This window comes from Mesorhizobium sp. WSM4821 (assembly GCF_055901555.1).
On record NZ_CM148371.1, the window covers coordinates 4,314,898 to 4,541,603 of the forward strand.

Consider the following 226,706-nt stretch of genomic DNA (forward strand, 5'->3'; position numbering starts at 1 on the left):
TTCATTTCCGTAAGCGCGAGTTTTCCAATCCTGTCGGGCTGGTCACGTTCATCGGCGAGCAGGGCTCGCTGGCCAAGATCCGGCCGGACCACAGCGTCGTCTTCGTCCGCGACTGGTCGACGCCCGAAAAGCGGCTGGCAGGGTCCGCGGTCGTCATGACGCAATTGGCAAGGCTGGCGGAGAAGGCGGCTTAGCACCTGCATGCCTTTGAGATTGGCCGAAACGCCCATGGCGTCGTCATCCCAGGGCGAAGCAGGAGCGAGGCTTCGTCGCGAAGACCCTGGGATGACGAAGTTGGGGAAGCTTCGGCCAATTGCTGGCGTTCAGCGCATTCGCCACTGCTTAAATTCCGGTCTAGAATAGGAAATCGGCTTCGTGTATGGAGCCGCGATCCCCATATGGGGCGAAATGGCGGGCGATGACGCCGGTTGGAAAGAGCTTTGGGTGCAACGATGACGAAATGGTCGCCGAATTCGTGGAGAGCAAAGCCGATCCAGCAGGTTCCTGCCTATCCGGATCTTGCAGCGCTGAGGAACACGGAAGCCCAGCTCGCCACCTTTCCGCCGCTGGTTTTTGCAGGTGAGGCACGCAAGCTGAAGAAGCAGCTTGCGACCGTCGCTGCCGGTGACGCATTCCTTCTCCAGGGCGGCGATTGCGCCGAGAGCTTTGCCGAGCATGGCGCGGACAACATCCGCGATTTCTTCCGCGTCTTCCTGCAGATGTCCGTGGTGCTGACCTTCGCCGGCGCGCAGCCGGTGGTGAAGGTCGGCCGTGTCGCCGGCCAGTTCGCCAAGCCGCGCTCGTCCGACAACGAGACCAAGGGCGGCGTGACGCTGCCCAGCTATCGCGGCGACATCATCAACGGCATCGAATTCGACGCCAAGTCGCGCATTCCGGACCCTGCACGCCAGGAGATGGCGTACCGCCAGTCGGCGGCGACGCTCAACCTGTTGCGCGCCTTCGCGCAGGGCGGCTACGCCAGCCTGGAAAACGTGCATCAATGGATGCTCGGCTTCGTGTCCGACAGCCCGCAGGGCGAGAAATACGGTGCGCTCGCCAACCGCATCACCGAGACGATGGACTTCATGAAGGCCGTCGGCATCACCTCGGAGACCAATTACGCGCTGCGCGAGACCGATTTCTACACCAGCCACGAGGCGCTGCTGCTCGGCTACGAGGAGGCGCTGACCCGCGTCGATTCGACCTCCGGCGACTGGTACGCCACATCAGGCCATATGATCTGGATCGGCGACCGTACCCGCCAGCCCGACCATGCGCATGTCGAATACTGCCGCGGCATCAAGAACCCGCTCGGCCTGAAATGCGGCCCGTCACTGACGCCGGACGGCCTGCTGCAGCTCATCGACCTGCTCAACCCGGAGAACGAGCCCGGCCGGCTGACGCTGATCGCGCGCTTCGGCTCCGACAAGGTCGCCGAGCATCTGCCGAAACTGGTGCGCGCGGTGAAGAAGGAAGGCCGTAGCGTGGTGTGGTCGTCGGACCCGATGCATGGCAACACCATCGAGGCCGCCGGCTACAAGACGCGGCCGTTCGACCGCATCCTGAAGGAGGTGCAGACCTTCTTCGAGGTGCATCGCGCCGAAGGCACGCATCCGGGCGGCATCCATGTCGAGATGACCGGCAAGAACGTCACCGAATGCACCGGTGGCGCCCGCGCCATCACCGCCGAGGAGCTACAGGACCGCTACCACACCCATTGCGACCCGCGCCTCAACGCCGACCAAGCGATCGAACTTGCGTTCCTGGTGTCGGACCTGCTCAAGAAGAGCCACCCGGTTCCCCACAAGCAGGCCGTCAACGGCTGATTTCAGCCGCCATTGATCAAGGAGCGCTGGAGAAATCCCCAGCCCCTTAAGAACCCGGATCATTGGACGGCTCATCGCCGCCGGGTGTCTTCGGGCTACCTACCTTAGCTTCCGCCATGTTCTTGAGGGCTCTGATCCGCCTATGCCGTGGTTCCATGCGCTCTTGAAGCACTCGAACGACAATGACGCCGATCGTCTCGTCCGAAAGGCGACCCCTCAGATAATAAAGGCAATCCGCAGCACCTCCGCGCCTTCTCGCAGCAATCTCCAGGTGCAGCAGTCGAACACCTGTGCCGAGTTCGGCGCGCTCGATGAAACCTGGTCCCGGCCCGTTCTTCCGGTTTGACGCTCGATGCCCATCATGCTGGTCCGCGGAGCGTCACAGGCTGGCTTACATCCTTCTGAAGGATTCCCTTCCGGCCAAGATAGATAAAATTCTGCATTTCGCTCCCGAACCGGAGATCCAGAATTGGCTCGAGGGACGTTGCACCGAGTATCACACTGCCGATCTTATGGATCCACGAGTTATGCAAGGGTCGACATTCAGGACATGCCGTTTGAGGACAATACCTACGATCTCCTCGGGTGCTCGCACGTTCTTGAACACGTCCCCGATGACCGAAGGGCTCTGAGCGAAATCCGCCGTATCCTCGCCCCAAACGGCATTGCCGTGATTCAGGTACCTCTTTGGGAATCTAAAACCATCGAAGGCGACCTTGCAACCTCCGAACGCCTGCGGGTCTATTATCAGGAAGACCACCTTCGCCGTTACGGAACCGATATTCTGGAGCGGCTGTCCATGGATGGACTTTCTGTCAGCGTCCGCAATGTTCAAGCGCTGGAACTTCAGTTGGTATTGAAGTGCTCGCTGAACGACATGGCGAGCAACGATGTTTTCCTTCTCAGGAAGCTCGCCTGACATCGCTCGGCGTCTCCCGCTGCCCGCGCGGGCCGGCCGCTGTGTACAAGCCGTGCCGTGGAACATGCCCGCCGCATGTCGCATTTGCTTGGGCACGGCCGCTGCAAAACTGGAATCCTGGCGAGGATGCCGCTGCCACGGACGGCGATTTGGCATGGCGATTTCGTTTGGAGGCCGGGATGGGTGACAATCACAGCGGATCATGCCTGTGCGGAGCCGTGCGCTTCAGGACGCGAGGCCAGCTGCGCGGTGTCGTCTATTGCCATTGTTCTCAGTGCCGCAAGCAGACCGGACATTTCGTCGCCGCAACCGCCGCCAAGGACGCCGACATCGATATCGAAGGGAAGGATGCGCTCACCTGGTATGGTGCGTCCGATGTGGCCAAGCGCGGGTTCTGCGGCACCTGCGGTTCGCTGCTGTTCTGGAAGCATGGCGAACTGGACTCGATTTCGATCATGGCCGGCTCCTTCGACAGGCCGTCCGGCCTTTCCGGCCAAAGCCACATCTTCGTCGGCGACAAGGGCGACTATTATTCGATCGACGATGCGCTGCCGCAGTTCGAGACATCGGCCCCATCGATCAAGGTGGCGGACGAATGATTTTTGGACAAACCGCCTTATTCCATTGATCCGGCCATTGCGGTATCCCCTGCCGGTGATTCGGAAAGGAACTGCGCATGCAGCGGCTGATCGATGCTTTCTTCAATTCAGTGCGGGCGTTCCAGAAATTGGCCGCCAGCGAAAAAGCCTTCCAGCAGGAGCTGATGCTGCTCGTGCTTGCCTTGCCGCTCGGCTGGTTTGTTTCGGTATCGTGGCGCGGCTATGCGCTGCTGGTCGGCGCGGTGCTGCTGCTGATCATGGTCGAAGTGCTGAACACCGGCATCGAGGCCGCATGCGATGCGTTCAGCCGGGAATTCAACGTCGACATCCAGCTCGCCAAGGATTGCGGCTCGCTGGCGGTGCTGATTTCGGTGGTTATCGTCGCCGGCGTCTGGGGCATCGCCATCATCGAGCGCATTACGGGACTAGCGATCTAAAGCGCGTCGCGTTTGACCGGCCTCATGCGACGCGCTTTAGGTTGTTGCTTTTATGCCTGTCGTCATCGCAAAGCCGCTGCACACTTTTGCGCGACATACACTAGCACTTCAGGCGCTCTTCGGTTTCTTCTGCGGACGCGCGCGTTCAGCGGCAGCTCGCACCGAAATGTTCAGTGCCACGGCGGCGCGAATGAGCGCCTTCAACGCCTCTTCATCGATCTCGTCGCTCTCATGGATATCGATGGCGCGCCTGGTGTTGCCTTCGAGGCTGGAGTTGAAGAGGCCTGAAGGGTCCTCCAGCGAGGCGCCCTTGGCGAAGGTCATCTTCACGACATTCCTGTACGTCTCGCCGGTGCAGATGATTCCCGCGTGCTCCCACACCGGAACCCCTCTCCACTTCCACGCCTCGACCACTTCGGCATCGGCCTGTTTGATGAGGGTCCGAACCCGAGCGAGCATCTTGCCCCGCCAATCGCTCAGCTCCTCGATTCTGGCGTCTATCAGCTGAGAGGGAGAGGCTTCTGCCTTTGCTTCCTCCGGGCTGCTTTTCTTCATGGTGGTGTCGCTTTCTCTAGGGATTGTTGTCGTTCGCCCATCACTTGAATATCGCTAGTCGGCACCTGGTACCATCAGGGATCTTCGACGCGCTGGCCGCTCACAGTCGTTCGCCCGGCAACTGGCTGGCTTGCTTCACCCAGGCAGCGAACTGAGCTTCGTCGAGCTGGTCCTCGTAGACATCGAGGTAGCGCACTTCCTTGTGCTTGGATTCCCCGGGAGGAACAGGACGCAGCGACGTGCCTCGGAAGAAGGTCACCTTGATGTAGCGGGCGAAGACATGGAACGACAGGAACCAGCCCTGGCCCTCGATGCCGTATAATGGCGAGTTCCATTTGACTGCCTTGTGCACGCCGGGGACGGTGCGCACGATGAGCGCGTCGAGGCGTCGCCCGACGTCGCTTTTCCAACCCGGCATGGCCGCGATGTAAGCCTGCACGGGGGCGTCGCCGTATCCCTTTGGGATCTGAGGGTTGCCGCCTGAGAGGAGCAGCGGCTTCGCAGCGACCTGCTTGGTGTCAACCTTCCTTGCGGCCTTCGTTGGCTTGATGGACGTCTTGTCGGTCATTGCGTTCACTCCACTGATAGACTTGACTCCGGGGATGTGTTGATACCCCGGAGCAAGATGAGCTCACGTTGGTCGATCCTCATACTTCCTTGCCACGCTCCTTTTTGGCAATGGCGTGAGCGACGAGCCAAGCCATGACGGCTACGCCCAAGCCGATGGCCAGAGCCGCCAGCAGACGTTCGTGACGGGCCAGCGCCTGGCCGATGATGCGTTCCGCGCCCAGCCCGAAGACATAGCCGATGGTGCCAAACAATGCGGCCCAGACCGCCGATGAGAGGGCGTTGAGAATGACAAAGCGCGTCACGCCTATGCTCGAGAAGCCGGCGGCAATGCCGCCCACCAGGCGCAAGCCATAGATATAGCGGTTCGACAGCACGAAGATGTTGGGGTGTGACGAGACGAGTCGGTAGGCATGGCTGAAGCCCGGCCTTGCCTTCAGCTTGAGAACGGATGGATGATCGGCGAAGCTTCGGCCGAGGATGAAGAAGAGCATGTCGCCGGCAAAGGCGCCGCCGGCCGCCGCGAGGAAGGCCTGCCACAGGACGAAAACATGCTGATGCGCGAAGAAACCGCCAAGGAGGGCGGCGCTTTCGCCCTCGGCGACGCAGCCCAAAAAGACGGCGATCAGACCGTACTGCTCGATGAGGTTATGGATGGCGTCCGTCATCAACGCGTCCGCGGCTTCGACAGAGTTTCGTCGATCCGCTTCACCTGTTCGGCCATCCGCGCGATCTCATCACGCATGCCGACGATCTGGCTGTGGCGCAGTTCGTCGAGCTTTTCATGCAACGCCATGATCTCGATCTCGGCCTTGAGATTGACCTCGTAATCATGGGCGGCGTCGACGCGGTCGCGCGCGGCCTGGCGGTTTTGCGACATCATGATCACCGGCGCCTGCAGGGCGGCGATCATCGACAGGACGAGATTGAGGAAAATGAAAGGGTAAGGGTCGAATGAATCGCGCCCCAGCAGCCACCAGTTGGCACCGATCCAGAGCGTCAGAAAGGCGATAAAGGACAGGATGAACGTCCATGAGCCGCCGACTCGCGCGATGGCGTCGGCGATCCGGTCGCCTGCATTCTGTGTGCCGGCAAGGCTGTCGTTGATGTTCTGCGATACCGGCTGGCGATCGACGGCGCTCTGCAGCACCCGTTTCTCAAGCTCGCTTAAATTCTCCGGCTCCAGCCCCAGCCAACGGTTGGCCAATTCGGGCACGGTCTTGTTCATGGATGTCTCCATACGAAAAGCATCGGCTTGGCAGTCTCGTTTCCATATAGGAAGATGCCGTCAAAAGCGCGGCGTGAGGAGGGAAACAGGATGCCCGATTTCGCGAAAATCCGCGCCCGCGCGGCAAAACGCAAGGGCGGTGAAGAGACGCTTGCCTCGCTCCTGGGTCCCATGCCCGACAATGCCGCGGTGGCTGACATCACCGACGACCGCATCCTCTCGACCATGGCCGAGCGTGTTTTCGCCGCTGGTTTCGTCTGGCGCGTCATCGAGCAGAAATGGCCTGGTTTCGAAGAAGCGTTCCTCCGCTTCGAGCCGAAGCGGCTGTTGTTCCAGCCGGACGATTTCTGGCACGACCTGGCGTTCGACGAGCGCATCGTGCGCAATCCGCAGAAGATCAAGTCGGTTCGCGAAAACGCGGCCTTCGTCGAGCGCGTGTCGAAGGAGCGTGGCGGCTTCGGCAGGTTCCTCGCCGATTGGCCTGAAGACGACCAGGTCGGCCTGATGGCCTATCTCGGCAAGCATGGCAGCCGGCTCGGCGGCAACACCGGCCAGTATTTCCTGCGCTGGCTGGAATGGGACGCCTTCATCATCTCGGCCGACATGGCGGCCGCGCTGCGCGACGCCGGGCTCGACATTGCCGAGAGCCCGGCGTCGAAGCGGGATCTCGACAAGATCCAGAGCCAGATTAATGCCTGGGCCGCCGAAACCGGCCTGCCGCGCCGGCACATCTCGCGCATTCTGGCGATGTCGATCGGCGAGAACCATTCGCCGGAAGCGTTGCGGGAATATATGGGTGAGTAGGGCGATCGGCTTCGATCGGTCCGACACGAATGACATAAATCATTCGGTCCGGGTGGTCCAAACGAACGCCATTGCCCGGCGAATTCTGCCGCGCTAAGTCAGCAGGCATGACCAACAAGACCGCTCCTGACATTCTGCGCATCGCCGTCGCCCAGCTCAACCCGACGGTCGGCGATGTATCGGGCAACCTCGCCAAGGCGCGCGAGGCGAGGGCGGATGCCGCCCGTCAGGGCGCCGACCTCGTGCTGTTCACCGAGCTTTTCCTCGCCGGCTATCCGCCCGAGGATCTGGTGCTGAAACCGGCGTTCCTGAAGGCCTGCGAGCGGGCGGCGCAGGATTTCGCCGGCGATACCGCCGATGGCGGACCGGGCGTCATCATCGGCACGCCGCTGAAGCGCAAGAGCGGCACGCACAATTCGATCATCTTTGCCGATGGCGGCAAGATCCTCGCCGAGCGCTACAAGCTCGATCTGCCGAACTACGGCGAATTCGACGAGAAGCGCGTCTTTCAGGCCGGCCCTGAAATCCAGGGGCCGGTCAATTTCCGCGGCGTGCGCCTGGGGATTCCGATCTGCGAAGACATCTGGGGCGATGTCGCCGTCTGCGAAACGCTCGCCGAAAGCGGCGCGGAAATCCTGCTGGTGCCGAACGGTTCGCCCTATTATCGCGGCAAGGTCGATGTCCGCCACCAGATCGTCATTCGCCAGGTCATCGAATGCGGATTGCCGATCATCTACGCCAACCAGCTCGGTGGCCAGGATGAGCTGATCTTCGACGGCGCCTCGTTTGCCATAGGTTCCGACAAGACGCTGGCCTTCCAGATGAGCCAGTTCGAGGAGACGGTCAACGTCACCACCTGGACGAGGAACCGCGCCGCCGCAGGCGCGCAAAGTGGAAATAATCCAGACGGCTGGATCTGCTCCGACGGACCGATGTCGAAGATCCCGGAAAAGGAGGAGGCGGATTATCGCGCCTGCATGCTGGGCCTGCGCGACTACGTCAACAAGAACGGTTTCAAGAACGTCGTGCTCGGCCTTTCCGGCGGCATCGATTCGGCGATCTGCGCCGCCCTTGCCGTCGATGCGCTCGGCGAGGAGCGGTTGCGCGCCGTGATGATGCCGTATCGCTATACCTCCAGAGATTCACTGAAGGATGCCGAGGACTGCGCCCGCGCGCTCGGCTGCCGCTACGATATCGTGCCGATCTTCGAGCCGGTCGAGGGGTTTTTGCACGCGCTGACGCAGATGTTCGAAGGCACCAAGGAAGGCATCACCGAGGAGAACCTGCAAAGCCGCGCACGCGGCACCATCTTGATGGCGATCTCCAACAAGTTCGGCTCGATGGTGGTCACCACCGGCAACAAGAGCGAGATGTCGGTCGGTTACGCCACGCTCTACGGCGACATGAATGGCGGCTTCAATCCGATCAAGGACCTCTACAAGATGCAGGTCTACGCGCTGGCGCGCTGGCGCAACGGCCAGGTGCCGCCGGGCGCGCTGGGACCCTCCGGCGAGGTGATCCCGAACAACATCATCGACAAGGCGCCGTCGGCGGAGCTGCGCGAGAACCAGACGGATCAGGATTCGCTGCCGCCCTATCCGGTGCTGGACGACATATTGGAGTGTCTGGTCGAGAACGAGATGGGTGTCGACGACATCGTTGCGCGCGGTCATGACAGGGCGACGGTGACGCGCGTCGAGCATCTGCTCTACATCGCCGAATACAAGCGCCGGCAGGCAGCGCCCGGCGTGAAGATCACCAAGAAGAATTTCGGCCGCGACCGCCGCTATCCCATCACCAACCGGTTCAGGGATGGCGGATAGACCTGGCAATTTCTGATTGTGAAATCAGCTTCGACGTCTCACGGATCGACTTCCGGGCGACCTCCGACCTGTTGATGGCAAAGCTACTGGGGCAGCGAGCGCTGCGACGAGATCCATCGCCGCGCCTTTGCCAACTCGCTTTGCGTTGTGGGCCTATCTCGACGGCAACCAGGTCGGCTTCGGCCGGGCAATCACCGACCGCACGGTTTTCGCGTATCTGGCCGACGTCATCATCTGGCCGGAATATCGCGGGCGAGGCATCGGAACGCGGCTTGTCCAGGCGCTTATCGATCACCCGGATTGCAGGACAGTCATCCACTGGAGCCTGTCAACCAACGACGCACACGGGCTGTACGAAAAAGCTCGGTTTCAGGCCATCCACCGATGGCCGCTATATGCGGATCGACCGCCTTCCGACAGCCTGAACAACGAGGACGTGCACAACCCGCGATTGTTGCAAAATCGCCTCACTATTTGGACCAGATGTGTTTTGGCGGCTGTCTGCCTTGGCGACATGTTGAGGCATCTCTATAAGAACGACTCCGCGATTCCCTTGTGGGAGGTCCCGAATGCCACGATTTGACATCGTTATGCGAGGCCGCGAAGCCTAGGTCTCGGTTGGCGCGCCGGAAGGTTTTCACCTTCATGGGCAAGCCGGTCTGACAACAGGTGTTCGTCGATGCCGGTCGCCGCCCGTATTCGGGCGAGCCGCCACTATGCCGAACCTCCGCATTCCTGGGCGCTATTTGGCCCAACGCGGTTTTTTCAATTTTCGACCTTACCAGGACCGGGCTCGCTTGCGCCCGGATGACATCATGGCTCGTTTTCAAATAGATTTGCGCGCGGGCGCTTTTCGCATCGTCCTTGGCTTCACGCTCGGTCATTGGCGGCGCCAGCCATGGCGGCTTTCGCTCATCATGGCCACGTTCCTGCTGTCGACCTTGGCCGACGTGCTGACGCCGCTCTATTCCGGCCGGCTGGTCGATGCCGTTGCCAGCGGTGCTGCCGCCGACGAGGTCGCGTGGAATGCGGCGATGGCGGCCTTTTCCATGCTGGTGGCGCTGGCGCTTGCCGGTGTCGTGCTGCGCAACCTCGCCTTCATGGCCATCGTCGAACTGACGCTGAAGATGATGGCGGATATCGCCGCCGACGCCTTCCATCGCGTCCAGCGCTTTTCCACCGACTGGCACACCAACAGCTTCGCCGGATCGACGGTGCGCAAGATAACGCGCGGCATGTGGGCGCTCGACCTGCTCAACGACACGATCCTGATCGCGCTGCTGCCGTCTGTCGTCATGCTCGTCGGCTCGACGCTGCTGCTCGGCTGGTTCTGGCCGCTGATGGGTGCTGTCGTCGCCGCGGGTTCGGTGCTGTTCGTCGTGGTGACGGCAATGCTGTCGCTTGGCTATGTCGCGCCTGCAGCGAGACTTGCCAACGCATGGGACACGCGTCTGGGCGGCTCGCTGGCCGATGCGGTGAGCTGCAACGCTGTGGTCAAGGGTTTTGGCGCGGAGGAGCGCGAGGAGACGCGCCTTGCCAAGGTCGTCGCCAGATGGCGCGCGCGCACGCGCCGCACTTGGGTGCGCGGCACCATCAACGGCACCACGCAAGGGTCGATGCTGCTGCTCCTGAGATCAGCGGTGATCGGGTTCTCCCTGTTTTTATGGGCATGGGGGCAGGCGAGCGCCGGCGACATCGCCTTCGTGCTGACCTCGTTCTTCGTGCTGCAAGGCTATCTCAGAGACATCGGCACGCATATCCGCAATCTGCAGCGTTCCATCAACGACATGGAGGAACTGGTCGACTTCCAGTCCGAACCGCTCGGCATCGAGGATGTGCCCGGCGCCGTGCCGATCCGCATCACCGACGGCCGCATCAGCTTCGACAACGTCACTTTCCACTATGGCAGCCACCGGCTGCCGCTCTATCGCGACTTTTCGGTGGACATCGCGCCGGGCGAACGCGTCGGGCTGGTCGGCCATTCGGGCTCGGGCAAGACGACCTTCGTCAAGCTGATCCAGCGCCTCTACGACGTGAGTGCGGGAACGATCCTGATCGACGGCCAGGACATTGCCGAGGTGGAGCAGGCGTCGCTGCGCGGGCAGATCGCCATCGTCCAGCAGGAGCCGATCCTGTTCCACCGGTCGCTGGCCGAAAACATCGCCTATGCCCGGCCGAGTGCCACGCAAGCCGAGATCGAGCACGCCGCGCGGCTGGCCAGCGCGCACGATTTCATCGTCAGCCTGCCGAAGGGTTACGGCACGCTGGTGGGCGAGCGTGGCGTGAAACTGTCCGGCGGCGAGCGCCAGCGGGTGGCGATCGCGCGGGCCTTCCTTGCCGATGCGCGGATCCTCATTCTGGACGAGGCGACATCGAGCCTCGATTCGGAATCGGAGGTGCTGATCCAGCAGGCGATGGAGCGGCTGATGGTCGGTCGCACGACCCTGGTCATCGCGCACCGGCTTTCGACGGTGCGCGCGCTGGACAGGCTTCTGGTGTTCGATCGCGGCCGCATCGTCGAAGAGGGCTCGCATGACCAGCTGATCCGGCTGCAAGGCGGCATCTACCGCCGGCTGTTCGAGCGCCAGGCGCTCGAACTGACCAAGGGGCTGGCGATCTGACGGGGTTGCTGCGATCAATTGTCGAGGTCGGCGCCGCCCTTGCCCTGCGGACGCCGGTTTGCAGGACTTGGGTTCCTCTCCCCACTTCGTGGGGCGAGGAACCCAAGCTGGATAGTTTCAACTTGACACGTGACGGCAGTTATGCTAGGAATTTATTCATGGCGCTGATTAGCGCCAATGATCCGTACCTGAGGGCCCGCCCACCAAGGCGGGTTTTTGATTCAGGCTCTGCTGGATCGAACTCCGCCCCGCGCTGCAGGCTTTTCATCGCTTCCGTCATGTTCTATGTCTGCCGCCAAGCGCGGGGGCGTTTGTCTTGTCAACTAGAAAACCATCCGGTACGCCCCGTTCATGACAGTTACCGTCCGTTTCGCCCCATCACCGACCGGCCGCATTCATATCGGCAATGCGCGCACAGCGCTGTTCAACTGGCTGTTCGCCATGAACAACAAGGGCCGCTTCATCCAGCGTTTCGACGACACCGACGTCGCGCGCTCGACGCAGGAATTCTCCGACGCCATCCTCTACGACCTGCATTGGCTGGGCATCTTTCCGGACGCCACGGAATACCAGTCACGACGCTTCGAAATCTACGATGCGGCGATGGAGAAACTGAAGGCGGCGCGACTTCTCTATGCTTGTTACGAAACCCCGGAAGAGCTCGATCTCAGGCGCAAGGTGCGTCGCACGCGCGGCCTGCCGCCGGTTTACGGCCGCGAAGCGCTGACGCTGACGCCCGAGCAGATCGCCGAATACCAGACCGATGGCCGCCGGCCGCACTGGCGTTTTCTCCTGCCCAATTTCACCAGTGATCCCTTGGCGCCGGAGCGCACCGAAATCCAGTGGAACGATCTGGTGCGCGGTGAGGAAACCGTCGACCTCGCCTCGCTTTCGGACCCGGTTCTGCAGCGCGAGGACGGCACCTATCTCTACACTTTGCCCTCGGTGGTCGACGACATCGAGATGGGCATCAGCCACATCATCCGCGGCGACGACCACGTGACCAATACCGGCGTGCAGATAGCCCTGTTCCAGGCGCTCGGTGCCGAGCCGCCGGTCTTCGGCCACCACAATCTCTTGACCACCGCATCGGGCGAGGGCCTGTCGAAGCGGACCGGCGCTTTGTCCATCGAGAGCCTGCGCGAGACCGGCATCGAACCGATGGCCGTCGCTTCGCTGGCGGCGCTTGTCGGCACTTCGGAAAACGTCGCGGCGGTGCCTGACATGGCCGAGCTCGCCCGGCGCTTCGACCCGGCCGCGGCGTCGAAATCCGCCGCCAAGTTCGACCCGGACGAGCTCTTCGTGCTCAACCGCGCGCTGCTGCACCACATGCCGTTTTCCGAGGCGCGCGACCGGCTGATCGTGCTCGGCATTTCCGGCGAACAGGCCGAGCCCTTCTGGCTGGCGGTGCGCGGCAATCTCGACAGGCTGGCCGATGCGGCGATCTGGTGGCGCACGCTTCGCGACGGCCCGCAGGAGCAACCGGACTTTTCCGACGTCGATCGCGATTTCCTTCGCCAGGCGTTCGATCTTCTGCCGGAGGACCCGTGGAACGGGTCGGTCTGGAAGGACTGGACGGGCAAGATCAGGGACGTGACCGGCCGCAAGGGCAAGGCACTATTCATGCCGCTCAGGCTGGCGCTTACGGGACAGCCTTCGGGGCCGGAGCTTGCGGATCTATTGCCGCTTATGGGTCGGGAAGGAACGCTGGCCCGACGACCCTGATCTTGCGCCGTTCCGGCGGAGGCAAGGTTGTCGGCGATGGCTTGACGGCGAGCCGCTTGATGGTTTCGCGGTCGAGCCCGCCTTCGACATTGGCCAAACTCTCGGGGTCGGCGCCTGGATCGGGCCTAGCGACAGGCCCCGGAATGAGCGGCGTGGTCTCCACATCGGCCTCGGTCTGCTCCGGGCTTGGCGGATTGCCGGCAATGATCTCGAAATTCCGTGCGGCGTTGCAGCCGCAGGCCGGCGGGCGCGACGTCTCGGGCTGCTTGTAGAGATAGGCGGTCGGCAGTTCGCTGTAGGGCCTGCCGGTTACCGAAGATGCCATGTCAGCCGAATCGTCGCCAATGCCGCGCGTATAGAACACCTGCATCTCGGTGCCGGGGCAGCTCGAATCGCAATTCTTCTGGTCGCGCTCGAAATCGCGCGGCGAGGCGGCATTCGACATCGGGAAGAAATAACCGTCGCAGGTGCGCACGCATATTGTGCGGAATTCGCCGTCAAGGCGTGGCAGATCCATGCCGTCGGGCTGGTTGATCATGGCGCGGATACCGCGTTCTTCATCGGGGTCGCTCGGCTCGTCCAGCGCCTCGAGCCGACTTCCGGCGTCGCCCAAAAGCCGATCGAGCAGAGTTCCTTTGCCGTTATCGCGGTTCGCTTCCAGGACAGGCGCACGCTTCGAAGGCTCATTGCCGTCGCGGCAGCCATTGGCGTCGAGCGAGGCCAATATGCGTGCACGATCGCGGCGCGAGCCGCCGCCGGCGAGCTCAGCGCGCTTGACCTGCAAGGCATCGAGGTTGGCGTTCATGCGGTCGAGCGTGGTCTCGAGCGCGGCGCATGCGTTGCGATTGCGCTCGAACAGCGAAAAGCCGCAGCCGGCACGGTCGGACTGGCGACTTGCCTTTGCAATCTGCTCGCGCTGCCGCACGATCGCGTCGTCGTATTTCCTCAGCAGGGCCGGCTTGCCGCCGCCAGCGCGCGAAGCGGCCGCGAGATCGGCTTCCAGCTGGCGACAAACACGGGAGGCCGCCTGCGGCTGGGTGACGGCAAAGCCTGACAACGCCAAGGCGCCGAGCAGCGCTGCGGCACGGGTCAGCTTCCACCCTCCGCCCGTCATTCGTCCTGAGCTCCGTTTGCCCATCCGTTGCGAAAGCTACCGCGTTTGCGGTTAGCTGTTCGTTCAGCTTACCGCGAAATCGGGTTTCAGCCCAGATTTACAACCGCCTGAGCCTTTTGGGCCGCTTCGACCACGGCGAGCGCCGTCATGTTGACCACGCCGCGCGACGTCACCGACGGCGTCAATATATGCGCCGGCCTGTCGGTGCCGAGCAGGATCGGCCCGACATGCAGCGCGTCCATCATCGCGCGCAGCGCGGTGAGTGTGATGTTCGCCGAATCGAGATTGGGGAACACCAGCAGATTGGCTTCGCCCTTCAGCCGCGAATGCGGATAGACGCGCTGGCGCAGCTGCTCCGACAGCGCCGAGTCGGCATGCATCTCGCCGTCGCATTGCAGGTCGGGCGCGATGCGTGCCAGGATCGCCGCTGCCTGCCGCATCTTGAGCGCGCTCGGCTCATCGCGCGAGCCAAAATCCGAGAACGAGAGCAGGGCGGCCTTGGGCTCGATGCCGAACCGCTGGATTTCTTCGGCCGCCAGCACCGTCATCTCGGCGATCTCCTCGGCGGTAGGATCGACGGTGACATGAGTGTCGGTCAGGAAAATGATGCCGCGCTGCGAGATCAGCATGGAAAGCGTCGACAAATCATGGTCCTTGATGCCGGGACGCGGGCCGATGATCAGCGTGACATTGCGCAGATGCCGCTCAAAACGTCCTTCGAGGCCGCAGACCATGGCGTCGGCGTCGCCACGCTTGAGGGCAAGTGCTGCGATCACCGTGTTGTTGGTGCGCACCATGGTGCGCGCGGCTTCCGTCGTCACGCCGCGCCGGCCGGCGAGTTCGATCAAAAGGTCGACATAATGGCGATAGCGCGGGTCGTCCTCGGGATTGATCAGGCCGAAATCGACGCCCGGCTTGATCCGCAGCCCGTAGCGTTTCAGCCTGATCTCGATGACATGCGGACGGCCGATCAGGATCGGCTCGGCGATGCCTTCCTCCAGCACCACCTGCGCGGCGCGCAGCACGCGCTCGTCCTCGCCGTCGGCATAGATGACGCGCTTGGCAATCGACGTCTTGGCCATCGAGAACACCGGTTTCATGACCAGGCCGGAGCGGAAGACGAAGCGGTTCAGCTGGTCGATATAGGCGGCGAAGTCGGTGATTGGCCGTGTGGCGACGCCGGTGTCGCAGGCAGCCTTGGCGACCGCCGGCGCGATGCGCAGGATCAGCCTGGGATCAAAGGGCGAGGGGATCAGGAAATCGGGCCCGAAGACCGGCGTCTCGCCGGAATAGGCGCGGGCGGCGACATCGGACGGTTCCTCGCGGGCAAGGGCCGCGATCGCCCGCACCGCGGCCATCTTCATCTCTTCGTTGATGGCGCTGGCGCCGCAGTCCAACGCGCCACGGAAGATGTAGGGAAAGCAGAGTACGTTGTTGACCTGATTGGGGAAATCGGAACGGCCGGTGCAGATCATGGCGTCTGGCCGCGCCGCCCGTGCCGCTTCCGGCATGATCTCGGGATTGGGATTGGCCAGCGCCAGGATCAGCGGCTTTGGAGCCATGTGCTGGAGCAGTTCCGGTTTCAGCACGCCGGCGGCCGAAAGCCCCAGGAAGACGTCGGCGCCCGGCAGCACGTCGCCCAGCGTGCGCGCTTCGGTGTCTTTTACATAAGGATCTTTCCAACGGTCCATCTCGTCGACGCGGCCCTTGTAGGCGACACCGAAACGGTCGGTGACCCAGATGTTTTCCACGCGCGCGCCGAGCGAAACCAGCAGATTGAGGCAGGCGAGGGCAGCGGCGCCGGCGCCGGAGGTGACGATCTTGATGTCGGAGATCGTCTTGCCGGCAAATTCCAGGCCGTTGAGCACGGCGGCGGCGACGATGATCGCGGTGCCGTGCTGGTCGTCGTGGAAGACCGGTATGGCCATGCGGGCTTTCAGCCGTTCCTCGACCTCGAAGCATTCGGGCGCCTTGATGTCCTCGAGGTTGATGCCGCCGAAGGTCGGCTCAAGCGCCGAGATCGTCTCGACCATGCGCTCGATGCCAGGCGCGTCGATCTCGATGTCGAAGACGTCGATGCCGGCGAACTTCTTGAACAGAACCGCCTTGCCTTCCATCACCGGCTTGGAGGCCAGCGGGCCGATATTGCCCAGACCGAGCACGGCCGAGCCGTTGGAAACGACGCCGACCAGATTGGCCCGCGCCGTGTAGTCGGCGGCTGTTGCCGGATTGTCGCGGATTTCCAGGCAGGGCGCCGCTACGCCGGGCGAATAGGCAAGCGCCAGATCGCGCTGGTTGCCGAGCGGCTTCGTTGCCTGGATCTCGAGCTTCCCAGGCCTTGGGTGCTTGTGGAAGTAGAGCGCGGCTTCGTCGAGGTCCGACCGGGCCGCTTTTTTGCTTTCGCCTTCCATGCCGGCCGCTCCTCAACTCAGTCCGTTTGGTGTTTTGAGTCTCTTAGCATGCAGCCGAGGCTTTTCGAGAGGTGATATGTCGCAAGCGCGAAGCTTATGGCTTCGCACTGCCGCCTGCCTGTGCGGTCTGCCATTGAAATGTTGAGACGACGGGCGGGTGCGGAGCCCGGTATCTACAGCGTCTGCGAACTCTGCCACAGCCAGATTGCGAGCGAGCCTGAACGCCCGCGGACCTGTGCTTCCACAGGTCCTCTCAGAGCACCAGATTTGAACAACTCGCAGTCGCGGCCGGCAACTTGCAACATTTCGTCGCTCACCGCGGCTTCGGCGTTTTGGTCGGCCGCGATCTCCATCAAGCGACTGGCGACATTAACCGTATCACCCGTAGTCGCGATGTGCTGACGGCCTTTGCCACCGAGTCTCGATGCAACGATTGTTCCGTAATGCGCTCCGATCTTGAAGCCGAGCCTAGATGCAGTCGATGCGGGCAACGAAGCGAGCCAGTTGTTGGTACGGCTGGAGAGCGCTGCGCAGCAGCGGGCAGCATTGAAGGCATCATCTGTCGCTGCTTCCGGTAGACCGAACAGGATCATGGCTCCGTCACCCATGAAATTCGTGACAACGCCACCGCAGCTTGTCACCTCTTCGTCCACCAACGCATGGAACGTGTTCAAAAGTTCGCGTGTGGCGTTCGGCCCTAATGTTTCGCTCAGTCCGGTGAAACCGGACAGGTCAATGAATATGATGGCGGCGTCCCTCCGGACAGGTTCCAGGAGAAAGTCGCCATGCTTCGCGAGCCACCCCGCAAAGCCGGGGGCCTGAACTCGTTGAAGCAATTCGCTCTGCGTGGCGAAATACTGGGCCTGGTTCCTGCCCAACCAAAGCTGCGCGGCCCCGAACAAAATAGCTGGCGGAACGGCGGCGGCCATCGGTAACGCCGCGCTCAGCCAGATTTGGTGTGAGAATGCGGTCATATTGACCACGAACCAGATCACAACCACGCCGACGATCGCTGCAAGGCCGATGGCGTTGCGACGCCATGCCAACAACCCCACAAGAACCACTGGCAGCGCCACTGCAAAGCCGGCATCTGCAAGGCGAACGTACTGATCTCGCACTATGCCGTCGCCGGTCATCAGATGGGCAATGGCCGTCGACATGACCTCGACGCCTGGGAGCACGGGATCAAACGGTGTCGGGAAAACATCGCCGGCGCCGGTTGCCGTTGCTCCGATCACAACAATTCGATCCCGAATAATGCCGCCATCGACTTGGCCCCCCAGCACCGTCGTGGCGCTGATCGTGCGGATCGTGCCGCGAGGGCCATAGAATGTCAGAGGAAGTATGTGGCCAATGTCCGTCCGAATCCGCTGTCCGCCCAGAGATAGATAGCCGGGCGCAATTCCCGGATCCTCTCCCACCGCCATGGCGGCAACGCGCAGGGAGAAAGACGCTTCCGTCCGATCTCCGGCCCGAAACAGCAACGGGACGAACCGAGGCGTTCCCGTCCAGTCGGTAACCACGTTCACGACGCCGACAGCGGCGATATCCGAGAACGCTTTCAGGGGCCACAGAAACCGCTTGGCATTCGGCACTCGGGCGAGAGGGCCATCGCCCTCGGCCGCAATCGATTGTTTGCCTCCCGAGTAGACCGCTGCAGCAGCGATTACGCTTGAAGTCCCACGCAGCGAACGCGTGAGCGCCTCATCATCACCTTTTTTCCCGGGATCGACCAGCAGCAGGTCGACCGCAATGGCTTTCGGTCCAAAGCGAGCTATCGTATCGACAATCCGGGCAAGCGTGGCGCGGCTGAGGGGATAGCGGCCTTCGTTTCGGACCGCTTCGTCGTCTATTGCGACAATGGTAATCAGCTCCGGCGGCTTTGCCGTTCCCCGAACAAGCGTTCGCAGATCCGTCATCGTTGCTTCGACGCGATCAAGGGACCACATGTTGCCGCGCCAGTGCGCTAAACCAAGGCCGGCCCCCCAAAGACCCGCCAGAACGAGCGCGATCAGCGTCTGAAGCGCTCGCCCGCTCATTTAGGTTACTGACCGAAACGGGCCATTAACGCCGAAACACGTGCGGCGGGCCAGCGCTTGACCGTCAGTGTGCCTGTTCCGGCTTCCACATCGACGCCTTCGCCCGGCCCGAGGACTACGCCAGCATTGGACGCCGGCCTTTGCACGGCGACGCGACCTTTGACGACGAAGACAGACGTCTTGCCTCGGGCAACGTCGACTGCCCATTTTGTACCTCGCACCGCGGCGATCGCCTGCGGGGTGACGACAGCGAAGCCACTCCGGACCCTGCCGGCTGGAGCATCGAACAACAGCGCCTTGCGCCGTAATCTGACCGCATCGGCACTACCATTTCGATCGCGGTCCACCAGTGCAAAACGAGCGCCATCTTCCGCAACGATGGTAAGGCCTTCCCGGCATCTCAGAATTTGTCGGGACGTACCTGCTACCAGTTCGAACCTACAGCCGGCGTTACTCGACTGCGCTGAAGCGGTATCCACCCAGAAGACACAGGCAAGCATGCATGCCACCAGGCTCCGGAGATATCGGCCACTTGCGCTCATAAACGTCTCCTTGCTTTTGCGAAAATCCGCGGCAAGAAAATCTTTGCACTGTCTTCTGCGGTCAGCCTGGCAGTATACTCATGCGTACGAACCGGCACTTGCAGCCGCGTTGCCTAAAGGTAGCACGGTCCGACCAGCGATCTTAACACGATAGCTTGCCCCAACACCAAATAAGGCGACATCAAGCCGTTTGAAGCGGCCGCGATGCGAACGTCATGCGGCGTCGCTGCTCGTTCTGGCAGATGAGGCGAGCGGCAACTTTCCACCCGGGTCGGTCGTTCGGCGCTTACCTCGGCAACTATTTCGCGAGCCGTCTGGGTTGCGCCATACTCAGACCTTGGTGCAGCAGGCCTCAGCTTTGCCCCAAAAGTGCACGCGCCAACTCTTCCCATTCCCCATCAAGCGTTAAGATCGACGGCGCGGCGTCGCAGCGGCGATACCAATATTCCGCGTTCGATTGGTCGCCTTCCTTGCGATGGAGGTAGGCATGCACGCGCATACCCGCCGTATCGTCGCGCTTCTGTGCGCGCTCGTGCGCCTTATCCCAATCGCCCTTTGCATCCCACCACAGCGCCTGCAGGGCAGGGCTCAAGCCGGCCGGCGGCTGTGCTTTCGCAATCGAATCTCTGAAAGCTTGCAGATCCATTTTCCACCATAGTGACGTACAGAGCGCCAATAATACCCGCACCGGCGGCCGACTGGTAGCGAGCATCGGACGATATACCGGATGACTGGAATGAGCCAGGAACGCTTGTTGCGGTGAACGTCGGCCACCGGGCAGCGAAATGGACTGATGAAGGGCGACTTCGGGTCAACCTGCGTCGTGCAACGCTCGCAACTAAACGACCGCAAAGGGTGTGCGCCGTGACAAGGCGGCACTTTCCAGTGGGTGCAAGCCCCACCGCCGGATCGTTGATCGGCGCCGCCGATGATCGAGGACGGAAGACACGCACGACCGAGGCACGAGACAACCGGCGCGGCATTCCGCAGGGCTCACCTATCTCACCCTTGCTGGCAAATCTGTACATGCGCCGGTTCGTGTTGGGGTGGAAGAAGCTCAAAGCCTTGGCACTCGCCTCGTCACCTATGCCGACGACCTTGTGATCTTGTGCAGGAGGGGCAAGGCGGAAGCGGCGCTCCAGCACCTGCGCGCGATCATGGGCAAGCTGAAGCTGACGGTGGCACTCGACAGCCACACCGCAGTGCGGTTGCGCCGGTGGTTGCGTTCCAAGCACAAGACCAGACGATGTAAGGGCGGGGCCTATCCAGACTCGCACCCTTACGAGCACTTCGGGCTCGTACGTTTGACCCAACTTGGACGTGGCGTGTCGTGGGTGAAGGCGTGAGTTCTTGTCCGAGAGCCGGATGCGGGAGATCTGCATGTCCGGTTCGATGAGCGGGGTGTGGAAACGGAGCCAAGGTTGGACCAGTAAGGCATCGCCAGACGAAAGGGGCGGCAAACAGATATGTTCAACCTACCGCCACCGCGCCACACCTCGATTCTACCGTTTTCCCTCCGTTCCCAGCCGGTACCAAGCGTTGGATTTTGCCCCTAGAACGCGCTGACATAGGCACCGCCATCCACCGGTATGTTCTGCCCGGTCAGGTAGCCGGCATGAACCGAGCACAGGAAGGCGCAGATCTGGCCGAATTCCTCCGGCGTGCCGAGCCGCTTGGCCGGAACGTTGGCTGCCGCCTGGGTCTTGCGCGCGGCGGCGGCAGCCGGATCTTCAGGAGTGCCGGCTTCATGCGGGGGACGCAGCCGGTCGGTGTCGAGCTTGCCCGGCAGCATGTTGTTGATCGTCACATTGCGGTCGATCACCGTCCGCGCGACGCCGGCGAGGAACGAGGTCAGGCCGGCGCGCGCGCCCGACGACAGGTCGAGGCCGGGAATGGGAACAAAGACCGACAGCGAGGTAATGTTGACGATGCGGCCGAAACCGCGCTCCGCCATGCCGTCGATGACGGCCTGAACCAGTTCGATCGGGGTCACCATGTTCTGGGTGACGCCTTCGAGGATCTTTTCGCGGTCGAGCTCGCGGAAATCGCGAAACGGCGGTCCGCCATTGTTGTTGACGAGGATATCGGGATCCGGACAGGCGGCAAGCAGCGCCTTCTGGACCTCGGGCTTCGAGACGTCTCCGACAATCTCGGTCACCTTGACGCCAAATCTTTCGCGCAGTTCGGCGGCGGTCTTGGCCAGTTGGTCGGCGTTGCGCCCATTGACGACCAGATCGCAGCCGGCTTCGGCCAGCGCCGTGGCGCAGCCGCGCCCAAGGCCCTTGCTGGAAGCACAGACGATGGCCTTTTTGCCGCGAATGCCGAGATCCATGATGATTTTCTCCTCTGATTGGCGCGGCAACCTACTCTTGGGGCTGGACCAATCGCAACCGTCATACGGTTGTTGCATGAATCGGCGCATAGGCACACGCGAGAGCAACGGTGAGAATCCAATGCCTGGCGCAGAGCCCCGCACGTTCCGCAGCATGTTCATCTCCGACGTCCATCTCGGATCGAAGGCGGCGAAGGCCGAGTTCCTGATCGATTTCCTGCGCCATCACGACGCCGATATCATCTATCTCGTCGGCGACATCGTCGACGGCTGGCGGTTGAGACGAAACTGGCACTGGCCGCAGAGCCACAATGACGTCGTCCAGAAATTGCTGCGCAAGGCGCGCAAGGGCGCCAGCATCACCTATATCGCCGGCAATCACGACGAGTTCGCGCGCCAGTTCCAGGGCGTGCATTTCGGCGGCATCGTCGTCGCCGACCGCGTCACCCACGAGACCGCCGACGGCAAACGGTTTCTGGTCATCCATGGCGATCAGTTCGATACCGTCGTCCATAATGCGCGCTGGCTCGCCTATCTTGGCGACTACGCCTATGACGCGGCCATGCTCGTCAACCGCGTGGTGACGCGGCTTCGCCAACTGCTTGGCCTGCCTTACTGGTCGTTTTCGTCCTGGGCCAAGGTCAACGTCAAGAAGGCGGTGAATTTCATCGGCTCGTTCCAGACCATGCTGACCGAGGAAGCACGCCGCTCGCAGGTCGACGGCGTAATCTGCGGGCACATCCACCATGCCGCGATCGAAAGCTACGAGGACGTGCAATACATCAATACCGGGGACTGGGTGGAGAGCTGCACGGCGGTGGTCGAGCATTTCGACGGCCGGATGGAGATACTGCACTGGGCGCATGTCCTGCCGGAAGGTCCGGTCGGCAGCGAAGTGCTGGTGCCGGTCGACATCAGGGGCAGGGCAGTCCAGGCGGCTTGAGCAAACCCGGCCTGATCTCGCTCTAATCGATTAGTCCAAGCGGTTCCGCCGACTTTTTCAGCGTGTTATGGAGTTGGCGTGACGCTGCAGGCCGACCCGGCCGAAGGCCGCGCCGACGGATTGTCTGTTGATGTCCTCCCTGCCGCCGCTTTCGCCTCAACAACTCGTCAAGCCGCGCCATTTCGAACTGCGCATGAGCCTGATTTTCTTCACGCTTTTCGTGCCGCTGGGCACGCATTTGCCATACTTCCCGCTGTGGCTGCAGGCAAAAGGTTTTGATGCCGAGCAGATAGCGGTCATCCTTGCAGCACCAATGTTCCTGCGTGTGGTGACGACGCCGTTGCTGACGGCGCTGGCCGACAGGGCGAGCGACCGCGCGCACGTCTATGTCGCCCTGGTGGCCGCATCGCTGGCGCTGTCGGCCGGTTATTTCCTGACGCCGACCTACGCAATGGTGCTGGCCGTTTCGCTGGCGCTCGCCGTGTTCTGGACGCCGCACTCGCCGATTGCCGATTCACTGGCGCTGTCTGGTGTGCGCCGCTTCGGCTCGAATTACGCAAGCATGCGCAAATGGGGATCGATCTCCTATCTATGCGCCAACCTCGCCGGCGGCTTCATCCTGGCGGCGACCAGCGCCGAGGCTGTCCCGGCGATCATCTTCGTGGCTTTCGGCGCGGCATTCGCCGTTGGGCTGATCGCGCCACGCCTTGGCCGCCCCCGGCGTGCCTCGCCGCTTTCGGCGACCGACATCCAGCAATCGGCGCCGAAACTTCTCAATGCGTATTTCCTGTATTTCTCCATCGGCGTCGGCGTCATCACCGCCAGCCATGCGTTTCTCTACGGCTTCGTGTCGATCTACTGGAAATCGATCGGCATCAGCGATTCGGTTGTCGGGCTCTTATGGGGTTGGGGCGTGGTGGCCGAGATCGGCATGTTCATGATCTTCACCTGCGCCTTCGGCTCCTTCTCGGTCGTGTCGATCATGGTGATGGCAGGGCTCGGTTCGATCGTCCGCTGGATCGCCTTTCCCTTGATCTGGCCGCTTGGCGTTGGCGTCGCCGGATTTTTCGCAGTCCAGACGCTGCACGCGGTTTCGGTGGCGCTGGTTCTGATCGGCCTGCAGAAGATGATCGGCGAGACGGTCGCGGAGGAACGAACCGGGGCGGCGCAAGGCATCGCCTATTTCTCCAACGGCTTTTTCACGGCGGTGGTGACGCTGCTCTCCGGCCCGCTATACGACCGCTTCGGCGTAGACGGCTTTTTTGCCATGATCCCGATCGCCTTGGTCGGCCTGGCGCTGATTGGACTTGCCGCGCGTTCAGCCCCACAGCGCCGTATCGGGCGGTGACACCAGCGATCCCTGGTAGACGAGACCGGGACGTCGGTCGCGGGCAAGCAGCAGCGGACCGTCGAGATCGACGAAATCGGCATCCTGTGCCAAGAGCACGGCCGGCGCCATGGCTAGCGACGTGCCGACCATGCAGCCGACCATGACGCCAAAACCCAGTTCGCGGGCGCGATCGCGAAGGGCAAGCGCCGCGGTCAGGCCGCCCGATTTGTCGAGCTTGATGTTGACGGCGTCGTAGAGGCCGAGGAGCGGGGCAAGATCGTTTGCCTCATGCACGCTTTCATCGGCGCAGATCGGCACCGGATGCGCGATGTGGCGAAGGATGCCGTCGCGGCCTGCCGGCAGCGGCTGTTCGATCAGCGTGATACCCTGTTCGGCCGCAAAGGCCAGGTTTTCCACGATGTTGTCGTCGCTCCAGCCCTCATTGGCATCCAGGATGATGCGGCTCGCCGGTGCCGCTTCTCTAACCGCGCGGATACGGGCCATGTCGTTGCCGCCGCCAATCTTGACCTTGAGCAGCGGGCGCAGGGCGTTGGCGCGGGCTTGGGCTGCCATCACTTCGGGTTCGGAGAGCGACAGCGTATAGGCTGTCTCTAGCGCCCTCGGCGGCGCCGCGCAGATGCTGGAGGCGACCGGCTTGCCTGCGATCTTCGCCTCCAGGTCCCATAGAGCGCAGTCGACGGCGTTGCGTGCGGCACCTGCCGGCATGGCGTCGAGCAGCGCGGCCCGGCCGATGCCGCCGGCAATCTGCTCCCGCATGGCCTCGATCGCATCACGGACACCGTCCATGGTCTCGCCGTAGCGCTTGTAGGGGACGCATTCGCCGCGCCCGGTATGGCTGCCTTGGCTGATCGTGCAAGCGATCACCTCGGCTTCGGTCTTCGAGCCGCGCGAAATGGTGAACGTCCCAGCGATGGGAAAGCGCTCTGCCTCGACCGAAATGACACGCGCCATATTTTTCTGCTCCAGCTATGCGACAACGAGCCCGTCGGCAAATCGACAGGTGGGTTCCGTCAGGCTAAACAGGACGCCATGTTGACCATCCGCAAACGCTTCGCAAGCGGCACGACCGCCAATGGGGCCGATCACCAGCCGCGCGTCGCGGTCGGTGAGGAGGGCGACGTTCTCGGCTGCGCCTTCTCCGGAAACTGGACGACGCGCACCGTAACGCTGGTCGACGCCGAGATGCGCAAGATCGAGAAGCGCAGCGGGTTCAAGACGCTTGCGCTCGACCTTTCGCACATCGAGAAGATGGACACCGCCGGGGCCTGGCTGATCGACCGTCTGGTCAGCGCCTTCGAAAAGAAAGGTGTCGAGATCAGGCTGCAAGGACAAAGCGAGATTGCCTCCATCCTGCTCGGCGCCGTTGGCGATGCCGTCCGGCGCGAATCCGATCCCGGCGGCACAAAGCCGCCCAATATCATCATTCGCGCGCTCGAGCTGGTTGGCCGGCGCGTCTATGAAATGCGCGACGATTTCCTGGCCTCGATGAACATATTGGGCGCCACGATACGCGGCTCGCAGATGAAGCTCGGCCGTGGCCATGCGGTCAATCCGGCGGCGATCTTCAACCAGATGGATCGCATGGGCGTCGGCGCCATACCGGTGGTCGTGCTGATGTCGGCTATCGTCGGCGCGATCGTTGCCCAGCAAGGCGCCTACCAGCTCAGCTATTTCGGCGCCGATATCTTCGTCGTCGATCTGGTCGGCGTGCTGATCCTGCGCGAACTCGGCGTGCTGATGACCGCGATCATGATCGCCGGCCGTTCGGGCAGCGCCATCACGGCCGAAATCGGCTCGATGAAAATGCGCGAGGAGGTCGACGCGCTGAAGGTCATCGGGCTCAATCCGATCGGCGTTCTGGTGTTTCCGCGGCTGGTCGCGCTGGTGATCGCGCTGCCATGCCTGACGATCATCGCCAATTTCGCCGCACTTGGCGGCGGCATCGCGGCGGCATGGCTCTATTCCGACATCGCACCGGCCGCCTTCATCGACCGGCTGCGCGTCGCCATCGATCTCAGCACCATCTTTGCCGGACTGATCAAGGCGCCATTCATGGCCATGATCATCGGCACCATCGCCTCGGTCGAAGGCATGAAGGTTGGCGGCAGCGCCGAATCGCTGGGTCAACACGTGACCGCTTCCGTTGTGAAGTCGATCTTCGTGGTCATCATCCTCGACGGGCTTTTCGCCATGTTCTACGCGGCGATCGAGTTCTGACATGGCCATTCAGGGCAACAAAAAGGCGACTGGAGTTGCGGACGGGGCCGACGAAGACGAGATCGTGCTTTCCGCGCACGACATCACCGTATCCTTCGGTGACAAGGTCATTCTCGACAAACTGTCGCTCGATATCAGGCGCGGCGAGATTCTCGGCTTTGTCGGCGCCTCCGGAGCCGGCAAATCGGTGCTCTTGCGCACGATCCTCGGCCTGGTGCGCAAGCAGTCCGGAACGATCAAGCTGTTCGGCGTCGATGTCGAAAAGGCGAGCGAGAAGGAACGCCTTCGCATCGACATGCGCCTTGGCGTCCTCTTTCAGCACGGCGCGCTGTTTTCGGCGCTTACGGTCCTGGAAAACGTGCAGGTGCCGATGCGCGAATATCTCGATCTCCCGAGAAAGCTGATGGACGAACTGGCAATGCTCAAGGTCGAATTGGTCGGGTTGCCGCCGGATGCGGCGCAGAAATTCCCGTCCGAGCTTTCCGGCGGCATGATCAAGCGTGCGGCGCTGGCACGCGCGCTGGCGCTCGATCCCGACATCGTCTTCCTGGACGAGCCGACATCAGGCCTCGACCCGATCAGCGCGGCCGAGTTCGACGAACTGGTGGTCAAGCTGCGCGATACCATGGACCTGACCGTGTACATGGTCACGCACGATCTCGACACGCTGTTCACCGCTTGCGATCGGGTGGCGGTGCTCGGCAACAAGAAAGTGCTGGTCGAAGGCACGATCGACGACATGCTCAAAAGCGAGGAACCCTGGGTGAAATCCTATTTCCGCGGAAAACGTGCGCGGCAACTTGATCTTGCGGCACGCGCATAGCCATAAGTGGGTAAATGGAAACCAGAGCCAACTACGTCATTGTCGGCATTTTCACGCTAGCGGCGATCCTGGCGGCCTTCGCGTTCGTCTATTGGACGGCCGCGATCGGGGACAGGGGTGAGACGGCGATGCTGCGGGTGCGCATTCCGGGATCGGCTTCCGGCCTCGGCCGCGGCAGTTTCGTGCTGTTCAACGGCGTCAGGGTCGGGGATGTCAAGCGCGTCTATATCGACCTCGACAATCCGACCGCGGCAATCGCCGAGGCCGAAATAGGCCGCACGACGCCGATCACCAAATCGACGCAGGCCGATATCGGCCTTGCCGGCCTCACCGGTCAGGCCAATATCGAACTCAAGGGCGCCGACCCCAAGGAAGTGAACCTTCTCGACCAGGCCGAGGAGGAGGGCCGCGTCGCCGAGATCGTCGCCAACCCGTCAGCGGTCACCAACCTGTTGCAGACGGCGCAGAACATCTTCACCCGCGCCGATACGGTTCTCACCCAGCTCGAAGGCTTCACCAAGGACGTTCGCGGACCGCTGACGCAGACCGTCAACAATGTGCAGACCTTCTCCGATGCGCTGGCCAAGAATTCCGACGGCATCGACAAATTCCTCGCCAGCGTCAGTTCACTGTCGGAAGAGTTGAAGGGCGTTTCGGGCAAGCTCGACGGCACGCTGAAGGCGGCGGAAGGGCTGCTCAACGCGGTCGACAAGGACCAGATCAAGAGCATCGTCGACAATGTCGATACGGTGACGGCGAACCTGAAGGAAACCTCGAAGCAGTTCGACAGGGTCGTCAGGAACGTCGACACGGCGGTGGGATCGATCAACGATTTCGCCCAAAGGACGCAAGGCACGCTGGCCAAGGTCGACGGCGTTCTCGATGGCATCGATCCGGCACAGGTTCGCACCGCGCTGGCCAATATCCAGAAGGCCAGCGAAAATGCCAACGAGGCTGCCGCCGACATCGCCAAGGTGACCAATAAAGTCGCCAACCGGGCCGACGATATCGACCAGACGATCAAGGACGCACAGCAGCTCGCCGAGCGCCTCAACGACGCCTCAGTCCGCGTCGACGGCATCCTCGTGAAGGTCGATAAATTGCTCGGTTCGGGCCAGGCCGACGGCATGATAGCCGACGCCAGGAATACGCTGAAATCGTTCAAGCAGGTGGCCGACACGCTGAACGCCCGCCTCGGCACCATCACCAGCAATCTGGCCCGTTTCTCCGGTCAGGGCCTGGAGAACGTCGAAGCGCTGGTCCAGGACAGCCGTCGTTCGATCACCCGCATCGAAGAGGCGGTGACGGATCTCAGCCGCAATCCGCAGCGGATCCTGTCGGGCGGCGAAGGCGAGGTTCGGCAATTCGACGGCAGGGTGCGGCGTTGACTTCGGCTTTCGCCCGCCCCAAGAACATGAGTTGCAAGTGCAGGTTGATCTTACGATCCGGGGACAACGGGGATCGCGTGTGAAGTCATTCATGTCTAAATTTGGCGGGGTCAAATCGGGTGGGCTCAAAGCGGGTGTGGCATTGCTTACGCTTTCGCTAGCCAGTTGCGCGTTTTTGCCGGGTGGCGGGCCGGCGCCGCTCGACACATTCGAACTGTCGGCGCCGGCGCTCGATGCGCGCGGCCGCAGCCGCCGCCAAATCCTCATCGCACAGCCTTCGGCGCTCAAGGCGCTTGACAGCCAAAACATCGTCATCAAGCCGTCGGCGCGCTCGATCCAGTACCTCAAGGGTGCGCAATGGGCCGATCGGCTGCCGCTGATCGTGCAGGCGCGGCTGGCCGAGACCTTCCAGCGCTCGGGCAGCTTCGCCGGTGTCGGCAAGCCGGGTGAGGGGCTGGCGATCGACTATCAGGTAATCGTCGAGGTCCGTTCCTTCGAAGTCCGGGTCGACGGTGGCGAACATGCCGAAGTCGACCTGTTCGTGCGGATATTGAACGACCGCAACGGCGAGGTGCGTGCCTCCAAGAGCTTCACCGCGACCGCGCCCGTCGCGGGCAGCGGCAACCAAGCCTATATCGGCGCGCTCGACAGTGCGTTCGGCGATGCGGCCAAGGACATCGTCCGCTGGACCGATTCGGTGATCTGACGCCGACAGGACCGCCGGGGCGCAGGATCAAACTCGATCATCTGGGTGCCGCCAATGGCCGAGATGGGGTGGTTCCCCGACATCCATGTGGCCGCTAAGATAGAGCAATGCGTGAACCGGATTTCGAATTGGACGGGTGGTGCCTGGATGATGGCGAGGAATATCATCGGGCGTCGCCGGACACATTCTGGATACCCGATTCGCATGAACGAGAAGGGTTGCAACCGGGAGATCACGCGAAACTGATCTTTCGAATTTTAGGCCGATGATGAGAATGAACCCGTCGCCGTAGAGCGCATGTGGGTGCTGGTGCGCGAGCCGATCGACGGAGGCTACTTGGGTGTCCTCAATAACGATCCGTATGCAGTTGCTCAGAATGATGGGCTTTGGAGTGGGGTTGAGTTACCGTTTTCGGCCCGTCATGTGATCGATATTCGCGAATGCAGCGAGAAAACCATTGCCTTGACCGCACAAACACCGAAGACGCGTTGGCCTCAAATGTGATTGCGGTCTTATGTACTGCAACGGAGTCGAAAGCGATCGCAGAGAGCCTAACATGAAGGTCTGCGGCCCCGGTTCCGAAAAACCTCAGAGCTTGTGTCGAATTGGTCAGGACCCGTTCGTCCTTGGTCATGGATCGACAATCCAAGCACAAGGATAAATGATATGCCCAGCACCGTACGCCTGCACCGCGTTCTGGCAACCAGCCCAGAAAAAGTCTATCGCGCATTCCTTGAGGCGGACGCGCTCGCGAAATGGCTGCCGCCCAACGGCTTTACCTGCACGGTTCATCTTCTGGAGCCCCAAGTCGGCGGCACATTCAAAATGTCGTTCCGCAACTTCACAACGGACAAAAGCCACGCGTTTGGCGGCGAATATGTCGAGCTCGTTCCGGGCGAACGCCTGCGCTATACGGACAAGTTCGACGATCCCAACTTGCCCGGCGAGATGCAGGTGACTGTGACATTGAAGAGAGTATCAGTCGGCACAGAGCTGGATATCACGCAGGCAGGCGTGCCGGACGTCATTCCGCCTGAGGCTTGTTATCTCGGTTGGCAGGAGTCGCTGCGAAACCTGGCAAGGCTCGTCGAACCGGAGATCAATCAATAGAGCATCATCGCGAGGACGTCGGGACGGAAATGAAAAAGGCGGGAAAATTTCCCGCCTTTTTTGGTCCCTATCGCCTGATCAATGCAGGCGGCCGCTGGCGTGGGCAAGCATCGTATAGACCTTGCCGGTATCCGACGTCAGGTAGGTCTGGGCCATCATGTTGTCGCGGTCGTTGCGCGACACGTCCTTGAGCAGCTTTTCGAAATCGTCGCAATAACGGTCGACGGCGGCGCGGAACTCAGCCTCCATCTGATATTTGCGGCGGATCTCGTCGAAAGTCTGCTGGCCTTTCAGCGTGTAGAGGCGCCGGGTGAACACGTCGCGCTCGCCGCGCCGGTAGCGGTTCCACAATTCGATCGAGGCATCGTGATCGATGGCGCGGGCGATGTCGACGGAAAGCGAGTTGAGCGACTCCACGACGTGAAGCGGCGAACGCTGGGCAGGAGCCGAGCGTGGCGCTTCCGAAGGTGCCGCGGGCTTGGCGGCGTCGTCGCGCGATGCCCCGGTCAAGAGATCGCGCACCCACCCGCCCTGTGCCGTGCGGCCATTGGAATCGCGCTGGCGCGGCCCCGTGTCCACCGGGCGTTCCAGGTCGAGCGTGCCGCGCAGTGCGGACTCACCCAATGGCGGCTGAGGGAGGCGAGGCTCCGGCTGCGGGGCGGCGGGAGGACGGCGCTGCGGCTCAGCGGCTCGCGCGGCAGGCGCTTGCGGCGCTGGACGCAGGCTACGCGGCTCCGAAGGCTCGGCGCCGCGGCCCGATTTCGCAACGATATCCGAAAGTTCCTTCAGGGCGTTGATCTGCTCGGAAACGGCGCGGCGGATGGCCGTGGTCGATTCCTTTGCCTCTTCCGGCATCTCGATGACGCCCTTCTTGAGCTCGGCGCGGGTGAGGTCGAGCTCGCTCTTGATCGAGCCGGCGGTGCGCCGCATCTCCTCGGTCGCGTCGGCGAAGCGCTTCGTTGCAGAATCGACAACGTCGGAAATGGCGGTACGGATCTTGTCCGCCGACTCCAGCGTCTTGCCTTCGGCGTTCTGCAGCGTCTGGCCGACCAGAGTCTCGAACGAGCGCATGACCCTTTCGAGATCCTCCGACTTCTTGACCAGGCCGACGGCGAGGTCCTCCAGCGACGATTGCCTTTCCAGCGTATGTTCGAGGTTGCTCTGAGCCGAACTCAACAGGTCTGAAGCACTGGAAAGCAACCGGCTGTGCTCGTCGAACTTGGTGGCGATGCCGGCGACCTCGCGCAAGGTGGAAGACGACAATTCGGTAAGCCGTGTTGTGTTCGAATCGACCAGGCGCGCCGAGCTGGCGAAAGTCTGGGCGGCTTTTTCGGTCGTTGCCGCGAAGCTTTGCGTGCTGCCGGTCAGGCGTTCGTCGACCTGGCCCAGATTGGCCGCCGCTTGCTCGATCAGCTGACCGAGCTGCGCGCTGGAGGTGCTCATGCGGCCGATGAGATCGGCGACGCTGTCGGCAAGCGTCGAGCGCGCGCCTTCGACGGCCGACAATGTTTCGGCCGTGCGGCTGGCGAGCGCGTTGACGAGGGTGGCGTTTTCACTGCGAAGCTTCTCGGTCGCGCGCTCGGTAACCTCTTCCATGCTCTTTTGCAGTTCCGAGCCGCCCTGGGCGAAGCGCTCGACCAGAGGCCGTGCCGTTTCGTCGAGGATTTTCGAGATCTCGGCCGAGCGTGCCGCGAGCATCGTGTTGAGCTCGCGGGTGTTGGTGCCGATCGTCTTCGCGGCATCGTTGGTGCTTTGGCCGATATGCTGGCCGACCGCGGTGAAGGTTTCCGCGATCGTGTTGGCGCGCGAAATGAGTTGCGCCTCGGCGGTCGAGACCTGCTCGTTTAGCTTCTGGCCCATCGTCTCGGTGGTGTGGGCGAGACGGCCCTCGACGCTGGCGATCTGTTCCTCTACGCGAGCCGCCGCAGCCGCCGCGCTGGACGCCAGACGCTCATCGGCCCCGGCGAGCGCCTGCTCGATTTCGCGGGCGTGGCCGGCAAGTTCCTGACCGGTTTGCCTTGCACGTTCGGCAACCCGCTGCTCGGTGCTGGCAAATGCCCCAACGATGTTGTCGGTATGCTCTCCGATCGCGGACGAGCTGTCGGCGATGCGGGATATCAGACGGTGATCCGCCTCGTCGAAGATACGGCCGATCTCGGATGCACGGGCCGACAGCGCCTCCGACCCTTCGGCGATGCGCGACATCAGCTGCTGGTCTGCGGCATCGAAAATGCGGCCAAGGTCCGATGCCCGCGCCGCGAGCGCTTCGGCAGATTCGCCGATGCGCACGCCGAGCCGTTCGTCGGCGCCTTCGAAATTGCGCAGGATGTCTCCGGCGCGCGCGGCCAGCGACTGCGCCGTTTCAACCGCGCGGGCAACCAGCTTCTGGTCCGCCGCATCGAATGTGCCTGCGATCTCGCTAGCACGAGCGGCCAGCTGGTCGGCGGTTTCCTGGGCGCGCGCCAGCAAGGAGTTCGACGTATCCTCGGCGCGAGCGACGAGCGCGCTCGAGCTGTCCTCGGCACGTGCGGCGAGGCGGCGATCCGCCTCCTCGAAGGTGCGGGCGATATCCTCTGCCCTGGCGAGCAAGGCAGCCGAGGTCTGCTCGGCGCGTTCGGCGATCTTGCGATCGGCGTCGCTGAAGGCCGCGCCTGCCTGCTCATGCAGCGCGCTGGTGACTTCCATGACCTTTTCGCGCAACGCACCCGCAACGAAGACGGCGCTCTTTTCGAGCACGCTGCGAACGTTGTCGACACCGGTCGACAGCGCGCGCTCCATGGTCCCGGCACGCTCCTCGATGATGCCGGTCTGGCGGCTGAACGCCTGCTCGATCTTTTCGACATCGGCGGCGATTGCCTCGGATATGTCGGTGCTTCTGGCGGCGATCTGGTCGATATGGCCGGACAGGGAACGGTCGACTTCCTTGCGCGTATCGGCGAGCCTGGAGAGATCGTCCTCCAGCGCACGGGTCAGCGTGTCGCGGCCTTCGGCCAACTTGCCGATGTGCCCGGCGATGATGTCGTCGACGTCGGAGCGGCTGGCAGCGATTTTCTGCAGGTCCGCTTCCAGCGCACGTCTGAGGATGTCGCGGCCTTCGGCCAGCTTCTCGACCTGGCCGGCAACCAGTCCGTCGATGCTCGACCGGCTTTCGGCCAGCTTGGCAAGATCGTCCTCGAGCGCCTTGGAAAGGATCGAGCGGTCCTGGATGAGCTTGTCGGCATGGCTGTTCACAAGACCGTTGACGCTGCCGAGGTCGGCCTCCAGCGCCCGCGCAAACTGTGCGCGATTGTCGGTCAGCTGCTGGGACTGGTCGGTGACGATACCCTTGATGGTATTGAGGTCCGCTTCCAGCGCGCGTCTGAGAATGTCGCGGCCCTCGGCCAATTTTTCGACCTGGCCGGCAACCAGTCCGTCGATGCTCGACCGGCTTTCCGCCAGTTTGGCGAGATCGTCTTCGAGCGCCTTGGACAGGGTCGAGCGGTCTTCCGCCAGCTTTTCGGACTGGTCCGATATGACGTCCTTGATCGTGTTGAGATCGGATTCAAGCGCGCGCTTGAGAATGTCGCGGCCCTCAGCCAATTTCTCGACCTGGCCGGTAACCAGACCATCGATGCTCGACCGGCTTTCGGCCAGCTTGGCAAGGTCTTCCTCGAGCGCCTTGGACAGGGTCGAGCGGTCCTCGGTGAGCCTGTTCATGTGATCGGAAATAAGGGCGTTCACGCTCTGCAGGTCGGTTTCCAGCGCCCGTGACAGCTGGCCACGGTCTTCCGCCAGCTTTTCGGACTGGCCTGATATGACGTCCTTGATCGTGTTGAGATCGGATTCAAGCGCGCGCTTGAGAATGTCGCGGCCCTCGGCCAATTTCTCGACCTGGCCGGTAACCAGACCATCGATGCTCGACCGGCTTTCAGCCAGTTTGGCGAGGTCGTCCTCGAGCGCTTTCGACAGGGTTGAACGGTCCTCGGCGAGCCTGTTCATGTGATCGGAGATAAGGGCATTCACGCTTTGCAGATCGATTTCCAACGCCTGTGAGAGCTGACTGCGGTCTTCCGCCAGCCTTTCCGACTGGCCCGATATAACGCCCTTGATCGTGTTGAGATCGGATTCCAGCGCGCGCTTGAGAATGTCGCGGCCCTCGGCCAGCTTCTCGACCTGGCCGGCGACCAGCCCGTCGATGCTCGACCGGCTTTCGGCCAGTTTGGCGAGGTCGTCTTCGAGCGTCTGCGAAAGCAGGCTGCGATCGCTGGCGAGTCGGTCCGAATGGTCCTCGACCAGGCCCCTGATGCCGGACAGGTCGCCTTCGAGCGAACGCGACAGCTCGGCGCGGTCTTCCGCCAGTTTGGCGGAATGGCTCTCGATGAGACCCCTGATGCCGACGATGTCGGATTCCAGCGCCTTGGCGAGTATGGCGCGACCTTCGGCGATCTTCTCGACCTGACCGGCGACCAGGCCGTCGATGCTGGCGCGGCTGTCGGCCAGCTTGCCGAGATCGGCCTCGAGGGCACGCGACAGAATGCTGCGGCCTTCGGCGAGCTTGCCAACATGACCTGCAACCATTTCGTCAATGATTGTGCGGGCTTGTACAAGTTTTCCGGAGTCTTCGTTCAAGGCCTGTGAAAGCCTGTTGCGACCCTCTTCGAGGCTTTCGAGATGGCTGCCGAGCGAAGCATCGATGGCGGCGCGAGACTCGTTGACCTTGCGCAGATCCTCTTCCAGCGCGCGCGCGATCAGGCTGCGGCCTTCGGCAAGCTTCTGCACCTGGTCGGTGACAGCTGCGTCGATACCTTCACGGCTTTCGGCGAATTTCTCAAGATCGGCCTGCATTGCGGCCGCCATTCGTTCGCGGCTTTCGGCAAGCTTGCGGCTGTGGTTCTCGACGGCTTCCTCGATGCCGACGCGGGCATCGGCAAGCCGCTGGATATCGGCGTCGAAGGAGCGCGACACCACGTGACGGGCCGCTTCCATGCGCCCGGCGAAATCGCCGGCGCGCGCCTCAAGCATGGACGAGGTCGACGAAACGATGTCGGCCATATCGGCGCCGATCTGGGTCTTGCCCTGATCGATCATCGCCGACAGCGTCTCCTTGCTTTCCTGGAAGGTGTGGGCGATTTCGCGCGCGCGCTCAACCAAGGTCTCGTTGATCTGGCGAGCGCGGGCCTCGAGAGCGGCGTTGAGCTTCTGCGTGCCGGTGTCCAGCGCTTCGGCGCGGGTCTGGAATTCACCGATCAGCGCCTGGCCGCGTTCGGCCAGCGTCCGCTCGATGCCGTCGAGGCTGGCTTCAAATTCGGAGTTGAGCGTGCGCGCGGCGCCGCCGAGCAGCGACACCATGCCGGAGGTCCGATCGTCGAGCAGATCGGTCAATGACCGGGTGAGGCCGTCGGTCGTGTCCGTCAGCTTGGCGATGCGCGTATCGAGCAAGCTGGCGAAGGCTTCGCCGGAGGTCGACAGGCGGTCCGTGATCGATTCGAGCCGGCCTTCCACCGAATCGAAGATCGACATCGAGCTTTCGTTGATCCTGTCGATCAGCGTATCGCCGGAATTGTTGATGGTCATCGACAGGTTGGTCGAGGCGTTGAGGATGCTGTCGCGAATGATGTCGCTGGCAGCTCCGATTTCGTCCTTCAGCGTCTCATGCGCGCTGGTGATAGAAGCGCGCACGCGCTCGGCATGGGTGACAACCGCTTCGCGCTCGCTGCCCAACCCGTCGACAAGTGATCGGATACGAGACTCATTCTCCGAATAGGAGCGTTCGATCTGGTTCACCTCGCTGTGGACCAGGGTTTCGAGCTCGACTGCACGAGCAAGCGTGCGCTCGATGCCTTCACCCATGGCCGCCACCTCGCGGCGGACGGCTTGCCCGATCATCATGACGCGATCCTGGGCGACATTTTCCGGCTCGGTCAGGCGGAAAGCCACTTCCGTCATCGACTGAGCGGCGATGCGCATTTCCTGCGCGCGGCGAATCATGGCTGCAAACGCCCAGAACAGAAGGACGGGCAGCAACGTAGCGACCGCAAGGCCGATCAGTTCGGGACGGGCGAAGAACTGGTCGGGCGTGCGGATTTGCCAGATGCCTGGTCCAAACAGCAGATTGGCCAATGCGCCGGCCCCCGCGATCCAGACCAGCGAAACAAGCGCCACCACCCAGTAGATCGTGTTCGAGGCACGCCGATTGAGAGTGTGCAGCAGCGTCTTGTAGTCTTTTGGACGAGGGTCATTGGCTGGCGTGAAACCGGCCGGCTGTGAGCCATTGCGAGTTTCCACAGGGCGCAGTTCAGCCGGCTTTGCCGCGGGCTTTGCTTTCTGGTCCTGATTGGCGAAAGGCTCGGCCTTCTGGCCCAAATTGGCGACAGGCTCCGCCTTTTGGCTTTGGTCGGCGACGGGCTCGGCATTCTGGTTGCGGCCTTCGCGCGCCAATTCGTCGGCAGCCTGCGATATCTGCGCTTCCAGATCTTCCATCGACGCGGCGATGTCGAGGTCGCCGGCATCGCCGCTCAGATCGATATCAAGCGCCTTTTCGAGTTCCTTGGCTACGTCGCTGTCGAGCGTTCTCGAAGTCGTTGTTTTCTTCGCCATGCCTTCGCTACCCTGTACAAGCTGCCGCGGGACTTATGAATTCTGCTTATCGTGTCCCACGCAAGAGGCTGAAAATGGACCTGTCGTATCGTAATGACACACCGGGGTAAAGAAAACATGCATTCGGCGCGATACGTAAAACTTTAAATATAAGGTTAACGAAACTGTGATTCCGGCGCCGTTATCGCAACATTTTTCCGGGCCAATCATTAACCCGTTGTCCACAGGATGCGCCTATTTTTTTCGGCTGGAAGAACGGAGTTGCAGATTCATGCGTGGCGAAAACGGCATTGCCTTCTCGATGCCTGGCGGCGACGTGTCGGGAACGGCCGGGTCGCGGCCGGTAGATCTGGCGCATCTCGCGCGCCAGACGATGGGCGACCGTAGCCTCGAGCAGGAGGTGCTGGCGCTGTTCGTGCAGCAGGCGCTGTCCGTTCGCGACAGGATCGTCGACGCCGACGTAAGTGGACGACTGCTTCTGGCGCACGGGCTGAAAGGCTCGGCGCGCGGCGTCGGCGCCTTCGCGATTGCCGAGTGCGCCAGCGCGATCGAACTTCAGCCTGAAGACACCGATACCCTCACGCGGCTTGGCTCCCTGATCGAAGAAGTCCGCGATTTCGTCGCCGCCATCAGCCGTTAAACCCATTTCGGAAAAAAACGGCATTGAGCGCCGCTTTCGCGCCGCAGTTGACTTGTCCGCCGGAGTGATTATCTCGGCTGAGACTCCCTTCAGGTGACAAATGACCAAGCTGACATTCATCGCCCATGACGGCACACATTTCGACGTGGATGCCGAAAACGGCTCGACCGTCATGGAGAACGCGATCCGCAACGCCGTGCCGGGGATCGAGGCCGAATGCGGTGGCGCCTGCGCCTGCGCGACCTGCCATGTCTATGTCGACGAGGCATGGACGGCGGAGGTCGGCGAGCCGGAGGCAATGGAAGAGGACATGCTGGACTTCGCCTACGACGTCCAGCCGAACTCGCGGCTCTCCTGTCAGATCAAGGTGCGTGACGCTCTCGACGGCCTTGTTGTTCGCGTGCCCGCCCGTCAAGGCTGAAGCGTTAAGTTTGTAGCCGATTTTTCCGGCTCCGGCTTGGCAGCGAGCCAATGGTCATGCAGTGTCGCGCCATTCTCTGCAAGGCTCACACATGACCGATATCACCAGGACGGACGTACTCATTGTCGGGGCAGGACCCGTCGGCCTGTTCGCCGTATTCGAGCTCGGCCTCTTTGACATGAAGTGCCATCTGATCGACATACTCGACCGGCCCGGCGGCCAATGCGCCGAACTCTATCCGGAAAAGCCGATCTACGACATTCCAGGCTGGCCATCGATCTCGGCGCAGGGCCTGGTCGACAAGCTGCTCGAGCAGATCGCGCCGTTCAAGCCCGACTTCACCTTCAACCGCATGGTCTCTAGCCTCGAAAAGCTCGAGGACGGCAGCTTTCGCGTCATCACCGACGAGAACGAGGTGTTCGAAGCCAAGGTTGTGGTGATCGCCGCCGGCGGCGGCTCGTTCCAGCCGAAGCGGCCGCCGATCCCGGGCATCGAGCTCTATGAAGGCAAAAGCGTCTTCTACTCGGTTCGCCGCATGGAGGAATTCCGCGGCCACGACCTCATCATCGTCGGCGGCGGCGATTCGGCGCTCGACTGGACGCTGAACCTGCAACCTGTGGCCAACAGCGTGACGCTGGTGCACCGGCGTCCGGAATTCCGCGCGGCGCCTGACAGCGTCAACAAGATGTACGCCATGCAGGAGATGAAGGAGCTGGAATTCAAGGTCGGCCAGGTGACGGGACTGACCGGCGTTGACGGTCAGCTGTCCTCGGCGACCGTCAAGGGCCCCAGCGGCGATATCGAGGTGCCGTGCACGCGCATGCTGCCGTTCTTCGGCCTGACCATGAAGCTCGGACCGATCGCCGAATGGGGGCTCAACCTTCATGAGAACATGATCCCGGTCGACACCGAGAAATTCCAGACGTCGGTACCGGGCATCTTCGCCGTCGGCGACATCAACTGGTACCCCGGCAAGCTGAAGCTGATCCTGTCGGGCTTCCATGAAGTCGCGCTGATGGCGCAGGCGGCCAAGCGAATCATCAGCCCCGGCGAACGCATCGTATTCCAGTACACGACCTCGTCGACCAGCCTGCAGAAGAAGCTCGGCGTCGCCGGCTGACGTTTTCCCTCATTATTCTAGGAGAGTCGGCTTCACTCCGCGAGGATCGGCGCCTCGGTCTCGGCATGGCCGCGCAGCGGCTTCTCCGGCATCAGCCCGAGCGTGACAAGTGATACGAGCAGCGTCGCCGCGGCGGCAAGAAAGATCATCACGAACGGCGTGACTGATGCGACAGGGCCGGCTGCCTGCGCGCTTTCGCTGGCCAAGGGAAGGCCGTAGCCGAGGGCGACCGCTCCGAGCATGGCGACACCAAGCGCGCTGCCCAGCGAGCGAAGGAAAGCCAGCACGCCGGTCGCGACACCAAGATGCGGGCGGTCGACGGCGTTCTGGACCGCGATGGTGACGACCGGGAACGTCGTCCCGGCACCCAGCCCTATGCAGGTCGTCAGAACCTCGACAACCACCAGCGAGGCGTGTCCGGCGACAAGGCCGAGCAGGCCGAGGCAGCTAATAGCGAAGATCGTTCCTACCAGCGCGATCCGCTTGTAATGAACGAAGCGCGGTATCATGCGGCCGCTGAATGTCGCGCCGGCGACGGTGCCGAGCAACAACCCGAGCATCGCGACGCCCGAATTGCTGGCCGAGAGACCAAGGATCGACTGCAGGTAGACGGGCAGGTAGACCGCCAGGCCGACATTGGCGGCCTGCAGCAGGAACATCGACAGGGTGCCGGCAAGCACGATTGGATTGCCGAGCACTTCGAGCGAGATCAGCGGTTCGACCGCGCGCATGAGCCGCAGCGCAAAGGCGCCGCTAAAGACAGCCGAGCAGGCGAGCAGCCCGAGGATTTCGCGCGACGTCCATGGATAGGCGCTGCCGCCCCAATTCAGTGCAAGAAGCAATAGCGCGGTGGCCACGACAAGAAGCAGCGCGCCAAGGCCGTCGATGCTGTGATGCCTTGCGGCGACCGGCAGCTTCTTGAGCGGCTTGTTGATGATCGCCATCGCCAGAAGGCCGAGCGGGATGTTGATCCAGAAGATCAGCGACCAGTGCAGATGTTCGGCGAAGGAGCCGCCGAGCAGCGGCCCGGCGATGCTGGCAACCGCCCAGGTGCCCGCGATCCAGGCGGCGTAGCGTGCCCGTTCGCGCGGTGGAACGAGGTCGCCGATCACGGTCTGCGTCAAGGTGAACAAGCCGCCACCGCCGGCACCCTGGATAGCCCGTCCGACGACCAGGACGAGCATGTTGGGGGCCATGGCGCTGACAAGCGATCCGGCGAGAAAGATGAGGATTGCCGCATAGACGGTCGGCCGGCGGCCGTGGACGTCCGAGATCTTGCCGTAGAGCGGTGCCGTGGCGGTCGCGGTCAAGAGATAGCCGGTCACGATCCACGGGAGATATTCGGCATGCCCAAGCAAACGCGCGATGGTCGGCATTGCCGGCGCGACGATAGTCTGGTCGAGCGCCGCCAGCAGCATCGACAACAGCACGCCGCCGATGATGGCGTTCTTTTCGCGTTCGGTCAGCGGCGACGCCTCTACCGGCGCCGTGGCCGCTTCGCTGACAGCTTTGTCCATCGATCCACTCCGTCCGCCCGCTGGCAGCGCTGTTTCCAGAGGGAGAACCGTGGCCGTCCGCCAAGCGCCGGTGACAGGCCGGAAATCGGACCCTCTGAACTGGGCTGTGGACCTCGTTGGGGCAACGGGGCTTCGAATCCCGCCAGGCGGGATCGCCGGACTACCGACCGGCATGCGTTTCGTATAACAGCGGCGTGGCAATAGCAGGCGGTACCGGACGTGTCGAGGCGAAGGTCTGCGAGTGCCTAAATCGTTACCGTCTGGTCCAAGTCACCCCGGCAGCCGACCGTTCTCGATGCGCTCCATGCGATAGCGCAGCAGCCGCAGGATGCGGCTTTCGAAGTTGATGGTTTCGACGCGATCGAATTGCACCTGAGCCCGGTCGTGCCTGGCAAGAATTGCGGCGGTGATCTCCGTGGCCTTGGCCTTGGCCATGTCGCAGGTCTTCTGCGGGTAAGTCGCCTTCAGCGCATCCTCGAGTTCGCGGGCATGGTTCTTGGCGATCTCGACATGGCGGTCCTCATGCCGCTTGATGTCGGCGGACAATGTGGCCCAAAACAGCCTCACGCCGGCGTCGGCCTTGCGCGGGCGGCGCCACTCGGGAAGGATCACCTTGACCTTGACGATGACGTTAGCGTCGGCAATCCCGCAGGAATTCGGTTTTTGCGCATAGCTGACACGGGTGGTGAACGCCATCTGGGTGGCGCCTGGATGCCGCATCCCGGTGCTTTTCACCTGGGGCCCAAGTTTCGTAAGCTGGGTTCCGATATCATCGAGCGTCCTGCCGCCGATGCTGAAGTAGCTATATGTCTTAACCAGTGACGCCGCACCCGCCGGCAAGGCGGCAAATGCGAGCATCAGAGCGTAGAGCAAGGGTCGTTTCGTCATGTTGCCTCTTCGCCCACCTTGCTTTACGGCCGTTGCCGACCCAACGGAATTGATCTGTCGCGGATCATACATGGTTGATCGACAATGACGACAGGGCAATGGCAGCTGGCGCATGGGCGTCGTCTCGACCTTGGCGGCAAGGCCGTGATCGTGGGTATCCTCAATGTCACGCCGGACAGTTTCTCCGACGGTGGGCAGTTTGCAGCGCCCGAACAGGCGGTGGCCCAGGCGCGCCGGATGGTGGAAGAGGGGGCCTCCGTCATCGATGTCGGCGGAGAATCGACACGCCCGGGTGCGTCTGCGGTAACCATCGAGGAAGAGCAGGCCCGCGTGCTGCCCGTCATCGAGGCGCTCGCCAGGCTTGGCGAGGCGATGATTTCGGTCGACACCTATCGCGAGGACACCGCTCGGCTTGCCGTCGCCGCCGGCGCGCACATCGTCAACGATGTCTGGGGCCTGCAGCGCGAACCAGGCATTGCCCGCGTCGCGGCCGAAACCGGCGCGGGGCTTGTCGTCATGCACACCGGGCGTGACCGGGAAAAGCTGCCCGATGTGATCGAGGATCAGTTTTTCTTCCTCAGGAAATCACTGGAAATCGCCGGCCGGAGCGGCGTTGCCGATGACCAGATCGTGCTTGATCCGGGCTTTGGCTTCGCCAAGGAGACAGCCGAGGAGAACCTCGACCTGATGGCACGGTTTTCCGAACTCCGTGCCCTGGGCTTTCCGCTGATGGCGGGCACATCGCGAAAGCGCTTCATCGGCGCCGTCACCGGCCGCGACGCCACGGCCAGGGGTGCTGGAACAGCGGCGACGAGCGTCATCCTAAGGCTCAAGGGCGCGCAGCTTTTTCGCGTCCACGATGTCGCAATCAATGCGGATGCGCTGGCGCTTGCGGATGCTATGCTGGCGCGTGAAACCGCCGCATAGGCGCAAAATCGGAATCGATTTTTTGCTGCGCTGACCATCAGGACGCCGAACGATGTATATCATCCGCATGAAGAACTGCGCCTTCTTCGCCCGGCACGGCGTGCTGGATGAAGAGGAGACGCTCGGCCAGCGCTTCTATGTCGACGCTACGCTCACCGTCGAACCCGGCCGCGCGCTGGTCGATGATTCCATCGAGGATACCGTCCACTATGGCGTCGCCTTCGGGGTGATCGAAAAGATCATAACCGGAGAGAGGCGGTTTCTGATAGAAGCGTTGGCGCTGGAAGTGGCTCGGGCGTTGACGGCCCGGTTTCCCCAGATCAAAAGAGCCGAGATCACTGTGCGTAAGCCGAACGCGCCGGTGCCCGGCGTGCTCGATCATGTCGAGGTGACCGTTGTCTGGCCCGAATAACACCGTCTACCTCAGCCTTGGCGGCAATCTCGGCGACCCGGCAAAGTCGATGGGCGCGGCGTTGCGCATGCTCGACGCCGACGAGAACGCGCGCGTCGTTATCGTCTCTTCGCTTTACCGCACGCCACCCTGGGGCAAGCTCGACCAGCCGAATTTTCTCAATGCGGCTGCCGAAATTTCGACTTCGCTAGTGCCACATGCATTGCTCGATCTTTGTCTCGATGTCGAACGCAGACTGAAACGGGTGCGCGAGGAACGCTGGGGCCCACGTCTGATCGACATCGACATTCTGGTGTTTGGCGATCGGATCATCCACGAAACCGGGCTGGACGTACCACATCCGCGTATGCTGGAGCGCGCCTTTGTTCTGGCGCCGCTGGCCGAGATCGCGCCTGGCCTCACCGTAGGGGGCAGAAGCGTGGCGGAGCGGCTTGCCGCTCTCGACAGCGTCGGCATCGAGCAGTTGTCGTCCGGCCGGGATTGGTGGCTGACCTAGGGCGCGTTGATAATTCAGGTGATGCCGGCCTGCGAAAGGCGGGTTTTTGCGCTTCCGGTGCTCACGTATCCAAATATACGCTGCGCTCCGGTTCTCGAAACCCATCATTCTCGGCTCGGGCCTGACCTGAATCTCAACACACCCTAATCCAAAGCATCAGGCCCAAAGCCCTGCAACCACTGAGCTCAGCCGGAAAATCCGCCGCCGTCGAGGAAGACCTGTTCTTCTGGCGTCGTCTCGCGGCCAAGCATCCTGTTTCGATGCGGAAAGCGGCCGAAGCGCTGGATGATCTCCAGATGCTCGACCGCGTATTTCAGATAGGATTGTGCCTTGCTGGTCGTGAGGTCCACCGATTTGAGCTGATCGGCGAGGTCCTCCGAATGCTCATACGGCAAGTAGAGGAAGACGCGCAGGTCTTCGTCGAGCGACAGATCCTGGCCGGCGGCGATCGCCTTTTCGGCAAAATGCCTTGCCAGCGGGTCGGTGGCGTACATGTGGCCGGTGCCGCGAAAGCAGTTTCGCGGGAACTGGTCGAGCAGGATCATCAGCGCCAGTGAGCCTTCGGCATGCCCCGACCAGTCGTCACATTCACGCCGCGCGGCCGCGTAGTGCAGATCGAGAAAGCGGTTGCGGAACTCCGCATCGAAGGCGTCATTCTTCTCGAACCATGCATCCTTCCCTGCGTCGCGCCAGAATTGGGTGACTGAAAAGGCTCGGCTGTCCATGTCCATCAGTGATTCCTCGGTCAGTCCGCAGATTCGGATTTATGCAGCACGCCGGCAGTCTCTTCGTTGAGCGCCTGGCCGGTGCGGCGTGGCGGGGTGAGCGGTGTCGGGATGGGTGTGCCGATGTTGCCCTTGAGGAAGCGCTGTCCGGCGCGAATGCCTTCGGCAAGCTGCATTTCGAAGCGGGCAGAGTCGCGGCGCCGGACATCCTCGATCACTTCGGCGACCTCTTCCGGGTCGACCCCCAGGGCTTCGAGGGTGGAACCGCCGAAAACGAGGGCTGATTCGAAGGTTTCCCGAAGCTGGAAATCGATACCAGCACGAATCAATTGTAACGCGGTGCCGCGGTCGAAGGCCCGTGCCAGCACCGTGAGCAAGGGGAACTCCCCCTTGATGAGTTCGGCAATGCGGATGGCGGCATCGGCCTTGTCGACGCATATGAGCACGGCGCGCGCGCGGCCGGCACCCGCGGCATGGAGAATGTCCAGCCGCGTGCCGTCGCCATAGTAGACCTTGAAGCCGAAATCGGCGGCGGCCTGGATCATCTCGACGTCATTGTCGATGATCGAGACGTCGATCCCGCGCAACAGCAGAGGCTGGCTGGCGATCTGGCCGAACCGGCCGAATCCGATGATCAGCACGCTGCCGGAAAGGCCATCGGCGACGTCGACACCCTCCAGCGACTGCTCGTCGCGCGGCGTGAGATAGCGCAGCGCCACGATAGCCAGCGGCGTCAGCACCATGGAGATGATGACGATCGCCGTCAGGGTCGCGTTGGCCTGGCTGTCTATGATGCCGACCGCCGCTGCCGCGGAATAGAGAACGAAGGCGAATTCGCCGCCTTGCGCCATGAAGACGGCGCGCTCGAGCGCTTCGCGGTGACCGGTCTTGAGGATGCGGGCGACAAGATAGATGCCGATCGCCTTTATCACCATGTAGGCGACGACGTAGATGGCGACAAGCTGCCAGTTCTCGACGACCACGCGCAGGTCGAGCGACATGCCGACTGCCAGGAAGAACAGCCCGAGCAGGACACCGCGGAACGGTTCGACGTCGGCCTCCAGCTGATGGCGGAAGGTGGATTCCGACAACAGCACGCCGGCCAGGAAAGCGCCCATCGCCATCGACAGGCCGCTGAGCTGCATGGCAAGCGCTGATCCCAGAACAACCAGAAGAGCGGCGGCGGTCATCACCTCGCGGGCGCGGGCATCCGCCAGGATGCGGAAGAACGGATTGAGCAGATAACGCCCGGCAAGCACCAGCCCGACGATGGCGGCAAGGCCGATGCCGACCTCCGCCAGCCGGCCCGACAGGCTCATGTCGCCACCGCCCGGCGCCAGGAAGGCGATCAGCGCCAGCAGCGGGACGATCGCCAGATCCTCGAGCAGCAGGATGGAGACGATGCGCTGGCCCTTGGGCGCTGCGATCTCGCCGCGTTCTTCCAGAAGCTGCATGACGATCGCCGTCGACGTCAGCACGAAGCCGGCGCCGGCGACGAAGGATTGCGAGACCGGAAAACCTCCCGCCAGTCCGACGCCGGTCAGCAGCAGCGCGCACACGCCGACCTGCAATGCCCCAAGGCCAAAGATCTCCCGTCTGAGGCCCCATAGTCGTGACGGCTGCATCTCCAGTCCGATGATGAACAGGAACATGACGACGCCGAGCTCGGCGACATGAAGAATGGCTTCCGATTCGGAAAAGATGCCGATGCCGAACGGGCCGATCACCACGCCGGCCGCCAGATAGCCAAGGATGGAGCCGAGCCCCATGCGCTTGAAGATCGGCACGGCGACAACACCTGCGGCGAGCAGCGCCACCACGTGGATGAGATCGCTGCCCGCTGCCTCTGCCGCCATGCCTGCCGTTCCGTTCTTTTTTGGGACCGCTGCACGTGCTGCGGCATCGAGCGGTCAAGATAGGGGCTTCGGCGCAGATCGAACAGTGCAAATCCTGAATGTGCTGTGTTGCAGGCGCGTTACACAAGTCCATGCACACGCCGCATTGCGTATTGTTGTAGTCAGGCGCTAAGGACGCGCGGCTTTGGCCATTGAAGGGCGGACGACGATCAAGTCGGCCGCCTTTTTTGAGGGAGACGACTGACATGAAGACGTTCTTGCTTGTTGCCGTCGGCATCGCGGCACTTGCCGGTTCGGCCTGTTCGAAGGCGCCGGAATGCACGACCGAAATGCTGGCCAAGAAGGCTCAGGACATGACTGCAGCCCCTCAGGAGGTGGTTACAAAGGATCCGGCCAAGGCAGCGGATCTCACCGCCAAGGTCCAGGCGGTCACAACCAAATATCAGGGCACCGCGACGGCCGACGAGGCCTGCAAGGCCTATGACGAGCTGACCGCGGCTATCAAGAGCTGATCACCGGCTTGAGGCTTGCAAAAGACTTGAGGCTCGCAACAAGCGCGGCCGCGGCTGCCGCTTTTTTGAACTCCGCACACCCGCTTGGACGCGCAAATGGTCGCTCAGTTCGGCGCGATGGAGCCGACTTGGAGCGTATCGACCCGCTTCAGCTTCATGCCGATGACCGGCACCAATTGCTGGTCGACGCGCACCGCAACCGTCACCGTCATCGAATTGTCGTTGGGGACAAGAGCCTGCATGACGCCGCGCAACTGGTTGCGGTTGATGGTGAAGACGACCTTGTTGGCATCGACCACGTTACCGCCGACGATGTCGAGACCGGAACCGGCGGCGCCTCCCATGAAGCTGCCCCTGTAGCCCTCGCGGCCCTTGTGCTGGATCGTCGCCGACATCTGCTGGGTGAACATGCCGACCCGGCAACCACCGTCGAGCGACATGCCGATCTTGCCTTGAGGCGTCGAACCGGTGAAATTGCAGGTGAATTTCGTGCCCTTGTATTTTCCCGCAACGATTTCCCCCGGGCCGACCCATTTGCCTTCCACCGATTGAAAAAACTTCTTGTCCCGTTCCGCCGCAAAGGTCTTTTCGACCAGGCCGGCAGTTGTTGAGACCACGACCGCCATGGGCAGGACGCTAGACAAGATCACGCTTTTCATCGACGACACCCGGCAACAAAGAGACTGGTTTTGAACACGTCCGAACCATGAACAAGATTGGTTAATGCTTCGTCACTGCTAGCGCGTGACCCCGGAAAATCGGAATCGATTTGCGCTGGGATCACGCGCAAAATCAGAGTGCCGCATCGTCCCTTCCGCGTCCACCAGAACGCGCGCGTCCCAGGCGATTGTCATGTATCGGAAGCGGATGTTTCCTTCTGCTTTTTCGTTGCGAACGATGTCAGCGCGGACAGGAAATCACCCATGCCGGGCCGTCTCGCGGCGCTGAAGGGCAGGGGCCTTGCGGTCTCCATCGCGGCAATGCCGATGCGCGCCGTCATCATGCCGTTGACGACGCCTTCGCCAAGCTTCGCCGAGAGCCTTGCGGCAAGGCCATGGCCGACGATCTGCTGAACGAAGCTGTCGCCGACGGCGATCGAGCCGGTCACCGCCAGATGGGCGAGGACGCTGCGCGCCAGCCGAAAGAATCCCAGCGTGCCCGGCCGGCCGCCATAAAGTTCCGACAGGCGGCGAATCAGCCGGCCCGCTTCGAACACGACATAGGCGACGTCGACCAGAGCGCGAGGGCTGACCGCCGTCACCAGCGACACACGCTTTGCCGCTTCGAGGATCATCACTTTGGCGCGGGCATCGAGCGGCCCGAGGATTTCGGTCTCGGCCAGGCGCACCAGATTGCCGCCGTCGATGATCTCGTCGCGCAATTCAGCCAGCGAGCGTCTGCCCGCCGCGGTCTCGGGCTTGGTCGCGACAAAGGCGGAGAGTTCGTCGACTACGGCGCGGGCGGCCTTCGGGTCGTCGCGGGCGATGGCGTCAAGTGCCCGTTTCTGCAGCTTTTCGACCTCGGCGAGGCGGGTGATCGCCAGGAACTCGCGGACAAGGATTACCAGTAGCGCCAGTACCGCGATCACGGCCATCCCGGCGGCCAGCCAGCCCAGCCATTCGGAGCGCGCGAACAGATCGCGAATCAACTGGTCGGTCCAAAGGCCAATTGCCAGCGAAACCAGAACGCCCAAGGCGCCGAAAAACAGACTGCCTGATATCGAACGCTTCCGCGGCGCGGTCGCTGGCGGCGGTTCGGCGGCGACGATGTCGGGCTCGTCGAAGACGTCGATCTCGTCGGGCACGACGACCGAGACATCCGTCTTCACCGCGCGTGGCTTTCGCGCCGACAGGGCGTCGGGCCCGGCTGCCTGTTCCTTTGGCGGGACTTCCGGCTCGATGCGAAATGCTGCCGGCTTGCGGGGCGCGGTCATGCCAGATGATCTCCGATCAGGAACTGCAGGGCGCGGTCGAGCCTGATATGCGGCAGCGACAGCGTGACGCCTTCAGCGGTGCGTTCGAGTTTTGGCGGGCGAAAGCGCACGAAGCGGATCGCCGGATCTTCATTGCCTTGGCGATGGTCCGGCCCGGAAGCGTCGAACACTGCATCAATTCTCTCCGGTAAATCGCCGGGAAATATGGCCGTTTCGGTATTTCCATCGAAGGTTTCGCCGTTGATCCTTTCGCCTTTCAACGGTGTGCCGATGATGACCGGCAGAGTTTCACGGCCCTGCTTGACCGTGCCTTCCCGGGTCGCGCGCACAGCCGCCAGGGCGACCACGTCGACATCGGCGCCGGTGAAATTCGCCCGCGCCACGGCGCGGTCGGCAAGCCGCCGCACGATCGCCTGCAACCGGTCGTGGCTTTCGTGGTGCAGATGGTCCGCCTTCGTCGCCGCCACCAATATGCGGTCGATGCGCCTTGAAAAAAAGTCCGTCAGGAAGTTGCCGCGGCCGGGGCGGAAACAGGCAAGGATTTCGGTCACCGCCCGTTCGAGATCGGCCATCGCGCCGGGGCCTGCGTTCAAGGCCTGCAGAGCGTCGATCAGCACGATCTGACGGTCGAGGCGCGTGATGTGTTCGCGGAAGAACGGTTTTACGACATGGGTCTTGTAGGCCTCGTAGCGCCGCTCCATCATCGCCTGCAGCGACCCGGAACGCGCCCGCTGCTCACCCAGGCCAGGCAAGGGCGCGAAGGTCAGTGCTGGTGAGCCCTCAAGATCGCCGGGCATGAGGAAACGGCCGGGTGGCAAGGTCGAAAGTGCCCGCTCATCAAGCTTGCATGCCTTGAGATAGGCGGCGAAACTCTCGGCGAGGCGGCGCGCCGTCATCTCGTCTGCGTCCGCATTCGGGTCGACCGCGTCGGAGAATGCGCGCCATTCCTGAGAAAGGTCGACCCGCACCGGCAGCACGGCCATCTCGAAGGCTTCGCGTGAGAAGTCGGTATAGGACTTGCCGAGCAGCGGCAGGTCGAGCAGCCATTCGCCGGGATAGTCGACGATGTCGACCGATAATCTGCCTGATGAAAACATACGGCTCCAGCCGGAGGCCGATTCATATTCGATGGTGAGCCTCAGTTCGGAAATGGCACGTGTCGAATCCGGCCAGAGGCGGTCGTCGACGAGGGCCGCGACGTGATCTTCGTACTGAAATCGCGGTACGGCGTCGTCCGGCTGCTCTTCGAGGAAGGCGCGGGCGATGCGTCCCGATTTTTGCGCCTCGAACAGCGGCAAACGTCCGCCATGGATCAGATTGTGGACGAAGGCCGATATGAACACCGTCTTGCCAGCGCGGGAAAGGCCGGTAACACCCAGCCGCAGCGACGGCGAGAAAAGCCCTGTAGCGCGCCCCGACAGGGTATCCAGGGCAATCTTCGCCTCGTCGGTGAAAGTGGTCAGCGATGATGCCAAATCAATTCTCTCGGGGCTTCGGTATGCTCCGATATAGACGCTGCCGCCTAGTGTGGCGAATCCGAAATGCGCAGTACCCTGGAACAGCGCAGTGGGTGAATTTCGGATTCGCCAACCGACCAGGCCATTGATTCTAATGTGGTTTTGGATTGGAAATGGCGCCAGAGATCGGCGGACGATCAGAGATCGGCAGGCGTCAGGAAGGCTTCGAGATAGCCGGTGCCTTGCGCGGCATCGGCAAGACTGCCGGGAAACCGGACGACCGCAAGACCTGAGGCCGGGAAACCGTAGTTCAGCATTCCCCTGGCAGTCTCGTCGCCGTCGCCCGAAAGCGCAATGGCGAGATCTTCCGTCATCGGGTTGTGGCCGATGACGAGCAGCGAGCCTGACCCGCCATTGCCGCGGATGAGGTTGAGATAGCGGGCGGCATCCTCGCTGTAGAGCATGTCGAGGAACAGGACCCGGCCTGTATCGGCGTGGCCGGCCAGACCTTCCAGCGTTTGCCGCGCCCGTTTTGCGTTGGAGCAAAGGGTGAGGTCGGGAACGTAGTCGCGGGCCCGCATGGCCGCGCCGATCGTTTCGGCGTCGGCTACGCCGGATGCGTCGAGCGGACGATCGAAATCGCGCATGCCCGGCAGGGCCCATCCAGCCTTCGCATGCCTCAGCAGATAAAGCTTGCTCACCGGCCCCTCGCTTGTGCCAAACACCGAAACGCGTCAAAAGGCGACGCAGGATTAGCCACGAGAAAGGCCTTGTGCACAATGGCCGGCACTCTTCAAGCTCCACGAATCATACACGAATTCGACTAAGCCCTTCGCGCAAAAGACGTTGACACTATCCTTCGGCCCGACATTAACAATTGCGTGAAACTGTCACCGATTACGCTTGTGCAGCATTCGGTCCGCGAATATATAGGCGCCAAATTTGGGGCTGTTTGGGTGAGTCGAATGAACGACATCGTTACCGCCGATTACGTACCCTCCGAAGACGAGCCGTTCATGAACGAGCGGCAGAAATCCTACTTTCGCTTGAAGCTCGTCACCTGGAAGAACGACATATTGCGCGAAGCGCGCGAAACTCTCGAAATCCTTCAGCAAGAAAACGCCAACCATCCCGATCTCGCCGACCGCGCCTCTTCGGAAACCGACCGCGCCATCGAACTTCGCGCCCGCGATCGCCAGCGAAAACTCATTTCAAAGATCGATTCCGCGCTGCAGCGCCTCGATGAAGGCACTTACGGCTATTGTGAGGAAACCGGCGAGCCCATCGCGCTGAAGCGGCTCGATGCGCGTCCAATCGCGACCTTGTCGATCGAGGCGCAGGAGCGCCACGAGCGCCGCGAGAAGGTCTACCGCGACGACTGAGCACGCGCGAAGCGTCAAAAATACAGCCTAGGAATTTTATCATGGCCGGTTTGCGGCCATTTTTCTGTTCGATTTTGTTGACGGTTCGCCGGCCGATTATCTTTTCTGGCTGGACAACTCGCCGAGAAGCTTGGTCATCTCGTCATCGAGAGACGGCGGCGCCTTTGCCGCTGGCTTGCTCAACGGCCCGCTGTGGGGCGGCTCGTCGAACGAAACCTCGAGCTCCTTCATCAACGTGTCGTCAAGGGAATCCTGCGTTGCCGGGAAATCCGGCGTTGCCGGCGATGGGGCGTGTCGGACGGCATTGGCATTCGCCGATCCGTAGGTGGGGATCGGCGTGATGGTCGCCGACTGGCGGCTTTGCGCTGCCGGCTTCGGCGCTGGCGCCGTCTGAAGGGGGCGGACGGGCGTTGAGGCGGCGCTTGCCGGCTGCGGAGGCGGTGCTTGCCTAACCGGCGCAGGGGCGGGTTGAGGTGCGCGCGGCCGGGGCGCCGGCTGATGGCCGCCGCTATCTCCGGTCAGTGCAGGACGGCGCAGCGCCGACAGCCTGATGTCGCGTTCGACGACGACGTCGGTCGGGCCGCCGATCAGCAGCAGGTGCTCGATATCGTCACGGCGCACCAGCACCAACCGGCGGTGACTGTCGACAGCGGTGGCGTCCATGACGGCCAGCCGCGTCTTGCGGTTTCTGCCGCCGGCAACGAATGTTCCGAAGGTCAGACTGCGGATCAGCTTGATGATGAGGAGAACGACGACCAGAAGGACCAGCGCGACTAACGCCCACAGGATCCCCGCGGCATAACCAGGACCCGCCACGCTATCCAGCCACTGCAGCATTGGTGCCCCCAAAATCGGCTTTCGAAGAAGACGCGACACTAGACTGTTGCGGCAGGCCACCGCAAGTTGCCTTTCGCGCTTCGCGAACAGCTTGAACACCAATGTGGTGGAGATTTGAAGTTCCTGCGAATCGTAGGGCTCAGCGTTCCGGAGCTTCAAATCCACCACACTGGATTTTTCGGCAAGCTGCTGGTGTCATGAATCCGAAATTCGCTGCGCGCTGCACCAAGTTGATGCGATTTTCGTATTCACCACACCGGGCGCCGAACGGCGTCATTTTTAGCGGACATTTGCTGCCAAGGCCTTTTCCGGGCCCTGAGAATATGATTCAACCGGGGAGGGGCAAGTACCGGAATTCACGAGCAGGGGGCACATGGCCAAGGAAGCGCGCGGCGATTTCTATCCGGTACCGATCGTCGACCAGAGCACGCGACCGGGTGCGGTCACGCGGCTCATCGTCTTCATCGTCGTCCTGACGGGCGCCGCGGTCGTCTTCGGCCTTTTCCGCGAACGTCTTGGCGATCCATTCCTGCTTGGAATGCTCGGCGTGCTTGCCATGATCGGCGTCGGCTTCCTGTTCGCCACCGCCATCGGCTTCGTGCAGATCACACCGCGCTCGACGAGTGACGAACTGTCGAAAGCCTTCGTCGATTCAATGTCACAGGGTCTTCTCGTCACCGACACGAAAAATCGTGTCGTCTACGCCAATCGTGCCTATGCCGACATGACGGGCGCGGCGTCCGCCGCGGATCTCAAGACGGTCGAAGGGTTGCTGTCCGATGTTCCCGAGGCCTCGGTGACCATTTACCGGCTCGCCTCCGGCCTGCGCGACGGCCAGCCCGGCGACGGGGAGTTTCGGCTTGCGCAATCCATTCGACCCGGCGCCGAGCCGGGCGCGCGCTGGTATCGTACCCGCGCCCGCGCCTTCAGCGTTCCAGGCCAGCGGCAGCCCTTGCTCGCCTGGCAACTCGCCGACGTCTCGGAAGAGCGAGCCGAGCAGGAGCGGTTCTTTCTCGATCTGCAAAAAGCCATCGATCACCTCGACCATGCACCGGCCGGCTTCTTTTCAGCCGACCAGGAAGGCCGCGTCACCTACATCAACGCCACGCTTGCGGAGTGGCTGGGCATCGACCTGACGAGCTTCACGCCTGGCGCCGTTACCCTTCCGGAGATCGTCGCCGGCGACGGCATGGCGCTGGTCCGCTCGGTCAAGGCCGATCCCGGCACCACGCGCAATGCTGTCATCGATCTCGACCTGACGACAGTGAAGGGCGAGGCGCTGCCCGTGCGTTTCATGCATCGGGTTTCGGCCAGCCGTGAGGGCATCAACGGTCCCACGCGCACCATCGTGCTCAACCGGACGCAAGGCGAGGACGCTTCCGCCGATCTCCGCGCATCGGAGATCCGCTTCACCCGTTTCTTCAATTCGACCCCGATGGCAATAGCAGCCGTAGACAGCAGCGGACGCATCTTGCGCACCAACGCACCTTTCCTGTCGCTGTTTTCCTCCGTCGTCGACGGGGACGCGGTCGACCGGCGCGTCAGGTTGGACACGGTGATCCATGAGCGCGATCGGCCCGCCTTTGCCGTGGCGTTCGAGAAAGCGCGACAACGGCAGGCCGACATCGAACCGATCGACACGCTGCTTCCCGGCAACGAGGAACGGCACATGCGCTTCTATGTCAACGCGGTCGCCGACGGCACCGGCGAGGGCGCCGAGGAATCGGCCATTGTCTACGCCGTCGAGACCACCGAGCAGAAGGCGCTCGAGGGCCAAATGGCGCAAAGCCAGAAGATGCAGGCGGTCGGCCAGCTCGCCGGCGGCATAGCGCACGACTTCAACAATGTGCTGACCGCCATCATCATGGCCTCGGACCTTTTGTTGACCAACCATCGCCCGTCCGACCCGTCCTTCCCGGACATCATGAACATCAAGCAGAACGCCAACCGGGCGGCCTCGCTGGTGCGGCAGCTTCTGGCCTTCTCGCGCAAGCAGACGCTGCGGCCGGAAGTGCTCAACCTGACCGACGTGCTTGCCGATCTCCGGATGCTGCTGGCCCGCCTGGTCGGCAACGACATCAAGCTGAAGGTCGATCATGGCCGCGACCTGTGGCCGGTGAAGGTCGACATCGGGCAGTTCGAGCAGGTGGTGGTCAATCTGGCGGTCAATGCGCGCGATGCGATGCCGACCGGCGGCGAGCTCACCGTGCGCACCCGTAATGTGACCGCGGAGGAGAGCAAGAGCCTTTCCTACCGCGAACTTGCGCCGGCCGACTATGTGGTGGTCGAAATCGAGGACACCGGCAGCGGCATAGCCCCCGAAGTGCTCAAGAAGATTTTCGAACCCTTTTTCACCACCAAGGAGGTCGGCAAGGGCACCGGCCTCGGCCTGTCCATGGTCTATGGCATCATCAAGCAGACGGGCGGCTTCATCTTCTGCGATTCCGAAGTCGGCAAGGGATCCGTGTTTCGCATCTTCCTGCCGCGATACATTGCAGAGGCGAGACCGGCAGGCGAGCCCGGCGAGGCGCCGGCTGCACCGGCAAAGATCGCCGACACGGCCAAGGATTTGTCGGGCTCGGCGACGGTGCTGCTCGTCGAGGACGAGGATGCCGTGCGCATGGGTGGCATGCGGGCGCTTACATCGCGTGGTTACACTGTCCACGAAGCGTCCTCGGGCGTCGAGGCTCTGGAAGTCTTCGAAGCGCTCGGCGGCAAGGTCGACATCGTCGTTTCCGACGTGGTGATGCCTGAAATGGACGGGCCGACGCTGCTTGGCGAATTGCGCAAGCGGCAGCCGGACATCAAATTTGTCTTCGTTTCCGGTTACGCGGAGGATGCGTTCGCCAAGAACCTGCCAGCGGACGCGCATTTCGGGTTCCTGCCGAAGCCGTTCTCGCTCAAGCAACTGGCCACAATCGTCAAGGATGTGCTCGAATCTTAGGATTTGCTAATTCTCGCGCTTGCGTAATGACGTGAGACTGGCATGATTATGGGCGAAACAGGCGGCGGGTTTTGGGGAGCATGCCGTGACGCCGCACAACGAGGCAGGCAAGGGAGATTACGCCGCAACAGTGCTGTTGCCGGGCGATCCGCAGCGTGCCGAATGGATGGCAGAAACCTTTCTGGAGGCGCCGCGTTGCGTCAACCGTCGCAGGGAGGCCCTTGGCTTTACCGGCCTGTTTCGCGGCAAGCCCGTCAGCATCCAGTCCACCGGCATCGGCGTCTCGTCATTCCTGATCTACGCGCATGAATTGTTGGACTTCCATGGCGTCAGGACGCTGATCCGCACGGGTACCTGTGGTGGCCTGACTGCTGCGGCCAATCTGCGCAGCCTGGTGATTTCGCAGTCGGTGCGGGGCGAAAGTGCAGAGAGCGGCCAGGTCTTCGGGCTCTATGGCGCTGACGCCGGCCCAGATCCGGGGCTCTTTGCCCGAGCGTTGGCCAAGGCTGCCGAGCTAGGCGTTGAACATGAGGCCGGGCTGACCGCCTGCAGCGATATATTCTATCATCCTGAGGGACGTAACCGCTTTGCCGATGCGCAGGCCCATGGAGCGCTCGCCGTCGATATGGAGACCAGCGCGCTCTATCGCATCGCGGCGCATTTCGGCGCCCGCGCGCTGTCGATCCTGACCGTCGTCGACAATGTTGTGACCGGCGAGCAGACCGACTATTCGGAACGCCAGGCGCTTTTCACCGACATGACCCGGCTCGCGCTCGATGTCGCGAGCGAAAGTTAAGCTGCCTGCCGCTTCTGGGCCGCGCGTTCTTCGATGCCCGGCCGATGGCCGCGCAGGTAGAGGGCACAGGTCGTGCGCAACATCGACGCGAAGTTCGGAATCTGGCCATTGATCTCGATGGCCTCGTCATAGAGCTTCGAGATGAATTTCGGCGTCGTCAAACCCTGGCTGTCGGCGATCTCGTCGAGCAAGGCCCAGAACGTCGCCTCGAGCTGGATGCTGGTCGAGTGCCCGTCGATGCGGATCGATCGGTTGATTTGTCGATAGCCCTCCGGATCCTGCCCGGCAAAAACCCTGCACATCGTTTCCTCCCGTTCTCCTGGCCGTTCTTGTTGGTCTTGGCCGTTCTTGTTGATTTTGGGCGCAAAACAGCAGCGATTCGCGCCTTTGAGCAATGCCCATCGTGTCCAATTATCTTCGGCCGGAAAGCGGAAAACAGCAATCGGACTTTCGTCCTTAGGCGGTCTCTTATCCTATTGTCGGATTGGCGCGTGGTAATCGGCTGCCACCACCTTTGCCGCGACCCGCGCATAATCACGCCGACGCGCATAAGCGCTGCTGCAACGGAGTGTCATTTGGCAAAGGCGATCCACACCATGGTCCGGGTTCTGGACGAGGTCCGGTCCGTCGACTTCTACCGGAAAGCCTTTGGGCTGGACGTCGCCGAACGGCTCGATTTCGAAACCTTCACACTCGTCTATTTGAGCAATGCCGACGCGGAGTTCGAAGTCGAGCTCACCGTCAACAAGGGCCGGCAGGAGCCTTATGCGCTCGGCGACGGTTACGGCCACCTCGCGGTTTCGGTAGCCGATCTGGACAGCGAACACGACCGGCTGGGCGCGCTTGGCCTGAACCCGAAGAAGATCGTCGAGTTCAACCGCGACGGAGCACTGCTCGCGCGCTTCTTCTTCATCGAGGATCCCGACGGCTACAAGATCGAGGTTCTGCAGCGCCAGGGCCGGTTCAAATAGGGGACATTACGGCCGTGCCGGCCAGCGCGGCGCCAGCCACGGCACCTTCGGGTGCATAGCAAGCAAGGGAGGAACAAATGGTCACCATTTATGAGAGAAAGGCCGGGGAGAGAAAGGCCGGGCTATCGCGGCGCGAACTTCTGAAGCGCGGCGGTGTCGGCGCGTTGCTGGTCATTTCGGGCACCGCCGTCATCAGCCCGGAGCATGCCTGGGGTCTCGAAACATCCACGCTCAAGCCCGAAACCATGGCGACCCTGATCCAGATGGCGCGCGACATCTATCCGCACGACCAAGTGCCTGACAAATATTACGCAATCGCCGTCAAGGCGCATGACGAGCAGGCCGGCAAGGACCCTGCCCACAAGGTCCTCGTCGAAAACGGCATCGCCGATCTCGACTTGAAGTCGGGCAAAGACGGCTACACCGGTCTCGGCTGGGAGGAGCAGCGCGTTGCCGTGCTGAGACAGATCGAGAACACGCCGTTCTTCCAGGCAGTCCGCGGCGGGCTTGTCGTCGGCCTATACAACCAGAAAGAGGTCTGGCCGATGTTCGGCTACGAGGGCGAGTCCTATTCCAAGGGCGGCTACATGGCGCGCGGGTTCGACGACATCGAGTGGCTCTGAGCCCCGTCACACCAACCGCGTACAACAGACATCATGGGAGGAAACCATGGCAGCAGGATTTGATCTCAAGAACGATGGCGTGGTCGTCATCATCGGCTCGGGCGCCGGCGGCGGCACGCTCGGCAACGAACTTGCCCAGAAGGGCATCGATGTCGTCATCCTGGAGGCGGGCGGGCGTCACGAATACGAGGATTTCATCAACGACGAGTGGGATTCGTTTGCCCAGCTCGCCTGGACGGACAAGCGCACGACCTCGGGTGACTGGCGGGTGGCGAAGGATTTCCCCAACCTCCCGGCGTGGATCGTCAAGGCTGTCGGCGGTTCGACCACGCACTGGGCGGGCGCTTCGCTGCGTTTCCAGGAGCACGAATTCAAAACGCTTTCGACCTACGGAAAACTGGAAGGCGCGAACCTGCTCGACTGGCCGATCACGCTTGCCGACCTTGAGCCCTACTATGCAAGGGCCGAAGACAAGCTGGGCGTGACGCTCACCAACAACATCCCGGGCCTTCCCGGCAACAACAACTTCAAGGTGATGAAGGCCGGCGCCGACAAGCTCGGTTACAAGGAGTGCCACACCGGCCGGATGGCGATCAATTCCGAGCCGCGCGACGACCGCAATGCCTGCCAGCAGACCGGCTTCTGCTTCCAGGGCTGCAAATGGGGCGCCAAATGGTCGACGCTGTATACCGAAATCCCCAAGGGCGAGGCGACCGGCCATCTCGAGGTCAGGTCCAACGCCATGGCGATCAAGATCAACCATGATGAGTCGGGCAAGGTGACCGGCGTCGTCTATGCCGACAAGGACGGCAAGCTGCAGGAACAGAAGGCCCGCATCGTCGCCGTCGCCGGAAACTCGATCGAGAGCCCGCGGCTACTGCTCAACTCGGCATCGAACCAATTCCCCGACGGTCTTGCCAATTCGTCGGGGCAGGTGGGCAAGAACTATATGCGCCACACCACGGGCTCGGTCTACGGCGTCTTCGACAAGCCGGTGCATATGTATCGCGGCACCACCATGGCGGGGATCATCCGCGACGAAGCACGCAACGATCCTTCACGCGGCTTCGTCGGCGGCTACGAACTCGAGACACTCTCGCTCGGTCTGCCGTTCATGGCCGCCTTCCTCAATCCCGGCGGTTGGGGACGTTCCTTCACCACGGCGCTCGATCACTACGACCATATGGCCGGCATGTGGATCGTCGGCGAAGACATGCCGCGCGAGGAAAACCGCGTCACGCTTCATGCCGATATGAAGGACGAGCACGGTATGCCGGTGGCGGACGTGCATTTCGACGACCATGCCAACGACACGGCGATGCGTGACCACGCCTACAAGCAGGGTTCGGCGCTCTACGCGGCGGTCGGGGCGACCCGCACCTTCCCGACGCCACCCTATCCATCCACCCACAATCTCGGCACCAACCGGATGAGCGAAAAGGCGGCCGACGGCGTCGTCAACAAGCATGGCCAGACGCACGACATCAAGAACCTGTTCGTGTCGGACGGCAGCCAATTCACCACGGGGGGCGCCGAAAATCCGACATTGACGATCGTGTCGCTGGCGATCCGTCAGGCCGACTACATCGCCGAGCAGATGTCGGCGAAGAGCCTTTAGCATTAGCCCTCCCGACTGCCTGCCGGCGCGGAGCTTGCCAAAGGTTCCGCGCCGGCTTTTTTCGGCGTCTCAACGTTTCGTGCAGGTCGAGGCGGTGAAGGCGCCGTCAGGCTGCTTCATGATGATGTCGAAGGAGGGGCTGGTTTGACCGTCCAGGGTGGCTTGCGTGAGCGAGATCGAGTTGCCGCCGGTCGTATAGCCGCCCAAAGGGCCCAACCAGGTGATCTCGCCATTCGCATCCATCTGATAGTTGTAGCCCTGCTGGGCGGTTCCGAAGGTCACCGGGCCGCTATAGACATTTCCCCTAATGGTGATGTCGCCAAGCCTGAGAAACATGCCAAGCAGATAGACCTCGCAGTGATAGGTCCCGTCCGGCAATTTGCCGTCGGCGAAGTCGGCGCGTGCGCCTCCGGCGACCGCCACCGAAAGCAAGATGCTGAAAATACAAGGAATCCTGAAGGCCATGGCGTCGCTCGCTTGAGAGGCGACCTTGCCCCATTTTCCTGCAACGCTGCAACATTTGTGGTTGGCCATTATTCGAGGTGCCGAGGATTAAAATTTAGGCACTGAACGATATATGTGCAAAATCTAGGCAGGCATGCGCAATCTATTTCTCAATCAGACCTTCCCGGGCGCCGTGCATATTCGGCGGCTAATATATTAACCGGCTGATAGGGCTAGGAAATCTCAGTGCGCTTACCCTTGCTCCCGCGGTTGGCACAGCCGTTGCATGGTCTCTTGCGATGCGATCAACCAGCTTGGGAGTGTGCAATATGAGGGGTAATTTCTCGACAATAACAAAGATGGTTTCGGCAGGCGTGGTCGCGGCCGGTCTGTCGATGTCCGTCCCGGCCAAGGCGGCCGACGACACGATCAAGGTGGGTATTCTCCACTCGCTGTCGGGGACCATGGCGATTTCGGAGACGACGCTGAAGGACGCCATGCTGATGCTGATCGAAGAGCAGAATGCAAAGGGCGGACTGCTCGGTAAGAAACTCGAAGCTGTCGTCGTCGACCCGGCGTCCAACTGGCCGCTGTTCGCCGAAAAGGCGCGCGAACTGATCTCCAAGGACAAGGTTGCGGCGGTGTTCGGTTGCTGGACTTCGGTGTCGCGCAAGTCGGTGCTGCCGGTCTTCAGCGAGCTCGACAACATCCTGTTCTATCCCGTCCAGTATGAGGGCGAGGAGAGCGAGCGCAACGTGTTCTACACCGGTGCGGCGCCGAATCAGCAGGCTATTCCCGCCGTCGACTATCTGATGAGCGAGGATGGCGGTTCGGTGAAACGCTGGGTCCTTGAAGGCACCGACTACGTCTACCCGCGCACCACCAACAAGATTCTCGAGGCCTATCTGAAGGCCAAGGGCGTCGCCGCCGAAGACATCATGGTCAACTACACGCCGTTCGGCTTCTCCGACTGGCAGACCGAAGTCTCGGCGATCAAGAAGTTCGGCTCGGCCGGCAAGAAGACCGCCGTCGTCTCGACGGTCAATGGCGACGCCAACGTGCCGTTCTACAAGGAGCTCGGCAACCAGGGCGTCAAGGCCGAGGATATTCCGGTCATGGCCTTCTCGGTCGGCGAGGAAGAGCTTGCCGGCCTCGACACCGCCCCGCTGGTCGGCCACCTTGCCGCCTGGAACTATTTCCAGAGCGTCGATACGCCCGAGAACGAGAAGTTCATCGCCGACTGGCACAAGTTCATCAAGAACGACAAGCGCACCACCAACGACCCGATGGAAGCCCACTATGTCGGCTTCAACATGTGGGTGAAGGCGGTCGAGAAGGCCGGCACCACGGATCCTGACAAGGTCATCGACGCCGTGATCGGCGTCTCGGTGCCGAACCTGACCGGCGGTTATTCGACCATGATGCCGAACCACCACATCACCAAGCCGGTGCTGATCGGCGAGATCCAGGCCGACGGCCAGTTCGAGACCGTCTCGCAGACGCCGGGCCTGGTGATGGGCGACGAGTGGTCCGACTATCTGGCTGATTCGAAGGACCTGATCTCCGATTGGCGCGCGCCCCTGTCCTGCGGCAACTTCAATGTCGCCACCGGCAAGTGTGGCGGCAAGGGGACCAACTGATCCTCCCGGGTCTGACCGGTCGCGGAATTCTCCACGACCCAGACCGCGAAGCGTCCGGGCGGACTCCTTCTCTCCTCCAGTCCGCCCGGACGCGAATTTCAATCCTTCAAGAGTCGCCAGAAACCGATGATCTTCATCCGCGCGATTGGCCTGACGCTGCTGCTCCTCCTGGGGATGCTGCTGCCGTCGAACGCCGCCGAAGCCGACCTGCGCGCCATCATCGCCAAATTTGCCACTGCCTCGAATTTTTCTGCCATCGAAGCCGTCGTGCACGAGCTCGCGGCTACCGGCGACCGCGCCGTCGAACCCCCGCTTGCCGCGCTTGCGGAAGGGCGTCTTTACGTCCGCAAAGCCGATTCGCTGGTTTTCGTCGGCAAGGATGGCGGTGGCGGCATTGAGCTGCTCGACCCGCTGAGCGGTGAAAAGTCCGGCGACGCGGCCAAGGGCGACATCACCAAGGTCAAGGTCAACAACACGCTGCGCCGCGCCATCCGCGACGCGCTGGGCACGCTCACGCTCGGCGCGAAAGATCCGGCCGCGCGCATTGCCGCCGCCGCCACCATGTTCAAGACACCCGATGCCACAAACATCGAGCCGCTCGAGGCCGCAATCGCCAGCGAGGCCGTGGCAAGCGTCAAGGCGCTGCTCGAACAGGCCCGCGCCGCGTCGGTTCTCGTTTCCGACAGGCCGGAGGCCGACAAACTGGCGGCGATTGCCCTGATCGGCGCGCGCGGCGACCGCGACGCACTGTCCCTGCTGACCTCCATCGAGGCCAATTCCGAAGGCGTGGTCAAGGACGCGGCGACGGCGGCGATGGCCAGGATCAATTCGACGCTGGCGCTGTGGGATGCGGGCCAGAACATCTGGTACGGCATTTCGCTCGGGTCGGTGCTGCTGCTCGCGGCGATTGGCCTCGCCATCACCTTCGGCGTCATGGGCGTCATCAACATGGCGCATGGCGAAATGGTCATGCTTGGCGCCTACACCACCTTTGTCGTGCAGGAGGTGATCCGCAGTTCCTTTCCCGGCCTGTTCGACTGGTCGCTGGTCATCGCGCTGCCGCTCGCCTTCCTTGTTGCGGCGTTTGTTGGCCTTGTCATCGAGCGCGGCGTCATCCGTTTCCTTTACGGCCGGCCGCTGGAGACGCTGCTGGCGACATGGGGCGTCTCGCTGATCCTGCAGCAGACGGTGCGCACCATCTTCGGGCCAACGAACCAGGAGGTCGGCAATCCGTCGTGGATGTCCGGTTCGTTCGATATCGGTCAGCTCGCCGTGACCTGGAACCGCCTGTGGATCCTGGTCTTCTCGCTCTGCGTGTTCGCGGTACTGCTCTATGTGATGAAGCGTACGCCCTGGGGCCTGCAGATGCGCGCGGTCACCGCCAACCGGCGCATGGCCGCCTCGATGGGCATCAGGACACCGTGGGTTGACGCGCTGACCTTTGCATTGGGGTCCGGCATTGCCGGCATCGCCGGTGTCGCGCTCAGCCAGATCGACAACGTGTCGCCCAATCTCGGCCGCGGCTACATCATCGACAGCTTCATGGTCGTCGTCTTCGGCGGCGTCGGCAACCTCTGGGGGACGCTTGTCGGCGCCTTCTCGCTCGGCATCGTCAACAAGTTCCTGGAACCTTATGCCGGGGCGGTCCTCGGCAAGATCGTCGTGCTGGTTCTCATCATCCTGTTCATCCAGAAACGCCCGCGCGGCCTGTTCGCGCTAAAGGGCAGGGCGGTTGAAGCATGATCACTGGACGCTTCTTCGCCGCCGGCGCCGACCGCCGCATCGCCATCACGATCTTCATCCTTTTGGCGGTCGCCATCATCGTGCCGCTGCTCAATCTTGCGGTCTCGCCGACAAGCGCCTTCTACGTGCCGTCCTATGTCGTCGCGCTCACCGGCAAGTATCTCTGCTATGCGCTGCTCGCCTTGGCGCTCGATCTCGTCTGGGGCTATTGCGGTATCCTTTCGCTCGGCCACGGCGCCTTCTTCGCGCTCGGTGGCTATGCGATGGGCATGTATCTGATGCGCCAGATCGGTTCGCGCGGCGTCTACGGCAATCCGCTGCTGCCGGACTTCATGGTGTTCCTGAACTACAAGGAATTGCCGTGGTTCTGGTACGGTTTCGACCATTTCTGGTTTGCCGCGATCATGGTGCTCGCGGTGCCCGGCCTGCTCGCCTTCGTCTTCGGCTGGTTCGCCTTTCGCAGCCGCGTCACCGGCGTCTACCTCTCGATCATCACCCAGGCGATGACCTACGCGCTGCTGCTCGCCTTTTTCCGCAACGACATGGGTTTCGGCGGCAATAACGGCCTGACCGATTTCAAGGATATTCTGGGCTTCAACGTGCAGGCCGACGCGACGCGCTCGGCATTGTTCGCGGCCAGCGCCGTCACGCTGGCGCTTGCCGTTTTCGTAACCTGGGCAATCGTCGGCTCCAAATACGGCAAGCTGCTGATGGCGGTGCGCGACGCCGAGAGCCGCACGCGCTTTCTTGGTTGGCGGGCGGAGAACGTGAAGCTGTTCGCCTTCACCGTATCTGCGGTCATGGCCGGCATCGCCGGCGCGCTGTACGTGCCGCAGGTCGGCATTATCAATCCGGGTGAGTTCGAACCGTCCAATTCGATCGAGGTCGTGGTGTGGGCGGCTGTCGGCGGACGCGGAACCATCGTCGGGCCGATCATCGGCGCGCTTCTGGTCAATGCCGGCAAATCCTGGTTCACCGGCGTGCTGCCCGAATTCTGGCTGTTTGCGCTGGGCGGACTGTTTGTCGCCGTCACGCTCTTCCTGCCCAAGGGCGTTGTCGGCATGTGGGATTCATGGCGTGGCAATGCCAGGGCGCTGCGGGCGATCGCCGAGGAGGCCGGCACCGATCCTGACGTGCCGCCGCCGAAGATCGTTCGCAGCGCGGCGAGAACGTCCGTCGACCGGTCCGCGTCCGGCCCCGAACCGCAGCCGGCGGAGTGAGCGATGTCGAAGTCGAACACCATCCTTTATCTCGACGGCGTCTCGGTTTCCTTCGACGGCTTTCGCGCCATCAACAATCTGTCTCTGGTGCTCGACAAGGGCGAGATGCGGGCGATCATCGGTCCCAACGGCGCCGGCAAGACCACGATGATGGACATCGTCACCGGCAAGACGCGGCCCGACGAGGGCGAGGTTTTCTTCGACGGCCAGGTCGACCTGACGAAACATGACGAGGCCGACATCGCCATGATGGGCATCGGCAGGAAATTCCAGAAGCCGACGGTGTTCGAAAGCCATACGATCGAAGAGAACCTGATGCTGGCGCTGAAGGGCCCACGCTCGATCTTCCCGGCGCTGTTCCACCGCCGCTCGGCCACCGAGGCGCGGCGGATCGACGATATCCTCGGCATCATCCGGCTCGGCGACAAGCGCAACGAACTTGCCGCCAATCTCAGCCACGGACAGAAGCAATGGCTCGAGATCGGCATGCTGCTGGCGCAGGATCCGAAGCTGTTGCTGGTCGACGAGCCGGTCGCCGGCATGACCGACGCCGAGACCGAGGAAACGGCGCGGCTGCTCAAGGATATCGCGCGCGACCATTCGGTCATCGTCGTCGAGCACGACATGCATTTCGTGCGCGAGCTCGGCGTCAAGGTCACCTGCCTGCACGAAGGCTCGGTCCTGTCCGAAGGCTCGCTCGATTTCGTTTCGGCCGACGAGCGCGTCGTCGAAGTCTATCTGGGGAGATGAGCATGGTCTGGCGGGTTCCGTTCCATCGTTTCGACCTTTCGTTCTTCAGGCGTTGGAGAAGGCGCTGACCATGCTCGAAGTCTCCAACGCCACGCTCCATTACGGCGCCGCCCAGGCGCTGCGCGGCGTCTCGCTCAAGGCCGGCGCGGGCAAGATCACCTGCGTGCTCGGCCGCAACGGCGTCGGCAAAACCAGTTTGATGAGATCGATCGTCGGCCACCACCGGCTGACGAGCGGAAGCGTTGCCTTCGAGGGGAAGGCGCTCGACCGGAGCGCGGCGTATGACCGCGCCCGGTCGGGCATCGCATTCGTGCCGCAGGGCAGGGAGATCTTCCCGCTGCTTACCGTGCGGGAGAACCTCGAATCGGGCTTTGCGCCATTGAAGCGCGCCGACCGCAATATCCCCGGCCACGTCTTCGAATTGTTTCCGGTGCTGAAGCAGATGCTCGCGCGCCGCGGCGGCGACCTTTCCGGCGGCCAGCAGCAGCAGCTTGCCATCGGCAGGGCGCTGGTGATGCGGCCCAAACTCCTGGTGCTCGACGAGCCGACCGAAGGCATCCAGCCGTCGATCATCAAGGATATCGGCCGCGCCATCCGCTATCTGCGCGACCAGGCAGGCATCGCCGTGCTGCTGGTCGAACAATATCTCGATTTCTGCCGCGAGTTGGCAGACGAGGTCAACATCATGGACCGCGGCCAGATCGTCCACACCGGGCCAGCCGAGGATCTCGATCGGGCGGATGTCCGCAAATTCCTGACTGTATAGGGTCCATCCCGTTGTCATCCCGGGACGAAGCGACGCGGCGCAGACTCCGGAATCCATACCGTGCCGTTAGTCAAAGAATGCAGCGGTCAAGAATAGAAGCCGTTCTCCGGCGCACCTCATCCTGGATTCTGCACTGTGGCGACGCTTTGAAGTTTCGGCATGGATCCTTGGGTCTTCGCTCCGCTTCGCGTTCGCTACGCCCAAGGGTGACGAAGTCACGAAAGTCTGCTCAATCTTTCGTCAACGCCTCCAATGTGCAGCTCTGGCGCGCTGAAGATTGCATGCTAATCTTTACTTGGCCCTGTTGAGTCGGCCGCTTTCCGTATCAGTCTCGTTGACAGATCAAGGTGAGGCGCGGGCTCAGCCGGCATGTCCATGCAGGCCGCCTCCTTTCCGCGATCTGATCGCATTGCGGGCACTTGGCCAGGGACAGCCGATGGAACGTTATGTCGAGGACTACCAGAAACGGCGGCTCACCGAGCGCGTCGACATCATCACGGCCATCAACATTCTGAAATCGCAAGGATATGACCACGACGAACTGATCGCTGAGATCACCAAGGTCTTCTATGTCGATCTCGATGCCTACAACGAGGTCGTGAGGGCGGCGTGAGGGGCCGTATGAGGGCTGACGGGAAGGGCGGTTGCGCCCTGCCGCCAAGCGGCTAGCTTGCGCGTCGGAATGTCGAGGCCGCGACGCGGTTGCGACCGCCGCGCTTGGCGGCGTAGAGCGCCTTGTCTGCTGCGCTGAGCACCCTGTCGAAGCTCATGCCGTCCTTGCTGCCGAAAGCGTATCCGGCGCTGACCGTACATGTCAGGTGACCGGTTTCGGTTTCGATGACGCGCGCGGCGAAGCCGGTGCGTATCCGCTCGGCGGTGTGCTCCACCATTTCGGGCAGGGTCCGCCTTAGAACCAGCGCGAATTCCTCTCCGCCCATGCGCGCGGCGACATCGGTCGGGCGAAGGTTCTCGGCGAGTTCCTCGGCGAATACTTTCAGCACCTGATCGCCAGTGGCGTGGCCGAATTCGTCGTTGATGGCCTTGAAACCATCGAGGTCGAACATGACCACCGCGGTGAAAGCCCCAATCGGGGCACCGTCATTGAGATCGAACAACGCGCGCCTGTTGAGAAGCCCGGTTAGCGGATCGGTCAGCGCATCCAGACGGTGATGTCGGGCCAGACGGCCCTGGTTAAGCGCCAGCGAAAGGGCGCCGATGCCGGTCATGCTGGCGATGACGACGACGAGACTCAGATCCTCGGCCCAGTTGCTGGGCGCATGCCCAAGAACGAGCTTTCCGTCCCATGCGAGAGCCAAGGCACACAGCACGAAGGATATCGCGGTGGCCGAGTAGAGCACGGCGAGGCCGATGATCGGGACAGGGGCTTCGGTGCGTCCTATCCAGTACTGATAGGCGGCCGCAAACAGAAGCAGGGCGGCAAGGAGGTTTTCGAACACGAAGCCGAGCCCGTCATACCCGAGCGCCATCGGCGGCAGTGCTATGGCAAGCGAGATGCAGCTGCCGAAAATCGTCAGCGGGATTGGCGATCGGCCTGACCTGAACTGGTAGGCGGCGCCCAGCATGGTCGAGAACCCAGTCAGGAGCAGGGTAAATGTCGCGATGCCGAGGATGCGTCCAGGCGCCTTGATGTAGTCTTGGTAGATAACGACGTCGCCGACGATCAATAACGCGCTGATCGACCATGTCAGCAGGAATTTTTCAGTTCGTGCCGTCAGCCAGATGCCGAACAACGTCAGGCTCAGGCAGGCGGCGGAAAAACCGACAGCCAGCAGAAGTGAGTTGTAGTCGAGCGACATGCCCCTCGTCCTTGCCCGCACCAATCCTGCGATTTTGCCTGGCGGGATTCATGCAGCAAGGAGGTATCGATAAGGTTACGATGGCGATGAAGATGCCGCGATTCAAGGGTCGTCAGCCTGTGACCCGCTTCATCAGCGCCATGGCGCCGAACGGCGCGCGGACCTTGCCCTCGGTGATGAAGTAGACGAACACATCGCGCGGTTTGACCGGTGCATCGGTTGAGGGATCGGCGCGCGGCACGCCGGCCGGCATTTTGCCTTCCGCCCAGGTTCTTGCGCGCGCCGCCCATTCGTCGAGCGCCTTCGGCGTGTAGCAGTCGGGATTGTCGTCGCTGCCGGTCTGCAGCCGGGCATAGATGAAATCGCCGGTGACGTCGGCAATCGCAGGATATTTGGCGTGATCGGCAGAGACGATCGCGACCTTGTACTTGCGCGCCAGGGCAGCGAATTCCGGCACGATGAAGCTGTCGTTGCGCACCTCGACCGCGTGGCGCAGCGCAACGCCGTCCTGCTTCTCAGGCAAAAGCTTGAGAAAGGCCTCGAAATCGTCCGGATCGAATTTTTTGGTCGGCGCGAACTGCCACAGGATCGGCCCGAGCTTGTCGCCGAGTGCGGCGACGCCCGAGCCCAGGAAGCGCATCACGGACTCGCCGGCCTCGCCAAGCACGCGGCGGTTGGTGACGAAACGGTTGCCTTTCAGCGAATAGACAAAACCGTCCGGCGCCTCGTTTGCCCATTTGACGAAGGTCGGCTCCTTGAAGCTCGAATAATAGGTGCCGTTGACCTCGATGCTCGGCACCTGTCGGCTGGCATAGTGCAGTTGCTTGGCCTTCGGCAGTTTGTCCGGATAGAAGGACGTGTCCCACGGTTCGAAGGTCCAGCCGCCCATGCCGGCGCGGATTTTTCCCGATTGAGTCACTGTCGTCCTCCCGGTTTGCTGAAAAGGATCAGGCGATGGCGGTCGTCTGGACGGCTTTCGCCATGTCGACGACCGTCCATCCTGGCCGATATGGGTTGGGCCGGCGGCCCGTTTCGCGAAAGCCATAGGCTTTGTAGAGCGCGATGTTTCGCTCCATCTTCGCGTTGGTGTAGAGCCGCACCTCGGACAAGCTCCACAGCCGTGTCTGTCCTTCCGCGTGATTGAGCAAGGCGACGCCGTGGCCCTTGCCTTGAAAGGCAGGGGAGACTGCGACGGAGAAGATCATACTATGGTCCGGATGCCGTTCGAGAACCAGCAATCCAGCCGGCTGCTCATCTTGCTCCAAAAGCCAGACTTCGCCGCGTTCGATCCGCGGCACGTAATCCTCGGTGACGGGGATCGGCGGCGCGCCAAGCAACGCGGCGTAGTGCGCATAGGCGGCTTCGGTCAGCGCGACGACAGCGTCAAGGTCACCGGCAAACGCACTTCTGATCTTCATTGAAGGTCCTTCCAAACGCCAACCGGTCTGCCTGTTCACTCCGCCGCTTCGCGCTTGCCTCCGGGGCGCCGCTCCAGCAACTCCCTCAGGAACTGGCCGGTGTAGCTGCGCTTCTCGCGGACGATGTCCTCCGGCGTGCCGGACGCCACCAGTTCGCCGCCGCCGTCGCCGCCCTCGGGGCCGAGGTCGAGCACCCAGTCGGCGGTCTTGATGACCTCGAGATTGTGCTCGATGACGACCACCGTGTTGCCCTGGTCGACCAGTTCGTGCAGCACTTCGAGCAGCTTGGCGACGTCGTGGAAATGCAGGCCGGTGGTCGGCTCGTCGAGGATATAGAGCGTCTTGCCGGTCGCCTTGCGCGACAGTTCCTTGGCCAGCTTGATGCGCTGCGCCTCGCCGCCCGAAAGCGTCGTCGCCTGCTGGCCGATATGGATGTAGCCCAGCCCGACCTGCTTGAGCGTCTCCAGCTTGTCGCGCACGCCGGGCACGGCGGCAAAGAAATCGACGCCTTCCTCGACCGTCATGTCGAGCACGTCGGCGATCGACTTGCCCTTGAACAGGACGTCGAGCGTCTCGCGGTTGTAGCGCTTGCCATGACAGACGTCGCAGGTGACGTAGACGTCGGGCAGGAAGTGCATCTCGATCTTGATGACGCCGTCGCCCTGGCAGGCTTCACAGCGGCCGCCCTTGACGTTGAACGAGAAGCGGCCGGGCTGGTAGCCGCGCGCCTTGGCCTCCGGCAGGCCGGCGAACCAGTCGCGGATCGGCGTGAAGGCACCGGTATAGGTGGCTGGGTTGGAGCGCGGCGTCCGTCCAATAGGCGACTGGTCGATGTCGATGACCTTGTCGAGGAACTCGAGACCTTCGATGCGGTCATGGTCGGCCGGGTGCTCGCGGGAGCCCATGATGCGGCGCGACGCGGCCTTGAACAGCGTTTCGATCAGGAAGGTCGACTTGCCGCCGCCCGAGACGCCGGTAACGGCGGTGAAGGTGCCAAGCGGGATTTCGGCGGTGACGTTTTTCAGATTGTTGCCGCGCGCGCCGACGATCTTCAGGCGCCGGTTCTTCCTGGCCTCGCGCCGCACCGCCGGCGTCGCCACTTCGAGCTCTCCGGACAGGTACTTGCCGGTGATCGAGGCGGGGCTGGCCATGATCTGCTGCGGCGTTCCCTGGGCGATGATGTGGCCGCCATGGATGCCGGCGGCGGGCCCGATATCGACGACATAGTCGGCATGCAGGATGGCGTCCTCGTCATGCTCGACGACGATCACCGTGTTGCCGATGTCGCGCAGATGCTTCAGCGTGTCGAGCAGGCGTGCGTTGTCGCGCTGGTGCAGGCCGATCGACGGCTCGTCCAGCACATAGAGCACGCCGGTCAGGCCGGAACCGATCTGCGAGGCAAGCCGTATGCGCTGGCTCTCGCCGCCCGACAGCGTGCCGGAATTGCGCGACAGCGTCAGGTAGTCGAGCCCGACATCGTTGAGGAAGCGCAGCCGCTCGCGGATCTCCTTGAGCACGCGCACCGCGATCTCGTTCTGTTTTTCATTGAGCGAAGCGGGCAGGTCGGTGAACCATTGGTCGGCCTTGCGGATCGACTGCTCGGTGACCTCGCCGATGTGTTTTCCCGCGATCTTCACCGCAAGCGCCTCCGGCTTCAGCCGGTAGCCGTGGCAGGCCGGGCAAGGCGTGGCCGACATGAAGCGCTCGATCTCCTCGCGCATCCAGGCGGATTCGGTCTCTTTCCACCGCCGCTCCAGATTGGGGATGACGCCCTCGAACGTCTTGGTCGTCTTGTAGGAGCGCAGGCCGTCATCATACTGGAAGGTTATCTCGCGCTCGCCGGTGCCATGCAGGATGGCTTCTCTTGCCTCTTCGGTCAGATCCCGGAACTTGTCGCCGAGCTTGAAGCCATAGGTCTTGCCCAGCGCCTCCAGGGTCTGCGCGTAATAGGGCGAAGTCGATTTCGCCCACGGGCTGACGGCGCCGGCGCGCAGCGACAGATTGTCGTCGGGCACGATCAGGCTGGCGTCGATGGCGCGCTGGCTGCCCAAGCCGTCGCAGGTCGGGCAGGCGCCGAACGGGTTGTTGAAGGAGAACAGCCGCGGCTCGATCTCGGGAATGGTGAAGCCGGACACCGGGCAGGCGAACTTTTCCGAAAACAGAATACGTTCGTGCGTCTCGTTCTTCGATTTGTTGACCGAATCCTCGCCGGTCTGGCTGGCGTCGAGCGGCCGGTCGGCGAACTCCGCCACCGCCAGCCCGTCGGCCAGCTTCAGCGCGGTTTCGATGGAATCCGCAAGCCGCGTCGCCAGATCGCCGCGCACCACGATGCGGTCGACGACGACGTCGAGATCATGTTTGTACTTCTTGTCCAACGCCGGCACGTCGGCGATCTCGTAGAAAACGCCGTCGACCTTGACGCGCTGAAAACCCTTTTTCTGCAGCTCCAGCAGTTCCTTGCGGTATTCGCCTTTGCGGCCGCGCACCATCGGCGCCAGGATGAACAGGCGCGTGCCTTCCTCGACCGCCAGCACGCGGTCGACCATCTGCGATACCGTCTGGCTCTCGATCGGCAGGCCGGTGGCCGGCGAATAGGGGACGCCGACGCGCGCGAACAGCAGCCGCATGTAGTCGTAGATTTCGGTGACGGTGCCGACCGTCGAGCGCGGGTTCTTCGAAGTGGTCTTCTGCTCGATGGAAATGGCGGGCGACAGGCCGTCGATCTGGTCGACGTCAGGCTTCTGCATCATTTCGAGGAATTGCCTGGCATAGGCCGACAGGCTCTCGACATAGCGGCGCTGGCCCTCGGCATAGATGGTGTCGAAGGCAAGCGACGACTTGCCGGAGCCCGACAGGCCGGTCATGACGATCAGGCTGTCACGCGGCAGGTCGAGATCGACATTCTTCAGATTGTGTTCGCGCGCGCCGCGAATGGAAAGATATTTATGGTCGGCCATCGCCGGTCGCCGCCTCAAATCTGGAATCTCGTGGGATGGCGGGTTGTCCCGGCCATCCCCTATGTAGGTAATTTCGCCACCGTTTCGAGAGACGCCACAACTCTCGATCAAAGCCTTTAACCGTCTTTCGCGCGGGCGAGCAAGCGGAAAGAACAAAGACCGAACGCGCTCCTGACAAAAGCTGTGTACCAACCCCAGCCGCGCCAGGCGTCAAGTGATCACATTTTTTGTAATCGGCTATCCTACGGTTGACGTCTCAGCCTCAGGGGGGCAGACTCCAAACGTCACCGAAGCCGGCCGTCTTTCGATGGCCTCGCCGCCTTGAGGTGGCCTGCGAGACGCCGCAGGCTTTTGCGATTTGCGCTTCGGACGACACCAGTCGCAATGGACAAAAGAGGAGAGCAGAGGAATGACTCCACCGGACAGTCCCTTGAGGCTCCACGTGTCGCTGGAGCCACGGCAGGCATAAGTGCCAGGGCCAGGCGTTCGCGCCGCCCGACAAACCGTGACCTGCCTTACCCCAAAATTAGAGACTACTAGTCGGATCGTCGGCTGAACGCCGCGAAGCATCCGAAATCTAAGGCCGGCAGTGTACTCCCGGCAGATTGGATTTTAGATCCAAGAAAGCCCCGACCGTTTGCGGAAGCAGCGGCGGGGCTGTTCGTTTCAGGTGGCGCGGGTTTCGGGTCACGATGCGCCAGGTCAAAGTTGCTCAGCAAGGGAACCGGATCACGTCCTTGATCGCGTTATAGGTCTCCGCTGACTGCCATCTCCGACAATGAACGCATGTTCAACCTCTGTTGGAGATTTCGATGCTTAAACCCTTTCTGCCGATAGTTCTGCTCACCCTCCTTTCGAACTCTGTCGCACAGGCAGCCGATGCCATCGGCTTTCGGGAAATCGAGTTGCCGGATGCAGTGGGCGAGCGGCCGCTGCATGTCAGCTTGTGGTATCCGACCAGCGACGATGGCCCGGTAGCAGCTACCGGCGAAAACCGTGTCTTCTACGGCGTTCCAGCCGGGACGCCCATCCGTCGAGGGATGCGCATCCGCTCGTCGTCCTGTCGCACGGCTATGGTGGCAGCTGGAGGAATCTCAGTTGGCTCGCAGGCGAACTCCTCCATCAAGGATACGTAGTCGCGGCGCCTGATCACCCTGGAACAACGACCTTCGATAGACGTCCGGCACAGGCGGCAAGACTCTGGGAGCGTCCCCACGACCTCAGCCGCGTGATCGACGAGCTGATCGGGGATACATCACTTGCGGGAACCATCGAACCGGGCCGCATTGCCGCAATCGGCCATTCTCTTGGTGGATGGACGGTCACGGCGCTTGCCGGAGCACGCTTCAGCACAGACCTTTTCGCGCAGGACTGCAAGACGCATTCAAGCCCGCGCGCATGCGCACTTTCCGCCGAATTGGGCATTGTCCCGGGTGCCGTCGCGGAGCTGGATGGCGATATCCCGATGCGAGGATTGGCGCTGTCGTCTCGCTCGATCTGGGGCTCGCGCGTGGTTTCACGCCTGAAAACCTCGCTACCTTGCACGTGCCGGCGCTGGTCATCGGCGCAGGTGTCGACATTGGCGACATGCCGGCCAAACTGGAGTCGGGGTATCTTGCCGCCAAGCTGCCGTCGGCGACATCCAGCTATATCGAAATTTCCGACGCAATGCATTTCAGCTTCATGCAACTCTGCAAACCAGGAGCCGTCGCCTTGATCGCAGAGGAAACGCCCGGCGATGGCCTCGTATGCAAGGACGGAGGAACACGAGACCGGGAGGCCATCCCCCGACAGGTTTCGGACCTGATTATTGCGTTTCTGGCGCAGGCGATCCCGCCGAAATAGGCGCAGCCTCGCTCGGATTGCAGGCGCCAACGAAAGCGACCTCTGGACCGGGCTCTCGCCGGTTCATCAGCCTCACGAGAAGAATGATCAGCAAAAGCGAGATGACAAAGGGAAGAGGTACGCCAGGCATCATGCGCCAATAGGAGGGCTTGGCGGACTCACCGCCCTACCGCCGAGGCGCCTTGATCGCGCCGGCACTGACATCCAGGGTTATGCTGCCGGAAATCCTGACATCGGTGTCGCCGATCTTGAACTGACCGTTGCCGCTGCTCGGCACGGCATCGTCGGGTTCGGGAGCCGGCTTGGCGATGCGATAGTCGCTGGCCACGCCGGGCAGCGTGCCTTTCCGCGAAGGCGTTGAATTGTCTTCGGCGAACGCGGTGCCGGAGACAATGGCCGCGACGGCAACGCCGATGATCAACTGGTTCAGGCGACTGCGTGAAATCTCTTCGAGCATCGGCGGATCATATCGCCGCACACCGGCCGAGGCCAGAGCGGTGGTGATAAATTGCTGAAGTGGTCATCGTCATCCGCGGGGGACCGGCTACCTTTCACGCCGCCTTTTTGCGGGTGTCGAAAACATGGTCGACAAGCCCCCACGACTTTGCTTCCTCGGCGGTCATGAAATAGTCGCGGTCGAGCGTGCGCTCGACCTCTTCGAACGTACGGCCGCAGTGATGCGCATAGAGTTCGGTCATGCGCTTCTTGGTGCGCAGGATGCCTTCGGCGTGACGTTGGATATCGGAAGCCTGGCCCTGAAAGCCGCCCAGCGGCTGGTGAAGCACAATGCTGGTGTTGGGCAGCGCAATGCGCCGTCCAGGCGTGCCCGCCATCAAAAGGAAGGAGGCCATCGATGCGGCAAAGCCCATGCAGACGGTCGACACCGGGCAACTGACATATTGCATCGTGTCGTAGATGGCGAAACCGCTGGTCACCACCCCGCCCGGCGAGTTGATGTAGAGCGATATCTCCTTGTCTGGATTGTCGGATTCCAGCGACAGAAGCTGGGCACAGACCAGCGCCGACACGCCGTCGTTGATCTCTCCGTTGATGAAGACGATGCGTTCGCGCAGCAGCCGCGAGAAAATGTCGAAGGCGCGTTCGCCGCGGCTCGACTGCTCGATCACCATCGGCACCAGGTTGGCAAAACCGCTCATCGCTTTTCTCCGTTGTGTCGTTCAGGCCGCGCGCAGGAAGAGGCGAGGCGTGTTTGCGGCAATGGTCTGTTTGGGGCTGCACGCGTTGAGCGAAAGCCGGCAGCCGGTGCTGGCAATCGCAACCGTAGCTCGCGCAAATCCGCCATGGACAATGCGCAGATGCGTGCCGCCCGATACGGTGCGGTCGAGCGTGAAGGTGACTATGCTGTCCACTGCGTTGTCCAAAGCACTGTCCAGCGGGCCGGCGAGCGGATCCGATGCATCGCCGGGGGCTGGTCGCTCCCGCCAGGAGTAGCGCAGCATGCGTTCGGGCTCGGCGTCGAGGATTTCGCATTCGATCGGCGCATCCGGTCCGGCAAAGGCAAAGCGGCTGCCGATCTCAGGCTTGATGTCGTTCGGCATCATCCAGGCCGCGAGCAGATCCGGCACCGTCAGCGCCCGCCATACTTTTTCCGGCGGGTCTGGAAGTTCGCACTCGAACTCGATCGAATCTGCCGTCATTGGTCCATATCCTTCAAAACCGCCTTGAGCCTTTCAATACGCTCGGGCCAGAACGCACGGTAGCGCTCGATCCAGCCGAGCAGTGGCTCAAGCCCCTGCGGATCGGCGCGGTAATAGGCATTGCGGCCGGTCCGCCGCTCGGTGACCAGGCCGGCGCCGCGCAGCACCGCCAGATGCTGGGAGACGGCCGGCTGCGACACCGTCATGCCCCCGCGCAGTTCCGACACAGTCATCTCGCCGGCGGCGAGCCGCTCGTAGACGGCGCGGCGCGTCGGGTCGGCAAGGGCGCGAAAAATCTCTGCCTCGGTCATGGCAAAAGCATAAGTCGATACTTATTGGTTTGGCAAGCGGTGTTTTCCCGCCCATATGAAATGGCACGGAGATGCCGCCGATTGCTGACATTCCTTGACAACGGGCCTTTGATAGATTTAGAACGAAAAGAGAACAAAAACCTTGTGGGAAAAGGCAGCCACGGCAGGCGGGGATTGTCCGCAGCCTGTAAGGTGCGTGCGACAGAAGTTTGGTTTCGGATGAGCGCGGAGAAGTGTGATGGCGGGTAGCGTCAACAAGGTCATTCTGGTCGGCAATCTCGGGGCGGACCCTGAAATCCGCCGCCTGAATTCCGGTGATCCGGTCGTCAACATCCGCATCGCTACGTCGGAAAGCTGGCGCGACAAGAATTCCGGCGAGCGCAAGGAAAAGACCGAATGGCATAATGTCGTCATCTTCAACGACCAGCTCGCCAAGGTAGCCGAGCAGTATCTGAAGAAGGGCGCGAAGGTCTATGTCGAGGGCCAGTTGCAGACGCGCAAGTGGCAGGACCAGACCGGCAACGACCGCTACACGACCGAAATCGTGCTGCAGAAATTCCGTGGCGAGTTGCAGATGCTCGACGCGCGCGGCGAAGGTGGCGGTCAGGTCGGCAACTATGCTGGTGGCGGCAACAGCCGCGGTTCCGACTTTGGCCAGTCGAGCCCAGGTGAGAGCTTCAACCGCAGCGGCGGTGGTGGATCAAAGGGCGGCGGCGGCAGTTCGTCACGCGAACTGGACGACGAAATCCCGTTCTGAGTGAATGCCGCTGTTGGGCGTTTGAGCCGGGGCATTGAGGAGAGGGCGAGATGTCTCTCGAGCCGCTGTTGTCCGCGCCCCCTCCCATCCCGTGGCATGCCTTTGCGGCTTTTGCCGCGCTGGCGATAGGCGGAGCGCAGCTGGCCTTGCCGAAAGGCACGCCACGCCACCGTCTGTTTGGCTATGTCTGGGCGGCGCTGATGTTGGTCATCGCCATTTCGGGTTTCTGGATCCAGGAGATACGCTTGATCGGTCCGTTCAGCCCCATCCATCTCCTGTCGATCCTGGTGCTCGTCACCGTGCCGCTGGCGGTCTGGCATGCTCACAGCCACAAAGTCGCCGCGCATCGCAGCGCCATGATCAAGCTCTATGTTTTCGCGCTGATCGGCGCCGGCATCTTCACGCTGCTGCCCGGCCGCATCATGCACGCGGTCGTGTTCGGTCAGTAGGGTAGCTTTGCAAGGAAGAATACAGTGAAAGCACGCGTCAAATGGGTCGAGGATCGCACCTTCGTCGGCGAGTCCGGCAGCGGTCACAAACTGGTGCTGGGGACGGCGCATGGACCGGAGGGCAGAACGCCGGGACCGAGCCCGATGGAACTGGTGCTGATCGGCACCGGCGGCTGCTCGGCCTATGACGTGGTCCATATCCTCGAAAAGGGCCGCGAGGCGGTCGAGGACTGCGTGGTCGAACTCGATGCCGAACGGGCGGAAACCGAGCCAAGGGTGTTCACCCGCATCCATATGCGTTTCATCGTCAAGGGCAGGGCGCTTTCGCGGGACAAGGTGAAACGGGCGATCAACCTGTCGATCGAAAAATACTGCTCGGCTTCGGCGATGATGGCCAAGACCGCCGAGATCACCCACGACTTCGAAGTCATCGACACCACGACGAAGTAGGGCACGTTCCTACCCCGCCATCAGCGCCTTGATTCCGTCGGCGACGAACTGCACGGCGAGTGCCGCCAGGATGACGCCGAGCAGCCGCGTCAGGATCGAGCGGCCGGTATGGCCGAGGATGCGGTCTATGCGCTCCGACAGAATGAACACCATGTAGGTGATGACCAGGCAGATCGCGATGATGCCGACAAGAGCCGCCTGGGCGCCAAGACCTGGAAATGAGCCGGACAGCAGGACGGTCGCTGAAATCGCGCCTGGACCGGCGATCAGCGGGATCGCCAGCGGGAAGGCGGCGATGTTGTGGATCATGTCCCTGGTGATGGCGACGTCGCCGATCTTCTCCTTGCGGTCCTGCCGGCGCTCGAACACCATTTCGAAGGCAATGAAGAACAGCAGGAACCCGCCGGCGACGCGGAAGGCCGGCAGCGTGATGCCGAACACCGACAGGATCGACGCGCCGGCGATTGCGAACAGCGCCATCACCAGGAAGCCGATGACCGAGGCGCGCACCGAAACCTGGTTGCGCTCTTCGCGGTTCATGCCGCGCGTCACGGCGAGGAAGAGAGGCGCCAGGCCGGGCGGGTCGATGGTCACGAGAATGGTGACGAAGGCGTTGAACAGGCTGTCGAAGCTCGGCATCTCTGACCCTCCCCGCCGGGCGATGCCCGAATACTCATTGGTAGAGCAAAGCAGGGGCAGTGAAAACCGTCCGAGCTGCGGGAGCGGCAACCTTGATGGGTAGCGTGTGCCTAGCTGGCCGCCCCGCAAAAGGCCTCGATACGATAGCCGTCCGGGTCGATGACAAAGGCGGCATAGTAGTTCTCGCCATAGCTGGCGCGCAGGCCAGGTGCCCCATTGTCACTGCCGCCTTCACGGAGTGCACCTGCATGGAAAGCGTCGACGCTGCTCCGCGTCGGCGCCGCAAAGCAGAAATGCAGGCCGGACTCGCCGTCGGCCGAAACCGGGCGCTGAGCCTCGTTCACCCATAGCGCTACCGCCTCCGAACCATAGCCGAGCGAGCCCGGCGACTGGCTGAGACAGGTGTAGCCGAGAGGCTTTAGCGCGGCGTCGTAGAAACGCTTCGAGGCGTTGGTGTCGCGGACACCGATCGAGACATGATCCAGCATCTTTTTCTCCTTTGTTAGAATATGTTGTGTCGTCAATTTCCAGTAGCGCGGCGCGCCAGGAACTCGACTTCGAGCCGCCAGGTCACGCCGTCGTCCTGCGAGCGTTCACCCAGCCAGCGGAACGAGTTTTCGGTGATGCGCGAAAAGCTCCAGCGTGCTGCGGAGCCGGTGCCGTCTGCGCCTTGCTGGACGATCGCATCGCCCACGGCGAGGCCGAGCTGGCGGCTGTAATATTGGTTGCGCGGATCGCTCCAGAAGATGTGCCAGGCGTCGACGCCGGGGTCATAGACGCGCAATGTCGTGCCATAGAAGGTCCATCTGCCGAGCGAAGGCGAGGGGCCGGCCTCGCGCTCGGGCAGGATCCATACGTCCTGGATCGCCTTGCCTTCGAGAACCCAGCCGAAATGCACCTCGCCGCGTCCGGTCAGTATCTGGCCGTCTTCGAGATGGCGCGTGGCATCGAATGTCCAGGCGCCGACGAAGCGGCCGTAAAGGTCCAGCTTTTCGGCCAGGTTCGCTGCCGGGCCGTCGCTATGCAGGGCTTCGGCAAAGGAAGATGAATTGAACATGTTGTGGTCTCTTCTTGTCAGGAGACCGGGAGGAATAGGCCTTGGCAGGCTTCTTGGGCTTGGGAAAAATTGCTATCTTTCAGCCATGACGACGACTGCGCATAGCTTGGCGTCGGGACGAGGCTGGCAAGTGTCGGACGTGGTCTGCACCGCCAGCGCCGCCGATCGCCCGTTCGAGGAAGTGCATCGAAGTTTCTGCATCGCCGCGGTGACCAGCGGCACCTTCCGTTATCGCGCACGTCAAGGCACGGCCATGCTGGCGCCGGGCGCGCTTCTGCTCGGCAACCCTGGCACCTGCTACGAGTGCGGGCACGAGCATGGCGCCGGCGACCGTTGCCTCTCCTTCCATTTCGAGCCGGACTATATGGAACAGATCGTCGCCCACGTGCCGGGCGTGAAGACGATGGCCTTTGGAACGCCTCGGCTGCCGCCCTTGCCGGCGCTGGCGCCGCTGCTGGCGAAGGCGGAAGCCGCGCGGGAAACAGCCGATACCGACGCGTTGGAGGAGCTCGGCTTGCGCATTGCCGGCGCGGCTGTCGCTGCCGCCTCCGGCGCTGTGCACGCCGCCCGGTCGCCGAGCCGCCGCGACCAGAAACGTGTCGCGGAGGCCGTGCGGCGCATCGAGCTTGATGCCGAAAGGCCGCTCTCGCTTGCCGAACTTGCGAAAGAGACGGCAACCAGTCCTTACCATTTCCTGCGCACCTTCCGGCACGTGGCGGGCATGACGCCCTACCAGTTCCTGCTGAAGACCCGGCTGCACAGGGCGGCGGTGCGGCTGCGCAGGTCGGACGAGACGATTTCGACGATCGCCTTTGAGGCGGGGTTCAACGATTTGTCCACCTTCAACCGCCGCTTCCGGCGCGTGATGGGGGAAGCGCCCGGCGCCTATCGGGTCCGCCGGCGAGGCGAAAGAGTGCCGAACGCATCTGCCGTTCCGGCTTTGTGAGGCAAGATCGGCCTGATAATGAACTTTGTGCCGGCGGCCACGAAAAGCGTCTCGGCCATATCGTCGCAATCATTGGTATCCTTTTGAAATCACCACAAAAATGGACATTGGAAAACTGCGGCGGACATTGGAGTTTCGGCCCGGCTTCCTATATAAGCACCAAGTGATTCCTGATTAGATTGTGACCTGATTTGACCGACCAGAAGACACCGCGCGGCGCCGACGGCGGCCCGACCGGCATCGAGCCGATATCCATCATCGAGGAGATGCAACGCTCCTATCTCGATTACGCCATGAGCGTGATCGTCAGCCGTGCGTTGCCTGACGTGCGCGACGGGCTGAAGCCGGTGCATCGCCGCATTCTCTACGCCGCTCATGAGAGCGGCTACCACTGGAACCGCAAATATGTGAAATCGGCGCGCCCGGTCGCCGACGTGATGGGTAAATACCATCCGCATGGCGATGCCTCGATCTACGACGCCTTGGTGCGCATGGCGCAGGACTGGTCGCTGCGCGTGCCGCTGATCGACGGGCAGGGTAATTTCGGCTCGATCGACGGCGATCCGCCGGCGGCGATGCGTTACACCGAATCGCGGCTGACCAAGGTCGCGCATGAATTGTTGGAGGACATCGACAAGGAAACCGTCGATTTCCAGGACACTTACGATGCGTCCGGCAGCGAGCCGAAAGTCCTGCCGGCGCGGTTTCCAAACCTGCTGGTCAACGGCTCCGGCGGCATCGCCGTCGGCATGGCCACCAACATCCCGCCGCACAACCTGGGGGAGGTCTGCAACGGCGCGATCGCCCTCATCGACAATCCGGCGATCGATCTGCCGGCGCTGATGGAGATCATTCCGGGGCCGGATTTCCCGACCGGCGGCATCGTGCTCGGCCGCTCGGGCATCTACAGCGCCTATTCGACCGGCCGCGGTTCCATCGTCATGCGCGGCCGCGTCAATATCGAGGCGCGCGGCAACGACCGTGAATCGATCGTCATCACCGAAGTTCCCTATCAGGTGAACAAGTCGTCTATGATTGAGAAGATGGCCGAGCTTGTGCGCGAGAAGCGCATCGAGGGCATTTCCGACATCCGCGACGAGAGCGACCGCCAAGGCTACCGCGTCGTCATCGAATTGAAGCGCGACGCTGTCGCCGACGTCATTCTCAACCAGCTCTACCGTTTTACGCCACTGCAGACGTCGTTCGGCGCCAATATGGTGGCCCTGAACGGCGGCAAGCCGGAGCTGCTGACGCTGCTCGACATGCTGAAGGCGTTCGTCGCCTTCCGCGAGGAGGTGATCAGCCGGCGCACGAAATTCCTGCTGCGCAAGGCGCGCGACCGCGCTCACGTGCTGGTCGGCTTGGCAATCGCCGTCGCCAATATCGACGAGGTCATAAAACTGATCCGCACCGCGCCGGACCCGCAGACGGCGCGCGAGCAGTTGATGGAGCGGCGCTGGCCCTCGGGAGACGTCGAATCGCTGATCCTGCTGATCGACGATCCGCGCCACCGCATCAATGAGGACGGCACCTACAATCTGTCCGAGGAACAGGCGCGCGCAATCCTCGAACTGCGCCTGCAGCGCCTGACCGCGCTCGGCCGCGACGAGATCGCCGACGAGTTGAACACGATCGGTGCGGAGATCATCGATTATCTCGACATCCTGTCGTCCCGCGCCCGCATCCAGCAGATCGTCAAGGACGAGCTCATCGCCGTGCGCGACGAGTTCGGCACGCCGCGCCGCACCGAACTCTCCGAGGGCGGGGCTGATATGGAAGACGAGGACCTGATCCAGCGCGAGGACATGGTCGTGACGGTCAGCCATTCCGGCTACATCAAGCGCGTGCCGCTGTCGCTCTACCGGGCGCAGCGCCGCGGCGGCAAGGGCCGCTCCGGCATGTCGACCAAGGAAGAGGATTTTGTCACCCGACTGTTCGTCGCCAACACGCACACGCCGGTGCTGTTCTTCTCCTCGCGCGGCATCGTCTACAAGGAAAAGGTCTGGCGCCTGCCGATCGGCAACCCGCAGTCACGCGGCAAGGCGCTGATCAACATGCTGCCGCTGGAGCAGGGCGAACGCATCACCACCATCATGCCGCTGCCCGAGGACGAGACAAGCTGGGGCGAGCTCGACGTAATGTTCGCCACGACGCGCGGCACGGTGCGCCGCAACAAGCTGTCGGACTTCGTCCAGGTCAACCGCAACGGCAAGATCGCCATGAAGCTGGAAGAGGAAGGCGACGAGATTCTCGGCGTCGAGACCTGCACCGACAATGACGACGTGCTTTTGACCGCAAGCTCCGGCCAGTGCATCCGCTTTTCGGTCAGCGACGTGCGTGTCTTCCAAAGCCGCAATTCGGTCGGCGTGCGCGGCATCGCCATGGCCGACACGGATAGGGTGATCTCGATGGCGGTGATCGAGCACGTCGATGCATCGCCCGCCGAGCGCGCCGCCTATCTCAGGCGGGCGGTTGCCGAGCGCCGGCTCGCCGCCGGCATTGCCGCCGGCGAGGAAGAGGAAATCGCGCTGACCAATGAAGAGGTCGGCGAGGAGGCGGAGCTTTCCGACGAACGTTACGAATTCCTCAAAGTTCACGAGCAGTTCGTGCTGACGGTGACGGAATATGGCTACGGCAAGCGTTCGTCGTCGTACGATTTCCGCCTGACAGGGCGCGGCGGTAAGGGCATTCGCGCCACCGACGTGTCGAAGGCGGCTGAGATCGGCCAATTGGTTGCGACTTTCCCGGTCGGCAATGACGACCAGATCATGCTTGTTTCTGATGGCGGCACCGTCATCCGCGTGCCGGTCAACGGCATTCGTTTCGCCAGCCGCGCCACCAAGGGCGTGACCATCTTCAATACGGCCGACGGAGAAAAAGTCGTTTCGGTGGAGCGTATATCGGAACCGCAATCGGACGAGGAAGCCGAAGAGAGTGTCGAGGGCGGCCCGGATACCGGCATCGAAGAGACTGGTCGGGACAACGCCGAATAAGCACCAGATATGGCACGCCGGCCCGAAGGACCGGCGTGATCGCCTGCGAATTCAGAAGTGGCGATAGGGCTTGCGGATGCCGAAGCCTTCGAACCGCTTGATATTGGCCTTGGCGCGGACGCGCACTGCTTCCTGATGCAGCCCGAATACGGTGGCAATCAGCATGGCGACGGTCATTGCGGTGGCGAGCATGTAGATCAGCATGTGCGTGTTCTCCTGCGCCTAACAACGTCCAAATGGGGTTTTGGTTTCATCTTCTGAAGCCGCAATCTAGTGAACGCTGCGTGAAGCCTTCGTGATCGGCCCGTTCATCTGTCGTTCATCTCGAGCAAAAGGTTCACGGGCAACCTGCTGATCGGATTTGCCTTTGCGAGAGAGGCTCGCTAGAAGCACCTGCCATGACCGAACGCATCGCCCTTTACGCCGGCTCCTTCGACCCGTTGACCAACGGTCATCTCGACGTGCTGAAAGCCTCGCTGGCCGTGGCGGACACCGTCTATGCGGCGATCGGCATTCACCCCGGCAAGAAGCCACTGTTTTCCTTTGAGGAACGGGTCGGCCTCATCGAAGCGGCGGCGAATGCCGAATTCGGCCGCGACGGCGCCCGCATCAAGGTCGTCGCCTTCGACGGGTTGGTCATCGACGCGGCCAGGAGAGAAGGCGCCTCGATCATGATCCGTGGCCTGCGCGACGGCACCGATCTCGACTACGAGATGCAGATGGCCGGCATGAACGAAACCATGGCTCCTGAATTGCAGACGGTTTTTCTGCCCGCCAGCCCTTCGGTGCGAACCATTACCGCCACACTTGTCCGTCAGATAGCCTCGATGGGTGGCGACATCCGCCCCTTCGTGCCGGCGGCAGTGGCCGGCGCGCTCACCGCCAAATTCGCGAAATGATGCATGCCCAAAAGTGGAACCCGGTTTTGGGCAACGACATGCTTGAAACAAAGGTTTTCGGAGAAAGATCCATGCAGCTCAAAAGGCTCGCTACCTGCCTTGTCCTTCTTTTCGGCCTTGTGGCTGCATCCGTTTCGGCCTTCGCCGCCGATCCGGAAAACACCATGATCATCACGCTGAAGGACGGCGACGTGACCATCGCGCTCAGGCCCGATCTCGCGCCGAAGCATGTCGAGCAGATCAAGAAGCTGGTCCGCCAGGGCGCTTACGACAATGTCGCTTTCCACCGCGTCATCGACGGCTTCATGGCGCAGACCGGCGACGTGAAGTTCGGCAACATCAAGGACGGCTTCGACGCCGATGCCGTCGGTACCGGCGGTTCCGATCTTCCCGACCTGCCGGCCGAATTCTCGACGTCCGAGCGCTACGAGCGCGGCGTGGTCGGAATGGCCCGCTCGCAGAATCCGGATTCCGCCAATTCGCAATTCTTCATCATGTTCGCGCCGGCGCCGCCGCTCGATGGCCAGTACACCATCGTCGGCAAGGTCGAGAACGGCATGGAGTTGGTGGACAAGATAAAGAAAGGCGACGCGGCGCAGAACGGGGTCGTCGCCGGTCCCGATCGCATGGTCAAGGTGCGCATCGCCGCCGACGGCAAGTAAACCATTTGTTTTCAAAGGATATTTCTGACATGGCCGAGATCAAGGACCGCGAAAACGCGCTCATCATGGAAACGACCAAGGGCAAGGTCGTCATCGAACTGCTGCCCGATCTGGCGCCCGGCCATGTCGGCCGCATCAAGGAACTGGCGCGCGAAGGCGCCTATGACGGCGTGGTGTTCCACCGCGTCATCGACGGCTTCATGGCGCAGACCGGAGACGTGAAATTCGGCAATTCCAGCAAGCCGACTTTTGCGCCTGCCCGCGCGGGCATGGGCGGCTCCGACAAGCCCGACCTGAAGGCCGAGTTCTCCAACGCCAATCACGGCCGCGGCACCTGCTCGATGGCGCGCTCGCAGAACCCGAACTCGGCCAACTCGCAGTTCTTCATCTGCTTCGACGATGCCGCTTTCCTCAACCGTCAGTACACGGTCTGGGGCCAGGTCATCGAAGGCATGGACAATGTCGACAAGATCAAGCGCGGCGAGCCGGTGCAGGATCCCGACAAGATCGTGTCACTGAAGGTTGCGGCCGACGTGAAATGACCTACAGGGCTGTCGCGGCGATCAGTCTGATGCTTGTCGCGGCGGCCACTCCGGCGCTGGCGACGGAGTCGATCGTTTGCAGCGCTGAAGCCGACGCGGCATCGATCGATGTCCTGCTGGGAAACACCGCCGTCATCGCGGTCGCGCGCGTGTGGCTGGATGCCGGCGGCAAGACATGGACCACCGACGGTCAGCCGGGTTCGACGAAAATCATCGTCGGACAGGCATTCGAGGACGACCAGCACATGGTGATCGATCTCACCGACGAGGGTATCAGTTCGATCGTCGCCAAATTGCGACTGGCCAAGGCCAGTGAGCAGTCCAGTTTCGCGATGGGCGGCACGCTGAGCATCGACGGTGTTGGCGCCTGGGCGGTGACCTGCCCGGAACCTTGAGGCGGGATTTCCTTGCGCGTCGACCTTTTCGACTTTGACCTGCCGGAGGAGCGCATCGCGCTTCGCCCGGCCGAGCCGCGCGACAGCGCCAAAATGCTCGTGGTCAGGCCGGGTGAGGGACTTGAGGACCGGGCGGTGCGCGAGTTGCCGTCCCTGCTCGAGGCCGGTGACGTGCTGGTCTTCAACGACACCAAGGTCATTCCGGCACAGTTGAAAGGCATCAGGCGGCGCGGCGAAGCGACGGCGCAAGTCGAAGCCACGCTGCATATGCGGGTGGCGCCGGACCGCTGGCTGGCGTTCATGCGACCTGGCAAGCGCATCGCCGCCGGTGACCGCATCCATTTCGGTCATGACGCCAATTCCTGCTTTCTCGGTCAGCTCGACGCCACGGTGATCGAGAAGGGCGACGGCGGCGAGGTGCTGCTCGGATTTGACCTTTCAGGTCCATTCCTCGACGAGGCGCTGCACGCCGTCGGCCATATTCCGCTGCCGCCATACATCGCCTCGAAGCGCGACGACGACGAGCGCGACCGCAGCGACTACCAGACCATCTATGCCAGGGAGGAGGGGGCCGTGGCGGCACCCACCGCTGGCCTGCATTTCTCGCCGGAGCTTTTCGCGGCGCTGGATACTAAGGCCATCGAGCGGCGCTTCGTCACCTTGCATGTCGGCGCCGGCACGTTCCTGCCGGTGAAAGTCGACGACACCGCCGATCACAAGATGCATGCCGAGATCGGTTCGGTCAGCCCGGAAACCGCCGCCGCGCTCAACGCGGCAAAGGCGCGTGGCGGGCGCATCGTTGCCGTCGGCACGACCTCGTTGCGCCTGCTGGAGAGCGCTGCGCGGGAGGATGGCACATTGGTTGGATGGTCGGGTCCGACCGACATCTTCATCACGCCCGGCTACCGTTTCAAGGCCGCCGACATGCTGATGACCAATTTCCATCTGCCGCGCTCGACGCTGTTCATGCTGGTTTCGGCGTTTTGCGGTCTGGAAACGATGCGTGCGGCCTATGCGCATGCCATCGAGAACCGCTACAGATTCTATTCCTATGGAGATGCAACTCTTCTGTTCCAGGAGAACGATGGACGATGATCTGGAAATTTTCGACCGCGACGCCTTGATCGCCGAGGTCAAGAAGCTGCGCGCCGGCATTCGCGAGCATCGCGACTCCACCGGCCATGATCTGTGCTGGCACCATCCCGATCTGTGGGATCTGCTGCCGGAAAAGACCGAGCCAGCAATCGCCGTGCCGCCCTGGCCGAAATTCATGCGCGGCTGCATCCGCTACCGCCAGTCGCTGGAACGGCAGGTTCCTGGCGCGCCTGTGTATGACAAGGAATTCAATGAGTAAGGCGTTTACCTTCGAGGTGCTGGCGACCAACGGCAGGGCACGGCGCGGCGCGATCATCATGCCGCGCGGAGAAATCCGCACGCCGGCCTTCATGCCGGTCGGCACCGGCGGCACGGTCAAGACTATGTATATGGACCAGGTGCGCGCCCTCGGCTCGGACATCATCCTTGGCAACACCTATCATCTGATGCTGCGGCCCGGCGCCGAACGCGTGGCGCGGCTTGGCGGCCTGCATGAATTCGCCCGCTGGCCGCATCCGATCCTGACCGACAGCGGCGGCTTCCAGGTGATGTCGCTGTCGAAGCTGAGGAAACTCACTGAGAAGGGTGTCACCTTCCGCTCGCATATCGACGGCGCCGCCTATGAGATGTCGCCCGAGCGCTCGATCGAAATCCAGGGGCTGCTCGATTCCGACATCCAGATGCAGCTCGACGAATGCACCGCGCTGCCGGCCATGGAGAAAGAGATCGAGCGCGCCATGGAGCTGTCGCTGCGCTGGGCCGAACGCTGCAAGGCCGCATTCGGCGACCAGCAGGGCAAGGCGATGTTCGGCATCGTTCAGGGCGGCGACATACCGGCCTTGCGGCTGCGCTCGGCGCAGGCGCTGAAAGCGATGGACCTCAAGGGCTATGCGATCGGCGGGCTGGCCGTCGGCGAGCCGCAGGCGGTGATGCTCGAAATGCTCGACATCACCTGCCCGGAACTGCCAGCGGACAGGCCGCGCTATCTGATGGGCGTCGGCACGCCTGACGACATCTTGAAATCAGTGGCGCGCGGCATCGACATGTTCGATTGCGTGATGCCGACACGCGCCGGCCGCCATGGCCTCGCCTACACAAGGCGCGGCAAGGTCAATCTGCGCAACGCCCGCCATGCCGACGATCCTCGCCCGCTGGACGAGGAGAGCGACTGCCCGGCCGCCAGGGATTATTCACGCGCCTATCTGCACCATCTGGTTCGCTCGCAAGAGGCGCTGGGGGCGATGCTCCTGACCTGGAACAATCTTTCCTACTACCAGAAGCTGATGCAGGACATTCGCGCCGCCATCGAAGCCGGCGTTTTCGAGGCGCGGGCGGCGGAAATTTCCGAGGGCTGGGCGCGGGGCGATATCCCGGCGATGTGACCGAGCGCTCAGGTGCTCAGCGAGGTGGACGCGCGCAGGCTGCAGCCGGTGATGCGGAAGCTGCCGTCGGGCTGTTGTTCGAGCGTATAGACTGCCTCGTAATCCTTGCCGTCCGGTCCGACGATCAGCACTTGCTGGATGATCGTTGTCGGGCTCAGTTCCTGTACTTTGCCGAAGGCATAAGTCCGTGGCTTGCGCACCGGCGCATAGCCATTGGTCACCATGTTCATGAAGGTGTCGACGGTCGGAAAGATGCGTTTCACATTCGGTGCGGCGAAGCTGTAGGCGGCGGCGCCATCGTCGGCCATGAAAGCCTTCAATTGCCCGTCGATGGTTGCCTGGCCCGCCTTGATTTCGGCATCGCCGGCCAAGGCCGGGAACGCGAAAATGAATGGAACGATTGCGAATGCCAAAACCGCGCGGCGCATGGCCTGTCTCCGTTGTCCCCTGATGAGCCGTCTGAAGACGCTCACCATACCATACGCTCTACGGCGCTTCATGGTTTCAGCGACGGCAACATTCAACGTCGCACGCAGGCGGAACTCAGGCAGGCGAGGGCGGCCTCAGCGCCCCTCATGCTTGAAAGCCGGACAGCAGTCTGTCACAAGGGCCGCCTATGCGCATGGGGACGCGCGGCGCTATAGGTGCAAGCTTGAGCAGGACCGGGCAATGAAGGCATTTTTCGTGCAGATAAAGTGCGATCTGGGCAAGGCCTATGACGTTGCCAGTGCTTTGGCCGATGCCGAGATCGCTTCGGAAATCTACTCGACAGCCGGCAACTACGATCTGCTCGCCAAATTCTACGTCGACGAGGAGGAGGACATCGGCCACTTCGTCAACGAGAAGGTGCAGATCCTTCCGGGCATCAAGGACACGTTCACAGTCGTCACCTTCCGCGCCTTTTAGCGCATGGCCCGAACCGAAGGTCAACCTAGCCTAGCAAAATCGGAATCGATTTCGCTGGGGATCATGCGTCAAATCAAGGTGCTACAGCGTCTTTGGGCGTCCAATAGGTTGTGCGGCGCTGTAGGACCTTCGGCACTTGCCTGGACATGAGGCAAAGCCTGATTACAGCCATATTGACGCTGCCCTAATTTTAGGCAGTCGCGACATACTGGTCGCCAGCACCCCCCAAATCACCGATTGCGCTTGATTTTCTCCTGTGACGCCAGTGAAATGGTCTCACAGGGGAGTATGCGATTGGCAGCGTTCGACGAAATGCTTCCGGAAGTCTCCGGATTGAGAAGTCCGTATTCGGCTTACGATCGCTGGCTGAAGGAGCAGGATCCGGCCAGGCTTACCGAAAAGATGCAGGATGCCGAACGCGTGTTTCGCAAGACCGGCATCACCTTTGCCGTCTACGGCGAGCAGGAAGCCTCCGAACGGCTTATTCCCTTTGATATCGTTCCGCGCATCATTTCCGGCAATGAATGGCGCAGGCTGACGCAGGGCATAGAGCAGCGCGTCCAGGCATTGAATGCCTTTCTCGACGACATCTATCACCGTCAGGAGATCTTGCGCGCCGGGCGTGTCCCCAAGGAGCTGATCGCCCGGAATGAGGCGTTCCTGCCCGAGATGATCGGGATGCGGCCACCGGCCGGCGTCTACACCCATATCATCGGCGTCGACATCGTTCGCATCAGCGAGAATGAATTCTATGTGCTGGAGGACAATGCGCGCACGCCGTCCGGCGTCTCCTACATGTTGGAGAACCGCGAGACGATGATGCAGCTCTTTCCCGAGCTGTTCCAGCAGATCAAGGTGCGGCCGGTGGAAAACTATCCGCAGCTCCTGCGCCAGTCGCTGGCGGCGGTGCGGCCGCAAAGCACCAAGGGCGCGCCGACCATTGCCGTGCTGACGCCGGGCAGCTTCAACTCCGCCTATTTCGAACACGCCTTTCTTGCCGACCAGATGGGCGTGCAGCTTGTCGAGGGGCAGGATCTGCGTGTCGTCGATGGCCATGTCGCGATGCGCACGACCGAAGGCTACAAGCAGATCGACGTGCTTTATCGAAGGGTGGACGATTCTTTCCTCGATCCGCTGAGCTTCCGTCCGGACTCGGCACTCGGCGTGCCGGGGATCATGGACGTCTATCGCGCCGGCAACATCACCATCGCCAACGCGCCGGGAACCGGCATCGCCGACGACAAGGCGATCTATTCCTACATGCCCGAGATCGTCGAATTCTACACTGGCCGCAAGGCGATCCTCGGCAACATCCCGACCTGGCGCTGCTCGGAACCGGACAGCCTGAAATACGTGCTCGAGCATATCCGCGAGCTGGTGGTGAAGGAGGTGCACGGTTCCGGCGGCTACGGCATGCTGGTAGGACCGGCGGCGACCAAGAAGGAATGCGAGGATTTTTCCAAGAAACTCCAGGCAAAGCCGTGGAACTACATCGCCCAGCCGACTCTGGCGCTGTCGACCTGTCCAATCCTGACGGATAAGGGGCTGGCGCCGCGCCATGTCGATCTCAGGCCCTATGTGCTGGTTTCCGACCGCATCCAGATCGTGCCCGGCGGCCTGACGCGCGTGGCGCTGAAGGAAGGCTCGCTGGTCGTCAACTCCTCGCAAGGCGGTGGGACGAAAGATACGTGGGTGCTGGATGATTGAGATGAGTGAGTAGGGAGTAGTCAGTAGTGAATAGAAGAGGGGACAGCGAAATGCAGAATTCGATTGAAGTTCAGGTGCTTACTACCGACTACTCACTATTCCCTACACACTAGCCCGAAGGGCCACTTCCCATGCTTCTCGGCCGCACCGCCAACGGGCTCTACTGGATGAACCGCTACATCGAGCGGGCGGAGAACATGGCGCGGCTGGTCGATGCCGGGCTGCGCATGGCGTTGACGCGCACCCAGAACGCCTCGGAGGAATGGAATTCGGTGCTGCTCAGCGCCGGTTCGGACGTCGCCTTCACGCAGAAATACTCCGACTATACCGCGGCCAACGTTGCCGATTTCCTGCTGCGGGACAGATCGAACCCGTCAAGCACGATGGCGTCGATCGAGACGGCTCGCAACAATGCCCGCATGGTGCGCACCGCGCTGACGCGCGAAACCTGGGAAAGCATCAACGAAGCCTGGATGTCGCTGAAGCGGATGCTGGCCAGGCCGATCGACGAACGCGACCTGCCCAGCGTGCTCGACGCGATCAAGCGCGAAACGGCGCTGATCCGCGGCTCGTTCTATGGCACCATGCTGCGCAACGAGATTTTCGATTTCTCGCAGCTCGGCACCTATGTCGAACGCGCCGACAACACCGCACGCATCCTGGATGTGAAGTACTACGTGCTGTTGCCGTCGATCTCGTGGGTCGGTTCGACGCTCGACAACTACCAGTGGGAATCGATCCTACGCTCGGTGTCGGCGCACCGTTCCTATCGCTGGGTCTATGAGGCCGACTACAAGCCGACCAACATCGCCGACTACCTGATCCTCAACGTTCGCATGCCGCGTTCGCTGACCTTCTGCTATCGTTTCCTGACGGAGCATCTCAGATTCCTGGGTGACGATTATGGCGAGCGCCATGCCTGTCATGCGACCGCCGGCAAGACCCAGGCCATGCTGACGGCTGGGTCGATCAAGGACATATTCGACGCCGGCCTGCATGAATTCCTGGCCAATTTCATTCGCGACAACACCAGGCTCGGCGACGAGATCGCGCAGGACTATCGGTTCTATTGAGGAAGCCATGCGGCTGAAGATCACCCACCGGACCGAATACCGCTACGATGCGCCGGTGCACTACCTGTTGCAGCGGCTGCGGCTGCTTCCGGTCAGCGGACCGACGCAGACCGTCTTGTCCTGGGCGCTGAAGATCGAAGGCGCGCGCGAGGAAGTGCGCTTCACCGACCATTTCGGCAATGACACGCGGCTGTTGAGCGTCGAAGGCGAGCGCGATTTCATCACCGTCGAGGCATCAGGCGAGGTGGTGACACGCGAAACGTCAGGCGTCTCCGGGCCACATCAGGGATTTGCGCCGCTCTGGCTGTTTAGCCATGAAACGCCGTTGACCGCGATCGGCGGCGGCATACGCGAACTCGCGGCCTCGGTCGGCGACGGGAGCGATATCGAAAGACTGCACCGGCTGATGGCCGTGATCGGCGAACGCGTCGCCTATACGCCGGGTACCACCAACGCGGCGACGCCGGCCGAGGATGCGCTGGCGCTCAAGACCGGGGTCTGCCAGGACCACAGCCACATCTTTGCCGCCGCCGCGCGCGCCATGGGATTTCCGGCCCGCTACGTCAGCGGTTACCTGATGATGGATGCGTCGGTCGAGCAGGCGGCGAGCCATGCCTGGGCCGAGGCGCATGTTGCAGGCCTCGGCTGGGTCGCGTTCGACGTAGCCAACGGCATTTCGCCCGACGAACGCTATGTAAGGGTGGCGACCGGCCGCGATTACCGCGACGCCACGCCGGTGTCGGGAATTCGACTGGGACAAGCGGAAGAACAGCTTGCGGTCACCGTCACGGTGGAGCAGTAATCCCGGCAGGATTGCTGGCAAAGAGATTCGATGACCTATTGCGTCGGCCTGAAGATCGATCGCGGGCTCGTGTTCATGTCGGACACGCGCACCAATGCCGGCATGGATTCGATCTCGACCTTCAAGAAGATGCATGTCTGGGAGGAACCGGGCGAGCGCGTTATCGTGCTGATGTCGGCCGGTAATCTGGCGACGACGCAGGCCGTCGTCAGCCTGCTCGACGAGCGCACCAAGGCAATTGGTGATCGCCACGCGACGCTGCTCGAAACGCCCTCCATGTACCAGACGGTGCGGATGGTCGGCGACACCGTCAAGGAAGTCATCGCCGGTTCGTCGCCGTCGGGCGACAAGGCGGATTCTTATTTCAATGCCTCCTTCATCCTCGGCGGCCAGATCAAGGGCAGCGCGCCGCGGCTGTTCATGATTTATCCGGAAGGCAATTTCATCGAATCGACCGACGACACGCCGTTTTTCCAGATCGGCGAGACCAAATATGGCAAGCCGATCATCATCCGCGCCTATGAAAAGACGATGAGTTTCGCCGAGACGGTGAAACTGCTGCTGGTGTCGTTCGACTCGACGCTGAAATCGAACCTGTCGGTCGGCCTGCCGCTCGATCTGCTGTTCTACGAAAAGGACGCCTTCAGGGTCAGCCTGAAGAAGCGGATAGCCCAGGACGATCAATACTACCGCACCATTTCGGACGGCTGGTCGAGCGCGCTGAAGGCTGCTTTTGCGAGCCTGCCTGATTTTCCCGAATGAAAGCCTCCGGTTTTCGTGCTCTTTGATCGCTGGGCTCGATGCGACGGAGAGGAATATGAACAGCAACGAATTCCGGGAATGGTCGTTGTACGCGGCCGAATGGGGTGCCGACTACAGGCGCACACTTCGCCAAAGGCCGGTGCGGCCGCTCGTCGAACCGGGCGAAATCTCTAGAAGCATCGATGTCTCGCCGCCGGAAGATGGCGAAACGATGCAGGCTATCTTCGCCGACTTCGAGCAAAAAATCCTGCCGGGCATGACGCACTGGCAGCACCCGCGCTTCTTCGCCTATTTCCCGGCCAATGCCGCACCGGTCTCGGTAGTGGCCGAATACCTCGTCTCGGCGATGGCCGCGCAATGCATGCTTTGGCAGACCTCGCCGGCAGCAACCGAACTCGAGACCCGCGTCGTCGACTGGATGCGGCAGGCGCTTGGCCTGCCGGAAGGGTTTTCCGGCGTCATGCAGGATTCGGCATCGTCGTCGACGCTTGCCGCCGTGCTGACCATGCGCGAGCGGGCGCTCGACTGGCAGGGCAACAAGAAAGGCCTGCAAGGCCAGCCGATATTGCGCGTCTATTCTTCCGACCAGGTCCATACCTCGATCGACCGGGCGATCTGGGTGTCGGGTATCGGCGAGGAGAATCTCGTGCGCATTCCGGTTGCCGGCCGCTTTCGTGCCATGGATGTCGCAGCCCTCGAAGCCGCGATCGCCGCCGACCGGGAGGCGGGCATGCTGCCGGTCGGCATCATTGCTTGTGTCGGCGGCACCAGCACCGGCGGCACGGATGATATCGCCGAAGTCGCCGCCGTGGCGAAACGATACGGGCTCTATCTGCATGTCGATGCCGCTTGGGCAGGATCGGCGATGATATGCCCGGAGTACCGGCATTTCTGGGCGGGCGTAGAACACGCCGATTCCATCGTCTTCAACCCGCACAAATGGCTTGGCGCGCAGTTCGACTGCTCGATGCAGTTTATCCGCCGGCCGGAAGACTTGGTGCGCACGCTCGCCATCAAGCCGGATTACCTGAAGACGCATGGGCGCGACGGCATCATCAACTATTCCGAATGGTCAGTGCCGCTGGGGCGGCGCTTTCGCGCACTGAAATTGTGGTTCCTGCTGCGCGCCCACGGGCTGGAAAATCTGCGGTCGATGATCCGCAACCATGTCGCCTGGGGCGAAGGCCTTGCCGCGCGGCTGGCCAGGGAAGCGGATTTCGAGATCGTCACGGAGCCGATGCTGTCGCTGTTTTCGTTCCGGCATCTGGCTGCGGGCGGCAACGATTCGGACGAACACAATCTCCGGCTGGTCAATGCAATCAACGACGACGGTCGCATCTACCTGACACAGACACGGGTGAACGGGCAGGTCGCGATCCGCTTTCAGGTCGGCCAGTTCGACACGACTGCGGCCGACATCGACGCCGCTTTCGCGGTCATCACCGAAATTGCCCGCAGCCTGACTTGAATGGGCCGGCATAGCTGCGTTGAGGTTTGCCTTTGCGGCCGCATTGTTTTCATTAGCCGGCTTTGCCTTTTCTTCATTTTCGTTTTCCGATATAGACAAGAAAAACGAAAACGGGAGCTTCCCTGATGTATCTGTCGCCGCGTCATTCCGAAATCATCCAGATGGCCAAGGATCATGGCCGCGTGCTGGTCGACGATCTGGCAACGCATTTCAACGTGACGCCGCAGACCATTCGCAAGGATCTCAACGATCTGTGCGACCAGCGGCTGCTCTCCCGCATCCATGGCGGGGCGCTGTTTCCGTCCGGCATCGAGAACATGGAGTATGAGGCGCGGCGCAAGATCGCCGCCGAGGAGAAGGAGGCAATCGGCCGGGCAGCGGCCAGGCTGATCCCGGACAACGCCTCGCTGTTCATCAATATCGGCACCACCACGGAGTCGGTCAGCAAGGCGCTTCTTGATCACGCCGGATTGATGGTCATCACCAATAATATCAATGTTGCCAACAGGATGCGCATATATCCTTCCATTGAAGTTGTTATTGCCGGCGGTGTCGTGCGCGGCTCCGACGGCGGCGTGGTCGGCGAGGCGGCAGTCGACTTCATCAGGCAGTTCAAGGTCGACTACGCGGTGATCGGCGCCTCGGCGATCGATCATGATGGCGCGTTGCTCGATTTCGACTTTCGCGAAGTGAAGGTGGCGCAGGCGATCATTGCCAATGCCCGGCATGTCATTCTCGTTTCCGACCAGACCAAGTTCGAGAGGACGGCGCCGGTTCGCATCGGCCATCTGTCGCAAGTCAACACCTTCATCACAGACCGCTGCGGCATCCCGTCGGTGCGCAAGATCTGCCAGGAGGCAGAGGTTCAACTGATCGAGACGTCGCTCTCCTAGAGGGTGCCGTTGCGGCAACTTTCGCCGTTTATATTTCGTTTGACATTCGTTCTGATTTCGAAATAATCCCGCTACGGTTTCGAAAAAACCAAAAAATGCTGCAATGCGAAATCGCGGGAGAAATTCGTGGGCGCATCATCCCCGATCCATGACATCTTCGTCATCGGTGGCGGAATCAACGGCTGCGGCATCGCCCGCGACGCGGTTGGGCGCGGCTTCTCGGTTTTCCTTGCGGAAATGAACGATTTGGCCAGCGGAACGTCCTCCGGCTCGACCAAATTGATCCATGGCGGCTTGCGCTATCTCGAGTTCTACGAGTTTCGTCTGGTGCGCGAGGCGCTGATGGAGCGCGAGATCCTCTGGAAGAATGCTCCGCACATCATCTGGCCGATGCGCTTCGTGCTGCCTTACGCCAAGGGCTTGCGACCGGCCTGGCTGATCAGGCTAGGCCTTTTCCTTTATGACCACATTGGCGGGCGCAAATTGCTGCCGGCGACCAAGACGCTGGACATGGCAAAGGACCCAGCCGGTAAACCGTTGAAGCCATTGTTTCGCAAGGCCTTCGAATATTCCGATGGCTGGGTCAACGATGCGCGGCTGGTGGCGTTGAACGCCCGCGACGCCGCCGATCGCGGCGCGACGATCCGAACGCGCATGAAGGTCATCGGCGCACGCCGTGAGGGCGAGCTTTGGAAGGTCAGGCTGGAAGACGTGCAGACCGGCGACACCGAGGAGGTCAAGGCCAGGCTTTTGGTCAACGCCGCCGGTCCATGGGTCGATCAGGTTCTGTCCAGCACGGTCGGCTTGAACGACGTGCACAATGTCCGGCTGGTGCAGGGCAGCCATATCGTCGTCGGCAAGAAGTTCGACGATCCGCGCGCCTATTTCTTCCAGAACAAGGACGGGCGCATCATTTTCGCCATTCCCTACGAGGATGAATTCACGTTGATCGGCACCACCGACCGCGACTATCCGGGCGATCCGCAAGACGTGAAGATCAGCGACGCCGAGATCGATTACCTGTGCGCGGCAGCGAGCGAATATTTCGCGCAGGCTGTCAAGCGTTCGGATATCGTCTGGACCTATTCGGCCGTGCGCCCGCTCTACGATGACGGCGCTTCGAAGGCGCAGGAAGCGACCCGCGATTATGTGCTGAAGACCGATGGCGGGGAGGGCATGGCACCGATCGTCAACACCTTTGGCGGCAAGATCACCACTTACCGCCGGCTGGCTGAATCGATGCTTGAAAAGATCGAAGGGTTTCTCGGCAAGCGCGGCAAGCCCTGGACGGCAAACGCACCGCTTCCGGGCGGCGATTTTCCGGCGAACGGCTTCGACGCCGAAGTGGCAAAACTGAAAGCGGCCTATCCGTTCCTCGATACGCGTCTGGCGCGCCGGCTGACGCGGCTTTACGGGACGCGCGCAAGGATGCTGCTGGGCCTCGCCAGATCGAATGCCGACCTTGGCCGCAACTTTGGCGCCGACCTCTATGAGGCCGAGGTGCGCTACCTCGTTCAAAACGAATGGGCTGTCACCGCCGAAGATGTATTGTGGCGCAGGACCAAGCGCGGTTTGCATCTGAGCCACGAGCAGACGGCAACGCTGGACGAATTCATGCGCGGGATAAGCCGACGCCAAGTCGCGGCTGCAGAATAGCGGGCCTGACTGGTGCAGAAAGCCTGGGAGGAGGCATCATGCTGGAATTGAGAAACGTGACGAAGACGGTCGGTGCGGCGGAGCATATACGCGACGTGTCGCTGACGCTTCAGCACGGCTCGCTCAACGTCCTGCTCGGGCCGACGCTTTCCGGCAAAACCAGCCTGATGCGGCTGATGGCCGGCCTCGACGTGCCGACATCCGGCTCGGTCTGGTTCGATGGCAAGGATGTCACCGGCGTGCCGGTGCAGAAGCGCAACGTCGCCATGGTCTATCAGCAGTTCATCAACTATCCGGCGATGACCGTTTACGAGAACATCGCCTCGCCGCTGAGAGTGGCCGGCACCGAGCAGGCAAAGGTCGACAGGGAGGTGCGCAACGCCGCCGCCCTTCTCAAGCTGACGCCTTTTCTCGACCGCACGCCGCTCAGCCTCTCGGGCGGCCAGCAGCAGCGGACGGCGCTGGCGCGCGCCATCGTCAAGAACGCCAGCCTCGTGCTGCTCGACGAGCCGCTCGCCAACCTCGACTACAAGCTGCGCGAGGAGTTGCGGGCGGAACTGCCCAGGATATTCGCGGCAGCCGGCACCATTTTCGTCTACGCCACGACGGAGCCGCACGAAGCCTTGCTGCTCGGCGGCAACACGGCGACGCTTTCCGAAGGGCGCATCACCCAGTTCGGCCCGACGATCGACGTCTTCCGCAGGCCGAACGACCTCGTCACCGCCAAGACGTTCGCAGATCCGCCGCTCAACACGATTGTGCTGAAGAAGAGCGGTTCAAGCTTCCTTCTTGATGGTGGGGTGAGCCTCCCGGTGCCGGCCGAACTCGCCGGTATTGCCGATACGAGCTACACGATCGGCTTCCAGCCCCACCATCTCTCTTTTACCCGGCCGAGCCCGTCGGCGGTTCCGGTGAGAGCCAAGGTGTCGGTCACCGAAATCACCGGTTCCGAAAGCTTTGTGCATCTCGACTTCGCCGATGTCCGCTGGGTGATGCTGGAGCACGGCATCCTGGCGTTCGAGCCGGACCAGACCATCGAGGTGTTCATCGATCCGCGGCACATCATGGTGTTCGACGCGAACGGCCGATCGGCCGCGCCGCCACAGACGCTGGCGGCTTGAGGGAGGAGGCACATGGCGCGCATCGATTGCAACCACATCCGCCACGCCTACGGTCCGCATCCGAAGTCGGACAAGGACTATGCGCTGAAGGAGGTGCATCACGCCTTCGAGGACGGCGGCGCCTATGCGCTGTTGGGGCCGTCGGGCTGCGGCAAGACTACGCTGCTCAACATCATTTCCGGCCTGTTGTACCCGTCGCATGGCGAACTTCTGTTCGACGACAAGGACGTGACCAATCTGTCGACGCAGGAACGCAACATCGCGCAGGTGTTCCAATTCCCGGTCATCTACGACACCATGACCGTCTACGACAATCTGGCGTTCCCGCTGCGCAACCGCGGCGTTGCGGAACCTGACGTCGACCGCAAGGTGCGCGAAACGCTGGAAATGACCGGGTTGGCCGATATGGCCAAGAAAAAGGCGCGGGGGCTGACCGCCGACCAGAAGCAGAAGATCTCGCTCGGACGCGGGCTGGTGCGCTCCGATGTCAACGCGATCCTGTTCGACGAGCCGCTGACCGTGATCGACCCGCATATGAAGTGGGTGCTGCGTTCGCAGCTGAAGCAGTTGCACAGGCGTTTCGGTTTCACCATGGTCTATGTCACGCACGACCAGACCGAGGCGCTCACCTTCGCCGAGAACGTCGTCGTCATGTATGAGGGCGAGATCGTGCAGATCGGCTCCCCCGCCGAACTGTTCGAGCGACCCAAGCACACATTCGTCGGCTATTTCATCGGCTCGCCGGGCATGAACGTCATGCCGGTCGCGGTCGAAGGCAGGAGCGCGCGGCTCGGCAGCCAGACGATCGAATTGCCGGGCGTGCCCAAGGCTGGAACCGCAGGCGCGATCGAACTCGGCATCCGCCCCGAATATGTCAGGCTTGGCGCCAGCGGCATGCCGGTTTCAATCCGCAAGGTCGAGGATATCGGTCGCCATAAGGTGGTGCGCGCCAGTTTCGAAGGCCGCGACATCGCGGCGATCGTTGGCGAGGACGAGGACATTCCGGCTGATCCGAAGATCGCTTTCGACCCAGCCGGCATCAACCTCTACGCCGATTCCTGGCGTGTCGAGATGGGAGGCTGAGCATGGACAGAACCTGGAACAACAAGGCCTGGTTCATGGTGCTGCCGGTGCTCCTGCTGGTCGCGTTCTCGGCTGTGATCCCGCTGATGACGGTCGTGAACTACTCGGTGCAGGACACGTTTGGAAACAACGTCTTCTTCTGGGCGGGCTCGGAGTGGTTCGAGGAAATCCTACATTCCGACCGTTTTTGGGAAGCCATGGGCCGCAACCTGGTCTTTTCGGCCATCATCCTCATCATCGAGATCCCGCTTGGCATCTTCATTGCGCTCAACATGCCGAAAAAGGGCTGGGGCGTTCCGGTCTGTCTGGTGCTGATGGCGCTGCCGCTGCTCATCCCGTGGAACGTCGTCGGCACGATCTGGCAGGTGTTCGGTCGCGTCGACATCGGCCTGCTCGGATATTCGCTGCGGGCGCTCGGTTTCGACTACAACTATGTCAACGACCCATTCGACGCCTGGGTCACCGTCATCGTCATGGACGTCTGGCACTGGACGAGCCTCGTCGTCCTGCTCTGCTACGCAGGATTGGTCTCGATCCCCGATGCCTACTACCAGGCGGCCAAGATCGACGGGGCTTCGCGCTGGGCGATCTTCCGCTACATCCAGCTGCCGAAGATGAACCGCGTGCTGCTGATCGCGGTTCTGCTGCGCTTCATGGACAGTTTCATGATCTACACCGAGCCGTTCGTCGTCACCGGCGGCGGGCCTGGCAACACCACCACGTTCCTGTCGATCGATCTGGTGAAGCTCGCCATCGGGGAGTTCAACCTCGGTGAAGCGGCGGCCATGTCGATCGTCTACTTCTTGATCATCATGCTCCTGTCCTGGGTGTTCTACACCGTCATGACAGCCTACGACGCGGAGCGGTGAGATGGCGCGCCTCGAGGAAAGCACGGCCGACGGAAGAGCGCTGATGCGGCAAAGCCCGGCTACCGCGGAAGCGCAGGCGGCGAACGCCACGCTGGCCCGCAAGATGCGGCGGCGGGGCGAGGAGTCGCGGTTCTGGTGGCTGGTGCCGACGATCTACATCATCTTCCTGATGCTGCCGATCTATTGGCTGGTCAATATGAGCTTCAAGACCAACCAGGAGATCCTGGGCGCCTTCTCGCTATGGCCGAGAAACCCCACGATTGCCAACTACATGGTGATCTTCACCGATCCGTCCTGGTACAAGGGCTACATCAACTCGATCATTTATGTGGTTATGAACACGGTGATTTCCGTCGCCGTGGCTCTTCCGGCAGCCTATGCCTTCTCGCGCTACCGCTTCCTCGGCGACAAGCATCTGTTCTTCTGGCTCTTGACCAACCGGATGGCGCCGCCGGCGGTGTTCGCGCTGCCGTTCTTCCAGCTCTATTCGGCGTTCGGGCTGATCGACACGCACATCGCCGTGGCGCTGGCGCACTGCCTGTTCAACGTGCCGCTGGCGGTCTGGATTCTTGAAGGCTTCATGTCGGGCGTGCCAAAGGAAATCGACGAGACCGCCTATATCGACGGCTATTCCTTCCCGCGCTTCTTCCTCAGGATATTCATGCCGCTGATCGCCAGCGGTGTAGGTGTGGCCTGCTTTTTCTGCTTCATGTTCTCTTGGGTCGAACTGCTGATCGCCCGCACGCTGACCACGACCGCCGCCAAGCCGATCGCAGCGATCATGACACGCACGGTCTCGGCCTCCGGGCTCGACTGGGGCGTGCTGGCCGCGGCCGGCGTGCTGACCATCCTTCCGGGCGCACTCGTGATCTGGTTCGTACGCAACTATATCGCCAAGGGCTTTGCCCTGGGGAGGGTGTGACCATGAACCTCACCTGGATGGCATGGACGCTGCCGACGGCACTCTTTTTCATAACGATCCTGATGCTGCTCGGCGGCATGGCGATCTGGGAGTACGTCTCGCCAGGCGGCAATCCCCGGGTTGGCGTGCTGCGCTTCGAGACGACGCGCGGCGACCGTCTCTTCCTATCGCTGCTTGGCAGCGCCTTTATCCATCTCGCTTGGCTGGGTCTAGTCGGACCCAACCTGTGGTGGGCACTCGCTCTCTCCGTGGTCTACGCTATCGGCGTGTTCCGCTACGTATAGAGGGGGGAACCGTTGGAGCGGCCGCGTGCCGGCGGCTGCTCCGATCGAACTTAAAACTGAACAGTGGAGGAAACACATGAGACGGCAATTTTTGACATCAACGACAGCGCTTGTCCTGTTGCTCGGGGCAGGCAACGCCTATGCCGGAATGGACGAGGCTAAAGCTTTCCTGGACAGCGAGATCGGCGACATGTCGACGCTCGATCGGGCCGCCCAGGAAGCCGAGATGCAATGGTTTATCGATGCCGCAAAACCCTTTGCTGGCATGGACATCAAGGTCGTCTCGGAAACCATCACGACGCACGAATATGAGTCGAAGACACTGGCCAAGGCTTTCGCCGACATAACGGGCATCAAGATCACTCACGACCTGATCGGCGAAGGCGACGTCGTCGAAAAGCTGCAGACGCAGATGCAGTCGGGCGAAAACATCTACGACGCCTATGTCAACGACTCCGATCTGATCGGCACCCATTGGCGCTACCAGCAGGCGCGCAGCCTGACCGACTGGATGGCCAACGAGGGCAAGGACGTCACCAATCCGAACCTCGACCTCGCCGACTTCATCGGCACCAAGTTCACGACGGCTCCGGACGGCGATCTCTACCAGCTGCCCGACCAGCAGTTCGCGAACCTCTACTGGTTCCGCTACGACTGGTTCAACGACGAAAAGAACAAGGCGGACTTCAAGGCGAAGTACGGCTACGACCTTGGCGTGCCGGTCAACTGGTCGGCTTATGAGGACATCGCCGAATTCTTCACCGGCCGCGAGATCGACGGCAAGAAGGTCTACGGCCATATGGACTACGGCAAGAAGGACCCGTCGCTCGGCTGGCGCTTCACCGATGCCTGGCTTTCGATGGCCGGCAATGGCGATAAAGGGCTGCCGAACGGTCTTCCGGTCGATGAATGGGGCATCAAGGTCGACGAGAAGTCGCGGCCCGTCGGCTCGTGCGTGGCTCGGGGCGGCGACACCAATGGTCCGGCGGCGGTCTACTCCATCCAGAAATATCTCGACTGGATGAAGGCTTATGCTCCGGCAGCGGCCCAGGGCATGACCTTCTCGGAGTCCGGGCCGGTTCCGGCTCAGGGCGAAATTGCCCAGCAGATGTTCATGTACACGGCCTTCACCGCCGACATGGTGAAGGACGGCCTTCCGGTCGTGAACGAGGACGGTACGCCGAAATGGCGCTTCGCTCCGTCGCCGCATGGCGTTTACTGGAAGGACGGCATGAAGCTCGGATACCAGGACGTGGGTTCGTGGACGCTCCTCAAGTCGACGCCTGACGACCGCGCCAAGGCAGCCTGGCTCTACGCGCAGTTCGTCACCTCGAAGACAGTCGACGTGAAGAAAAGCCACGTCGGCCTGACGTTGATCCGCGAGAGCACGATCCAGCACAAGAGCTTCACGGATCGCGCCCCGAAGCTCGGCGGCCTGATCGAATTCTACCGCTCGCCGGCCCGCGTTCAGTGGTCACCGACGGGTACCAACGTTCCTGACTATCCGAAGCTGGCACAGCTTTGGTGGCAGGCGATCGGCGATGCCTCGTCGGGTGCCAAAACCCCGCAGGAAGCGATGGACTCGCTCTGCGCCGAGCAGGAAAAGGTGCTTGAGCGCCTCGAGCGCGCCGGCGTGCAGGGCGATATCGGCCCCAAGATGGCCGAGGAAAAGACCCTCGAAGAGTGGAACGCCGACGCCGTCGCCAAGGGCAACCTCGCGCCGCAGCTGAAGATCGAGCCGGAGAAGGATAAGGCGCAGACCATCAACTACGACGAGCTGGTCAAGAGCTGGAGCAACTAAGCATCGGTCGGGCGTCCGCGCCCGCATCACATAAATCGGGGGAGGCGGCATCTTGCCGTCTCCCCTGTTTGCGCCGAAGGAGTAGGCCAAGGGAGTGGGAATGGGCAGCTTTATCCTTGCAATCGACCAGGGGACGACATCGAGCCGGGCGATCGTGTTCAACCGTGAGATGAAGGTCGTGGGCAGCGGGCAGAAGGAATTCACCCAGCATTATCCGGCCTCCGGCTGGGTCGAGCATGATCCGGAAGAAATCTGGTCGACCGTCATGGCGACGGTGAAGGCTGCGCTGAAGGCGACTGGCTGCGGCGCATCGGATATCGCGGCGATCGGCATCACCAACCAGCGCGAGACCGTCGTCATCTGGGACAAAGCGACCGGCAAGCCGATCCACAACGCGATTGTCTGGCAGGACCGGCGTACCGCATCGCTGTGCCAGAAATTGAAGAAGCAGGGGCTGGAGAAGAAATTCACCCGAAAGACCGGCCTGCTGCTCGATCCTTATTTCTCCGGGACCAAGATCGCCTGGATGCTGGACAAGGTGAAGGGCGCCAGAAAGCGCGCGGAGAAGGGCGAGTTGCTGGCCGGCACCATCGACAGCTTTTTGATCTGGCGGCTGACCGGCGGCAAGGTTCATGCCACCGACGCAACCAACGCCTCGCGCACGCTGGTCTACAATATCGAAAACAATGCCTGGGACGACGAGCTGCTGGCGATCCTGAACATACCGGCAAGAATGCTGCCGCAGGTGAAGGATTGTGCCGACGACTATGGAATCACGGAGAAAACCCTATTTGGCTCGGAGATAAGAATCCTTGGCGTGGCCGGTGACCAGCACGCCGCGACCATCGGCCAGGCCTGTTTCGAACCGGGTATGATGAAGTCCACCTATGGCACCGGCTGCTTCGCGCTGCTCAACACCGGCAGCGATCTGGTACGTTCGAAAAACCGATTGTTGACGACCATCGCCTACAGGCTGAACGGCAAGACCACCTATGCCCTGGAAGGGTCGATCTTCATCGCGGGCGCCGCCGTGCAGTGGCTGCGCGACGGCATCAAGGTGATCGGCAAGGCCGAGCACAGCGGCGTGCTGGCGGCGAGCGCCGACCCGGCTCAAGACGTTTATCTGGTGCCGGCTTTCGTCGGGCTTGGCGCGCCGCACTGGGACGCCGAGGCGCGGGGCGCCATCTTCGGGCTGACCCGCAATTCGGGTCCGGCGGAATTTGCGCGCGCAGCACTCGAATCCGTGGCTTTCCAGACGCGCGACCTGCTCGACGCCATGCGCAAGGATTGGAAGGGGGCATCAGCGAAGACCGTTCTCAGGGTCGATGGTGGCATGGTGGCCTCGGACTGGACGATGCAGCGGCTTGCCGACATCCTCGATGCGCCGGTCGACCGCCCAACGATCCTCGAGACGACCGCGCTCGGCGCGGCTTGGCTGGCTGGCTCAAAAGCGGGCGTCTGGCCGAAGGCAAGTGACTTCGCCAAGAGCTGGGCGCTCGAGCGGCGGTTCAAGCCGGATATGAACGCTACAGTACGTTCCGCCAAGCTGGCGGGTTGGCGCGATGCCGTGCGCAGGACGTTGAGTATGCAATAGCGGGCAACGGGAAGATCATGCTGGGGCGAAGGGGAATGAATCCAGACTGGTATACTGCTTGGCGCGAGGAGGCTTCCGAACAGCTGAACGCCAAGAATGCGCGCTTGCAGAATGATTTCCGCCTCGGAAGCTGGCCCCGTTATGACTACCACCTGAAGGCTGGAAAGCTTCTGTTCTCAGAGGAGGGGTCGTCAAGGTCGTCACCGAGATCCAGATTGCGGGCAGTACGATCGCCAAGGCCAGCAATTGGCTGTGGGCCTGGGCAAATTCGAACTGGCCTGGCGAGCTCCTCAGCCGACGCAAAGCTGGTCCGATCCTTCGGAGAGGAGAACGCCATTGACGAACTGGCTCAACCTTATGTGACGGATATGAGCAATGACCTGGAAGCGCTCGATTTGGGAACTGGCCGGGGCAATGGTTCGAATTTGCAACGCCCTTGGCGCCTATCGCTCGCCGCGTGGCGAAGGCGGAGGCCTATATCTGATCTTCAAAAACATCAGTTGGGCAAACTGAACCCAATGCCCGCCTCCCCACCGGCACCATGGCGGCCACACCGACTTTCGTCGCCCAGAAGAAAAACCCGCGCCGTTGCCGGCGCGGGCCTTCAACAACCCTTAATCAACTCTGCCGGGCTTTATCCATACGGCGAATTGCACTGCCGCCGCGGGCCGTTGTAAGGCTGATACGTATTGTCATAGGCCCGGTAGGATCTGTAGCGGTTGTAGCACCACTCCGTGTGGGAATCGCCTCGATAGACGCGACGGCCCTGGTTGTTGATGATCGCGCCGGTAATCAGCGCGCCGGTGGCGAAGGCAGCCAGTGGGAACCAGTAGTCGCCGTGACGGCGATAGCCGCGACGGTAATGGCGATAGCCGCGATGGCCGCGCCAATACATGCCGTCGTTACGCGAGAAACTACGACGAACATCGCTACGGGAAAAATCGCGATCGCGGTTGAAACTACGCCTCCACCGCCTGTGGTCGACGGTCTGGATATCCGACGAGACACCCTGACCTAGCGGCACGTAGGTGGGCTGGGCGTTGACAGGCACGATATCCGCGACAGCGAATGACGCTGACAGCGCGGTCGCCACCAAGCCCGACATGATCCTGTTCATGATCTTCTCCTTGAAAAGGGCTGTCCCTTGTAGGGACGAAAACGAGCAGGCGACGCAATTGTTCCGCGAAAAATAGCAAGCTGCTGATTTGTAACGTTTCTCTCAAATGTTCTCCCGCCCGGCCTCGACGAAATGTCAGCGTTGAACTCGTCTTGCCAAAGGCCACTCCGCCCTTTGCCGAACCAATGCGCGAGGCGCTGCGAGAGCATGGAAAAGCCCGGCTTGCGCGCGCTCTTTTTCCGGTTGACCGGTCGAGGCACTCTCCCTATGTTCCGCGCAATTTCGAGGGCGGCACTTTGAGCCCGCGGGAGCGCGTAGCTCAGCCGGTAGAGCAACTGACTTTTAATCAGTAGGTCCAGGGTTCGAATCCCTGCGCGCTCACCATTTCACGAATGTACGGCCCGGAGACATTGGTAACAGTTTGTACCTAAGACATGGGTGACAACCTCGTGCCGAACGGGTTGTCGATGGTCTGCAAGGTCCTTTGTTCCAAGTCGATATATCCCAGATCATAGTGCATGAAGCTGACGAGCCAAATGCCGTCGTCGACTTCGGTGATTCCGAGCCTCTGGCCGGCGAGCACGGTCGAGACGTTTATCTTCTTCCTGTGCATGCAGATGCGGCCGCAGGCGGTGACGAGAATGTCCTTGTCATGGAAGGGGTATTCCAGCTCGGGGAGGCCTTGATAGGCTCTTGAAGAAGCTTTGTAGAGCTCGGCTGGCACTTTCATTTGGATCGCCTCGTGGGGGCCTCTCGTCGTTGAATTCGCTCATGAAAGCATCGAACCGGGCCTGCTGCTGGAGGGCGTTCATGCCCGGCGGCCGCGTGGTCTCCTGCTTCAGGGTGCGGTGCATGCGCTCATGGCGGCCGTTCTGCTGCGGGTGACCGGGCCTGATGCGCTCGATTTGAATACCGAGCCTGAGCCAAAAGACCGATAGCTTCGAGAGGTTGTAAAGGCCGTTGGGGCTGGCGAAGGGCAGGCCATTGTCGCTTCTGATGGCGACGGGCAGGCCGCGTTCCTTGAAGAGCCGGACGAAAGCCTCGAGGACCGGAACCTCCTTTGTCGATTCAAGGGCTTCGCAGGCAAGCAGGTAACGCGAAGCCTGGTCGGTGACCGTCAGCGGGTAACAGTATTGGCGGTTGCCGAGCTTGAACTCGCCCTTGAAGTCGGCGCACCACAGATCGTTGGGCATAACCGCCTGGGACAGTTGCGTGCCCACGGCCTTGTTCGCCCGGTTCCTCTTGCGGGCTTGGCTCACAAGGCCGTGGCGGTCGAGCACGGCGTGAACGGTGCTCCTGGCCGGGACGCGTACGTCGCCGGCGAGCTTGCGCACCAGCAGCTCGCGTATCTTCCTGGCGCCCCAGTGCGGCTTCTCCCGCTTGCTCTCCACGATCAGCCGCTCGATCTGGTCGGGAAGCTGGTTGGCATAGCGCACCGGCCGCCGCGAACGGTCGGTGAGCGCCTCCAGGCCCTCATCCTTGTAGCGGTTGAAGATCTTGTAGCCGGTCTTGCGCGAAATCCCGAACTCCCGGCACACATCGCTCATACCTTCCCCGTCGAGAAGGCGAGCCACGAAACGAAGACGTTCCTCCATCACCGAACACTCTTTCCACGGCATCAACACCTCCGGCAAAAAGCCAAAAGTGTTACCCATTGGACTGCACCCCTTCGGTGAGACAGTAATCAGTAACAGTTCTCCTTGTTGTGGATTGCGTTTGGTGTCTTTTGCCGTAGTTGCATGAGACTGGTCTCGTATGCGTCCGGCGAGAGATAGTCGAGGGCAGAGTGCAGGCGCTGCCTGTTGTAGACCACCTCGATGAACTCGCCGATCCTTGTCGTTGCATCGTCTATGTCGCGATAGGCTTGGCCATCCACCTCCTCTTCCTTCAGGGTCCTCATGAATCTTTCGGCCTTGGCATTGTCATAAGGATTGCCGATCCGGCTCATGCTCGGCTGGATGTCGTGGCTTGCAAGTCGTGCCGCGTAGTCAGCGCAGGCGTATTGGACGCCGCGATCGCTATGGTGAATGACACTTCCCGGTGCCGGCCGACGTGCCGCAATCGCCTTGTCGAGCGCCGCAATGGCAAGTTCCGCTTTCAGGTGGGTCGCAATCGCCCAGCCGATGACCTTGCGGCTGAAGGCGTCCAGGACGATCGCCAGGAATGCGAACTCCTCGGCGAGATGGACGTAGGTGATGTCGGCCACCCAGAGCTGGTCGATGTCGGTCAGTTGAAGGCCTCGGGCCAGGTTGGGCACGATGCACCAGTCATGCCTGGTGTCGGTTGTCATCGGCACGAAGGGCGCTTTGCGCAGACACAGCAGATTGTCCTCCCGCATCAGCCGCAGCACGCGCTTGTGATTGGCCAGCCGGCCTTCCCGGCTCAAAAGCACGCCAATTCTGCGATAGCCGTAATGCGGGTTGGCGAGCGCCAGGCGCTGGATGGCGTCGCGCAGGCCCACTTCCTCCCTGCGCGGCGCCATCGCCTGCCAATGGCGGTAGTAGCCCGCGCGGCTCACCCCAGCCAGCCGGCACATCCGTTCCACACTGATCTGGCCTTGCAGCCCGGACGCCATCATCGCTTCGATGACCGTGTAGATGCCGTCCCGCCAGGCGCGCCGCTCTGCTGGCGCGCTTTCCCGACGTGCTGCAAGGCTTGTTGAAAAAAATCGAGATCGACCGCTTGCTGTCCGACAAGCCGCTCCAATTCCGCAATCCGCGCCAGGGCCTTCGAAAGCTCGTCGCTCGACGAAGACTGCAGCGCGTCGCCTCCCTTTTGCTCATGGCCTGTTGCCGCGCCGCGTCTCGGGCGCCCGACTTCGCGCAGCGCCGCCGCTCCGCCCGTGCGGAACTGCTTTTGCCACTGATACAGGCCTTTGCGGGAAATCCCCAACTCGCGTGACAGCTTGCTGACATTGGCCCCGGCAGCCATTCGCTGAACCGCCGTCAACTTGAACGCGCGACTGAACCGCCGCCCAGGATCGTCCGTCCTCATCAGTCCTCCTAACGGAGAACTGTTACCATTTTTTCTGTCTCAAAATCGGGGTGCACTACACCATGTGTCCGGTACAAATCGTCACCTATGTCTCGGGCCGCTCAGAATTCCCCAAAAATCAGCGACACATTCCCGCCCGCATGCCGCTCCAGCCGTCCGGCCAGGTCGAGCTCCAAAAGCACCATGAAAGCCTGGGCGGGATGCAGGCCCGTGTGGCGGATGATTTCGGGGCGGCGGCGTTGCCGAAAAGTCGGTCGGCTCTAGGTCGAGGCCGCCTGCCAGCACACCGATCGTGCCTGACGCACCCTGATGCGCGGCCGTGTCGATGCCGCGCGCCAGGCCGGAGACGATGCCGTAGCCTACGCGGCCGAGTTCGGCGGCGAGCGTCCGTGCCATCTTGATACCGGCCAGCGAGGCGTTGCGGGCGCCGACGATGGCAGCAGCCGGCAGCCGGAACACCGCGCCTTCGCCCTTGACCGCGAGCAGAGGCGGCGGGTGGTCCATGCTTTCATCAATGATGGATAGTCGGCCTCGCCGATGCCGACGAAGCGGGCACCGGCGCGCCGGGCTGTCTCCACTTCCGCCTCGGCCTCGGCAATCGACGGGATGCGGACGATCTTTCTGGCGCGGCCCGAAACCATCAGTTCGGGCAGCATCTCGAGCGCCGTCTCAGCCGAGCCGAAGCGGTTGATCAGGTCGCGAAAGGTGGCCGGGCCGACATTCGGGATGCGGATCAAACGGAGCCAACTCAACCGCTGCCGGTCGCTGAGGCGAGGCCCGGCGGCGCGCTGGCTCACTCCTTGGCTCCGATCTTGCCCTCGGTGCCGGCCAACAGCCGGGCAATGTTGGCCCGGTGTTTTATGATGACGATCAGGCTCATCAACGCGAACAGCCCGGCAATCTGCGGCGTGCTGAGGACATAGAGCGCGATCGGTACCACGACCGCAGCCGTCAGGGCCGCCAGTGAGGAGTAGCGGAACAGAAAAGCGACGGCCAGCCAGACGACGGCGAAGATCAGCGCCACCTGCCAGGCAAGGCCGATCAGCACGCCGAGGTAGGTGGCGACCCCTTTGCCGCCCTTGAAGCCGAGCCAGACCGGAAAGAGATGACCGAAAAAGGCGCCGAGGCCGGCCCAAGGCCCGAGCTCCGGTGCAAAGCTGCCGGCGATCAGCACGGCCGCCGTGCCTTTCAGCGCGTCGAGCAGCAGCGTGGCGGCGGCTAAGCCCTTGTTGCCGGTGCGCAGCACGTTGGTGGCGCCGATGTTGCCGGAGCCGATGTTGCGGACGTCGCCAAGGCCGGCGGCGCGAGTGATCAGGAGTCCGAACGGGATCGAGCCGAGCAGATAGCCGAACACCAGCGCCAAGAAGATGCCGTAAGCCATTGTTCCCCCGGATAGGCCCCTCGAGCGGGATGCGTTCAAATTGAACCGGGCATCGCGCTCCATCTTTTCGTTTTAGCCGCGTTTTAGCAACGCCAAGTGTTTCCACTTCGCTGCAAAATGGTCTAGGCCGAAAACACTGTGCGGCCCGCCACCATCGTTTGCAAGACCTTGCCCTGCAGCCGCGCGCCTTCGAAACAGGTGTTTTTCGAGCGCGAACGGATGCCGCTTTCACTGACGATCCATGGCTCGTCCAGATCGACCAGCGCAAGATCGGCGACAGCGCCAGGTTTCAGCGTCCCGCCGGGCAGACCGAACAGCCTTGCCGGTGCGGTGGACAACGTCTCGACCAATCTAAGCAGCGTCACATCGCCATTGTGATAGAGCCGCAGTGCCGCGCCCAGCAGCGTCTCCAGCCCGATGGCCCCGGCCGCCGCGTCGGCGAAGGGCAGCCGCTTGGTGTCGACGTCCTGCGGGTCGTGCGAGGAGACGATGATGTCGATCGTGCCGTCCTTGACCGCCTCGATCATCGCCAGCCGGTCTTCCTCGGCGCGCAGCGGCGGCGTCAGGCGGAAGAAGGTGCGGTATTCACCGACATCGTTCTCGTTGAGCGACAGATTGTGGATCGACACGCCTGACGTGACATTGGCGCCGTCGGCCTTTGCCCGGGTCACAGCGTTTGCCGCCATCGCCGTCGAGATTTTGGCCGCGTGATAGGCGCCGCCGGTCAGCCGCGCCAGCGCAAGATCGCGCTCCAGCGGGATGGACTCGGCCTCGCGCGGAATGCCGGCAAGGCCGAGCCAGCTTGCATAGAGGCCTTCATTCATGACGCCGGACGAAGCGAGGTCGGCGTCCTGGGTTTCATGCGCGATCACACCGCCGAAATCGCGCGCATAGGTCAGCGCGCGGCGGATCACCAATGCGCTTGATATGGTGCGCCGCCCGTCGGTGAACGTGACCGCGCCGGCCTCGCGCAGCAAGCCGAATTCGGTCATCTCGCGGCCTTCGAGGCCCTTGGTGATCGCCGCAGCCGGAAAGATGTTGACGATGGCCGTGTCCTTGGCGGTGCGCAGCACGAACTCGACCAGCGCGACATTGTCGATCACCGGATCGGTGTCGGGCATCATGACGATCGAGGTGACGCCGCCGGCAGCCGCCGCCACGCTGGCCGAAGCGATGGTTTCGCGGTGTTCGCCGCCGGGCTCGCCGATGAAGACGCGCGCATCGATCAGGCCGGGGAGAACAGCCTTGCCGGCGCAATCGATGATCGTAGCATCTTGCGGAGCGCCCTGATTCAGGGCCGCCTTGCCGGCAGCGACGATCTTGCGGCCCTCGACGATGACCGTGCCGACCTCATCGATGCCGCGCGACGGGTCGACGATCCGGGCCTGGCTGAAGACCGTCGTGCTCATGTGCCGCGGCCCTCATGGTTGCGACGGGGGTCGAGCAGCGCTTCCATCACCGCCATGCGCACGGCGACGCCCATCTCCACCTGCTCCTGGATGACGCTCTGCGGACCGTCGGCAATTTCCGAGGCGATCTCGACGCCGCGGTTCATCGGGCCGGGATGCATGACCAGGGCGTCGTCCTTGGCCGCCTTCAGCTTCTCGGCATCGAGGCCGAAATAGCGGAAATACTCGCGCACCGAAGGTACGAAGGCGCCTTCCATCCGCTCGCGCTGCAGGCGCAGCATCATCACCACATCCGCGTCATTGAGGCCTTCGGCCATCGAGCGGGTAACGATCACGCCCATTTTCTCGATGCCGGCGGGCAGAAGCGTCGACGGCGCCACGACACGGATCTGGGCGCCGAGCGCGTTGAGCAACATGATGTTGGAGCGCGCCACGCGCGAATGCAGAATGTCGCCGCAGATCGCCACGATCAGCTTCGACAGTGGGCCCTTGGCTCGGCGGATGGTCAGCGCGTCGAGCAGCGCCTGCGTCGGGTGCTCATGGGCGCCGTCGCCGGCATTGATCACCGAGCAGCCGACCTTTTGCGCCAGCAGTGCCGCAGCACCCGCCGACTGGTGGCGGATGATCAATATGTCGGGGCGCATGGCGTTCAACGTCATCGCTGTGTCGATCAGCGTCTCGCCCTTCTTCACCGAAGAGCTTGCCACCGACATGTTCATGACGTCGGCGCCGAGCCGCTTTCCGGCAAGCTCGAACGACGACTGCGTGCGGGTCGAGGCTTCGTAGAAGAGGTTGATCTGGGTGCGGCCGCGCAGCGTCGAGGTCTTCTTCTCCGACTGCCGCGAGATGGCGACCGCCCGATCGGCCCTGTCCAGCAAAAGCTCGATATCGGCGGGGGAAAGATCGCGGATGCCCAGAAGGTGGCTGTGGGGATATAGTGGCAGGGACGAAGCGTCGGTCATCTCAAGGCGCTGCTATAGGGTGGAGGACCTTTGGCTGCAAGCACCAGCTTTGGATTGCGGCATTTCTCCCCGGTATTTTCGTCGCGCGCGCAGCAACGCTTGGGTTATAAACCGCCGATGGCTTCGGATTCGTGGCCTTGTGATGATAAGGACAATGCGTGACCGACGACGTGACGAACCAGCCGCCGCCGCTGGCAGGCGGCAACGCCTGGCGGGGCGATCCGTTGCTGATCCAGCTTGCCGAACGCTTCTCCGATCCCGTGCGCAAGGATCTCGATGGGCTTGGCCGTTTCGTGCTGACGCACGAGGCGCAGGAACTGGCCCGCCTCGCCAATGTCGAGACGCCAAAGCTCAGGACCCATGACCGCCAGGGCCGGCGCATCGATCTGGTCGAGTTCCACCCTGCCTATCATGCGCTGATGCGCCGCTCGATGGCGAACGGGCTGCATTCGTCGGTCTGGGAAAATGGCGACGCCGAGATTGGCCGCCGTCATCAGGTCCGCGCCGCCCGTTTCTATCTGACGGCCGAGCTCGAAACCGGACATCTCTGTCCCATCACCATGACCAGCGCGTCGCTGGCAGCGCTGATGGCGAACCCAAAACTTTTTCGCGAATGGGCGCCGCGTGTGACGACACGCAAGTACGACCAGAGCCAGAAGCCGCCGGTCGAAAAGGCCGGGCTGACGCTCGGCATGGGCATGACCGAGAAGCAAGGCGGCACCGACGTCCGTGCCAACGTCACCAAGGCCGAGCGCGTCGGCAGCGGCTTCTATCGCCTGACCGGCCACAAATGGTTCATGTCGGCGCCGATGTCGGACGCGTTCCTGGTGCTTGGACAGGCGCCGGAAGGGCTTTCGTGCTTTCTCGTTCCCCGCATTCTCGGCGATGGCTCGAGCAACGGCTTTCGCTTCCAGCGGCTGAAGGACAAACTCGGCAACCGCTCCAACGCCTCGTCCGAAGTGGAGTTCGTCAACGCCATCGGCGAGATGGTCGGAGAGCCCGGGGCGGGCGTCAAGACGATCATGGACATGGTGACGCTGACCCGGCTCGACTGCGCGATCGCCTCGTCGGCGATCATGCGTGCAGGGCTGGCCGAGGCCGTCCACCACACCCGTCACCGGCAGGTGTTCGGAGCGAATCTGATCGAGCAGCCGCTGATGCAGCGCGTGCTGGCCGACATGGCGCTCGATGTCGCCGCCGCCACCGCATTGTCGTTCCGGCTGGCGCGCTCATTCGACGAAGCGGCGAGCGACCGCGGCGAGGCGGCCTTCGCTCGCGCCATGACGCCGGTCGTCAAATACTGGGTTTGCAAGATCTCGCCGCCGCTGCTCTACGAGGCGATGGAGTGCCTCGGCGGCAATGGCTATGTCGAGGAGGCGCCGCTCGCCCGCTACTATCGCGAAGCTCCGGTCAACGCGATCTGGGAGGGATCCGGCAACGTGATGGCGCTCGACGTGCTGCGTGTGCTGGGGCGTGCGCCCGGCCTGTTCGAGGAGGTGCTGGCTGGCATCGATCGCGATCTCGGCGCCGGTGGACGCGGCACCATCGGCGTGCTCAAGGCGGCAATGCAGGTCGCGGCGACCGACGAGGGGTCGGCCCGTCTGCTCACCGAACAGCTGGCACTGTCGGCAGCGGCAGCGGAGCTTCGCAGGCTGGGGGCAGGGCGGATCGCCGACGCCTTCGTCGAGACGCGTCTCGCCGGCCAGTGGCGCAACACATACGGCATGCTCGATTCACGCCATGACGCGCGCATGATCATCGACACTCTCTATCCGCCGGTCACCTGAGGATCAGATGCACTGTAACCGTCCCAGATGTGGAGAACTGGGTGCTTGGCCACCGGTCGGCATAAAGATCAATAGTCGTGGCCGTCTTGCTGTTTGAGCTTCTTGATACGGTGGCGTTGATAGGCGTCGATCTGCCGGAACAACGGTATACGTCTGGGGAAGGTGAGATCGTGATGGAGATAATGCATTGGCCTTTGGTGTCGGCCCCGATGTCCAACCCGCACATGATTCCCCCTTCTTCTCCGGCGTAGAAAATGCGTGTCACGTGACAGCTATCGGGAATCGCGAGATCCGGAGATTGCTTGCTCAGGCTCCCTTGAGGGTCTGAGATAGTCTGGTTTCGATGGGGAGTGACGCCTCCAGCTCTGCAACAAGTCGATCAGTTTTCTCTGGATCATCAATCATCGGCAACGCTCATGGCGACGGTATCCGTCTACTGAATCAGACAGACCCGGACGCGTCCAGCCTTTTGGCCTAAGGTCGTCCGCGAGGTTTCGCCTCGGACTTCGTGCCACTGTGGACGACCGTTAACCTTAACAAATGGTTTCCATTGCGGTGACAGGTCGTAAAGCCCACTGTCCTGTCTACCGAAGCAGGAAAGCCATGCGGCACATATTGAGCTCCTTTCTGACCTTGCACTGGGCGGTCGTTTTCGCCCTGCTGGCGTTCATCTGCATCGACGGAAATCGTGGCGTCGCGGCGGCGCTTGGCTTGCTCGGCGTCGCCGTCCAGAACACCCGCTTCTCCGACCTCGAGAACGCCATCGTCGTGGCGCCGCTTGCCGTAGCGCTGCTTGTCGTCTCGGTGCTGTTCTGCTGGGCCTTAATCGAAACGCTGACCAGCGACCGGGCAAATCCAGAAGACAGCGTCACGCGGATCGCCTTCATCTGCGCCTCCGGCGTGCTGTCGCTGATCGTTGTCGGCGGCGCGGCGCAAGGCGTCAACGGGCTGTTCATGGCTGTCGCGGTGCAACTGGCGGCATTGCTGGCTTCCTATGTCGTCATGCACGCGGAGCAGCGGTCGGTCTCTGCCGCAGCGGCTCCCGGCACGGGCGAAATCCGTGCCGCCGCGCATGTGATGGCGCAGGCGGCGGCACACAATTCGTCGCTCTCCCGAATTTCCGGGCGGCCGGACACGAACTTGAGGGATGGCCGCTGATGCGCACCTTGTTCGCACTGTGGGCCGCTCCGCTCGCTCTATTCTGGGGCTGGTTCTTCCTGTCGCTCAACGACATCAATTTCGGTTATGTCATGCTGAGCCGCCAATTGCATGACCTCGTCTTCCAGCTCTATGGGGACATGCTTGGCATTGACCCAGCGCTCATTCCCGGCATGGTGGCAAAGGCCTGCTTCGTCGACAGCCTGCTGCTCCTGGCGTTTTGGGCGTTTCGCCGCCGCCGCGTGATCGGCGGCTGGATCAGGGTAATGCGCGACCGCTATTTCGACCAGGCATCAACGCCGAGCGCCTGAAGCCGGTCGAGAACGCCCTGCAGGATAAAGGCCGCAGCAGCCGAATCGATCTTGCCGGCGCGTTTGCGGCGCGAAAAATCCATCTCGATCAATGTCCGCTCGGCCGCTACCGTCGACAGCCGCTCGTCCCACAAAACGAAGGGCAGCTCGGTCACGCCAGCCATGTTGCGGGCGAAAGCGCGGGATTTCTGGGCGCGCGGACCCTCCGACCCGTCCATGTTGACCGGCAGGCCGAGCACGACGGCGCCGGCATTCTCCTTCTGCAGCAAGGTGAGCAGCGCCGCGGCGTCCAACGAGAATTTCCTGCGCATGATGACGGGGCGGGGGTGGGCGAAGGCAAAGCCCCGGTCGGAAACCGCGACGCCAATCGTCTTGTCGCCAAGGTCGAGACCGGCCAGCGTCTTTCCGCCGCCGAGCCGCGCCGGCAACTCTTCGATGGTGATGATGCTCAAGCGGCTTTCCTTCGACTGCACCCCGCAAAGGACGCTGTGGCACTTTAATTTTGCTGCTGGCGTTCTATCCTTTGCCGAAGCAAAAATCGAGGAAAGCATTCATGAAACTGACCTGGTACGGACATTCCGCATTCCGCATCGAAACCGCTGACGCGAAAATCCTCATCGATCCCTATCTGGTAGGCAACCCCTCGTGGACTGGCGGCTGGGAAGGACCAGCGGAAGGGGTCACGCATGTCCTTTTGACCCACGGCCATAGCGATCACATCAGCGGTGCGCTCGAAGTCCTTGGGAAAAGCGGGGCCATGCTGGTCGCCAATTTCGAGGTCTGCATGTACCTGGTCGGCAAGGGCGCCAGCGACAAGAAGATCAATCCCGGCAATATCGGCGGCACGGTCGATTGCGGCGGTTTCACCACCACCTTCGTCCAGGCGCTGCATTCATCGTCGTTCCCGGGTGACAATGGCCAGAACACCTATCTCGGCAATCCGGGCGGGCTCGTCCTGCATTTTCCGGAAGACAAGACGCTCTACCATATGGGCGACACCGACATCTTTTCCGACATGGCGCTGATCAACGAATTGCACGAACCGAAGATCGGCATCGTGCCGGTCGGCGACCGTTTCACCATGGGTGGCGCGGTGGCAGCCCTTGCCTGCCGGCGCTTCTTTCAGTTCGAGACCGTCATCCCCAGTCACTTCGGCACGTTCCCGATCATCGACCAGACGGCCGACAAGTTCGTGGCGGGTATGGATGGATCGGGCGTGAACGGGGCATTGCCGAAGATCGGCGAGACGATTAGCTTGTAGAAGACGCCAGGTGGACGCCAGAATGGAATGAGAGCATGATTTTGAGGGGCCTTCTTTGTATTTCCATTCTGGCTGTGGCCACTCCGGCGCCCGCCGCGGAGGACTTCATCGAAGGCGTCTATCTCGAGTCCGAGGACCTCTGTGCGCAGGCCAAGAAGGACACGCTGGATACGGTGATCGAAGCCGGCAACATCGTGCTGTCGGCGCGCGGTCTGCAAAGCGTCGAATACGATTGCGAGTTCCTTCAAATCACCAAGGCGACGCTCTCGCCGAGCTGGGCGGTGACGGCCATATGTCAGGAGCCGGGCCACGTCTTTCCGGACGTTCTCTCCGTAACGCAAATGAGCCCGAAGCAGATCGATCTGGTTTCGGTTCGGCCCGCGGGCGAGGAAAGCGAGCCGAGCGGCAACGGCGGCAGCTATTTCCTTTGCGACGGCGTGGCTCTGCCATAGACCTCCTGGTCCGGTTCTTGGCATGATGCATGTTGCGCGGCACACGCCGCGCCGCTATAGCGCGGACTGGTTTTTCCGAGGCACAAACAAATATGTCCGTTGATCTTCAGACTGTGAAGCGCGTCGCGCGTCTCGCCCGTATCGCGGTGAGCGAGGAGGATGCCGAGCGCATGACCGGTGAGTTGAACGCCATTCTGGGCTTTGTCGAGCAGTTGAACGAGGTCGACGTTTCCGGCATCGAGCCGATGACCTCGGTGATTCCGATGGAGATGAAGAAGCGCCAGGACGTCGTCACCGATGGCAGCAAGGCCGCCGATATCGTCGCCAACGCGCCGGCGACCGAAGAGAATTTCTTTCTCGTTCCGAAGGTCGTGGAGTAGCGGGCGGATGGCAATCGAGATCGCCATCGAGACGCCGCTGCAGGATGAGGTGCGCGGGCTGATCGAGGAGCTCAACGACACGCTGCTGGAGTTGACGCCGCCGGAGCACTGCTACCACATGACCGTCGAGCAGATGGCCGACAAGGAAACGACTGTCTTCATCGCTCGCGACAACGGCCTTGCCATAGGTTGCGGCGCGCTGAAGCGTCACGATGGCACCATTGGCGAGGTCAAGCGCATGTACACGCGGCCTTCGCATCGCGGCCGCAAGATCGGCGCGAAGATCGTCGAGCGGGTCGAGGCGCTGGCGCGCAGCGAAGGGCTGAAGCGCCTGGTGCTGGAGACGGGCGACCGCCATCCGGCTGCGTGGACCGTTTATGAGCGCGCCGGATTTTCGCGCTGCGGCCCGGTGCTGGACTATCCCGATTCCGAGTGGTCGGTGTTTTACGAAAAGAGCCTTATCTGATGAACGACCTGACCCATCTGACGATTTCGCAGGCCCGCGCCAAGCTGCGCGCCAAGGAAATCACGGCAACCGAGATCACCGATGCCTATCTGTCGGCGATCGAGCGGGCCAATCCGGCTCTCAACGCCTATGTCGTCGTCACCGATGACAAGGCGCGCGACATGGCCAAGGCCTCGGACGCGAAGCTGGCGAAGGGCGAGGGCGGATCGCTCGAAGGGATTCCGCTCGGTATCAAGGACCTGTTCGGCACCAAAGGCGTCCACACCCAGGCCTGCAGCCATGTGCTGGATGGATTCAAGCCGCATTACGAATCGACCGTCACCACCAATCTGTGGGCCGACGGCGCCGTCATGCTTGGCAAGCTCAACATGGACGAATTCGCCATGGGCTCGTCCAACGAGACCTCCTACTACGGCCCCGTCGTCAATCCGTGGCGGCGTTCGCGCCTCGACACGGTGGTGATGCCGACCACGCATCAGGGCGACGGCGGTTTCGTCTCGGCCGGCGGCGCCAGGACCACGCGCACGCTGGACAACGCCCAGCTCGTGCCGGGCGGTTCGTCGGGCGGCTCGGCCTCCGCCGTCTCCGCCTTTCTCTGTGCCGGCGCTACCGCCACCGACACCGGCGGCTCGATCCGCCAGCCCGCCGCCTTCACCGGCACGGTCGGCATCAAGCCGACCTACGGCCGCTGCTCGCGCTGGGGCATCGTCGCCTTCGCTTCGTCGCTCGACCAGGCCGGACCGATCGCACGCGATGTGCGTGATGCCGCGATCCTCTTGAAATCCATGGCGTCGGTCGATCCGAAAGACACCACCTCGGTCGACCGGCCGGTGCCGGACTACGAGGCGGCGATCGGCAAGTCGATCAAAGGCATGAAGGTCGGCATCCCCAGGGAATATCGCGTCGACGGCATGCCCGAGGAGATCGAGGCGCTATGGCAGAAGGGCATTGCGTGGCTCGGAGACGCCGGTGCGGAGATCGTCGACATTTCGCTTCCGCATACCAAATATGCGCTGCCGGCCTATTACATCGTGGCGCCCGCCGAAGCTTCGTCGAACCTCGCCCGCTATGACGGCGTCCGCTACGGATTGCGCGTGCCGGGCAAGGACATCGTCGGCATGTACGAGAGGACCCGCGCCGCCGGTTTCGGCCGCGAGGTCAAGCGCCGCATCATGATCGGCACCTACGTGCTCTCCGCCGGCTACTACGATGCCTACTATCTGCAGGCGCAGAAGGTTCGCAATCTCATCAAGCGGGATTTCGAAAATGCATTCGCGGCGGGCGTCGACGTCATCCTGACGCCGGCGACACCGTCGGCGGCCTTCGGCATCGCCGACGAGGATATGGCCGCCGACCCGGTCAAGATGTACCTCAATGACATCTTCACGGTGACCGTGAACATGGCCGGGCTGCCGGGCATCGCCGTGCCTGCGGGGCTTGACGCCAAGGGCCTGCCGCTCGGCCTGCAGCTCATCGGCCGGCCCTTCGACGAGGAAACCTTGTTCCAGACCGCCCATGTCATCGAACAGGCGGCGGGTACGTTCCAGCCGGAAAAGTGGTGGTAGTGTCGTCTCCCATCTGAAAGGGTGAGGGAGTGTTCTACTATCTTTCCAAGGTATTCTGGCTCCTCGTCCAGCCTCTGAATTTATCGATTATCCTGCTGTTGGCCGGACTGCTTGCGGCAATGGTCGGCCGGCGGCGGCTGGCGGCCACCGGCAGTTTGCTCGCCTTCCTGATCCTGGGGCTGTCGGCCTGGACCCCACTTGGCGCAATGATGCTCAACCCGTTGGAAGAGCGTTTTCCGCGCCCGCCGCTGCCGGAAAAAGTTGACGGAATCGTTGTGTTGGGAGGCGGCATGGAGGGCGCCGTCAATCTGGTGCGCGGCGGCTATGAGCTGAACGGAGGCGGCGATCGTTTCGTGGAAGCCGCGATCCTTGCACGGCGCTTTCCAATGGCGAAGCTGGTCGTCTCCGGTGGCCCTAGCGGACTGATGCTGGACGACGAGGGTGACGGGACGGCGGCGCCGCGCCTGCTCATGTCCCTAGGCGTGACAGCCGACCGGCTGACGCTCGAGAGCAAATCCCGCAACACCCACGAGAACGCCGTCTTCGCCCGGGAACTGGTTAACCCGAAACCGGGCGAGACCTGGCTGCTGGTGACCTCGGCTTTTCATATGCCGCGCGCCAAGGGGTTGTTCGACAAGGCCGGCTTTCCAACCGTTCCGTGGCCGGTAGACTACCGAACCCCGGGCAAGGAGCGCATCGGCCTGTTCCGCGACGATCCTGTCGCTTCGCTGCAGACCACCACCACGGCGGCTCGTGAATGGATCGGGCTCGTTGCCTACTGGCTGTCGGGCCGCATCGACGGGCCTTTCCCCGGACCGGGTGCTGATCCGGGCGGCTGACCGATCACGGCTTGCCGCGCTGCCGAGAAGAACTGGCGACGCACCAGAACCGCCAGCAACAGCAGCGTCGACAGCACGAACACCGTTGGATCGACAAACCATCCGAGATAGCCGATCGAGAAGAACACGCCGCGCAGCCCCGAATTGAAATGCTTTCCGGCCAGCATGTTCATACGCGCCGCACGCCATACTGCCGTCTCGCTAACCGGATTGCGTGAAGCCTCGCCATGCGGGATCGGGACCGCGCCGATCAGGATCGAGCAATAGTTGAACAGCCGATAGGCCCAGCCGAACTTGAAGAAGGAATAAGCAAGGATCAGCACCAATCCGAACACCTTCATCTGAAAGGCGGAGCGGGATGATGTCGCGCCGAGCGGCAGGTCGCTCAGCACTGTAAGAACCTGATCGGAGGCGCCGAGCAGGGCAAAACAGCCGCCGATCGCAATCAGCGAACTGGAGGCGAAGAAGGCGGTTCCCTGTTGAAGACCTGCCATGATGGCGGTGTCGACGATGCGGATCTCGCGTTCGGCCATGGTCCGCATCCAGGCTTCACGCTGGGCGTTCATCGCCGTCGTCAGCGACATGCGGCTGACCAACTTTCCGTCGGAGGCGAGCGTATGCAGCACCCATACGAAGAGGAAGAAGGCCAGCGCCGCGAGGTCTGCCGTCGACAAATGGAAGGAATCGCCCATACGACCTTTTACCACAAGCCGTGGCGCCGCTTCGATGGCGGAACGCAACGATGTCGCTGCCGGAGCAAACAAGGTCGGCAGGTGCAGCGCCGCGATCTTTGAAAGAGCGGAAACATCACAAGAATTCCTATATGTAAATTCCAATAGGAGAGAGCGGCGCGTGTTCCTTTCGGTTTTCGACCTGTTCAAGATCGGCATCGGACCATCGAGTTCGCACACGATGGGACCGATGACGGCTGCGCGGCGTTTTCTCGACGAAGTTGCGGGAGACGACTGGCCACGCCCGGCCGGCGCCAAGGTCGACCGCATCGCCGCCAGCCTGCACGGCTCGCTGGCCTATACAGGCATCGGCCATGGCAGCGACCGCGCGGTGGTGCTCGGTCTTGCCGGCCAGACGCCGCAGACGGTGGACCCCGATCAGGCCGATGGAATCTGCGCCCGCATCGCTGCCGACAAGCGGGTTTCACCGCCCGGCCATCCTTCCTACTGCTTCGACCCGGCGACGGATCTGGTATTGGACCGCAAGACGCCGCTTTCCGGCCACGCCAATGGCATGGCTTTCTTCGCCTACGATGCCGACGACCGGCTGCTGTTGAAGCGTATCTATTATTCGATCGGCGGCGGCTTCGTGGTTTCCGAGGAAGAGCTGCAGCGGCTGAAGGCCAAGGGTCCGGACAAGTCTTCGACCCGCGTTCCCTATCCCTTCAGGAACGCCGTCGAGATGCTGGCGATGGCGAAGAAGAGCGGCCTCTCCATCGCCGAGATGAAGCGCGAGAACGAAGAGACCCACATGCCGAGCGAGAAGCTCAACGAGGGGCTCGACGCGATCTGGCAGGCGATGCTCGGCTGCATCGAGCGCGGCCTGTCGCAGGACGGCATCATGCCGGGCGGTTTGAAGGTGCGCCGCCGTGCGCGGCAATTGCATGACAAGCTGCAGGAACAATGGCAACAGAACCGGCCCAACCCGCTGCTCGCCAATGACTGGCTGTCGATCTATGCCATGGCGGTGAACGAGGAAAACGCCGCCGGCGGGCGCGTTGTCACCGCGCCGACCAATGGTGCCGCGGGCACGCTGCCCGCGGTGCTGCGCTACTGGCTGCATTTCCATCCCGAGGCCGACCAGCCGAGCATCCGCGATTTCCTGCTGACCGCGGCGGCGGTCGGCGGCATCATCAAGACGAACGCCTCGATCTCGGGTGCCGAAGTGGGCTGCCAGGGTGAGGTCGGCTCGGCCTCGGCGATGGCGGCGGCGGGATTATGCGCCGTCATGGGCGGCACGCCCGAGCAGGTCGAGAACGCCGCCGAGATCGCGCTCGAACATCACCTCGGCATGACCTGCGATCCGGTCGGCGGACTGGTGCAGGTGCCTTGCATCGAACGCAACGCACTCGGCGCGGTGAAGGCGGTGACTGCCGCTTCGTTGGCCATCAAGGGCGACGGCGTTCATTTCGTGCCGCTCGATGCCGCAATCGAGACCATGCGCCAGACCGGCCTCGACATGAACGAGAAATACAAGGAAACCAGCCTCGGCGGACTGGCGGTCAATATCGTGGAGTGTTGAGCTAAACTTGGCACTGTGGATTGACACTGCGGAGGCTGGCACTGTGGAGAAAGTCGGCCAGGCCGTTGACGCCTTCGCGAGCCGGACTAAACCTTAATCCATGTCCCTCAATCTCATAAAGCTCTGTGTCGGCTGCGACAGCGTCGAGGATCTCGAAGAGTGGATCGCCTTCCGCCTCGACGAACGGCGGCGCGCCGGCGAGCCGGCCGAGCATTACCACACCACACGCATGGTGCCGACGCGCGGCGCCGAAGTCACCGACGGCGGTTCCCTGTATTGGGTGATCAAGGGCAATGTGCAGTGCCGGCAGTTGATCACCGAAATCCGTCCTTTCACCGACAGTGAAGGCATTGGACGTTGTCACCTGATCCTCGCCCCCGAGGTCGTGCGCACCGACTGGCAGCCGCGCCGCGCCTTTCAGGGCTGGCGCTATCTGAAGCCGTCGGACGCACCGGCCGACCTTGGCAAGGGCAAAGCGGGACTGGTCGAGATGCCGCCGAAACTCAGGCGCGAGCTTGCCGACCTCGGTCTTCTCTAGGAAGGCCTGAATTCAAGGCTGCCGCGATCGCTGCTCCAGGTCGCTTCATGGCGGGCTTGCAAGCTGGGCGACAACGCCACATCTTCAATCTCATGAGCGACAAGAAGCAGCCCGTGCCAGCGAAGGCCAATCCCGCTCCGGTCGAATCCCAATCGAGCGCCGGCGAGATCGACGCCTTTATCCGTCAGGCAAGGACGCTCGCTGCGTCCTCAACCGGCTCTGGCAGGCTGATTCTCTCGCTCGACGCGACGATGAGCCGCCAGCCGACATGGGATATGGCCTGCGCGCTGCAGGGCGAGATGTTCGACGCCGTCGGCAAGGCTGGAGCGCTCGGCGTCCAACTGGTCTATTTTCGGGGCCTTGGTGAATGCCGTTCGTCCGGCTTCGTTACCGACACGAACGCCTTGAAGCAGTTGATGACGCGGATCGAATGCCGCAGCGGCCACACCCAGATCGGCAAGGTGCTCGCCCATGCACTGAAACAGACGGCGGCAGCCAAGGTCAACGCGCTGGTCTATATCGGCGATGCGATGGAAGAAAATGTCGACGACCTGGCCGAAAAGGCCGGCAGCCTCGGCCTGCACGGCGTTCCTGTCTTCGTCTTTCAGGAAGGCCATGATTGCGATGCAGAAAAGGCGTTCAAGGAAATTGCACGGCTGTCCAAAGGGGCTTGGTTCCGATTTGATCGGCGGGCTGCCGCAACCTTGGCCAGCCTGCTTTCGGCGGTCGCCGTGTTTGCGACCGGCGGGCTGAAGGCGCTGGAAGCCAGGGGCAGGCCGGAAGACCAGCTGATGATCGAGCATCTGCGGGGCGACAGGAAATAATGGGCGCGCTTCTTCTATTCGTGGCGTTGCTTCTGGTGCTGCTCGGCGCGACCATGGTTTTCCTCCGCGCCGACCCCGCCAGGCTGGCAAGCGCGATGAGGACGCTTGGTCCGGTCCTGCTGGCGCTGATCGGCGTCGCCATGCTCCTGGTCGGACGCCAAGGTCTCGGCGGCTTGATCCTGTCGGCGGCGCTCGCCTGGTATGGCTCAATGCGGATGAAGCGGCCGACCGCGAAACTGGAGCCGGGCAAGCATTCGACTGTGCGCACCGCGGCACTCGAAATGGAGCTTGATCACGATACCGGCAGTCTGGAGGGGCTCGTGCTAGCCGGCCGCCATGAAGGCAAGATGCTTGGTACGATGAGCCTTGCCGAATTGCAGCAACTTTATCGCGAACTCCCCGGCGACCCGGAGAGCCGCCAGTTGCTAGAGACGTATCTTGACGGCAGATTTCCCGTCTGGCGCAAAGACGCTGAGGCGAACGGTGGCGAAGGGCTGGGTGTTTCGCCAGGTTCTGGCTCCATGACTAAGGAGGAGGCCTACAAGATCCTTGGTCTTGAAGCGGGGGCCGCCGCGGCGGATGTCCGCAAGGCGCACCGCCGCCTGATGCAGCGCCTGCACCCCGATATCGGTGGCACGTCTTTCCTGGCGGCGCGGATCAACGAAGCCAAGGACGTCTTGCTCTCCAATCACCATTAGTCTCCTTCGACGCAGAATTTTCCGGGAGGTGTCTTTTCACGCCGCCCTACTGCTGGACGGCGTAGCATTCGATTTTCTTTTTCTTCAGGGCGTTGCAGGCTTTCCAGGCGGCGGTCTTCGAGCCAAAGCCGAACCGGGCGCGGTAGTAGGTGACGCCGTCCTTTTCGAAGGCGACGGTGAAGCCCGCGGCATCGGCCAGGACCGAAGGCGCCTGCTTGATCGTCTTGTCGAGGAGGGCCTGGGCTTCGGATTGTTTTGGCGAAGAGGCGACCTGTACCGCCCAACCGGATGGCAGGGATGCCGTTTTGACGGGATCGACATCCGGCTCGGCGTAGGCTGCCGCGACCCGTGCGGTCGCCACGTCGTCCGCGGTGGTCGCGGCCACTGCCGTGACCTTCCTGGTCTGAACGACTGGGGCGGTTTCTTCAACGACAGGCTCGGTTTCCTCAACAAGAGAGGCAATGGCATCGTCGTCCGGCTTGCTGTCCGGTGTCGGCGCATTTTCCTTGGGCAGGAACACTTTTGCCAGCGCGGTGATCGGGTTGCCGCCGCTGGCCTTGGCGACCAGCATGCCGCTGCCGCGCGACGACGCTTTCGGCATGTAGGTGTTGATCAATCCGGCCATCTGGTTGTCGCGGCTGCCGCCGGATTTGCCGCCTATGACCACTGCGACGATGCGGCGGTCGCCATCGGAGACCGAGGAGACGAGATTGTAGCCGGAGGCGCGGGTGTAGCCCGTCTTGATACCGTCGACGCCCTTGATGCGGCCAAGCAGGCGATTATGGCCGTTGATGCGTTTGCGGCCATAGAGAAAGGAACGCTGCGAGAAATAGCCGTAATATTGGGGAAAATGCTCCCGTAGCGCGATGCCGAGCACCGCCATGTCTCGCGCGGTGGTGAACTGGCCGGGATTTGGCAACCCGTGGGCGTTGCGGAAAACGGTTCCCTTCATGCCCAATGCTCGCGCCTTGGCCGTCATCAGGTGAGCGAAATTGGCTTCATTGCCGCCGAGAAGTTCGCCCAGTGCCGTTGCCGAGTCGTTTGCCGACTTGGTCACCATCGACAGGATCGCGGTCTCGGCCGTAATCGCGCCGCCCGGCCTGACACCGAGCTTCGTCGGCGGTTCGGCAGCGGCGTTGGCCGAGAAGACGACCCGTGAATTCTTGCTGATCTTGCCCTTCGCCATCGCCTCGAAGGTCAGGTAAAGCGTCATCATCTTGGTGAGCGAGGCGGGATAGCGCCGGCCGTCGGCATTCGAAGAATAAAGCACCTTGCCCGTCTTTGCGTCCATCACGATGGCCGCCGACTTGGCAGCCATCGACGGAGCCGCGCCGGCAACGACGAATGACGTCGCCAAAGCGAGGATCATGATCGTTTTCAGAGAGGACGCGAATTTGGAGAGAATGCCCGACAACGCCTGACGCACCGATGCTTCCTTTGGATTTTTTGTTGCGCTGGAGGCGAGCAAAGGGATCCTGCCTCACTTCCGGCCAAGCTACGTGGCCAGCGTTACCAATCCGTTTATGGTAACCGCCGCGTTCACCATTTTCTTCGGGCTTGAGCTTTTCTTTATTCGAATTTTAGCCGTTGCCGGCGTTGGGGCGGTGTGCTGGACCAGGTGGTGGGGCCGGCAGGCTGTCGCCGCACTCGGTGAAACTTGACTTTTGTGCATTGCACAATATGTTACTTGCGTTGCACAACGCGGCCGGGACAGGGCGCGTCCACCCCTCAGGCAACCCTCAAAGGGAATGCGTGAAATGACCCAGACCTATGAAGATTTCAGCAAATACGGCAAGGAGTTTGCCGACTCCGGATTGAAGAGCTTCGCGTCCCTTTCCAAGGGTGCGCAGGCAATCGCCACCGAGGCGAGCGAGTACACCAAGAAGAGCTTCGAAGCCGGCAGCACAGCAGCAGAGAAACTTTTGTCGGCCAAGTCGCTGGAGAAGGCATTCGAGATCCAGTCCGACTTTGCCAAGCAGTCCTACGAATCCTTCGTCACCGAAGCTACCAAGATCGGCGACCTCTATGCCGAACTCGCCAAAGAAGCCTATAAGCCATTCGAATCAATCATCGCAAAAGCGAAATAACCTCGCTGTAGCATGTGAAGGATGGCCCTCGGGCCTGCAAGGCAGACCCGGTCGCGTACGCGCGGCCGGGTTTTTTCATGGCAATTTGAAATCAGGGGCTCTTGCTGCCTTCACGATTTCAAAAATCGGCCAAGTTTGGCCACCTAGCCATATTGTCAGCTAAACAGAAGGGCTTAAAATCGCTCATCGAACACCTACATGTTGAGCTCGCTTGGGGATTCGAAAAAGGCAGGACTACGTGACTACAGGTTTGACTGCCACAAGAGACGTGGTGCGCATGCAAAACGGCAGCGACGGCAACGAGGCCGGTCGCGGCACGGCCGTCATCACGCGCACCAAAACCAAGACCAAGAAGCCTAGCCTTTATCGAGTTCTCATTCTCAACGACGACTATACGCCCATGGAATTCGTGGTTCACGTGCTGGAGCGTTTTTTCCAGAAGGACCGTGAAGCCGCCACACGCATCATGCTTCATGTTCACAATCATGGAGTGGGCGAGTGCGGGGTCTATACATTCGAGGTGGCCGAGACCAAAGTGTCCCAGGTCATGGATTTCGCCCGACAAAATCAGCATCCGCTGCAATGCGTGATGGAGAAGAAGTGAGGTAACATGCCGGCTTTCTCCCAAGGCCTGGAAAAGGCGCTTCACCAGGCGCTGACGCTCGCCAACGAGCGGCACCACGAATACGCAACCCTTGAACACTTGCTGCTCGCCCTCATCGACGACACCGAGGCGGCCGCGGTCATGCGCGCCTGCAACGTCGATCTCGACGAGCTGAAGCATACGGTTCTCACCTATATCGATACCGAGCTCGACAATCTCGTCACCGGCTACGACGAGGATTCCAAGCCGACGGCCGGTTTCCAGCGCGTCATCCAGCGCGCGGTGATCCATGTGCAGTCGTCCGGCCGCGAGGAAGTCTCCGGCGCAAACGTGCTCGTTGCCATCTTCGCCGAGCGCGAGAGCCATGCCGCCTATTTCCTGCAGGAACAGCAGATGACCCGCTACGACGCGGTCAACTACATCTCGCATGGCATCGCCAAGCGCCCCGGCGCATCCGAGACGCGGTCGCCGCGCGGCGCCGACGACGAGCAGGGCGGCCAGAACGGTGCCGAGCCGCAGGAGGAGGGCGGCAAGAAAAAGCAGCAGCAGGACGCGCTGACCGCTTATTGCGTCAATCTGAACAACAAGGCCAAGGCCGGCAAGATCGATCCGCTGATCGGCCGCGAGTCCGAGATCAACCGCACCATCCAGGTGCTGTGCCGCCGCTCCAAGAATAATCCGCTCTATGTCGGCGACCCCGGCGTCGGCAAGACGGCAATCGCCGAAGGTCTTGCCAAGCGCATCGTCGAAGGCGACGTGCCGGAAGTGCTGCACAACGCCACCGTTTTCGCGCTCGACATGGGAACATTGCTGGCCGGAACCCGCTATCGCGGCGATTTCGAGGAGCGGCTGAAGCAGGTCGTCAAAGAACTCGAGGATTATCCGGGCGCGGTGCTGTTCATCGACGAGATCCACACCGTGATCGGGGCAGGGGCGACGTCGGGCGGCGCCATGGATGCGTCGAACCTGTTGAAGCCGGCGCTGTCGTCGGGAACGATCCGCTGCATCGGCTCGACCACCTACAAGGAGTTCCGCCAGTTCTTCGAGAAGGACCGCGCTTTGGTGCGGCGCTTCCAGAAGATCGACGTCAACGAGCCGACCATCGAGGACGCCATCGAAATCATGAAGGGCTTGAAGCCCTATTTCGAGGAGTTCCACAAGGTTCGCTACACGGCCGAGGCGATCAAGGCTTCGGTCGAACTGTCGGCGCGCTACATCAACGACCGCAAGCTGCCGGACAAGGCGATCGACGTGATCGATGAGACCGGCGCCTCACAGATGCTGGTGCCGGAGGCCAAGCGCAAGAAGACCATCGGCATCAAGGAGATTGAAGCGACGATCGCCACCATCGCCCGCATTCCGCCGAAAACGGTTTCCGCCGACGACGAGAAGGTGCTGGCCGGTCTCGACGTCGAGCTGAAGCGCGTCGTCTACGGCCAGGACACAGCGATCACGGCGTTGACCTCGGCGATCAAGCTGGCCAGGGCCGGTCTGCGCGAACCTGAGAAGCCGATCGGGTCCTATCTGTTCTCGGGTCCGACCGGCGTCGGCAAGACCGAAGTGGCAAAGCAGCTTGCCGCTTCGCTCGGTGTCGAGCTGATCCGCTTCGACATGTCGGAATACATGGAACGCCACACGGTCTCGCGGCTGATCGGCGCGCCTCCCGGCTATGTCGGCTTCGACCAGGGCGGCCTGTTGACCGACGGCGTCGACCAGCATCCGCATTGCGTGCTGTTGCTGGACGAGGTCGAGAAGGCGCATCCGGATCTGTTCAACATCCTGTTGCAGGTCATGGATCACGGCAAGCTGACCGACCACAACGGCAAGCAGATCGACTTCCGCAACGTCATCCTGATCATGACCACCAATGCGGGCGCCTCGGATGCGCAGCGCGCGGCGATTGGGTTCGGCTCGACCAAGCGTGAAGGCGACGATGTCGAAGCGATCAACCGGCTGTTCACGCCGGAGTTCCGCAACCGTCTCGATGCGATCATCCCGTTCGGTTCGCTGCCGGTTCCGGTCATCCATCAGGTGGTGCAGAAGTTCGTCATGCAACTCGAGGCCCAGCTTTCCGAGCGCGGCGTCACCTTCGACCTGTCGCAGGAGGCGGTCGCCTGGCTGGCCGACAAGGGCTATGACGAACGCATGGGCGCGCGGCCGCTCGGCCGCGTCATCCAGGAGCACATCAAGAAGCCGCTGGCCGACGAGGTGCTGTTCGGCAAGCTCAAGAAGGGCGGCACGGTGCGTGTCACCGTCGAGAAGAAGGAGACCGGCGAAACCGGCCTGAAGCTCGAATCGCTCGCCGACGAGGCGCCGGTCAAGCCGAAGAAGGAAGAACCGGACGACGCGCCGAAGCCCAGGAAAGCCGCCGTCAAGAAGCCCGTCGCGAAAAAGGCGATCGCACAGAAGGCGGAGCCCAAGGGCAAGGATGGCGGCGGCAAGCGCAGCCTGGTGCCGCAACTGCCCCGCAAGGGGTGATGGCCTGAAAAGCTAAAAAAGCCCCGGAGACGGGGCTTTTTTCGTTGGGTGAAGTGGCAGTAGATGGCCCAAGCCGCGATACTCGGCTCAGTTTTCCAGCGCGCTCCGTATCTTGCCAGCGTTCTCAGTCAGTACCTCAGGCTTCTCCATATGCCCGCTATGCGGCTTCAACGGAATGCCTTCGAAGCGCGGAATGACATGGACGTGGAGATGGTAGACGGTCTGGCCCGAAGCGGGCTCGTTGAACTGCAGGACGGTGACACCATCGGCGCCGAAGGCTTTCTTCACCGCCAACGCCACCTTCTGAACAATTGCGAAGAGTGGACCGAACGTTGCCGGATCCGCGTCCAGCAGGTTGCGCGACGGCGCCTTCGGTACAACCAGCGTATGACCCGGGCCTTGTGGCATCACATCCATGAAGGCGACAACCGCGTCATCTTCGTAGACGCGATGCGAAGGGATTTCACCGCGCAGGATTCTCGCGAAGATATTGGTGCTGTCGTAGGTGGCTTCGGCCATGGCGTGCGCTCCGGATTGTGCCTTGTTCTACCGCACCGACCCGAAAACCGGAATCGATTTTCGGAAAATACGATGCGGAGATTCAAAGTGTTAGAGCGTACTTTGTGCGTCCAATTGGACGCACGTCGCTCTAATCGTCCGCCAGATCCTTGCGGAACGGAGTGTGCCCTTCGAGATAGTCGCCCATCCGCTCGACTTCGCGCCGCTCGCGCTTGAGGTAGTCGGCGACCGCATTGCGCAAGCCGGGATGCGCGATGTAATGCGCCGAATGCATGGTCACCGGCCTATAGCCGCGCGCCAGCTTGTGCTCGCCTTGCGCGCCCGCTTCAACCACCTTCAGCTTGCGGTCGATCGCAAAGTCGATCGCCTGGTGATAGCAGACCTCGAAATGCAGGAAAGGATGGTCCTCGATGCAGCCCCAGTTGCGCCCGTAGAGCGCATCGGAACCGATGAAATTAATGGCGCCGGCAATGTAGCGTCCATTGCGCCTGGCCATCACCAGCAGGATGTCGTCGGCCATGCGTTCGCCGATCATCGAGAAGAACTCGCGGTTGAGGTAAGGTCGGCCCCATTTCCTGCTGCCGGTATCCATGTAGAAGGCAAAGAAGTCGTCCCAGGCTCTCTCGGTCAGGTCCTTGCCGGTCAGCCAGTCGATCGAGATGCCGTGAGCGAGCGCCTCGCGCCGCTCCTTCTTCATCGCCTTGCGCTTGCGCGAGGCCAGCGTGGCGAGAAAGTCGTCGTAGGTCGAAAACCCTTCATTGAAGAAGTGGAACTGCTGGTCGGTGCGGTGCAGAAAGCCCGCACCCTCCAGCGCCGCGACGTCCTTCTGCTGCGCGAAGGTCACGTGCGCGGAAGACACGCCGAGCTTTTCCGTCACCGCCTTCAGACCTGTCGCCAAGCCGGCCTTCACGGCGCAGCTGTCCTCGCCCTTGCGGACCAGCAGGCGAGGGCCGGTGACAGGCGTGAATGGCACCGCGCATTGCAGTTTTGGGTAGTAGCGTCCGCCGGCGCGCTCGAACGCGTCCGACCAGCCGTGATCGAAGACATATTCGCCCTGGCTGTGCGATTTCAGGTAGCAGGGAACAGCCCCGAGAAACTTACCTTGCGTCGTCTCCAGCCTGAGGTGATGGCCCTGCCAGCCGGTGCGTCGCACGGCGCAGCCGGAATCCTCGAGTGCGCTCAGAAAAGCGAATGAAACGAGAGGGTTGTATCCATTTTCCGTATCGCTACGCGCGGTGCCGCCGAGCTCATCCCATTCCGCACAGGTGAAGGCGCCGATGCCGGCTGCGACGCGGATCGAGTACTCCGCATTCGCCGTTTGCCCGTCACCGTCATCGCCTTGATCCATGAGGCTTATGTAGACTCCATCAGGGCTTGTGCAAGCTCGGTTTTCAAGCGACCTGTACCAGATCGGGTTCGAACCCTTCGAACGTCATCTGGTCTGCATATTTGAAGGTCAGGTCAATCGCCGGCTGGTCGAGAACGGTCCAGGTGATGACAGGCATATTGAGCTTTTCGCGCACGAAACTGACAAACCGGTTCGGCAGGTCACCGGCGGCGTAGGAGGTGAAGGCGATGTCATGCGCCAGCATGGAGAAATGCGCCTCGATCAGCTTGACGTCCTTGCCATAGGCGGTCAGTCCCCCCGGAATGCCGGGTGCGTGTTTGGGGAAATCACGGATCAGCCAGTGGTCGAACGACATGATCGCCGCCTTGCCGTTGTAGCGCTTGAGCATCTTGCCGACGCATTCCACCAGGCCTTCGTCGTGGCCGGGAACCCCTTTCAACTCGGCGATCATCGGCACGCGGCCGTCGACCAGATCGAGCGCCTGCTGCAGCGTCGGCAGATGGTCTGATGTGCCGCCGATCTTGAGTTTCGTGAGCTCCGCCGCCGTGCGCTGCCAGACGAAGCCGTCATGGCCGGTCAGTCGCTTCAGGTCGCCGTCGTGGATAACGACCGGGACGCGGTCAGACGACAAATGCACGTCGCATTCGATCGCATAACCGCGTTCGGCTGCCGCGGCGAAGGCCGACAGCGTGTTCTCCCAGCGCGCCTTGTTCATGTCGTGAAGGCCGCGATGGGCAAAGGGCCGGGAGGTCAGCCAGGAAAGGTCGGTCATGTCAGGCTCATTCGACTTCAAAGACAGCTTCGATTTCCACTGCGGCATTAAGCGGCAGCGAGGCGCTCCCGACGGCGGAGCGGGCATGTTTGCCGCGATCGCCGAGCACGGCGACCAGAAAATCGGAGGCGCCGTTGGCAACCAGATGCTGCTCGACGAAATCCGGCGCCGAGGCGACGAAGACGGTGATCTTCACCAGCCGGCGGATTTTCTCGAGGCTGCCGAGCGCCGCCGTGGCTTGCGCCAATATGTTGATTGCGCAGTATTTTGCCGCCTCCTTGCCGCTTGCGGTATCGACATCGCGGCCGAGCAGTCCGCTGGCCTGCAGCTTGCCCTCGTTGAGCGGTAACTGCCCGGCGGTAAACAGCAGATCTCCTGACCTGCAATAAGGCACGTAGTTGGCGGCTGGCGCGGCGGCGACCGGAAGCGTCACGCCGAGATCGCTTAGCCGCTTTTTGATTGTTTCACTCATGGTATTTCCCTATTGCTTGAAGACGCCGCGCAGGCCGGGCCGAAATTGCTATTTTTGCCTCGCTTCCGCCACGACTTTTTTTAAGCTGGACCATCTTTCCCTGCGGCCTGCCATTGGCCGCTATGATCGGAGCCACCCATGAGCGCGACGCGCCTCGCATTCCACGCTGTCCTGCTGCCAGCGCTTTTCGCGGCGGCTCCTGCTTTGGCCGTGCCGACGCTGCAGGCGCATCGCGCCGTCTATGACCTCAGCCTGGACAAGGCCTCTGATCGCTCCGGCATCGCCGGCATCACCGGCCGCATGGTCTACGAGTTCAACGGCTCGCCTTGCGAAGGCTACACGGTGAAGTTCCGGTTCGTCACCCAGATCGTCACCAACGACAATACAAGGCTGACCGATCAGCAAACGACCACTTTCGAGGATGCCGAAGGCAAGACCTTTTCGTTCGTAACAAAATCCTTCGTCGACCAGAACCTCGAAAAGGAGGTCAAGGGCACCGCGACGAAGGAGGCGAAGGGCCTCAAGGTCGATATCGACAAGCCGGAGAAGAGCAGCCTCGAATTGGCGGCCACCCAGTTTCCGACCCAGCATCTGGTCGAACTGATCGACAAGGCCGAAAAGGGCGAAAATTTCTATGAAACCAACCTGTTCGACGGCTCGGAAGATGCCAACAAGGTGATGACCACCACCGTCGTCGTCGGCAAGAAAACCAATGCCGACAAGACCGACCCGGAAGCGTCGGCACTGGCGAAACTCGCCACCGACCAATATTGGCCGGTCGACATCGCCTACTTCGACGACACCGACAAGTCAGGCGAGGAGGTGCCCGAATACCGGATCAGCTTCAAGCTGCATGAGAACGGCCTCACGCGCGACCTCGTCATGGACTACAACGACTTCTCGATGACCGGCAAGCTGGTCAATCTGTCGTTGTTCGATCAGCCGAAAACCTGTCCGTCGAAATAGGGTTTCGGCTGCCGCCAAACCACTGCTTGAGTTGACTACGCGCCGCAGGGCGGCAAACGACTTGAACACGCCGCAATCGCGTCTCACCTTTTCCGCCGGCGTCAGTCCAGCGGGGGAGCAGGGTGAGCAGAATCGATGTGTTCGTGGCGCCGAGGCCAAATCCGGCGCTGATCAGAATCATGACGATCGTCAACCGCATTGTCATGCTGCACGGCGTTCCCGGGTTGCGTGACCTGTTGCCGTTCAACCGCCTCGCCGGATTGCGCGGCGTCGCCAATGTCCGCCATATCGACTTTCCCGTCGACGACCGGCAGCGGCTGAAGGCCTGTTGCGGCGCAGGCAAGGCGACGTTCATCGCGCCCAACCATCCGGAATTTTTCACCGACTGGATGATCGACAAGGAGATCGTCTCGAGGGTAAGCCCGCTTGCGGCATCCTGGGCCACGCATGGCGTCGTCAACGGCCTCGGCCGGATCATGCAGAAATTCTGGCTGGCAAACAATCTGATCGCCCAGATTCCCGGCAACAGCGCTGCGGCCAAGGAACATTCGGTCGCCTGGGCGCTCAAAGGGCATGGTGTGCTCCTGCATCCCGAAGGCGGCGTCGGCTGGCATGCCAATGTCGTCGGCCCGCTTCTTCCGGGGGCGGTCGAGATGGGGTTCGAGGCGCTCAAGCGTGGTCGCGCCACGGATCAGGATTTCATGGCGTGGATCGCCCCGGTTGTCTGGAAGCTCGCTTTCACCAAAAATGTCGAGACGGCGCTGGCGCAGGAATGCGCCTATGTCGAGAAAAGCCTGAATATCGAACGCCGTGCTGTCGATACGCTGCCGGAGCGTGTTCACCACATCTACGCAACGCTGCTGTCGCGCGATGAGGTTGCGTGCGGCATGGCGCCCGACGAGCAGGCTTCGTATGCCGCGCGTCAGAGGCAACTGCTGCTCGAACTGAGCCGGCGCCTCGGGGAGCGTATTTCGGCCGATCCCGGTGCCAATGAGATCGCGGAGCTTTTGCGCCAGTCGCGTCGCTGGCTGCGGGACAATACGGGCAACGCCGAAGGACAAAAGCAGGTTCGCGCACTGGCGGACACGATCCAGCGTCTCCAGCGCATCGGGCCGTGGGCCTCGACCAACCCGCGCATCACGCAGGAGGAGATCGCCGAGCATCTGAAGCGCATTCGCAACGACTATTGCAAGGGCAAGCTGCGCGACACGATCAACTGCTTCGTGCCGCAACCGGCTGGGCCGCGCCGCGCCCACATCCGGGTGCCGGAGCCCTTGGGATTGCACGCCTATGACGGCTCGATCGAAGACGCACTTGCGGAATTGCATCGCCGCATGCAGGACACCGTCACCGCAATCGTTGCCGACGTCGAGGCCGGCGGCGGCTTCATTTTCTATCCGAATCCCTTCTATCATCGCGACGCCTGATCAAGGCAGCCCGGTTCGGCACAAGATGTCGGCGCAAGATGAAGGAGTACGGCAAGCCCCATGGCGGTCTATGTCGACGCGGCGATCTGGAAATGGGTCGGCCACCGCTGGTGTCATCTGCTGGCCGACGATACCGAAGAGCTGCACCGTTTTGCAGCACAGCTCGGCGTCAAGCGCTCGTCCTATCAGGGGCCGCCGAAGACATCGGCGCCGCACTATGACATAACCGGCTTCGAGCGCGACCGCGCGGTGCGGCTAGGCGCCGTCGAATGCAGCCGTGAGGAAATCGTTGCTGTTTTCCGACGTGTCCGCGTGCCGAAGGGGAAGATACTGCCGTGATACCGGTACGCTGATCACCACACGCCTGAGCCGCAAGACGCCGCGGCGCTGTCGGCGCTTGCGTTTGTCGCCCATCCCCTCTATATGCGCGCTCATTCCACACACGGACTTTGGTGTCTGCCCGGGAGAAATCCGGCTGAAACCTCCGGTGGCGTTCGAGGACAAAGTCCAAAAATGCCTGTGTCCGTGGAGGCTAACCGGAAAGGAACTTGAGAATGGCTCTGCCTGATTTCAGCATGCGCCAGCTTTTGGAAGCTGGCATTCACTTCGGCCACCAGACCCATCGCTGGAACCCGAAGATGGCGCCCTACATCTATGGCGCCCGCAACAACATCCACATCATCGACCTCTCGCAGACGGTGCCGCTGCTGCACCAGGCGTTGAAGCAGGTTTCCGACACTGTCGCCAAGGGGGGCCGCGTGCTGTTCGTCGGCACCAAGCGCCAGGCGTCCGACATTGTCGCCGACGCCGCGCAGCGCTCGGCCCAGTACTATGTCAACTCCCGCTGGCTCGGCGGCATGCTGACCAACTGGAAGACGATCTCGAATTCCATCCAGCGCCTTCGCAAGCTCGACGAGATGCTGGCCGGCGAGGCCCAGGGGCTCACCAAGAAGGAGCGCCTCAACCTCGATCGCGAGCGCGAGAAGCTCGACAAGGCGCTGGGCGGGATCAAGGACATGGGCTCGACACCCGATCTGATGTTCGTGATCGACACCAACAAGGAAGCGATCGCCATCCTCGAGGCAAAGCGTCTCGGCATCCCGGTCGTCGCCATCATCGATTCCAACTGCGACCCGGACAAGATCGATTTCCCGATCCCGGGCAATGACGACGCGGCCCGTGCCATTCAGCTCTATTGCGACCTGATCGCCAAGGCGGCCATCGACGGCATCGCTCGCCAGCAGGGCGCGCTCGGCGTCGACGTGGGTGCTGCGGTAGAGGCTCCGGTCGAGCCGGCACTCGATACGACCCCGGCCGTCGAGACACCGGCTGCCGAGACACCGGAAGCGTAACAGCGAGGCCGGTTTCGGCCTTCATCTTCTCATATTTTGGTGCGCTAAGCGCTGGCGCCAGGCGCATCACCGAGTCGGTGGTGCGTTGGTGCATTTTAAGACAAAGAGGCGACAATGAGCATTTCGGCTGCACAGGTCAAAGAACTCCGCGACTTGACCGGCGCGGGCATGATGGACTGCAAGGCGGCGTTGAACGAAACCAACGGCAACATGGAAGAGGCCGTCGACTGGCTGCGCAAGAAGGGCATTTCGAAGGCCGACAAGAAGGCCGGCCGCACCGCGGCCGAGGGTCTCATCGGCGTTGACTCCGGTGTCCGTGAGGCAGCGATCGTCGAGGTCAATTCCGAGACCGACTTCGTTGCCCGCAACGCGGCCTTTCAGGAGATTGTCGCCAACGTCGCCAAAGTCGCGCTCGCTTATGGCGGCAAGACCGAGGCCGTCGCAGCCGCTCCGTATCCGGGTTCGGACAAGTCGGTCACCGACACCATCAAGGACGCTGTCGGCACGATCGGCGAGAATCTTGGCTTCCGCCGTTCGGCCAAGCTCGCTGTTGAGCACGGCGCAGTCGCAACCTACGTCCACAACGCGGTTGCCGACGGCCTTGGCAAACTCGGCGTGCTGGTCGCCATCGAGACGTCGGGCAATGCGCAGGCCGCCAACGCCTTCGCCCGTCAGGTCGCCATGCATGTTGCCGCCACCAACCCGATGGCGCTGACGACGGAACAACTCGATCCGGCTGCGGTCGAGCGCGAGAAGGCGATCTTCGCCGACCAGGCACGCCAGTCCGGCAAGCCGGAAGCGATCATCGAGAAGATGGTCGAGGGTCGTCTGCGTAAGTTCTACGAAGAGGTCGTGCTGCTCAAGCAGTCTTTCGTGCTCAATCCCGACATCACCGTCGAGAAAGCGCTGAAGGATGCCGAGACAGAGATCGGCGCACCGGCCAAGATCACTGCCTATCTGCGCTTCGCGCTCGGCGAGGGCATCGAGAAGGAAGAGACCGATTTCGCGGCGGAAGTCGCGGCGGCGGTCAAGAAGTAAGCTGCCAGCACGGCAGCCTACGGCTCTCCATCACCGTAAGATTTAACGGCCGGGCGTCCGCGAGGATGCCCGGCCGATTTCTTGTGCGTTATCGACGAAGGCCAGGCATGCGACGACAAGCCGTCCAATTCGCTACCTGATCTGCTCATGCAAGGTGCTTTTGCCGGCGCAGGCTAAGGACTGGAAGAGCGTTCTACGGCTCGGGCGCCGCGTGACATCGAGGCGCCCTTCGTGTATCGGAACGCCAATGTCTTGGGGCAGCGCCTGCACGAGGGCAGCCGCCCCGAACGCTCACACGCTTAATGATGAGGACCAGATGACGGTGAAGCCCCTCTACCGACGTGTCTTGCTGAAAGCGTCGGGCGAAGCGCTGATGGGTGAACAGCATTTCGGCATCGACGTGTCGGTCGTCGACCGCATCGCCGCCGATATCGCCGAGGCTCGCGCGATGGGCATTGAGGTCGGGGTCGTCATCGGCGGCGGCAACATCTTTCGCGGCGTCGCCGTTGCATCGAAGGGCGGAGACCGTGTCACCGGCGACCACATGGGCATGCTCGCCACGATCATCAACTCGCTGGCGCTGCGCACCTCGCTAAACAAGATCGGCGTTGACGCGGTGGTGCTGTCGGCAATCGCCATGCCTGAGCTTTGCGAGAGCTTTTCGCAGCGCCAGGCGACCGCCTATATGAACCAGGGCAAGGTCGTCATCTTCGCCGGCGGCACCGGCAATCCGTTCTTCACCACCGATTCGGCGGCAGCGCTTCGCGCGGCGGAAATCGGCGCCGATGCGCTGTTCAAGGGCACCCAGGTCGACGGCGTCTATTCGGCCGATCCCAAGAAGGAGCCGAACGCGACGCGTTTCGAACGCATCAGCCATGCCGAAGTCATAGAACGAGGCCTTTCGATCATGGACACGGCTGCGATTGCACTTGCGCGGGAAAACAACATTCCGATAATCGTCTATTCGATCCACGAGAGCGGCGGGTTCGGCGATATTCTGAGGGGCGGCGGCCGTTGCACGGTCGTCGCGGACGATTGATCGGGAGCCCGATCCCGAAAGGCGGGAGCCGGTTTTCTGGATTGAGGGCTCGAACACGGGACTTACCCCCGAAACAGTGAACCCGGGCCAACGGGTCGAGGAGATGACGATGAGTGGCGAATACGATGATCTCCAGCGGCGCATGGACGGGGCGATAGCCGCGTTCAAGCACGATCTGGCTTCGCTGCGGACTGGCCGTGCCTCGAGCAACCTGCTCGACGCGATCCAGGTGCAAGCCTATGGCACCACCATGCCGATCAACCAGGTGGCAAACGTATCAGTGCCGGAGCCGCGCATGATTTCGGTTTCGGTCTGGGACAAGTCGATGGTCGGCGCGGTCGATCGCGCCATCCGTGAATCCAATCTCGGCTTCAATCCGATCGTGGACGGCACCAATCTCAGAATTCCGCTGCCCGAGCTCAACGAACAGCGCCGCAAGGAGCTGGTCAAGATCTCGCACGGTTATGCCGAGAATGCGCGTGTGGCGGTGCGCCACGTGCGCCGGGACGGCATGGACTTTCTCAAAAAAGCGGAAAAGGACGGCGATATCAGCGAGGACGACCATCGCAAGCGGTCCGACCAGGTACAGAAGCTCACCGACGAGATGATCGGCACCATCGACCATCTGCTTTCTGATAAGGAAGCTGAAATCATGCAGGTTTAGGGTCGGTGTCCGATCCGAAAGCGAAACTATGACAAGCCCTGCGCATGTCGCGATCATCATGGACGGAAACGGACGCTGGGCCAAGGCGCGGGGCCTGCCGCGGCTTGCCGGCCATCGTGCCGGCGTCGAGGCGCTGCGCAACACGGTGCGCGCCGCGCCTGGCCTCGGCATCTCCTTCCTGACCGTCTACGCCTTCTCGTCGGAAAACTGGTCGCGGCCGAAGTCCGAAGTCAGCGACCTGATGGGCCTGTTGAAACTCTTTATCCGCCGCGATCTCGCCGAACTGCACCAGAACGGCGTACGGGTCCGGATCATCGGCGACAGGGCAGGGCTGCAGCCTGACATCAGGACCATGCTCGAAGAGGCCGAAACGCTGACCGTTCGCAACGAGGCGCTGACGCTGGTCATCGCTTTCAACTATGGCGGACGCGACGAGATCGTGCGCACGGCGCGCAAGCTCGCCTCGGCCGTGGCGCGCGGCGAGCTCGACAGCGAGGCGATCACGGCCGAGTCCTTCGCCGGCGCTCTCGATACCCAGGGCATTCCGGACCCGGAGCTGGTCATCCGCACCAGCGGCGAGCTCAGGCTGTCGAATTTCCTTCTGTGGCAGGCGGCCTATAGCGAGCTTGTCTTCCTGCCTTGCTACTGGCCCGATTTCAGCCGCGAGCATTTGGCCGACGCATTGCGCGATTTCGCCAGCCGCGAGCGCCGTTTCGGCGGGCTTGGCGCTCAAGATGTCGCCGTGACGGCCAAGGGATGAGCAATCTCCAGCTTCGCGTCATTTCTGCCGTGGTGCTTGCTGTCTTCACGCTTGGCCTGACCTGGCTGGGCGGACTGCCCTTCCGGCTGCTTTGCGCAGCCATGACGATCCTGATCTTCTACGAATGGACGCGAATGTGCCGCCCGGTCCCCGCCACCGGTCTTGGTTTTCTACCGGAGGCGCTGCTTCTGGTCTTCGTCGGCGCCTTGATCGCCGGCCTGCCGGCGCCCTGGCTGCTGTTGCTTGTGGCAGTGCTGGTCGTCGTCACGGTGGTGGCGGCTTCGATGCGCCAGACCTCGATGCGCCATGCCTCGATGCGCCAGACGGGGCAATGGGACGCGTCCGGCCTGGCCTATGCCGCCGTTTCCGGCCTGTCACTTGCTCTTTTGCGCGACGGCGACCATCCCGGCCTCGTCGCCATCCTCTTCCTGTTCGCCGTGGTCTGGGCGACCGACATATCGGCCTATTTCGTCGGCCGCGCTGTCGGCGGTCCGAAACTGGCGCCGTCGATCTCGCCCGGCAAGACGCAGAGCGGGGCACTGGGCGGCGCCGTCGGCGGCGTGGTCGCCGGGCTGCTCTTGGCCGCCGCGGCCGGAGCCGGCAATCTTGCAGTGCTTGGCGTCGTTGCGCTCGTGCTTTCGATCGTCGCCCAGGCCGGCGACCTTTTCGAATCATGGGTGAAGCGCCGCCACGACCGCAAGGATTCGGGCACGCTGATACCTGGGCATGGCGGCGTCATGGACCGGGTCGACGGGCTTGTCGCGGCGGCTTTCGCCCTGTACGTCATCGGCTGGATTTCGGCGAGCGCCGAGCATCCGGCACAGGGGCTGTTTCCAGCTTGATCGGCATAGTTTCTTGGGCGGGCCAGGATGCGTCATGGATTCGCCTGGATTGATGTCACAGTCGCGGCACAATCATTGCTGCGGAAGTCTGGTTGCGGAAGAAACGTGCTGCGAATGAATTTGAGGGCATGAATTGAACGGAATTCTTCAATCGGTTTTCAGCACGGACGGCTTTTTGCTCGGCACGCTGGTGCCTTTCCTGTTCGTGCTGACCGTGGTGGTATTCGTCCACGAGATGGGCCATTACCTCGTCGGCCGCTGGTGCGGCATCGGCGTGAAAGTCTTTTCGATCGGCTTCGGGCCGGAACTCTTCGGCTTCAATGACAGCCACGGGACGCGCTGGAAACTCTGCGCCATACCGCTCGGCGGTTACGTCAAATTCGTTGGCGACATGAACGCCACCTCGAGCCAGCCCAACTCGGAGGAGATTGAAAAGCTGACCGATGCCGAACGCAAGATCGCTTTTCACACGCAGCCGGTCTGGAAGCGCGCGGCGACCGTGGTGGCCGGGCCACTGTTCAACTTCCTGCTGACGATCGCCGTCTTTGCGGTGCTGTTTTCCGCCTACGGCCGGCCCGTCCTGGAGCCAATGGTGGCTGAAGTCACCGCCGGTAGTCCTGCGGCCAGGGCCGGCATCCTGCCCGGCGACCGATTCGTCAGCGTCGACGGCCGCAAGGTCCAGACCTTCTCCGACGTCCAGCGCCTGGTTTCGGGCCGCGGCGGAGATATCATCACCTTCGTCATGCTGCGCGAGGGCAAGGAGATCACCGTTACGGCAACGCCGGAACTGATGGAGCAGCAAGATGGGTTGGGCAACAAGGTCAAGGTGGCCGTAATCGGCGTCGTCAACAACCAGGAATTGGGTCAGCCCAGGCTGATCACCTACAGCCCGGTCGGAGCGGTAGGGGCGGCGGTCGAGGAGACGGGATACATCATTCAGCGCACCGGTCAGTTCCTGCAGCGTTTCGTCGTCGGTCGCGAAGACAAATGCCAGCTGGGCGGTCCAATCAAGATCGCAAAGATGTCGGGGCAGGCGGCAAAGCTGGGCTTCGAGTGGCTTGTGCAACTCGTTGCCTTGCTGTCGGTCGGGATCGGTATTCTCAACCTTTTGCCGATTCCCCCCCTCGACGGCGGCCATCTCCTGTTCTACGGCGTGGAGGCCGTCATCCGGCGACCGGTGTCGGAACGGATGATGGAAATGGGCTATAGAGCCGGCCTGCTTCTCGTCTTGGGCTTCATGGGGTTTGTTTTCTGGAACGATCTGTTTGGGTGCTGAAATCATGAAGAAATTTGGCTTCGAAACACCCAACGTTGAGACGCCGTTTACCATGCGCGGGGATATGCGTGACGCGAAAGCCACGCAACAGAGTTAAGTAAATACAAATTAACCAGGAGCCTTGCGTGTAGGGAAAATCCGGTTAATACGGTAGGGGAAATTACCGCACGTCCGGTTTTCTCGCCGTGGGGACTTCGAGAAAAGGTACAAAAGCCCGATGAAGGCAACATCCAAGTTTCTGAGCGCCGCGTCCGCGGTGGCCCTGTCCGCCGCCCTGGTCGTGCCAGGCGCGCTCGCAGTACAATTCGTTGCCACATCGGCGGCCGAGGCCGCTGTTGTTTCAAGAGTTGAAGTCAGCGGCAATCAGCGTGTCGACGCCGACACGATCCGCAACTATGTCACGATCAAGCCCGGCAAGGCCTTTTCCAGCTCCGATGTCGACGATGCGGTCAAGGCGCTGTTCGGCACCGGACTGTTCTCGGACGTCCAGGTCAACCAGGTCGGTTCGACGCTGGTCATCAAGGTTTCCGAATATCAGGTCGTCAACCAGGTGCTGTTCCAGGGCAACAAGAAGCTCAAGGACAACGCTCTCACGGCTGCGGTCCAGTTGAAGCCGCGTGGAACGTTCTCGCAGCAGGCGCTCGACGCCGATGTCGAGGCGGTCAAGGCCGCCTACAGGCGTATCGGCCGCGACGACGCCGCCGTGACCACCCAGATCATGGACCTCGGCGACAACCGCGTGAACGTGGTCTTCAACATCAACGAAGGCGGTCGCACTCAGATCGCCGCGGTCAATTTCGTCGGCAACAGCGCCTATTCGAGCCGTCGTCTGTCCGACGTCATCTCCACCAAGCGCTCGTCCGTCCTTTCGTTCGTGCTGCGTGATGACGTCTATGACGAAGACAAGCTGCGCGCCGACCAGGAGCTGCTGCGCCGTTTCTACTACAATCACGGCTATGCCGACTTCCAGGTGATTTCGGCGGTCGGCGAACTCGACGAAACCACGAACAAATACACGGTGACCATCACCGTGCAGGAGGGCGACCGCTACACATTCGGCGACGTCAGCGTGGAGAGCACGATTCCGGAGGTCGACGGCGCGTCGCTGCAGTCGGCGGTCGAGACCCACAAGGGCGATGTCTACAACGCCAAGAACGTCGAGGACACCATCATCGCGCTGACCGAGAGGGTCGCCGGTTCCGGGTATGCTTTCGCCCAGGTGACGCCGCGCGGCGACCGCAATTTCGAGAACCACACCATTTCGGTTGTCTATACGATCGACCAGGGCACCAAGGCCTATGTCGAGCGCATCGAGATTCGCGGCAACGACCGGACCCGCGACTATGTCATTCGCCGCGAATTCGACGTGAGCGAGGGTGATGCCTTCAACCAGGTACTCATCCAGCGCGCGAAGAAGCGGCTGGAAGCGCTCGATTATTTTGAAAAAGTCGAGGTTTCGACCGTGCCCGGCTCCGAGCCGGATCAGGTCGTGCTCGTGGTCGACGTGGTCGAGAAATCGACCGGCGAGTTCTCGGTCGGCGCCGGCTATTCGACCGGCGGCGACACGGCGGGCCCGTCCGTCGAAGGATCGATCACCGAGCGCAACTTCCTCGGGCGCGGCCAGTTCATCAGGCTATCGGCGGGCGGCGGCAAGAATTCGCGCGACTATGCGTTCTCCTTCACCGAGCCCTATTTCCTCGGGCGCCGTATTGCCGCCGGCTTCGACGTCTTCCACCGGACCAGGCAATACGACGAATACGAGAGCGAGACGACGGGCGCGACGGTGCGCTTCGGGCTGCCGATCACCGACAACATCTCGACGCAGCTGGCGTATAATATCTCGCAAGAGAAGTACAGGCTCGACGATGATTGCGATGATGACAATGATGGCATCCCTGACGCCGACTGCGACATCTCTCGGGCAATCGTTCAGGGTATTGACGAGAGCCCGTGGCTCAAGTCGTCGGTCAGCCTCGGCCTGGTCTACAACACCATCGACGACATGAAGAACCCGCATGAAGGTATTTACGCAAACGTCGTCACGGAGGTGGCTGGCCTCGGCGGCGATGCCGAATTCGTCAAGGTGACAGCGCGCGGCAGTGTCTACCAGACCCTGTCGGAACAGCTCGATCTGGTTGGTCTGATTTCGGGCGGCGCCGGCCACGTCCAAGGTTACGGCAGCGGCGACCTGCGGATTTTCGATCATTTTCAGAGCAGCGACCGCATGATCCGCGGCTTCGCGTATGGCGGCATCGGTCCCGTCGACAGCGACGACGCTGGCGACCATCTCGGCGGCACCACCTATTTTAATGCCTCGGCGGAAGCCCAGTTCCCAATGCCGGTCATTCCGGAGAGCTTCGGCCTGCGTGGTGCGGTCTTCGCCGATGCGGCAACGCTCTATGGCAGCAAGGTTCAGAAAGACTTTGTCGACCAGTCGACGGTAGACATGCAATGGCGCGCTTCGGTTGGTGTCGGTCTGATGTGGGCGTCGCCCTTTGGCCCGATCCGCATCGACTATGCGGTTCCGGTTCTCAAGGAAGACACCGACGACGTGCAGGAATTCAACTTCGGCATATCGACCCGCTTCTGATCGGCGGGCTACGATGCTTCCGGGCCATTGTGGTCCGGAAGAAAGTGATCCGACCTAGCTGGATATTGCTTCTGGAATGACCGATCCGGTGTTCTTCGCGCCATCACGCCGGTATACGGCTGGCGAAGTCGCGAATCTGACCGGCTCGGTGCTTGTCGATTCCGGCCAGTCCGATATATCGATCGAAGCCTTGGCACCGGCAAGCGAAGGCGGCGAGCATGCGCTTGTCTTCGTCGATGGCAGACGCAACTTCGCACTGATGCAGTCGCTGCGGGCAGCGGCGGTTCTCTGCCCCGCCGAGTTTGCCGGCAAGGCCCCGGCGGGGATTGCCGTTCTGGTCCATCCGCGCCCGCAACAGGCTTTCGCGATGGTCGGACGCCTTCTTTTCCCGGCGGCTGCGACACCGGCGCCGCTGACCGGTGAAACCGGCGTCTCGCCGCATGCGCATATCGATCCATCAGCGCATATCGAGCCCGGCGCCATCGTAGAGGCCGGCGCGGTCATCGGTCCCCGCGCTTCTGTCGGCAGCGGAACCGTCATTGCTCCTCATGCCGTTATCGGCCCTTCCTGCCAGTTCGGCCGCGACGGTTATGTCGGTCCGGGTGCCAGCATCCAGTACGCTCTGATCGGCAACCGCGTCATCGTCCATGGTGGCGCCCGCATCGGTCAGGACGGTTTTGGCTTCGTGGCCGGTGCCAAGGGCCCGGAACGCGTTCCGCAAATCGGCCGGGTCATTATCCAGGACAATGTCGAGATCGGCTCGAACACCACGGTCGATCGTGGCGCCATGTCCGACACGATCATCGGTCAAGGCACCAAGATCGACAATCTGGTGCAGATCGCTCATAACGTCCGCATAGGCCGCAATTGCATAATCGCCGGCCTTTCGGGTATCTCCGGTTCCGTAACGGTGGGCGACAACGTCACCATGGGTGGCGGTGTCGGCCTTGCCGATCATCTGACCATCGGGACGGGGGCCAAGCTTGCCGCAAGAAGTGGGTTCATGAGCAACGTCCCCGCAGGCGAAATTTGGGGAGGGTATCCGGCACAGCCGATGGCGGAAGCCATGCGGGAGATCGCGGCTTTGCGAAGACTGGCCAGGGCGCGGAAATCGAGCAACGGGGGAAATAGCTGAGATGGCGGCGACGACGCTCGAAGCGGTCGACATATTGGGACTGATGAAGCTCCTGCCGCATCGCTACCCGTTCCTGATGATCGACCGCATCATCGATATCGATGGTGACGAGTCCGCTATCGGCATCAAGAACGTGACCATAAACGAGCCGCATTTTCAGGGTCATTTCCCGGATCAGCCGGTCATGCCCGGCGTGCTGATCGTCGAGGCGATGGCGCAGACGGCGGGCGCCATCTGCATCCGAAGCCTTGGCACCGAAAAACCGTCGCTGGTCTATTTCCTGACCATTGACAACGCTAAATTCCGTAGGCCGGTCGTTCCGGGCGATCAGTTGAAAATCCATGTCAAGAAAATCAAGAAACGCGGCAACCTTCTCAAATTCGCCTGCGAGGCTCTGGTCGACGGCGTCAAGGCCGCGGAAGCGGAGATCTCGGCGATGATGGTGGCGAGCGCCTGACGATCGAATGCTCATGAAAATCCAGACAGTCATCCACCCCTCGTCGGTCATCGAGGCAGGCGCTAAAATCGGCGCAGGCGTCCGTATCGGGCCGTTCTGCCACATCAGTTCCGACGCGGTGATCGGCGACCGCGTCGAACTGGTCAGCCATGTCTCGGTGCTGGGCGCGACCACCATCGGTGCGTCGACCAAGGTATATCCGATGGCGACATTGGGTGGGCCGCCACAGAACACCAAGCACAAGGGCGGCCGCACCACACTGGTAATCGGTGAGAATTGTACGATCCGCGAAGGCGTGACCATGCATCTCGGCACCGATTCCAGCCGTGGTGAGACTGTTATCGGCGATAACGGCAACTTCCTTGCCTACGCCCACATCGCCCATGACTGCGTCGTCGGCAAGAACGCTACCTTCGCCAACCAAGCGACGCTGGGCGGCCATTGCGAGATCGGCGACAACGTCTATATCGGCGGCCTCAGTGCCGTTCATCAATTTGTCCGCGTCGGCGACAACGCCTTTCTCGGTGGTTGCTCGGCCATCGTCGGCGATGTCATTCCCTACGCCATCGCGGTCGGCAATCGCGCCAGCCTACGCGGCCTCAACATCATCGGCCTGAAGCGCGCCGGGTTGCCGCGCTCCGAGATCCATATGCTGCGCAAGGCCTACAGGACGATATTCGATCGCTCCCGAACCGTCGGCGAGAACATCGAGTTCGCCAAGGCGGAATTCGCCTCGTCGCCGACCGCCATGAAAATCATCGATTTCATCGCCAGTCGCGGCAAGCGGCACTACGCCGTCCCGTCGCTCAAGGCTGGCGACGGCGACGACGCAGATGACGAAGATTGAGGCCACCCGGACGTGCCTTGATCTCGCGCCAGACGCCAAGGTCGGCATTATTGCCGGCGGCGGCAGTCTGCCGGTTGAAATTGCCAGGGCGCTTGCTGGGCAAGGCAAGTCTCCCTTCGTCGTAATGGCGGCGGGCGAGGTCGACCGCATTTCCGACTTCGACGACTATGAGCAGGTGACCTTGAGGCTGGAGGATATCGGCTCACTGCTGCCGACGCTCAAAAATCACCATGTCACCCATCTGGTGACCGCGGGCCATATCACACGCCGCCCCAGGCTGGGCGCCATGCGCCTTAATCTCGGCCTGCTCGCCTGGGTGCCCAGCCTTCTTGTCGGTGCAACCCATGGCGACGACACGGTGCTGAAACTATTTGTGCGCAGGGTCGAGCGCAGCGGCATCAAGGTCGTCGGCGCCCATGAGATCGTGCCGGAACTGGTCGCTGCCGAAGGGACGCTCACCAAGGCGGCGCCGCGAAAATCGGACTGGCGCGACATCGAAGCGGCGCATTCGGCGGCAAAGGCCATCGGCGCGCTGGATATCGGCCAGGCGGCTGTCGCGGTCGGTGGCCGCGCCATCGCGCTGGAAGGCGTCGAAGGCACCGATGGATTGCTGGAACGAACAAGGCAGTTGCGCGGGCACGGCAGGCTGGCCGGCAGAACGCGCGGTGTCCTGGTCAAGTGTGCCAAGCCCGGCCAGGAACTGCGCGCCGATCTGCCTTCCATCGGCCCGCAGACAGTCGAGGCGGCGCATGCCGCGGGACTTGCCGGTATTGCCGTCGAAGCCGGCCGCTCGCTAATTCTGGAAAGCCCCACCGTCGTCGCCCGCGCCAATGCGCTTGGCCTGTTCGTGATCGGCCTGCCTGCCGCGGAGCCGGTGCATGGGAAATGAGAAACCGCTGAAGATTGCCATCGTCGCCGGCGAGGAGTCCGGCGACCTGCTCGGCGCCGACATCGTGGAGGCGCTCAAGCGCGCGACCGGACGCGAGGTCCGGCTCGTCGGCATCGGCGGCCGCCATTTGCAGGCGCTCGGCCTCGCTCCGCTCTTCGACGGCGGCGAGATCGCGCTGATGGGCTTGAGCGCCATTCTGCGCGACCTGCCGCGCCTGATGCGGCGGATCAGCCAGACGGCCAGCGCGGTCGCCGATGAAAGGCCCGACTGCCTCATCACTATCGACAGCCCGGATTTTTCGCTGCGCGTGGCGAAAAAGGTTCGCGCCGCCGATCCCGCAATTCCGATCGTCCACTATGTCTGCCCGAGCGTCTGGGCGTGGCGGCCGGGCAGGGCGGCGGCGATGAAGCCATATGTCGACCATATCCTTTGCATCCTGCCTTTCGAGGGGAAGGAGCTCGCTCGCCTCGATGGTCCGCCCGGCACCTATGTCGGCCATCGCCTCACGCATGATCCGGGCGTGCTCGGCGCTGCAAAGGCGCAAAACTTGCCGCGCGACCTGTCCGAGGATCGCTTAAAGACACTGCTTGTGCTGCCCGGGTCGCGTCGCGGCGAGGTGCGACGGCTGGTCGGCCCGTTCGGCAAGACGATCTCGATCCTGCGCGCGCGCGGGCACCGCTTGCGCCTGCTGTTGCCAACGGTGCCGCATGTTGCCGACCTGGTCAGGGCTTCGGTGGCAAGCTGGGACGAGAAGCCGGAGATCATCCTTGATCCCGAACGCAAATGGCAGGCTTTCGGCAAGGCCGATGCGGCGTTGATCGCGTCGGGAACGGTGTCGCTGGAACTGGCGCTGTCGGGTGTGCCGATGGTCTCCTGCTACCGCTTCGATCCGGTCATGCGGATGGCTCAGAGCCTGATCACCGTATGGAGCGCCGCCTTGCCCAATCTTATCGCCGATCGCCCGGTGGTGCCGGAAAGCTACAACGAATATGTGCGGCCGCCCTATCTGGCGCGGCAGCTGGAGGCGCTGTTTTCCGATACCCCCTATCGCGCATGGCAGAAGGACGGTTTTGCCGAGGTGGCCAGGCGCATGGCCACCGACAGACCTTCCGGCGACATCGCTGCCGGGGTCGTGATGAGGTGTATCAAAGAAGCGAATAGGCAGTAGCGAATAGCGAGGAGTGGACCACCGCAGACGCAACTCTGTCCCTACTCGCTATTCCCGATTCGCTCGATCTTACCGCTTTGCAATCGGCACGTAGTCACGTTCCGGCGCGCCTGTGTAGAGCTGGCGTGGGCGGCCGATCTTCTGGTGCGGATCCTCGATCATCTCTTTCCACTGCGCAATCCAGCCGACGGTGCGGGCGACCGCGAACAGCACGGTGAACATGGTGGTGGGGAAGCCCAGCGCTTTCAGCGTGATGCCGGAATAGAAATCGACATTCGGATAAAGCTTCTTCTCGATGAAATAAGAGTCGGTGAGCGCAATCTTTTCCAACTCCATGGCGATGTCGAGCAGCGGATCGTCCTTGATACCGAGTTCGCCCAAAACCTCATGCGCGGTCTTCTGCATGATCTTGGCGCGCGGATCGTAATTCTTGTAGACGCGGTGGCCAAAGCCCATCAGCCTGAACGGATCGTTCTTGTCCTTGGCGCGGGCGATGAATTCCGGGATGTGGTCGACATGGCCGATCTCGCCCAACATGTTCAAGGCGGCCTCGTTGGCGCCGCCATGGGCTGGTCCCCACAGGCAGGCGATGCCGGCGGCGATGCAGGCAAACGGATTGGCGCCCGACGAGCCGGCGAGGCGGACGGTCGAGGTCGAGGCGTTCTGCTCGTGATCGGCGTGCAGGATGAAGATGCGCTCCATCGCACGCGCCAGCACCGGGTTGATCTTGTATTCCTCGCACGGCACGGCAAAGCACATATGCAGGAAGTTGGCCGCGAAATTCAGCTCGTTCTTCGGGTAAATGAAGGGCTGGCCGATGTGGTATTTGTAGGCCATCGCCGCGATCGTCGGCATCTTGGCGATCAGCCGCATCGATGCGACCATGCGCTGATACGGGTCCGAAATGTCGGTGGAATCGTGATAGAAGGCCGACAGCGCGCCGACCACGCCGCACATCACCGCCATCGGGTGCGCGTCGCGGCGAAAGCCGGTGAAGAAGCGCGACATCTGTTCATGCACCATGGTGTGGCGCGTCACCCGGTAGTCGAAATCGTCCTTTTGCGCCTTGGTCGGCAATTCGCCGTAGAGCAAGAGATAGCAGACTTCGAGGAAGTCGCCATGTTCGGCCAACTGGTCGATGGGATAGCCGCGATGCAAAAGGATCCCGGCATCGCCATCGATGAAGGTGATTTCCGATTCGCAGCTTGCCGTCGACGTGAAGCCGGGATCGTAGGTGAAGGCCCCGGTGGTGTTGTAAAGCGAACCGATGTCGATGACATCAGGTCCGACCGAGCCGCTTCGCACCTTGAGTTCGTGAGTTTTACCACCGAGCTCCAGTTTTGCAGTCGACGCGTGGGTTTTGCCGCCAAATTCCAGTCTTGTCGCAGCTTCGGACATTGCAAACTCCTTTTGTTTCTTCATGCCGGCAAAGGCGAAATATCCGCAACGCAACACGTCGAAAGCATCGGAGTGCTCGTGTTTGCGCCCGCAATTGGATCTGCGTGCCAAATTGGGCCAGGACCTAATGTTGCACTGCGAAAGCCGCCTTTCAATGCCAATCTTCTTGGGCCAGTTCTCCTAATCGATTTGATCGGCGATGCGCGCCAGGCTTTCGTCGCGGCCAAGCACGGCAAGCACATCGAATACGCCTGGCGAGGTGCTTTTGCCGGTGAGCGCAGCCCGTAAAGGTTGGGCCACGGCACCGAGTTTCCGGTCGCCTGCCAGCGCATATTCGCGGATCGCAGCCTCCGCCGCAGCGGCCGTCCAGTGGCCTGAAACCGCCTTCAGCGCCGCGTGGGCGCCCCGCAGGATCTCACGCGCTTCACCACCGAGCAGCGCCGCCGCTTTCTCGTCGATCGGCAGCGGCCGCTGGGCGAACAGGAAGGCGGCACCGTCGGCCAGTTCGACCAGCGTCTTGGCGCGCTCCTTCAAGCCGGGCAGGGCGGCAAGCAACTGCGCCTTGCTCTTGTCGTCGAGCCGCGCAGCGATCGCCGGTCCGCCTTCGAGATAGGGCAAGGTGGCGATGAAGATATCGAGCAATTCGGCGTCGTCCTTCCGGCGCATGTGCACGCCGTTCAGCGCCTCGAGCTTGGCGAAGTCGAAGCGGGCGGCTCCCTTGTTGACGTCGCCGATGTCGAACCACGCAATCATGTCGGCGATCGACATGATCTCGTCGTCGCCGTGGCTCCAGCCGAGCCGCGCCAGGTAGTTGAGCAGTGCCTCGGGCAGGTAGCCCATGGCGCGATAGGCTTCGACGCCAAGCGCCCCGTGCCGCTTCGACAGCTTGGCGCCGTCGGCACCATGGATCAGCGGGATATGCGACATCGACGGCACCTCCCAGCCCATGGCTCGATAGATCACTGTCTGGCGGGCGGCGTTGGTCAGATGGTCGTCGCCGCGGATGATGTGGGTGATGCCCATGTCATGGTCGTCGACGACGACGGCATGCATATAGGTCGGATTGCCGTCGGAGCGCAGGATGATGAAATCGTCGAGATCCTTGTTGGGGAAGCGCACCTCGCCCTGCACGCGGTCATGCACCACGGTCTCGCCCTCGGTCGGCGCCTTGATGCGGATGGCCCCCTTGGCGCCGGCCGGCGCCTCCGACGGGTCGCGGTCGCGCCAGCGTCCGTCATAGCGGGGCGGCAGCCCCTTGGCCCGCGCGCTCTCGCGCATCGCCTCCAGCTCGGCCGGCGTCGCATAGCAGTAATAGGCCTTGCCGAGGCGCACCAGCTCCTCGGCGACTGCGCGGTGACGCGGCGCGCGCTCGAACTGCGATACCGGCTCGCCGTCCCAGGTGAGGCCGAGCCAGGAGAGCCCATCGAGAATGGCGGCGGTTGCCGCATCCGTCGAACGCTCGCGATCGGTGTCCTCGATGCGCAGCAGCATCGTGCCACCGGTGTGTTTTGCATACAGCCAGTTGAACAGCGCCGTGCGCGCCCCGCCAATATGCAGGAAGCCGGTGGGCGAGGGGGCAAAACGGGTAACGACCTTGTCGGACATGGAACTCTCAGGCAAGTGCAGGATACGGATGCGGTCGCGCGGACTTTCGCGCGCCGCGCGTTCATGTAGCATAGGAGGTCAAGGGCGCAAGGGGCAGACCCGATGGCTGGACCAGGCCGCGGTGCGGACGGGAGCGACGGCGCGGTCAGCAGCGTCAGCGAACGGTCGCTGTTTGCCGCATCGGTGCCTGTCATACCGGCGCCGGATTCACTGCCACGCCTTGATGTCAGGCCCCTGCCGCCGGAGGGGCCTGCAACGGTCCCAAGCCCGAAGATCGGCCCTGCCGTTCGGCTGCGCGGGCACCTTCGCCATCTTTCGCCGTCCGGCATCCGCAACAACTTGGCATCGGCAGCCGGCATGGAGATCGACCGTGGCGTCGCCTTCCTGCTGGTGCCGGTTTTTCTGGCATGCGGGGTGATCTTCTATTTTTCGCTGGCGAGAGAACCGGACTTTTCGCAACCCATCGCCGTCGTGGTCCTCACGGCATTGTGTGCGGCCGGCTCGCGCTCATGGCGCAAAACGCATCTGTGTTCCTGGTTGCGCTGCTGTGCGCGCTCGGCGTGCTCGCCGCCAAGGTCGGGACCGGCGCGCGGGAACGCAGATGGTCGGCGCGGAAATCCCGACGCGGCTGGCCGGCCGGATCGTCAGCCTCGACCGGATGGCGAACGGTCGCATCCGGCTGACCATCGATGCGATCTCGACCGCCCGGCCAGCGCTGCGCTATATGCCCAAGCGGATTCGCGCTTCGGCTATGAAAATACCGCCGGGCGCGGCCGCCGGATCGAAAGTGACCGGCTATGTCAGACTGCTGCCACCAACCGGCCCGGTGCAGCCGGACGGCTATGATTACTCCTTCGACAGCTATTTCGCCGGTATTGGCGCCAGCGGCTTTTTCCTTGGCACTCCAAAAACTGTTCCCCCGGATGGCGCTTCGCCAGATGGTGCACCGCTTGCCGCGCGTCTTTCCTCAGCGGTCGAGAACGCGCGGGAGAGCATCGCCGACCATATTCGCGGCAGCATCGGCGGCGCCGAGGGCGAGATTGCCGCCGCGCTGGTCGTCGGCGTGCGCGCCGGCATCCCCGAAGAGATCAACGAGGCGATGCGGCGCACCGGCATCTATCACATCATCTCCATCTCCGGCCTGCACATGGCGCTGGTTGCCGGCACGGTCATGGGGCTGCTGCGCGGCGCCTTCGCGCTGTTTCCCGATTTCTCCTCGCGACGGCCGGTCAAAAAATACGCGGCCGCGGCCGCACTCTTTTCGATCGCGGCCTATCTGATCATTTCGGGCGTGGTGGTCGCGGCCGAGCGCAGCTTCATCATGCTGGCGGTGATGCTGATCGCGTGCTGTTCGACCGGGCGGCGCTCACCATGCGCAATCTGGCGATCTCGGCGATTGCCGTCATCGTCGTCGTGTCGCCGCATGAGGTTGTGGAGCCGAGTTTTCAGATGTCCTTCGCCGCGACCGCGGCCCTCGTCGGCGCTTATGCCGGCTGGTCCGACTACCGCGCAGGCAGGGCCACCGAGCCACCGCCGCGACGATCGCCGCTCGGCTTCGTCACACGAAAATTCCTGGTGGCAATGAGCGGCCTCGCCATGACCTCCATCATCGCGGGAAGCGCTACGGCGCCTTTTGCCATATGGCATTTCCAGCGGGTCTCGCCACTCAGCCTGTTCGCCAATCTGGCGATCATGCCGATCGTCTCGCTGGTGGTCATGCCTTTCGCCCGTGCTCAGCGCTCTGGCTATGCCGTTCGGTGCCGACGGGCCTTTCCTCTATGTGATGGGCAAGGGCCTGACAGCGATGATCGTCGTGTCCGGATGGATTTCGGAGCGCTCGCCCATCGACGCGGTCGGGCTGATCTCGATGCAGTCGGTCCTGCTGGCGACGATCGCACTTGTCATCGCAACCATGGCGACGACCTGGCTGCGGATTGCGGCGCTGCCTTTCGCGCTTGCCGGCCTGCTGACGATTTCCGACACACCCACGCCCGACGTGCTGATCTCGGAGAATGCGCGGCTGGTCGCTCTACCAATCGGCGGCGGTGAGTTTGCCGTGAACCGGGCGCGTCCGAACGAATTTACCATCGACAACTGGAAACACGCCCTGAAGGCCGAGACGATCATCATGCCGGAGACGTTCGCCAAAACAGATATGCAGTTCAACATCACCGATCCGGCGGACCTGCCGCCGGGCGCGCCATTCTACTGCTCTGCCGGTCTGTGCCTCGCCCGGCATCCGTCCGGCGCGATCGTCGCGCTCGCCGACGACCGCAAAACCGCGCGGCCAGCCTGTGCCTTTGCTGATCTGATCGTCATCGACGATGCTACAGCCTATTACAATCCCTGCCGCAATCCGCTGGTCCTCGTCGTGACCAAACGGCAACTCGCTCGCATGGGCAGTGCCGCCGTCTTCTTCGATCCGCAATCGGCGACGACGCGCGCAAAAATTCGTTTCGCCGTCGAAGAACCGTACCGGCCCTGGCATGTGCAGCGAAAGTTTTCTCGAGAGGCGAGGGGCCTGCCGCCATACCGCAAGGCCGAGAAACCCAAAAAAGCCGCCGCTCAGTAACGCCGGATCAATCCGACAAGCTTGCCTTGCACCTTGACCCGGTCCGGCCCGAAGATGCGCGTCTCATAGGCCGGATTGGCGGCTTCCAGGGCGATCGAGGCGCCTTTGCGGCGGAATCGCTTCAGCGTCGCTTCCTCTTCGTCGACCAATGCCACGATGATCTCTCCCGGGTTCGCCGTGTCGGCGTTGCGGATGATGACCGTGTCGCCGTCGAAAATGCCGGCCTCGATCATCGAATCGCCCTTGACCTCCAAAGCATAATGCTCGCCGCCCATGATCATGTCCGGCGGTACCGAGATCGAATGCGTCTGGTGCTGGATGGCATCGATCGGCACGCCGGCAGCGATGCGGCCCATCACCGGGATGGATACGGTGGCAACGACGTCGTCGTCATTTCCGGCCGCAGGCATGCGTGAAGGCGCCGGCTTGATCTGTCGTCCGAGATTGCCCTGCCCAAGGCTGCCTTGAATGACGCTTGGCGAGAATTTGCGCGCCGCATTGAGGCCGGGCGCGATCGAATCGGGCAGGCGCAGCACCTCAAGCGCGCGGGCGCGGTTGGGCAGGCGGCGAATGAAGCCGCGCTCCTCCAGCGCCGTGATCAGCCGATGTATTCCCGACTTGGAGGCGAGGTCGAGTGCCTCCTTCATCTCGTCGAAGGAAGGCGGAATGCCGCTTTCCTTCAGCCGTTCGTGGATGAACATTAGCAGTTCATGTTGTTTGCGTGTCAGCATCGCGAACCCCCGACAGAATCAGAAAAACAAACCCAGAACAAACACTATCTGTTCCAGTTGTGTTCTGCAACCGTTTAAAGTTTAATGAATGTGTTGACGTTTTGTTCAGCGTAGCATCAGCACGCTGCAGGCGGCGCCAGTCGCAGCTGGGGGAGCGAACGGCTCGCGCACGATCAGCCCGTTGGCTTCTGCCAGCATTCTAAGCATCGAGGAATCCTGGATGGCGAACGGTGTCGCCAGCAGCACGCCGGCTTCTTCCTTCACGACGGCGCGTACATAGTCCTGCCTGACGTCGTTGGCCGGCATCGCGGTCCCCAGCCGTGCCTCACGCATGTCCTGGCGGTAGGCGCGGCCGCCGAACCGCGCAAGCAGCGGCTTCAGGAAGAGCTGCGTGCAGACCAGGCTCGCCACCGGATTGCCGGGCAGGCCGATGCAGCGGATGTCGCCCAGCCGCCCGAACATCAGCGGCTTGCCGGGCCGCATGGCGATCTTCCAGAAATCGAGCGTCATGCCTTCGCCGGTCAGCACGTCATGGGCGAGGTCGTGATCGCCGACCGAGGCGCCGCCCAGCGTGACGATGACGTCGGCTCCTGCCTCGACCGCTTTTTTCACCAGCGCAGCGATCGCCTCCTTGCGGTCTGCGGCGATGCCGAGATCGAGGGCACGCGCGCCGACCGAGCGGGCCGCGGCGGCGACGCCATAGGCATTGGACGAGATGATCTGATCGGGGCCAAGGTCGCTGCCCGGCGGCAGCAATTCGTCGCCGGTGGCGATGATGGCGACCAGCGGCCGTTTCACCACGCTGACTTGCGGATGGTTGGCCGACGCGGCCAGCGACAAAGCCGCCGGATCGAGCAGGCGGCCTTTCTCCAGCAGAACGTCGCCCTTCGAGAAGTCGAGCCCGAGGCGGCGGATGTTGCGGCCTTCGACCGTCGATGCGGTCACTTCGATGTTGCCGCCGCCGAGGTCGCGGACATTTTCCTGGATGACGATCGTGTCTGCGCCCGCGGGAAGCGGCGCGCCGGTGAAGATGCGCACGGCCTGCTTCTCACCGACCGTCCCGGTGAAGCCGCGACCGGCCGGCGCCATGCCGATCACCGAAAGTCTTGCCGGCACGGACGCGACGTCCGCGGCCCGCGCGGCATAGCCGTCCATGGCGGATGCGTTGAAGGGCGGCTGAGTGCGGAGCGCCATGAGCGGCTCCGCCAGCACACGGTCGGCGGCGTCCATCAGGGTGACGCTTTCGGCTTGCGAGGGCGCAGCACCTTCAAGCAGGCGCTCGAGCGCTTCGGTGACCGGAAGCAACGCCATTATTGGCCTGCCCCTTGGGCGCCCACCTTGTAGTCGCCGGATTTGCCGCCGGTCTTTTCCACCAGCCTGATGCCGGAGATCACCATGGCCCGGTCGACCGCCTTGGCCATGTCGTAGATGGTCAGGCAAGCGACCGAGGCGGCGGTCAGCGCCTCCATCTCGACGCCGGTCTTGCCGGTGACGCGGGCCAGCGCCGTGACCTTCAGGCCAGGCAGCGTCGCGTCCGGTTCGATGTCGACCGATAGTTTGGTCAACAGAAGCGGATGGCAGAGCGGGATCAGCTCATGCGTCCTCTTGGCCGCCATGATGCCAGCGATGCGCGCCGTGCCCAGCACGTCGCCCTTCTTGGCATCGCCGTCGAGGATCATTTGGAGCGTCTCTGGCAGCATCGAGACAAAGCCCTCGGCGACCGCCGTGCGCGTCGTCTCTGCCTTGTTGCCGACATCGACCATGTTGGCTTCGCCCTGTGCGCCAAGATGGGTGAGGGAGGCCGTCATCGTCAGAGAGCCTCGGCCGGCGCCTTGCCCGTCAAAAGCAGGTGCGTTGCGGCGGCCACGTCCTGTTGCCGCATCAGGCTCTCGCCGACGAGGAAGGTGCCGATGCCGCTCCGTTCCAGCCTGCGGCAGTCTTCGTGCGAGAAAATACCGCTCTCGCTGACCAGCAGGCGATCGGCCGGCACCATCGCCGCCAGCCGCTCCGAGGTCTCGAGGCTGGTTTCGAACGTCCGGAGATCGCGGTTGTTGATGCCGATCAGCCGCGACGACAGTTTCAGCGCGCGTTCCGTCTCGGTCTCGTCATGCACCTCGACCAGTGCGTCCATGCCGAGATCGAAAGCCGTCGCTTCGAGGTCGCTGGCCATGGCGTCATCGATGCTCGCCATGATGATCAGGATGGCGTCAGCGCCCCACGCACGGGCTTCGAACACCTGATAAGGCTCGAACAGAAAATCCTTGCGCAGAGCGGGCAATGTCACGGCGCCACGCGCATCGGTGAGGAATTCAGGCGCACCTTGGAAGGACGGCGCATCGGTCAGCACCGAAAGGCAGGCGGCACCACCTGTCGCATAGGCCTTGGCCAGTGCCGGCGGATCGAAATCGGCCCGGATCAGGCCCTTGGACGGGCTCGCCTTCTTGATCTCGGCGATCAGCGCGAAACCGCCGGATTTGCGCTTGGCTTCAAGCGCCGAGAGAAAGCCGCGCGGCGCATCGGCGTCTTTCGCCCGCGCCTTGATCTCGGCAAGCGGCACACGCGTCTTCGCCGCCGCGATCTCGTCGCGCTTGTAGGCTTCGATCTTGCGAAGGATATCAGACACGGCTCTATCCGTTCGAAATCTCGACCAGCCGGTCGAGCATCTTCAGCGCGCGGCCGCTGTCGATGGCTTGCGCCGCCGTCGCCACGCCGTCGGCAAGCGTCGTCGCCCTGCCCGCCACCACCAGACCGGCGCCGGCGTTCATCAGCACCGTATCGCGATAGGCGCCGGCAGCGCCGCCCAGCATGTCGCGCAGCGCCTGGGCGTTGTAGGCAGCGTCGCCGCCGCGCAACTCCTCCTTGGTATGACGCTTCAGCCCGACCGCTTCCGGGGTCAGCGTAAAGCAACGGATCTCGCCACCGACCAGCTCGGCCACCTCAGTTTCGCCGGTGGTGGTGATTTCGTCATAGCCGTCGCCATGGACGACCCAGGCATGGTCGGCGCCCAGTGCCTTCAGCGTCTCGGCCACCGGCATGATCCATTCCGGCAAGAACACGCCGACCATCTGCCTGACGACACCAGCCGGATTGGAGAGCGGGCCGAGCAGGTTGAAGATGGTGCGGGTGCCGAGTTCGACGCGGGTCGGGCCGACATGCTTCATCGCCGGATGATGCGCCGGCGCGAACATGAAGCCGACGCCTGTGTCGCGGATGCAGCGCGCGATCGTCTCCGGCGGGATGTCGATCTTGACGCCGAGCGCGGTCAGCACGTCGGCGGCGCCGGTTTGCGAGGACAGTCCGCGATTGCCGTGCTTGGCCACCGGCACGCCGCAGGCGGCGATGACGAAGGCGGATGCTGTCGAGATGTTGACTGAGTGCGAATTGTCGCCGCCGGTGCCGACGATGTCTATGGCGCCGTCGGGCGCGTCGACACGCAGCATCTTGGCGCGCATGGTGGCGACGGCGCCTGAAATCTCGCTCACCGTCTCGCCGCGCACGCGCAGCGCCATCAGGAAGCCGCCGATCTGGCCGGGTGTCGCATCGCCCGACATGATGATGTCGAAAGCTTCGCGCGCCTCCTCGAAGGAAAGGGCGGTGCCGGCGGCGACCTTGGCGATATGGGGCTTGAGCGCGCTCATCTGGTCAGGGCTTGGGTAATGGCGGTCTGGTCGATGCGAACGTCGTATTGCGTCTGCAGCTGCGCCACCAACTGGTCGAGCAGGTCGTCGGACATACCGGCGGTAAAGGATTTCTGCGCGTCGTCCGGCACCGAGCTGGCGTCGGCTCCGGCAGGTTCGAAGACTTGGTCGATCTTGAACAGAATCTGTCCGTCGCCGGTGGGCGAGGGGATCAGCCCTGTCCCGCCTTCGCCTTCGCCGAACATCGCCGCGGCTCCTTCCTTGCCGAAATCGACGTCGTCCGCCTCGCGCTTGACGCCGCGCTTGGTCTGTTTCTCGAGCTTGAGCTCGCCCGCGATCACGTCGAGCGTGGCGCCGGTCTCGAGACGTTTTTCGAGTTCGTCCGCTTTTGCGGTGAGCCGCTTGGTCGTTTCGGCCGCCGTCCAGTCGGCCACCACCTTCTGGCGGATTTCATCCAGTGTGCGGTCGCGGGCCGGCGTGATCGAATCCACCTCGTAGAACACGAAGCCGTTGTCGGCGGTGGTGAGGTCGGGATTCTCGGTGCCGGGTTCGGCCTCGAACACCGCCTTGATGAGCTCCGGCGATTCCGGCAGGTCCTTGATGATGGTGCCGTCCGGCCTCTGGCCGGTGCGATCGATCGCGTCGATGGTGACGACCTTCAGCTTCAGTTTTTCGGCCGCTTGCGCCAGCGTGCTGCCCGAAGCGCGGATATCTTCGTAGTTGTCATGCACGTCCAGCAGAATGCGGCTCGCCTCGCCCAGCGCCAGATCCTTGCGGATTTCGGTAGACACTTCGGCCAGTGGCTTCACAACTTCGGGCTTGATGTCGGTGACGCGCAGCAGCACCGATCCGAAGGCGCCCTGCACGACCGGGCTGACTTCGTTGACGTTGAGCGCAAACGCCGCATCCGCCACCGCCTTGTCGGCAATCTTGTCCTTGGCCAGCGTGCCGAGCAGCGTGTCGGCTTGCGTCTTGCCCTCGGCGGCCACGATCTTGTCGAAGGTCGCGCCGGTCTTGAGTGAATCGAGCGCGGCCTTCGCGGCATCCGGCGACTTGAACACGAGCTGTTCGATGGTTCGCATTTCCGGCGTGGTGTAGCGCCCCTTGTTCTTGTTGTAGTCGTCGCTGACCTGTTGGTCTGTTACGCCGCTCAGATCCATGATGTCTTCCGGCTCGAGTTTGACGTAGGAGAATTTGCGGTATTCGGGCGCCGCATAGGTCTTCTTGTTTTCCTCGAAATAGGCCGAAAGCGCACTGTCTGATGGCGCTTCGATCGGCTCTACCAGCGATTTCGGCAGGATCAGATAGTCGATGGTGCGGTCTTCGCCACGATAGAGCGCGACCGCCTTGAAGAAGGTGTCCGGGACCTTGAGGCCGTCCGAAACCGCCTCGACGATCTGCTGGCGCACAGCCACTTGGGCGCGATTCTTGAGATAGTCTTCCGGCCGCATGCCGACCTGTTGCAGCATGTAATCGAAAGTCCGCCGGTCGAACTTGCCGCCGGGCCCTTTGAACGCCGGGTCTTCATGGGTGAGTTGGGCCAGCCGGTCCTTGGACAGACCAAGCCCGAGCTTGCGGGCCTGCTCATCGAGGACTGCACCCGACACGAGTTGCGCCAGCACCTGATTGTCCAGGCCGAGCGCCGTCGCCTGTTCGCGGCTGATGCGCTGGCCGAATTGCTGCGACATTACGCTGATCTGGCGATCATAGGCGAGGCGGTACTCGTTGATCGATACCTTGGTGCCTCCGGCCGTGATAACGGCGTCGTGGCCCGCGAACCCACCCGCCAACTGCCCGGAAATGCCCCAGACGGCGAAGCTCAACACCAACAATATCAGCAGCGCCTTCGCGACCCAGGTCCCCGCCGCGTTTCTCAAGATACCAAGCATGCCCACTTCCGATTTTTGCGCATTTTCGCACGCGCCGAGTTTGAAACAAGCGCAATAGCGTCCTTCCGGGCCACTGTCGATTGCTTTGTGGGCTGAGTTTGGTAGTGAGGACGCAGCCGAATATTGCCCGGAGAAGCAATCCCATGACGCCAGGAATCCGCCCATTGATCGCAGGCAACTGGAAAATGAACGGTACCAGCGCCTCGCTCAACGAACTCAGGATGATCGGCAACGGCTTCATGAGCGGGCTCGATGCGGAGACCGAAGCGCTGGTCTGCGTTCCGGCGACGCTGCTTGCGCATGCCGCGGAGATCTTATCGCGCACGCCGGTCCGGGCAGGGGGCGAGGACTGCCACGCCAAGGAGAGCGGCGCCCATACCGGCTGTATTTCGGCCGAGATGCTGAAAGATGCAGGTGCCAGTCACGTCATCGTCGGTCATTCCGAACGCCGCGCCGATCACCACGAGGACGATGCCATTGTGCAGGCCAAGGCATCCGCCGCATGGCGTGCCGGGCTGGTGGCCATCATCTGCATCGGTGAGACGAGAGCCGAACGCGAGGCGGGCGCTACGCTCGACGTAGTGTCGCGCCAGGTGGCCGGCTCGGTGCCGCCCAATGCCACGGCGTCGAACACCGTCATAGCGTACGAACCGGTGTGGGCGATCGGCACGGGACTGACGCCGACTGCCGCCGACGTAGCCGAAGCGCATGCGCATATTCGCGAAAAACTATCGGAGAAGCTTGGCAGCGCGGCGGCGAAGATACGCATCCTCTATGGCGGCTCGGTCAAACCGTCGAACGCGGTCGAACTGCTTGGCGTGAAAAATGTCGACGGCGCGCTGGTCGGTGGTGCCAGCCTGAAGGCGGCGGACTTTCTCGGTATTGCCGAAGCCTATCGAAATATCTCGTAGAATCCGAAGCCTGTCAGCGGCTTCGGACGAGCTATGCCGAGGCGGAAATCGTTGCAAAGGGCGCATCGCTTCCCATATTCCGGCCACGGGCTTGGAAATGCCGTCAAAGCATTGTATTGAGCCGCCTCCAAATCACCGGCCGTATCTGCGGCCGTGCAGGGCTTTGCCAGGATAAATTATGGAAACCATACTGATCGTCGTCCACCTCATGGTCGTGCTCGCTCTTGTCGGCGTGGTGCTGTTGCAGCGCTCCGAAGGCGGCGGCCTTGGCATCGGCGGCGGATCGGGCTTCATGACCGCGCGCGGTGCCGCCAACGCGCTGACGCGGGCGACGGCGATCCTGGCTGCGGCGTTCTTCGCCACCTCGCTGACATTGTCGATCGTCGCCCGTTACAGCGAGAAGCCGATCGACATTCTCGACCGTGTGCCCGCGGCGAACGGCGCGAGCGGCGGCGTGCTCGACCAGTTGCCTGGCACCGCGACGCCGACGGCGCCTTCTGGCAACACCGCGCCGACGCCGCCTTCTGGCGATACGGCGCCAACGCCGCCTTCGGGCGATGATGCCGCAGCCCCGGCTCCCGCTGCGCCGCCGGCGGCAGACTCGACCACGCCACCGGCCACAAACGGCGTCACCCTGCCAGTAACGCCGCAAGTTCCAAACCAGTAATCGGCAACGTTTTAGGCGCCGCGATCTGTTGTTGTTTGAACACAGTCGCGGCAAATGCCGCACGATTACGAAGATTCGACCGGGCACGGCACGACAGGGCGCTTGAGGCGTCTGCGGCTAATCGATTATAGATTCGGCGCGGCACTATCGGGGTCCTTGGGGGACGCCGGGCGACGCCGTGGGCAACAAGCATAGAACGATCGGATCTTCGCCATGCAGCTTCGCAGCTTCATTTTAGCCGGCCTATGTGCCGCGCTCAGCCTGGGTGCGCCCGCTTACGCGGCCATGCCGGCCAGCAATTCGGCCTCTAATGGCGCAGTAACAACTGATGTCGTCAACGTCGCCGCCAAAAGCGATGCGGCGCAACTGAAGCTCCTCAAAAAGAAGAAAGACCCGACCCCGGACGACCTTGCCCAGATCAAGAAAATCGAAGCAAAGATCGCGGCCGACAAGGAGGCCGCTCGAGCCAAAGCGGTCGAGTCCAGGAAGCTGGCGATGCGCGCGGCGGCTAAAGCCAAGGCCGACGCGGAACGGCAGGCGTTTCTTGCCAAGAAGAGTAAGCTCGCCGCCCAGGCCGAGTTGGCCGACGCCAAGCCGGCTAGGAAGACCGTCAAGATCATCGAGCCGGTTCAACCTATCGCGCCGATCCAATCGGCCGAGCCAATTTCCGCCGAGGCCATGAACGTCGCGCTGACCGGCAACAACGGCGAATTGCGCAGCGAACCGGTTGGACAGAAGCCGCAGAGCGTCGGGCTCTTCGCCGGTCTGTTCGGCGGCACGTCCTCTTCGATATCGCTGCTCCCCGAGACGCGCGCCCTCGACGCCGCACTCGCCAGGAAGGAAGCCAAGCGGCTGTTCAAGGTGAAGCCGGAGTTCGTGCCGCAAGAGGTCGAGTTTACCGGCTACAGTCCCGGCACCATCGTCATCGATACCAGCGCGCGCCGTCTCTACCTCGTCGAATCCTCATGGACCGCCCGCCGTTATGCGATCGCGGTCGGTCGTGAAGGCCTGCAGTTCAAGGGCACGGTCGCCGTCGGCGACAAGCAGGAATGGCCCCGCTGGATTCCGACGCTCGACATGCAGAAGCGCGAGCCGAAGAATTACGGCCGGTACAAGGACGGCATGCCCGGCGGCGGCGATAATCCGCTCGGCGCGCGGGCCATCTATCTCTACGAGGGCAAGAAGGACACACATCTGCGCATTCACGGAACCATCGCGCCGCAGTCGATCGGAACGAGCGCCTCCAACGGCTGCTTCCGCATGATCAACGAGCACGTCATGGACCTTTATCGCCGGGTGAAAGTCGGCACCAAGGTCGTCATCATCTGACACTGGGACCAAAGTGCTACAGCGTCTTTGCCGCTGTAGGCGGATCGTACCGGAAGGGCCGGCCTCGCCGGCCCTTTCGTTTTGTTTCGCCCCGACCAGAGCGCATTCTCAGGAAAAACCCTTCGCGGCGGTTTTTTCTCTGGCGGAATCAACTCGGCCGCGTTAAGCGATGACTCCCATGGCGCGATATGTATTCATCACAGGCGGCGTGGTTTCTTCACTTGGAAAAGGCATCGCTGCGGCGGCCCTTGGGGCTCTCTTGCAGGCGCGAGGCTATCGCGCGCGCATAAAGAAGCTTGATCCCTATCTCAATGTCGATCCCGGCACGATGTCGCCATACCAGCATGGCGAGGTCTTCGTCACCGATGACGGCGCCGAGACCGATCTCGATCTTGGCCACTACGAGCGCTTCACCGGCCGTTCCGCCAACCAGCAGGACAACATCACCACGGGCCGGATCTACAAGAACATCATCGAGCGCGAGCGGCGCGGCGACTATCTTGGCGCCACCGTGCAGGTCATTCCGCACGTGACCGACGAGATCAAGAATTTCATTCTCAACGGCAATGACGACTATGATTTCGTCCTGTGCGAGATCGGCGGTACCGTCGGCGACATCGAGGCGATGCCGTTCCTGGAGGCGATACGCCAACTCGGCAACGATCTGCCGCGCAACAACGCCGTCTACGTGCACCTGACGCTTATGCCCTACATTCCAACGGCGGGGGAATTGAAGACCAAGCCGACACAGCATTCGGTCAAGGAATTACGCGGCATTGGCATCGCGCCCGACATCCTGCTGGTGCGCGCCGACCGCCCCATCCCCAAGGAAGAGCGCAGAAAACTGTCGTTGTTCTGCAACGTACGCGAAAGCGCGGTCATCCAGGCGCTCGACGTGCCGCACATCTACGACGTGCCGATGGCCTATCACAATGAAGGGCTGGATTCGGAGGTGCTGGCCGCCTTCGGCATCGATCCGGCGCCGAAGCCGCGCATGGAGCCCTGGCAAGCGGTGTCCAACCGCATCCACAACCCGGAAGGCGAGGTGACGATAGCCGTCGTCGGCAAGTACACCGGCCTCAAGGACGCCTACAAGTCGCTGATCGAGGCGCTGTCGCACGGCGGCCTCGCCAACCACGTCAAGGTCAAGCTCGACTGGATAGAGAGCGAGATATTCGAGAAGGAAGATCCGGCGCCGTGGTTGGAAAAGGTTCATGGCATTCTGGTCCCCGGCGGCTTTGGCGAGCGCGGCGCTGAAGGCAAGATCCTGGCCGCAAAGTTCGCCCGCGAGCGAAAAGTGCCGTATTTCGGCATCTGCTTCGGCATGCAGATGGCCTGCATCGAGGCGGCGCGTTCGCTGGCCGGCGTCGAGCACGCCTCGTCGACCGAGTTCGGCCCGACCGAGGAACCGGTCGTCGGCCTGATGACCGAGTGGCTGAAAGGAAACATGTTGGAGAAGCGCAGGGAAACCGGCGACCTCGGCGGCACCATGCGGCTCGGCGCCTATCAGGCGGACCTCGCCAGGGGGTCGAAAATCGCCGACATCTACGGTGACACGCAGATTTCCGAGCGCCACCGCCACCGCTATGAAGTCAATATCGATTACAAGGAGCGGCTCGAGGATTGCGGCCTGGTCTTTGCCGGCATGTCGCCGGACGGCGTGCTGCCGGAAACGGTCGAATACCCCGACCATCCCTGGTTCATCGGCGTGCAGTACCATCCCGAGCTGAAAAGCCGGCCGCTCGACCCGCACCCGCTGTTTGCAAGCTTCATCGAGGCCGCGGTGGAACAGTCGCGACTGGTCTAGGCTGTCACCGGCAGCCATGCAAACCTATGTCGCTCTGCTTTACAGCATCGTCCTTAGCGAGGGACGCCGGGTCGTCATGTCCGATCTCAGGGCCATGGCGGAAGGCCTGGGGCTCAACAACCCGCGCACGCTGGTGGCTACCGGCAATCTGGTCTTCGAGGCGAAAGCGACAGGAATTGCGGCGCTGGAACGCCGGTTGGAGACGGCGTTCGAAAGAACTTTCGGCCGCCACGTCGACATCATCGTGCGCCGTGCGGGAGACTGGCTGACGCTTGCGGCCGGCAATCCGTTTCCCGCCGAATCGGCTGCGGCCGCGGATCAGGTAGCGGTGCGCGTGATGCGGGCGCCTGTTCCCGCCGAGGCCGTCGAAGCACTGACGGCTTTTGTCGGCAAGGAGGAAAGGATGCAGGTCGTCGGCGGCGATATCTGGATCTTCTTTTCCCGCGAAACGCCAAGTTCGCGCCTTCTGGCGGCAATAGGCCATAAACGGCTCGGCGCCGGCACCTCGCGCAACTGGAACACGGTGCGCAGACTGGCCGAAATGGTCGGCGGCGGGCGGCATTGACGCGCCAATCGCCCTGGAGGCGGAGCTCGCCCTAGAGATATTCAATAACTATTCAATCCTAACCGCAATTGTTCAATGAGACCGCGCTTATCGGCGCGCAACGTTGTTCGCTTCGTTTGTCACGTTTGGTGATTCGATTTCAGTCGAATGATGTGAGACACTTTATTTTTGGGCCTACCTTTTCAGCGCTGGCTCTGTTGCCGGAAACCAAATGACCAGCCGCAAGTTCAACAAGGTTCGATCAAGCACGTTGCGATCAAACCGGGAGGAAACGATGGAGCGCCTGCAATTCTTTACGCCTGTGCGGATTTCGCGTGGGCAGAATAGCCCTGCCGAAGAAATCGAAAGCGTAGCCGAAGCGATGGAGTTCTTGCGTAAGTGGCCAACGGGCCGGCGTGGGCCAGTCTACCAATGCGCGGTGAATTGCTGCTCCGCAGCTCTGCTGGGCCGGATGTCGGCAGAGGAGGCAAGGAAGGCTTTTACCGGCTTCGCCCGCATCACGCGCCTGCTCGACGACGACATGGCGCTGCCGATGGGCGGCGAAAATATCGATGGCGTGCATGCGCTGAGGCGATGAACGTTCATATTGCACCCTGCTTGGAACAGGGCGCCTTTCGACAAGGTCACAGCACCTCGACGGAGGCAGGGAACACGTAGCCAGCGCCCCGCTCGGTGACAATGAGCCTCCACGGCAGTACGAGGAGTAGCTGGATCGGCGTGAGCCCGGTGTACCATTGCGCGGCGAATTGCTGCCCCACGGCTCTTGCGGCTCAAGGGCCTGCTTCGAGGAAGGCCCTGGCAAACCCGGGTTGCGCGGCTTCTATCGTTCCATCAGGCAACTTCAGAAGCCGGTCGATTGCAATGCCGTAGAGCCGCAGCCGGTCGTCGAGCAGCCGCGCTGCTTCGTCGACATTGCCCCGTTCGGCTTGCCGCAAGGCGCGGTGCATCACATCCCGCAAGATCAGCCGGAGCTGCAAAAACATCTCGGCAAAAGCTTCCGGATCAGGCACGTCGAGCACGCCTTCCTTGCTTCCCTCCCTGAGGAGGTCGGTGATTACCGGCATGGCCAGTTCCCTGACCGCCTGGTCAACCCGATGGAAGAGGGCAAGGTTCTCGGGCCGGAAGACGACGAAGAACGTCTTGCGCAGCTGCGGGGCGAGTTCGACGTTCAGCCGCTGCGAGCCCGCAAACAGCGCATTGAGCCGACCAAGCCCGTCAAGTGACGGATCGTTGAGCATGGGCTGCAGCTCGGTGAAACTGTCGCGCGCGAGACGTGCGGCGAGCGCCTCCAGCAGCGCCTCTTTCGATGCGAAATAGTGGTAGAACGCGCCCTTCGACAGGCCGGCCTCGCGGATGATGTCGTTTACCGTCGTGTTGTCGTAGCCGCGCTCGAAGAACAGCCGCTGGGCGCAGTCGAGAAGCTCGGCGGATCGTATTTCCGGCGGCTTTAGCACTCGGGACAAAGATCGATCCTCGCTGATAGGTCGAGCAAGAGGAGCACGAACCGTTTCTTTATGCAACTTTTATAGACCGACGGTCGGTCTAATGCTATGTCTGCCACCCGCCTGACGTTCGGATTCGATGATGGAGGGAGAGTTTCTTGCGACGAATACGCTGGATTGTCGGCATCGTTCTTGTCGCGGCGGTGGCTGCTTTCGGCGCTTGGTATCTGTGGCAGCCGGCCAAGGTTTCGGTGGTGACGCCACAGCGCGGCGACGCGGCGGAAATCGTCTACGCGAGTGGCTCCGTCGAGCCGCGAACCTGGGCCAAGGTGACACCAGTGGTCCGCGAGAGGATCGTCGAGCAATGTAATTGCGAGGGGTCGAGGCTTGCACGAGGCGACGTGCTCGCCAAGCTCGACGACAGTGAGGCCCGGGCGGTGCTTGGCGAGCTCGAAGCGCGTCAAGCGCTTGCCCAGGAAGAGCTCCGGCGGCTGACCGTGCTTGCCGAAAGGCGTGCGGCGAGCCAGCAGGCGCTCGATCGTGCGCAGAGCGAGCTCGGCCAGATCGAGGCGCTGGTCGCCGGACAGAAGGCGCGACTCGACACCTACGTGTTACGTGCGCCGAGCGCCGGTGTCGTGCTCAGGCAGGACGGCGAGGTGGGTGAGGTCGCCGAGCTCGGCACGGTGTTGTTCTGGGTCGGCGAACCGAAGCCGCTGCTGGTGGTCGCCGAGGTCAACGAGGAGGACATACCCCGGGTCGAGGTCGGCCAGCGCGCGCTGCTTAGGTCCGATGCGTTCCTCGGACGGAACCTGGAAGCGGTGGTCGACAGCGTCACGCCCAAGGGCGATCCGGTGACGAAGACCTACCGCGTCCGCTTCCGCCTGCCGGACGACACGCCACTTCGCATAGGCATGTCGACCGACGTGAACATCGTTATCCGCGTTTCGAAAAATGCACTGTTGATCCCGTCCGTCGCGATGGATGGGAACAAGGTGTTCGTCGTCGAAGGCGACAAGGCCTGGCGGCGTGAAATCCGAACGGGCATTCGCGGCTCCAATGGCATCGAGGTTTTGTCAAGCGTCGACGGGAAGGCGGGCGTCGACGGGAAGGCAGGCGTCGACGGGAAGGCAGGCGTCGACGGCAAGGCAGGCATCGACGGGAAGGCAGGCGCCGACGGGAAGATCGGCGTCGACGAGAAGACCCGCGTCGTCTCGCCCTATCCCGCCGACCTCGCCGACGGTGCGCGCGTGAGCATCGCCGCCGCCGAGGAGGGATAAAGCAACGATGCCGCTTATCTTCGACATCGCCGTCACGCACATCGCCGGCCGCGGTCGCCAGACGCTGGTTGCCGTGATCGGCGTCGCCGTCGGTGTCGGCTTCTCCATCGCCATGGCGGCGCTGATGCAGGGCGGGCAGGACGATTTCGTCAGGCAGCTCGTCGACACGATGCCGCATGTCGACATCACCGACGCGCAGCGCACCGCCCGCCGTCAACCCGCCGAGGATGCCTTCGCGACAGTCGCGATTTCCGGGCTCAGGCCGCGCGACGATCGCCGCGGCATCATCAATCCGACCGCCGCGATCTCCTGGCTCGAGAGCTGGATTCCCGGCCGGTTCGCGGCAAACCTCAAAACCCAGGGTGTGATCCGCTATTCCAGTCGCGAAGTGGGCGCGGCGATCATCGGGATCGAACCGGAGCGCGAGTCCGGCGTGTCTCCGATCGTCGAAGACTTCGTCGAAGGCAGCTTTTCGGCACTTGCTGCGGGCGGCAACAACGTGCTCATCGGCGACACCATGGCGCGCCGGCTCGGCGCCGGGTTCGGCGACACCATAACGGCGGTTTCCTCCGAGGGGCTGACGCGCAACTTCAAGATCGCTGGCCTGTTCCACACCGGCACCACCGCGCGCGACGAAGGTGAGGCCTATGTGCTTCTGAAGAACGCGCAGATCCTCTCCGCGCGGCCGAACGCCATCAACGAGATCCGCATCAAGCTCAACGATCCAAGCCGCGCTCCGGCGGTGGCGCACCGTGCCGAGGCCGAACTGGGCTACAAGGCCGTCGCGTGGCAGGAGGCGAATGAATCGATCCTCGAGGCGCTCGTCGTGCGCAACGTCATCATGTACACCGTCGTCGGCGCGATCATGCTGGTCGCTGGCTTCGGCATCTACAACATCATTTCCACCATCACGCACGAGAAGGCGCGCGACATCGCTATCATGAAGTCGCTGGGCTTCGCGGAGTCGGACATGCGCCGGCTCTTTCTGCTGGAAGGTGTGGCGATCGGCGCCGCCGGCTCCGTGCTTGGCGGGCTGCTCGGCTTCGCCATGACCTATGGGCTGTCGCTGGTGCGTTTCGAGATCGCCGCGACCGGCCAGGAGATGACCCGGCTGCCTATCGCCTGGAGTTTGATGCACTACGTCATCGCCTCGGCTTTCGCGCTGGGCTCGGCGGCGGTGGCCGGCTACCTGCCGGCGCGCCGTGCGGCGCGCCTTAACCCCGTCGAGATCATCAGAGGCGCATCATGAGCGCGCTCATCGAGACCGAGAAACTGACGCGCGTGTTACCCGAGACGGTCCCCGTCACGCTGGTCAAGGACATCACGCTCGCGATCAACGAGAGAGAATTCGTCGCCGTCACCGGTCCCTCCGGCTCCGGCAAGTCCTCGCTGCTCTATCTGCTGGGGCTGCTCGACCGGCCGACCACTGGAACGTTGACAATAGGTGGCAGCGACACCGCGCCGATGAATGAAAGGGAGCGCGCGCGGACCAGGCTTTCGATGCTGGGTTTCGTGTTTCAGTTTCATTTTCTGCTGCCGGAATTCACGGCGCGCGAAAATGTCGAAATCCCAATGCGCAAGCTGGGCCGGCTAACGCGGCCGGAGATGCGCGAGCGGGCCGGGGAGCTGCTTTCGTCGCTGGGGCTCGGCGAACATCTCGACAAGCGGCCTGACCAGCTCTCGGGCGGCCAGCGTCAGCGCGTCGCGGTGGCACGCTCGCTCGCCAACGACCCGCCGCTTATCCTCGCCGATGAGCCGACGGGCAGCCTCGACAGCACGAGCTCCGAGCAGGTCTTCGCAATCCTGGAGACTCTGGTGCGCGAGCGCGGCAAGACCGTCGTGGCGGTTACGCATGACCTCGACATGGCGGCGCGCATGGATCGCCGCATTCACATCGTGGACGGGAAGATCGGCTGATCAGCTTCGCCGGTCGCCCAAGGCAATGGGGCAGGGCGTTGACGCGCCGCGGCAGTCGAAGGCTCCTCACGACGCTGCCTTTCTTGTCGGCTCGAATATCGGAATGATGTTGTTGTTGTTCGATGGCCGCTCTCCGGCACCCGTCACCCGGTCGAGGTCGCCGCGCTTGCGAAGGCGGACCGCATCGAGCAGCATGCTGCCGGCCCAGCGATAGACATTGTTGTCGCGTACCATCTCGCGCATGGGCCGCATGCGCTCGCGCTGTTCGTCTGGCGTCATGGTCAGCGCCCGCAGCAGCGCCTCGCTCATCATGGTCGTATCGTAGGGGTTGACGATCAGCGCCTCCAGGAGTTCACGCGAGGCGCCGGCGAAGGTGCTGAGCAACAGCACGCCCTGTTCGTCGTCGCGCGCCGCGACGAATTCCTTGGCCACCAAGTTCATGCCGTCATGCAGGCTGGTGACCATACATATGTCGGCGGCGCGATAGATCTCGTAGACCTGCTTCTGGGCGTGATGTTTAACCACCATCAGGACAGGACTGTAACCGTCGCGGCCGTAGCGCTGGTTGAGTTCTTCGGCGTAGCGGCGGCATTCATCGTGGAGCTGCCTATAAGCCGGGAGCGTGCCCCGGCTGGGCGCCGCGATCTGCAGCAGAACCAGTTTTCCAACCCATTCGGGACGTCTCGTGAACAATTCTTCGAGCGCCTGGAGCCGGTCGAGAATGCCCTTCGTGTAGTCGAGACGCTCGATGCCGACGCACAGCTTGACATCCGCTTTCAGCCCGAACCTCTGGCGCACGCGGGCGCGGCATTCGTCGACAGCAGGCAGGTTCGCCAAGAGCTCGGCCGGCCATCCTATGGAGATGGGATAGGCGTGCACCAGCGTCGTTCTTCCGCCGTAAGAGATCGCCGCATCGGCCCGCTCGATACGGCTTTCCAGGAAGCGATCGACGCTTTCGGCGAAATTGTTGGCATGGAACTGGGTATGGAAGCCGACGATGGAGCTGCCGAGCAAGCCTTCCAGTATCCGTTCACGCCATGGACAGATGCTGTACACTTCCGAGTTGGGCCATGGGATATGCCAGAACGTGATGACGATCGCCTCTGGAAGGCGCTCGCGGATCATGCGCGGCAAAAGCGCGAAGTGGTAGTCCTGGACCAGCACGATCGGCCGCTCGTTGCGCGCTTCGGCAACCACCGTATCGGCGAATTTCCGGTTGACGGCCTCATAGGCCTCCCAATCCGAGGCGCGAAAAATCGGGCGGGTGAAGGCGATATGGCAAAGCGGCCACAGACCTTCGTTGGCGAAACCCAGATAATAACCCCGGTATTCTTCCTCCGTCAGCCAGACCCGGCGAAGCGCGTAGGACGGATTGTCAGGCGGCACCTCGATCCGGTCGTTCATGTCGACCGTTAGACGGTCCGCCGTTCCGCCGCCATAGGCGATCCAGGTGCCGGCGCATGCGCGGGTGATCGGCTCGAGCGCCGAAACCAACCCGCTTGCCGGTACCAGGAGTTCGACGCCATCATCCTTGGTGTTGTGAATATAGGGTTCGCGGTTGGACACCACGATCACCTGCGTATCCGGCAGATATTCGGCCAGGATCTTGCGCAAGGTGTCGGGCGACCATGCGATCAGCGCTGCATCGGCCGAGTGGCCGTTCTTTTCAAACTCCCGCAGCACTTTGCGCGCCGCTTCCGAAGCCACGTCCTCGCCGGCGGCGTATGCGGCCGCTGGCGTGTGGCTTTGGCGCCGATAGGATAACGAGAACACCGCGCCAACAGCGGAAATGCCGAGGCTTGCAAGGAGCAGAACCCAGAGTACTTCTGTGCCATAGTCTGACATTGGAACGACGATCTTCCTGCGGCCGGTTTTGGACCGTTTTTTCTTTTTCGCAGCCGACAACTGGCGACAAGCTGCCGAGCGCCGGCATGGGTTTACAAACGCAGGATCGGGCCAGCGGTTCCGACAATCGGAGCGCCGCGGTCAGTTCGATGAGAAAAGCCAGGCTAGGTCCGTACGATGAGCGGCACCAACCCCTCATATCGATCGGAGAGGAAGGCGACGACCCGGTCGCCGACACGCTGGAAGTTGAGGTCGACCACCGCCGCGCCGACGCGTAGATGCCTCAGCGTGAGCGTGTCTATACCAATCGGCAGCCGCGGACGGGTGACGCGGATTTCGCTGTCCCAGCCGTCGATTTCCATGCCGAGGCAGGCCTGCATCAGCATGAAGGCGGACCCGGCCGACCATGCCTGCGGCAAGCAGGCAACGGGATAGGCGATCGGTGCTTCGCCCGGCGCGCGGGTAAAACCGCAGAACAACTCCGGCAGCCGCATATTGAAATGAACCGCCGATTCGAAAGTGCTGTTCATCAGCCGGACCACGCTTTCACGCTCACCATAGCGCGCCAGACCGGCGCCGCACATGGCGGTGTCATGCGGCCAGATCGAGCCGTTATGGTATGACATCGGGTTGAAGAACACAGCGTCGTCGGCGAGCGTCCGCAGCCCCCAGCCTGAATGGAAGGACGCCGAAAGCAGCTGATCGGCGACCATCTTCGCCCGTATCGGGTCTGGGAGACCGACATAGAGCAGGTGCCCTACATTAGAGGTCCGCACCTTGCAGGGCTCGCCGGCGCCGTCGATTGCCAAGGCATAGAAGCCAAGATCGTCCAGCCAGAAATGGTGCTCCACAGCGGCGCGCACAGCCTCGGCACGGCTGTCCCAATGATCGGCCCGGTCGTCCTCGCCACGGCGACGGGCGAGCGCCGCCAGTCCCCGGAATGCGGCAAAGACATAGCCTTGCACCTCCACCAGGGCAATCGGTCCCTTGGGGATGCGGCCATCCGCATGGAAGACGGAATCGATGCTGTCTTTCCATCCCTGGTTGGTGAGGCCGGACTCGGCGGCACGTTGATAGGTAACAAAACCGGTCGCCCGGCTTGCCTCCTCGGTCCATTCGGCTGCGGCGCAGAGCGACTGCCACAGGCTGTCGATAAACGCCATGTCCCCGGTACGGTCCGCGTAGGCACAGGCGAGATGGATGTAGAGCGGGGTTGTATCGACGCCGCCATAGTAGCGGCCGAAGGGGAGCTCCCGCAGTGCCGCCATTTCGCCCTTGCGGGTCTCATGCATGATCTTGCCCGGCTGCGAATCGCTGAACGGCGATGTTTCCGTCGCCTGGTGGTGGGCAAGGAAGGCCAGCACGCCTCGTGCGAGGCCCGGGTTGAGCCACAGCATCTGCAGGGCCGAGATCGCGCCGTCGCGGCCGAACGCCGTCGAAAACCAAGGGATGCCCGCATATGGGTAAGGTCCGGTCGCAAGCTCGGTGGTCAGCAGCGCCACATCCGCCCGGGCGCGTTCGATCCATTCGTTGAAAACGCGCCCAGAACTGTGCATCGTGCCGCCATGGCGGCGTTTGGCCCGCATACCGAACCGAGCCCGGGCCGCGGCGGTGCGGAAACGATCGCGGCTCGGCGCTTCCGCCTCCTCGGAACCGACTTCGACATACAGCACCCTGCTGCTGCGCTTCGTCACGGCAATCAGGAAATCCGCACGGTCGGTCGTCAGATGGTCCGGCGCCTGAGAGAACGATATCGCCGACATTCGCACCAGCCCGTCCAACCCGTCATAGCGAAACAGGACGGAGGTCGCATCCGTCACGGCAGCATGGGCCATCCCGCGTTTTAGCCTTGTCGAGCCGCGCACTTCGAACATGTCGCGGAAATCGGCTGCGAAATGCAGCGAAACGCGGATGGTGGCATGTTCCTGGCTGTAATTGGCAAGCGTGATGCGTTCAAACAGCCGATCCTGCCAAAGTAGCCTGGTGCGTTCGATATGGATCGCGCCCTGTGGAATGTCCCGGCCGCGGACGCTTTGCATCGGCAGATTGGTCAGGTTGGAGGTGAAGAGGACATTGTCCTGGCTGAGCGACGCGCCGAGCAGCGATGTCTGACGGCCGCCGACGGCCAGTCGGAATTCGGAAAGCACCCGCGTGTCGTCACGGAAGAAACCGTCTCCGGTGCCGCGGATATCTCCGTAAGCGTCGGCCACGGCAAAACAATCGCCTTGCTTGAGGGCGAACAGCCGGTGCGGCTCTCGAGGTGCGGTGGCGTCCAGGGAGGCAAGTGCCACTGCGGGATCAAGCTTGCGCTCATCGAGTTGGGTCATTCGTTACACATCTCTCTCGCTTTGCCCGGAGGTGCGCCTTTCACGACGCTCTTGCTTGGGCCGAGGCGCCGATCAGGGACGCATAGGCGGCCACGTAGTCGAGGGCCATTCTCTTGGCGGAGAACCGACTTTCGAAGATAGCTCGCACGTTCCGCCTGTCGAGTCGCAGCAAGCCGGGTACCGACGCGACCGCACTCTCCATGGAATCCGCGATAAAGCCGGTCGCGCCTTGATCGACGATCTCCGGCATGGCGCCGGCGTTCCAGGCGATTACCGGTGTGCCGCAGGCCATCGCCTCGATGACGGCAAGACCGAACGGCTCAGGCCAGTCGATCGGGAAGACAAGGCCGGCCGCCTTGCCGAGGAATTCCGCCTTCTTGTCCTCCTCGATCTCGCCGACATAGTCGATACGCTCACCGTCGATCAGCGGCTCGACCACTTCATGGAAGTAGGCGCGATCGTCGTCGCCTATCTTTGCCGCAAGCTTCAGTTTCAGCCCCGATCGCAGCGCGATCTCGATGGCGCGATCCGGGCGCTTGTCGCGCGACATCCGGCCAAGGAAGGCAAGGTAGGGCTCCCCTGGGCTCGTCTCGAAAACCGGCTTGTAGAGATCGGTCGGCAGCCCGTGGTGGATCGTCGCCAGCCAGTTGGCATTGGCGAGCCCCGTTCTTTGGCTATGCGAAACGGAGATCATCGGAAAGCGTGGAAAATGTTCGTAGGCCGGCGCCAGATCGACGTAGTCGAGGCGGCCATGCGGCGTCGTCACCGTCCGGTCGGGCATGTGCTCGAAGAAGGAGAAGTGCAGGAAGTGACTGAGATGGAAGTGAATGATATCAAAATCTTGAGCCTGTTTCCTCACATTGGAAAGCATCGAAAGATGCGCGGCTGTCTCGGATTTCAGCGGACGTGGATCAAGACGCAGGGCTCGCTCGCGACACGGCACCAATTTTGCCGACGTCCTGGTGTCGCCGCTGGCAAACAGGGTTACATCATGGCCAAGCTCGACCAATCCCTCGGTCAGATAGGAGACAATGCGCTCCGTACCTCCATAGAGCCGGGGCGGCACGGGTTCATGGAGCGGCGCCACATGGGCTATTTTCATAACCTAGCATTTCCCTCAAAGATCATCGCTGAAGTCGAAATGCACCAGCCCCCCGGAGCGTTCCCGCAACGGCAAGGCATCGGCCATAGCCGCGATTCAATCAGTCGGTCCGCTGCCGTTTGTCGAGGGCCGCAGTTCCCTTTGCACGGAACCAATTGGCTGGCCGTGAGTTTAATTTGGTTGATCGAATGCATCGCGATCGACCGGACGGAACCAATGGATCGTATGCAATTCATTTCGCCAGCACGGATCTCGCGTGGGCCGGGGCAACCGGTGGAAGATATCGATGGTGTCAGGGAAGCGTTGGCCTTCTTGCGGAAATGGCCAAGGGGGCGGCGCGGGCCGGTGTATCAATGCGCACTAAACTGCTGCGCTGCAGCTCTGACAGGCGAGATGTCTGCCGAGGAAGCAAGAAAGGCCTTTACGGGCTTTGCCCGGATCACCCGCTTGCTGGACGACGATATGCCACTGCCGATGGACAACGAAAATAGGGGCAGTGGCTACGCGCTGAGGCGATAGACGCCAGCGTTCTTGCTTGCGCCTTTGTGAGGCGAATACATTTGCGTCAAGCTGTGGTCGAGCGTTAGCGCCGGACCGACCAAGCGGCGCGGAGGTCTTCGGCTTGGGCGGTCCTGACGCCGCAGGCGGTCAGGGCGTATTTGGTTGCAGCTACGAGCGCGGCATTGTCCTTGGCGGTTGTGCCGTCGGCCAGAACGAAATTGTTCTCGAAGCCGACGCGGGCATGACCGCCCAGCAGCGCACCGGCCGTGACACAGGCGGTTTCTTCCCGGCCGAAGGCGCAGACCATCCAATGCGCGAAGCGTGGACGGTCATACGCTAGGAAGGGAAGCAGGTCGGCGGGCCGCGGAACCTGCCCGGGCGTGTAGCGGCCGAGCACATAAAGCACCGGGATATCGTCGAAAGGCACTAGCCCGCGCTGCTGTATGGCGGCCAGGGCCGACGCCTCCTCGGGCGCGTAGAGGATCATCTGAGGGGCGATCCGCTCGCTCTTCAACCACCCCAGGAACTCCGCGAAAGCGGTCTCATGGGCAGCGTCCGGCACCAGTTCGCGCAGCGCCAGCGAAACCGCTTCGGGGCGGGTAGCGCGCACCACCGCCATCTGCTCGGCCGGTTGGTATCGGCCGAGCGCTTCGCTGGTGATCTGGATGATCAGCCGCTCGCCTACGGAATCGCGTATCGCTTTCGTCGCCTCGCGATAGGCGTGCGCGTCGAGCAAATGTCTGCCGTCGCGATCGCGGACATGGGCATGGATCATGGCGGCGCCCGCCTCGAGGCAGGCTGCGGCGGTCCGGGCCAGTTCCCGGGGGTCGATCGGCAGGGCAGGGTGGTCTTCCTTGCCACGCCGCCCGCCGTTCGGCGCAACGGCGATTGCCGCTGGCGCGATGTGTCCGGGACCGGCTGCGCTCCTGTCGACGGTCATATGTGCAGTCCAATTGTTTCAGTATTGCGCACTATGTAACATATGTTGCATGATAAGTTCGCTCCAAATCGCGCCATCGTCAATCGAGGAAAGAATGACACAGATCCTGCATCGCCAGATCCATGCGACCCTGCCCGTCGCGGCTGGCGGCAAGGGTATCGAACTCTTCGACCGTGACGGTCGCGCCTATATCGACGCTTCAGGCGGGGCGGCGGTTTCCTGCCTCGGCCACGGCCATCCCGACGTGACGGCCGCGCTTCACGCACAGGCCGACAAGCTCGCCTACGCCCACACCAGCTTCTTCACCAGTGAGCCGGCCGAGACACTGGCCGACAGGCTCGTCGCCGACGCACCGCAAGGCATAAGCCACGTCTATTTCGTATCCGGCGGCTCCGAGGCGGTGGAGGCGGCGCTGAAGATGGCACGTCAATTTTTCGTCGAGACCGGCAGGCCCGAGCGGCGAAATATCATCGCCCGTCGCCAGAGCTATCATGGCAACACGCTCGGCGCTCTCGCTGCCGGGGGTAATGAATGGCGCCGCGCCCAATTCCGCCCGTTGCTGATCGACACGCATCACATCGACCCATGCTATGCCTACCGTTACCAGGAAGCCGGCGAAAGTGACGAGGCCTACGGCCTGCGCGTCGCCCAGGCGCTCGAGGACAAAATTCTCGAACTCGGGCCCGACACTGTCATGGCTTTCGTCGCGGAACCGGTCGTCGGCGCGACGGCAGGAGCGGTGCCCGCCGTTCCCGGCTATTTCAGGCGCATCCGCGAAATCTGTGACCGCTACGGTGTGCTCCTCATCCTCGACGAGGTGATGTGCGGCATGGGCCGCACCGGCACGCTGCATGCCTGCGAGCAGGACGGCGTCGCGCCCGACCTGATGACAATCGCCAAGGGGCTCGGCGGAGGCTACCAGCCCATTGGTGCGGTGCTGCTTTCGCGCCGCATCTTCGACGCTTTCGCCGAAGGCTCCGGCTTCTTCCAGCACGGCCACACCTATATGTGCCACCCCATGGCCTGCTCGGCAGCGCTTGCCGTCCAGGAGGTCATCGAGCGGGACCGCCTGCTCGACAACGTCAAGGCGATGGGCGCCCATCTTGCCCGGCGCCTCGGCGAGCGCTTTTCCAACCACGCCCATGTTGGCGACATCCGCGGCCGTGGCCTCTTCATGGGGCTTGAGCTGGTCGAAGACCGTTCGTCGAAGGAGCCATTCGATCCGGACCGCAAATTACATGCGCGCATCAAGCGCGAGGCGATGGCGCGAGGCCTGCTTGTCTATCCCGCGGGGGGCACGATCGACGGCGCGCGCGGCGATCATGTGCTGCTTGCGCCGCCCTTCATCATAGACGCCGCGGCAATCGACGCTGTTGTTGAACGGCTCGGCGACGCGATAGACGCTGCGGTGGCATAGCGGCAGCTTCTCATTCCGGCAGATAGGCCCCGAATGCCTGTAGCTCCAGCTCCGTCTCCCTGACACGGGCCGCGGCGGCTGGCCCGCTGCGCGCCAGCATCGTTGCAGCCAGCGCTTCCACGATGGCCATAGCCGCGGCCACCGACGGGAAGAAGGACGGGCTGTCGGTAGAGAATCGCAAGGTAACGTCCGCATGCCGCGCGATCGGAGCAGCCATGCTGTCGGCGATCGCGACAATCGGGACGCTGCGTCGCTGCGCGGCCTCCACCACTGGCCCGAGTTCGCGCGAATAGGGCAAAAAGCCGATCGCGACGACCGCTTCCCTTTTTCCAAGAGCTGCGAGTTCCGCCTCGATCGCACCGCCGTCGCCGCCGAGCAGCGTGATCTCGCGCCGAAACATCCGGCAGAGGTAGACGAGCGCATGGGCGGGCGCGCGGCAGCTTCGGAACCCGGCGACGCGTATGCGCTGCGCTTTCTCCAGTATCGCACAAGCCCTTGCGATCTCTTCGCTGCCGTTGACCGCTTCGGCGGCCGCCAGATTGGCCACCGTCGTCCTCAGCGATTCCGCGAAAATCGCCTCCGACCCGCGCTTGACAAGCGCATCGGCCCTTGCCGCGAACGGTGCCTTGCCGGAGCGCAGCCGGTTCTCGAACGGCTTGCGCAGCGCCGCCCAGTCGTCGAAGCACAGCCGCCGCGCCAGGCGCACGAAGGTCGTCGGCGTCACCTCTGACCGCGAAGCCAGCACCCGCATGGAAACCAGCGCCACTTCGTCGGGATGATCGACCAGGAACCGCGCCGCCTTGCGCAGTTCTGAGCTCAGTTGGGGGAGTTCGGTCAGTATGCGCGCCAGAAGCGCGTCGAAGCCCATCTCCCGCCTGTCCATGTAACAAGTATTCCCTTGATTGATAAAGCGCAACAATCGTAGCATGCATCGACGTGGCTTGATACAAAAACACCGGACGGCCGCGACGGCACGCAAAGCACCAAGGGAGAATCAGATGAAACATGCCCGGACTGCACGCCACGGAGCGCAGATCGCCGCCTTGTCGGCCGCGCTGCTGTTTTCGGCCAGCGCAATGGCGCAGCAGAATTTCGTTACCATCGGCACTGGTGGCGTCACCGGCGTCTACTATGCCGCCGGCGGTGCAATCTGCCGCCTGCTCAACAAGGATCGCAAGACGCACGGTATCCGCTGTTCGGTCGAATCGACCGGCGGATCGGCATTCAACGTGAACACGATCAAGGAAGGCGAACTCGACTTCGGCATGGCGCAGTCCGACGTCCAGTACAACGCCTTCAAGGGCGAGGAGTCCTTCAAGGAAGGCGGCGCGCATACCGACCTCCGGGCCGTGTTCTCGATCCATCCGGAGCCGTTCACGGTCCTGGCGCATCCGAATGCCGGCGTGACGAAATTCGAGGACTTCAAGGGCAAACGTTTCAACGTCGGCAATCCCGGTTCCGGAACGCGCTCCTCGATGGAACGTCTGCTCGGTGCGATGGGCTGGACGTTGGCCGACTTTTCGCTCGCATCGGAGTTGAAGGCTGACGAGCATGGCCCGGCGCTCTGCGACGGCAAGATCGATGGATTCTTCTACGGCGTCGGCCATCCCTCAGCGAACATCCAGGATCCGACGACCACCTGCGGTGCCAAGCTGGTGCCGTTGACTGGAGAAGCCGTGGACAAGCTCGTCGCCGAGAACTCTTACTATGCCAAGGCGATCATTCCGGGTGGTCTTTACGCAAACAATCCCGATGATACCGGGACTTTCGGCGTGCTCGCTACGCTGGTCACTTCGGCCAAGGTTCCCGATGAGAGCGTCTATCAATTGACCAGGGCGGTGTTCGAGAACTTCGACGAGTTCAAGTCGCTGCATCCGGCCTTCGCCAACCTCGATCCGGCCAAGATGGTGTCGGAGGGGAATTCCGCTCCGCTGCATCCGGGCGCTGAAAAATACTTCAAGGAGAAGGGCTGGCTGAAGTAGGCTTCGTGACCTGACGACAGTCCGGCGGTTCAGCGGACCCGCCGGGGCCATCCGCAACAGGAGGCGTCATGAGCGAAGTGAAGGAACAACCGGCCGGCGTCGATCTCGAAGAGCTCGAACAACTTGTCGCGGAGGCCGATACGGGTGGCAGGCATCCGGGCGCGACAGTCGGTCGAATCCTGCTCTGGGTTGCGGTTGCGTGGTCGCTTTTCCAGCTCTGGTACGCTTCGCCCTTGTCGTTCTTGTTCGGCTTCGGCATCCTGAATGACACGGAAGCGCGCGCCATCCATCTCGGCTTCGCGCTGTTTTTGACGTTCCTCGCCTATCCGGCGCTGAAATCCTCGCCTCGCGATCGCGTGCCGCTGCTCGACTGGGTGCTGGCCGTGGCCGGCGGGTTTGCCGGCGCCTATCTCTTTCTCTTCTACGTCGAGCTTTCCGGGCGGCCGGGCCAGCCGACCACGCTCGATCTCGTCACCGGCACCGTTGGCATCCTGTTGCTCCTCGAGGCGACGCGCCGCGCGCTCGGCCTTCCGATGGTCGTCGTGGCATGTGTCTTCATCTTCTACACCTTTGCCGGCCAGTACATGCCGGACGTGATTCAGCATCGCGGCGCATCACTCAACAAGTTTCTCAACCATCAATGGCTGACCACCGAAGGCGTCTTCGGGATTGCGCTTGGCGTATCGACGAGCTTCGTTTTTCTGTTCGTCCTGTTCGGCACGCTTCTGGAAAAGGCAGGCGCCGGCAACTGGATGATGCAGATCTCCATCGCGCTGCTCGGCCATCTGCGCGGCGGCCCGGCGAAGGTCGCCGTGGTCTCATCGGCTCTCAACGGCGTCGTGTCCGGCTCGTCCGTCTCCAATGTGGTTTCAGGCGGCATCTTCACCATTCCGTTGATGAAGCGCACCGGGCTTTCGGGCGTCAAGGCGGGCGCCATCGAGGCTTCGGCCTCGATCAATGGCCAGATCATGCCGCCGGTCATGGGCGCAGCCGCCTTCCTGATGGTCGAATATGTCGGCATTCCCTATTCCGATATCGTCAAGCACGCGCTGTTGCCTGCGGTCTTTTCTTATCTGGCGCTGCTCTACATGGTTCATCTCGAAGCGATAAAGATGGGCCTGAAGACGATCCCGCAGCGTCCGACGCCGGCAAGAGAACGGATGCTGCGGATGGGGCTGGGATTGTCGGGCAGCATCCTTGCCGTCTGTATGGTCTATTACGGCATCGTTGCTGTCCAGGCTGTCTTCGGTGGGACCGCGCCGCCGGTGCTCGCAATCTCTGGCGTAGCTCTATACGTCGTCTCCGTCTGGTATTCCTCCCGCTACCCGGACCTCGCACTCGACGATCCGACCGCGCCAATCCTTGAGCTGCCGCGCGCCTGGGACGTCACGCGGACCGGGCTCGACTTCCTCATCCCGATCGCGGTTCTTCTGTGGTGCCTGATGGTCGAGCAGATGTCGCCCGGCCTCTCGGCGTTCTGGGCGACCGCGTCGATCCTCGGTATTGTCGCCACCCGCAAGCCGCTGATGGCGGTATTCCGCAGTGAAAACCTCGTTGCCTCGGTGCGTGCTGCCTGGGACGACCTGATCGAAGGGCTGGCGCTCGGCGCCCGCAACATGATCGGCATCGGCATCGCCACCGCTACTGCCGGCATCGTCGTCGGCACGGTCACGCTGACCGGTCTCGGCCTGATGATGACGGAACTCGTCGAGTTCATTTCCGGCGGCAACGTTATCCTGATGCTGATCCTCGTCGCCGCGATCAGCCTTGTGCTCGGCATGGGTATTCCGACCACCGCAAACTACATCCTGGTCGCGACGCTGATGGCGCCGGTCGTGGTCGATCTCGGCGCCCAGGCCGGACTGCCAATCCCACTGATCGCAGTCCACCTCTTCGTCTTTTACTTCGGCATCATGGCCGACATCACCCCGCCCGTCGGGCTGGCGGCCTTCGCGGCGGCGGCGATTTCCAAGGAGGATCCGATCGCCACTGGCTTCCAGGGCGCGTTTTATTCGCTGCGTACGGCGATCCTGCCCTTCGTCTTCATCTTCAACCCGGCGATGCTGCTGATCGGAGTCGATTCCTGGCTCGAAACTATCTGGGTGGCGACGGTCTCGCTGATCGCCATCCTGCTATTTTCGGCCGCGACGATGAACTGGTTCGTGACGAAAAGCCGCCTCTGGGAAAGTGCGGCCCTGCTTCTCATCTGCTTCACGCTGTTTCGGCCGGACTGGTGGCTCAACCAGATGTCGCCGCCTTACGAGGAATTGCCGGCGAGCGAGTTCCTGTCGGCGGTCGGGCAGGCTCCGGCCGACAGTCGCATCAATTTCGTCGTCGAGGGTGTCGACCTCATGGGCGAAGATGTACGCAAGACGGTCAACGTACCGCTCGGCGAGCCGGGCGAACCGCTGAAGCGGCTGCGCGACGTCGGCCTCACCATCACGCAGGCGGGCGACGCGCTGATGATCAGCAATGTCGCCTTCGGATCCTACGCCAAGCGCATCGGGCTGGATGTCGGGTATGATGTCGCCGCCGTGCTCAGAAAGGCCGACCAGCCATCGAGCCTCATTCCGATCGGCCTGGCGCTTGCAGCGACCGCCGGCGTCGCCGGCCTGCAATTTGCGCGGGCGCGCAAGCAGGCGAACAGGACGGAAGCCTGAGCCTGGAGCAGTCGGCCAACACTTGTGAAAACCAGGTCGCTGCAGGCGCTTGACAAACCCTCAATCGGCGGTCAGCACGACCTTGACGCTTTGCGAGCGGTCGGCGGCCAACCGAAACGCATCGCGGGCCGAGGAGAGGGGGCGTTCGGCGGTCACCAGCTTCAGGACGTCGATATCCCCGCCGACGATCAGATCGACCGCCTGGTTGAATTCGGTGCCGAAACGGAACGTACCGTTTAGATTAATTTCCTTGGCCATCACCGCATTGGCCGCAACGGGGATCTGACCACCTGGAAGATTGCCGACCTGAACGACCGTGCCGCCGCGCCGGACGCTGGCGATCGCCGCCGCTAGGCCCGCTGCGGTGCCTGAAATCTCGAACGCGACATCGATCGCCCTGTCGGCCGCGAGTGTCTTGAGCTCGTCGTCGCCGATGGAAAGGTCGATCGTCCTGTCTGCTCCAAGTTTGCTGGCGAAGGCAAGGGGCGCCTCTGCTATGTCGGCGACAGTGAGTTCGCCACATCCTTTGAGCCTGGCGGCGAGCATGGTCAGAAGTCCGATGGGGCCGGCGCCGAACAGAATGACGTTGCGGCCGGCAATGTCGCCGGCCCGCGCCACTGCGTGCAGGCTGACGGCGAGCGGTTCGGCGAGTGCCGCCGCCTGGTAGGCGACATCAGGCGGAACCTTGACGCATTGCGCGGGCGTGGCGTCGAACAGGCTGGCAAAACCGCCCTGCATATGCGGCGTTTTCGACGCCGAGCCCATGAAATAGATATTCTCGCAGAGATTGGCGCGACCCTCCGCGCATCGCGCGCATCGTCCGCACCAGCGCGACGGGTTGACCGCCACGCGATCGCCGACGGCAAGTCCGGGCGCGTCCGCGCTGATTTCGACGATCTCTCCGGCGACCTCGTGGCCAAGCACGAGCGGCGATGTGACGACAAAATCGCCGGTCCGCGCATGACGGAAATAGTGCAGGTCGGAACCGCAGATGCCGCCTGCGCCGAAGCGCACGCGCACCCTTCCCGGCGCGAGGGGGGCGAGCGGGTGCTCGATGACGCGCAGATCCTCAGGCCCGAACAGCGTCGCGGCGACTGCGCTGTCGATCATCGGATCAGCCCCATTTGCGTCGGCAGCCACAGCGTGATGGCGGGAATGAAGGTGATCAGGATCAGCGCGGCGACCAACGGGACGAGCCATGGCAGGATTGCCATGGTCGTACGCTCGACCGATAGCTTGGCAACCCGCGAGAGGACGAAAAGCACCATGCCGAGCGGCGGATGGAGAAGACCGATCATCAGATTGAGCGTCATGATCAGGCCGAAATGCACCGGATCGATCCCGTAGAGGACCACGATCGGCAGGAGGATCGGCACAAGGATGGTGATCGCAGCGATCGTGTCGAGGAAACAGCCGACTACCAGCATCAGGATGTTCACCAGGATCAGGAACACCCATTTGTTTTCGGTCAGCGATGTGATGAAGACCGAGAAGAGCTGCGCCGCCTGACTGACCGTGAGCAACCAGGCGAAGATCGACGCCGCGGTGACGATGAAGAGGACCGACGCGGTCGTCTCGATCGTGTCGAAACTGGCCTTGGCCAAGGCTGCCAGTGTCATCGTGCGATAGCGCACCAGCCCGAGGAACAACGACCAGATGACGGCGGCCATGGCCGCTTCGGTCGGCGTGAACCAGCCCATGGTCATGCCGCCGATCAGAATGATCGGTGTCATGAGCGCCATGACAGCGGAGAAGTCGAAATACCAGTCGCAGGCGATCAGGATAACAAGCGCGATGCCAACGGCAACATTGAGCGACAGTCCCATCTCGACGAGGACATAAACAGCCAGCGGAAAGCAGCACACGACGGCCACCTCGATCGAGGCGGCGGCGAGCCGGTTCAATTTGAACGGCGTATCCGAACCCCAGCCCCGGCGGTGGGCGAAGATGGCGACCGTCACCATCATCAGCACCGTCATGACGAGGCCGGGCAGGATGCCGGCCATGAACAGCGCGCCGATCGAGACGTTGGCCATCATGCCGTAGATGACGAAGGGCAGCGAAGGCGGGAAGATCGGGCCGAGCGTCGACGAGGCGGCGGTGACGCCGACGGCCGCCTCCACGGGATAGCCGTGGTCGCGCATGGCCTTGATCTCGATGGTGCCGATACCGGCGGCGTCGGCAAGGGCTGCGCCCGACATGCCGGCGAAGACCACGGATCCGATGATGTTCACTTGCGCGAGGCCACCCTTCATCCAGCCGACAAGTGCCAGCGCAAAGGAATAGATCCGCCCGGTGACGCCGGCGATGTTCATGAGATTGCCGGCGAAAATGAAGAACGGCACGGCAAGCAGCGGAAAACTCTCGACACCGGCAATCATGCGCTGCGCGGCGATGATGTCGGGCGCCACGCCGTAGAAGACGAGATAGAGCAGCGACGACACCGCCATCGACACAGCGACAGGCACGCCGACCAGCATCAGGACGAGAAAGGCTCCGATCAGAAGCAGCATGGGCCTATTCCCCCAGTCCGTCGAACGCGGCTGGACGTTCCAGCGCCGAATAGCCGCGGCGGATATTGCCGACGAAGACCTGGACGGCGCGCAGCATCATCAGCACGAAACCGGCGAAGACGGCATAGAAGACGACGTTGCGCGGGAGGTTGACGGTGACCATCCGCTCGCGGTGGACGATCCCGACATAGCGCCAGAGGAGCCAGGACATATAAGCAAAGAAGCAAATGGTGATCAGATTGACCGCAAGCGCGAGGTAGCGCCCCGCCCTAGCGGGGAGATAATGATAGAGCACGTCGACGTGGATGTGGCGAGTCATGCGCGTGCACATGACCGAGCCCAGGAAGACCACGACGACGAGGCAGTTGATCGCGATCTCCTCGGTCCAGGCAAGACTGTTGTTCATGACGTAGCGCGTGAAGAACTGCAGGAACACGCAGAGCGACATGCCCCAGAACACGGCGAGCGTCACCCAGTCCTCCACCGCGTATCGCGACAGATCGACGGGCGCGGTTTCTTCCTCGAATGCATGCGCCAGTTCTTCGGGGGTAACCTGGGTGTGGATCTCTTGGGTCATCGGCAAGCTCCGGACACTGTTGGGGCGGGGGCTCAACAGACCCGGCGCGCTTGTCGCGCCGGGCCCGGATTGAAGGCTACTTGACGGCGCGGATCGCCTCCCAGTCTTCCTTGCGGTAGCCGAATTCGTCGAACGTCACCTTCTCCATCACGTTCTTTTCGAAATCGGCGCGATCGACTTCGGTGACGGTGAGACCGCGCTCCTTGAAGGTCTCAACCAGGGCCTTTTCGCGATCGACGATGATCTTTGTCACTCGCGCGGCGGCTTCCTGCATCACCTCGGTGAAGATCGCCTTGTCCTCGTCCGACAATTGCGACCAGCGCGATTGCGAGACGATCGTGTTGAGATGATCGACGATGTGCCCGGTCAGGATAATGTGCTTCTGCACCTCGTAGAACTTCTTGGCGTCAATCGTCGTCAGCGGGTTTTCCTGCGCTTCCACCGTGCCCTGCTGCAAGGCGAGGTAGACCTCGGCGAAGGCGATCGGCGCGGTGTTGGCCCCGCAGGCGCGCGGCATCGCGAGATAGGCCGGCACATCAGGCACGCGGATCTTCAGGCCCTGCATGTCGGCGCATTTCTCGATCGGCCGGTTGGAGGTCGTGTGACGCGTGCCGTAGTAGGTGGTCGCCGTGATGTGATGCCCGGACGCCTCTTCGTAGCCGCCGGTCAATTCCTTGTATTTGTCGCTCTTGGTGTAAGCGAGCAGATGATCGGCGTCACGGAAGGTGAACGGGAAGTAGGTCACGCCGATCGGCGGATATTCGCGCGCCGCAAAGCTCGATCCGGAGATAATGATGTCGACCGTGCCGAGGGTCAGCCCCTGGTTGATGTCGGATTCCTTGCCGAGCTGCGAAGCCGGGAAGACGTCGATCGTATAGCGGCCGTCGGTGCGCTTCTTGATCTCTTCCGCTGCCCACACCGATTCCGTGTGGAAAGGTTCGGACGTTTCGTAGACGTGAGCCCATTTCAGCGCGGTTTGTGCAGAGGCCGAAGCCATGGGCAGAGCGATCGCGGCGATCGTGCCGAGCAGAACGGCGTATTTTCTCAGCATCATATTCCTCCCTGTGATTGTGTGCCGACTGGATCCTCCCGGCCGGCCGCCTCCTATTCCGCGACCTCCCTGGCCACGGATTTCTCATCGAAATTGCGTGAGAATCTCAGTTGCGACTGGCGCAGATGTTCCTGCATGGCGGCCTTCGCCCTTTCGGGCTCGCACGACGCGATCGCGTCGCGCACCGCGCGGTGCTCCTTAGCGGCGACCTGCCAGGAATCCCTGTTCTCGAAATAGCTCGACAGCCGCTCGAAATATGGGTTCATGCGCTGGTCGAAAAGCTCGCCGATGCAGCGCACCAGGACAGCGTTTCCCAGAATTCCCGCCACCGTCGTATGGAACTCGCGGTCAAGCGCGATCGTCATCTTGGTTGGGTGAGGGATGTCTTCCATGCGGCGCAACACGTCGTCCATGCATTCGAGGTCGACCGGCCGAACATGGACGGCGGCTTCGGCGGCGATTGCTCCCTCGATGAATTCACGTGCCCGCAACAATTCGAATGGGCCTTCATCCATCTCTGCCGCCAAAACGTCGGCGCGTGGCGGATCGGTGACGTAGATGCCGGAGCCGACGCGAATGCGTATCCGCCCCTCGACCTCGAGCGCGATCAGCGCTTCACGTACGGTCGGGCGGGAGATGCCCAGTTGATCGGCCAATTCGCGTTCGGTCGGCAGGCGATCGCCGACCGCGAACTCGCCCGCGTCGATCAACTGTCTGAGCTGATCGGCGATCTGCCGGTAAAGTCGACGCGGTTCAACGGCCTGGATCGGCATTGTCACCCAGTTCTACTTCAACAGACTCATCGGGCTGACCTCGGATCGGTAAATTGGTCTGACCTATTGATCGAAAACTGCCGCGAAAATGGCGGAGTGTCAAGGAGCGGAGAACGCGCAGGGAACTCATTCTCCGTGATCTTCTTTGAGATCATGGATCGGCGATTGGCTGGCGGCAACTCTTGAGCTTGAGCTTCCAGCAACTGGAAGGGTTATCTCTCCGCGATGCGGTGGCGGACGCGGAAGCGGCGCTCCACGAGGCAACATTAACCGTCCTGGGACGGTCCGGCGCCAAGCTAGTTCAATGGAGGGTAAACCAACAGGAGTTCCGCAATGTTCGTGCAGCCCGTCGACTACTTCCTTGCAGTCTGGTTCGTTCTTGCGGGCCTCAGTACGGCTTATGTGGCGTGGGACCAGTTCCGCAACAATCCCGAACCGGTGGTGATGAAATGGGGTTTCATCCTGGTCACGCTCTATATGGGACCGCTGGGGCTGTTGATTTACGTGCTGGCCGACAAGGAGCCGCGGCCGGGCGAACACGAGGCGTTCACCAAACCGCTCTGGAAGCAAGGCGTTGGCTCGACGATCCACTGCGTGGCCGGAGACGCTACCGGCATCATACTCGCGGCAGCGATCACCGCCACGCTCGGGTTGCCGATGTGGATCGATCTCATCGTTGAGTACGTTGCCGGATTCGCCTTCGGGCTGTTCATCTTCCAGGCACTGTTCATGAAGTCGATGATGGGCGGCAGCTATTGGGAGAATGTCCGCAAGAGCTTCATGCCGGAATTCATCAGCATGAATTTCATGATGGCAGGCATGGCTCCAGTCATGAGCTTCCTGATGATGGGCAGCGACATGCGGGCCATGGACCCGGCCGAGCTCCTGTTCTGGGGCGTCATGTCGCTCGGCGTGATCGTTGGCTTCATCATCGCCTATCCGTCCAACGTATGGATGGTGGCGGGTGGCCTCAAACACGGGCTGATGACCGAACGCGAACCGCAATCCGACAAGGCGAGGGAGCGCGAGCGCGCGCATGGCGGTGCAGTAGCGGCGGTAGCGAGGCGCCGTCACCCTCATACACGCCTCGACGGGCACGCCAACCCCGGGCACGCCAAACCGGGACAGGGCAACCCAGGCGGCGACCCAGAGACCGGCCATCCCCGATCCGGCCACGGCTCCTCCCACGGCAATGGCGGGTTGCGTGGTCCGCATGGCGGTCACCGGAGGGAGCCGGATGCAACTGTGCCGCAACTCGCGGCCTTCGGAGGCGTGTCCGTGCTTACGCTGGCGCTCGGCATGGTCGCTCCGGCCAATTGGGTGAACCTCGCCCTCAGCGTACGAGACGTCGGCGGCGCCATCATGCCGCCCGGCATGATCATGGACCGCGACACGCCGGCTGCAGCCATGCTGGACATGGCCGCCGTGCATCCTCGCGAGGTTTCCGCCAGCTACGGGCTGGACGTGCATGGCGATCGGGAACTGGAACCCAGGATAGAGAACGGGGTGAAGGTGTTCGATCTGGAAACGTCGGTTATCCGCTGGGCGATCCTGCCGGACGTGAAAGTCGACGCCTATGCGATCAACAACCAGGTTCCGGGCCCACGGTTGCATATCCGGCAAGGCGATCGGGTGCGCATCAACGTTACGAACCGCCTGCCGGAGAGCACGACCCTGCACTGGCACGGGTTGATCCTGCCGAATGAAATGGATGGTCCGGCCGAGATCACGCAGGAACCGATCGCGCCCGGCGGCAGCTACCGATACGAATTCACGGCAGGTCAATCGGGGACCTATTTCTATCACTCGCATGACCACGTCGATCGCCAGCAGGCGCTTGGACTCTACGGAGCACTCATCATCGATCCCGCCAATCCCCGGGACGAGATTGCGGCCGACCACGATTATGTTATCCAGCTTCAGGAATGGCTGATGCGGGAGGGTCTGACTTTCCCGGCGATGCCGATGGACGGCGGGCAGCCGAATTATTTCACCATCAACGGCCGCGCCTATCCGTCAACGGACACGATCAGGATGAAGGTCGGCGAAACTCTTAAAGTGCGCTTCATCGGCACCAACAATGGGTTTATCCATCCGATGCACATCCACGGCGGTCCATTCGAAATTGTCGCCCGCGACGGCGAGACTGTCCCGGAGTCGGCACGTTTCCTTGCCGACACAGTCAACGTCGGACCAGGGCAACGCTATGATGTCGTCTGGCAGGCACGTCGACCCGGAAAATGGCTGGTCCACTGCCATATCGGGCATCATACGACCAACAACAATGTCGAAGAGAAGGGCGGTGGCGGACTGATGGTCGTGATCGACGTGCAACCCTGAAGTCGGCTCCGCAAGGCGAAACGTAGATGGATGTCCTTGCCGTCTACGGCGGCCTGTTTCTCGTTGCCTTCGCCGCGGCAACCATCCTTCCGGCGCAGTCGGAGGCCGCCCTTGCAGGGCTGCTTGCCACCGGTTCCTTCTCGCCAGCAATGCTGGTTATTGTCGCCAGCATAGGCAACGTCCTTGGCTCCGCGGTAAACTGGGGACTTGGTCGAGGGGTCGAACGCTTCCGGGACAGGCCCTGGTTTCCGCTGCGCCCCGCAACGCTCAACCGTGCCACGACCTGGTATCGCCGCTATGGAAGGTGGTCGCTCCTGTTGAGCTGGATGCCGATCGTCGGCGATCCGCTGACAGTGGTCGCCGGGGTTTTGCGCGAGCCACTATGGAGCTTTGTCGCAATCGTCGCCCTCGCGAAGGTTTCGCGTTATCTGGTTGTCGCCGGAGCGGTGCTGGGCCTGATGTAAACCGAAATGGCCGGCAGTCGCGTTCACTTTTGGTTGCGCTGCAGCAAAGTGACCGCGGTGACCTTGACAAATCAGACGAACAATTGTCGGAAAGGTGCAATGAGGACTCTTGGTCGAATTGCGATCCTAGGAAACACACGGCTCCGAGCAATGCTGGCGGTCGTGTTCCTGGTCATGTCGGCTCTTCAGCCGGGTCTGTTCGCTACAGCCAATGCCACGGGTTTTCATGCCGGAGCGGATTTCCAGGCGGGAGTGGATAGCCAAGCCGAGACACCTGCACACGACATGGGCGATCACGGCGCCATGGCGGACGACACGGACAGGTCGGAGCATCATCACGGCGCCAAGCAATCCGCCGACAAAAGCTGCGAAGTCCATTGCGCGCCGGCGAATGCGGTGCCGGTCGACTGCCCTGACTTGGAGCTTGTTGTCTCCCGCTGCTTTGCGCCGGTCGTTGCCGTCACCTTGCCGCTCGGCGAGTACGCAGCGCTCATAAGGCCTCCCAGACATCTGACCTGACGCGCCCTTTTCGGGGCGTTCGCGCGCAGCGTCGGGAATCCGTTCCCGCGCGGCCAAACGCACACGTCAAGTTTCAGGTCTATTATGAAAATCGCAAGCTTCGCGATGCTCGCTTCGCTGTTCGTTGCCGGATGTGCGGCAACCACGCCACCGGACATCCTTCCCACCTTCAACCCGGCCGATCCCGTAATGGGCGTCCGTGATACGCACTACCACCCGGTCGTCGCCGACTATCGCCACCGGGAGCCTGTCGATCCGCAGAATTGGCGGCGTCGTACCGCGAACCCGGGAGCCGGATCATGAAGCGCCGGCCCCTGACCACAGCTGTGGTCGTAACCATCCCGCTGATCGCCGCCGGATGCGCGACCGGCGGGGCTCTTGATGGCATTTCAGAACCCATGGCCGGCTTCACGACAGTCGCGGCGCGTGCCGGATCCGTGACTGGCAAGAAAACAGTGTGGGTGCAGTCCAGCGAGGAAGCACGAACGGTCTCGGAGCGCGTGAAGCGCCTCGTCCAGAAGAAGACGATCGGCCCGGACACCGCGGTTCAGGTCGCCTTGCTCAACAACAAGGGCCTGCAGGCCGCCTACGCCGAGATCGGCCTGTCGGCGGCCGACATGTGGCAGGAATCGATGCTCGTCAATCCGACGATCTCGGTCGGCATGATCGGCGTCGATCCTGTACGGACGATTGAAGGAGCGGTGGTCGGCAACATCCTTGCGCTGGCGACCCATAAGCGGCGCGTCGCGGTCGCGGATACGCGTTTCCGTCAGGCCCAGCTCCGCGCCGCCGAAGAAACGCTACGGCTGGCCGCGGACACGCGGAGAGCCTGGATCAATGCGGTATCGGCTTGGGAAAGCGTTTCCTATCTGAACAAGGCGCAAGCCGCCGCCGACGCTGCCTCCGAACTCGCTCAAAAACTTGGCGAGACCGGCGCCTTCACAAAGACCGGCCAAGCCCGCGAACATGTCTTTTATGCCGAGATCACCGGTCAGGCGGCGGAGGCGCGGCTCGCCGCACGGACTGCCAAGGAGGAACTCACCCGGCTGATGGGTCTATGGGGACCGGATGTCAGTTACTCAGTCCCAAACATGCTTCCTGCCTTGCCGAAGGGCGCCAGCGCCAAAAGCGCGATCGAGGCGGAGGCGCTTAAAAATCGCGTCGACCTCGAGATCGCGAAGCTTGAGCTGGAAGCGCTGGCGAAGTCCTACGGTCTGACCGAGGCGACGCGCTACGTCACCGATCTGGAACTGCTTTCCGGCGTGGAGGTGGAACGCGAGGAGTCTGAGGAGGGCGGAACCGAGAAGACTGTCTCACCCACTCTGGAGCTCGAATTCGTCATTCCGATTTTCGATACCGGCAAGGCGCGAATGCGCAAGGCCGAGCTTGCCTATATGCAGGCTGCAAATCGGATGGCCGAAAAGGCAGTCAATATCCGGTCGGAGGCCAGGTCCGCCTATGACGCCTACCGTTCGACCTACGACATTGCCCGGCACTATTGGAACAATGTCGTGCCGCTGCGAACAAAGATCGAGGCGGAATCGGTCCTCACCTACAACGGCATGATCACCAACACGTTCGAGCTTCTGGCGGACACACGCGCGAAAATCAGCTCGATCATGCTTTCCCTCAACGCCAAGCGCAATTTCTGGCTGGCCGACGTCAATCTCGGAACCGCCATCCACGGCGGCGGCGCAAGCTCGGCCACAGGCGGCGACGCACCGGCCGCTGCCGAAGCGGGCGCCGAAGGCCACTGAGACTCAAGGAGAAGAAAATGCTTTCAAGACGTCAGTTGCTAGGCGCGGGAGCCCTGCTCGCCGGCACCACTGCATGGACCAAAACGTCCGCGATGGGGCTCCCCGACGCTCCAATCATGGAGTCCCCCGACATGCAGCCGCCGATCTTCCCGACGAGCGGACCGGGCTACCAGCCGGTCGTGACGCTCAACGGCTGGACCCTTCCGCATCGCATGAACAACGGCGTGAAGGAGTTCCACCTGGTGGCCGAGCCGGTCGAGCGCGAGATGTCGCCCGGCATGACTGCCTATCTTTGGGGCTACAACGGTCAATCTCCCGGCCCAACCATAGAGGCAGTCGAGGGCGATCGGGTCCGCATCTTCGTGACCAACAAGCTTCCCGAGCACACCACCATCCACTGGCACGGCATGATCCTGCCGAACGGCATGGACGGCGTGACCGGTCTGACCCAGCCCGGAATCCCACCCGGCAAGACCTTCGTCTACGAGTTCGACCTCGTGAAGAGCGGCACATTCATGTACCACCCGCACGCCGACGAAATGGTCCAGATAGCCATGGGCATGATGGGCTTCTTCGTCATTCATCCCAAAGACCCGAAATTCATGCGGGTGGACCGCGATTTCGTGTTCCTGCTGAACGCCTTCGACATCGAACCGGGGTCGTACATCCCGCGCATCATGGAGATGACGGACTTCAATCTCTGGGGCTGGAACAGCCGCGTCTTTCCGGGGATCAGTCATCTTCCGGTGGCCAAAAACGACCGGGTCAGGGTCCGTGTCGGCAATTTGACCATGACCAATCACCCGATCCACATGCATGGCTACGACTTCGAGGTGACCTGCACCGATGGCGGCTGGGTCCGGCCGGAGGCGCGGTGGCCGGAGGTATCGATCGACATCCCAGTCGGCGCCATGCGGGCATATGAATTCGAAGCCAAATACGAGGGCGACTGGGCGATCCATTGCCATAAGTCGCACCACACGATGAACGCCATGGGCCACGACGTGCCAACGTTCATCGGCGTCGACAACTCGAAGGTCACCGACAAGATCCGCAAGGTCCAGCCCGAATACATGGCCATGGGCGACCGCGGCATGGCCGACATGGGCGAGATGGAGATGCCGCTTCCCGACAACACCATCCCGATGATGACTGGTTGGGGGCAATTCGGCGCGATCGAGATGGGCGGCATGTTCTCGGTCGTGAAGGTGCGCGAAGGCCTGTCCGCGAACGATTACGCCGATCCGGGCTGGTACCAGCACCCGGAGGGAACCGTGGCTTACGAATGGAAGGGAGATGTGCCCGCTCCGACCAAATCAGGCGACGCAAAAACGATGGCCCCGGCAACGCATGGCGGTCACGGCAAACAGGGATGAGAACCCGAAACCCCTCAACCTCAACAAAGAGAGAAAGTGCAGCATGAAACGTATAATCGCAGCGGCCGTCTTGATGGCGGTCAGTTCCGGAGCAGCTGTTGCCGGCGGAACCCACGCCGGAGGCCATGGCGACAAAGCCGCCGCAATGCCGATCGGCAACCCTGGCGAGGCCGGCAAGGCAAAGCGGACCGTCAACATCTCGATGTCGGAAAAGGACGACGGGACGATGTTGTTCCAACCGGCCGTGCTCAAGGTGAAGAAGGGTGAGACCGTTCGCCTGAAGTTCGCCAACAAGGGCCAGACCGACCATGAATTCGTCATGGACGTCCATGACGGGATCATGGAGCACAAGGCGCTGATGGAGAAGTTCCCCGAAATGGAGCATGCCGATCCCAACTCGATCCGGCTGGCTCCCGGCGCCAGGGGCGAGATCATTTGGACCTTCGCCAATGCCGGCGAATTCGGTTTCGCCTGTCTGATACCGGGTCACTACGATTCCGGAATGAAGGGCGACATCAGCGTCGCCAACTGACTGACAAAACCGCAAAGGAAGCAATCATGACGCTCTTGATAAAGGCACTCTCGACACTTGCGCTCATGCTCGCCATCGGCGGCAGCGCGCTTGCGCAGGAATACGTGAAGGGCGAAGTCGTCAAGGTCGACGCCAAACAGCAGAAGCTGACGATCAAGCATGAGCCGCTGACCAATCTCGACATGCCCGCGATGACGATGGTGTTCGTCGTCGCGCAGGACGGTATGATCGAGAAGGTCAAGGCGGGTCAGGCGATCGAGTTCACAGCCGACCGCGTCAACGGACGCATCACGGTCACCGACATCAAGTGACCCGGGACCAGCGCCGCGGGTTGAAAAATCAACCCGCGGCGGCCGTTGGCCCGACCGGGCAAAACGATGTCACGATGACGGCGACGCGCAGAACGTTATCCAGAGATTTTCTTTCCAATCATGCGCGGAACTGCTCAGAGGCATCTCCACTGGATATCGGCGCGAACCCACGCCTACATACGCCGGGTAGGCACAGCGAACGCGCGCATGGTGCCTGCCGGTATCTTCGTACCTGATGACGCCGTTCGCATCCGTCTCGAGGAGGCCAATAGCGACGTCAAAGTCATAGTCCCCGCTTTGCGAGACGCTATTGCTCCGCACGCTAAGCTGGACCGACGTCGCATCGGGAAAGTTGGCAGTATAAAAGACCAGTTGCTCACCCGCCATCGAGGGCGTAGCCACCAACACGCCGGCAAATAATGCAATGGCGCGCATTTCCTCCTCCCCGAGGATCCAGGCGAGAGACTACCATGTCTTGCGTCAATACTCGAATCGCTGTTCCAGGCAGCGCCGAGGAATTGAGATGTGCATTGCGTTGGATGTCTCCTCCGGTTCGTTATCTCCAGTCAGGACACACAATGGCAAATCCTCCACGCCGACCGACAAATCCAATGGCTGCCGCCGAAGCCGCCTTCAAGCCAACCAAGAAGCCGGCCGCACCGGTTCGCGAAACCGCAGCTGTTCCAGATGTCAGAGAGCTTGTTTCAATCAGGATTGATCGGGCTGTCCTGGATTATTTCCAGGCGGATGGACCGGGCTGGCAGGACCGTATCAACGACGCCTTGCGGGCCACCGTCCAGAAGCGGATCGCCTATGTGAACGACCGCTCGGACGAGATCACCTGACGGAAACGTGCGCACAACTTCGCGTATACTGGACAGGCTGATTGAAAAGACCGATCTCAAAGGGACAGGGTGCGCGGGACTTCGACACCAAAAGCGCGGATATCTATCCGGTCATCGTAGACGTCGACGATCGAAAAGGCTGTGGTGTCCGGCGTCTCGACCATACCCTTGAGATTGACGAAATACTTGCGACCGACCGCTCCGAAATTGCCGGCGTGATTGTGGCCGTTGATATACAGGAGGAAGTTGTCGTAGCTGGTCAGGAGGTCGACCAGCCGAGCGTCGTCCCACAGATTGTGATAGTTGAGCGGGTAGATGGGGTAGTGTCCCATCACTATCACTCTTTCGCCGGCCGCTCGCGCCTTGTTCAGCACCTGCTCGATCCACGCGAACTGAGTATCCGATATGCCGCCGTTCCAGATGTGGCCGTTGCCTGCACCGGCGGTTTTCATCTCGGCGATCCGTCTTTTTGCCGCCGCGTGGTTCTCGCTGCCCTCGAGATTGGCGAAAAGGCTGATTTCGTTGCCGTCGACGACGATGAAACGATGGCCGCCCCCGACGAAGTCGTAATAGGCGCGCTGGAGACCGAGCGTTTGCAGGACCGACGTCAGGTAGTCGCTAGCCACTGCGAAATCGTGGTTCCCGAGGAGGAAGAAGTTTGGGTGCTTGAGTGCCTTGTAAAGCGGGAGGACGTGTCCGTAGCTCCCCCAGTCCCGGTCGATGATATCGCCCAGGGTGACGACGAATTCAAGATCTTCCGCATTGAAGGCCGCCACCGCTTCGCTGAGTTTCCAGAGCGAATTGGAATAGTAACGGGTGCCGCTGGGCGCAATCGGAGCGTATTGCGGATCGGCGACGACGCCGAAGCGGAAGATCGGGTTTCCCGTCGCCCGCGCAGTCGTCGCAGCAAAGCCCGAGAAAGGCGTTACGAGGGCAAGGGCGCCCCCAGCCCTGAGAAGCTCGCGTCGTGTCAGCATGCGTTTCTGTTATTCCCCGACCGTGGTGCCTGAGTCATGCGGCAAAGTGGATGATACACAAACTGTAACAGCCTGTAATGTGGTTGTGAATATAATCGATTAGTATCGGCCGCAGGATGCGACAGATTGCCATAGGGAATCGGCGCCGTCCGCCTAGGGATACGCACGACGGACCGAGGCGAGGGGACCGCCTGGCTGGCGCTCCGTCGTGGGCCGGGGTCTTCGAATGCCTTGTCAGGAAAGTCAGGCTCTGATGAGATAGGAGGGCTCGGTAAAGTCGCGGGCTTCGCACGTTGCCGATCCGTCCACCGCGCGCGCCGCCAAGCAGCGCCCCGTTACCCCAGTCGGATTTCCTGCATGCTCATTGCGCAGATCGGCGACTTCCATCTCCGTCCCATCGGCCAAACCGCATATGCCGGTATCGATACCCATGCCATGACCCGGCGCGCTATCGACACGATCGCAGCACTGGACCCCGCTCCCGACTGCGTCCTCGTCACCGGCGATCTTGCCGATGGCGGGCGCCCGGAAGAATACGCTCTCGCGGCTGACTTACTGTCCCGTCTGTCGATGCCGGTGTTCGTCATTCCCGGCAATCACGACCGGCGCGAGACGATGCGCGACTGCCTTGCGGGAACCTATCCGTATCTGCTCCAGGACGAGGATTTCCTGCATTTCGTTGTCGAGGATTTTTCGGTTCGGCTCATCGGCCTCGATACGGTCATGCCGGGACAGGTCGGTGGTGCGATCTGCGCGGCACGGGCAGCCTGGCTTGCCGAGCGTCTCGCCGAAGGCAACCATCGCCCGACGCTGGTCTTCATGCATCACCCGCCTTTTGCGACCGGCGTCAGCGGGATGGATGCCACAATGTGCCGAACTGACAGCGCGTTCGCGGAGCTTGTCGAAAGCCATTCTGAAATCGAGCGCATCGTCGCGGGCCACCACCATCGCACCATCACCCGTCGCTGGGCCGGCACGGTCGGCCTCATCGTGCCCGGAGTCGCGCATCAGCTGGCGCTTGATCTTCGCCCGGGCCAGCCCCTCCGATTTATCCTCGAGCCTCCGGGCTTTGCACTCCATGTCTGGTCGCCGGAGACCGGCATGGTCTCGCATATTGCGCAGATCGGCGACTACGGGCCGGGCCGCGATTTTTAGCTTTACTCTGTTCCAGAGTCCTTCGCCGCCTTCGTCTGGCGCGGGCCGGCTACGATGTCAGTTATGTCGTAGAAGTCGTAGAGCTTGAATACGTCTGGAAACGCAAGAACCCGGTCTGGGAGGCGTTCGAGCTTTGTGCCGAAATACTTGTTGAACAGGATCCTGAACGTATTCACCGGAGTGACGTGCTGCTCCAAGCCGCGATAGTCGCCGTCGGGAAAATAATAGGCATTCAGGATACCCATCTTGGCCTTGAGCTCGTCGACAGTGGCCTCATGCCAGGAGAGATCGCCGCTGCGATATCGCGCAGGGAACGGTCCTTCGTCCGCCTGGATGATGATGATCGGCTTGGGACCTTCCTTGGCGAGCAGTGCAGAGACGAAGTCCTTGATCAGTGAATTGGCATAACGCACCTGCTCGACATAGCCCTCCCGCTCGGTGCGCTGCATGGCCTTCTCGAATGACAGGCATTGTCCGTCCGGGCTGAACGCGTACGGATCGTGCGGCACCAGTATGTGCGCGAATACGAAGGTGGTTTCGTTCCGCTCTCCGACTTGCTTGACCTTCTCGATCTGGCGCGGCACGCGCTGGCACTGGCCATTTTCCCATTGCAGACGCCTGGCGTAGGTGCTGGCCGGCGCCACGGCGTCGAGGATCGGCGGGATGATGGTCTTGCCAAGATACTGATTGTCGAATTCACCAAACCCGAAGCTGTGGTTTTCATCGGCGGAACGGTTGTACTGGGTTGGACCCCACCAGGCTCCGATCTGGACGAACTTGTATCCAACGGACTTCAGGAAGCGTCCGACGCGATGGACTTTGAGGAGGTCGTAGATCGGGTGCCAGTCGCCGATCTTGCTCCGCGGATCCTGCTTGAGAAAATCGAGATAGCGCATGTCGAAAGTCGAAGCGAGCGAGTGAGCGGTCTTCAGGTAATTGGCGTGGCTGTCGGACGCGACGTAGAACCCCTTCGCTTTCAGGAAATCGATCAGTTCGCTGTTGTCGAAGCCGTAGTATTCGGCGAGGGTCGATTCCGAGCCATATCGATCGAAGATGAAGTAGTAGATATCGGGCGTATTCCTCGCTTTTGCCGGATCGGCCACCAGAGACGTTTCAGCCGCGTGCGCGCTGTCGTCGAAGGCTTTGGCGACAAGCGAACCGCGGCCGGCCGTCAACTCATACGACGCGACCTGCCAGGCCGGAAAAATGAAGAGAGCGAAGGCGATGCCGTTCAGAACGGCGTTCGCCGGTGTAAAATCGATACGCGGCCGTGCTACCGCGACGGCTATGAAAGCCAGTATCGCCAGGATGACCGGCAAAGCGGCAACCGGCGACAGGCCAATCCCAAGGTGCCGGTTCGCCGCATCCACGATCTCGATGTAGAAGAGGCCTGCCACGAGCGCGGCGCTGGCAAGAATTGACGCCTTTGCCCCGAGCGTCCTGAGGATCGAGCCAAAAGCGAGGAACAGAACGAACGCCCCGCCAAGAGCCGCGGCGAGGGCAGCCGCCACATCGGAAAAATACAACTCCCGAAGATTGGAAGCGTAGAGCCTGAATACGGACGCCGCGGCAAACAGAAAGGGATGAAGGGGGAGAGCACTGATGCTCCAAAGGCCGGTCGAACGCCGCAGGGGAGCGTCGGCCTCGTCCGTCTGATGGCTGATCTGAGCCTTGTCTTGCATCGCGCCAGTCTGTTCCGCGGTGGGTCAGAGTCACGGAAAATTTTGTGACGTTTCAATGAACTATTTGTGACGGTATGCGTTCCCGCATAGGCTACAGACACGATCAGCATTTCGGCGGGCGGTTTCCATCAGGGAGAACGTTCAGATGCACAACTTAGGCGCTCAGAGCTTCCGCCTTGCGATGGCCGTGATGGTCTTGGGCATGTCGACATCATCGGCCTATGCCTATCTCGATCCTGGCACCGGCAGCATTATCCTGCAGGTGTTGTTGGGCGGCGTTGCGGGTGTTGCCCTCGCCGGCAAGCTCTACTGGCACAAGTTTCTTTTGCTGATCGGCGTGGACCGGCGAGTGGCGAAGGGCAAGCAAGTCTCCAGCAAGCGGAGCGCGGACGCGAATGACCGCAGCCGGTAGACGCGCCATGCCGTCCGTCGCCGTACTGCCAAGCCACGCGCCCGCCGAACGTATTTTCAAGCTGGAAGCCGGCTCATACCGCGACCGGAACGGTTCTGTATTTTACCACGACGGCGAGATCTTCCGCGGCATCAGCGCGAGAGCTTTGGCAAACTGGGAACGCCTGATCGCCACCCGATTCTTCCAGGACTTCATGTCGCGCGGAAGCATTGTCCAGACCGAAAGGGTCGGCGAGCCGAAAGTGGGGAAAGGAGGCGGCGAGGCATGGACCGCCGTTCTCAAGCACGCCCCGATCCCCTTCGTTTCCTATCCCTATGAATGGACGTACGGGATGCTGAAGGATGCGGCTCTGCTGCATCTCGATCTCATGCTGGCAGCGCTCGACGAAGGGTTCATCCTGAAGGATTCCTCCGCCTACAATGTGCAATGGCATGGGGCGCAGCCGGTCTTCATCGACATCCCGTCTTTCGAAGTGCTGGAGGCTGGGCAGCCTTGGGTCGCATATCGGCAATTCTGCGAATTGTTCCTCTATCCGCTCATGTTGCAAGCCTATAAGGGGATCGATTTTCGACCGTGGCTGCGCGGCAGCCTCGACGGCATGTCGGCTGGATCCCTGCGTCCGCTGCTGTCTCACCGAGATCTGATGCGACCTGGCGTCATGATGCATGTCGTGGCGCAAAACGCGCTCCAGCGCCGTTATTCCGGCAAGGAGCAGAACGTCAGAGGCACGCTGGCGCAGGCTGGCTTCGACAAGACGCTGATCGTGCGCAACGTGCGCAATCTCCGGAAGATCATCTCGCGGATGAAGCCTGGAGGCAGCAAGACCGTGTGGCACGATTACGCGCGGACGCACAGCTACGGCGAGGCGGAATACGAAGCGAAATGCGCCTTTGTGCGCGACGCAGCCGGTTTCCGCCGATGGCGGCGCGTCTGGGACCTCGGCTGCAACTCGGGCACCTTCTCGCGCATCGCCGCCGAGCACGCCGACTATGTGGTGGCGATGGACGGCGACTGGATGGCTATAGAGCATCTGTATCAGGAACAGAAGGAACGACCCGACCGCGGCTCGATCCTGCCGCTCGTCGTCAACCTGTCGGATCCGTCACCGGGCCAGGGCTGGCGGGGCACGGAACGGAAATCCTTGCCGGACCGGGGCAGGCCGGACCTCACGCTCTGCCTCGCCCTGATCCATCACGTCGTGATCAGCTCGAATATCCCGATTGCGGACTTCATCCGCTGGCTGGCCGGGTTAGGCACGGCACTTGTCATCGAGTTTGTCGACCGCGACGACGAGATGGTCGAGATGTTGCTGCGCAACAAGGACGATCAATACGACGACTACCGGCTCGACGTCTTCGAAACCCTGCTTTGGGAGCACTTCGACGTTCGCCAAAACCGGCCGTTGAAGGGCGGAAAACGGTCGATTTATTTCGCGCTGCCGAAGAGTTGAGGTTGCGACATGTGTGGCGCCGCGGCGTGTGCGAGCAGCCGGACCTGACTGCCCGTCCTCGGGCGGCTGGGCCGCGTTGGCCACAAGGCCGGATCGCTGTCGCCGTGGCTGCACCCGGGACTCGGGCAGGCAGCTGAGCTGGTGGACCTCAACGTCAGAATATCGTCGACCTGGCTTGCGGCGACTTGCAATCGGCGGCACGGCTGCCTGGGCGGTCTTCGTTGCGGCTCTGCGATAGGGCGCGGTATCCAATCCGAGATGCCGGCGCTGCGCATGGCCCAGCAGCAGTGGCTGTCGGCTGCCGCGGGACCCTTCCATCCTGACACGAATGCGCAAACCGGTGTGTTACGGTCTGATAGTGTTAGGTCAACGTCTCGATGGCCCTCGAAGCAAATGGAGAGTTCGCCACGTCCAGGATCAACCGCCGCGCCTTGCTCTTCCACTCCGGCAGCGCAGTCGTCGCCTCGACGGTTGCGACAACTGCACTCGGCACAGGGCCGTCGGGCCAAGACCCAGAACCGTCCAACAAATTGCGAACGCTGATCGACGTGCACAAGACAGCATACTCGTCCTTCGGCGTTGCCCTGCACGACACAGGCGGTGGCAGAAGCGCCTCCGCCACAGCCAGCCGGGAGGAGGAGAGCGCGCTGCTCGCCATCTGCAGCTATGCTGCGGTCACGGAAGGCGATCGCCTGGCCAAGGCCCGATATCTTTTAGAGATCGAGGCGCGCGGCGAACTCGACCTCGCAGAACATATGCAGGCTGTCCTCCGATCGACGATGTGGAAGGGATGATACGACCGGCACGCGGACGGTCGGCTTCGGTCGGCGACTACATTGAAGGTAGTGGCCGTGCCAAGAGTCGTGGTTCAGTGAGGTCGACGTTTCGCGGTTGTCCGATTCCTGATCCAGCCGCAACCGCAAAGCGGTCGTCAGCGAGATCGCGACCGACCGCATAGGCCGGCCATTTCGTCACTGTGGGACAGTTACATTTGTCTGGACGATCCGTTATCATCTCGGCTGGCTGCGAGCGACGGCCATCGCAACAACGCCAGTTACGATGCTCTCCAGGTAGTTAATTTAGTGAAATCTAGATAGCGATTCGTTCGGTTGACTGTAGCTGCCTTCGGCAATGTCGATTGGTTGGGCTAAATTCGGGGGATGACAGAGCAAATGCTTGTGGGGGCGGACTGTGTCATGTTTTGGCGCGGCCTAGTACAATTTTCCGACCTTGGCGAAGGTTGCAGCGCTGCTCGTGCGCCTTCTCTCGCACGAACTGCTGGATTATCGCCCTTTCATTTGGCAGCGCGTAAAGCGCTGCAATACCGTGTGCTGGAAAGCCGGATGACGGAGGCCGCCGCTCGCCTTCGCAAGAAGGCAGGTCATGTGGCGAATATCGTCCCATGAATATACCCAGGAACCTCGGGCACATTTGGATTGGTCCTAAGGTCGCTCCGATAGACTGGATGCAAACGTGGATCGACAAGCATCCCAATTGGAATTACACGCGTTACGACAATGATTTTTTGAACGGCGGAGAGTTTAGGACTCGGCCCCAGATCAATGAGTACATGAAGCGGGGATGGTATGCAGGCGCTGCCGATTTGCTACGGTATGAAATACTGTACAAGCATGGCGGTTACGTCGCCGGCGCAGACAGTATTTGCGTTAACCCTATTGATGACCTGTTCGATGACGGAGGCAAACTCTACACCGTCTATGAGAACGAGTTTCTGAGGGGACAACTGGTTGCCCCTATCGTGGCTTCAACGCCAAACCATCCTTTCCTAAGAGAAATTATCGACCGGCTGTCGGAAATACCGCCGCAGCAGCTCGATCATCCCTGGCGCCAAACGGGCAACCTTTTTGTTGCCGAGCTTATAGAGGAACTCCGCCCCGAGATCGTCATTTGGCCGTCCCATACCCTCATTCCGGAGCATTACCTCGGTCGAAAATACACCGGGTTAGGCAAAATCTATGCCCACCAGAAATTTGGAGAAACCACAGGCGCCTACAAATTCGGATCGTTGTTTGACAAAATTTGTGAATTTCCCCGCTCGATCTATGCGTCTTCAGCACGGAAAAAGCTAAGGGCTCTAAAGGCCTCGGCGACCAAAGACCATGGATAGTTCTTCCTTTCGCGCAATCGAATTTCCAAACCTGGGCGTATTCGTTCTTACCATAGAAACTCCAGGCGGAGTCCGCAGGACGCACGCCGCCAGTGAATTATGCCGCCTCGGCTTTTCTTTTGATTTCGTGCAGGGCATCGATCAAAACAGCGCCGACATTGACCGCGCATACTCACGCATTCTGAACTGGATCCTTCACAAGCGTTCGCTCACGAGAGGCGAGATTTCCGTCTATCTTGGGCATCGGAAGATCTGGCAAGAAGTGACGCGCAGAGGGATGGATTTTGCGTTGATTTTTGAGGACGATTTCAAAATCCGTAACGACGAGCAATTCATTCTGGCGGTAAACGATGCTATCTCTCACCGAGGCATTTGGGGCATCATAAAATTCTTCGATTTTAATCATAAGAAAGTCGTTGAGTCGGCTAAAATCGGGGCAACGCAGTTGGTCGGGTACAAGTATCCGGCCTCCGGTGCGGTAGCCTATCTGATCAAAAGGCAGACAGCTCAATCGCTTCTATATCGCCGTCATTTGTTCAGGCCTATCGATGAGGACTTTTCCCATCCGTGGGAATTTTCCATGCGCGTGTGGTCGACTTCTCCCAATTTGGTTGACGAAGTAAGCTTCCAACTCGGTGGATCAACTCTGGAAGGCGAACGATCCGACCTGAGACGCAAGAAGATTGTAATTCGGTCCGTATGGGGAAATTTTCTGCAGGCGAGGAAACTCGTGCGGTCGCTTTGGTATCGTCGTACGAATGCGAGTAACGTGCGCGAGACTGTAAAAGGCGCGGGTGTGGCCATGGAGGATCTGGCCGGCCTATAAAACGCTTGACCACGGCGGGTTCATATCCGGAATAGCCTTAAGGGCGCGGCGACCAAACGCCTGATCTTTTCCCAGCGTCGGCGTCGGTTCTCCCGGCGCCGAATTGGGCCATGCTCGTGGAAAGGGTGGGTATAGAGACCGCAACTTACACAGCCTATGGTGAAACCACATCGCTTTTCCCAGCATTTGACATCGCTGGTCCAGGCAAGCGCAACTCTCTCCAGATGCAGGCTGCTCGAGCTTTTCAAAAGAATGAGGTCGCCTTCGACAGCCGTTTCCTTGAAGTAAGAATAGACATCGTAAACGTCGCGGAATCGGCGGAACCGTCCCGATGCGATGTCCCCTTCCGTAGCGCGGACTTTGTGTGCATTTTCCCCTACCGCGATAACCTCGTCAGCAACCGCGCGCGCCCGTTGATAGACCTTCGTGTATTTGGAATAAGGATTTCCGGCATAGTCGGAGATTTGGCCGATGACGACTTTTCGGCGTCTGTCTGTGGCGTCACTCATAACATCGAAGGCGAGGTCTATCGTTCCGAAGGGAGCCTTGGCTGCGTCGACGATGAAGGTGGGGCCTTCGGGTACCTCCATGATTTGGCAGCGATTCTGAACGCCAACAAAGCTGGCTATTCGTTCCTTGATCTGATCTGGCGAAACGCCAAGTTCGACGGCTGCCGCAAAAGCGCCTGCGACCGCGAGCCAAAAGTGCCTCCCCGGAAGGGGAGAAACGATGGTCTCCTCATTGCCTTTCCAGGCGATGCGAACGCGCAACGGACCTGGGAAGGAGAACTCGGCTGATAGGACGCGGAAGTCGGCCCGCTCGTCCCGGCCATAGGTGACAATGCGCTCGCGCGTTCGGTGACGCATGGCGAGTACGTGTTCGTCGTCTGCGTTGAGGAGGGCAAAGCCTCCAGGTCTGACCGCATTCACCAGACAGCCCTTTTCATCGGCCACCGCCTCGAGGCTGCGAAATGCACTATAGTGCTCAAGACCGACGATGGTAACGATCACAACATCGGGGTCTATCAAACGAGCAGATCGCGCTATCGATCCCTTTCGGGAAGCGCCTACTTCCAGAACGACGAACTCGCTGTTTCGAGATGCGGATGCCACCGCCAGCGCTATGTCATCCGCGGTGTTGTAGATCGCCTGGGTGGTGGTTGGCGCATATGCGTCGAGCACGTGTCCCAGCAGGCTAGCGGTGGTTGTCTTGCCCGAACTTCCTGTGACGCCAATGAACGTCCCGGGATGGCCACTTCGATTAGAACGCGCTCTTAATGTCGCAAGTTTTCGTCGAAACGCATTTGGCAACTCGCGTCGGACTGGCCGCGACACAGTGCGCAGCCAACCTTCTCTTGCAAAAGGATTTAAGGATATCATAAACGCCCCGTCCTCAAGCATAATGGCGATATGCGGCCAGATTCGCAATGACGGCAGTGACTGTGATGGACACCTGCCAAGTTATCGAAGAAATACTTCATTTCGCCTGCCACCCGTTTCCGCGCCGCTGGGCTGCTGCACAAAACATTCCACACCTAGAAGCATTTTGTTCCGAAGCAATGATCCTTGGGCGGGAGCGAGTGCTAGCAGTCTCTGTTGTGTGGTATTCTGCCTCATGTGACGGGACCGCCGGAATAATGTCGGGGACAATCCGCAAGCAATCCCCCCGAAGGTCCGAGCCACACACGGAGGGTTGCGCCAATGACGTGGAAGTCTCTTCGGTCGAGGAGGTTAGCCGGCCTCACCGTCGCTGCGGTTCTCCTGGCGGCGCGGACTGGATTCGCCCTCGACGACAAACCCGTGAACCTGCTGCGGCTCGCTTCGGCGAAGGTCGAATCGACCACGTCCCCCGCCGACGTGGCCGCGATCGCCCGGTTGACGGACGGCGATGCGACAACGGTGGCGGAGATTGACGCGACGGCGGCCACACCGCTGGACGTCACGTTCACGTTCGGTGGAGGCGTTGTGGCGCCAGAGGGGATCAGGGTCACGCTGCCGGAAGGCTCGGAGCGCGCGGCGGCTCGCGTGGAGATTCTTGTTTCGACGGTGTCGGCGCACGCGGGCTTCCGATCCCTTCGCGCTGACCCGCTCGCGGCAGAGGGCAAGCCGCAGAGGTTCGAGTTCCCCGCCACGGCGGCGCGCTGGATAATTGTGCGACTCGCGCCGCAGTCTGGGACGCGCACGGTGGCCGCGGCTGAAGTGGAGGTCATGGGTCGGGAGGGTGAGCCGAAGAGTCATTACGCGTTTTCAGAGTCCCCAGCGCAGGCATTCGACGTGCTCAGTCGCCTAGAGAAGACGACGTCGCTCAAGGTGGCGGTCTCCGACGACGAGAAGGCGATGTTCGCAAAAGCAAAGGCGGGCCGGTTGACGCCCGTGGAGTTCGCCGAAGCTGCGCTGCTGGCGTCGGGCGTCGTCGACGCGGGGAAGAGGAAGAAGTACCTGAGACGCCTGGACACGCTGGAGCAGCAGGCCCGAGCGGCGGTCGCGAACGCGCGTAATCCTGCGGCCAAGGGAGAGGCGCTTCTGAAGTGGCTCCACAGAGGGCCGATGTCGAAGGGCTACGTGGCGCATCAGACCGATCTGTCCGTGATCTTGGACACGGGCACGTTCAATTGCGTGTCGTCCGCCGCGCTCTACAACGTGCTCGCGCTACGGCTTGGGCTGGACGTGCGCGCGATCGAGGTGCCCGACCACGCGTTCTCGATCCTATACGACGGCACGCGGCATTTGGACGTGGAGACCACCAACGCCAATGGGTTCAACCCCGCGCGGGACCAGGCCGCCATCGCCAAGTTCGAGCAAATGACGGGCTTCCGCTACATCCCCGACGCGCACCGCGACCAGCGCCGAGAGGTCGATGAGGAGGGGCTTGCGGCGATCATCTACTACAACCATGGCGTGTTGCTCTCGGATGCTAAACGCTACCACGAGGCGCTTGTGGCGAACTTTCGTGCGATGAGCCTCGACCCCGAATTCGGCTCGGCGGTGAAGAACGCGCTCGCTGTTCTCGCGAAGTGGGGAGCGGAACTCTCGCACGAGGGCAAGTTTGAGGAGGCCTTGGAAGTCGTGACGACGGGTCTCGCGCTGGCGCCGAAAGACGCGACGCTTGTCAATAACCACTCGGCTGTTTGGAGCCAATGGGCGCTCAGCGCGGTGGACGCCGGCAAACCATCCGAGGCGCTCGCCATCCTCCAGAGAGCCATCGCCGCGGTGCCCGGCGGCGGGTTCCAAGGAATGGAATCGCTCGTATACATCCGGCCAGCGGACGCACGCATTCGAGAAGGCCGGTGGGACGACGCACTCGCAGTGGCTGTGCCGGGCTTCGAGGTGCTCAGGGGGGAGCCGCGTAAAGAGCTCGAGAAATGGCTCGGCTACTTCGGGCAGGAGTGGTCCTCCGCCCTGGCCAAGAAAGAGGGTGAGCCGGAGGCTCTCGGAGCGCTGCGTGGTCTCGCGGCACGTTTCCCCGGAAACGAGCACGTGATTTCGGCGGCGGATAGCCACGTGCGCCGGATGGCGTACGGGCTGGCCGATGCGGGGAAGTTCGAGGACGCGCTCGCGGCGGTTGAGGAGGCAAAGGACCTTATGAAGGACGCTGCAGGGGTGCGCGAGGTGTCACTCTATGCCTACGACAACTGGGCGAAGCGTCACCTCAAGGACCGACAGTGGGAACAGGCGGCGGACGTGTATGTGAGGGCGCTGGCGAAGTATCCTGAGGCGGACTTGCTCAAGCAGAACGTCGCGTACCTCGGTCAGGAGTGGACTAAGGCCGCCTACGCGCAGGGGGGGACCACGGCGGCGGCCGAGGTCGCGAACGCCCTCTCGGCGAAGTTTCCTGGGATCGAGTCGGTCGCGAAGTCTGGCGGCAGGGAAGTGGCCCGGACTGTCCACGACTCGATTGAGAATGGGAAGTTCGAGGTCGCACTCGCGGCAGTGGATCAAGGGAAGGAGCTCCTGCCGGGAGACGAAGCGCAGAAGCTGTACTTCGCGGCGTACGACGGTTGGGCCAGACGCCACATGCAGGACGGCCGGTGGGAGAAGGCGGCAGACGTCTATTCGGCGGGCCTCGCGCGGTTCCCCACGATGGAAGTGCTTCAGGGGAATATCGGATGGTTTGCGCAGGAGTGGGCGAAGGAAGTTGCCGCCGCGCAGGGGCCAGACAAGGCGGCGGACGTGCTGCGCGCGTTGAAGCAGAAGTTCCCGGGCGTTCAGAAAGTGGCGCGATCGGCGCAGAACCACTTAAGTAACACGGTGAGCGCTCTCGTACGGGACGGGGAACAAGAGGAGGCGCTCGCGGTACTCGAGAGGCTGAAGGACCTCGCGGAAAGGGAGGAGGACGTGGAGAAGCTCGCAGTGCTCGCGTACAACCAGTGGGCAAAGACGTTCATAGACAAGAAGGACTGGGACGGGGCAATTGCGATCTACGACAAGGGCCTCGTGCGGTATCCGAACCAACGATTATTCGAGCAGAACAAGGCGTATTGCATCGAGCAAAAGAGCAGGTAGGAGCGGGCTGTCCTATGTGTGTGTGGATCCGTTGTCGGAGAAGGAGCGGGCGACCGTCACAAGCGCCGCCATATGCGCGCCGCTTCGGCTTCGCTCTTTGCTCTTACTCGAAACCCCGAGTTTCCGAGTTACGATAGAGGCGTCCGTCATGGCCGTTGGGTCGAGCGCGTAACCCCACGCAGGCCTTGCGATCGCTAACACCGACCCCAAGTGGGACATGTAGTTGCCAACGGTCTGAGGGGTGACATTTGCGACGAGTTGGTTCGCAAAAGACACGATGTCGGTGCTCGTGATTTCGGAGCATGGCTTGTTGGCAATGTCATAGGTCTTGATCGCGCGAAGCACCTGGGCCTTCGTCCGGCCGATCTGCTATAGACTCCTCCGTGTACTGATCAATGACGGAAGCAAGGGTGGGGTCTGTAGCCTTTATCCGCTCAAGAGCACTGGGCTTCGCAAGCTCGATCTCGCGCTTTTCCAGCCATGCCGCTGCGGCTTGCTTGCGGTCGAACGTGCGGCCCTCTCGATGAAGGATCTTGCCGGCACGCTTTATTAGCAGTTGTGCCTGATACGCAGTCGACCCATCTCTACGCTTCCGTGGTATAATTGTCCCCATGCCGACGTAGGCTCCTTATCGGTACTGCACGAGCGACGTCGGTACTGCATTGCAGTACCTTGGCGCCAAAAATGAGCCTAAATCGGCAAAAATTGGCCGAAGACGGTACTGCATCGATCCGACGCAAGTTATGGTGATAGAAGGAAAAATGAGCAATTACAAGAACTTCCGCCTAGCAATCGCGCCGATGATGGACTGGACGGACCGGCATTGCCGGTTCTTCCATCGCCAGCTGACGCGCCAAGCGCTGCTCTACACCGAGATGGTCGTGGCCGACGCGGTCATCCAGGGCGCGCGCGAGCGCTTGCTCGGCTTCGACGACACGGAACATCCGGTCGCGCTGCAGCTCGGCGGTTCCGATCCGCACAAGCTTGCCGAGGCGGCGCGCATCGGCGAGACCTTCGGCTATGACGAGATCAACCTCAATGTCGGCTGCCCGTCCGACCGCGTCCAGTCGGGTACGTTCGGCGCCTGCCTGATGAAAGCACCGGTTCTGGTCGCCGATTGCGTCGCGGCGATGAAGGCTTCTGTCGGCATCCCCGTCACCGTCAAATGCCGCATCGGCGTCGACGAGCAGGATCCCGAGCCGGCGCTCGATAGGCTGGCGGACGGTGTGTTCGCGGCCGGCGCCGATGCGCTGTGGGTGCATGCCCGCAAGGCGTGGCTGGAAGGGCTGAGCCCGAAGGAAAACCGCGATATCCCGCCGCTCGACTATGGTCGCGTGTATCGGTTGAAAGCCATAAAACCGAACAAATTCATTGGCATCAACGGCGGAATTCAGTCGATTGAAGGAGCGCTTCGGCATCTTGATCATGTCGATGGCGCCATGCTCGGCCGCGCCGCCTATCATACGCCGGGCATTCTGGCAGGCGTCGACGCCGCGTTTTACGGCGACAAACCCGGCGCGTTCGATTTCGCCGCGCCGATCGATGCCATGGCGGATTATGCGGCGCGTCATATCGAGCGGGGCGGGCGGCTTGGCCATGTCACCCGGCACATGGTCGGCTTGTTCCACGGCCTGCCCGGTGCGCGCCGCTACCGGCAGATCCTCTCGACCGATGCGGCAAGGCCTGGCGCCGGACCGGATGTGCTGAAGGCAGCTTTCGCCGCCATCGATTTCGGCGGGACGGACGCCGAAGCAGCCTGATTGTTCAATCGCGCAAGATCGTGCGGTCGCTTGCACGTCTTCCGCGGTCCGTTCCGCAGGACCGTCGATAGCTGAGGCAAAGCTGTCAACTAAGCGGCGCTTGCCCGCTCGCCGTCCTGCTTTTCTTCTCTGACCTGGCGGGGTATGGATCGATTGCGCAACGCATCGCGCTTTGGCGGCGCCTGGAATGTGCGGCGATATTCGTGCGTGAATTGCGAGATGCTCTCGTAGCCCACCTCGAGCCCAGCGCTGGTTGCCGAAAAGCCCTCATCGAGCATGAGGCGGCGTGCCTCGAGCAGGCGAAGCCGCTTCTGATACTGTCCCGGCGTCAGTGAGGTCATGTGCTTGAAGTGCTTGTGGAAGGCCGTCAGGCTCATCGCCGCCGCCGCCGCCAGGCGCTCGACGGGAACACGCGATCGATACCCGGTTCTGAGCATCGCGATGGCCGCCGCGAGACGGCTGGCATGGCTGTTCGGATCGGCAAGCGACCGCAAGGCTGCGCCGTGCTGACCGGAGAGGAGCCAGTAATGCAGCTCGTGCATAATTCCGGGGCGCAGGAGCGACGTAGCATCCGGTCGGTCCAGCAAGCGCATCAGGCGCACCGCACAATCCAGAATCGCGGCATTGGTGTCTTCAGCGAACAAGGTGCGCGTCTCTGACGGGCGCTGCGCACGCACGCTGCCCAGCTGCGCGGCGATCTCGCGCAGCAGCGCCATCTCGAGTTCGATCGCGACGGCCAGATAGGGCAGGCGCCGGCTTGCCTGCACGATCCGTCCGACGACCGGCACGTCCGCGCTCACGATCACGGATTGCCCAGCGGAGAAGATTTGCTGCTCCCTGCCCACGGTCATGAGCTTGGCACCCTGCAGAACCAGACAGACCAAAGGCCGATAGATCGAATGCAAGTCGCCAAGCGGTGACTCGACGCACATCATCCGCAGGCCCGGCACCGGCGTCAGCGCCAGGCCATCCCGGTTTGCATGGCGGGTGGCATAGGTATGAACGGCATGTTTGAGTACGTCCATGCGATGTCTCCTTCAACGAGGGCGATCCTAGCATGCCGGCAGACAAACTTCATCCGGGCTGCAGGATCGCGCAAGTTTTGCGCATGCGTTGGCAAGCTGCCGTCCGCGCCGTTCGGTATGAGATGCCCCCGACCGAGCAGCCCGCTCGACAGGGAAAGGGAGCCATGTGTCTGGACAGAACGAAGTACCGAGACGAGCCGTGCTGGCGGCTGTCGCCATGGCTCCCGTAGCATGGAGCACAGAACGATGAAAATGACAGGAAACACGATCCTCATCACGGGTGGCGGATCCGGGATCGGGCAGGAATTGGCGCTGCGGTTCAATGCGCTTGGAAACACTGTGATCGTTGCGGGACGGCGCAGGGAAGCGCTCGAACAGACGATCGCCGGGCGTGAAGGCATGCGCGCAATGGTCGTCAATGTCGAAGATCCGGAAGCAATCACGGCATTTGCCAAGCGCGTAGTCAACGAGTACCCGGCGCTCAACGTGCTAATCAACAATGCCGGCATCATGCGTCGCGAAGATCTGACCAGAACCCGCGACCTCAGCGATGCGGAGCAGACGATCGTCACCAACCTGTTCGGGCCGATCCGCCTCACCAACGCGCTGATCGACCATCTGGCGGCCCGGCAAAATGCCGTGATCGTCAACGTCTCGTCAGGCCTCGCCTTCGTGCCGTTGAGCGGCACGCCGACCTACAACGCCACCAAGGCGGCGATCCATTCCTATACGGTGTCGCTGCGTGAGCAGCTCAAGGGCAGGGTCGAGGTGATCGAGCTCGCGCCGCCCGCGGTTCGCACCGAACTTACGCCGGGCCAATCAACGCGTGACGAGTATATGCCGCTCGATGCGTTCATGGACGAGGTGATGGCGTTGTTCAGTCGTGAGCCGACACCCAAGGAGATCCTGGTGGAGCGCGTCGGCTTCCTGCGCTGGGCGGAACGGGACGGCCGGTTTGATCAAGCGGTCGAGATGCTCAACGCTCACTGAGCGGGGCCGAAGCAGCCCGACTGTTCAATCGCGCAAGGTCATGCGGTCGCCCCGCACGTCGAAACCGGACAGTGAGCCGATGAAATTCATGCCGAGCAGGCTCTGGCCGAGCATGCCGGGCGCTGCGATCATGACCGGCATGTCCTTGCGCACGATCCCGCCGATCGCCAATTCGTCGATTTTCACGGCGGCGGCGCGCGCCATGCCGTTTGCGGTGGAAACCGGTACGGTGAAGTCGAGAGCGGCAGAATTGAACCCGGCCGCTTGCGCGTCCTGCGCGGTCAGCACGGTACTGGTTGCGCCGGTATCGACCACGGCCCGGACCGGCGTGCCGTTGACCATGATGCGCGCTTCGAAATGGCCATTGCCGGCCTTGTCCAGGGTCACCGTGGCGTGGCCGTCTTCCAGGCCCAATGCCAGCGGACTGCCGGGAACGAGGCCCGCCGTTACCCGGCTGCCGAAATCCTGCAATTCGTAACGGTACTGATAGCCGGCGATCAGTGCCAGCACGATGACGCCCCAGATGCCTAGATTTTGCGTCATGGCGCCTAAGGACCGGCCTGACCGAAGCAGGCCGGCGCCGATGAGCGCGACCAATGCGCCCAGCCAGACGAGCCGGCCGAAATCATGATTCTCGACACCGAACGTGCTGCCAGCGGAATCGTTGAGCATGAGCAGCGCCACGCCCAGCCCGATCGCGATCATCAAGACCCAGAAAAGCCGGTTCATATGTGGCTCACGAGAGAGCGTCGCGTTCGCGCGCGAGGCGGGTGCGGCGCGTTTCCCGGCGCGGTCGCCGCTCGACCGTTTCCAACCGGGCCGGCAGCTCGGCCATGACATTGCGGCGGACCTCAGGAGCCATGTCTATCCAGGCGCCGATTTCCTCGCGCGTGCGGCCGCAACCGAAGCAGAAGCCGGTTTTCATATCGATCGAGCAGACCAGGATGCATGGAGATTCGATGGCCGTCATGATGTTCTCACAGGATTCCGTCAGGAAGCCCTTGTCTCGCTTCCACATGGTGCGACGGCAAGGCCAATGCAAGCCCTCCGAAATGCGCCGCCGGCAACCGCATTCGCGTCAATGCAGGCAGTTGTGCCGGCCGAGCAGGGCGGCTATGCCGCTCACCAACTCAGGGAATGATCACCAACGACATGACCAGCGCGCTGCCCTTCGACGATTTTCGCAATCTTCTGGCGACCCTGCCGCCGGCCGACACGGCGGCCGAAGCCCGCGTCCGCTCGCTATTTGCCAAGGCCGACAAGCCCAATGGTTCACTCGGCCGCATCGAGGACATCGCCGCGTGGCTCGCCGCCTGGAGCGGTCGTGCACCGCCGGCGGTGAACCGGCCCCTGGTAGCGATCTTCGCCGGTAATCATGGCGTCGCTCGTCACAGCATTTCGCCGCGGCCTGTCGCTGCCACGGCGAATGCGGTCGAGCTTTGCGCGGCCGGCGGTGCTGCGGTCAACCAGATCTGCATCGCCAACGATCTGGGGCTGAAGGTGTTCGATCTCGCGTTGCATATTGCGACCGCCGACATCACCGAGGACGCGGCACTTGACGAGCGTGGCTGCGCCGCCACCATGGCCTTCGGCATGGAAGCGGTCGCCGGCGGCACCGATCTGCTTTGCCTTGGCGATCTGGGTGTCGGCAATTCCACCGTCGCCGCCGCCTTGTGTGCAGCGCTGTTCGGCGGCAACGGCGCCGATTGGGTCGGACCCGGATCGGGCGCGGATGCGGCAATGCGGACACGGAAGGCCGATGTTGTGGATGCGGCGCTGGCCTTCCACGGCACAAGCCTGAGGGATCCACTCGAAGCGTTGCGGCGGGTTGGCGGCCGTGAATTCGCGGCGATCGCCGGCGCCATCCTCGCCGCCCGGATGCAGAAAATCCCGGTGCTGCTCGATGGATTGGTGGCGACCGCCGCCGCCGCCGCGCTGCATGCAGCCAATCCCATCGCGCTAGACCATTGTCTTCTTGCGAGCCTTTCGCCGGAGCCTGCGCATGCTCGGGCTGCCGGGCGGCTAGGCCTGCGCCCGCTGCTTGATTTCGGCGTGAGCCACGGCGAGGGGGCAGGGGCGGCACTTGCCGCGAGCCTGGTCAAAGCCGCGGCGCTCACCAGCTCGGGCATGGCTGCGGCGGTTCGCGACCAGTGACGAGAGCCCAAGGACTGGCGCTGCGTCGCAAGCAGCCATAGGCTGTTTCGTCTCGGCCGTCACGCTCCGCTGTCAAGTCAATCTCGTGAACCCATCATCGCTCCAGCGCTCGCTGCCCACTCCGTGGTGCACGAAGAAGAGGCCGTCCGGATCGTATCTGTCCTTCACCGCGAGAAGCTTGATGTAGTTCGAACCCCAAAAGGCCTCTCGCCACCTCTCGTCGAAGAAATCGCTTTCCGCCAAATATGAGCCGACGGCCGGTATCAGCTTGCGCACTTCGTTCATGGCCTTGTCGATTGCACTCGCATCTCGACGGGCAGCCGCCAGGTCGGGTTCGCGACCGGCAATGCCGGGGTATGCCGGCGGTCCCTCGGCGCCGCTGATGGCCAGCGCGAAAGCATCCAGCACCGCCGGATTGGTCGCCGTCTGGCGGGCGGCGTCAATCACCTCGGCAGGAGCGCCCGCAAGGCCCTTGTTGACATGCAGGGAGACAGTCCAGTGGCGGGTAGCCGCGAACAGGGCGTCGGCAAGGTTCTGCTGCCGGTCCGCCTGGAGAAGGGATGACGGAATCCATGCAGACTGGTAGCCGTGCAGAACCTGTCCCGTCTCCTCCAGATTGCTTGCCCAGAATATTTTGGCCTTGCCGGCATCGGGGCGGTCGTCGGCGAGCACCAATCCGGGTATTTTCTTGAGAAATTCAGGATCCCATAAATTTCGAGCCGGGACGGCGATAATCACCGGCTCCGCTTCGAGGCTGAAATCCTGCGGCGAACCGGCCACCCAGTCGAAGAACGGCCGCCAGATCGTCTCACCCTGCTGTTGGTCCAGACCTTCGAATACCATCGAGATCGCGAGAACATTGCCCGGCCGGAAGGCAATCTGCTCGCCCCAGTGCGGATTGAACAGCGCCTTGCTGTAGAATTCCACGATCTTTACGATCAGTCGGCGGAAGGCGGTGTCGGACGTGGCATCGATCGTGGCGAACACGGCGCCGACGAACTCCGGCAACTCGTGCGTCCGCAGCGTGAGCCGCGTCACAACCCCGAGGCTACCGCCACCTCCACCCTTGATCCCCCAGAACAGGTCCGGATTTGTGCAGGCGTTGGCGGTTGTGACAGCGCCGTTGGCAGTGACGATCTCCGCTTCCAGCAGGCTCGCCGCCGCCATTCCATAGGCCTTCGAGAAACTTCCAAACCCGCCACTTTGGATCAGGCCCGCGACGCCGACGGTCAGGCAACCGCCGCCTTGGACATAGCGCCCCGCTTTCGTGGTGACGGCGTCATATGCCTGCCCCCAGATTGCGCCCGCCTCGATCGTGACCGCCGGCCGGGGCGGTTGTCGTCCGGCGCATCCAACACCGACGAACGCATCGTGCACGGTGATGGCCTTCATCTTCCGGGTCCAGATCAACAAGGAGTCCGCGGCGTTGGATGTGCCTTGGTAGCTGTGGCCGCCGCCCTTAACCACGAGCCGCAGATTATTGTCACGGGCGAAATTGACCGCCGCCACGACATCATCGTTCGTTCGGGCAACAACTGCATATTCGCTGGGTTGCGATGTCCAACCGTCGACCCAGCCAAGCGTCTGTGTCAATCCGATCTCGTCGCCGAGGTAATAGGGATTCTTCAGTTCCTTGAAGACATCCGTACAGCGGGAACCTGACGGCGCCTTCATGCATGCGGCTAGCGGCGGCTGGACCTTTACGAGTTGCCCCCCGACTTGCCGGCCAAGCCGGTCCCAACTTGCTTTCGCTGGCCATTCCGGTTCGGCCGGACGGACGCGCGAGGTCGGACGGGCCGCCGCCTGTGCCGGCCCGAGTATCCACGACCGCAAGAACAGGATCGCTGCCACCGTTTGCAATAGACGTCTTCTGTTCATTTGATTGCCTTGGCCCCTGATTGCCTTGGCTCGGAAGAAACGTTGGATGGCCCGCCTGGGCAAGGCTATTGCCAAATCGGCTTATCCGCAACGATTCAGGCACCCGGTGCCTGGCTATCGTGAGCCAGCGCTCAGCGCCGGCGCGCGGCAACCGCCTTGGTCGGCAGTGCCGGCAATTCCTCCATCACCCGGCTCAACGGGAAGATGGCGATCGCCTCGGTGCCTTCGCGCAGTTTGGAATGAAGTTCGAACTCGCCGCCATGCATGGCGAGCAGACCCTGGACGATCGGCAGGCCGAGCCCGGTGCCTTGTTCGGCACTCTTGATGGCGATCGAGCCCTGGCCGAAGGCGGACAGCACGACCGGAATCTCGTCTTCCGGTATGCCCGGGCCATTGTCCTTGATGGAGAGGTATTGGCCGCCGCCCGCAGTCCAGCCGACGCGCACGCGGATTTCACCGCCAGTCCCGGTGAATTTGATGGCATTCGATAGGAGGTTAAGCGCGATCTGTCGCACCGCCCGTTCGTCGGCGAACAGGCGCGGCAAGGCGCTTTCGAAATCCTGGACGATACGGATGTCCTTGTTGCGCGCCTTCAGTTCCATCATATGACAGCAATCCTCGACGACGGAGAGCAGCATTATCGGCTCCTCGTTAAGCTGATAGCGGCCCGCCTCGATGCGCGACAGGTCGAGGATTTCGTTGATCAGATCGAGCAGATGCTGACCGGACTCATGGACGTCGCGGGCATAATCGCGATAGGTCGGGTTACTCATTGGTCCGAGCACTTCGTTCGCCATTACCTCCGAGAAACCGAGAATGGCGTTGAGCGGCGTCCGCAGCTCGTGGCTCATCGAGGCCAAAAACCGCGACTTTGCCAGATTGGCGTCTTCCGCCCGTCGCCGCGCTTCATCCGACATTGATTTCGCCGTCTCCAATTCGGCGATCAGCGCATCTTTTTCGGAACGGAACGAGAGCACCATCAAGGACGCGCGATTGAGGTTGCGCGCCACATAGGCGAAGAAGGGCAGCGAGACGATCAGCAATCCGGCCATGATCAGATCGACCGACATCCAGTGCCGCGCACCGGCATAGGCGTAGACCGCCACAGGAATGGCAAAGGTCGACAGCAGCGCACCGCGCAGGGATGACGCTGTGATCGCGGTCGCCGCCATGGCAAGCAGCAGCACCACCGCCTTGATGAGCTGGAACTGATCGACCTGGCAAGCGTCGCAACCGAGCCAGGCGAACCAGGCCCAGCCCAGGCCGCAAAGGAAATGGCCTATCAAGAAATCACTGTGGGTTTGCAGCGGGTTGAGTTCGGCAGCTTCCGTCCGATCGACGCGCCTCGCCATGAACACGACGATGGCGTAGCAGATGAGTGTAAAGAGCACCCAGACGCCAATTTCCCTACCCGCCCCAGCAAACAGACCCGTCGCCGCAGCTGCCAGGACGAGAAGCGGAACGACGATCGCGTTGCCTGTCATCGCCTGGGCGTGGAGCTTCAAAAGCTCGCGGTCGAAATCGGGATTGCCTGCCTGCTGCGAAAGACGGTCGCGCGTCTTGCGCACCGCGCGCGCCACATCGCTGTTGCGATGGGGTTTCCTGCGGTCCACAATAAACTTGTCCGCTGTGGTCGAGCGTTGCAAGGGCATGGAGACTTCAATTTAAGCGCGCAGCGGTTTCAAAGTGTTAAGCTACGTTCGAATGATTAACCAACGGTTTGCCATATGAGCCGTTCTTGGTCGCGGCGACCGCGGCGACGATACGTACCGCAGCGGCCGCGAAGCCTGTGGCGCCGGCTGGTGGACTACGCACTGACCGTTATCGTTCTCGGTCTGCTGATCGTTCTGGCGGCGCGCCTTGACCGGATCGATACGCGCAGGACGGAGGGGGCCGCCGTCGTCAATGACGGCGACACGATCACACTCGGTAGCGAGCGCATCCGCATGCGTGGCATCGACGCACCGGAGTATTCGCAAATCTGCCGCAAGAACGGCGCCGACTATCCCTGCGGCAAGCTGGCGCGGCAGTCACTGGTGCGGCTGATATCAGGCAAGCCCGTCTCCTGCACCGGCTGGCAGCGCGACCGATACGGCCGGCTGCTCGGCGATTGCAGGGTCGGCGACAAGGATCTCAACCGCGCCCAGGTCGAGGCCGGATGGGCGGTCGCCTATGGCGATTTCGAAACCGAGGAAGCCGCCGCGCGCTCCGGCAAGGCCGGCATCTGGGCCGGCACTTTCGACGAGCCGCACGATTGGCGCCAGAGCCACGATCGCGAGGTGGTCGAGAGAAAACACGGCACTTTGGCTTCGATCGGCGATGCCTTGCGAGAAATTTTTCGTTTCTGGTGAGGATCGTTATAGATTGTTGGAGCAAACTGGGAGAATGGAATGAAGCTGTTCGATGGTGGTCGTGCACCCAATCCAAGGCGGGTTAGGGTTTTCCTCGCAGAGAAGGAGATCGAGGTTCCGCTGGTGCCCATCGACATGGGCGCATTCGGACACAAGCAAGAGCCGGTCAGTTCGCGCAACCCGCTGCAGCGTCTGCCGGTGCTCGAACTCGACGACGGCACCGTCATCACCGAATCCGTCGCGATCTGCCGCTATTTCGAGGAACTGCATCCGGAGCCGGCTTTGTTCGGGCGCGGCGCGCTCGGCAAGGCGCTGGTCGAGATGTGGCAAAGACGCATGGAACTCAACCTGCTAGGTTGCGTCACCGCCGCGTTCCGGCACATCCACCCGGCGATGAAAGAGTGGGAGGTTCCGCAAATTCCCGAATGGGGCGAGGCCAACAAGCCGAAGGCCGTCGGATTCCTGAAACTGCTCGACGAAGAGTTGGCGGACCGGGAATTCGTCGCCGGCGATGCCTATTCGATTGCCGACATCACCGGGCTGATTGCCATCGACTTCATGAAGCCGGCGCGTATCAAGGTGCCGGAAGACTGCGCCAACGTGCTGCGCTGGCATCAGGCGATTTCCAGCCGGCCGAGCGCCGCCGCCTGAGAGCGAGTCCCCCGGGAATGAGCGAAGAGCTGGAAAACTTCGCGGCGAGGGTACGCAGCTGCCGTATCTGCGTCGAAAACCCGGTCGGTCGGCCGTTGCCGCACGAGCCGCGCCCGGTGCTAAGACCCTCGTCGAGCGCCCGCATCCTGATCGCCAGCCAGGCGCCGGGCACCAAAGTGCATATGTCAGGCATGCCGTTCACCGACGCCTCCGGCGATCGGTTGCGAAGCTGGCTGGGCGTCAGCAGCGAGGAATTCTACGATACGACAAAATTCGCCATTGTGCCGATGGGCTTTTGCTTTCCCGGCCAGGATGCCAAGGGCGGCGACCTGCCGCCGCGCCGCGAATGTGCGCCGGCCTGGCGTGCGCCGCTGATGGCACTGATGCCGCGCATCGACCTGGTGCTGACGATCGGCCTCTATGCGCAATCCTGGCACATGGGCGCCGCGCGCCGGCCCTCGCTGACGGAGACGGTGATGGATTGGCGCACCATCTGGAGTGCGCCCAGCAGCCCGAAAGCGCTGCCGCTGCCGCATCCGTCGTGGCGCAACACCGGCTGGCTTAAGCGCAATCCGTGGTTTGAAATGGATTTGCTGCCCTTTCTGAGAGCGGAAATCCGCTATCGCCTCGGCTGAGGCGCGAGCAAGAAATCACTCGCTTTTGCGGCATCTGGCAGAATTTCTTTCTTGTGAACGGCCAAAATAAGAAGGATTATAGCCAATCTATTCCTAGTCTATCCTCGTGGGAGCGCCCAATGGACCGCCTTGACAGAAAAATCCTCCGCCTCTTGCAGGAGGACGCGACGCTCGCGGTCGCCGATGTCGCCAAGAAAGTCGGACTGTCGACGACGCCCTGCTGGCGGCGCATCCAGAAGCTCGAGGAGGAAGGCGTTATCAAGCGCCGCGTCGCCATCCTCGACCATGAAAAGGTCAATGTGCGCGTCACCGTGTTCGTGTCGATTCGCACCAATTCGCACAGCCATGAATGGTTGCGGCGCTTTTCGGAGGTCATCCAGGAATTTCCGGAAGTGGTCGAGTTCTACCGCATGAGCGGCGACGTCGACTATCTCTTGCGCGTGGTGGTGCCCGACATCGCTGCTTACGACGCCTTCTACAAGCGGCTGATCGCCAAGATCGAGATCCGCGACGTGTCGTCTTCGTTTGCCATGGAGCAGATCAAGTACACGACCGAAATACCGCTGGACTATATGGTGCTGGACAAGGAATCGGGCGCGAACGCCGCCTGAGGATTTTTTGCTTAGTTCTTCTTTTTGTTGAGAAAACGCCACGGCGAGTTTGGCGGCAACGTGATGGTGTCCGGCACCACATCGACGTCCATCACCTGCGCCTTGCGCACAGTATAGCCCGACTGGATGACGCTGGCGCCGTCGAGGAGGAAGAGCTGGCTTTTCTCCATGCCCGGCTCCAATACGCCGGTCACGGAAACGGGCTGGTAGGACTGCGATATCCTGTAGGGGCGGGAGGGCGTGACGAGCACGATCTGATTGGGCGGCGGTGTCGGCATGTGGCTGCACGCACCCGTCCAAGGCACCAGCAGGAACTGGTAGACGAGATCGCCCTCGCGATCGACCGGCAGCGCGTACCCCGCCAGTTGGACGGTCTTGTCCTGCAGGTTGAGGGACAGTGTCTCGCCATGATCGGGCATTCTTGCCGCGATCATCGGCAATCCGACACTTTCGGCGGCGGGCTGGGTCGCCGGGCGCAGATCCTTCCAGAATATGCGCGCGGTTTCGGCGGAAGCGCTGCCCGCCGCGATGGAAAGCCACAGCGCCACTGCCAGCGCCGCACCTGATCTGAGACGGAAGTTCATGGGCACCATTCTTCGCCAGTCCGCGGCTGGGATCGAGTAAAAGCCGTTGTGATCTCTGAGGCAGTCAGCAGCAAGAGTGATCCATTTATCGCAAAATACAACCTTGAGGGTCGTGACCGTGGACCCAACCGTCGTTGTGTCTTCCTGCCACAATGAAGTGTGGAGCGGCGCCGTCGCGGCGAACTCGATCCGAAAAATGCAGGGAAATCGCCGAAAGCGTCTTGCCCGGTCACCTCAGTGGCGCAGAATAACCCGACCAAGCGATGCCGGAAGACGGACCGTAGTTCGGGTTATCGTCAGAGCCTGGAGAAGCTTCATGCCGACCAGCCATGATCTCAGCGGGCTGATGAAATTCCTCGATCGCGACGAATGGCGCGAATGTTTCGCGGAAGTGTTCGATGATCATTTCGGCCCGATCCTCGACGACGGGGACATGGAATTCGAAGAACTGGCCGAAATCCTCGGTGCCGACATGGCAATGACCCTTTGGGGCTGTGCCTTCGAGGATTTCCTGACCCAGGATTTCGAGGGCGAACCCAGCAACATCGTCGATGAGTACCTCAAGCGCAGAGGCTGGAAGGAAAACGCGCAATCGAGAGCCTATATGGGCGCGCTGCGTACCTCCGTCATGAGCTTGTATGAGGTAAGCGACATCGTTCCAGGACAATCGCTTATGGCGCGCGATCTTCTCCGCGGTGGCGAACCGATCGCCGTCAGAGAGGGCACCGCCACCAAGGCGTTGAGGCAGTGGGACAAGATCGCGGTGAGGATCGTGCCTGTGCTCGGGAAGAATATCCTTTCTGGCGGTCTTCTCCCCTTCACCCGAGAGGCCACCGAATCCTTGCTCGATGGCCTGTTGGGCGTGTTGGGCAAAAAGAACGCAAGAAAGCTGCCTGCCATCAAGGATGAAGACCTACGGACGGTGGCGCCCATGTTCACGCTCGCATGGATGTTCGACGCACTTGGCAAGGCGGTGGACATGCAGATCCTCCAAAATGCTGACGGCGACGAATTCGTGTTTCATGATGTCCGCTTTCCCTTGGCATCCGGCGTGACACAGACGGACATCGCCGCCCGGTTGAACGGCATAGCGGGAATGTCGCAGGAAAATGCCCAGTTCTGGAACTGGTTGGAAACCATGCCGCAAGGCGAGGACAGACCCAAAGAGGCGGGCACACTCTCCCTGGACACCGTGATGGATAACGATTTGCGCGTGCTGGGCAACATCGAGTTGAGAGGCGGCTTCCTGTGCCTATCCGCCAATTCCGCCATGCGGGCGGAAAAAGGGACGGCCCTGATCCGGCGAGCCTTGGGCGACCTCGTCCGAACACCTCTCACGGAAATCCGTACCATGCAGCAGATGATGGCCGAACGGCCAGCCAAGGATGGCAAGACGCCCTCATCGGAGATGCCGCCGGAACTCGCTGAACAGATCATCCACGAATATCTGGATCAATATTATAGGGAAACCCTCGACCAGCCGGTCGGGATGCTTGGGGATAAGACACCGCGTCAGGCCGTCAAGACTCAAACTGGCCGGCAAAAGGTCGCCGAGTGGCTCAAATATCTGGAAAACCAGACCGCGAGGCAGCCGGACCGCGCTCATCCCATGGCCACTTACAGTTTTGAGTGGATGTGGAAGGAACTTGATGTCCACGACCTGCGCCGGTAGCACCATCCCTCAACGCTCCAAGCGCATCACATGCCGGCGCGAGCCAGCCATGCCGATCTCGTGGAATCCGCGGGCCACGAACATGTTTCGAAATCCCATGAATCTGTAGCTCGGCGAAGCCTTGTCGACCGGATAGGCCTCGATTGTCCTGGCACCGTTGGCGAAACCGTGATCGATGGCCGCGTCGAGCAGGGCGCTTGCCAGCCCACTGCCGCGCGACGCCCTCGGCACGTAGAAGCAGACGATCGACCATATGCCCGCCTCGGTATCGTCCTGCTGCCGCGACATCTTGCGGTAGGTCTCGCGTGGCGCCACCGAGCACCAGCCGACGGTCTTGCCTTCGGCATGGGCGAGAATGCCGACCGGCGTGCCGGCTTCGACGAGCGCCATCACGGCCCGTCTCCTCTCATCATTGGGTGCAGATCGCGGTTCTCCAGACGGCGCCAGGCCATGCACCAGCAGTATTTTGGTGCGCCAGGCTGCTCGAACAGGTTCTCGAAATCGGCGCGCGTCGATCGCGTCACGTCCGTAAAGCGGCTTTGGCCCCCTTTAGCCTTTCCTGGCGGCAAGCCGCTCGAGCGTCTTGGCATTGGAAAGTTCCCTTGCGGCATCTTTGCCGATCCAGCGAGCCGTCTTGTCGGTGGAGACCGCCAGCTTCTGTGCCAGGGCAAGGGCAGGGCCGTGCAAACTCATCGATCGCTTGCCGATCGAACGAAGCGCCCAGTTTACCGCCTTCTTCACAAAATTTCGGCCGTCGGTGGCTTGCGCTTCAATGACCGACAGGAAGTCGAGGAAAGTCGATTCCGGTTCCTTCTTCCGGTGGACGACCGACCAGGCCATCATGGCAAACGCCGTGCGTCGAACGAATTCCCGCTCGTCGGCCGCGAACTCGCCTATCAGATCCCTCCAGGAATCGGTGTCGACAAAGAGAGCGGAGACGCCGTCGACAATATCCCAAGAGTCGAAAGTCGCCGCCCATCGTCTTGCATCCGCGGCAGAGAACCGCTTCGGATCGGCCGTGACAGAAGCTATGAACTGTGCCTCCATGATACCCGTCTGCCATAGCTCGAAGGCACGTTCATGGTTGCGCTTGATTTTCTGGGCAATCTGCCTCTGCACGCCGTGCGAGATACCGAGCGCACGTTCGATCTTGATGCCATAGCGCAGCATGCCGCGGCGGTTCTCCTCCGAGCCGATCGAGCGCAAATGGGCGACAATCTCCTCGGCGCTGGATTGCGGCGAAAGCTCGGCCACGGTGAAACCTATTTTTCCAATCGTGCCAGCAGCGAGGACGTGTCCCAGCGCTTGCCGCCCATTGCCTGAACGTCCTTGTAGAACTGGTCGATAAGTGCCGTTACAGGCAGCTTGGCGCCGTTGCGGTCGGCCTCCGCCAGGCAGATGCCGAGATCCTTGCGCATCCAGTCGACGGCGAAGCCGAAATCATATTTGCCGGCGTTCATCGTCTTGTGACGGTTCTCCATCTGCCACGATCCGGCCGCGCCCTTGGAAATCACCTCGATGACCTTTTCGATGTCGAGCCCGGCCTTCTTGCCGAAATGAATACCCTCAGCCAATCCTTGCACTAATCCGGCGATGCAGATCTGGTTAATCATCTTGGTAAGTTGGCCCGAGCCGGCTGGGCCCATCAGTCCGACCATGCGGGCATAGGCATCGATGACAGGCTTCGCCTCGTCGAAGGCTTTTTGCTCGCCGCCAACCATGACGGTCAGCACACCGTTTTCGGCGCCTGCCTGACCACCGGAGACCGGCGCGTCGAGGAACGAAAACCCGCGCACTTGCGCCTTCTCCGCCAGTTCGCGCGCGACCTCGGCCGAGGCCGTGGTGTTGTCGACGAAGATGGCTCCCTTCTTCATCGACTGGAAGGCGCCCTCGGCGCCGATCGTCACCGCACGAAGGTCGTCGTCATTGCCAACACAGGAAAAGACAAAGTCCTTGCCGTCGGCCGCTTCGGCCGGCGTCCTGGCGGCGGCGCCGCCATGCTGGCCAACCCATTGCTCGGACTTGGCCTTGGTGCGGTTGTAGACGGTGAC

220 protein-coding genes, 1 tRNA gene and 3 pseudogenes (2 of these 224 only partly in view) are annotated in these 226,706 nt (G+C 62.2%); 140 read left to right on the plus strand and 84 right to left on the minus strand.

Translation table 11 applies throughout. From position 1 onward, the window contains the following. Both mfd and AC0NID_RS20885 read left to right on the plus strand, forming a co-directional pair. Positions 1–194, plus strand: partial view of a transcription-repair coupling factor gene (mfd, locus tag AC0NID_RS20880; protein WP_473456819.1) — the 3' portion only. Its footprint begins 3,304 nt before the window's first position; the window shows 194 of its 3,498 coding nt (coding positions 3,305–3,498); its start codon lies beyond the left edge, outside the window; it ends in the stop codon at positions 192–194. 258 nt (positions 195–452) lie between these two features. Continuing rightward, positions 453–1,826, plus strand: a complete 1,374-nt coding sequence (locus tag AC0NID_RS20885) for a class II 3-deoxy-7-phosphoheptulonate synthase (RefSeq protein ID WP_473456820.1) — start codon at positions 453–455, stop codon at positions 1,824–1,826. 216 nt (positions 1,827–2,042) lie between these two features. On the opposite strand, the gene AC0NID_RS20890 is transcribed toward AC0NID_RS20885, so the two are convergent. Continuing rightward, positions 2,043–2,186 (minus strand): hypothetical protein, encoded by a 144-nt coding sequence (locus tag AC0NID_RS20890; RefSeq protein ID WP_473456822.1) that lies wholly within the window; start codon positions 2,184–2,186, stop codon positions 2,043–2,045. Between the two features lie 190 nt (positions 2,187–2,376). On the opposite strand from AC0NID_RS20890, the gene AC0NID_RS20895 reads away from it, so the two are divergent. The 3 genes from AC0NID_RS20895 (at position 2,377) to AC0NID_RS20905 (ending at position 3,781) form a co-directional block, all read left to right on the plus strand. Next, on the plus strand, positions 2,377–2,745 hold the full coding sequence (locus tag AC0NID_RS20895; RefSeq protein ID WP_474033324.1) for a class I SAM-dependent methyltransferase: 369 nt from the start codon (positions 2,377–2,379) through the stop codon (positions 2,743–2,745). A gap of 179 nt (positions 2,746–2,924) precedes the next feature. Next, entirely contained in the window at positions 2,925–3,344 is a 420-nt protein-coding gene (locus AC0NID_RS20900; protein ID WP_473456823.1) for a GFA family protein, read from the plus strand. A 77-nt stretch (positions 3,345–3,421) separates the two neighbouring features. Further along, positions 3,422–3,781, plus strand: coding sequence for a diacylglycerol kinase (locus tag AC0NID_RS20905; RefSeq protein WP_473456824.1), 360 nt, complete (start codon positions 3,422–3,424; stop codon positions 3,779–3,781). A 108-nt stretch (positions 3,782–3,889) separates the two neighbouring features. Here AC0NID_RS20905 and AC0NID_RS20910 read toward each other — a convergent pair whose 3' ends face one another. From AC0NID_RS20910 to AC0NID_RS20925, 4 genes are all read right to left on the minus strand, one after another. Next, complete coding sequence (locus tag AC0NID_RS20910) at positions 3,890–4,336, minus strand: DUF1801 domain-containing protein (RefSeq protein WP_473456825.1); 447 nt, start codon at positions 4,334–4,336, stop codon at positions 3,890–3,892. A gap of 100 nt (positions 4,337–4,436) precedes the next feature. After that, positions 4,437–4,904: a DUF1801 domain-containing protein gene (locus AC0NID_RS20915; protein WP_473456826.1), complete on the minus strand. Its 468-nt coding sequence runs from the start codon at positions 4,902–4,904 to the stop codon at positions 4,437–4,439. Between the two features lie 79 nt (positions 4,905–4,983). Continuing rightward, the gene (locus tag AC0NID_RS20920) at positions 4,984–5,571 is read right to left on the minus strand and encodes a DedA family protein (protein ID WP_473456827.1); all 588 of its coding nucleotides are present in this window, start codon (positions 5,569–5,571) and stop codon (positions 4,984–4,986) included. Beyond that, complete coding sequence (locus AC0NID_RS20925; protein ID WP_473456828.1) at positions 5,571–6,131, minus strand: DUF1003 domain-containing protein; 561 nt, start codon at positions 6,129–6,131, stop codon at positions 5,571–5,573. Before AC0NID_RS20925 ends, AC0NID_RS20920 begins: the two co-directional genes overlap by 1 nt. 90 nt (positions 6,132–6,221) lie before the next feature. Here AC0NID_RS20925 and AC0NID_RS20930 point away from each other — a divergent pair, with 90 nt between their 5' ends. The 5 genes from AC0NID_RS20930 to gltX (AC0NID_RS20950) all read left to right on the plus strand — a co-directional run bounded on the left by AC0NID_RS20930 (position 6,222) and on the right by gltX (AC0NID_RS20950) (position 13,104). Next, positions 6,222–6,935 carry a DNA-3-methyladenine glycosylase I gene (locus tag AC0NID_RS20930; protein ID WP_473456829.1) on the plus strand — a complete coding sequence of 238 codons (714 nt, stop codon included), beginning with the start codon at positions 6,222–6,224 and terminating at the stop codon, positions 6,933–6,935. Positions 6,936–7,042: 107 nt separating this feature from the next. After that, on the plus strand, positions 7,043–8,758 hold the full coding sequence (locus AC0NID_RS20935; RefSeq protein ID WP_473456830.1) for an NAD+ synthase: 1,716 nt from the start codon (positions 7,043–7,045) through the stop codon (positions 8,756–8,758). Positions 8,759–8,903: 145 nt separating this feature from the next. Further along, positions 8,904–9,341, plus strand: coding sequence for a GNAT family N-acetyltransferase (locus AC0NID_RS20940; RefSeq protein WP_473456831.1), 438 nt, complete (start codon positions 8,904–8,906; stop codon positions 9,339–9,341). Positions 9,342–9,573: 232 nt separating this feature from the next. Beyond that, positions 9,574–11,379 carry an ABC transporter ATP-binding protein gene (locus AC0NID_RS20945; protein ID WP_473456833.1) on the plus strand — a complete coding sequence of 602 codons (1,806 nt, stop codon included), beginning with the start codon at positions 9,574–9,576 and terminating at the stop codon, positions 11,377–11,379. A 351-nt stretch (positions 11,380–11,730) separates the two neighbouring features. After that, entirely contained in the window at positions 11,731–13,104 is a 1,374-nt protein-coding gene (gltX, locus tag AC0NID_RS20950; protein WP_473456834.1) for a glutamate--tRNA ligase, read from the plus strand. On the opposite strand, the gene AC0NID_RS20955 is transcribed toward gltX (AC0NID_RS20950), so the two are convergent. The 5 genes from AC0NID_RS20955 to AC0NID_RS20975 all read right to left on the minus strand — a co-directional run bounded on the left by AC0NID_RS20955 (position 13,067) and on the right by AC0NID_RS20975 (position 19,856). Then, the gene (locus tag AC0NID_RS20955; protein WP_473456835.1) at positions 13,067–14,218 is read right to left on the minus strand and encodes a DUF2865 domain-containing protein; all 1,152 of its coding nucleotides are present in this window, start codon (positions 14,216–14,218) and stop codon (positions 13,067–13,069) included. The two genes, gltX (AC0NID_RS20950) and AC0NID_RS20955, sit on opposite strands and share 38 nt — an antisense overlap. Positions 14,219–14,304: 86 nt before the next feature. Beyond that, positions 14,305–16,629, minus strand: a complete 2,325-nt coding sequence (locus AC0NID_RS20960) for an NADP-dependent malic enzyme (RefSeq protein ID WP_473456836.1) — start codon at positions 16,627–16,629, stop codon at positions 14,305–14,307. Positions 16,630–16,802: 173 nt separating this feature from the next. After that, entirely contained in the window at positions 16,803–18,668 is a 1,866-nt protein-coding gene (locus AC0NID_RS20965) for a CHASE2 domain-containing protein (protein ID WP_473456838.1), read from the minus strand. A 5-nt stretch (positions 18,669–18,673) separates the two neighbouring features. Continuing rightward, positions 18,674–19,210 carry a FecR domain-containing protein gene (locus AC0NID_RS20970; protein WP_473456839.1) on the minus strand — a complete coding sequence of 179 codons (537 nt, stop codon included), beginning with the start codon at positions 19,208–19,210 and terminating at the stop codon, positions 18,674–18,676. A 352-nt stretch (positions 19,211–19,562) separates the two neighbouring features. Continuing rightward, positions 19,563–19,856 (minus strand): hypothetical protein, encoded by a 294-nt coding sequence (locus AC0NID_RS20975; protein ID WP_473456840.1) that lies wholly within the window; start codon positions 19,854–19,856, stop codon positions 19,563–19,565. Positions 19,857–20,256: 400 nt separating this feature from the next. Between AC0NID_RS20975 and AC0NID_RS20980 the strand changes: the two genes are divergently transcribed. Then, positions 20,257–20,556, plus strand: a complete 300-nt coding sequence (locus AC0NID_RS20980; RefSeq protein ID WP_473456841.1) for a hypothetical protein — start codon at positions 20,257–20,259, stop codon at positions 20,554–20,556. A gap of 206 nt (positions 20,557–20,762) precedes the next feature. Here the strand turns inward: AC0NID_RS20980 and AC0NID_RS20985 are convergent, their stop codons facing one another. Further along, complete coding sequence (locus AC0NID_RS20985) at positions 20,763–21,542, minus strand: SDR family oxidoreductase (RefSeq protein WP_473456842.1); 780 nt, start codon at positions 21,540–21,542, stop codon at positions 20,763–20,765. A 121-nt stretch (positions 21,543–21,663) separates the two neighbouring features. Between AC0NID_RS20985 and AC0NID_RS20990 the strand changes: the two genes are divergently transcribed. Both AC0NID_RS20990 and AC0NID_RS20995 read left to right on the plus strand, forming a co-directional pair. Continuing rightward, positions 21,664–22,485, plus strand: coding sequence for a UDP-2,3-diacylglucosamine diphosphatase (locus AC0NID_RS20990; protein ID WP_473456843.1), 822 nt, complete (start codon positions 21,664–21,666; stop codon positions 22,483–22,485). Between the two features lie 130 nt (positions 22,486–22,615). Next, entirely contained in the window at positions 22,616–23,833 is a 1,218-nt protein-coding gene (locus AC0NID_RS20995) for an MFS transporter (RefSeq protein ID WP_473456844.1), read from the plus strand. Here the strand turns inward: AC0NID_RS20995 and dgcA are convergent. After that, positions 23,804–24,787, minus strand: coding sequence for an N-acetyl-D-Glu racemase DgcA (dgcA, locus tag AC0NID_RS21000; RefSeq protein WP_473456845.1), 984 nt, complete (start codon positions 24,785–24,787; stop codon positions 23,804–23,806). The genes AC0NID_RS20995 and dgcA overlap by 30 nt on opposite strands. 78 nt (positions 24,788–24,865) lie before the next feature. Here dgcA and AC0NID_RS21005 point away from each other — a divergent pair, with 78 nt between their 5' ends. From AC0NID_RS21005 to AC0NID_RS21030, 6 genes are all read left to right on the plus strand, one after another. Beyond that, complete coding sequence (locus AC0NID_RS21005) at positions 24,866–26,053, plus strand: ABC transporter permease (protein ID WP_473456847.1); 1,188 nt, start codon at positions 24,866–24,868, stop codon at positions 26,051–26,053. A 1-nt stretch (position 26,054) separates the two neighbouring features. Next, positions 26,055–26,876, plus strand: a complete 822-nt coding sequence (locus AC0NID_RS21010; protein WP_473456848.1) for an ABC transporter ATP-binding protein — start codon at positions 26,055–26,057, stop codon at positions 26,874–26,876. 14 nt (positions 26,877–26,890) lie between these two features. Next, on the plus strand, positions 26,891–28,264 hold the full coding sequence (locus AC0NID_RS21015) for an MlaD family protein (protein ID WP_473456849.1): 1,374 nt from the start codon (positions 26,891–26,893) through the stop codon (positions 28,262–28,264). A 91-nt stretch (positions 28,265–28,355) separates the two neighbouring features. Then, entirely contained in the window at positions 28,356–28,970 is a 615-nt protein-coding gene (locus AC0NID_RS21020; RefSeq protein WP_473456850.1) for an ABC-type transport auxiliary lipoprotein family protein, read from the plus strand. Positions 28,971–29,267: 297 nt separating this feature from the next. Further along, on the plus strand, positions 29,268–29,474 hold the full coding sequence (locus tag AC0NID_RS21025; RefSeq protein ID WP_473456851.1) for a hypothetical protein: 207 nt from the start codon (positions 29,268–29,270) through the stop codon (positions 29,472–29,474). 162 nt (positions 29,475–29,636) lie between these two features. Further along, entirely contained in the window at positions 29,637–30,080 is a 444-nt protein-coding gene (locus tag AC0NID_RS21030) for an SRPBCC family protein (protein WP_473456852.1), read from the plus strand. Between the two features lie 78 nt (positions 30,081–30,158). Here the strand turns inward: AC0NID_RS21030 and AC0NID_RS21035 are convergent, their stop codons facing one another. Continuing rightward, positions 30,159–36,656, minus strand: a complete 6,498-nt coding sequence (locus AC0NID_RS21035) for a kinesin (RefSeq protein ID WP_473456853.1) — start codon at positions 36,654–36,656, stop codon at positions 30,159–30,161. Positions 36,657–36,927: 271 nt separating this feature from the next. Here AC0NID_RS21035 and AC0NID_RS21040 point away from each other — a divergent pair, with 271 nt between their 5' ends. The 3 genes from AC0NID_RS21040 to AC0NID_RS21050 all read left to right on the plus strand — a co-directional run bounded on the left by AC0NID_RS21040 (position 36,928) and on the right by AC0NID_RS21050 (position 38,837). After that, complete coding sequence (locus AC0NID_RS21040; RefSeq protein WP_473456854.1) at positions 36,928–37,296, plus strand: Hpt domain-containing protein; 369 nt, start codon at positions 36,928–36,930, stop codon at positions 37,294–37,296. Positions 37,297–37,396: 100 nt separating this feature from the next. Further along, the gene (locus AC0NID_RS21045) at positions 37,397–37,717 is read left to right on the plus strand and encodes a 2Fe-2S iron-sulfur cluster-binding protein (RefSeq protein ID WP_006334837.1); all 321 of its coding nucleotides are present in this window, start codon (positions 37,397–37,399) and stop codon (positions 37,715–37,717) included. Between the two features lie 91 nt (positions 37,718–37,808). Then, positions 37,809–38,837, plus strand: coding sequence for an NAD(P)/FAD-dependent oxidoreductase (locus AC0NID_RS21050; RefSeq protein ID WP_473456855.1), 1,029 nt, complete (start codon positions 37,809–37,811; stop codon positions 38,835–38,837). A gap of 32 nt (positions 38,838–38,869) precedes the next feature. Here the strand turns inward: AC0NID_RS21050 and AC0NID_RS21055 are convergent, their stop codons facing one another. Continuing rightward, positions 38,870–40,354: an MDR family MFS transporter gene (locus tag AC0NID_RS21055; RefSeq protein ID WP_473456857.1), complete on the minus strand. Its 1,485-nt coding sequence runs from the start codon at positions 40,352–40,354 to the stop codon at positions 38,870–38,872. A 270-nt stretch (positions 40,355–40,624) separates the two neighbouring features. After that, positions 40,625–41,242, minus strand: coding sequence for a DUF922 domain-containing Zn-dependent protease (locus AC0NID_RS21060; RefSeq protein WP_473456858.1), 618 nt, complete (start codon positions 41,240–41,242; stop codon positions 40,625–40,627). A gap of 84 nt (positions 41,243–41,326) precedes the next feature. Between AC0NID_RS21060 and folP the strand changes: the two genes are divergently transcribed. From folP to folK, 3 genes are read left to right on the plus strand one after another with little or no spacing between them, the layout of a single operon-like run. Further along, positions 41,327–42,169: a dihydropteroate synthase gene (gene folP / locus AC0NID_RS21065; RefSeq protein ID WP_473456859.1), complete on the plus strand. Its 843-nt coding sequence runs from the start codon at positions 41,327–41,329 to the stop codon at positions 42,167–42,169. A 52-nt stretch (positions 42,170–42,221) separates the two neighbouring features. Further along, positions 42,222–42,581, plus strand: a complete 360-nt coding sequence (folB, locus tag AC0NID_RS21070; RefSeq protein ID WP_473456860.1) for a dihydroneopterin aldolase — start codon at positions 42,222–42,224, stop codon at positions 42,579–42,581. Continuing rightward, positions 42,565–43,077, plus strand: coding sequence for a 2-amino-4-hydroxy-6-hydroxymethyldihydropteridine diphosphokinase (folK, locus tag AC0NID_RS21075; protein WP_473456861.1), 513 nt, complete (start codon positions 42,565–42,567; stop codon positions 43,075–43,077). Before folB ends, folK begins: the two co-directional genes overlap by 17 nt. Before the next feature lie 185 nt (positions 43,078–43,262). On the opposite strand, the gene AC0NID_RS21080 is transcribed toward folK, so the two are convergent. Next, positions 43,263–43,808 (minus strand): DUF924 family protein, encoded by a 546-nt coding sequence (locus AC0NID_RS21080; RefSeq protein WP_473456862.1) that lies wholly within the window; start codon positions 43,806–43,808, stop codon positions 43,263–43,265. A 14-nt stretch (positions 43,809–43,822) separates the two neighbouring features. Then, on the minus strand, positions 43,823–45,658 hold the full coding sequence (locus tag AC0NID_RS21085; RefSeq protein ID WP_473456863.1) for a monovalent cation:proton antiporter-2 (CPA2) family protein: 1,836 nt from the start codon (positions 45,656–45,658) through the stop codon (positions 43,823–43,825). 245 nt (positions 45,659–45,903) lie between these two features. On the opposite strand from AC0NID_RS21085, the gene AC0NID_RS21090 reads away from it, so the two are divergent. After that, positions 45,904–46,170 (plus strand): hypothetical protein, encoded by a 267-nt coding sequence (locus AC0NID_RS21090; protein WP_473456865.1) that lies wholly within the window; start codon positions 45,904–45,906, stop codon positions 46,168–46,170. Between the two features lie 104 nt (positions 46,171–46,274). Here AC0NID_RS21090 and AC0NID_RS21095 read toward each other — a convergent pair whose 3' ends face one another. The 4 genes from AC0NID_RS21095 to AC0NID_RS21110 form a co-directional block, all read right to left on the minus strand. Continuing rightward, positions 46,275–46,829, minus strand: a complete 555-nt coding sequence (locus AC0NID_RS21095) for a hypothetical protein (RefSeq protein ID WP_473456866.1) — start codon at positions 46,827–46,829, stop codon at positions 46,275–46,277. Between the two features lie 191 nt (positions 46,830–47,020). Beyond that, positions 47,021–48,103, minus strand: coding sequence for a YcjF family protein (locus AC0NID_RS21100; RefSeq protein ID WP_473456867.1), 1,083 nt, complete (start codon positions 48,101–48,103; stop codon positions 47,021–47,023). Then, positions 48,100–49,578: a YcjX family GTP-binding protein gene (locus AC0NID_RS21105; RefSeq protein ID WP_473456868.1), complete on the minus strand. Its 1,479-nt coding sequence runs from the start codon at positions 49,576–49,578 to the stop codon at positions 48,100–48,102. The genes AC0NID_RS21100 and AC0NID_RS21105 overlap by 4 nt, the downstream gene beginning before the upstream one ends. A gap of 179 nt (positions 49,579–49,757) precedes the next feature. Next, positions 49,758–50,261 carry a SixA phosphatase family protein gene (locus AC0NID_RS21110; protein ID WP_473456869.1) on the minus strand — a complete coding sequence of 168 codons (504 nt, stop codon included), beginning with the start codon at positions 50,259–50,261 and terminating at the stop codon, positions 49,758–49,760. Positions 50,262–50,525: 264 nt separating this feature from the next. Between AC0NID_RS21110 and dksA the strand changes: the two genes are divergently transcribed. Further along, positions 50,526–50,942 (plus strand): RNA polymerase-binding protein DksA, encoded by a 417-nt coding sequence (gene dksA / locus AC0NID_RS21115; protein WP_023717816.1) that lies wholly within the window; start codon positions 50,526–50,528, stop codon positions 50,940–50,942. A gap of 96 nt (positions 50,943–51,038) precedes the next feature. Here the strand turns inward: dksA and AC0NID_RS21120 are convergent, their stop codons facing one another. Next, positions 51,039–51,779: a hypothetical protein gene (locus tag AC0NID_RS21120; protein ID WP_473456870.1), complete on the minus strand. Its 741-nt coding sequence runs from the start codon at positions 51,777–51,779 to the stop codon at positions 51,039–51,041. A gap of 373 nt (positions 51,780–52,152) precedes the next feature. Here AC0NID_RS21120 and cckA point away from each other — a divergent pair, with 373 nt between their 5' ends. Beyond that, positions 52,153–54,723 carry a cell cycle histidine kinase CckA gene (cckA, locus tag AC0NID_RS21125; protein WP_473456872.1) on the plus strand — a complete coding sequence of 857 codons (2,571 nt, stop codon included), beginning with the start codon at positions 52,153–52,155 and terminating at the stop codon, positions 54,721–54,723. 85 nt (positions 54,724–54,808) lie between these two features. Continuing rightward, a complete protein-coding gene (locus AC0NID_RS21130; protein ID WP_473456874.1) occupies positions 54,809–55,519 on the plus strand; it encodes a purine-nucleoside phosphorylase in 711 nt (236 codons plus the stop codon). Here AC0NID_RS21130 and AC0NID_RS21135 read toward each other — a convergent pair. Continuing rightward, positions 55,516–55,821 carry a ribbon-helix-helix domain-containing protein gene (locus AC0NID_RS21135; protein ID WP_473456875.1) on the minus strand — a complete coding sequence of 102 codons (306 nt, stop codon included), beginning with the start codon at positions 55,819–55,821 and terminating at the stop codon, positions 55,516–55,518. The two genes, AC0NID_RS21130 and AC0NID_RS21135, sit on opposite strands and share 4 nt — an antisense overlap. Positions 55,822–56,094: 273 nt before the next feature. On the opposite strand from AC0NID_RS21135, the gene AC0NID_RS21140 reads away from it, so the two are divergent. The 3 genes from AC0NID_RS21140 to AC0NID_RS21150 all read left to right on the plus strand — a co-directional run bounded on the left by AC0NID_RS21140 (position 56,095) and on the right by AC0NID_RS21150 (position 58,731). Then, complete coding sequence (locus AC0NID_RS21140) at positions 56,095–56,490, plus strand: VOC family protein (protein ID WP_473456876.1); 396 nt, start codon at positions 56,095–56,097, stop codon at positions 56,488–56,490. Between the two features lie 77 nt (positions 56,491–56,567). Beyond that, on the plus strand, positions 56,568–57,113 hold the full coding sequence (locus AC0NID_RS21145) for a gluconate 2-dehydrogenase subunit 3 family protein (protein WP_473456877.1): 546 nt from the start codon (positions 56,568–56,570) through the stop codon (positions 57,111–57,113). 46 nt (positions 57,114–57,159) lie between these two features. After that, complete coding sequence (locus AC0NID_RS21150; protein ID WP_473456878.1) at positions 57,160–58,731, plus strand: GMC family oxidoreductase; 1,572 nt, start codon at positions 57,160–57,162, stop codon at positions 58,729–58,731. A gap of 69 nt (positions 58,732–58,800) precedes the next feature. Here AC0NID_RS21150 and AC0NID_RS21155 read toward each other — a convergent pair whose 3' ends face one another. After that, complete coding sequence (locus AC0NID_RS21155; RefSeq protein WP_473456879.1) at positions 58,801–59,196, minus strand: hypothetical protein; 396 nt, start codon at positions 59,194–59,196, stop codon at positions 58,801–58,803. Positions 59,197–59,504: 308 nt separating this feature from the next. Here AC0NID_RS21155 and urtA point away from each other — a divergent pair, with 308 nt between their 5' ends. The 6 genes from urtA (at position 59,505) to AC0NID_RS21185 (ending at position 65,907) form a co-directional block, all read left to right on the plus strand. Beyond that, positions 59,505–60,815 carry an urea ABC transporter substrate-binding protein gene (gene urtA / locus AC0NID_RS21160; protein ID WP_473456880.1) on the plus strand — a complete coding sequence of 437 codons (1,311 nt, stop codon included), beginning with the start codon at positions 59,505–59,507 and terminating at the stop codon, positions 60,813–60,815. A gap of 126 nt (positions 60,816–60,941) precedes the next feature. Further along, positions 60,942–62,558 carry an urea ABC transporter permease subunit UrtB gene (gene urtB / locus AC0NID_RS21165; RefSeq protein ID WP_473456881.1) on the plus strand — a complete coding sequence of 539 codons (1,617 nt, stop codon included), beginning with the start codon at positions 60,942–60,944 and terminating at the stop codon, positions 62,556–62,558. Further along, the gene (urtC, locus tag AC0NID_RS21170; protein ID WP_473456882.1) at positions 62,555–63,778 is read left to right on the plus strand and encodes an urea ABC transporter permease subunit UrtC; all 1,224 of its coding nucleotides are present in this window, start codon (positions 62,555–62,557) and stop codon (positions 63,776–63,778) included. Before urtB ends, urtC begins: the two co-directional genes overlap by 4 nt. Positions 63,779–63,781: 3 nt before the next feature. Next, positions 63,782–64,528 carry an urea ABC transporter ATP-binding protein UrtD gene (gene urtD / locus AC0NID_RS21175; protein ID WP_473456883.1) on the plus strand — a complete coding sequence of 249 codons (747 nt, stop codon included), beginning with the start codon at positions 63,782–63,784 and terminating at the stop codon, positions 64,526–64,528. Between the two features lie 70 nt (positions 64,529–64,598). Beyond that, positions 64,599–65,294 carry an urea ABC transporter ATP-binding subunit UrtE gene (urtE, locus tag AC0NID_RS21180; RefSeq protein WP_126041867.1) on the plus strand — a complete coding sequence of 232 codons (696 nt, stop codon included), beginning with the start codon at positions 64,599–64,601 and terminating at the stop codon, positions 65,292–65,294. A gap of 436 nt (positions 65,295–65,730) precedes the next feature. After that, on the plus strand, positions 65,731–65,907 hold the full coding sequence (locus AC0NID_RS21185; RefSeq protein WP_473456884.1) for a hypothetical protein: 177 nt from the start codon (positions 65,731–65,733) through the stop codon (positions 65,905–65,907). Between the two features lie 52 nt (positions 65,908–65,959). Here AC0NID_RS21185 and AC0NID_RS21190 read toward each other — a convergent pair whose 3' ends face one another. From AC0NID_RS21190 to uvrA, 4 genes are all read right to left on the minus strand, one after another. Further along, the gene (locus AC0NID_RS21190; protein WP_473456885.1) at positions 65,960–67,111 is read right to left on the minus strand and encodes a GGDEF domain-containing protein; all 1,152 of its coding nucleotides are present in this window, start codon (positions 67,109–67,111) and stop codon (positions 65,960–65,962) included. A gap of 112 nt (positions 67,112–67,223) precedes the next feature. Next, entirely contained in the window at positions 67,224–68,030 is an 807-nt protein-coding gene (locus tag AC0NID_RS21195; RefSeq protein ID WP_473456886.1) for a DUF72 domain-containing protein, read from the minus strand. Between the two features lie 28 nt (positions 68,031–68,058). Further along, entirely contained in the window at positions 68,059–68,529 is a 471-nt protein-coding gene (locus AC0NID_RS21200) for a GNAT family N-acetyltransferase (protein ID WP_473456887.1), read from the minus strand. 35 nt (positions 68,530–68,564) lie between these two features. Further along, entirely contained in the window at positions 68,565–71,486 is a 2,922-nt protein-coding gene (gene uvrA, locus AC0NID_RS21205) for an excinuclease ABC subunit UvrA (protein WP_473456889.1), read from the minus strand. Between the two features lie 812 nt (positions 71,487–72,298). Between uvrA and AC0NID_RS21210 the strand changes: the two genes are divergently transcribed. Together AC0NID_RS21210 and AC0NID_RS21215 are read left to right on the plus strand one after the other, a co-directional pair. Further along, a complete protein-coding gene (locus AC0NID_RS21210) occupies positions 72,299–72,622 on the plus strand; it encodes a hypothetical protein (protein WP_473456948.1) in 324 nt (107 codons plus the stop codon). Then, positions 72,547–73,203, plus strand: coding sequence for an alpha/beta hydrolase family protein (locus AC0NID_RS21215; protein WP_473456941.1), 657 nt, complete (start codon positions 72,547–72,549; stop codon positions 73,201–73,203). Before AC0NID_RS21210 ends, AC0NID_RS21215 begins: the two co-directional genes overlap by 76 nt. A 294-nt stretch (positions 73,204–73,497) precedes the next feature. On the opposite strand, the gene AC0NID_RS21220 is transcribed toward AC0NID_RS21215, so the two are convergent. From AC0NID_RS21220 to AC0NID_RS21235, 4 genes are all read right to left on the minus strand, one after another. Continuing rightward, positions 73,498–73,788, minus strand: a complete 291-nt coding sequence (locus AC0NID_RS21220) for a hypothetical protein (RefSeq protein ID WP_473456890.1) — start codon at positions 73,786–73,788, stop codon at positions 73,498–73,500. Between the two features lie 94 nt (positions 73,789–73,882). Then, positions 73,883–74,488, minus strand: coding sequence for an ATP-dependent Clp protease proteolytic subunit (locus AC0NID_RS21225; protein WP_473456891.1), 606 nt, complete (start codon positions 74,486–74,488; stop codon positions 73,883–73,885). A gap of 21 nt (positions 74,489–74,509) precedes the next feature. Further along, a complete protein-coding gene (locus AC0NID_RS21230) occupies positions 74,510–74,989 on the minus strand; it encodes an SRPBCC family protein (protein ID WP_473456892.1) in 480 nt (159 codons plus the stop codon). Further along, positions 74,986–75,300 carry an ArsR/SmtB family transcription factor gene (locus tag AC0NID_RS21235; protein ID WP_473456893.1) on the minus strand — a complete coding sequence of 105 codons (315 nt, stop codon included), beginning with the start codon at positions 75,298–75,300 and terminating at the stop codon, positions 74,986–74,988. Before AC0NID_RS21235 ends, AC0NID_RS21230 begins: the two co-directional genes overlap by 4 nt. A 238-nt stretch (positions 75,301–75,538) precedes the next feature. Between AC0NID_RS21235 and AC0NID_RS21240 the strand changes: the two genes are divergently transcribed. The 3 genes from AC0NID_RS21240 to AC0NID_RS21250 are packed head-to-tail and all read left to right on the plus strand — an operon-like array spanning position 75,539 to position 76,956. Continuing rightward, positions 75,539–76,057 (plus strand): single-stranded DNA-binding protein, encoded by a 519-nt coding sequence (locus tag AC0NID_RS21240; RefSeq protein WP_473456894.1) that lies wholly within the window; start codon positions 75,539–75,541, stop codon positions 76,055–76,057. 50 nt (positions 76,058–76,107) lie between these two features. Next, positions 76,108–76,506 (plus strand): DUF2306 domain-containing protein, encoded by a 399-nt coding sequence (locus AC0NID_RS21245; protein WP_473456895.1) that lies wholly within the window; start codon positions 76,108–76,110, stop codon positions 76,504–76,506. A gap of 24 nt (positions 76,507–76,530) precedes the next feature. Next, entirely contained in the window at positions 76,531–76,956 is a 426-nt protein-coding gene (locus AC0NID_RS21250) for an OsmC family protein (protein WP_473456896.1), read from the plus strand. A 9-nt stretch (positions 76,957–76,965) separates the two neighbouring features. Here the strand turns inward: AC0NID_RS21250 and AC0NID_RS21255 are convergent, their stop codons facing one another. The 3 genes from AC0NID_RS21255 to AC0NID_RS21265 form a co-directional block, all read right to left on the minus strand. Beyond that, a complete protein-coding gene (locus AC0NID_RS21255; protein ID WP_473456897.1) occupies positions 76,966–77,595 on the minus strand; it encodes a MarC family protein in 630 nt (209 codons plus the stop codon). Between the two features lie 110 nt (positions 77,596–77,705). Then, complete coding sequence (locus AC0NID_RS21260; protein WP_473456899.1) at positions 77,706–78,083, minus strand: VOC family protein; 378 nt, start codon at positions 78,081–78,083, stop codon at positions 77,706–77,708. Positions 78,084–78,115: 32 nt separating this feature from the next. Beyond that, a complete protein-coding gene (locus tag AC0NID_RS21265; protein ID WP_473456900.1) occupies positions 78,116–78,652 on the minus strand; it encodes a hypothetical protein in 537 nt (178 codons plus the stop codon). 85 nt (positions 78,653–78,737) lie between these two features. Here AC0NID_RS21265 and AC0NID_RS21270 point away from each other — a divergent pair, with 85 nt between their 5' ends. Beyond that, the gene (locus AC0NID_RS21270) at positions 78,738–79,598 is read left to right on the plus strand and encodes a helix-turn-helix transcriptional regulator (protein ID WP_473456902.1); all 861 of its coding nucleotides are present in this window, start codon (positions 78,738–78,740) and stop codon (positions 79,596–79,598) included. Between the two features lie 191 nt (positions 79,599–79,789). Beyond that, complete coding sequence (gene gyrA, locus AC0NID_RS21275; protein ID WP_473456904.1) at positions 79,790–82,591, plus strand: DNA gyrase subunit A; 2,802 nt, start codon at positions 79,790–79,792, stop codon at positions 82,589–82,591. A 51-nt stretch (positions 82,592–82,642) separates the two neighbouring features. Here gyrA and AC0NID_RS21280 read toward each other — a convergent pair whose 3' ends face one another. Beyond that, positions 82,643–82,795 carry a hypothetical protein gene (locus AC0NID_RS21280; RefSeq protein ID WP_126041897.1) on the minus strand — a complete coding sequence of 51 codons (153 nt, stop codon included), beginning with the start codon at positions 82,793–82,795 and terminating at the stop codon, positions 82,643–82,645. Positions 82,796–82,989: 194 nt separating this feature from the next. On the opposite strand from AC0NID_RS21280, the gene coaD reads away from it, so the two are divergent. The 7 genes from coaD (at position 82,990) to tgt (ending at position 87,566) form a co-directional block, all read left to right on the plus strand. Continuing rightward, positions 82,990–83,490 carry a pantetheine-phosphate adenylyltransferase gene (gene coaD, locus AC0NID_RS21285; RefSeq protein ID WP_473456905.1) on the plus strand — a complete coding sequence of 167 codons (501 nt, stop codon included), beginning with the start codon at positions 82,990–82,992 and terminating at the stop codon, positions 83,488–83,490. 71 nt (positions 83,491–83,561) lie between these two features. Then, positions 83,562–84,152, plus strand: a complete 591-nt coding sequence (locus AC0NID_RS21290; protein WP_473456906.1) for a peptidylprolyl isomerase — start codon at positions 83,562–83,564, stop codon at positions 84,150–84,152. A 29-nt stretch (positions 84,153–84,181) separates the two neighbouring features. Then, positions 84,182–84,694 (plus strand): peptidylprolyl isomerase, encoded by a 513-nt coding sequence (locus AC0NID_RS21295; protein WP_473456907.1) that lies wholly within the window; start codon positions 84,182–84,184, stop codon positions 84,692–84,694. Continuing rightward, the gene (locus tag AC0NID_RS21300) at positions 84,691–85,089 is read left to right on the plus strand and encodes a hypothetical protein (protein WP_473456908.1); all 399 of its coding nucleotides are present in this window, start codon (positions 84,691–84,693) and stop codon (positions 85,087–85,089) included. Before AC0NID_RS21295 ends, AC0NID_RS21300 begins: the two co-directional genes overlap by 4 nt. Before the next feature lie 12 nt (positions 85,090–85,101). Continuing rightward, complete coding sequence (gene queA, locus AC0NID_RS21305; RefSeq protein WP_473456909.1) at positions 85,102–86,184, plus strand: tRNA preQ1(34) S-adenosylmethionine ribosyltransferase-isomerase QueA; 1,083 nt, start codon at positions 85,102–85,104, stop codon at positions 86,182–86,184. Then, positions 86,174–86,443 (plus strand): hypothetical protein, encoded by a 270-nt coding sequence (locus tag AC0NID_RS21310; protein WP_473456910.1) that lies wholly within the window; start codon positions 86,174–86,176, stop codon positions 86,441–86,443. Before queA ends, AC0NID_RS21310 begins: the two co-directional genes overlap by 11 nt. Beyond that, on the plus strand, positions 86,436–87,566 hold the full coding sequence (tgt, locus tag AC0NID_RS21315; RefSeq protein WP_473456911.1) for a tRNA guanosine(34) transglycosylase Tgt: 1,131 nt from the start codon (positions 86,436–86,438) through the stop codon (positions 87,564–87,566). Before AC0NID_RS21310 ends, tgt begins: the two co-directional genes overlap by 8 nt. Before the next feature lie 8 nt (positions 87,567–87,574). On the opposite strand, the gene AC0NID_RS21320 is transcribed toward tgt, so the two are convergent. After that, positions 87,575–87,994, minus strand: a complete 420-nt coding sequence (locus tag AC0NID_RS21320) for a DUF4864 domain-containing protein (protein WP_473456912.1) — start codon at positions 87,992–87,994, stop codon at positions 87,575–87,577. A 241-nt stretch (positions 87,995–88,235) separates the two neighbouring features. Here AC0NID_RS21320 and AC0NID_RS21325 point away from each other — a divergent pair, with 241 nt between their 5' ends. From AC0NID_RS21325 to AC0NID_RS21405, 17 genes are all read left to right on the plus strand, one after another. Further along, positions 88,236–88,472, plus strand: a complete 237-nt coding sequence (locus AC0NID_RS21325) for an Lrp/AsnC ligand binding domain-containing protein (RefSeq protein WP_473456913.1) — start codon at positions 88,236–88,238, stop codon at positions 88,470–88,472. A 294-nt stretch (positions 88,473–88,766) separates the two neighbouring features. Next, entirely contained in the window at positions 88,767–90,179 is a 1,413-nt protein-coding gene (locus AC0NID_RS21330) for a circularly permuted type 2 ATP-grasp protein (protein WP_473456914.1), read from the plus strand. 131 nt (positions 90,180–90,310) lie between these two features. Further along, entirely contained in the window at positions 90,311–91,252 is a 942-nt protein-coding gene (locus AC0NID_RS21335) for an alpha-E domain-containing protein (protein WP_473456915.1), read from the plus strand. Between the two features lie 7 nt (positions 91,253–91,259). Beyond that, the gene (locus AC0NID_RS21340; protein WP_473456916.1) at positions 91,260–92,054 is read left to right on the plus strand and encodes a transglutaminase family protein; all 795 of its coding nucleotides are present in this window, start codon (positions 91,260–91,262) and stop codon (positions 92,052–92,054) included. A 30-nt stretch (positions 92,055–92,084) separates the two neighbouring features. After that, entirely contained in the window at positions 92,085–92,816 is a 732-nt protein-coding gene (locus AC0NID_RS21345; RefSeq protein WP_473456918.1) for a proteasome-type protease, read from the plus strand. A 55-nt stretch (positions 92,817–92,871) separates the two neighbouring features. After that, positions 92,872–94,284, plus strand: coding sequence for a pyridoxal phosphate-dependent decarboxylase family protein (locus tag AC0NID_RS21350; RefSeq protein ID WP_473456920.1), 1,413 nt, complete (start codon positions 92,872–92,874; stop codon positions 94,282–94,284). A gap of 125 nt (positions 94,285–94,409) precedes the next feature. Continuing rightward, a complete protein-coding gene (locus tag AC0NID_RS21355; protein ID WP_145713006.1) occupies positions 94,410–95,177 on the plus strand; it encodes a DeoR/GlpR family DNA-binding transcription regulator in 768 nt (255 codons plus the stop codon). 126 nt (positions 95,178–95,303) lie between these two features. Then, positions 95,304–96,833, plus strand: a complete 1,530-nt coding sequence (glpD, locus tag AC0NID_RS21360; protein ID WP_473456922.1) for a glycerol-3-phosphate dehydrogenase — start codon at positions 95,304–95,306, stop codon at positions 96,831–96,833. Between the two features lie 38 nt (positions 96,834–96,871). Further along, on the plus strand, positions 96,872–97,954 hold the full coding sequence (locus AC0NID_RS21365; protein ID WP_473456924.1) for an ABC transporter ATP-binding protein: 1,083 nt from the start codon (positions 96,872–96,874) through the stop codon (positions 97,952–97,954). A gap of 12 nt (positions 97,955–97,966) precedes the next feature. After that, on the plus strand, positions 97,967–99,037 hold the full coding sequence (locus tag AC0NID_RS21370) for an ABC transporter ATP-binding protein (RefSeq protein ID WP_473456925.1): 1,071 nt from the start codon (positions 97,967–97,969) through the stop codon (positions 99,035–99,037). Between the two features lie 2 nt (positions 99,038–99,039). Further along, positions 99,040–99,906, plus strand: a complete 867-nt coding sequence (locus tag AC0NID_RS21375) for a carbohydrate ABC transporter permease (RefSeq protein ID WP_473456927.1) — start codon at positions 99,040–99,042, stop codon at positions 99,904–99,906. Positions 99,907–99,949: 43 nt separating this feature from the next. Further along, positions 99,950–100,828, plus strand: coding sequence for a carbohydrate ABC transporter permease (locus tag AC0NID_RS21380; protein ID WP_473456943.1), 879 nt, complete (start codon positions 99,950–99,952; stop codon positions 100,826–100,828). A gap of 2 nt (positions 100,829–100,830) precedes the next feature. Next, the gene (locus AC0NID_RS21385) at positions 100,831–101,112 is read left to right on the plus strand and encodes a DUF2160 domain-containing protein (protein WP_473456929.1); all 282 of its coding nucleotides are present in this window, start codon (positions 100,831–100,833) and stop codon (positions 101,110–101,112) included. A 76-nt stretch (positions 101,113–101,188) separates the two neighbouring features. Then, positions 101,189–102,913 carry an ABC transporter substrate-binding protein gene (locus AC0NID_RS21390; RefSeq protein WP_145712627.1) on the plus strand — a complete coding sequence of 575 codons (1,725 nt, stop codon included), beginning with the start codon at positions 101,189–101,191 and terminating at the stop codon, positions 102,911–102,913. 100 nt (positions 102,914–103,013) lie between these two features. Further along, on the plus strand, positions 103,014–104,507 hold the full coding sequence (gene glpK, locus AC0NID_RS21395) for a glycerol kinase GlpK (protein WP_473456931.1): 1,494 nt from the start codon (positions 103,014–103,016) through the stop codon (positions 104,505–104,507). A gap of 229 nt (positions 104,508–104,736) precedes the next feature. Next, positions 104,737–104,847: a hypothetical protein gene (locus AC0NID_RS21400; protein ID WP_473456946.1), complete on the plus strand. Its 111-nt coding sequence runs from the start codon at positions 104,737–104,739 to the stop codon at positions 104,845–104,847. 35 nt (positions 104,848–104,882) lie between these two features. After that, a complete protein-coding gene (locus AC0NID_RS21405) occupies positions 104,883–105,020 on the plus strand; it encodes a hypothetical protein (protein WP_473456933.1) in 138 nt (45 codons plus the stop codon). Positions 105,021–105,141: 121 nt separating this feature from the next. Here AC0NID_RS21405 and AC0NID_RS21410 read toward each other — a convergent pair whose 3' ends face one another. Beyond that, entirely contained in the window at positions 105,142–105,624 is a 483-nt protein-coding gene (locus AC0NID_RS21410; protein WP_473456935.1) for a BA14K family protein, read from the minus strand. Positions 105,625–105,932: 308 nt separating this feature from the next. Here AC0NID_RS21410 and AC0NID_RS21415 point away from each other — a divergent pair. Then, positions 105,933–106,008 (plus strand) — tRNA-Lys (locus AC0NID_RS21415). Between the two features lie 43 nt (positions 106,009–106,051). Here AC0NID_RS21415 and AC0NID_RS21420 read toward each other — a convergent pair. The 7 genes and pseudogenes from AC0NID_RS21420 to AC0NID_RS21450 all read right to left on the minus strand — a co-directional run bounded on the left by AC0NID_RS21420 (position 106,052) and on the right by AC0NID_RS21450 (position 112,370). Beyond that, positions 106,052–107,243, minus strand: a pseudogene (locus AC0NID_RS21420) (IS481 family transposase). A gap of 65 nt (positions 107,244–107,308) precedes the next feature. Continuing rightward, entirely contained in the window at positions 107,309–108,199 is an 891-nt protein-coding gene (locus tag AC0NID_RS21425; protein ID WP_474033314.1) for an IS3 family transposase, read from the minus strand. Continuing rightward, on the minus strand, positions 108,199–108,555 hold the full coding sequence (locus AC0NID_RS21430) for a helix-turn-helix domain-containing protein (RefSeq protein WP_474033315.1): 357 nt from the start codon (positions 108,553–108,555) through the stop codon (positions 108,199–108,201). Before AC0NID_RS21430 ends, AC0NID_RS21425 begins: the two co-directional genes overlap by 1 nt. A 164-nt stretch (positions 108,556–108,719) precedes the next feature. Next, a pseudogene (locus AC0NID_RS21435) lies at positions 108,720–109,415 on the minus strand (DNA-processing protein DprA). Next, positions 109,412–109,999 (minus strand): glycerol-3-phosphate 1-O-acyltransferase PlsY, encoded by a 588-nt coding sequence (plsY, locus tag AC0NID_RS21440; RefSeq protein WP_473459380.1) that lies wholly within the window; start codon positions 109,997–109,999, stop codon positions 109,412–109,414. The pseudogene AC0NID_RS21435 and the gene plsY overlap by 4 nt, the downstream one beginning before the upstream one ends. A gap of 122 nt (positions 110,000–110,121) precedes the next feature. Beyond that, positions 110,122–111,408, minus strand: a complete 1,287-nt coding sequence (locus AC0NID_RS21445) for a dihydroorotase (protein WP_473459382.1) — start codon at positions 111,406–111,408, stop codon at positions 110,122–110,124. Beyond that, positions 111,405–112,370, minus strand: a complete 966-nt coding sequence (locus AC0NID_RS21450) for an aspartate carbamoyltransferase catalytic subunit (protein ID WP_473459384.1) — start codon at positions 112,368–112,370, stop codon at positions 111,405–111,407. Before AC0NID_RS21450 ends, AC0NID_RS21445 begins: the two co-directional genes overlap by 4 nt. Before the next feature lie 158 nt (positions 112,371–112,528). On the opposite strand from AC0NID_RS21450, the gene AC0NID_RS21455 reads away from it, so the two are divergent. The 3 genes from AC0NID_RS21455 (at position 112,529) to AC0NID_RS21465 (ending at position 115,626) form a co-directional block, all read left to right on the plus strand. After that, positions 112,529–114,157 carry a DNA alkylation response protein gene (locus AC0NID_RS21455; RefSeq protein ID WP_473459386.1) on the plus strand — a complete coding sequence of 543 codons (1,629 nt, stop codon included), beginning with the start codon at positions 112,529–112,531 and terminating at the stop codon, positions 114,155–114,157. 603 nt (positions 114,158–114,760) lie between these two features. Next, positions 114,761–115,315: a hypothetical protein gene (locus AC0NID_RS21460; protein ID WP_473459388.1), complete on the plus strand. Its 555-nt coding sequence runs from the start codon at positions 114,761–114,763 to the stop codon at positions 115,313–115,315. Beyond that, on the plus strand, positions 115,315–115,626 hold the full coding sequence (locus AC0NID_RS21465) for a DUF6105 family protein (protein WP_473459390.1): 312 nt from the start codon (positions 115,315–115,317) through the stop codon (positions 115,624–115,626). The genes AC0NID_RS21460 and AC0NID_RS21465 overlap by 1 nt, the downstream gene beginning before the upstream one ends. On the opposite strand, the gene ruvX is transcribed toward AC0NID_RS21465, so the two are convergent. After that, positions 115,593–116,078: a Holliday junction resolvase RuvX gene (gene ruvX, locus AC0NID_RS21470; protein WP_473459392.1), complete on the minus strand. Its 486-nt coding sequence runs from the start codon at positions 116,076–116,078 to the stop codon at positions 115,593–115,595. The genes AC0NID_RS21465 and ruvX overlap by 34 nt on opposite strands. Positions 116,079–116,179: 101 nt before the next feature. Between ruvX and AC0NID_RS21475 the strand changes: the two genes are divergently transcribed. The 6 genes from AC0NID_RS21475 to AC0NID_RS21500 all read left to right on the plus strand — a co-directional run bounded on the left by AC0NID_RS21475 (position 116,180) and on the right by AC0NID_RS21500 (position 120,589). Continuing rightward, positions 116,180–116,887, plus strand: a complete 708-nt coding sequence (locus AC0NID_RS21475; RefSeq protein ID WP_473459394.1) for a metal-dependent hydrolase — start codon at positions 116,180–116,182, stop codon at positions 116,885–116,887. Positions 116,888–116,922: 35 nt separating this feature from the next. Then, a complete protein-coding gene (locus AC0NID_RS21480) occupies positions 116,923–117,339 on the plus strand; it encodes a hypothetical protein (RefSeq protein WP_473459396.1) in 417 nt (138 codons plus the stop codon). Positions 117,340–117,431: 92 nt separating this feature from the next. Beyond that, positions 117,432–117,719, plus strand: a complete 288-nt coding sequence (gatC, locus tag AC0NID_RS21485) for an Asp-tRNA(Asn)/Glu-tRNA(Gln) amidotransferase subunit GatC (RefSeq protein WP_473459398.1) — start codon at positions 117,432–117,434, stop codon at positions 117,717–117,719. A 7-nt stretch (positions 117,720–117,726) separates the two neighbouring features. Further along, on the plus strand, positions 117,727–118,185 hold the full coding sequence (locus tag AC0NID_RS21490) for a GNAT family N-acetyltransferase (protein ID WP_473459400.1): 459 nt from the start codon (positions 117,727–117,729) through the stop codon (positions 118,183–118,185). After that, positions 118,185–119,750 (plus strand): amidase, encoded by a 1,566-nt coding sequence (locus tag AC0NID_RS21495; RefSeq protein WP_473459402.1) that lies wholly within the window; start codon positions 118,185–118,187, stop codon positions 119,748–119,750. Before AC0NID_RS21490 ends, AC0NID_RS21495 begins: the two co-directional genes overlap by 1 nt. Before the next feature lie 29 nt (positions 119,751–119,779). Further along, complete coding sequence (locus AC0NID_RS21500; RefSeq protein ID WP_473459404.1) at positions 119,780–120,589, plus strand: YdcF family protein; 810 nt, start codon at positions 119,780–119,782, stop codon at positions 120,587–120,589. Here AC0NID_RS21500 and AC0NID_RS21505 read toward each other — a convergent pair. Then, positions 120,526–121,281 (minus strand): DUF599 domain-containing protein, encoded by a 756-nt coding sequence (locus AC0NID_RS21505; protein ID WP_473459405.1) that lies wholly within the window; start codon positions 121,279–121,281, stop codon positions 120,526–120,528. The two genes, AC0NID_RS21500 and AC0NID_RS21505, sit on opposite strands and share 64 nt — an antisense overlap. 160 nt (positions 121,282–121,441) lie before the next feature. Here AC0NID_RS21505 and AC0NID_RS21510 point away from each other — a divergent pair, with 160 nt between their 5' ends. From AC0NID_RS21510 to AC0NID_RS21525, 4 genes are all read left to right on the plus strand, one after another. Next, positions 121,442–122,842, plus strand: coding sequence for an L-serine ammonia-lyase (locus AC0NID_RS21510; protein WP_474033325.1), 1,401 nt, complete (start codon positions 121,442–121,444; stop codon positions 122,840–122,842). Positions 122,843–122,942: 100 nt separating this feature from the next. Next, complete coding sequence (locus AC0NID_RS21515; RefSeq protein ID WP_473457935.1) at positions 122,943–123,380, plus strand: DUF1489 family protein; 438 nt, start codon at positions 122,943–122,945, stop codon at positions 123,378–123,380. A 92-nt stretch (positions 123,381–123,472) separates the two neighbouring features. Beyond that, positions 123,473–124,204, plus strand: a complete 732-nt coding sequence (locus AC0NID_RS21520) for a vWA domain-containing protein (RefSeq protein WP_473458024.1) — start codon at positions 123,473–123,475, stop codon at positions 124,202–124,204. After that, entirely contained in the window at positions 124,204–124,902 is a 699-nt protein-coding gene (locus tag AC0NID_RS21525; RefSeq protein WP_473457936.1) for a DnaJ domain-containing protein, read from the plus strand. The genes AC0NID_RS21520 and AC0NID_RS21525 overlap by 1 nt, the downstream gene beginning before the upstream one ends. Before the next feature lie 46 nt (positions 124,903–124,948). Here the strand turns inward: AC0NID_RS21525 and AC0NID_RS21530 are convergent, their stop codons facing one another. After that, positions 124,949–126,328 carry a D-alanyl-D-alanine carboxypeptidase gene (locus AC0NID_RS21530; protein ID WP_473457938.1) on the minus strand — a complete coding sequence of 460 codons (1,380 nt, stop codon included), beginning with the start codon at positions 126,326–126,328 and terminating at the stop codon, positions 124,949–124,951. A 331-nt stretch (positions 126,329–126,659) separates the two neighbouring features. Here AC0NID_RS21530 and AC0NID_RS21535 point away from each other — a divergent pair, with 331 nt between their 5' ends. The 3 genes from AC0NID_RS21535 (at position 126,660) to clpA (ending at position 130,071) form a co-directional block, all read left to right on the plus strand. Then, positions 126,660–126,989, plus strand: a complete 330-nt coding sequence (locus tag AC0NID_RS21535) for a phasin family protein (RefSeq protein WP_473457939.1) — start codon at positions 126,660–126,662, stop codon at positions 126,987–126,989. Between the two features lie 277 nt (positions 126,990–127,266). Continuing rightward, positions 127,267–127,593 (plus strand): ATP-dependent Clp protease adapter ClpS, encoded by a 327-nt coding sequence (gene clpS / locus AC0NID_RS21540; RefSeq protein ID WP_036241697.1) that lies wholly within the window; start codon positions 127,267–127,269, stop codon positions 127,591–127,593. Positions 127,594–127,599: 6 nt separating this feature from the next. After that, positions 127,600–130,071, plus strand: coding sequence for an ATP-dependent Clp protease ATP-binding subunit ClpA (clpA, locus tag AC0NID_RS21545; protein WP_473457941.1), 2,472 nt, complete (start codon positions 127,600–127,602; stop codon positions 130,069–130,071). Positions 130,072–130,158: 87 nt separating this feature from the next. Here the strand turns inward: clpA and AC0NID_RS21550 are convergent, their stop codons facing one another. From AC0NID_RS21550 to AC0NID_RS21565, 4 genes are all read right to left on the minus strand, one after another. Continuing rightward, positions 130,159–130,590 (minus strand): HIT family protein, encoded by a 432-nt coding sequence (locus AC0NID_RS21550; RefSeq protein WP_473457943.1) that lies wholly within the window; start codon positions 130,588–130,590, stop codon positions 130,159–130,161. A 130-nt stretch (positions 130,591–130,720) separates the two neighbouring features. Beyond that, complete coding sequence (locus AC0NID_RS21555) at positions 130,721–131,938, minus strand: GNAT family N-acetyltransferase (RefSeq protein WP_473457945.1); 1,218 nt, start codon at positions 131,936–131,938, stop codon at positions 130,721–130,723. A 43-nt stretch (positions 131,939–131,981) separates the two neighbouring features. Beyond that, on the minus strand, positions 131,982–132,710 hold the full coding sequence (locus AC0NID_RS21560) for a glycerophosphodiester phosphodiesterase (protein ID WP_473457946.1): 729 nt from the start codon (positions 132,708–132,710) through the stop codon (positions 131,982–131,984). A gap of 7 nt (positions 132,711–132,717) precedes the next feature. Further along, positions 132,718–133,182 (minus strand): RidA family protein, encoded by a 465-nt coding sequence (locus tag AC0NID_RS21565; RefSeq protein WP_473457947.1) that lies wholly within the window; start codon positions 133,180–133,182, stop codon positions 132,718–132,720. A 138-nt stretch (positions 133,183–133,320) separates the two neighbouring features. Between AC0NID_RS21565 and AC0NID_RS21570 the strand changes: the two genes are divergently transcribed. From AC0NID_RS21570 to lpxB, 16 genes are all read left to right on the plus strand, one after another. Beyond that, positions 133,321–134,148 carry a cell envelope integrity EipB family protein gene (locus tag AC0NID_RS21570; RefSeq protein WP_473457949.1) on the plus strand — a complete coding sequence of 276 codons (828 nt, stop codon included), beginning with the start codon at positions 133,321–133,323 and terminating at the stop codon, positions 134,146–134,148. A gap of 122 nt (positions 134,149–134,270) precedes the next feature. Further along, on the plus strand, positions 134,271–135,575 hold the full coding sequence (locus AC0NID_RS21575) for a lysophospholipid acyltransferase family protein (protein ID WP_473457950.1): 1,305 nt from the start codon (positions 134,271–134,273) through the stop codon (positions 135,573–135,575). Between the two features lie 60 nt (positions 135,576–135,635). Further along, on the plus strand, positions 135,636–135,914 hold the full coding sequence (locus AC0NID_RS21580) for a DUF4031 domain-containing protein (RefSeq protein WP_473457951.1): 279 nt from the start codon (positions 135,636–135,638) through the stop codon (positions 135,912–135,914). 215 nt (positions 135,915–136,129) lie between these two features. Continuing rightward, positions 136,130–136,927: a 30S ribosomal protein S2 gene (gene rpsB / locus AC0NID_RS21585; RefSeq protein ID WP_473457953.1), complete on the plus strand. Its 798-nt coding sequence runs from the start codon at positions 136,130–136,132 to the stop codon at positions 136,925–136,927. 114 nt (positions 136,928–137,041) lie between these two features. Then, positions 137,042–137,965: a translation elongation factor Ts gene (gene tsf / locus AC0NID_RS21590; RefSeq protein ID WP_473457955.1), complete on the plus strand. Its 924-nt coding sequence runs from the start codon at positions 137,042–137,044 to the stop codon at positions 137,963–137,965. Positions 137,966–138,281: 316 nt separating this feature from the next. Next, positions 138,282–139,004, plus strand: a complete 723-nt coding sequence (gene pyrH / locus AC0NID_RS21595; RefSeq protein WP_145712790.1) for a UMP kinase — start codon at positions 138,282–138,284, stop codon at positions 139,002–139,004. A 109-nt stretch (positions 139,005–139,113) separates the two neighbouring features. After that, entirely contained in the window at positions 139,114–139,668 is a 555-nt protein-coding gene (frr, locus tag AC0NID_RS21600; protein WP_473457956.1) for a ribosome recycling factor, read from the plus strand. A 28-nt stretch (positions 139,669–139,696) separates the two neighbouring features. Continuing rightward, positions 139,697–140,428, plus strand: coding sequence for an isoprenyl transferase (locus AC0NID_RS21605; protein ID WP_474033326.1), 732 nt, complete (start codon positions 139,697–139,699; stop codon positions 140,426–140,428). Then, positions 140,425–141,270 (plus strand): phosphatidate cytidylyltransferase, encoded by an 846-nt coding sequence (locus AC0NID_RS21610; protein ID WP_473457957.1) that lies wholly within the window; start codon positions 140,425–140,427, stop codon positions 141,268–141,270. The genes AC0NID_RS21605 and AC0NID_RS21610 overlap by 4 nt, the downstream gene beginning before the upstream one ends. 133 nt (positions 141,271–141,403) lie before the next feature. Continuing rightward, positions 141,404–142,546, plus strand: a complete 1,143-nt coding sequence (gene rseP, locus AC0NID_RS21615; RefSeq protein ID WP_473457958.1) for an RIP metalloprotease RseP — start codon at positions 141,404–141,406, stop codon at positions 142,544–142,546. 217 nt (positions 142,547–142,763) lie between these two features. Beyond that, on the plus strand, positions 142,764–145,136 hold the full coding sequence (gene bamA / locus AC0NID_RS21620; RefSeq protein ID WP_473457960.1) for an outer membrane protein assembly factor BamA: 2,373 nt from the start codon (positions 142,764–142,766) through the stop codon (positions 145,134–145,136). Positions 145,137–145,212: 76 nt separating this feature from the next. After that, positions 145,213–146,271 carry a UDP-3-O-(3-hydroxymyristoyl)glucosamine N-acyltransferase gene (lpxD, locus tag AC0NID_RS21625; protein ID WP_473457961.1) on the plus strand — a complete coding sequence of 353 codons (1,059 nt, stop codon included), beginning with the start codon at positions 145,213–145,215 and terminating at the stop codon, positions 146,269–146,271. Then, positions 146,264–146,728, plus strand: coding sequence for a 3-hydroxyacyl-ACP dehydratase FabZ (gene fabZ / locus AC0NID_RS21630; protein WP_473458028.1), 465 nt, complete (start codon positions 146,264–146,266; stop codon positions 146,726–146,728). The genes lpxD and fabZ overlap by 8 nt, the downstream gene beginning before the upstream one ends. 13 nt (positions 146,729–146,741) lie before the next feature. Beyond that, positions 146,742–147,575, plus strand: a complete 834-nt coding sequence (lpxA, locus tag AC0NID_RS21635; protein ID WP_473457963.1) for an acyl-ACP--UDP-N-acetylglucosamine O-acyltransferase — start codon at positions 146,742–146,744, stop codon at positions 147,573–147,575. Further along, complete coding sequence (locus AC0NID_RS21640; RefSeq protein ID WP_473457965.1) at positions 147,562–148,464, plus strand: LpxI family protein; 903 nt, start codon at positions 147,562–147,564, stop codon at positions 148,462–148,464. Before lpxA ends, AC0NID_RS21640 begins: the two co-directional genes overlap by 14 nt. Then, positions 148,454–149,632, plus strand: coding sequence for a lipid-A-disaccharide synthase (gene lpxB / locus AC0NID_RS21645; RefSeq protein WP_473457967.1), 1,179 nt, complete (start codon positions 148,454–148,456; stop codon positions 149,630–149,632). Before AC0NID_RS21640 ends, lpxB begins: the two co-directional genes overlap by 11 nt. Positions 149,633–149,701: 69 nt before the next feature. On the opposite strand, the gene gltA is transcribed toward lpxB, so the two are convergent. Both gltA and gltX (AC0NID_RS21655) read right to left on the minus strand, forming a co-directional pair. Then, on the minus strand, positions 149,702–151,030 hold the full coding sequence (gene gltA / locus AC0NID_RS21650) for a citrate synthase (RefSeq protein WP_473457969.1): 1,329 nt from the start codon (positions 151,028–151,030) through the stop codon (positions 149,702–149,704). 180 nt (positions 151,031–151,210) lie between these two features. Further along, positions 151,211–152,635, minus strand: a complete 1,425-nt coding sequence (gltX, locus tag AC0NID_RS21655; protein WP_473457971.1) for a glutamate--tRNA ligase — start codon at positions 152,633–152,635, stop codon at positions 151,211–151,213. Positions 152,636–152,737: 102 nt separating this feature from the next. Here gltX (AC0NID_RS21655) and AC0NID_RS21660 point away from each other — a divergent pair. Continuing rightward, a pseudogene (locus tag AC0NID_RS21660) lies at positions 152,738–155,207 on the plus strand (ComEC/Rec2 family competence protein). On the opposite strand, the gene lexA reads toward AC0NID_RS21660, so the two are convergent. The 6 genes from lexA to AC0NID_RS21690 all read right to left on the minus strand — a co-directional run bounded on the left by lexA (position 155,201) and on the right by AC0NID_RS21690 (position 161,465). After that, complete coding sequence (gene lexA, locus AC0NID_RS21665) at positions 155,201–155,938, minus strand: transcriptional repressor LexA (protein ID WP_292162620.1); 738 nt, start codon at positions 155,936–155,938, stop codon at positions 155,201–155,203. The pseudogene AC0NID_RS21660 and the gene lexA sit on opposite strands and share 7 nt — an antisense overlap. Positions 155,939–156,043: 105 nt before the next feature. After that, entirely contained in the window at positions 156,044–157,249 is a 1,206-nt protein-coding gene (locus tag AC0NID_RS21670) for a molybdopterin molybdotransferase MoeA (RefSeq protein ID WP_473457973.1), read from the minus strand. Beyond that, positions 157,249–157,746, minus strand: a complete 498-nt coding sequence (gene moaC / locus AC0NID_RS21675) for a cyclic pyranopterin monophosphate synthase MoaC (protein WP_473457974.1) — start codon at positions 157,744–157,746, stop codon at positions 157,249–157,251. Before moaC ends, AC0NID_RS21670 begins: the two co-directional genes overlap by 1 nt. 2 nt (positions 157,747–157,748) lie before the next feature. Then, entirely contained in the window at positions 157,749–158,561 is an 813-nt protein-coding gene (gene trpC, locus AC0NID_RS21680; RefSeq protein WP_473457975.1) for an indole-3-glycerol phosphate synthase TrpC, read from the minus strand. Positions 158,562–158,565: 4 nt separating this feature from the next. Further along, positions 158,566–159,576 (minus strand): anthranilate phosphoribosyltransferase, encoded by a 1,011-nt coding sequence (gene trpD, locus AC0NID_RS21685; protein ID WP_473457977.1) that lies wholly within the window; start codon positions 159,574–159,576, stop codon positions 158,566–158,568. After that, positions 159,573–161,465 (minus strand): SurA N-terminal domain-containing protein, encoded by a 1,893-nt coding sequence (locus AC0NID_RS21690; RefSeq protein ID WP_473457978.1) that lies wholly within the window; start codon positions 161,463–161,465, stop codon positions 159,573–159,575. Before AC0NID_RS21690 ends, trpD begins: the two co-directional genes overlap by 4 nt. 143 nt (positions 161,466–161,608) lie before the next feature. Between AC0NID_RS21690 and tpiA the strand changes: the two genes are divergently transcribed. From tpiA to AC0NID_RS21720, 6 genes are all read left to right on the plus strand, one after another. After that, entirely contained in the window at positions 161,609–162,376 is a 768-nt protein-coding gene (gene tpiA / locus AC0NID_RS21695) for a triose-phosphate isomerase (protein WP_473457979.1), read from the plus strand. 178 nt (positions 162,377–162,554) lie between these two features. Further along, a complete protein-coding gene (secG, locus tag AC0NID_RS21700; protein ID WP_473457980.1) occupies positions 162,555–163,043 on the plus strand; it encodes a preprotein translocase subunit SecG in 489 nt (162 codons plus the stop codon). Positions 163,044–163,256: 213 nt separating this feature from the next. Next, on the plus strand, positions 163,257–164,372 hold the full coding sequence (locus tag AC0NID_RS21705) for a L,D-transpeptidase (RefSeq protein ID WP_473457982.1): 1,116 nt from the start codon (positions 163,257–163,259) through the stop codon (positions 164,370–164,372). A 169-nt stretch (positions 164,373–164,541) separates the two neighbouring features. Further along, positions 164,542–166,179 (plus strand): CTP synthase, encoded by a 1,638-nt coding sequence (locus AC0NID_RS21710; protein WP_473457984.1) that lies wholly within the window; start codon positions 164,542–164,544, stop codon positions 166,177–166,179. Positions 166,180–166,195: 16 nt separating this feature from the next. Next, on the plus strand, positions 166,196–166,744 hold the full coding sequence (locus AC0NID_RS21715; protein WP_473457986.1) for a DUF1697 domain-containing protein: 549 nt from the start codon (positions 166,196–166,198) through the stop codon (positions 166,742–166,744). 274 nt (positions 166,745–167,018) lie between these two features. Continuing rightward, the gene (locus tag AC0NID_RS21720; RefSeq protein ID WP_473457988.1) at positions 167,019–167,321 is read left to right on the plus strand and encodes a DUF982 domain-containing protein; all 303 of its coding nucleotides are present in this window, start codon (positions 167,019–167,021) and stop codon (positions 167,319–167,321) included. 193 nt (positions 167,322–167,514) lie between these two features. Here AC0NID_RS21720 and AC0NID_RS21725 read toward each other — a convergent pair whose 3' ends face one another. After that, positions 167,515–168,198 (minus strand): TetR/AcrR family transcriptional regulator, encoded by a 684-nt coding sequence (locus tag AC0NID_RS21725; protein ID WP_473458029.1) that lies wholly within the window; start codon positions 168,196–168,198, stop codon positions 167,515–167,517. A 146-nt stretch (positions 168,199–168,344) separates the two neighbouring features. On the opposite strand from AC0NID_RS21725, the gene AC0NID_RS21730 reads away from it, so the two are divergent. The 3 genes from AC0NID_RS21730 to AC0NID_RS21740 are packed head-to-tail and all read left to right on the plus strand — an operon-like array spanning position 168,345 to position 171,380. Next, on the plus strand, positions 168,345–169,463 hold the full coding sequence (locus tag AC0NID_RS21730; protein WP_473457989.1) for an efflux RND transporter periplasmic adaptor subunit: 1,119 nt from the start codon (positions 168,345–168,347) through the stop codon (positions 169,461–169,463). A 7-nt stretch (positions 169,464–169,470) separates the two neighbouring features. Further along, on the plus strand, positions 169,471–170,712 hold the full coding sequence (locus AC0NID_RS21735) for an ABC transporter permease (protein WP_473457990.1): 1,242 nt from the start codon (positions 169,471–169,473) through the stop codon (positions 170,710–170,712). Continuing rightward, a complete protein-coding gene (locus tag AC0NID_RS21740) occupies positions 170,709–171,380 on the plus strand; it encodes an ABC transporter ATP-binding protein (RefSeq protein ID WP_473457991.1) in 672 nt (223 codons plus the stop codon). Before AC0NID_RS21735 ends, AC0NID_RS21740 begins: the two co-directional genes overlap by 4 nt. A 66-nt stretch (positions 171,381–171,446) precedes the next feature. On the opposite strand, the gene AC0NID_RS21745 is transcribed toward AC0NID_RS21740, so the two are convergent. From AC0NID_RS21745 to AC0NID_RS21755, 3 genes are all read right to left on the minus strand, one after another. Next, the gene (locus AC0NID_RS21745; RefSeq protein ID WP_473457993.1) at positions 171,447–173,225 is read right to left on the minus strand and encodes an alpha,alpha-trehalose-phosphate synthase (UDP-forming); all 1,779 of its coding nucleotides are present in this window, start codon (positions 173,223–173,225) and stop codon (positions 171,447–171,449) included. Between the two features lie 164 nt (positions 173,226–173,389). Next, positions 173,390–175,552 (minus strand): amylo-alpha-1,6-glucosidase, encoded by a 2,163-nt coding sequence (locus tag AC0NID_RS21750; RefSeq protein WP_473457995.1) that lies wholly within the window; start codon positions 175,550–175,552, stop codon positions 173,390–173,392. Positions 175,553–175,592: 40 nt separating this feature from the next. Continuing rightward, on the minus strand, positions 175,593–176,654 hold the full coding sequence (locus tag AC0NID_RS21755; protein WP_473457996.1) for a glycosyltransferase family 4 protein: 1,062 nt from the start codon (positions 176,652–176,654) through the stop codon (positions 175,593–175,595). Here AC0NID_RS21755 and AC0NID_RS21760 point away from each other — a divergent pair. Further along, positions 176,640–177,173 (plus strand): DUF982 domain-containing protein, encoded by a 534-nt coding sequence (locus tag AC0NID_RS21760; protein WP_473457997.1) that lies wholly within the window; start codon positions 176,640–176,642, stop codon positions 177,171–177,173. The genes AC0NID_RS21755 and AC0NID_RS21760 overlap by 15 nt on opposite strands. A 64-nt stretch (positions 177,174–177,237) precedes the next feature. Here AC0NID_RS21760 and AC0NID_RS21765 read toward each other — a convergent pair whose 3' ends face one another. Next, the gene (locus AC0NID_RS21765; protein WP_473457999.1) at positions 177,238–178,095 is read right to left on the minus strand and encodes a beta-keto acid cleavage family enzyme; all 858 of its coding nucleotides are present in this window, start codon (positions 178,093–178,095) and stop codon (positions 177,238–177,240) included. 94 nt (positions 178,096–178,189) lie between these two features. Here AC0NID_RS21765 and AC0NID_RS21770 point away from each other — a divergent pair, with 94 nt between their 5' ends. Next, positions 178,190–179,512: an aspartate aminotransferase family protein gene (locus AC0NID_RS21770; RefSeq protein ID WP_473458001.1), complete on the plus strand. Its 1,323-nt coding sequence runs from the start codon at positions 178,190–178,192 to the stop codon at positions 179,510–179,512. Positions 179,513–179,522: 10 nt separating this feature from the next. Here AC0NID_RS21770 and AC0NID_RS21775 read toward each other — a convergent pair whose 3' ends face one another. After that, the gene (locus tag AC0NID_RS21775; RefSeq protein ID WP_473458002.1) at positions 179,523–180,491 is read right to left on the minus strand and encodes a MurR/RpiR family transcriptional regulator; all 969 of its coding nucleotides are present in this window, start codon (positions 180,489–180,491) and stop codon (positions 179,523–179,525) included. Positions 180,492–180,510: 19 nt separating this feature from the next. Here AC0NID_RS21775 and AC0NID_RS21780 point away from each other — a divergent pair, with 19 nt between their 5' ends. Both AC0NID_RS21780 and AC0NID_RS21785 read left to right on the plus strand, forming a co-directional pair. Then, positions 180,511–181,494 (plus strand): TAXI family TRAP transporter solute-binding subunit, encoded by a 984-nt coding sequence (locus AC0NID_RS21780; protein WP_473458003.1) that lies wholly within the window; start codon positions 180,511–180,513, stop codon positions 181,492–181,494. A 68-nt stretch (positions 181,495–181,562) separates the two neighbouring features. After that, positions 181,563–184,154 (plus strand): TRAP transporter permease, encoded by a 2,592-nt coding sequence (locus tag AC0NID_RS21785; protein WP_473458004.1) that lies wholly within the window; start codon positions 181,563–181,565, stop codon positions 184,152–184,154. A 60-nt stretch (positions 184,155–184,214) separates the two neighbouring features. Here AC0NID_RS21785 and AC0NID_RS21790 read toward each other — a convergent pair whose 3' ends face one another. From AC0NID_RS21790 to AC0NID_RS21810, 5 genes are all read right to left on the minus strand, one after another. Beyond that, positions 184,215–185,264 carry an L-idonate 5-dehydrogenase gene (locus AC0NID_RS21790; RefSeq protein ID WP_473458006.1) on the minus strand — a complete coding sequence of 350 codons (1,050 nt, stop codon included), beginning with the start codon at positions 185,262–185,264 and terminating at the stop codon, positions 184,215–184,217. Continuing rightward, positions 185,261–186,667 carry a TRAP transporter large permease gene (locus AC0NID_RS21795; RefSeq protein WP_473458008.1) on the minus strand — a complete coding sequence of 469 codons (1,407 nt, stop codon included), beginning with the start codon at positions 186,665–186,667 and terminating at the stop codon, positions 185,261–185,263. Before AC0NID_RS21795 ends, AC0NID_RS21790 begins: the two co-directional genes overlap by 4 nt. Before the next feature lie 4 nt (positions 186,668–186,671). Next, complete coding sequence (locus AC0NID_RS21800; RefSeq protein ID WP_473458010.1) at positions 186,672–187,244, minus strand: TRAP transporter small permease; 573 nt, start codon at positions 187,242–187,244, stop codon at positions 186,672–186,674. 76 nt (positions 187,245–187,320) lie between these two features. Continuing rightward, on the minus strand, positions 187,321–188,295 hold the full coding sequence (locus tag AC0NID_RS21805; protein WP_473458012.1) for a sialic acid TRAP transporter substrate-binding protein SiaP: 975 nt from the start codon (positions 188,293–188,295) through the stop codon (positions 187,321–187,323). A 53-nt stretch (positions 188,296–188,348) separates the two neighbouring features. Beyond that, complete coding sequence (locus AC0NID_RS21810; RefSeq protein WP_473458014.1) at positions 188,349–189,068, minus strand: FadR/GntR family transcriptional regulator; 720 nt, start codon at positions 189,066–189,068, stop codon at positions 188,349–188,351. 333 nt (positions 189,069–189,401) lie between these two features. Here AC0NID_RS21810 and AC0NID_RS21815 point away from each other — a divergent pair, with 333 nt between their 5' ends. The 8 genes from AC0NID_RS21815 (at position 189,402) to AC0NID_RS21850 (ending at position 196,367) form a co-directional block, all read left to right on the plus strand. Next, a complete protein-coding gene (locus AC0NID_RS21815) occupies positions 189,402–191,408 on the plus strand; it encodes a multicopper oxidase domain-containing protein (protein WP_473458016.1) in 2,007 nt (668 codons plus the stop codon). Between the two features lie 26 nt (positions 191,409–191,434). Then, positions 191,435–191,872, plus strand: a complete 438-nt coding sequence (locus tag AC0NID_RS21820) for a YqaA family protein (protein WP_473458017.1) — start codon at positions 191,435–191,437, stop codon at positions 191,870–191,872. Positions 191,873–192,022: 150 nt separating this feature from the next. Further along, complete coding sequence (locus tag AC0NID_RS21825; protein WP_473458019.1) at positions 192,023–192,391, plus strand: hypothetical protein; 369 nt, start codon at positions 192,023–192,025, stop codon at positions 192,389–192,391. An 84-nt stretch (positions 192,392–192,475) separates the two neighbouring features. Then, the gene (locus tag AC0NID_RS21830) at positions 192,476–192,694 is read left to right on the plus strand and encodes a hypothetical protein (protein ID WP_473458020.1); all 219 of its coding nucleotides are present in this window, start codon (positions 192,476–192,478) and stop codon (positions 192,692–192,694) included. After that, positions 192,691–194,148: a TolC family protein gene (locus AC0NID_RS21835; protein WP_473458021.1), complete on the plus strand. Its 1,458-nt coding sequence runs from the start codon at positions 192,691–192,693 to the stop codon at positions 194,146–194,148. Before AC0NID_RS21830 ends, AC0NID_RS21835 begins: the two co-directional genes overlap by 4 nt. Before the next feature lie 17 nt (positions 194,149–194,165). Continuing rightward, on the plus strand, positions 194,166–195,524 hold the full coding sequence (locus AC0NID_RS21840; RefSeq protein ID WP_473458023.1) for a multicopper oxidase family protein: 1,359 nt from the start codon (positions 194,166–194,168) through the stop codon (positions 195,522–195,524). A gap of 43 nt (positions 195,525–195,567) precedes the next feature. After that, positions 195,568–196,056 (plus strand): cupredoxin domain-containing protein, encoded by a 489-nt coding sequence (locus tag AC0NID_RS21845; RefSeq protein WP_473456342.1) that lies wholly within the window; start codon positions 195,568–195,570, stop codon positions 196,054–196,056. Between the two features lie 26 nt (positions 196,057–196,082). Beyond that, complete coding sequence (locus tag AC0NID_RS21850; protein ID WP_473456341.1) at positions 196,083–196,367, plus strand: copper-binding protein; 285 nt, start codon at positions 196,083–196,085, stop codon at positions 196,365–196,367. Between the two features lie 69 nt (positions 196,368–196,436). On the opposite strand, the gene AC0NID_RS21855 is transcribed toward AC0NID_RS21850, so the two are convergent. Then, positions 196,437–196,802: a hypothetical protein gene (locus tag AC0NID_RS21855; RefSeq protein ID WP_473456340.1), complete on the minus strand. Its 366-nt coding sequence runs from the start codon at positions 196,800–196,802 to the stop codon at positions 196,437–196,439. Positions 196,803–196,945: 143 nt separating this feature from the next. On the opposite strand from AC0NID_RS21855, the gene AC0NID_RS21860 reads away from it, so the two are divergent. Continuing rightward, positions 196,946–197,212 (plus strand): BrnA antitoxin family protein, encoded by a 267-nt coding sequence (locus AC0NID_RS21860; protein ID WP_473456339.1) that lies wholly within the window; start codon positions 196,946–196,948, stop codon positions 197,210–197,212. Between the two features lie 56 nt (positions 197,213–197,268). Here AC0NID_RS21860 and AC0NID_RS21865 read toward each other — a convergent pair whose 3' ends face one another. Beyond that, complete coding sequence (locus AC0NID_RS21865) at positions 197,269–198,189, minus strand: metallophosphoesterase (protein WP_473456338.1); 921 nt, start codon at positions 198,187–198,189, stop codon at positions 197,269–197,271. Positions 198,190–198,546: 357 nt separating this feature from the next. Between AC0NID_RS21865 and AC0NID_RS21870 the strand changes: the two genes are divergently transcribed. After that, entirely contained in the window at positions 198,547–199,344 is a 798-nt protein-coding gene (locus AC0NID_RS21870; protein WP_473456337.1) for a phosphodiesterase, read from the plus strand. A gap of 2 nt (positions 199,345–199,346) precedes the next feature. Here the strand turns inward: AC0NID_RS21870 and AC0NID_RS21875 are convergent, their stop codons facing one another. Then, complete coding sequence (locus tag AC0NID_RS21875) at positions 199,347–201,026, minus strand: sulfatase-like hydrolase/transferase (protein ID WP_473456336.1); 1,680 nt, start codon at positions 201,024–201,026, stop codon at positions 199,347–199,349. A gap of 145 nt (positions 201,027–201,171) precedes the next feature. On the opposite strand from AC0NID_RS21875, the gene AC0NID_RS21880 reads away from it, so the two are divergent. The 5 genes from AC0NID_RS21880 (at position 201,172) to AC0NID_RS21900 (ending at position 205,842) form a co-directional block, all read left to right on the plus strand. Beyond that, positions 201,172–201,438 carry a hypothetical protein gene (locus AC0NID_RS21880; protein WP_473456335.1) on the plus strand — a complete coding sequence of 89 codons (267 nt, stop codon included), beginning with the start codon at positions 201,172–201,174 and terminating at the stop codon, positions 201,436–201,438. Then, a complete protein-coding gene (locus AC0NID_RS21885; RefSeq protein ID WP_473456334.1) occupies positions 201,422–202,888 on the plus strand; it encodes a methyltransferase domain-containing protein in 1,467 nt (488 codons plus the stop codon). The genes AC0NID_RS21880 and AC0NID_RS21885 overlap by 17 nt, the downstream gene beginning before the upstream one ends. A 377-nt stretch (positions 202,889–203,265) precedes the next feature. Beyond that, positions 203,266–203,682: a hypothetical protein gene (locus AC0NID_RS21890; protein WP_473456333.1), complete on the plus strand. Its 417-nt coding sequence runs from the start codon at positions 203,266–203,268 to the stop codon at positions 203,680–203,682. Positions 203,683–204,353: 671 nt separating this feature from the next. Next, entirely contained in the window at positions 204,354–205,016 is a 663-nt protein-coding gene (locus tag AC0NID_RS21895; RefSeq protein WP_473456332.1) for a glycosyltransferase, read from the plus strand. Further along, entirely contained in the window at positions 205,009–205,842 is an 834-nt protein-coding gene (locus tag AC0NID_RS21900; protein WP_473456331.1) for a glycosyltransferase family 25 protein, read from the plus strand. Before AC0NID_RS21895 ends, AC0NID_RS21900 begins: the two co-directional genes overlap by 8 nt. Positions 205,843–205,862: 20 nt before the next feature. Here the strand turns inward: AC0NID_RS21900 and AC0NID_RS21905 are convergent, their stop codons facing one another. Next, positions 205,863–207,023, minus strand: coding sequence for a Mur ligase family protein (locus tag AC0NID_RS21905; protein ID WP_474033327.1), 1,161 nt, complete (start codon positions 207,021–207,023; stop codon positions 205,863–205,865). A gap of 519 nt (positions 207,024–207,542) precedes the next feature. Here AC0NID_RS21905 and AC0NID_RS21910 point away from each other — a divergent pair. Together AC0NID_RS21910 and dusA are read left to right on the plus strand one after the other, a co-directional pair. Beyond that, on the plus strand, positions 207,543–210,344 hold the full coding sequence (locus AC0NID_RS21910; RefSeq protein ID WP_473456329.1) for a tetratricopeptide repeat protein: 2,802 nt from the start codon (positions 207,543–207,545) through the stop codon (positions 210,342–210,344). Positions 210,345–211,105: 761 nt separating this feature from the next. Continuing rightward, complete coding sequence (gene dusA / locus AC0NID_RS21915) at positions 211,106–212,104, plus strand: tRNA dihydrouridine(20/20a) synthase DusA (RefSeq protein WP_473456328.1); 999 nt, start codon at positions 211,106–211,108, stop codon at positions 212,102–212,104. An 89-nt stretch (positions 212,105–212,193) separates the two neighbouring features. On the opposite strand, the gene AC0NID_RS21920 is transcribed toward dusA, so the two are convergent. Beyond that, positions 212,194–213,129, minus strand: coding sequence for an AraC family transcriptional regulator (locus AC0NID_RS21920; RefSeq protein ID WP_473456327.1), 936 nt, complete (start codon positions 213,127–213,129; stop codon positions 212,194–212,196). A 246-nt stretch (positions 213,130–213,375) separates the two neighbouring features. Here AC0NID_RS21920 and AC0NID_RS21925 point away from each other — a divergent pair, with 246 nt between their 5' ends. Then, positions 213,376–214,119: an SDR family oxidoreductase gene (locus tag AC0NID_RS21925; protein WP_473456326.1), complete on the plus strand. Its 744-nt coding sequence runs from the start codon at positions 213,376–213,378 to the stop codon at positions 214,117–214,119. Positions 214,120–214,143: 24 nt separating this feature from the next. On the opposite strand, the gene AC0NID_RS21930 is transcribed toward AC0NID_RS21925, so the two are convergent. Both AC0NID_RS21930 and AC0NID_RS21935 read right to left on the minus strand, forming a co-directional pair. Next, positions 214,144–214,848 carry a TIGR02281 family clan AA aspartic protease gene (locus tag AC0NID_RS21930; RefSeq protein WP_473456325.1) on the minus strand — a complete coding sequence of 235 codons (705 nt, stop codon included), beginning with the start codon at positions 214,846–214,848 and terminating at the stop codon, positions 214,144–214,146. 7 nt (positions 214,849–214,855) lie between these two features. After that, complete coding sequence (locus tag AC0NID_RS21935) at positions 214,856–215,089, minus strand: DUF1289 domain-containing protein (RefSeq protein ID WP_473456324.1); 234 nt, start codon at positions 215,087–215,089, stop codon at positions 214,856–214,858. A gap of 182 nt (positions 215,090–215,271) precedes the next feature. Here AC0NID_RS21935 and AC0NID_RS21940 point away from each other — a divergent pair, with 182 nt between their 5' ends. Further along, positions 215,272–216,273: a nicotinate-nucleotide--dimethylbenzimidazole phosphoribosyltransferase gene (locus tag AC0NID_RS21940; protein ID WP_473456353.1), complete on the plus strand. Its 1,002-nt coding sequence runs from the start codon at positions 215,272–215,274 to the stop codon at positions 216,271–216,273. Between the two features lie 72 nt (positions 216,274–216,345). Here the strand turns inward: AC0NID_RS21940 and AC0NID_RS21945 are convergent, their stop codons facing one another. After that, positions 216,346–217,782 carry an FAD-dependent oxidoreductase gene (locus tag AC0NID_RS21945; RefSeq protein ID WP_474033328.1) on the minus strand — a complete coding sequence of 479 codons (1,437 nt, stop codon included), beginning with the start codon at positions 217,780–217,782 and terminating at the stop codon, positions 216,346–216,348. Between the two features lie 500 nt (positions 217,783–218,282). After that, complete coding sequence (locus tag AC0NID_RS21950; RefSeq protein WP_473456323.1) at positions 218,283–219,803, minus strand: sensor histidine kinase; 1,521 nt, start codon at positions 219,801–219,803, stop codon at positions 218,283–218,285. A gap of 75 nt (positions 219,804–219,878) precedes the next feature. Between AC0NID_RS21950 and AC0NID_RS21955 the strand changes: the two genes are divergently transcribed. The 4 genes from AC0NID_RS21955 to AC0NID_RS21970 all read left to right on the plus strand — a co-directional run bounded on the left by AC0NID_RS21955 (position 219,879) and on the right by AC0NID_RS21970 (position 222,399). Beyond that, positions 219,879–220,502: a thermonuclease family protein gene (locus AC0NID_RS21955; protein ID WP_473456322.1), complete on the plus strand. Its 624-nt coding sequence runs from the start codon at positions 219,879–219,881 to the stop codon at positions 220,500–220,502. A gap of 39 nt (positions 220,503–220,541) precedes the next feature. Further along, entirely contained in the window at positions 220,542–221,153 is a 612-nt protein-coding gene (locus tag AC0NID_RS21960; RefSeq protein ID WP_473456321.1) for a glutathione S-transferase, read from the plus strand. After that, positions 221,093–221,788, plus strand: a complete 696-nt coding sequence (locus AC0NID_RS21965) for a uracil-DNA glycosylase family protein (protein ID WP_473456351.1) — start codon at positions 221,093–221,095, stop codon at positions 221,786–221,788. The genes AC0NID_RS21960 and AC0NID_RS21965 overlap by 61 nt, the downstream gene beginning before the upstream one ends. Positions 221,789–221,907: 119 nt before the next feature. Continuing rightward, entirely contained in the window at positions 221,908–222,399 is a 492-nt protein-coding gene (locus AC0NID_RS21970; RefSeq protein WP_006205209.1) for an Lrp/AsnC family transcriptional regulator, read from the plus strand. An 11-nt stretch (positions 222,400–222,410) separates the two neighbouring features. Here the strand turns inward: AC0NID_RS21970 and AC0NID_RS21975 are convergent, their stop codons facing one another. Then, a complete protein-coding gene (locus AC0NID_RS21975; protein WP_473456320.1) occupies positions 222,411–222,983 on the minus strand; it encodes a DUF3299 domain-containing protein in 573 nt (190 codons plus the stop codon). A gap of 316 nt (positions 222,984–223,299) precedes the next feature. On the opposite strand from AC0NID_RS21975, the gene AC0NID_RS21980 reads away from it, so the two are divergent. After that, positions 223,300–224,655 (plus strand): DUF7986 domain-containing protein, encoded by a 1,356-nt coding sequence (locus tag AC0NID_RS21980; RefSeq protein WP_473456319.1) that lies wholly within the window; start codon positions 223,300–223,302, stop codon positions 224,653–224,655. A gap of 9 nt (positions 224,656–224,664) precedes the next feature. Here AC0NID_RS21980 and AC0NID_RS21985 read toward each other — a convergent pair whose 3' ends face one another. The 3 genes from AC0NID_RS21985 to AC0NID_RS21995 all read right to left on the minus strand — a co-directional run. Next, positions 224,665–225,045, minus strand: a complete 381-nt coding sequence (locus AC0NID_RS21985) for a GNAT family N-acetyltransferase (protein WP_473456350.1) — start codon at positions 225,043–225,045, stop codon at positions 224,665–224,667. A 159-nt stretch (positions 225,046–225,204) separates the two neighbouring features. Next, a complete protein-coding gene (locus tag AC0NID_RS21990) occupies positions 225,205–225,909 on the minus strand; it encodes a DNA alkylation repair protein (RefSeq protein WP_473456318.1) in 705 nt (234 codons plus the stop codon). A gap of 8 nt (positions 225,910–225,917) precedes the next feature. Next, positions 225,918–226,706: the 3' portion of an NAD(P)-dependent oxidoreductase gene (locus tag AC0NID_RS21995; protein WP_473456317.1), read on the minus strand. The gene runs 81 nt beyond the window's last position; the window shows 789 of its 870 coding nt (coding positions 82–870); its start codon lies beyond the right edge, outside the window — the gene reads right to left on this strand; it ends in the stop codon at positions 225,918–225,920.

Coding starts and splice junctions, on each gene's coding strand:
- AC0NID_RS20885 (WP_473456820.1), top strand. CDS start 453: ATGACGAAATGGTCGCCGAATTCGTGGAGAGCAAAGCCGATCCAGCAG.
- AC0NID_RS20890 (WP_473456822.1), bottom strand. CDS start 2,186: ATGGGCATCGAGCGTCAAACCGGAAGAACGGGCCGGGACCAGGTTTCA.
- AC0NID_RS20895 (WP_474033324.1), top strand. CDS start 2,377: ATGCCGTTTGAGGACAATACCTACGATCTCCTCGGGTGCTCGCACGTT.
- AC0NID_RS20900 (WP_473456823.1), top strand. CDS start 2,925: ATGGGTGACAATCACAGCGGATCATGCCTGTGCGGAGCCGTGCGCTTC.
- AC0NID_RS20905 (WP_473456824.1), top strand. CDS start 3,422: ATGCAGCGGCTGATCGATGCTTTCTTCAATTCAGTGCGGGCGTTCCAG.
- AC0NID_RS20910 (WP_473456825.1), bottom strand. CDS start 4,336: ATGAAGAAAAGCAGCCCGGAGGAAGCAAAGGCAGAAGCCTCTCCCTCT.
- AC0NID_RS20915 (WP_473456826.1), bottom strand. CDS start 4,904: ATGACCGACAAGACGTCCATCAAGCCAACGAAGGCCGCAAGGAAGGTT.
- AC0NID_RS20920 (WP_473456827.1), bottom strand. CDS start 5,571: ATGACGGACGCCATCCATAACCTCATCGAGCAGTACGGTCTGATCGCC.
- AC0NID_RS20925 (WP_473456828.1), bottom strand. CDS start 6,131: ATGAACAAGACCGTGCCCGAATTGGCCAACCGTTGGCTGGGGCTGGAG.
- AC0NID_RS20930 (WP_473456829.1), top strand. CDS start 6,222: ATGCCCGATTTCGCGAAAATCCGCGCCCGCGCGGCAAAACGCAAGGGC.
- AC0NID_RS20935 (WP_473456830.1), top strand. CDS start 7,043: ATGACCAACAAGACCGCTCCTGACATTCTGCGCATCGCCGTCGCCCAG.
- AC0NID_RS20945 (WP_473456833.1), top strand. CDS start 9,574: ATGGCTCGTTTTCAAATAGATTTGCGCGCGGGCGCTTTTCGCATCGTC.
- gltX (WP_473456834.1), top strand. CDS start 11,731: ATGACAGTTACCGTCCGTTTCGCCCCATCACCGACCGGCCGCATTCAT.
- AC0NID_RS20955 (WP_473456835.1), bottom strand. CDS start 14,218: ATGACGGGCGGAGGGTGGAAGCTGACCCGTGCCGCAGCGCTGCTCGGC.
- AC0NID_RS20960 (WP_473456836.1), bottom strand. CDS start 16,629: ATGGAAGGCGAAAGCAAAAAAGCGGCCCGGTCGGACCTCGACGAAGCC.
- AC0NID_RS20965 (WP_473456838.1), bottom strand. CDS start 18,668: ATGAGCGGGCGAGCGCTTCAGACGCTGATCGCGCTCGTTCTGGCGGGT.
- AC0NID_RS20970 (WP_473456839.1), bottom strand. CDS start 19,210: ATGAGCGCAAGTGGCCGATATCTCCGGAGCCTGGTGGCATGCATGCTT.
- AC0NID_RS20975 (WP_473456840.1), bottom strand. CDS start 19,856: ATGGATCTGCAAGCTTTCAGAGATTCGATTGCGAAAGCACAGCCGCCG.
- AC0NID_RS20985 (WP_473456842.1), bottom strand. CDS start 21,542: ATGGATCTCGGCATTCGCGGCAAAAAGGCCATCGTCTGTGCTTCCAGC.
- AC0NID_RS20990 (WP_473456843.1), top strand. CDS start 21,664: ATGCCTGGCGCAGAGCCCCGCACGTTCCGCAGCATGTTCATCTCCGAC.
- AC0NID_RS20995 (WP_473456844.1), top strand. CDS start 22,616: ATGTCCTCCCTGCCGCCGCTTTCGCCTCAACAACTCGTCAAGCCGCGC.
- dgcA (WP_473456845.1), bottom strand. CDS start 24,787: ATGGCGCGTGTCATTTCGGTCGAGGCAGAGCGCTTTCCCATCGCTGGG.
- AC0NID_RS21005 (WP_473456847.1), top strand. CDS start 24,866: ATGTTGACCATCCGCAAACGCTTCGCAAGCGGCACGACCGCCAATGGG.
- AC0NID_RS21010 (WP_473456848.1), top strand. CDS start 26,055: ATGGCCATTCAGGGCAACAAAAAGGCGACTGGAGTTGCGGACGGGGCC.
- AC0NID_RS21015 (WP_473456849.1), top strand. CDS start 26,891: ATGGAAACCAGAGCCAACTACGTCATTGTCGGCATTTTCACGCTAGCG.
- AC0NID_RS21020 (WP_473456850.1), top strand. CDS start 28,356: ATGTCTAAATTTGGCGGGGTCAAATCGGGTGGGCTCAAAGCGGGTGTG.
- AC0NID_RS21025 (WP_473456851.1), top strand. CDS start 29,268: ATGTGGGTGCTGGTGCGCGAGCCGATCGACGGAGGCTACTTGGGTGTC.
- AC0NID_RS21030 (WP_473456852.1), top strand. CDS start 29,637: ATGCCCAGCACCGTACGCCTGCACCGCGTTCTGGCAACCAGCCCAGAA.
- AC0NID_RS21035 (WP_473456853.1), bottom strand. CDS start 36,656: ATGGCGAAGAAAACAACGACTTCGAGAACGCTCGACAGCGACGTAGCC.
- AC0NID_RS21040 (WP_473456854.1), top strand. CDS start 36,928: ATGCGTGGCGAAAACGGCATTGCCTTCTCGATGCCTGGCGGCGACGTG.
- AC0NID_RS21045 (WP_006334837.1), top strand. CDS start 37,397: ATGACCAAGCTGACATTCATCGCCCATGACGGCACACATTTCGACGTG.
- AC0NID_RS21050 (WP_473456855.1), top strand. CDS start 37,809: ATGACCGATATCACCAGGACGGACGTACTCATTGTCGGGGCAGGACCC.
- AC0NID_RS21055 (WP_473456857.1), bottom strand. CDS start 40,354: ATGGACAAAGCTGTCAGCGAAGCGGCCACGGCGCCGGTAGAGGCGTCG.
- AC0NID_RS21060 (WP_473456858.1), bottom strand. CDS start 41,242: ATGACGAAACGACCCTTGCTCTACGCTCTGATGCTCGCATTTGCCGCC.
- folP (WP_473456859.1), top strand. CDS start 41,327: ATGACGACAGGGCAATGGCAGCTGGCGCATGGGCGTCGTCTCGACCTT.
- folB (WP_473456860.1), top strand. CDS start 42,222: ATGTATATCATCCGCATGAAGAACTGCGCCTTCTTCGCCCGGCACGGC.
- AC0NID_RS21080 (WP_473456862.1), bottom strand. CDS start 43,808: ATGGACATGGACAGCCGAGCCTTTTCAGTCACCCAATTCTGGCGCGAC.
- AC0NID_RS21085 (WP_473456863.1), bottom strand. CDS start 45,658: ATGGCGGCAGAGGCAGCGGGCAGCGATCTCATCCACGTGGTGGCGCTG.
- AC0NID_RS21090 (WP_473456865.1), top strand. CDS start 45,904: ATGAAGACGTTCTTGCTTGTTGCCGTCGGCATCGCGGCACTTGCCGGT.
- AC0NID_RS21095 (WP_473456866.1), bottom strand. CDS start 46,829: ATGAAAAGCGTGATCTTGTCTAGCGTCCTGCCCATGGCGGTCGTGGTC.
- AC0NID_RS21100 (WP_473456867.1), bottom strand. CDS start 48,103: ATGACCGCGCCCCGCAAGCCGGCAGCATTTCGCATCGAGCCGGAAGTC.
- dksA (WP_023717816.1), top strand. CDS start 50,526: ATGAACGACATCGTTACCGCCGATTACGTACCCTCCGAAGACGAGCCG.
- AC0NID_RS21120 (WP_473456870.1), bottom strand. CDS start 51,779: ATGCTGCAGTGGCTGGATAGCGTGGCGGGTCCTGGTTATGCCGCGGGG.
- cckA (WP_473456872.1), top strand. CDS start 52,153: ATGGCCAAGGAAGCGCGCGGCGATTTCTATCCGGTACCGATCGTCGAC.
- AC0NID_RS21135 (WP_473456875.1), bottom strand. CDS start 55,821: ATGTGCAGGGTTTTTGCCGGGCAGGATCCGGAGGGCTATCGACAAATC.
- AC0NID_RS21145 (WP_473456877.1), top strand. CDS start 56,568: ATGGTCACCATTTATGAGAGAAAGGCCGGGGAGAGAAAGGCCGGGCTA.
- AC0NID_RS21150 (WP_473456878.1), top strand. CDS start 57,160: ATGGCAGCAGGATTTGATCTCAAGAACGATGGCGTGGTCGTCATCATC.
- AC0NID_RS21155 (WP_473456879.1), bottom strand. CDS start 59,196: ATGGCCTTCAGGATTCCTTGTATTTTCAGCATCTTGCTTTCGGTGGCG.
- urtA (WP_473456880.1), top strand. CDS start 59,505: ATGAGGGGTAATTTCTCGACAATAACAAAGATGGTTTCGGCAGGCGTG.
- urtB (WP_473456881.1), top strand. CDS start 60,942: ATGATCTTCATCCGCGCGATTGGCCTGACGCTGCTGCTCCTCCTGGGG.
- urtC (WP_473456882.1), top strand. CDS start 62,555: ATGATCACTGGACGCTTCTTCGCCGCCGGCGCCGACCGCCGCATCGCC.
- urtD (WP_473456883.1), top strand. CDS start 63,782: ATGTCGAAGTCGAACACCATCCTTTATCTCGACGGCGTCTCGGTTTCC.
- urtE (WP_126041867.1), top strand. CDS start 64,599: ATGCTCGAAGTCTCCAACGCCACGCTCCATTACGGCGCCGCCCAGGCG.
- AC0NID_RS21185 (WP_473456884.1), top strand. CDS start 65,731: ATGGAACGTTATGTCGAGGACTACCAGAAACGGCGGCTCACCGAGCGC.
- AC0NID_RS21190 (WP_473456885.1), bottom strand. CDS start 67,111: ATGTCGCTCGACTACAACTCACTTCTGCTGGCTGTCGGTTTTTCCGCC.
- AC0NID_RS21200 (WP_473456887.1), bottom strand. CDS start 68,529: ATGAAGATCAGAAGTGCGTTTGCCGGTGACCTTGACGCTGTCGTCGCG.
- uvrA (WP_473456889.1), bottom strand. CDS start 71,486: ATGGCCGACCATAAATATCTTTCCATTCGCGGCGCGCGCGAACACAAT.
- AC0NID_RS21210 (WP_473456948.1), top strand. CDS start 72,299: ATGCTTAAACCCTTTCTGCCGATAGTTCTGCTCACCCTCCTTTCGAAC.
- AC0NID_RS21220 (WP_473456890.1), bottom strand. CDS start 73,788: ATGCTCGAAGAGATTTCACGCAGTCGCCTGAACCAGTTGATCATCGGC.
- AC0NID_RS21225 (WP_473456891.1), bottom strand. CDS start 74,488: ATGAGCGGTTTTGCCAACCTGGTGCCGATGGTGATCGAGCAGTCGAGC.
- AC0NID_RS21230 (WP_473456892.1), bottom strand. CDS start 74,989: ATGACGGCAGATTCGATCGAGTTCGAGTGCGAACTTCCAGACCCGCCG.
- AC0NID_RS21235 (WP_473456893.1), bottom strand. CDS start 75,300: ATGACCGAGGCAGAGATTTTTCGCGCCCTTGCCGACCCGACGCGCCGC.
- AC0NID_RS21240 (WP_473456894.1), top strand. CDS start 75,539: ATGGCGGGTAGCGTCAACAAGGTCATTCTGGTCGGCAATCTCGGGGCG.
- AC0NID_RS21245 (WP_473456895.1), top strand. CDS start 76,108: ATGTCTCTCGAGCCGCTGTTGTCCGCGCCCCCTCCCATCCCGTGGCAT.
- AC0NID_RS21255 (WP_473456897.1), bottom strand. CDS start 77,595: ATGCCGAGCTTCGACAGCCTGTTCAACGCCTTCGTCACCATTCTCGTG.
- AC0NID_RS21260 (WP_473456899.1), bottom strand. CDS start 78,083: ATGCTGGATCATGTCTCGATCGGTGTCCGCGACACCAACGCCTCGAAG.
- AC0NID_RS21265 (WP_473456900.1), bottom strand. CDS start 78,652: ATGTTCAATTCATCTTCCTTTGCCGAAGCCCTGCATAGCGACGGCCCG.
- AC0NID_RS21270 (WP_473456902.1), top strand. CDS start 78,738: ATGACGACGACTGCGCATAGCTTGGCGTCGGGACGAGGCTGGCAAGTG.
- AC0NID_RS21280 (WP_126041897.1), bottom strand. CDS start 82,795: ATGCTGATCTACATGCTCGCCACCGCAATGACCGTCGCCATGCTGATT.
- coaD (WP_473456905.1), top strand. CDS start 82,990: ATGACCGAACGCATCGCCCTTTACGCCGGCTCCTTCGACCCGTTGACC.
- AC0NID_RS21290 (WP_473456906.1), top strand. CDS start 83,562: ATGCAGCTCAAAAGGCTCGCTACCTGCCTTGTCCTTCTTTTCGGCCTT.
- AC0NID_RS21295 (WP_473456907.1), top strand. CDS start 84,182: ATGGCCGAGATCAAGGACCGCGAAAACGCGCTCATCATGGAAACGACC.
- AC0NID_RS21300 (WP_473456908.1), top strand. CDS start 84,691: ATGACCTACAGGGCTGTCGCGGCGATCAGTCTGATGCTTGTCGCGGCG.
- AC0NID_RS21310 (WP_473456910.1), top strand. CDS start 86,174: ATGGACGATGATCTGGAAATTTTCGACCGCGACGCCTTGATCGCCGAG.
- tgt (WP_473456911.1), top strand. CDS start 86,436: ATGAGTAAGGCGTTTACCTTCGAGGTGCTGGCGACCAACGGCAGGGCA.
- AC0NID_RS21320 (WP_473456912.1), bottom strand. CDS start 87,994: ATGCGCCGCGCGGTTTTGGCATTCGCAATCGTTCCATTCATTTTCGCG.
- AC0NID_RS21325 (WP_473456913.1), top strand. CDS start 88,236: ATGAAGGCATTTTTCGTGCAGATAAAGTGCGATCTGGGCAAGGCCTAT.
- AC0NID_RS21335 (WP_473456915.1), top strand. CDS start 90,311: ATGCTTCTCGGCCGCACCGCCAACGGGCTCTACTGGATGAACCGCTAC.
- AC0NID_RS21340 (WP_473456916.1), top strand. CDS start 91,260: ATGCGGCTGAAGATCACCCACCGGACCGAATACCGCTACGATGCGCCG.
- AC0NID_RS21345 (WP_473456918.1), top strand. CDS start 92,085: ATGACCTATTGCGTCGGCCTGAAGATCGATCGCGGGCTCGTGTTCATG.
- AC0NID_RS21350 (WP_473456920.1), top strand. CDS start 92,872: ATGAACAGCAACGAATTCCGGGAATGGTCGTTGTACGCGGCCGAATGG.
- AC0NID_RS21355 (WP_145713006.1), top strand. CDS start 94,410: ATGTATCTGTCGCCGCGTCATTCCGAAATCATCCAGATGGCCAAGGAT.
- AC0NID_RS21365 (WP_473456924.1), top strand. CDS start 96,872: ATGCTGGAATTGAGAAACGTGACGAAGACGGTCGGTGCGGCGGAGCAT.
- AC0NID_RS21370 (WP_473456925.1), top strand. CDS start 97,967: ATGGCGCGCATCGATTGCAACCACATCCGCCACGCCTACGGTCCGCAT.
- AC0NID_RS21375 (WP_473456927.1), top strand. CDS start 99,040: ATGGACAGAACCTGGAACAACAAGGCCTGGTTCATGGTGCTGCCGGTG.
- AC0NID_RS21380 (WP_473456943.1), top strand. CDS start 99,950: ATGCGGCAAAGCCCGGCTACCGCGGAAGCGCAGGCGGCGAACGCCACG.
- AC0NID_RS21385 (WP_473456929.1), top strand. CDS start 100,831: ATGAACCTCACCTGGATGGCATGGACGCTGCCGACGGCACTCTTTTTC.
- AC0NID_RS21390 (WP_145712627.1), top strand. CDS start 101,189: ATGAGACGGCAATTTTTGACATCAACGACAGCGCTTGTCCTGTTGCTC.
- glpK (WP_473456931.1), top strand. CDS start 103,014: ATGGGCAGCTTTATCCTTGCAATCGACCAGGGGACGACATCGAGCCGG.
- AC0NID_RS21405 (WP_473456933.1), top strand. CDS start 104,883: ATGACCTGGAAGCGCTCGATTTGGGAACTGGCCGGGGCAATGGTTCGA.
- AC0NID_RS21410 (WP_473456935.1), bottom strand. CDS start 105,624: ATGAACAGGATCATGTCGGGCTTGGTGGCGACCGCGCTGTCAGCGTCA.
- AC0NID_RS21425 (WP_474033314.1), bottom strand. CDS start 108,199: ATGGCGTCCGGGCTGCAAGGCCAGATCAGTGTGGAACGGATGTGCCGG.
- AC0NID_RS21430 (WP_474033315.1), bottom strand. CDS start 108,555: ATGGCTGCCGGGGCCAATGTCAGCAAGCTGTCACGCGAGTTGGGGATT.
- plsY (WP_473459380.1), bottom strand. CDS start 109,999: ATGGCTTACGGCATCTTCTTGGCGCTGGTGTTCGGCTATCTGCTCGGC.
- AC0NID_RS21445 (WP_473459382.1), bottom strand. CDS start 111,408: ATGAGCACGACGGTCTTCAGCCAGGCCCGGATCGTCGACCCGTCGCGC.
- AC0NID_RS21450 (WP_473459384.1), bottom strand. CDS start 112,370: ATGACCGACGCTTCGTCCCTGCCACTATATCCCCACAGCCACCTTCTG.
- AC0NID_RS21460 (WP_473459388.1), top strand. CDS start 114,761: ATGCGGCACATATTGAGCTCCTTTCTGACCTTGCACTGGGCGGTCGTT.
- AC0NID_RS21465 (WP_473459390.1), top strand. CDS start 115,315: ATGCGCACCTTGTTCGCACTGTGGGCCGCTCCGCTCGCTCTATTCTGG.
- AC0NID_RS21475 (WP_473459394.1), top strand. CDS start 116,180: ATGAAACTGACCTGGTACGGACATTCCGCATTCCGCATCGAAACCGCT.
- AC0NID_RS21480 (WP_473459396.1), top strand. CDS start 116,923: ATGATTTTGAGGGGCCTTCTTTGTATTTCCATTCTGGCTGTGGCCACT.
- gatC (WP_473459398.1), top strand. CDS start 117,432: ATGTCCGTTGATCTTCAGACTGTGAAGCGCGTCGCGCGTCTCGCCCGT.
- AC0NID_RS21490 (WP_473459400.1), top strand. CDS start 117,727: ATGGCAATCGAGATCGCCATCGAGACGCCGCTGCAGGATGAGGTGCGC.
- AC0NID_RS21495 (WP_473459402.1), top strand. CDS start 118,185: ATGAACGACCTGACCCATCTGACGATTTCGCAGGCCCGCGCCAAGCTG.
- AC0NID_RS21505 (WP_473459405.1), bottom strand. CDS start 121,281: ATGGGCGATTCCTTCCATTTGTCGACGGCAGACCTCGCGGCGCTGGCC.
- AC0NID_RS21515 (WP_473457935.1), top strand. CDS start 122,943: ATGTCCCTCAATCTCATAAAGCTCTGTGTCGGCTGCGACAGCGTCGAG.
- AC0NID_RS21520 (WP_473458024.1), top strand. CDS start 123,473: ATGAGCGACAAGAAGCAGCCCGTGCCAGCGAAGGCCAATCCCGCTCCG.
- AC0NID_RS21525 (WP_473457936.1), top strand. CDS start 124,204: ATGGGCGCGCTTCTTCTATTCGTGGCGTTGCTTCTGGTGCTGCTCGGC.
- AC0NID_RS21535 (WP_473457939.1), top strand. CDS start 126,660: ATGACCCAGACCTATGAAGATTTCAGCAAATACGGCAAGGAGTTTGCC.
- clpS (WP_036241697.1), top strand. CDS start 127,267: ATGCAAAACGGCAGCGACGGCAACGAGGCCGGTCGCGGCACGGCCGTC.
- clpA (WP_473457941.1), top strand. CDS start 127,600: ATGCCGGCTTTCTCCCAAGGCCTGGAAAAGGCGCTTCACCAGGCGCTG.
- AC0NID_RS21550 (WP_473457943.1), bottom strand. CDS start 130,590: ATGGCCGAAGCCACCTACGACAGCACCAATATCTTCGCGAGAATCCTG.
- AC0NID_RS21555 (WP_473457945.1), bottom strand. CDS start 131,938: ATGGATCAAGGCGATGACGGTGACGGGCAAACGGCGAATGCGGAGTAC.
- AC0NID_RS21560 (WP_473457946.1), bottom strand. CDS start 132,710: ATGACCGACCTTTCCTGGCTGACCTCCCGGCCCTTTGCCCATCGCGGC.
- AC0NID_RS21565 (WP_473457947.1), bottom strand. CDS start 133,182: ATGAGTGAAACAATCAAAAAGCGGCTAAGCGATCTCGGCGTGACGCTT.
- AC0NID_RS21570 (WP_473457949.1), top strand. CDS start 133,321: ATGAGCGCGACGCGCCTCGCATTCCACGCTGTCCTGCTGCCAGCGCTT.
- AC0NID_RS21580 (WP_473457951.1), top strand. CDS start 135,636: ATGGCGGTCTATGTCGACGCGGCGATCTGGAAATGGGTCGGCCACCGC.
- rpsB (WP_473457953.1), top strand. CDS start 136,130: ATGGCTCTGCCTGATTTCAGCATGCGCCAGCTTTTGGAAGCTGGCATT.
- tsf (WP_473457955.1), top strand. CDS start 137,042: ATGAGCATTTCGGCTGCACAGGTCAAAGAACTCCGCGACTTGACCGGC.
- pyrH (WP_145712790.1), top strand. CDS start 138,282: ATGACGGTGAAGCCCCTCTACCGACGTGTCTTGCTGAAAGCGTCGGGC.
- frr (WP_473457956.1), top strand. CDS start 139,114: ATGAGTGGCGAATACGATGATCTCCAGCGGCGCATGGACGGGGCGATA.
- AC0NID_RS21605 (WP_474033326.1), top strand. CDS start 139,697: ATGACAAGCCCTGCGCATGTCGCGATCATCATGGACGGAAACGGACGC.
- AC0NID_RS21610 (WP_473457957.1), top strand. CDS start 140,425: ATGAGCAATCTCCAGCTTCGCGTCATTTCTGCCGTGGTGCTTGCTGTC.
- bamA (WP_473457960.1), top strand. CDS start 142,764: ATGAAGGCAACATCCAAGTTTCTGAGCGCCGCGTCCGCGGTGGCCCTG.
- lpxD (WP_473457961.1), top strand. CDS start 145,213: ATGACCGATCCGGTGTTCTTCGCGCCATCACGCCGGTATACGGCTGGC.
- lpxA (WP_473457963.1), top strand. CDS start 146,742: ATGAAAATCCAGACAGTCATCCACCCCTCGTCGGTCATCGAGGCAGGC.
- AC0NID_RS21640 (WP_473457965.1), top strand. CDS start 147,562: ATGACGAAGATTGAGGCCACCCGGACGTGCCTTGATCTCGCGCCAGAC.
- lpxB (WP_473457967.1), top strand. CDS start 148,454: ATGGGAAATGAGAAACCGCTGAAGATTGCCATCGTCGCCGGCGAGGAG.
- gltA (WP_473457969.1), bottom strand. CDS start 151,030: ATGTCCGAAGCTGCGACAAGACTGGAATTTGGCGGCAAAACCCACGCG.
- gltX (WP_473457971.1), bottom strand. CDS start 152,635: ATGTCCGACAAGGTCGTTACCCGTTTTGCCCCCTCGCCCACCGGCTTC.
- lexA (WP_292162620.1), bottom strand. CDS start 155,938: ATGCTGACACGCAAACAACATGAACTGCTAATGTTCATCCACGAACGG.
- AC0NID_RS21670 (WP_473457973.1), bottom strand. CDS start 157,249: ATGGCGTTGCTTCCGGTCACCGAAGCGCTCGAGCGCCTGCTTGAAGGT.
- moaC (WP_473457974.1), bottom strand. CDS start 157,746: ATGACGGCCTCCCTCACCCATCTTGGCGCACAGGGCGAAGCCAACATG.
- trpD (WP_473457977.1), bottom strand. CDS start 159,576: ATGAGCGCGCTCAAGCCCCATATCGCCAAGGTCGCCGCCGGCACCGCC.
- AC0NID_RS21690 (WP_473457978.1), bottom strand. CDS start 161,465: ATGCTTGGTATCTTGAGAAACGCGGCGGGGACCTGGGTCGCGAAGGCG.
- tpiA (WP_473457979.1), top strand. CDS start 161,609: ATGACGCCAGGAATCCGCCCATTGATCGCAGGCAACTGGAAAATGAAC.
- secG (WP_473457980.1), top strand. CDS start 162,555: ATGGAAACCATACTGATCGTCGTCCACCTCATGGTCGTGCTCGCTCTT.
- AC0NID_RS21705 (WP_473457982.1), top strand. CDS start 163,257: ATGCAGCTTCGCAGCTTCATTTTAGCCGGCCTATGTGCCGCGCTCAGC.
- AC0NID_RS21710 (WP_473457984.1), top strand. CDS start 164,542: ATGACTCCCATGGCGCGATATGTATTCATCACAGGCGGCGTGGTTTCT.
- AC0NID_RS21715 (WP_473457986.1), top strand. CDS start 166,196: ATGCAAACCTATGTCGCTCTGCTTTACAGCATCGTCCTTAGCGAGGGA.
- AC0NID_RS21720 (WP_473457988.1), top strand. CDS start 167,019: ATGGAGCGCCTGCAATTCTTTACGCCTGTGCGGATTTCGCGTGGGCAG.
- AC0NID_RS21735 (WP_473457990.1), top strand. CDS start 169,471: ATGCCGCTTATCTTCGACATCGCCGTCACGCACATCGCCGGCCGCGGT.
- AC0NID_RS21740 (WP_473457991.1), top strand. CDS start 170,709: ATGAGCGCGCTCATCGAGACCGAGAAACTGACGCGCGTGTTACCCGAG.
- AC0NID_RS21745 (WP_473457993.1), bottom strand. CDS start 173,225: ATGTCAGACTATGGCACAGAAGTACTCTGGGTTCTGCTCCTTGCAAGC.
- AC0NID_RS21750 (WP_473457995.1), bottom strand. CDS start 175,552: ATGACCCAACTCGATGAGCGCAAGCTTGATCCCGCAGTGGCACTTGCC.
- AC0NID_RS21760 (WP_473457997.1), top strand. CDS start 176,640: ATGGGCTATTTTCATAACCTAGCATTTCCCTCAAAGATCATCGCTGAA.
- AC0NID_RS21755 (WP_473457996.1), bottom strand. CDS start 176,654: ATGAAAATAGCCCATGTGGCGCCGCTCCATGAACCCGTGCCGCCCCGG.
- AC0NID_RS21765 (WP_473457999.1), bottom strand. CDS start 178,095: ATGACCGTCGACAGGAGCGCAGCCGGTCCCGGACACATCGCGCCAGCG.
- AC0NID_RS21770 (WP_473458001.1), top strand. CDS start 178,190: ATGACACAGATCCTGCATCGCCAGATCCATGCGACCCTGCCCGTCGCG.
- AC0NID_RS21780 (WP_473458003.1), top strand. CDS start 180,511: ATGAAACATGCCCGGACTGCACGCCACGGAGCGCAGATCGCCGCCTTG.
- AC0NID_RS21785 (WP_473458004.1), top strand. CDS start 181,563: ATGAGCGAAGTGAAGGAACAACCGGCCGGCGTCGATCTCGAAGAGCTC.
- AC0NID_RS21790 (WP_473458006.1), bottom strand. CDS start 185,264: ATGATCGACAGCGCAGTCGCCGCGACGCTGTTCGGGCCTGAGGATCTG.
- AC0NID_RS21795 (WP_473458008.1), bottom strand. CDS start 186,667: ATGCTGCTTCTGATCGGAGCCTTTCTCGTCCTGATGCTGGTCGGCGTG.
- AC0NID_RS21800 (WP_473458010.1), bottom strand. CDS start 187,244: ATGACCCAAGAGATCCACACCCAGGTTACCCCCGAAGAACTGGCGCAT.
- AC0NID_RS21805 (WP_473458012.1), bottom strand. CDS start 188,295: ATGCTGAGAAAATACGCCGTTCTGCTCGGCACGATCGCCGCGATCGCT.
- AC0NID_RS21810 (WP_473458014.1), bottom strand. CDS start 189,068: ATGCCGATCCAGGCCGTTGAACCGCGTCGACTTTACCGGCAGATCGCC.
- AC0NID_RS21815 (WP_473458016.1), top strand. CDS start 189,402: ATGTTCGTGCAGCCCGTCGACTACTTCCTTGCAGTCTGGTTCGTTCTT.
- AC0NID_RS21820 (WP_473458017.1), top strand. CDS start 191,435: ATGGATGTCCTTGCCGTCTACGGCGGCCTGTTTCTCGTTGCCTTCGCC.
- AC0NID_RS21825 (WP_473458019.1), top strand. CDS start 192,023: ATGCTGGCGGTCGTGTTCCTGGTCATGTCGGCTCTTCAGCCGGGTCTG.
- AC0NID_RS21830 (WP_473458020.1), top strand. CDS start 192,476: ATGAAAATCGCAAGCTTCGCGATGCTCGCTTCGCTGTTCGTTGCCGGA.
- AC0NID_RS21835 (WP_473458021.1), top strand. CDS start 192,691: ATGAAGCGCCGGCCCCTGACCACAGCTGTGGTCGTAACCATCCCGCTG.
- AC0NID_RS21840 (WP_473458023.1), top strand. CDS start 194,166: ATGCTTTCAAGACGTCAGTTGCTAGGCGCGGGAGCCCTGCTCGCCGGC.
- AC0NID_RS21845 (WP_473456342.1), top strand. CDS start 195,568: ATGAAACGTATAATCGCAGCGGCCGTCTTGATGGCGGTCAGTTCCGGA.
- AC0NID_RS21850 (WP_473456341.1), top strand. CDS start 196,083: ATGACGCTCTTGATAAAGGCACTCTCGACACTTGCGCTCATGCTCGCC.
- AC0NID_RS21855 (WP_473456340.1), bottom strand. CDS start 196,802: ATGCGCGCCATTGCATTATTTGCCGGCGTGTTGGTGGCTACGCCCTCG.
- AC0NID_RS21860 (WP_473456339.1), top strand. CDS start 196,946: ATGGCAAATCCTCCACGCCGACCGACAAATCCAATGGCTGCCGCCGAA.
- AC0NID_RS21865 (WP_473456338.1), bottom strand. CDS start 198,189: ATGCTGACACGACGCGAGCTTCTCAGGGCTGGGGGCGCCCTTGCCCTC.
- AC0NID_RS21870 (WP_473456337.1), top strand. CDS start 198,547: ATGCTCATTGCGCAGATCGGCGACTTCCATCTCCGTCCCATCGGCCAA.
- AC0NID_RS21875 (WP_473456336.1), bottom strand. CDS start 201,026: ATGCAAGACAAGGCTCAGATCAGCCATCAGACGGACGAGGCCGACGCT.
- AC0NID_RS21880 (WP_473456335.1), top strand. CDS start 201,172: ATGCACAACTTAGGCGCTCAGAGCTTCCGCCTTGCGATGGCCGTGATG.
- AC0NID_RS21885 (WP_473456334.1), top strand. CDS start 201,422: ATGACCGCAGCCGGTAGACGCGCCATGCCGTCCGTCGCCGTACTGCCA.
- AC0NID_RS21890 (WP_473456333.1), top strand. CDS start 203,266: ATGGCCCTCGAAGCAAATGGAGAGTTCGCCACGTCCAGGATCAACCGC.
- AC0NID_RS21895 (WP_473456332.1), top strand. CDS start 204,354: ATGCAAACGTGGATCGACAAGCATCCCAATTGGAATTACACGCGTTAC.
- AC0NID_RS21900 (WP_473456331.1), top strand. CDS start 205,009: ATGGATAGTTCTTCCTTTCGCGCAATCGAATTTCCAAACCTGGGCGTA.
- AC0NID_RS21910 (WP_473456329.1), top strand. CDS start 207,543: ATGACGTGGAAGTCTCTTCGGTCGAGGAGGTTAGCCGGCCTCACCGTC.
- dusA (WP_473456328.1), top strand. CDS start 211,106: ATGAGCAATTACAAGAACTTCCGCCTAGCAATCGCGCCGATGATGGAC.
- AC0NID_RS21920 (WP_473456327.1), bottom strand. CDS start 213,129: ATGGACGTACTCAAACATGCCGTTCATACCTATGCCACCCGCCATGCA.
- AC0NID_RS21925 (WP_473456326.1), top strand. CDS start 213,376: ATGAAAATGACAGGAAACACGATCCTCATCACGGGTGGCGGATCCGGG.
- AC0NID_RS21930 (WP_473456325.1), bottom strand. CDS start 214,848: ATGAACCGGCTTTTCTGGGTCTTGATGATCGCGATCGGGCTGGGCGTG.
- AC0NID_RS21935 (WP_473456324.1), bottom strand. CDS start 215,089: ATGACGGCCATCGAATCTCCATGCATCCTGGTCTGCTCGATCGATATG.
- AC0NID_RS21940 (WP_473456353.1), top strand. CDS start 215,272: ATGACCAGCGCGCTGCCCTTCGACGATTTTCGCAATCTTCTGGCGACC.
- AC0NID_RS21950 (WP_473456323.1), bottom strand. CDS start 219,803: ATGCCCTTGCAACGCTCGACCACAGCGGACAAGTTTATTGTGGACCGC.
- AC0NID_RS21955 (WP_473456322.1), top strand. CDS start 219,879: ATGAGCCGTTCTTGGTCGCGGCGACCGCGGCGACGATACGTACCGCAG.
- AC0NID_RS21960 (WP_473456321.1), top strand. CDS start 220,542: ATGAAGCTGTTCGATGGTGGTCGTGCACCCAATCCAAGGCGGGTTAGG.
- AC0NID_RS21970 (WP_006205209.1), top strand. CDS start 221,908: ATGGACCGCCTTGACAGAAAAATCCTCCGCCTCTTGCAGGAGGACGCG.
- AC0NID_RS21975 (WP_473456320.1), bottom strand. CDS start 222,983: ATGAACTTCCGTCTCAGATCAGGTGCGGCGCTGGCAGTGGCGCTGTGG.
- AC0NID_RS21980 (WP_473456319.1), top strand. CDS start 223,300: ATGCCGACCAGCCATGATCTCAGCGGGCTGATGAAATTCCTCGATCGC.
- AC0NID_RS21985 (WP_473456350.1), bottom strand. CDS start 225,045: ATGGCGCTCGTCGAAGCCGGCACGCCGGTCGGCATTCTCGCCCATGCC.